Source organism: Dyadobacter sp. HNCC25DJ186, assembly GCF_056895235.1.
The window spans coordinates 576,714-807,399 of the sequence record NZ_JBXHAS010000001.1 but is presented as its reverse complement, the minus strand read 5'-3'; the positions used below and the strand labels follow the sequence as shown (position 1 = coordinate 807,399).

Sequence of the window (230,686 nt, the reverse complement as noted above, 5' to 3'; positions counted from 1 at the left end):
GTCTAAGTATGACAAATATTATGTCCAAAAAAGCAAATAGCCAAAGCTATGGACGCTTATTTGCAGTTACGCAACGGGTTGCAAGAGAAACGAAAACTCAATATGAAAGTAATGTATTTTCATTTCGATGGAGGTATAAAAACACGTATGATTCCAAATCCGGCACAGCATCTGTAAGATTTCAAAAAATTTATAAACCACAAGGAACTGCTTTCATTTGTACCATGATTCTAGAAAATCTTGATGTATTAATTTTTAAGGGATACATGGAAGGATCTCTGGATTTTTCAGATTTTGTTAGGTAAAATTTTGCATTAATTAATACAGGTCGCAAGTATTTGAAAATGTATTAAGAATCGCACTTTCCCTCACTACTCACCGTAAACGGTCAACGGTATATTCTTAGCGAGCGATATGATAAGAACCCAACCATTCCATTGATCCATATTTAGAGATTGGTTTGGTTGAGTTCTTATATAGTGAGAAAATCAGGTATTTATCTTTACTCTGATTTCCCTTTCGATTTTTTCTATTTCCTCAATATAATCTGATTCAACTTCATCTATATTACCATGAACTGCTAGATTTCTAACCTTACTTAATTTAATAAGGGTATTATATTCATTTGCGTTTATATAGCTGAAATCTTTAAGCAAACGAATAATTTTTACTAAGGGAGTATGACGGGCAGAATCACTCGGTGAGATTATCTCTTTATTAATAGCAAGTTGTCTTAATAACTTTTCTAATTTAATAAAGCTTGTTACAAAATTCTCAAGGCTAACTACCCTTCCGATATCAACTCGGAACAATTTTTCATTTTCATCGATTAACTTTTTCGCGGTAGTTTTGATTCTATTAGGTTTTGTGGTAGATAGCACAAAATTTATTGCAAGATAAAGAGTAAAAAAATCTAGAATAGCAACGACAATTTGAAAGGTTACATTAAAAAATCCTAGATCGTAACCGTTGAAATACACGACAAATAAGTTCAAACTGATTGCGATACCTGTAAGTATAAACAGCCACTTAAGTTTTTTGTAATTCTGGGTTATAATCTCATTTTGTATTTCTTCCATTGTTTCATCGTCAGAAATTCCTCTCAGAATTCGATCATGAGAAAAAATAAATCCAGCAGTTAATAATCCAACAAAAGCGGCAATTGCTTGTGCAAAGGAGCTGTAAAAATAGTAAATATTGTTTGCATCAATTTTCGTTACCATTTAATCCGATATTGTCTATTTATAGTTAAATCAAATAAGTCACTTCAATATTGAAATTATTTATTCTTCCATATTGAGCTCGCGTAATCTCCATCAATTCGATTAATCGGGAGTCTCACGGCCGAGTGTGGAAGAGGATTAAATAATGCATTCCTTTGTAAAATCAAATGAATAAGCGGAAGAGAGATTTCCACACCAATAGCTTGACGTATTTTAATTAACAAGTATCCCACATCAATTAATTGATTTAACCAAATGGTAGCTTCTTCCACAGTAAATACTAAGGACGGTGGATCAAAATGCATCAAATGGTTACGAAGCATACGTAAATTATCAATATTGGTCATATGTAATTCTGCATCCAAGTTCTTTCCGGAAATCTGGTAAATCCACTTGAGCTTGTCTTCAAACCTTCTGTTGATTCTTCCTCCTAGTTTTTCTATTTTAAATTTCCAATGAGGTAAAGGATCATATTCTGCCTTGATATATATCTGATTCAATGTTATATCTACTAATGAAATTGCATCATTTATCAAGGACCTAAAATCAAAAAACCAACTCACCTCTAATGCTGAATTTGAATTTTCAATTAATTGTTTACGCAAGGATATTATTCGACCAAGTAATTGTGGTTGTAAAGTTGTAAAAGACTGACCTTCACGTATAAGTCTAGGCTTTATGGGATAATTCTTGCCATATTGCTGCTGTGACGTACTGTCCTGTATTCCAAAACCTGTTGGTATAGTATCATCGTGTAAATGCATGTTCACACTTATATCCGTCGAATGATCTAGCCAAAAGCATTCAATGCGCGGAAGATTAAAATGATCATAGCTGAAGTATCCATTGGCTCTAATAAATTCGCTTATTTTCAAGTAATTGACAGGAAGACTTTCTTGCGATTGTTTGTTTTGATCATTCCATTTAATTTTATGGTACCCTTTATAATCCCTCCATCTCTTTATAGATAATGGTTTATCTTTAAATATTTGATTAGTAATCAGAAGAGACATTTCACTAACTGCACCAGTTCTAGCCTTTGGGTCAAACAAGATAAATTTATGGTCGTCCATATAATAATCGTACAGTACATTTTCTTAGTAAACAATAACTTTACTTCATCATCTCTTGGATCTTATGGACAAAATCCGCTAGTGTCAATAGAGAACTTTCCATATTTTCTCTGATTGAAACTGCTGTGGTAAAATTCCCGGTACCACTTTCATATATTTTTTTCTGATCTTTCCCTTTGATTACCGATCTGTGATCTGCCTGTGTAATTGTGAAATTATGAGTAAAGTTGTTTCTAATTAAACTGGCATCTTTGATATTTACACCAAATTCCTTCACTAGCCTCTTGATTTCAACGTCTGGTATCTCATTGACAACCTTTTGGAAATTAACGTCTCGTTCAGGAATTTTGAAGGAATAATAAACATTTATGATCTGTAAAATTATATCTCTGGCAGAAAAAAAATAGTAATAAAAGATTTCAGCATAAAAATGAAATTGGAATTCATTTATACCATTTTTACTCTCCGAGGATTCGTTAGTATCTGAGATCCCTCGATTAAAATTTGCGATAGCATTAATGTAAGAAGTGTAAAGTTTGCCGAACTTATTGAGAAGACAGAGATCCCAGATGTTAAGATTTTCTTCGCGACTTACTTCTTCAATGTTTCTACCTTCGATCAGAATCTCTTGTAAAGACTTTATCGATGGAAAACCAAAATTCTTTATTTTGGGATAATTTTCAAATGCTAGTTTTATTTCATCACTGGATGGATAATTGAAATCGGATGCGTTCCAAACCACTTTTTCTGTCATTTGAGTTCTGCTTAATAATTATGATACCTTTAACCAAAACCTCACCTTTTCTGGAAGTAAATTAGCATATTCATACATGAACTCTTTTAGTTCTTTTGAGTCGAGACATACTATATTGTCCTGCTTTTCTCCATAATACTCTTGATTTGTAGTAAATAGGAAAACATTCGCGTCAATGCCTGAAAAGTCATTTCGGTTAAGAGCAATGTTTCCACTTTTAACTTGTACAACCGCTTTTTCACCCGTAATCCTATGGATCAATTCGTATTCGTACCCAACAGTATCTCTTTTACATGTACTTGCTATCAGCAAATACCCATGTTTTATCTGAAGGAATAATCCAACGACATCTTCACAGTCATCGGGAGATAACAGAAAGAAAATATCTTTTTCTAAGGATAGTTCTGGTTGGTAAAAAGTAGTGTTTGACAGATTATTGTAAAGCTGCTGTGAATACGCTATGGTGTCTTCACCCCCAACTCTTTGTAAAGTACTGGATAACATAAAAGCTCTAATTACCCTTCCTGGGACCTTGTCAACAAGACCTACTTCAATCCATTCGCAGTCCCTAATGTTGGCGATATCATTGTTGACTGCATCAGTTGAATAATCATATCTCCATTCGCTAGTAATACGACCCAAAAAGTAATTCCCATCAATTGTTCTCGTCCATACTAAATCATTAATTTGCATTTTATAATGAATAGCATTCCATGCTTTTGACCAACCTCTTGAAGTTGTCATAGGATACTTGATCTTTCCAGCAGTTTCATAAGTCTCCGATGATATAGATTCATTTATATTATCGAGTGGCCAACCTATACCTACAATTTTATTATCCAAACAGTGTTTTCTTGAATCATATCCAGTTCTGTTTGCTGGTTTCAGATTTATGCGCCAAAGATTCATATGGAAAATGGTTATAGGGTAAGATTATTCTTCGTCCACTTCAATGTAATATTCAATAAGCGCTTCCTTCCAGTCTATATCTCTGAACTTGAAAACCATCCTTTTATTTACTTGACTACCAACAATTTTCATGTCAATCTCCCATATTCCAGCAGTAACGAATATGGCAGCTAATTGACTTGTTGACTGAGCAAAAGTTGTATTTCCTTTAATGCTGTTATACACAAAAGATCCTAAACCAAGTATTTCTGAGCCATTTTGCATGTTAGAAACACTGTTCGCTAAGGGTGTCCAATTCTGATCTTTCATGTAAGTTTGAATTTCTTCTAAATCTTCTGATGAGAATGTAGAAATTACATCAGTTCGTTTATTTACAAAACGTCTCAGAATCGTCAAATTTAGACTTTCATCTATTTTCGATAAAAATGGTTTCTTTCGACTACCCAGAGTATATTCCTGCTTCCAATTTTGATCTTCTGTCATTTCAAGGAACTTAGCTTTGTTAACTGGTTTAAATTTTATCTTCTCTTTATTTTTTTTAATTTTAATACCTTGCTTCAACCATTTTCCATAAGACCATAATGCACGGTCTAAAATCCAATGATCCACACCATATTGGGAAAGCATATTTTCGAAGAATCCTTTATACGCTACATAATCTTTCCATTGATATGATGCTTGAAGTGGCAAAGATTTTCCATCCGGTTCAATTTTCTTGAATGCTCTGTAAACATGCTGATCATACAACGGGTATTCAAGAGGATAACAGCAATGCAGCGTGAACAAACCCCATATAAATCCAAAACCACTTCTGCTTTTTAACGTGCTTAGTATAATTGGTTCATCAGTTAATGGGCACTTTGTAGGTATTTGCGGAAAAATTTCAGTGATATTTTCGTTGATATAAACCCATGTGTTCTTTCTAACAGGTGTATTATCATCCCATCTTAGTGTATAAGAATATGATTGACTATTTTCATCTAAATACTCTTGACCATCATTATTTTTTCTTAAACAACCAGTTTTCCATGCACCCATAATTGCAAATTTTGAAGGATGGTATTTACCGTCAAGCACTAGTTCCTGGTAGACTTTGGTAGAGTATTTGTCAGCATCAAAATTCTTTGCCCAGTTTAATATTTCGTCAAGGGATTTCATTTTTGAGGAGGCTTAACTAAAATTAAATAAGTGACCATTCCTGACCACACAATTGTTTATCGAAGGTGAGTAGTTATGCTATTACATGAATACTCTATATTAATTTTTCACGTTTAAGTCGATCAGTTATCTGTTCTGTCAGTCTCTGTTTGAACTCTGTATCACTTGCAAGTTCTCGGGAACGTTCAATTTCTGACCTAACAATTGCGAAAGCAGAAATTGAAGAATCAATTTCGTTCTCCTGTTCTACATTCTGTTTCAGATAGTTGTACTTCTCAACCATGAAGAATGTTTTGACCCAGTCAATTTTGTTTTTGGGAGACAGTATTTTTATTTGCTTTGCCAAATCATATAACATATTGTCCGAAACCCAAAGCTTATTATAAAGTTGAGCTATCCATTCGGACACATGAGAATCATCTAAGACGTCACCTATTCCATTAATAGGTATCCCGTATTTACGTTCTTCATCGTCATCTGCCAGATAATAAAAAATGACTAGCTCCTGTAAATTTCCTTCACCTAATATTTCAAAACGGTAATAATTACTTGCTTCAATTGTGGACATAATTAATTGTTATTAGTTTGTAAGCTACGCATCCAAAACAGTTTACCACAAACATCTACTGGTTTAAGTTTATGAAGTTAGTTAACGGCAGTAAACTTATTGTTCGAATCGTTTACTTTGTTATTTCCTCACTTGCTATCAAATTACACAATGAATAAAAACTTTTACCTAATTGCTGTTTGCTGTTTATTTATTCACTCTTTCATAGCTTTTGGTCAAAGGACTCCTACCATCTGTTCCTATTACGGTAGCAGTCGCAATATAAATCCGCGGGATATATGTGATCAAGCAAGTTATGTTTCCAATGCTGCTGCAGAGAAAACTATTGACAATATTCTGCGTCAAGTCGGTTTAGACAGGAATTTTATTATAATGGAATGTGTGAATATAGATAACTGTGTCGCTGTTAATTTGCCGGGAGAAGCTGGTTCTTTACGGTATATAATTTATGATAAAGTTTTTTTGACCAGAGTTCAAACTAGGACAGGTACAGATTGGTCTGCGAGAAGTATTTTAGCGCATGAAATTGGTCACCATCTTCAAGGTCATACATTAGATGGTACGGGAAGTCGTCCTTCAAACGAGTTGCAAGCAGATAAATTTTCTGGTTTTGTTCTGAGAAGATTAGGTGCGTCACTTAAAGAATCGCAAGCAGCAATTCAAGAATTACAATCCATTGAAGGTTCTGCAACTCATCCACCTAAAAGAGAGAGATTAAACGCGATTGCAAAGGGTTGGGAAGAGGCTAATTCGCTTTCACCTCAGCAAAGTTTACCTATCGAAGAGAGTGAAGTTTCTTATTCTCCAACAGCTTCCATAAGCAAACGTACATCAGAAGAATATATAAGGCAGGGAGCAGTATATTACCAGAAGCAGCAGATTTCGAAAGCATTAACATATTTCCAGTATGCAAGTGATAATAATCACAAGGATACAACTGCTGCACTTTATGCGGGAATATCAGCACAGAAAATAAATAAATTGGATATGACAATTGCCTTTTTTAATAGATACGTGTATGGCGGGGGAAAAGATCCGAGTGTATTTTATGGATTAGCAAAAATACACAAAGACAATAACAATTTTGATCAAGCGATATATACACTTCAAACTGGGTTGGACCGTTCTCCCGGTAATTCAGACCTTAAAGCGGAGATAGTAAACATACTGCTTGCGTCAGGGAAAGGAGATCAAGCAATCGACGAACTTTTAGCATTAACGAGATCCAATCCCAAAAACATTCAGAACCTTCTTAATCTTGGAATTCTCTATGACAACAAGTGCTCTAAATTAGCTGATGAGATAACAGAATTTAGATCGAAGACTAGGAGAAATGACGAGTTAGAACGTGAAAAAGAAAAGTTTAAAATTTACGAGGGTGAAGTGAAACGCCTTAATAAATTAATCCAGAAACAACCAGGTGCAAGTGATATAAAACGTCAAAGAGATCATGTATATGCCAATGGTCAAGAGTCATTATTGAGGATACGAGAAATAGAAAGAGAACTTTCAATAAGCTCAACGAGTCCATATGGTTCGAATATAGAAAGTATGAATCGTGAAATTGCAACTAAAGAAGCTGAAATTGCAACTGCTAAAAATATGGCGATTTTTAATTATAATCGAGTTCTGAGCATCAATTCTTCTAACTATGATGCTATATACAATTTAGGAGTATTATATTTTAACGATGCTGTTAGAATTAAGCGTACTGTTGATAATATGACTATGGTAGAATATCAAAGAGAAGGTAAGAAAACTGAAGGTCAGATTTGTGGACTATTTCAAAAATCAAAACCCTATTTTGAAAAAGCAGTTAGACTCCAAGGAAGTTCGGACGCAAGAAATAATTTAAATACAGTAAATGATGTTATTGGACAGTTTAAACAAAAAAATGTCGTGTGCATAAGTGACTAATAAAAACTTTCCCACCCAACCAAAACATCCCCCCATATACATCTACTTGGTTTGGTTGGGTAAACTTAGTTAACGGTAGTTGCTAAAATTTAAAACCCGAAATCTCCACCAGCGAAAAGTAATTTCCGGTATCTTTGCGCTTTTTTGATTAATTGTACCCGCTCAAATTTTCCAATGTCAAAACTTGACCTTCAAACCCTGGAATCCTGGTTATGGGATTCTGCTAATATATTGCGTGGGAGCATTGACAGCTCCGATTTTAAGAATTACATCTTTGGTTTGCTTTTCTTGAAGCGTGTTAATGATGTCCATGCCGAAGAGGTAGATGCTATCATGGAACGTGATGGTATTTCACGTGAAGATGCTGAGGATGAAACTTACTTCAAGGTACCTCAGGAAGCTCGTTGGGATGAAATAAAGAAGTTTACCGAGAACATTGGTATTGCTCTGGACATTGCATTTGCAGCGATTGAACGCGACAATAACAAAGGTCTAAACAACCGTATGCGTCCGATAAACCCATATTTTAACATATCCGCATAGTTCGTAATCTTGTTTCATGAAAAATGAGACAGAAAAAATGCGTGAGCTATACGATCAGTGGCAGACGCAAGGCATAAGCAAACAGGCTTTTTGCAATCAAAATGGTATGGGATACCATAAGTTCAATTACTGGGTTAAAAAATTCCGCCGCAAGAATGTCGCTCCCGTCGAACCAACCCGTGGGTTCAGCCAGATACCAATTCAACAACCAGATGTAATTGAGCAAAACCAACAAGCTCTGGCAGCAATTACTTTTCCATCAGGAGCGCGTATAGAGCTGTTCGGATCTCTTGACGCTTCTTTTATCAAGAAGCTCATTCTTTAATATGCTGGCTTTATCTCACAGCTGTCGGTACTTTTTGTACCGGAGTCCGACAGATATGCGTTTTGGCATCTATAGCCTGGCTGGCCTGGTCCGGAATGAACTGGGCTTTGATCCGTCAAGTGGTGATGTTTTCGTTTTTCTGGGCAAACGACTTAATCAGATCCGACTCTTACAATGGGATCGGGATGGTTTTGCCATGTATGTCAAAAAACTGGAACAAGGTACTTTTGAATGGCCAAAAGGTGAAGATATATCCATCACCAGCCAGCAGTTAACACTTCTTCTGCAAGGTGTAATGCTGGATTCGGTTCGCCTTAGAAAACGATATCAACGGGTGAATTAGGTCAATAAATCAGGCAGAAAAAGCCACAAAAAAGTGCCTCATAAGGTTGTATAGCTAGTTTTTATGCCTTATCTTCGGGTAATGGAAGATACAGCGACGGACTATAAATTACTCTATGAGCAGGCACTTGCCGCGCATAAAAAGTCGCTGGAATTAATATCCGAAAAGGATCAGCAGATCCAGGAGCTGAACTTTGAACTTGATAAATACAAGCGGTACATATTCGGAAAAAAGAATGAGAAACTGGCCGGCGTCCACACGGACGTAAACCAGATCGACCTCTTTGAACTGGGTACCGACCAACATCAGCAGGAAGAGCTTTCACAGCAGGCAGTTGAAGTTGTAAAGGAAAAAGCGCCAGCTAAAAAACGTGAAAAAGGAGCAGGCCGAATGGTGCTTCCGGAAAACCTACGCCGTGAAATTATTATCATTGAACCCACAGAAGATGTTACCGGCTGCACTATCATCGGAGAAGAAGTCACAGAGGTTTTGGATCTGATTCCTGCTGAGTTCTATGTAAAGCGATATATCCGTTACAAATATGCCCGTGCTAATGGTGAGGGCATTATAACCGCATCACTTCCGGATCGTGTGATCGAAAAGGGTATCCCTTCCGAAGCAGTCATCGCCCAAATGGTTGTAGACAAATATGTATTTGGCCTTCCACTTCACCGCCAGATTGACAAGTACAGGCGGTTAGGAGTAAATGTTCCTGCATCCACAGCCTCTGACTGGATCATGAAAGGCTGGCAGCACCTGACCCCTTTATGGGAGCTTTTAAAACTCCTGGTTCTGAATCAAAAGTATTTACAGTTGGATGAGACGCCGTTGAAAGTGCTTGATAGAGACCATAAAAATGGGATCCATCAAGGCTATGTATGGATATATAATGCCCCCTGTGATAAGTTGACGCTGTTTGATTACCGGAAAGGCCGCGACCAAAGCGGACCTAAACAGATGCTGGAAGGATATGCCGGTATACTGCAAGTGGATGGCTATTCTGTGTACGAAAAGCTTTTTGGCAATCATCCTAACATTCTTTTGGTCTACTGTATGGCGCATGCCCGCAGGAAATTCGTAGACGCTCTTAAATACGATAAAGAAAGATCGACTTATGTGCTTGAATGCATGCAGGTACTCTACGCTCTGGAGCAGCAAATGCGTGAAGAAAAATTGGATTGGGAACAGAAAACAAAGTTGAGACAGGAAAAGTCGGTTCCGGTTCTTTTGGAATTAAAGGAGTGGATGACTCAGCAGCTTCCGTTAGTTATTCCTAAAAGTCCCCTGGGTCAGGCTATTGCTTACAGCTTACCACGTTGGGAAGGACTGAGTGCCTATGCACTTCATGGGCAAATTGAGATTGATAATAACTTAGCGGAAAATGCAATCAGGCCAATAGCAATTGGACGAAAATCGTTTTTATTCGCTGGTTCACACCAGGCAGCAGAAATGACAGCTGCTATGTATTCCTTTATGGCAACATGCAAAAAGAATGGTGTTGATGAGCAACGCTGGCTGACAGATGTGTTTGAAAGAATACAATCCCATAAACATAAAGATCTTTATCAACTGCTACCAAACAACTGGGAGAAGTTCAGAAATCTCGAAAATTAACCCAGAATTACGTTTACCAAATTAGCAACACGGGTTTTGTCGGAGCGATACAAACAACCTCGAAGGTGTACTTACTTCTACCAAATTCGGAGATAAGGAAAAACTTAGTGATGAAGTGCTGCAACGACTACTAAGTCATTTTAACAAATACAGTCTTAAAAATCAGGATTTATATACTCCGGATTTATTAGGTGACGCTTATGAATACCTGATCAAACAATTTGCAGATGATGCTGGTAAAAAAGGTGGTGAGTTTTATTCTCCACGCGGAGTGGTACAAACGATTGTACGTCTTATAAAACCTCAACCAAAACAAAAGGTATATGATCCTACTTGTGGAAGTGGTGGTATGCTCATTGAATCTGCCAAATATGTTGCGGAATTACCAGATGGAAAAGTTGGTAACAACATCAACATTTCCCTTTTTGGACAAGAGAAAAATCTTGGTACATGGGCGATTGGTAAAATGAATATGTTGCTGCACAATTATAATGATGCAGATCTACGTAAAGGTGATACCCTAAACGATCCTAAACACAGGAATGAGCATAATGAATTAATGCTGTTTGACAGGGTCATTGCAAATCCTCCATTTTCACAGGATGGTTGGTGGATACGTGCTGAAACCAGTCAGGAAGTTAAAGTTGATAAGGATGGAAAAGAAAAGAAACTTACTCCTAATTATCAAAAGGAAGTTGTAGATGAGTATGGAAGGTTCCAGTTTGGTATTCCTCCTCGTGGATATGCAGATTTAGCATTTTTGCAACACATGATTGCAGTATTAAAATTGGATGGTAAAGCAGGTGTTGTATTACCTCATGGTACTTTGTTTAGAAGTGGAACAGAAGGTGCTATTCGAGAAAAACTGTTAAGAACAGATTTAGTAGAGTGTATTGTAGGATTACCTTCTGCTTTATTTTACAACACGGGTATTCCTGCAAGTATCTGGATCATCAATAAAAACAAAGCTGCACACCTGAAAAATAAGGTGGTGATTATTGATGCAAGTAATGAATACAAGGAAGGTAAAAACCAGAATGAATTAGTAGAAGCCAATATCAGCAAAATCGTATCTACCTACGATCATTTTGTAACGACTAACCTGGTAGAGATTCCAAATGAAAAGTATGCACGGATTGTCGACTTGGAAGAAATTGTAGGGAATGATTATAATTTGAATATCAGCAGATACATTGATACCAGTGAAGCGGAAAAGGAAGTCGATTTGCATCAGGTGAAAAATACCATTCTTGAATTGGAAGCAAAAGAAAAGGAAATTGATGAAAAATTATTTGCTTTTTTAATGGAGGTTGGATTATGAGAGAAGGATTTAAAAATGAATTGAACAGCATTCCAGAAGATTGGGAACTCGTACCTCTTTATGAACTAAGAAATAAAGGTGATAGATATTCTTTTACTGGTGGTCCATTTGGATCTGACTTGAAATCTGAGAATTATACTAACTCGGGTGTAAGAGTACTTCAATTACAAAATATCGGAGAAGGGGAGTTTATAGATAAAGGAGCTGTTTATGTTTCCGAAGAAAAAGCAAACGAACTCAAATCCTGCAATATATATCCTGGTGAAATTATCCTTGCAAAGATGGCACCTGTTGCAAGATGTTGTAAAATTCCAAACTTCGATAAGAGGTTTGTTATGTGTTCCGATGGAATTAGACTTTCCGTAGATCACAAAAAATACAATAATGAGTACATCTTTCAAGCGTTAAATTCAACTTATTTTAGGAATGAAGTGGAATCTCAAAGTACTGGAAGTACAAGAGCAAGAATTGGTTTAAATGACCTTAAACTAATACCATTAGCTGTTCCAAAAAATAAAGCTGAACAACAAAAAATAGCAACCATCCTCAGCACGGTTGATGAAAAGATAGAAGTCATTGATGCACAAATCACCCAAACCCGTGAACTCAAAAAAGGTTTAATGCAAAAACTGCTGACACGTGGTATTGGTCATACGAAGTTTCAGGATTTTGTGTTGGGTGAAATTCCTGAAAGTTGGGAGGTAGGTAAATTAGGGAACTATACAAGATCCTTTGCGGGTGGAACACCGTTGCGAAGTAAGTTGGAATATTTCGAGAATGGAACAATACCTTGGGTGAAATCTGGTGAGGTAAATCAAGTCACAATTACAAAGACAGAGGAAAGTATAACTGAAAAGGCTATTGCTGAAAGTTCGGCAAGAATTATTGAATCAGGGTCTATCTTGGTAGCTCTCTATGGTGCTACCGCGGGAAATGTCGGAAAACTGGTTATTCAAGCATCAAGTAATCAAGCTGTTTTAGCTGTAAAGTCAAAGGTGCAAGATTTGTTAGATGATTTTATATACCATTTTTTAAAACAATCAACTCCAAAACTTCTCAGTTTAACTCAGGGGTCAGGTCAACCTAATTTAAGCAAAGGCATTATTGATAGTTTACTCATACCATTGCCCCCGTTGTCTGAACAAGTTCAAATCATATCAATTCTTACATGTATCGATTGTAAAATTGAAAACTTAGTACAAAAAAAAGCAAGTTATCAAGAACTTAAAAAAGGATTGATGCAACAATTACTTACTGGAAAAGTAAGAGTATTTCAATCTGAACTCGAAATTGCCTAAATAAAACCCTCCGTTATGAGTGATGAATACCTTTACAGTGAACTTCCTGCAATTCAACTTTTTCAACGCTTAGGATACCAATATCTTAATGGTAAGGAAAGTGATGAACGAAACGATCTTTCAGAAGTAATCTTAAAAAAGAGGTTGATTTTTGCAATCCAGAAACTTAATCCGTGGATTGACGACAACAACGTTTTTAAAGCTTACGACAAGATCACGACCGTTCAAGGTTCATCCTTGATGGAAATTAATGAACAGGTTTGGGAGTTAATCCGGGGTGCATCATTTACTTTAAAACAGGAGTTTGAAGGAGTAGAAGAGTTCAGGACGGTTTCATACATTGATTACCAGAATCCGGAGAACAATGATTTTCTGGTTGTTAATCAATTCCGGTATTTAAGCAGAATCGGAAATCATTCCATTCCTGATCTGGTAGTGTATGTAAATGGGATTCCGGTTGCTTTACTGGAATGTAAATCACCAACCGCTACCACTGCATCGGATTCTGCTTACAGTGATCTATATGCCTATCAGGATTTAAATGAAAGACTGTTTTATTATAATCAGATTTGTGCCGGAATATGGAAAGTTGGTGGTCGTTATGGAGCGATAAATGCACCACAAGCATTTTATTCAGTTTTCCGGACACCCAAAAACGAAATAGTTAAAGGAGTAACAACGGAACAAGACAAACTGATTTATAACCTTTTCCAAAAAGATAAGCTACTGGACATCATTCGTCATTTTGTCATCTTTGAAAAGGAAGAAGGTAGAACGATCAAGAAACTTCCACGTTATCAGCAAATACGTGCTACCAATAATACGATCAAAAAATTACAGGAAGGTAAAGGTGGTGTTGTGTGGCATACACAAGGATCTGGTAAATCCATTACAATGGCATACGTTACCAGAAAACTACGAGCACCTGAATACGGTTTCAACAATCCTACGGTAATCATCATGACGGATCGTAAAGATCTGGACAGTCAAATCACTACCACTTTTGGTAACGTTGGTTTGAAGAATGTTAAACATGCAGGATCTGTCATTCACCTGGACAAACTTTTAAGAAATGATTATGGTGGCATTATCACCACCACGATCCAAAAGTTTCAGGAAACAAATAAGGAAGCTACAACAGAAGAGGATCAAACAGAACTAGAAGAAAAAGAGAACGTCCGTATTGAAAAATATATTCAGGACAAAAACCTCATTAAAATCACAAAGGTTTTAGAAAATGGGAAATGGGTAGAGCGTGAGCGTGAAGAGGTAGTACTTGAAGAACTATCCCAAAAGGAAAACTTGTATGTATTGGTCGATGAAGCACACCGTACACATTATGGGTTTCTCGCATCTTTTATGCGTAATGCATTACCCCATGCAAAGTTCATTGCTTTTACAGGGACACCAATCTCCAAAGAAGATAAATCCACGTTAGGTGAGTTTTATGGGGGTGAATATATCGATGTCTACACCATTAAGGAATCCGTAGCAGATGGATCAACAGTAGAGCTTTTATATGATGAGGGTATAGCTAAACTGGATATACGCAAAACCGAACTTGACGCTGAGTTTGAAGTAAAGTTTGGACACGAACCAGAAGAAAAGAAGGACAAGTTAAAACAGGTAGCACTAAAAAAATACCAGTTTTCAAAGGAGAGAGTCAATGATATTGCCAAACACGCAATTACTCATTTTAAAGAAAAGATATTCCCTAACGGTCATAAAGCGCTTTTTGTATGTGACGGGAGACCTGCAGCTATCCGATACAAACAAGCATTTGAAGCATTAAAAGAATCAGGTTTCCACAATTTCGACACCAAAGTAATTGTCAGCATTGGTATTCCTAAGTCTGATCATGTTGCAAAAGAATATTATGAAGCAGTCGAATGGAATAAAACGCATAAGGAAGATCCGAAACCAATCTGGATTGTCGCTCCGGAACAAGTAAAAACTACAACTGAGAATTATAAACTTCCTTTTGGAAACGAGAGCGAAACGGAAAAGTCCGGAAAGAAGAAGTATGATAATACTGCAATTCTGATTGTTTCGGACATGCTTCTCACCGGATATGATGCACCAATTGCATCCTGTCTATATCTTGAAAAACCATTAAGGGAACATACACTCTTACAAGCAATCGCAAGGGTTAACCGGAGCGGGAAACGGAAAGATGCAGGTTATATCATGGATTATAATGGTATAACGAATCATTTACTTGAAGCATTAAAAATATTTTCCGGTGATATTCGTCCGGATGACGTACTGAAAAACATAAACGAAGAATTTCCTCAGCTGGAATTAAATCATACAAAGCTTGTAGAGTTCTTTAAGCCCTTGAAGGTCGAAAAAGAGGACAACAGGATTAAATTCATGGAAGAAGCAGTCAATTATATTGATCCTCTTGATAAACGTGATCGATTTAAGGACCTGTTAAAACAGTTTAATAAATCCATAGGAATTGTATTACCAGATACCAGAGCAATGGTGTATTTCAATGATTTCAAACTATATAACGAAATCAAAAAAATGGCAAGAACTACGTATTTGGATGATGATGGTTTTAAGGTAAGCAAAGATGAAAGTCTTTTCCTACAGGGACTTATTGATGAGCATTTGAAATCTACCGGAGTTGAAAATCTTCTGCAGGAACCTATTTCCATTATTGACAGGGAAAAGTTTAAGGAAGAAATCATGAATGTTTCTCCTGCTACAAAGGAGTTGAAAATGCGTAATCATCTTAAGCATACGATAAAAGTTAATCTTGACAAGAATCCGGATTTCTTCAAACCACTTGCGGAACGATTGGAACAATTGATTAAGGAGCATGAAGAAGGTCGTTTATCTCAACTTTCATTACTTGCAGCGTTTGAGAAGATCCAGGATGAAATCATTCTGTCGCAAAAAGAAAGTGAACAAAAGGGTTTTGTGACGGAACAGCAGCGCGCTGTGTATTCCTCAATGAAGATAATTTATCAGGAAGATGCAGAAGACGCTACCACAACTTTGTTTGACCTAATTAATGGCGAATTGAATATCGTAGGATGGGAAACAAAAGGAATGGTAATTAATGACATAGAAAATAAACTAGTTCGTTATCTTAAGACCAAAATGGAAAGATCGGATGCAAAATCAAAAGCAAAAGAACTGGTAGAGGTTTTAAGAAAAAATAAAAATGCGTAAGGTTAAATACGGATCAACTTTTATAGAATACAGCTTTCATGAAAATGACAGTCTGAAATCACACTATATCACCGTAGAAAAGAACATAGGAGTAGTCCTTAAAGGGAAATCAATTCCTGTTGAGAAATCCGACAAGCTCATATTAAAGAAAGCGCGGTGGATTCTCGACAAACTTGATCTGGTTTCAGTAAAAGAAGATGAAAAAATAGTAACTGGTTCGCGGATTACTTATCTAGGTAGGTCATATTACGTGGAGGTTATCGTACAGAAAGAACTAAAAGAACTGCGAATCGACTTCAATCACTCTAAGTTTAAAATTCTTTTACCTTTTCCTGACATGGAGCAATCCGAGATTCAAAATTCAATCGAGCTCTTTTACCAGGAACGCGCTGTCGAAAAAATTACCCCGAGAGTTAAGAAGTTTTCAAAACAAACGGGTCTGACTTATGAAGGTCTCAAATTTCGTAAACTTGAAAAGAGTTGGGGTAATTGTTCCGGAAAGAATGTCATTACGATCAACCCTGCAGCGATAAAACTACCGTATTCCTTGATCGATTATTTAATCGTACACGAACTTTGTCACACGAAGGTAAAAGATCACTCAAAACAGTTTTGGGCAGAACTGTCAACGCATATACCTAATTGGAAGGAGTTGAATGAACGGGTGGAACGGGTGAGGGAGTGATTTTGGGATGCTTAAAAATGACAATTTATGATGACTGATTCACTGAAATTTTTACAATTTCTACATGATTCTAAGGCAAAGAAAAGTATTATCGTTGAAGAAGTTCTTGCCGATCTTGGTTACGAAGGATTTCATCAAAAATTTATGTTTTTGCAACGATTGAAGCAAAAGAAATATGTGGATATGCGTGCTGACGGACCTGATCCATATAAAGTGTTTTTTTCTTACGACGAAAATGGAGATGTATTAGAAATGCATGAATCTACGGAGGGGCCTGAACCAAATTTCTATGCATGCATAACACGTGATGGTGAAGACTTTCTGGTATCTGAACTACGTACTATCGATTCATTAAAAACTAGCAGAAGGTCAGTTTATGCCACTTGGTTTGGCGGAATTATCGCAGTTTTGTCAATAGTTATCAATATCTTTCAAGGTTGTATAAACTCAAGTAAAGACGTAAAAATTCAGGAACAAGAAAGAATAATTAAGGAGCAGAAAGTAAGTATGGAAAACTTGCAAAAGCATAATTAGATTTGGCAATGATATGCCAATTTACACTATAAAATAATTCAAACTGACAATCTGTGAGTTAATAAAATGAAGACTACGCTTTACGAGCTGTAGTCCTTATTTTTAGTGGTTTCCTGGTCTTCTAAAATAATCAATTATAGTTTCAAGATCTATCTTGATTGTGTGGTATGGTGGCAATATCGCTTTGAGTAAAGCAATAGGGAAGTACCTACCATCTTCAATATTAACTTCTGTGCCAATTAATGTATATTCAATAAGGCGACTCTTGTCAGGTACTGGATATTTACCTCGGATGTATTTGTCAGATTCTTGAATTAATAAATCGGATTCTGCTTTTGTCATGATTCTTTGATTTAGGTCTCCGTGAACAAATTTGTTGCTATTTTTGATCGGGTTTGAGCTTGGATGCATTCTTTAAAAGAGATTTTCTTTCTCTTAGGTATGATGACAATGAGTCTTTTTGTTTTGATAGTCTTGATACTTCTCCTCGTAGTTGGATAATTGTTGCGTTTTGATCAGCAATACTATTATCTTTTTCCTTATTACTTTTGGCTTGAATAATAGTTACGACTAACAATGCCAATGCAACTAGTCCTGAAACCCAAGCTGCAAACACTCCCCACCGACTTATTCTTAAAGCATCTGTCGATTTTTTGTGCTCTAACATATATTGGCGTCCCCTTGTAGTTATTTGAACGTCAATGTTTTCATCGAAGTTGTCGGTGGAGAATCCAATTGTCTTAGTAGTGGAATACATGCTTAAAGGATCGATCTTTATTTTGAGATAACCATCTGTTACTAATTGATCGACAAAGTCCCTTTTTGATTCGTAGGTGGTATACCCAAGTTACAGTAGGTAGTATGACACATCTACGAATTCGCCAGTCTTATTTTTAGACTCGATATATTGAAATAATTGAGTAATTGCCTCCATTTTAGTGTAAATTAGTATATCATTACCTAAGATTTAATTGCACTTTTAAATGGATTTTTCCCTTTTGACCTACTTAATAAATGCTGCTACAAATAATCACCCAACCAACACATACGATCATATAGGGTAAATGTTTTGGTTGGGTATTCATGATCAGTAAGCGACAAACTTTTTTAATCTATTAATCAAAATAGCAGTGCGCAGTTGGTATTTCTCGCCATTAATCCATAGATAGAGATATTCAGTATTGTTTCCAACGCTAGTTCTTCTGAAGCTTATAAAACATTCCTTTGAAACTGTGAAGTCATGATAAACTTCTTCATTAGCTTGTGGTTTTTCCTTTTTGATCTTTTCCAGTAAAAGAGAGTAATTGGAAAGAATACTTTTTGTTTGATCAATAGATAGGTGTATGAAATCGACGTTGGTGTACTCTGAGATAGCAACAGCACCTTTATACCTTACTCTTGTGATATAATCTCTATCAGCACCGATAATCAAACCCTTTTCTGAATTCTGTTTATAACCGGTTAACTCTACATATCGAGCCATACCAACTGTATTTCCCTTAAATATGCTGTATGTACGAATATTGCTTTGTTTTCCGACTTCGTGTTTCTCGATATTTGTCTTGATGTGTCTCTCTGTAATGTAACGGGATTGACTGCAGCTACTAATTGAAAACACTATAAAAAGTAAAATGCACGGTAAATGGTAATTCTTCATCAAAATGAGGAGTTGAAAGTAAATAGTAGGATATAAACTTGGATGGGTGGTTAGCGTTTAGGTACGTATACCTTGTTTCCATTATCGTTAATGTAATATTGACCACCCCTTTCCCCTGTCTGTATCGTCTTACCAGAACCATAATTATAAGCGTCGATAGAATAGTCTTTCGCCCTTGATCCTTTTTCTGATGTGTACGGATTTACATTATCCTGAGTCGAAAAATTATCGAGATTCGTTTGATTTGACTGAGTTTTGTAATGGGGTTGTACGTAAGAGCCGTTCTGCTTTGTATACCCGTTGTTGTAATTCGTATTTGGATTTACATATCCACCACTTGTATTACTTCTTGGATTACTGCTCCGTTGTGAAGGTTGACTGTAATAACTCTGAGCGAAAGAAGAAGACGTAATCAACGTCAAAAAGAGAAATGAGTAAAAGAATGATTTCATAAATTTTGATAGAGGATTGATATTTGAACAGTAATATTACGACTTTATCTCAGACGGTAATTTTATTACTTACTTAACGGTTACAATAAAGGCGGGAGTAATAGTATAATTGTCACCAAACCAGAACAAATCACTATTTAAGGATATTGTTTTGGTTGCCTGTAAAAGTTTAAACATGAACTTAAATTATGTATAAAGAACATCCCTCATTTGAACAACCGTATAATGAAAGTTTGAAACTCTGGAGATATATGGATTTTACGAAATTTGTATCCCTTCTTGAAAACAAATCTTTATATTTTAATCGCGCAGATAAATTCGATGACCCATTTGAGGGTTCGACAACACGATTAAACTTAGCTGCTCGTGATGAATTGAATTTGCAATATGACCTTCAGGATGATACCTCAGGAGCTGCACTTAAAGATATGAGAAAATATGTTGCGATTAACTGTTGGCATGAAAACGAGTATGAGTCTGCTGCAATGTGGAAATTGTATCTTCAAAGTAATGAAGGAATTGCAGTTGTGACAAGTTGGAAATCATTGAAAAGTAGCATTATTGGTGAAGAGGATGTGCATATTGGCAAGGTGAAGTATATTAATTACGACACAGATGGGATCGATGCAAGAAACTTTTATAATTCATACCTGCACAAGCGACACAGCTTTGAACATGAAAAAGAAATTAGAGCACTAGTCATGAAGTTTCCAATTTCAGATGTCATTGACGAAAGAATCCCATTTGAAATTGAGACGATGGATTACGGCTTAAACATTGATGTTTGTGTTGAAACATTAATTCACAGAGTCTATGTTGCACCAAGTGCCCCAGAGTGGTTTTTTGAACTTACCAAATCAATGATAAAAAAATATGACTATGAATTTGAGGTTATTAAATCAAACATTTATAGCAGTCCCATTTTTTAAATTATAGCAATCAGGTAATCAAAAAAAACAGTTTCTACGCGTCGAGTAATCGGACAGAAAGACTAAAAGATTTACTGGAAGTTTACACACAAATTTTACCTTATAAACATAAGATAAAACAAATGATAAAACCTTTATTTAACAATTTTGTACGATTGCTAATTTTAAGTACGGTTATATGTATTGCAAGTTGCAATTCCGAAAGTGAAAGATTAAAAGTTGAATTGGAAGAATGTTCTGGCGAAAAGAAGAAATTAAAAGATGAGAAGGAAGAGTTGGAGTCTAACTACGAAGAAGCACTTCAAGAAATTCGACAACTAAAAAATGAACTTGAGGAATCTCAGGACGAATTGGAAGAATGTAAAAGAAGATTATCAATATCTGAGTTCTAGTCCATGCTGACAGAAAAAAACAGTTTTATTTTTTATAATGCAGTGTAAATACGAACAACTGACCAGAAAGTCGAAAAATGGGGTGTCTAATCTATCAGTTTTAAACGCTGTGGGAAGGGATAAACCACAAGAACTAATAGAGTTGTGTCTCAAATTGTGTATCAAATAAAAAAGGACTTACAAGTTTTTATCTCGTAAGTCCTTGATTTTCAAGTGGGCCCACCTGGAATCGAACCAGGCACCTACTGATTATGAGTCAGTTGCTCTAACCGAATGAGCTATAGGCCCCGCTCTATAAAAGAGTTTGGAGTGCAAAATTAGTCAAAGAGATTAATTCTCCAAATGATTATCATAAGATTTCATTCTTTTCTGCGTTCGTAGTTTACTATTTTTGCAAAAAAAAGTACGTTTTGAACAAAAGAAAAATAATCAACGACCCCGTTTACGGCTTTATCACGATCTCTTCAGATTTACTTTTCGATCTGGTCGAGCATCCTTACTTCCAACGTTTACGACGAATTAAACAATTGGGATTGGCTGATCTGGTTTATCCGGGTGCGCTTCATACCCGTTTCCACCACGCGTTGGGTGCTATGCACTTGATGAGCCAGGCTCTTCGCACGTTGCAGGAAAAAGGTCATTTGATATGGGAGCCGGAAATGGAAGCAGCGCAGGCGGCCATTCTTCTGCATGATCTCGGGCATGGTCCATTTTCCCACGTTTTAGAAAAGGAACTGATGCCGGGCGTGGCGCATGAGTCGATCACGCTGGAAATGATGAAACAGTTAAACCGTGAAATGGACGGGCGACTGGATATTGCCATTCAAATGTTTGAAGGGGTTTACCCACGGAAGTTTTTTCACCAGATGATTTCCAGTCAGCTCGATATGGACCGGATGGATTATCTCAACCGCGACAGTTTTTACACGGGTGTGATCGAAGGCTCCATCGGCGCCGACCGTTTGATAAAAATGTTTGAGATCAGTCAGGATCAGCTCGTCATTGAAGAAAAGGGATTGTTGAGTATCGAAAACTTCCTTCATGCCCGCAGACTGATGTATTGGCAGGTGTATTTACACAAAACTTTGTTGAGTGCACAAGCGATGCTGACACAAATTTTAAAACGAGCAAGGGAGTTATCCGCTCAGGGAGAAAATTTGTTTGCAACACCAGACTTTTCTCTGTTTTTGAAAAATAAATTTTCGCTATCAGATTTTGAGCAAAACCCGGATTTGTTAAAATCTTTCAACAATCTGGACGATAATGACGTATGGGCTTCTGTGAAGGGATGGACGAAACATCCGGATATCGTACTCTCTACACTATGTAAAGATTTGCTGGATAGAAATTTATTCAAAATCAGCTTTTTTGATACCGCCCCGGGAGACCAGATCTTGAATCCGTTAAAAGAAAAACTTTTATCAGAAGGGATTAAGCAAAGTGAGTTGTCATACTTTTTAGTAACGGGTGAAACAACCAATTGGGCATACGAAACGGAACAGGATCCCATAAAGGTCAAAATGAAAGGTGGGGCATTGCTCGATATTGCAGATGCTTCTGATATTCCTACGATCGAAGCACTCACGAAGATTGTCCGCAAGTATTATGTATGTTGGGGTAAAAATGTATCTTTGCGTGGTTAGTTAGGATGTGAATTCTTTCATCTGCAAAGAAGCCTTATCTTGAATTCACTTTATTATTTACAGAGACGTTACCAGAAATTAGCCGAAATATGAAATTTACTGTCAGCGAGATTGCAAAGATGCTTGATGGAACCACCGTTGGTGATGATACAGTTACAATTGATTCGGCTGCAAAAATTGAAGAAGGGCGGCCTGGTTGTATCTCATTCCTGGCCAACAGTAAGTACGAATCCTATATCTATACCACACAGTCTTCGGCAGTTATTGTTAATAAGGACTTTGCTCCTAAACAAGAGATCAGTGCTACACTAATCTATGTAGAAAATGCCTACACGGCCTTTACAATACTTCTTGAAGAATATCAGAAACGTATTGCAACCGGAAAAAGCGGCATAGAACAACCCAGTTTTATTGGTGAAAATAGTGTGATGGGCGACGACGGTTACCGCGGTGCCTTTTCATACATTGGACGCAATTGTAAAATTGGAAAAGGTGTGAAAATTTATCCAAACACTTACCTTGGTGATTTTGTCGAGATTGGAGACAATACTATAATTCACCCTGGTGTAAGGATTTACGATAAGACCGTTATCGGCGAAAACTGTTGCATTTTTGCTAATACCGTGATTGGTAGTGACGGATTTGGATTTGCTCCGCAGACCGACGGTTCATATAAAACAATTCCACAGCTCGGTAATGTCGTTATTGAAGATAATGTCAGCATCGGATCCAATACAACGATTGACTGTGCGACAATGGGTTCGACCATAATCCGTAAAGGAGTTAAAATTGATAATCTCGTCCAGATTGCTCATAACGTAGAAATTGGACAAAATACCGTCATTGCAGCACAAGCTGGGATTTCCGGGTCATCACGTATTGGAGAACAATGCGTCATAGCAGGGCAGGTAGGTATTTCCGGACATCTTACTTTGGCCAATAATACAAAAATCGGTGCGCAGTCAGGCATAGGGAAGTCTATCAAAAAAGAAGGACTTTCTCTTTCAGGCTCACCAGCGAGAGATTTAACAGAACATTTGAGGGCAATGGCTCTTACAAGACGGCTGCCTGAGCTGGAAGAACGTCTGAAAGAACTTGAACGCAAACGTGAAGTTTCTGAACAATAAATAGAAGAAATTATAAAAGTTGAGCGAAAGCTCATTATTTTGGCGAATAATGCGACGCCCCGCAGCCGTTTAGTAGATTAGGAGAATATAATGAACGAAAAACAACAAACCATAAAAAAATCCGTATCAGTTACGGGAGTAGGTTTACATACAGGTGTGGTAGCAACGATGACCTTCGTTCCAGCTGCTGCCAATCACGGTTATAAGTTTCAACGTGTCGATTTACCAAATCAGCCAATTGTTGATGCGGATGTGGACAATGTGGTGGATCTGTCGCGCGGTACAACGATCGAGCAAAATGGAGCACGCATTCATACGGTGGAGCATACTTTGGCTGCACTGGTTGGGTTGCAGATTGACAATGTTCTGATCCAGTTGGATGGGCCTGAGCCGCCGATTATGGATGGAAGCTCAATCAAATTTATCGATGCATTGATGGATGCCGGTATTGAAGAGCAAAATGCTTACCGTAATTATTTCGAAGTTCCGGAATATGTTCATTATAAAAATAAGGAAAATGATATCGAAATGGCCGCTTTGCCATTATCTGACTATCGTTTAACTGTGATGGTTGATTACAATTCAAAGGTAATCAGCAGCCAGCACGCTTCTCTTAATGATATTACGCTGTTTAAGGACGATATTGCGAAATGCCGTACATTCGTTTTTCTTCATGAATTAGAATCTTTGTTTAAACAAAACCTGATCAAAGGTGGTGACCTTACGAATGCGATTGTGATCGTTGACCGTGAGGTGAAAGACGGAGAACTGGATCATCTTTCACAGTTGTTGAATCAACCGAAAGTTAGTGTAGACAAATCAAACGGCATCCTTAACAACGTTGATCTGCATTATCCAAACGAGATGGCAAGACATAAACTTCTTGACCTTATTGGTGACCTGGCGCTGATCGGAAGACCTATCAAAGCACAGATTCTTGCAGCCCGTCCCGGGCACGCGGCAAATGTTGCACTTGCTAAAAAAATTAAGAAACTCATCAAATCGGGTAAGGGAGATATACCCCAATATGACCCAAATAAGGCACCGGTTCTTGACATCAATCAAATCGGGCAGTTGCTTTCTCATCGCTATCCTTTCCAGATGATTGATAAAATTATCGCACTGGATGAAAATAGTGTGGTCGGGATTAAGAATGTGACAATCAACGAGGAATATTTTCTTGGACACTTTCCGGGAAATCCGGTAATGCCTGGTGTTTTACAGCTTGAAGCGATGGCTCAGACGGGTGGTATACTTGTTTTGAGCAGTGTTCCGGATCCTGACAACTACTGGCCATACCTGATCGGTATCGACGCCTGCCGTTTCCGTAAAAATGTTTTTCCTGGCGATACTGTTATTTTTAAATGTGTTTTTACTTCTCCAATGAAACGTGGAATTGTAAAAATGAGCGGTCGTGGATACGTATCCGGGCAGCTGGTGTGTGAAGCAGATATGATCGCAAGTCTAGTAAAGAAAAAATGACACAACAGTTAGCATATATCCATTCTGACGCTAAGATTGCTCCGAATGTAGAAATTGAACCATTCGCCATGATACATGCAGATGTAGAAATAGGCGAAGGAACCTGGATTGGTTCTCATGCAGTGATTAACGCAGGAGCTCGTATCGGCAAAAATTGCCGTATTTTCTCTGGTGCCGTTATATCTTCAACGCCACAGGACCTTAAATACAACAATGAATACACACTAACAATTATTGGTGACAATACTACCGTTCGGGAATATGCTACGATTAGTCGCGGCACTGAAGAGCATTGGAAAACGGTGGTTGGGTCAGGTTGTCTGATCATGGCCTATGCGCACGTCGCGCACGACTGTCGTGTGGGTAACAATTGCATCATCGGTAATAATGTGCAAATGGCTGGCCACGTTCATGTAGACGACTGGGCCATTGTAAGTGCAATGAGTGCTGTACATCAATTTGTCAAAATTGGGGCTCATTCATTTGTCTCAGGTGCTTCTTTGGTTCGTAAAGATGTTCCTCCTTTTACAAAGGCAGCTCGTGAACCGATTTCTTATGCGGGAATCAATTCAGTAGGTTTGCGCCGCCGTGGATACAGCAATGAAAAAATTGTCGATATCCAGAATATTTATCGCTATATCTACATGAGAGGCCTTAACAATGCTGAGGCTTTGCAAAAAATCGAGTTAGAGTTACCGCCATCCAACGAACGTGATGAAGTTGTAAATTTCATTCGTAATTCGGAAAGAGGAATTATGAAAAGTCCTTTCCAGACCTATGGCGCGGGAGATCCGGAAGCTCAGGCTTAAAGGTTTAATATAAATGTCAAAGGCTTATCTTTCTCGCGAAGGGTAAGCCTTTTTCTTGCTATAACACTAAAAATGGAAGTGCTAATATCAGCGTGATCAGAAGTGCTTTGTATTTTTTTGAATTTAAAAATTTCGCTTTTTGAAGCATAAGTGAATGTAAAACGGACATTCCCATAAGGATAACAATCAGACGCTGGGTATATCGGAATTCTGTTTTAAGGCAGATAATGACGCACCCGACGATAACGAGCAACGTAATTCCGTGTAAGATCTGTCTGGTTAGTATAGAGCCCGACCGCACCGCGAGATTGGATGTGTTGGGGGAAGTCATTGCAATAAAATAAGATGACAACAATAAATTCTGAATGACTATCAGAATAAAAATAACACCCGTATACCTGTGCTCTTTAACCAGGTCCTGGTTCTGGAAAAATGTGTTTCCAACAATTGCCGCCGTCATAATAATGGCAGACAAGGGTTCTCGTAGCATATGAAGCGGGCTTCTTTCAGGTAATTTTGAAAAGAGAAAAGTACCCGCTGCCGAAGTTATCATCAGGCCAAGCGCAAGTTTCCACATTTGTCCCGGCAGGAAAAACGCCGCAATACATGCGACAACAAGTGCTCCGACTATTATTTTAAAAAAGGATATCCGTTCCTTTTGACTGGAAAGAAATTTTTTTGATTCCGCCTTTGCCGGTTTTCGGTTATCCAGAAGTCTGTTTAACGAAGCGATAATAAATACGCCGAGTGCCAGAACGAGTGAAGTTTTTGTATTGAGACTGGCTTTTCCGACAGGTAGTCTACTGAATGCTGCCTGCGAAATTACGGCTCCGGCAACCAGGTCGAAGTTAAACCAATGTATATGGCCTAAGCTAAATTTTTTAATGGTATTGATGATGAAGTTGAGTAAATTTCCTTTCACAAAAAGCGTTTATTCGGTCAATAAGATTTCGTCTCCCTGTTTCACAAGGCCCTGATTTTTGGTTACTAAGTTTTGTCCAAAAAGAATTTTATTATTTACTCTGCGATATGTTGCCAGTGTTTTTAGCGGCTCTTTTCCTTTGACACCTGTCTCCGGATCGATTGTAGTCAAAACACAACGTGCACAAGGTTTTACAATATCAAAAGACAAATCGCCGATCTTAAACGACTTCCAGTAATCTTCTGCAAAAGCGCTCGTTCCTGTTACCACAAAGTTTGGGCGAAATCTTTGCATGATGACAGGCTCTTCCAGGCGGGAATTCAGGTCGTCCAGTGATGCCTGGGATATCAGTAAAAACGGGAATCCATCAGCAAAACTCACATTTTCGTTATTTTTTGCATATTTAGGATCAGCTTTTCGCTCTGTTTTTTCAGGCATCATGACCAGGCGGACATCCAGTTCCAATTGTTCACTTAGCCATTTGTCGACATCATTACTAACTGTAATTGCGTCCACAGTATCATCCCAAACTGTCACAGCAATCGGACTTGCACTGACCGGCTCAATCGGAACAGTTATACGGTTATCGGGCATAAGTTTATTGGAAATCAACAGCGAATTTTCTTCAACCGAAACTTCCAGCATAGCCATTTTCGGGAATTCTCTCTGGGTAATAAAACGGCCAAAAGGATCCGTAATCATCCAGCGACGATCATGTTGGAGCCCCTTTTCCTGAACCTGCGCGTCTGAAATACGAATACCTGCCAAAGATTTTACCGGATAAATCCAGATTTCTGAAAGAACCATTTTTAAATTTTTTGTTATTTTAAAATTCCATTCTTGCCATCGGACTAACTGTCTGGTCGCAGAAATCGTTTTTGAGAAATTTGTAATGGGCGGCCATGGCGATCATCGCCGCATTATCGGTGCAATATTCAAATTCAGGAATATAAACTTTCCAACCCTGTTTTTCTCCCAGTTCAAGAAGTGAGGTCCGCAATCCTGAATTTGCAGAAACTCCACCTGCAATAGCGATTTCCTTTATCCCGGTTTCTTTCGCAGCCTTTTTTAACTTTTTCAAAAGAATATTTACTAAAGTATATTGGATACTGGCGCAAATATCTGCAATATTTTCCTGAATAAAATTTGGATTTTCCCGCACCTGTTTCTGTAAAAAATACATGAACGAAGTTTTAATTCCACTAAATGAAAAATCAAGTTCAGGCATTTCTGGCAGCGGGAAACTGTATGCAAGAGGATTCCCGGTTTGGGCGTATCGATCAATAAGCGGTCCGCCCGGATAAGGTAAATCAAGAAGTTTGGCTGTTTTATCAAAAGCTTCACCCACAGCATCGTCTCTGGTTTGCCCGATTATCTGCATATCCAGTGGAGTATTTATTTTGACGATCTGCGTATGACCGCCGCTTACCGTAAGGCATAAAAATGGAAATTCCGGTTTTGGATCCTGTATAAAATGAGCAAGTACATGCGCCTGCATGTGATTAACTTCGATAAGTGGCAAGCCAAGTCCCAGCGCCATGGATTTTGCAAAGGAAGTCCCAACCAGTAAAGCGCCTAATAATCCGGGTCCTTTGGTAAAAGCGATGGCATGCAGGTCTTTTTTTGTTACTTTTGCATCGCTCAATGCTTTATCTACCACGGGCAGAATGTGTTGCTGATGCGCTCTTGATGCGAGTTCAGGAACAACACCGCCATATTGTGTGTGAATGAGCTGCGTAGCAACAACATTGGAGTAAATTTTGCCGTTAGATAAAACAGCGGCCGAGGTTTCGTCGCAAGACGACTCTATCGCGAGAATGTTCATGAATTTTGAATAATATTCGCAAAAATAAGCAATTAACGATAAGATACGCAGGAATTTGCTGCGAAGCGATATATGTTAAAATCCCTGAAGGCGATTATCAATGTTCTGGTTGTGCTAATGATTTTCGCGCTTTTAGCGTTGGGGATCGTTACCATTGCTGTTCAATTTCCTTCGGTTCAAACATTTCTGGTTCAATCTGCTACCGCCAGAATTTCAGAGAAAATGGGTTATCCCATTGAGATAACAAGGGTTAATATCAAATGGTTTGATGTGGTTTCTCTGGAGGGCGTTTCTGTAAAAGATACGAGCCAACAAGAAATGATCGACGTTGGGCGTATTGACGTTAATCTGAACATGCAGAATATTATCCAAAATTCTGCAAAGGAAGTTCACCTTGACGAAGTTACGCTATATCAACCAGATGTGCATCTGGTTGTTGCTCCCAAAACCGGAGATTTAAATATTGACGGATTTATCAACCGTATCGTCGAACTAACATCCTCCAATAAGCCTCGCCCGGCTAATGCCCCTGAAAATAATACACCTTTTACGATTGGCAAGTCGAAAATTGTTGACGGAACTTTCCGTTATGACGACCCGAGAAAACCGCAGTATAAAAGCCCGGGAGTTTTTGATTATTCACACTTTGAGTTGAATAAACTTAATGCAGAACTGAAAGATTTTCTCGCTCAGGGAGACACAATTTCATTTCTTGCCCGCAACATGAAAACCATCGATAAGCAGACAGGTTTGAAAATGCATGATATGGATACCCGGTTTTTGTTCTGTCAAAAGAAAATGGAGTTGAAAGAGCTGAGTGCGAAAATCGGAAATTCTTTTATCAGTGATGACATTACTTTTCATTACAATCGCTCGGGAGACCTTGGCGACTTCAACCATAAAGTTTTTCTGAGAGGCCATTTTACTGATACCCGAATCAATTCAGCAGATCTTGGTTTGTTTTCGGAATATGTAGACAGGCTTAACGAAACCTGGAAAGTTTCTGGGGATTTCAATGGCCGCGTAGACGATTTTGAATTGTCAGGTGCTGATATCAGGTTTGGTCAGGGAAGCCGTTTAATAGGGGATTTAGGTTTTAAAGGATTACCGGATCATGATCCGCTGATGGATATTAAATTGTCGTTATCCAAAATTTTACCGCTGGATCTCGTACAATATTATCCGGAATGGAAATCGCATGAAACTTTACAGAAGTTCGGAACAACCTTGCTGGATGGAACTTTCAAGGGAACGATTGAAGATTTTGACGTAAAAGCATCTGTCTCTTCCGAACTTGGGAAAGCGGCTGGTGATCTTGTATTCCATATTTCTGACGAAAAAACGACAACGTATTCCGGCGATATTGAAACGACGGATTTTGAAATCGGTAAATTGATCGATCAACCGGAAACGTGGCAGCGGCTTGATTTCTCGGGAACGATTCACGGAAAAGGATTAGACCTCGCTTATGCGTCGACGAACATGGATGCGGTTGTTAGCCGGGTTGGTTTTAAAAACTATGATTACAGGAATATTGCTTTAAAAGGAAATTTGCAGAACCAGTATTTTAACGGATTGGTAAGCTCAAAAGATTCAAATCTGGTTGTCAACCTGGAAGGTGAATTCGATTTATCGAAGCCTAAAAATTCCTTTGATCTGCAAGGGATTATAGAAAAAGCAAATCTCCTTCCCTTAGGTTTCACAAAAGAAGCGATTACGCTTCGAACGGAGCTGGATGTAAAAGTTACTGGTAACACGGTCGATGAACTGGTGGGTGATGCCAAGCTTTTAAATACTTATCTGATCACGTCCAATAAGGAACGAAATCTGGTGATTGATACATTGCTTTTTTCCTCCCGCCAAAAACTGGATAAGCGTATCTTAAATCTGGAAAGTGAATTTTTGACTGCCAAGGCTGAAGGTGATTTTGTTCCGACACAAGCCTGGAAGGATATTAATCAGGTTTTATCAGAGTATCAGCTTTACTTTTTTGAGAATGAATCTGACCGTAATGCCTATTATGTAAAAAAAGAGCAAAAGGCATTGTTGAGAAAATATGAGATTGACTATGAAGTTGAAACAAAAAATATAGGTCAGTTTCTGGCATTTTTAAGTCCGGATGTTTACGTTTCTCATGGCTCAAAAGCGGAGGGAAAATTCAAAATGGACAACACGGCTTTTATTACTTTAACTGCAACTGCCGATACAGCGCGTTACGGAAATAACCAGTTTATACAAACGGAAGTAGATGTTACCACTTCGAAATTTGTGAACAGTGCGGAAGTACTTGCATCCGTTTTGGTGACTTCCAGTAAACAGCAGATGAGTGCGCTCGTTCCAACTGAAAAGCTCGAACTGGAAGGTACCTGGGACGTGGATCATATCGATTTCAATGGAGGTATTCGTCAGGTAAGCAGTACCAATCTTGCCAATCTTGCAGGCGAAATTCGCTTTTTACCCGCAGGTCTTGACATAAGTTTTAAAAACTCCAAACTGAATTTGCTGGATGAAGAATGGAACATGCCTGCCAATAGTTTGATTTCAATCGTTGGGCGGGACATAACATTTAGTAATCTGGGATTAATTAACGGCAGACAGCGTTTGGCGGTTAATGGTACATTGTCTTCAAACCCGGAAAGAACCTTACTTTTTGATATTAAAAACTTCAAATTAGGCACACTAAATCCTGTTTTTAACACCAAGCTTGCCGGAATAATGGATGGCTCGGCAAAAATGCGCGATGCTTATAACAGTGTTGTTTTAGATGCAGACTTCAATGTTGAGAGTCTTGGATATGCGAATTACGAGTTTGGGAATTTTGCGGGAACTGGTGAGTGGGATCAAATGGATAGTCAGCTGCAAATTGATGCTGAACTGAATAAGGATGCCCGGCGTATTTTTAGTTTAGTAGGTTCATACCGGCCTAAATTGAAAGCCAATACATTAAATCTGAAAGCTATTTTTAACGATATGGATTTCAAAGCTTTGGAGCCTTTTTCCGAAGAGTTGGTTTCAAACGTGAGTGGAAAAGCGCAGGGAACGGTTCAAATAAAAGGCACGTTGAACGCACCTGTTCTCGACGGATCGATTATGGTTGAGAAAGGCCGGATGAAATTCGATTATCTGCAATCTGTGTTTACATTTAGTGATAAAATCAATTTTTCTGAAAGTGAGATAACGGTTAATAATATCACTTTAACGGACCCGGATGGTAATACAGCTTCACTTCGGGGCGGGGTTTTTCATGATGGATTTAAATATTTCAGTTTAGGTTTCAATGCTGATCTCCGGAATTTTAAAATTCTGAATACTGCTTCCAAAGACAACGATATGTTTTACGGAACTGCGTATGTTACCGGCCCGGTCAATGTCTATGGACCAATTGATAATATGAATATTGAGGCGAATGTTACAAGTAATAAAAATACCAAAATTTATATCCCCTTGGATGGTGCCACGGAAGTTGCTACCCAGGATTACATTCAGTTTGTCAGTCAAATACTAAAACAGGATAGCACAACTTCTGATCCAGATTCCCAGCAAAGCAAAGTGGCAGGCGGAATTAAAATGAACTTCAACTTCAATCTGACGCCTGACGCAACTTGCGAGATCATTTTCGATCGCCAGACCGGCGATATTATCCGCGCAAACGGAAGCGGACGTTTGAATTTGAATATTGATACCAAAGGCGATTTTACGATGGTCGGTACCTATGAAATTGACAAAGGAGACTATAACTTTACGTTACAAAATATCATCAATAAGAAATTCACGATCAAACCAGGCAGTCGGATTGTTTGGTCCGGTGATCCTTATGGCGCTCAACTGGATGTCAAAACCGGATACAGGCAATTGGTTTCCCTTGCAGGTGTACTTCCAAATACTTCAAGCCTTAATAATTCAGAAGCAGCGACCTTATCCCGCCGTTATCCGGTAGAAGTTACGATCGCGCTGTCTGACAGGCTGATGTCGCCTCAGATCAAATATGACCTGGAAATACTTGATAATCCTTCATTAAGCAATCTGCGTGGACAGCTTGAAGCGTTCCAGACCAAACTGAAATCAGATGAGCAGGAGTTAAGCCGGCAGGTGAGCAGTTTGCTGGTCGTCAATCAATTATTGCCGGAAGCAAATACCACGACAAACCAGAACTTTGTCGGAAATAGTATCAGTGAACTAGTCTCCAATCAGATAAGTCGTTGGGCATCAACAATTAATGAAAATCTGGAAGTGGGTGTCAGCGGACTTTCATTGGATCAGAATGCATTGAACAACTTACAGCTTAGATTTTCATACCGTTTTCTTAATGACCGTTTCCGTATCACGCGGGATGGCCGGATAAGTTCCGGTGTCACGGGAGCCAACCAGTATGATGCTACCAGTATATTAGGAGAGTGGACGCTGGAATACTGGCTTACGCCAAATGGTTCTGTCAGGGCAAAAGCCTATAACCGAAATATTCAAAACTCACTTTATCTGAATAGTACGTTGACGACAGGTGGGGTAAGTATGCAATTTACACACAGTTTTAACCGATTTAAGGCAATGCCAAAACCGGTTGAGCTGCAGGTGCCGTATGTCATCCCGGTTCCGGATTCTACGGAAAGTGATACCAGTAATAATAAGTTGATTTCCAGAAAGGAACTTATGCGTTAGCTCCTGCCGAAAGCTCATGTTTAATCTGATGAATGCGGTTGTTAAATTCCAGATTCACAAAATCAATATTTGGAACACAAGTCGCTGCAAGATAATCCGTTACTTCCTGATGATGCGGCACTCTCTTCCCGGTGACAATGCTGATATGTTTTGAAGTCGTCCACAACAGCGTTTTCAGCTCGGTCCGCTGATCGTTGGTCATAAAATACTCCGTGACCATCGTATCCTCATTGTAATGAATAACCCGGGAAGTAATGCGCGTCCACTCACTAATGAGGGCCGGACGGACATAGGCGATCTGATGTTGGTAGACAACCCAGCTTGTTTTCAATTCCCGAAACATGGCTTCAAAACTAAAACCATAAAGTTTTGAAACCTGGTCTTCACGGGCATTGAAAAAATATTCGAAATATTTGGAATTGTTCAGGTGCATGAGCGGGTCGCAGTCCTGAAAACGAACGATTACCCTCGATTCAGCCTCAACAGGCATGTTTGAAAGTTCGGCAGTGAAAAGCATAAATGACTGAAAATTTAACTTAAAAATAAAAAAGGTCTATACCAGGTTATTCGCCCCGGTATCTTACGGCCAAACCTTTCATGATATAACCTTCCTTTTTTACTGACGTGTAATATTTATACTGCACATTGATAAGCGCATTCGCACCGATTTTTTGAGCTTTCATAACAAGTCTTGCCGCAAGAAGTTCTTTTGTATCTGCGTCATTTCCACGATACATCATTTTCTTATCTTGTGTCTGTCGTGGCGTCAGTGAATCTTCACTGCTGATTTCAACCCAGCCAATTTCTGAATAGGGCCGATCAAGCGATTCATTTTCATACAAAACTTCAATAGGATATTTCTTACTTGTCGATATTGGGATACCCGAACTACAAGAAGCAAGAAATCCGGCAAAAAGAACTAAAATCAGACTTGCTTTTGCGCGGGGCGACATTAAATTTTTTTTGATCATAATAACAAAACTGAGAATCTTATTTCTGAATTCCCATTGGTTTAAAAAATAATTGAAGATAGCTGTTTGGATTCAATTTACATATACAGAAGTAGGTATGACAAACGTGGCAGCCAGTCCGTAAATATCGATCAATAATGTGTCTGTCATTTCATTTTCCGGATTTAAAATCATGAAACAACATTCGGGTTCGACGAAAAAGGTAATTATTTGTTAAAGCAAATTAGTCCTGAACAACGCTTCCGAAGTATATCTTTGGAACAATATTGCCGCCGAGATTTTCAATGCAGCCCCAGTTGTTATGTACATTTATGGAAATAATCGATAATACGCATCTTAAAATGCCACTAAAACCATGCCCTTTTTTAATTTTTTAATATACATTTGACATCAATTAATCAATATTCCTGAAACGTGAAAAAATTAACTTTCTGGGTAATCGGTGTTCTTGCGACATGCTCTGTTGCTGCCCAGACACCAAAAAAAACGACTGTCACAAATACAAAAACGATTGCAAGACCGAAATTGGTTGTCGGTATTGTAGTCGACCAAATGCGCTACGATTATTTATATCGCTATTATGATAGATATGTAGAAGGCGGAATTAAGCGCTTTCTGAATGAAGGGTTTAATTGCCGGAATAATCATTACAGTTATGCATTGACCGTAACCGCTGCGGGCCACGCTTCCATTTATACGGGCTCGATTCCTGCCATTAATGGGATTATAGGTAATGAGTGGTATGATCAGGTCAATTCAAAAGGCGTGTATTGTGTAGAAGACAGCACGGTAAAAACGGTTGGAAGCAACAATGTCAGTGTAGGGAAAATGTCTCCGCGCAATCTTTTGACAAGTACCGTGACAGATCAGTTGAGAATTGCTACCAATTTTCGCTCCAAAACGATCGGTATTTCTATTAAAGACCGCGGATCTATTTTACCTGCCGGTCATACTGCAAACGGCTCATACTGGTTTGATTCAAATACCGGGAACTGGGTGACGAGCACCTTTTACATGGAGGAATTGCCGCAGTGGGCTAAGGATTATAATGCAAAAAAAATGCCTTCGGAATATATGAAAAAAGGCTGGCAAACATTAAATCCAATTGAAACGTATACGCAAAGTACACCCGATGATATGGCTTGGGAAGGAATGCTTCCAGGCGTTAAAAAACCTGTTTTCCCATTTGAACTTGCCGGTTTTGCAGGTGATGCTTTTGGAACCGTTACAACGACGCCATGGGGTAACACAATTACCAAGGAAATGGCGATAGAAGCGATTAAAGGTGAGAAATTGGGGAAGGGTAGTGATACAGACTTTCTTGCGGTTAGTTTTTCAACACCTGACAAAATCGGGCACATGGCCGGTCCTAATTCCATTGAACAGGAAGATGACTTTTTAAAGCTTGACCGGGAGTTTGCAGAGTTATTTGCATTTCTTGATAGCTGGACAGGAAAGGGGAATTATACCGTTTTCCTTACAGCTGACCACGGTGTAGTGGACGTTCCGGGTTTTGCCAAAGCGCATAAATTGCCAGCAGGACTTGCTAACAGAACCGTGTTGGGAGATATCGTAAAAAAGAATCTAAACGAAGCTTTTGGAGAGGGTGTTTACATTGCAAGCTCTGAAAACAACCAGTTGTACCTGAATCACGTGTTGCTGAAAAAGAAAAAACTTTCTGTAAGCCAGGTTTTCGATGTGGTGAGAGAGTCGCTTTTGCAAGTTGACGGCATTGCTGATATCATCAACCTGACAGATATGGGCAGGACGCCGTTGAACACTTATCAGCTGGAACTTTACAAAAATAATGTGAATGCGAAACGGAGCGGTGATATTCAGATTATCACACAGCCGGGATGGTTTTATGGCAGTGCCACAGGAACTTCTCATGGAACTCCTTATAACTACGACACACAGGTGCCATTTGCAATGTTTGGATGGGGGATTAATAAAGGAGAAACTCTAAGACGTACGTCTGTCTCGGATATTGCATCAACAATTGCTTCCTTATTGCATATTTTACCACCAAGCGGGAATATTGGAAATCCTGTTGAGGAGGCTTTGAAGAAATAAAATAATTCGTTTTTATAGTAAAGGGCGATTTCGAATATTTCGAAATCGCCCTTTACTATATTTATGTACACAAAAAATAGATAACCTAAGACTCCTCCACCACCAAAGTAATACCTTCCGTTCGCTGGATTACTACTTTACTGCCAGCTTCAATTGCATGATGATCAGCGGAAGTTGCACTCCATTCTGCACCGCGATAGTATATTTTACCTGAGCCATTTGAAGGTATTTCCCTGATCACCATGGCAGTTTCTCCAACGAATTCTGTATATTCCTGATGTTTTCCTCGTCGGGTTTCCATCAGATTTTTGGCATGTTTTCGGAAAATGATAAGTGTCAGAATTGAGATGAGCGAAAAAGCAATAATCTGGTATTCAAGAGTTGGTAAAAGACCAACCGCCGCCAGAAGTGCTGTCACCAACCCTCCGACTGCGAAAAATACAAAAACCAATGCAACACTTACCAGCTCTGCAACCAGCATCAGCAGTCCGATAATCATCCATATTTGTGGCAACGACAAATCCATAATTATTTCTTTGGTTCGGAAGATTTAACAATAGCCATGGCCGAGGCAACCATTGAGCCCATATCGGCCAGGTTAGCGGGAAGGATCAAAGTGTTTCCAGCCTTTGCCAGTTTCCCAAATTGTTCAACAAAGTTATCGGCGACTTTTAGTTGAACGGCTTCCATGCCACCTTCATTTTGAATGGCGGCGGCAACCAGCCGGATACTTTCGGCCGTAGCCTCTGCGACCGATCTTAAAGCAGCAGCCTCACCTTCGGCCTCGTTAATCTGACGCAAACGCACACCTTCAGATTCAAGAACTGCTTTTTGTTTTTGACCTTCGGCTACATTAATTGCAGCTTGTTTTTCACCATCCGACTGTAAAATGACCGAGCGGCGTTCACGTTCAGCCTGCATTTGTTTTTCCATCGCGATCAATACACTTTGCGGTGGTGTTATATTTTTTATTTCATAACGAAGCACTTTTACACCCCAGCCAATCGCAGCATCATCAATGGATTGAACGACAGCGCGGTTAATGATCATTCGTTCTTCAAAAGTTTTGTCCAGGTCAAGCTTACCTATTTCGCTACGCATAGTAGTCTGCGCCAACTGAATGACGGCAAAGGTATAGTCAGCAATACCATAAGCCGCTTTTTTGGGGTCAATAACCTGAATAAAAATAACACCATCCATCCGGACCTGCACGTTATCGCGGGTGATACAGATTTGCTCGGGAATATCTATCGCAGATTCTTTCAGCGTGTATTTGTAGGCAATGCGGTCAAAGAAGGGAATTATAAAATTGATACCTGGTTGTAAAACGCCATAAAATTTACCTAATCTTTCTAATATATAAGCTGTCTGTTGCGGTACGACTTTTACCGTCATCAGAATAGTGAGTATTACAAGAACCAATAAAACTAACAAAGGAGTCATAGCCGATTTTGATTTGGTGTAGTACGAAAATAACCCCGTACCTGCCAGATTCCTAAGGATGTATTACCAACGAACAATTAAGAAGTCCGTCGGTAATTTTACGGGATGGATGGCACTTTTAATCTCTTAAAATTTCCTTTGAAATAACCATTTTCTGGATCTCGCTCGTTCCCTCGCCAATCGTACAAAGTTTGCTGTCGCGATAAAATTTTTCTACGGGATAATCTTTAACAAAACCATATCCCCCAAATATCTGAACCGCTTCATTGGCAACCCTGACGGCTGTCTCTGATGAATGGTATTTTGCAACAGAACTTGCCAGCGTCACCTTTTCCCCGCGGTCTTTCATTGATGCGGCATGATATGTCAATAATGAAGAAGCCTGAATATCCGTGTACATATCGGCTAATTTAAAGGCGATCGCCTGGAAATCAGAAATAGATTTTCCAAATTGTTTCCGTTCTTTTGAATAGGCCAATGCGGCTTCGTATGCGCCAACCGCAGTTCCCACACCAAGAGCCGCGATGGAAATTCTGCCGCCGTCCAGCACTTTTAGAGATTGAATAAAACCTTCTCCTACATCACCGATTCTAAAACTGTCAGGTATATGGCAGTCCTGAAAAATTAACTCAACAGTTTCAGATGCCCGCATGCCCAGTTTATTCTCTTTTCGGCCTGCCGTAAATCCAGGAGTACCCTGTGGTATAATAAATGCAGTTGCGCCATGCTTATCACCTGGCTCACCCGTTCGGGCGATCAGCACGGTTACATCTCCGCTTTTGCCATTGGTGATAAAATTTTTCGATCCGTTTATTTTCCAGCCGTCTCCATCGATAACAGCGACAGTTTGCATATTACCGGCGTCAGAACCTGTGTTTGGTTCGGTCAGGCCCCATGCGCCTAGCCATTCGCCGGAAGCTAATCTGGGTAAATATTCTTTTTTTTGCTCGTCACTGCCGAACATTAAGATATGATTTGTGCAGAGAGAATTATGCGCCGCCATGGAGAGTCCGATAGAAGGATCAACCTTTGAAAGTTCAATGATTGCGGTAACATATTCGTCATAACCCAGGCCGGCTCCTCCGAATTCTTCCGGTACCAACATGCCCATCAAACCCAGTTCTCCAAGTTTCCGAAAGACATCTTTTGGAAAAAGTTGGTCCTCGTCCCAAACGCTGATGTTAGGTTTGATCTCCCTGGCAGCAAAGTCACGTACAGATTGTTCGATCATTGAGCGGGTATCGGATCTTGAATTTTCGACCAATTGTGTGTTCATGATAGTATTTTGTTGATGAAAGATATGTTTTGTTCAATTATAAGATGAAATGAACATATTTAATTTACCGATTAAAAACAAATGATCCTAATAAGAGGAGGGATTCATTTAAAAAAATTACTTTTGTTACTATTGAGAGCCACCTGGCTTAATAAAGTGCAATTTTGAATTATTGAAATATTTTTCATCGCAGCTATATTATTATTAAAATTTTATGAAAATAGCAGTAGTAGGAACCGGTTATGTAGGTTTGGTAACAGGGACTTGTTTTGCCGAAACAGGGAATCAGGTATTTTGTGTGGATATCGACGCTAAGAAAGTTGAGCGTATGTTGAACGGTGATATTCCAATTTACGAACCAGGACTGGACGTACTTTTTGACCGTAACGTGGCGGAAGGCCGCTTACAATTTACAACAAATCTTGCCGAAGGTATTAAGGATGCAGAAGTGATCTTTTTGGCGCTTCCAACCCCTCCGGGCGAAGACGGATCTGCTGATTTGAAATACATCCTGAAAGTGGCTGATGATTTGGGTCACATATTGGAAAACTACGCGGTTATTATTGATAAAAGTACTGTTCCCGTTGGAACTGCTGAAAAAGTACATGCTGCAATCGCTAAAAATGCCAAAGTTGAATTTGATGTAGTATCGAATCCTGAATTTTTACGTGAAGGTGTTGCTGTTGAAGATTTCATGAAGCCTGACCGCGTTGTGGTGGGGACAACTTCTGAAAAAGCTAAAAAAGTAATGGAAAAACTTTATGCGCCATTGGTACGTCAGGGGAATCCGGTTATTTTTATGGACGAGCGTTCTGCGGAAATGACTAAATATGCTGCCAACTCTTTCCTTGCCATGAAAATTACTTTCATGAACGAGATCGCGAACCTTTGCGAAAAAGTGGGTGCTAATGTTGATGATATTCGTCGTGGTATTGGAACAGATAGCCGTATTGGCAAACGTTTCCTTTTTGCAGGTATCGGTTATGGTGGAAGCTGTTTCCCGAAAGATGTACAGGCTTTGGCAAAAACTTCCGCAGATTATGACTACGATTTCAGAATTTTGAAGTCGGTTATGGAAGTAAATTACGATCAGAAGAAAAAACTTTTACCGATGGTAAATAATTTCTTCAACAACGATCTGAAAGGAAAAACAATTGCAGTTTGGGGCTTGGCTTTCAAACCTTATACAGACGATATTCGTGAAGCTCCGGCTTTGGAAAATATCGAAGCTTTGCTTGAAGCAGGCGCAATAGTTACCGTTTATGATCCGGAAGCAATGGAAAATGTAAAGGGTATTCTGGGGGATAAGGTTACTTTCTGCCACACGCCTTATGCAGCTCTGGATGATGCAGATGCGTTAATGATCTTCACAGAATGGCCGCAGTTCCGTACGCCTGAGTTTGAGAAGATGGGAAAATTGTTGAAAAATAAAGTAATTTTCGACGGACGTAATCTTTATGAACTAAGCACAATGCGCGAAATGGGTTATACTTATTTCAGTATTGGTAGAGAAAAAGTATCATAATTTAAGATTTTGAGATAGAGATTCCGTGAATTAAGTTATGTTTGATACATGAATTAATTCAGGAATCTCAATTTTTTAATATCTCGGATCTCGCAGTATAATCTCAAAATCTAATAATATAATTCATGAAGCGTGTATTAATAACCGGAGCGGCAGGTTTTTTAGGGTCGCATCTTTGTGAGCGATTCTTAAAAGAAGGCATGTATGTTATCGCAATGGACAACCTGATCACAGGTGATTTGCGTAATATTGAACATCTGATGCCAAATCCAAATTTCGAATTTAATCATCACGATGTTACAAAATACGTGCATATTCCAGGAGAATTGGATTATATCATGCACTTCGCGTCGCCAGCCAGCCCGATCGATTATCTGAAAATTCCTATCCAGACTTTGAAAGTTGGTGCGATGGGAACTCATAATTTGTTAGGACTTGCTCTGGCTAAAAAAGCACGTTTTATCATCGCTTCTACTTCTGAGGTTTACGGTGACCCATTGGTTCACCCGCAAACAGAAGAGTATTGGGGACATGTTAACCCGATCGGACCGAGAGGTTGTTATGATGAAGCAAAACGTTACCAGGAAGCGATCACGATGGCTTACCACCGTTATCACGAAGTGGAAACACGTATTGTCCGTATTTTCAACACTTACGGACCTAGAATGCGATTGAACGACGGACGTGTATTGCCGGCATTCATCGGACAGGCATTACGTGGAGAGGATATCACAATCTTTGGAGACGGTTCTCAAACGCGTGCATTCTGTTATGTAGATGATCTTGTTGAAGGTATCTACCGACTGTTGTTGAGCGATTATACTTTGCCAGTGAATATTGGAAATCCTTCTGAAATTACAATTAAGGAGTTTGCAGAGGAAATTATTGCGTTAACCGGAACTGATCAAAAAGTAGTTTACAAAGATCTTCCACAAGACGATCCGAAACAACGCCAGCCGGATATTACAAAAGCAAAAGAAATTCTGGGATGGGAGCCAAAAGTTTCCCGTGAAGAAGGTCTGAAAATTACTTATGATTATTTCCGCAGTCTGCCGAAAGAAAGATTATATGAAGAATCAAACCATAGAGGTTTTGAGACTTTTAAGAAGGAAGAATAGTTTTTTGGCTGTCGGCCATCAGCAATCGGCTGTCGGCTAGATGTAGAGAAAAGAGTTTTATAAATAATAACCAAAAAATCCCGCAGATACTTCTACGGGATTTTTTGTTGTCCAGTTGAAAGCCGACTGCTGAAAGCCGATAGCCAAAATTAGACTTCCATAATCTCCTTTTCCTTAGCAGCAAGTATTTGTTCAACTTTTGATACAAAACTATTTGTAAGCTGCTGTACACGGTCTTCACTTACTTTTACCAAATCCTCAGCAACACCTTCTTTTGTCAATTTCCGAAGCGAATTGTTAGCATCCTGACGAATGTTACGGATGTTGATCTTTGCAGTTTCCACCTCGTTTTTCGCGCGTTTTGCAAGTTCACGGCGACGTTCTTCGTTAAGAGGCGGAACAGAAATGCGGATCATTTCACCATCATTAGAAGGTGCAAAACCAAGATTTCCGTTACGGATCGCTTTTTCAATATCATTAATCGTTTTCTTCTCGAAAGGCCTGATCGCGATGGTCCTTGCATCCGGCGTATTGATCGTTGCCACGTTTGACAAAGGAGTCATTGAACCGTAGTATTCGATCTGGAGGCCATCCAGCATTTGAGGTGATGCTTTTCCGGCGCGTATTTTTCCTAATTCAATAATCAAGTGCTTGACAGCACCTTCCATTGTGTCCTTGGCGTCTTCCAGATATAATTCTATTTCTTCCATTGGTAACTTTCTATTGTTTCAGTATATTCTCTACTCTTAATTCTGATTAAGTCAGCCACCTTGAATTGGCTATTTGCTTTGTGGTTCTTTTTTAGGTAACTGCTTAGTTTATCAATGTATTTAGGCTGCGTAGTTTTATTTGTTTGCGTCTGGATAATTCGGCAACAAAACTGAAAATCTCTCAATCTGGGTGCTAATATCTGAACTGTTGATTTAATTTGGTCAATTGCTCCACCCAAATCTCCTCCTTTTAATTCAATAAAGTAGACAATTTTATCAGAGCAATCTAAAATTAAAAAGTCACATTTCTTGCTGTCAGATGCTTTGATTAAACAGTTGTCTACTCTTAATTTTATTATTAAATTTCTTTTTGCATTATTTAGTATATATTCCGATTTGGCTCGATCATCTTTAACGCTTATTATCGATCTGCGATCAGCATATTCCTGACATTCGTTAAATTCAACTTCGTCAAAAGGATTACAACTCTCACTCATTCGCTATACTGAATATCCAATAGTTCATCGAATTGTCTAATGATATCGTCAGAAACCTTATCCAAAACTTCGTGATCAATTAGGCCTAATTCCTGATCGAAAATATCCTGTATTCCAAAATTGTCTTCACCTTCACTCTTATTCATAAACCCAACGAACAAATTTTCCGGATTTATCCAGAATTCTTTGCTGAGGATTTTTTCGACTTCCTCTGACTTGTTTTCTATTTGAGCAGTAGTGTAAGCTTTAATAGAGTTATTAAGGGTAGCTAGAATGTACGGACTGTGTGTGGTGACGATTAATCTGGTTTTATTATCTGATTCAGCACTATTTAACAAAGTGATTAGTTTTGTCATGTCACGTTGTGCGTCTGGGAACAGGTGAGCTTCTGGTTCCTCGATTATCATGTCGTAATTGTTTACATCAGAGTGTGCCAGGATGTATTGAATGACGTTAATTAGCCAAGAAGACTCTTGTTGACCCGAAGAAGTATGTTTTAATGGAACAACATAACCTGAATTGTTATGATATTGCATGATGCCGTCACTATTATCGCTTATATGGAAATCTCCCTTTAAAACTCTAAATGACAATTTATTACTTAGGGAATAAATATCTTCCTCGCCTCTATCCGGTGCTAGTATAGCATTCCTGCCAAAAAGATTATTATGATCAGGAGAAGTTAAAAATTTCCTCACCTTATTCGTGAACTTTATAAAATGTTCATTAAAGTAATCTAAGTTGTTATTGTCGAGAAAAGTTAAGGCATTGGAAAGCAAAGAAAGAATACTACGACCAGCCGGAATAAATATTATTTCCAGATTTATGTTTCCTGTGTGATCATCTAACATATTGCCAAGTAACATGTCAGAAAGAAATTCTAATTGATTCTTTGGTCGTTTTTTTGGCGCATCCTTTTCGTCCACAAAAAAGAGTCCATCGCTCTCCATAATTCCGATTTTATCTTTAAATGAGTTTAAATCAACAAAGAAGGAATCATCTATAATGATGTCATTATTTAGTCTCTCAGACAATCGAACGACATCGATTTGAATATTGGCACCACTTGAATAAACAAACTCTATTTGTCCATTCCGATAAGTGGGGAAGATGTTGAAAAACAATTCGCGAATTCGAGCTGTTAACTTCTCGATACTACTATTTTCATTGAAATTAGAATCGGAAATTTTAGAAATGATGTAATTTGGAATAATTTCCTTTCTGAATATATCACTTTCAACCTTCCAAAAAAAATAAATCAACTTTGCCAGCGTGCTTTTTCCCGAAGCCTGTGGCCCAATAAAAACCATATAATCCTTGATTTCAAGGTTTATGTCTTTTAATGGGCCAAAATTTTTGACTTCGATGCGCTGCATATATTTCTTTGAAAATTGAGATTAATTCGATATCAAAGTCCCAACTTGCCCACCCATGACAAGATCGTATAGATTGCCTGGCTTGTTCATATCAAAAACGATGATCGGGACATTGTTTTCTTTACATAGCGTAAAGGCGGTAAGGTCCATGATTTTAAGATTTTTTGACAAAGCCTCGTCAAAGCTAAGCTGTGTATACTTTGTCGCCAGGGGATCTTTTTCAGGATCGGCTGTGTAAACCCCGTCCACGCGTGTTCCTTTTAATACAACCTCTGATTCTGATTCAATCGCACGAAGTCCGGCTGTTGTATCTGTTGTGAAATAGGGATTACCTGTTCCTGCTCCGAATATCACAATACGGCCTTTTTCAAGGTGACGAACTGCGCGGCGACGGATAAGCGGTTCGCAAACTTGCTCCATTTTTATTGCCGACATCAATCTCGTACGCATACCATGTTTTTCAAGGGAACTCTGAATAGCCATTCCGTTGATTACAGTGGCTAACATGCCCATATGGTCGCCTTGAACTCTATCAATACCAGATTTTTCTACTGACGCCCCACGGAATATATTTCCCCCTCCAATGACAATTGCGATTTGCACACCGGCATCTGCAATTCTTTTGATTTCGCTTGAATAGCTGTCAAGGATATTGAAGTCGATAACCTGTGTTTTATCTCCACCGTTGAGTGCTTCTCCGCTAAGTTTGAGAAGGATACGTTTGTATTTTGGTTCGGGCATGATATGGTTGTTGGTGTTTTTTTCTGTAAAAATAAGCGTAGGTGGTTCAGATTACCAAGGATTTTATTGAAACTCTATCAATACCTGATTTTTTTCAACTATTTCTCCGGGGACAACCTTTAAAGTTTTCACAACTCCGTCACCGGCTGACTTGATAATATTCTCCATTTTCATCGCAACCAAAACCAGTAATGTTTCACCCTTTTGTACCTCCTGGCCTGGTTCCACAGCGATAGACTGGATAAGTCCGGGCATTGGTGCTTTGATGTTGTTTATTTTCTTGACAGCCGTAGCTTGCATACCGAGTCCTTCAAGCAACAGATCAAACTGATCTTTGACAGAAGTTTCGTAAAGATTCCCGTTGATCAGAAGTTTGAAAGTTTTTTCAGCAACATTTGATTCTACAACTTCGACGTTGAAAGAGCGGTTTTTCCAGATTACATGATATAGATTTTCACTAATCCTGACTACATCGCCGTCAAAAATGTTATCACCGATCAGCCATTGATCTTCAAGTTGTTTTATTTCAAAAGATATGTCGTCGGAAAACCCGTTGTCGATGGTTTTGCCGCCTACTTTAACTTTTAGCATACCGCTTCGCTGAATTCATGAACAACTTCATTTAGTATCTGATCCAATTCTTCGAAAGTCATACCCTGAACAAGCCGCATGCGGAAAGGTTTAAAATGTTCAAGTCCTTTGAAATAGTTTGTATAGTGGCGTCTCATTTCGAAAACGCCCGCAATCGGGCCTTTCCAGCGGATCGAGAATTCTAAATGTCGGCGGCAAACGGCAACGCGTTCAGCAAGTGTAGGAGGGGCAAGTTTTTCACCGGTTTTAACAAAATGTTTTATTTCATTAAAAATCCAGGGATTCCCGATTGTCGCTCTCCCGATCATAATTCCGTCTACGCCAAAACGATTTTTATACTCCAGTGCTTTTTCAGGAGTATCCACATCGCCATTTCCAAAAATTGGAATGTTGATTCTGGGATTGTCTTTGATTTTAGCAATTAATGTCCAGTCTGCCTCGCCCTTATACATTTGCACACGCGTTCTCCCGTGTACGGAAAGTGCCTGAATGCCAATATCCTGTAACCTTTCAGCTACTTCCTGAACATTTTTTGTACTCTCATCCCAGCCAAGACGGGTTTTTACTGTGACCGGCAAATGTGTTGATTTTACGACGGCATCCGTCATTCGCACCATTTTCGGGATATCTTGCAGCAAAGCAGCACCCGCACCACGGCACGCAACCTGTTTTACAGGACAACCATAATTTATATCAATCAGATCGGGATTGACTCTCGATGCGATTTCTGAACAAGAGCCCATCGTTTCTACATCACTGCCAAAAAGCTGGATACCGACCGGTCTTTCATATTCAAAAATATCCAGTTTTTGAACACTTTTTGCTGCATCACGGATCAATCCCTCAGAAGAAACGAATTCAGTATACATCAAATCCGCGCCATTTTCCTTGCAAACAGCCCGAAATGGCGGATCGCTTACATCCTCCATCGGAGCAAGCAAAAGCGGGAAATCGCCAAGTTCTATTTTACCTATTTTTACCATGTATTATGGGTCAAGTTTCGATTGGAAACAGAATTTTAAACGTCATTTTTAAACGATTCTTATCTCTCAACAGTCACTCGTTATTTTTAAATTCATAATTAGCTGTAAATTTACACCAATTATGCTTAAAAGTTATTCAAATTTGGTACATACACGAGTGCCCGGTACGTTGGGAGGTATATTGGTGTTGATTGGTTTCGTGCTTATTGGAATGGCTGTCGGGAATGTACTGGCAATTCTGATTCTTGCTTTGGTAACTGGTTCTGATGCAAATAGTATTACCGGTTTATTAACAACTTTATTTGCTGACCCGGAAAATGTTCCGAATGGATGGATTTCCATGATGGTTTTGCAAGGAACCGTTCACTTCTTTTCCTACCTTCTTCCTTCGCTTCTGTATTGGTTTTACATGGAACGTAAGGATTTCAAAGATTTCAATTTCAGACGAAAACCTGCGTCGACCGTATGGTTTCTGGCGGCAGTTGTCGTTCTGGCTTTTATACCCATCAACAGCCAGTTTATTGAATGGAATTCCAATATGGTTTTTCCTGAATCCTGGTCGGGCCTGGAACAATGGATGCGGGAAAAGGAAGACCAGAATGCCATGCTCACGCAGTTCATGACCAACTATCAGGAAATATGGCAGCTTATTGTTGCCCTCACTGTAGTTGTGCTTCTTCCCGCTTTGGGTGAAGAGGTATTGTTTCGTGGGATTATACAACGTAAACTTGCACAGCATTGGGCTAATGTTCATATTGCAATCTGGGTTTCGGCAGCGATTTTCAGCGCCATTCACTTTCAGTTTTACGGGTTTTTGCCGCGTATGATACTAGGGGCGCTGTTTGGCTATTTGTATTATTGGTCGGGCAGGCTTTCAGTGGCGATTTTAGCACATTTTGTAAACAACGGATTTGTCCTCGTTATGATGTTTTTATACAACATCAAAGTTTTGGATACCAATATTGAAGAAGTTAAGGTAATGCCGATGACGGCGATTTTAGCCTCCATTGTCCTGACCACTGCTATTTTATTCGAAATCAGAAAATCGGGAACCAAAGAAAAATCTTTGGCTTAAATTTATCACAATTAATTAAAACACAGGCGAAGGCATAGAACTTGCAGGGAATAACTTTATGGACGAAAATTGGGGAAAGGTATATACTACCAGACAGATGATCCGGGCGGAAATTGCCAGAGAAATATTGGAGCAAAATGGAATTGCTGCTGTCATTGTCAACAAACAGGATAGCAGTTATCCGATTTTTGGAGCATGCGAGGTACATGTTCCCATGACAGATTTTGTTCAGGCTCAAACCATCTTAGCGAATGAAGACTCCCTTACAGAATCTGAGTAATCTACAACAGCGGACAATCACCGGGCTCATTGGATTTGTAATAATTCTTGGCTGTATCCTTTACAGTGAATGGAGTTTTTTATTATTGTTTTGTACAATCAGTTCGCTGACCCAGCTTGAATTTTATAAGTTATTAGGTCTCGACGGAAATCAGCCTTTGACATATTATGGTACCTTCTGTGGCACAGTTATGATGTTATTGGCGTACCTTATAGAACAAGACCTCGTTTCGTTTGAAAATTACTTCATTATCAGTCCTTTACTGTCGATGATCTTTTTTATCAAACTATATAAAAAGAATGACCTGAAACCCTTTACAAATATTGGTTTTACTTTTTTGGGGATAATTTACGTTGCGCTGCCTTTCTCTTTAATCATAGTAATGGCCATGCGTGGCGGTGTTTATAACTATGAAATCGTGTTAGGGAGCTTGCTTTTACTTTGGGCATCGGACATAGGCGGTTATTTTGCCGGGACTAAATTTGGCAAAAGGAAACTTTTTGAGCGAATTTCCCCTAAAAAATCATGGGAAGGCGCCATGGGAAGTGCTGCTTTTGCAGCCATCATTGCATTTGTCCTGGGTCATTATTTCCGTACCTTCGAACCATGGAAGTGGTATTGTATCGGTGCAATTATTGTGGTGGTTGGTACCTATGGCGATCTGGTCGAATCCCTGTTTAAGCGGAGTATCGCGATCAAAGACTCGGGAAACAGTATTCCCGGACACGGAGGATTTTTAGATCGTTTCGATGGATTGCTGCTTTCTGCGCCTTTTATTGTAACGTTTTTAAAATTGTTTTCCTAAGTATGAGATTAGTCTCAATGGAAGCAATGCTTTCTGTTTTTCTACGTTTTCGACTAAGAGGTACGCTTTTTTACAGATTTAATTGGACGAAGTTTTACAAATTTATTAAAGTTGATTTAATCAATACTAACCCTTTGCAGCATTCTGATTTTGAGGTTTCAATGCTGACTAACGATTTGAAAGAATGAAGAAAAGAATTTTAATATATTTTGCGATCCTGGCAAGCGTGCTTTTTGGACAAGAACTTTATGCGCAAGGAGAGCAAAAAGCGATCATTTTTAATGGGACAGTGGTAGGAGGAAAGAGTACCGAAAGATTACCTGGGGCTTACATTTTTATCCCAAAAGCCGGAAAAGGTACCTTGGCAGACGGCAGGGGTGATTTTTCTATTCCAGTATTTCCCGGCGACAGTATTGTGTATAGTTACGTTGGTTTCAAGAAGCAATATCATATAATTCCCAGAAATTATAACGCTGATACCTACTCCGCCATTGTAGCGATGCGGGAGGATGTGAATTTACTTTCGGAGGTTAAGATTTATCCGTGGAGCACTGAGGAAGAATTCAAAAAAGCTTTTTTAGCGCTGAAACTTCCTGATCAGGCAGATCGAGATGCTTTGGCACGCAGTACGGATCCAGATTATATCAACCGGATGGCAGCCCAGGTGCCTAACAATGCACAAACTAATTACCGTTATACGATGGATCAGCAGCTTTTTGGCCGAGAATCAGCAGCTGGAAAAGGGTTTGCAACCACGTTTCCATTCCTGAACCCATTTGCCTGGGCTAATTTTATCAAGTCAGTTAAAAATGGTGATTTAAAACAAAAGGACTGGCGCAAGGAACTGAACAATGCCCCCCGGGAAAGTATCACCCGTCAGGATATTCTGAAGAAAAACGAAGAATTTGAAAATCCGAAAAAGGAGGAGAAATAGCGCTGATATTTGTTAAAAAACCTTAAAATCCATCCCTGGCAGGGCTGGATTTTTTTGTTACAAGTTTTTCGGATATGGATTGATTAAGTTTGAAGAAAAATCCTGTCTACCATAAGTCAGATTATAACCAGCAAACAGAAAAAAATGAAAAACGCTGTTTTAAAAAATTTACTCATTTTTATTTGTGTTGTTGGTGTGCACAATCTGTACGCGCAAGGAGAGCAGAAGGCTATTGTTTTTACGGGCGTTGTAGTTGGAGAGAAAACGACGGTCCGCTTACCAGGCGCTTATATATTTATTCCCAAAGCCGGAACAGGCAGGTTAGCCGGAAATGACGGTTCGTTTACGATCAATGTATTTCCCGGTGATAGTATTGTGTATAGTTATGTGGGTTATAAAAAACAATATCAGGTAATTCCAAGAAATTATAATGCGGGGACTTACTCAGCCATTATTTCGCTGCACGAGGATGTGATGATGCTTTCGGAGGTCAAAATATATCCTTACTCCTCGGAAGAAGATTTTAAAAGAGCACTTTTAGCAATGAAATTGCCCGATCAGGCTGATCGGGATGCATTGGCAAAAAGTACGGATGCTGAATATATTAAAAAAATGGCAGCACAGGTTCCTAACAATGCGCAAACCAATTACCGTAATACGATGGATCAGCAATTGTTTGGGCGAGAGTCGGCGGCTGGAAAAAACTTTGCGCCGACCTTTCAGTTCCTGAATCCATTTGCCTGGGCAAAATTTATCAAGTCAGTTAAAAACGGTGATTTAAAACCGAAAGAATGGCGAAAAGAGCTGAATGATTCTCCTATGGAAAGCATCAACAAACAGGACGTATTCAAAAATGAGACCTTCGGAAAGCCCTGACATAAAGGCCTATTGAAATTGTTTCAATTCCAAAGTTTTGCCATCAAAAGTTACATAAGCCTGATGTGCTTGCTTAGTCACCCACTCCCCTAAATTAATGTATCTGCTCCTCTCGTTTACAGTAAGGTCCAGCATGAGATGGCGGTGTCCGAAAATGTAAAAATCATGATGCTGCTCTTTTTCCACTTCTTTACAATACACGAGCAGCCATTCATAATCGTCTCCCATAAACTTTTCTTCACCTTTATTGATATTTGCGATTCTGCTTCGTTTTGACCATTCGTTGGCGATCCAGATTCCAACATCCGGGTGGACAAACCGAAATACGCCCTGGAAAAACTTATTCTCAAATATTCGTTTCAGGATTTTATATACATGGTCACCTGGCCCCAGACCATCGCCATGGCCAACTAAAATTGATTTTTTATTGCCGGTATAATCAGTGATTTGGAAATTGACAGGATTACGGTAGATCGTCGCACCAATTTCATCTTTAAGATACCCAAACATCCACATATCATGGTTGCCGGTAAAGAGAATCAGCTCAACGCCACGATCTGATAATTGTGCAAGTTTTCCCAAAAGTCTGGTAAAACCTTTTGGAACCACATGCCCATATTCAAACCAGAAATCAAAAATGTCGCCAACGAGAAATATAATCTGTGCATCGTGTTCGATGGATTCAAGCCATTTTACAATTAATCTTTCCCGGTCTCTGCTTTTTTCAACAGAAGGTACACCCAGGTGAAAATCGGAAGAAAAATAAATGCGACGGCCTTCACGTAAGGAGACAGATTTGGTTTCGAAATTGAAATTCATGCGACGTTTAAAAATGCGCTGCAATTTACGATCTTCCTCGTAAACGGCATGACTGAAAAACCAGAATATCCGGAAACCGATAACTCAATTCCAGTAGAATTAAAGAAAGTTATTTTGTAATTTTATCTGATATGTTTCAACGTTTCAAATTTATCTGTTGATTATTATGAATAAAAAATTACCATTATTAATTGTTTTGACCAGTTGTGCATTGGTTTCAAAATCACAAATTCGTATCAACGAGCCATCCCGGGTAATTGAAAGACAAGCAGAGAACCGGGCAAACCGAAAAGTAGACCAGGCAGTTGATAAGGGATTTGATAAAGTTGAAGAAGGAATAGGTGGTCTCTTTAAGAAAAAAGATAAGAAAGGCAAAAAAGAGGCGAATTCTCAAAAATCGGAGTCTGATGAGGCCAAAAACAGCGAAGGTGCTAATGCCGGGACAGCATCTAATGGTTCGGTTACCACTGGAAAACCTACACTAATTTCATACAGTAAATTCGATTTTATCCCGGGAGAAAAAGTTGTTGCCGTGGAAGATTTTTCGCAGGACGCAATTGGGGATTTTCCAGCTAAATGGAATACCAATTCGTCCGGGGAAATTGTAACGATTGCCGGAACAGAAGGGAAATGGTTGATGCTTGGTCCGGAAGGGGTTTTTTATCCTGAATTTGTTAAACAGTTGCCTGAAAATTTTACGCTTGAATTTAATCTGGCAACCACTTCTGAATTCAGCTTTTATTCAGGAGCGCTCAGGACTGTTTTTGCCGAACTTGCCGATCCTGTTCGAAATTTTTCTAACTGGCAATGGTACGACGGAAAGAAAGCAAAAGGTGTTGAGTTAGGGCTTCACCCGCACGCCGCTGGTGGCCGGCAAGGGTCTGCAACATTCGACATTTTTGATAATCAGGGCGAATCGATCATGGAAAATAGCAAGAGTTTTCCCGCTTTCAGCGTTCCTGATCACAATGTTGTCAAGGTTTCCATCTGGCGGCAAAAAGCCAGGTTACGTCTGTATGTTGATGATTTCAAGGTTTGGGATCTGCCAAGAGCGTTTAATGCTGCTACAAACTACAACTTCATTGCTTTCAGTAATCAGGGATATAGTCAGGATACAGACCGGTTTTATATATCTGGTTTGAGGCTGGCCGTTGGTGCTCCGGACACACGTAGCAAATTGATCACCGAGGGAAAGTTTTCAACGACGGGGATATTGTTTGACGTAAATTCAGCAACGATTAAGCCAGAATCTTTCGGGGTATTAAAAGATATTTCAAACGTATTGACTGAAAATCCTGGCGTGAAAGTGAAAATTATCGGCCATACAGACGCCGATGGTGACGATGGTGCCAATCTGTTGTTATCAAAAAAGCGCTCAGAATCTGTAAAGGAAGCATTATCGAAAGATTTCGGAATTGATAAATCACGTTTGGAAACAGACGGAAAAGGTGAAAGTGAACCTGCTACTGCAAATACAACGCCAGAAGGTAAGGCGAATAACCGCCGTGTGGAGTTTGTCAAAATGTAGTGGGATTATGTTTTTCGGCAGTCTCTTTTTAGCTTGCAGGTATTAATAATGATTTTTATGCCAAGAAAAATATTCTGCTATCTGATTTTTGCTTTGTTATTTACCGGAAGTTTTGTGAGAGCACAAGCTCCTAAAAAACCGGCCCTGTCCAGAGCTTCACAATGGAAACCAGAAAAAGGGCAATACTACTTTACGCATGCGCTGACCTATGTTTATGATAACAAGGCGGATAAGGCCAAAGGCGAAATCGTGATTTACGTTGATCCGGTAACAGGGACCATGTGTTTTAAAAAAGAGAACAGTTATGGCGATACCGGTAAAAACTTCGATTTTATTATCGCTTTCCAGGATGGGAAATATATTTACTGCGGAAGTGATGAAGCCGGGAAAAAGATGAAGATCATTGAAAAAGTGGACGAGGTCAAACCAGATGCAGAGACTGTTACCCAGCAAAAGGAAGATTTCAATACGTATTGTCTGCCGACAGGAAATAAGAGAAAAGATTTTGGTCTGGAGAGCGCGGAATATGAAATGTCTTATGCCAGGTCGGAAGAAAAAGATAAACTGTGGCTGACAACAACGCCGTTTGGAATTTATCCATTGTATGGTTTTGAACTGATCGAAAACATAGCCAGTTTACCGGTGTCATTCGATTTTACCCACATTTTTGGAGCACGTCAGTTAGTGACTGAATTGAATTCAAAAGATGTTGAGCTTAAACTGAAAAGTTATGAGCCTAATCCTTTTCTGGCAGTTACCCGCGGTTATCCGGAGGTAAAAGTAGGGGATTAGGCTCATTGAAAACTATTGTACCGCCTCTCTTTCCGCCATTACTTCGGAAAGGGGGCGTAAATTTGCAGGGATCTCAACTTCTTCCTCTTCCGCGGTGTATGGGAACACATCAAGAATTGGCGTCAGATTTATGTCTGTCGTTTCGTAAGGGATAAGCATCGTGCGCAAACTTTCTGTAATACGTTGCAACGCCTGATCAATTCCGTCTGCATTGACCAGCATATAATTCACCACCTTTTTCTCTTTTCCGCTTTTTTCGTCTACTGAAAAGTAAACCACTTTGGCTTTAAACCACTTTTCTCCGTCTTCATAAGAAAACAAATCTGCCAGACGCATTTTCGAAATAGCCATGACGCTAAAATCACTGGCGCCGGTAACGATCTGTTTGTAAAGCCTTGCCTCTGATTCGGTGTAGGAAACTGCATCAACCAGATATGTTTCATTTATTGTTTTAAGACTTCCTGCTTCGTCTTCTTTTTGGTAACGTATTTTGCCTAAATACCAGCTTGCCATTGTAGTCTGTTTTGAATAAAAAAAGTTGTAAAGTTTGCAAAGGTATGCGCTTGAACCAAGGCATGCAAAAAGATTTTTTGTAAAAGTATAATGGGTTGGTGATGGTATGGTTGCGATTGGTTCAGCGTTTGCGTTGTGGTTTATTATCCGTCCGACGGTAGAAAAAACCGTCGGACGGAGCCACCCGGTCTGACGGCTTTTTCGCCATCAGACGGGTAAGGTAAGTTTCATCATTTAATAGCTTTTCAACAATTTATCAGCCAAAATTCCTTGCATAGGCCTTTAATCAAAAAAGTCGTAACAAAAGAATAATCCAGCGCAGGTATACGCGTTGTAGTTGCTACTGTTTATCTTGCAAGAAAAAATTAAAACACACAATGAAAAAACAAATTTGGGTTATCGCGATTTTGGCTACGGTTGGACTGTTCACGAGCTGTGGTGTAAGTCGTCAGGTTTCCGAGGCGAAGGCTTTTGGAGATTGTAAATATAAAATTGCGTCTGCTGATAGCGTATATCTTGCTGGAATTGACGTTCGCGAATTTAGAAATATCAAGAGTATGGGCGATCTGGATATGGCTCGTTACCCACGACTTGGACTTGCACTTTTGCGCAAAGATGTGCCGCTTGATCTGCGTGTCAATTTAGATATCAATAATCCGACCCGCAAAAAAGCTGCCATTAATCAGATGGAGTACAAAGTTTTGCTTACGGATACAGAAATTTTCAACGGATTCTTGAATCAGAAAATAGAAGTTTACCCGGGTTCAGGCAGTACTCGTGTTCCGGTTAAGTTGAGCGCCAACGTTTATAAGTTATTGACGAATGATGCAACCAGAGACGAATTTATTAATATGGTGTTAGCATTATCAGGCAAATCAGGGTCCAAACCGACGAAACTTACTTTGAAAGTAAAGCCAACTTTGGATCTTGCCGGAAAACAAATCAATTATCCGGGTTACATAACTTTTGACCAGGATGTTACAAGTGATATGATTTTAGGCATCAATAAAGAAAAATAATCGGCATGCAAATTCTCACGTACAACCTTAACGGAATCCGGGCGGCTTTGAAAAATGGCTTGTTGGAATGGCTGAAAGACAAGTCGTTTGATATACTTTGTTTTCAGGAAGTGAAGGCTACGCCGGATGTTGTTGATCTTTCCGGCTTCACTGCGCTTGGTTACGAGCTGATTGGTTGGCATTCTGCTGAAAAAAAAGGGTATAGTGGTGTCGCAATATTTTCCAAAATCAAGCCGGATCTGGTATCGCTTGGCCTGAACTTACCGGTTTATGACAGTGAAGGAAGGATTATCCGCGCGGATTTTGGGAATATTACTTTGCTTAACTGTTATTTTCCGTCAGGAACCAGCGGAGAAATTCGTCAGGGCGTAAAAATGAGTTTTCTGGAAGATTTTAATAATTGGGTTGATATGCTGCGTATTGAACGACCTAATCTGATCATCTGCGGCGACTATAATATTGCGCATACTGAAAACGATATTCATGATCCAAAGGGGAATAAAAAATCGTCAGGTTTCTTGCCGGAAGAGAGAGAATGGATGACGAAATGGTTTGGAAGCGGCTATACTGATGCATTCAGATTCAAGAATCCGGATCTGAAAGAATATTCCTGGTGGACTTATCGCTCAGGAGCGAGAGCCAATAACAAAGGCTGGCGGATCGATTATATTTCCGTAGCAGACACCCTCAAAGACAGGATCGTCGGGAGCAGGCAGTTTAATGATGCTGTTCATTCAGATCATTGTCCGGTTTGGCTGGAAATTGATTAAGATAAGAGAAATGGCTATTTCAACTCCGTTGATTCTCAAAATGGGAAGTTTGATGGATGAAGAGAAATTCTTTACGTTCTGCCAAATTAACGACCTGCTGGAATTTGAGAGAAATTCTCAGGGAGATATTATTCTTCTGCCTTTTCGGGGTTCTTATTTCTGTTGGTTAAATGCTGGTATAGGTGCAAAGTTAGCAGCGTGGAATAATCAAGGTAGGAAAGGTGTACTATTCGGACCGTCAACGGGTTTTACGTTACCGAATAAATCTGTGCGCTCTCCCGACATTTCCTGGATTCAAAACGAAAGATGGGAAGCCCTTAATAAAGATGAAAAGGAGGTGTTTGCACCAATTTGTCCGGACTTTATTTTAGAAATTCTTTCGGTGCCTGAGGAGACCGCTTATGTTCACGAAAAGATGAAAGAGTATATCGAATGTGGAGCTCAGTTGGGCTGGCTGATTGATTATAATAATTCATCAGTTTATATTTATAATTCCGACGGAGGTGTCACTTTTATAGATTCTCTAAAAGTAAAACTATCAGGCGACCCGGTTCTTCCGGGTTTTGTGCTTAACCTTGAATCGCTTATCAATTGAATTTGGACAGATGTTGTCCGTAATTATCAAATAATTTGTTTCGTTACTTCCTCATTTACAAACCATTCGGAATGCTTTCACAGTTTAGCCGTGAAGGCGAACATGCTACACTGGCCGATCTGGATTTTACTTTTCCGAAGGATATTTATCCGGTTGGGCGCCTGGACGCTGACAGTGAAGGGCTGCTTTTACTGACCAATGATAATTACCTCAAAACAAAATTGCTTGAACCAAGAAACCGCCATAAGCGGACCTATTACGTTCAGGTGGAGGGCGAAATCAAGAAAGAAGCTTGTCTGCAATTAGCAGACGGAGTAAAAATTTCGATCAATGGGAAGTCTTATCTGACTTTGCCGGCATCTGTTTCACTCCTCGATGAACCAACATTGCCTGAACGTAATCCACCCATTCGTTTTAGAAAAAACATTCCGACTTCCTGGGTATCCATTACGCTGCATGAAGGTAAAAATCGTCAGGTTCGCCGGATGACGGCTGCTGTCGGATTTCCAACTTTACGTCTGGTTCGCTGGGCAATTGGAAAAATTTCATTAACAGATTTTGAAGGTGGAGGCGCTAAACCAGGGGACGTATGGGAAGTTACGGAAAAGGAAGTCAGGGCCCTCACACTTTGAGCTTAAAACTAACTTGATAAAACAACTATCGGGACTTGCCAAACCGGATAGAAGGGTTAATTTTGTAGTTATCCTGTTTTCAAAATCAATATTAGTTGGCAAAGGAACAAAAAGAAACTCCGCTTAACAAACAGTATAATCAGATCAAAGCCAAGTATCCCGGCGCTTTACTTCTGTTTCGGGTTGGCGATTTTTACGAAACATTCGGAGAAGACGCGATCCGTGCATCCAAAATTCTTGGCATTGTATTGACGCGCCGAAATAACGGCGGAGCACACGAAGAACTTGCTGGTTTTCCGCATCATTCGTTAGATAATTATCTTCCAAAACTGGTTCGGGCCGGAGAGCGTGTTGCCATTTGCGACCAGCTTGAAGATCCTTCAACAGCCAAGGGAATTGTAAAACGCGGCGTTACTGAGTTGGTTACGCCCGGCGTTTCCATGAATGATAATGTGCTGGATACGCGCAGAAATAATTATCTGGCGGCTGTCCATGTGGGTGCTGATGATGCGTATGGAATTGCTTTTCTGGATATTTCCACCGGAGAGTTCATGACTGCGCAGGGCAACGCTGCCTATGTTGACAAGATGCTTCAAGGTTTCACGCCGTCTGAGGTTTTGTTTTGCAAGAAACATAAACAAGAATTCAATCAGCTTTTTGGTGGTAAATTTCATACTTTCCAACTGGAAGACTGGTGTTTTGGATATGATTACGGCTATGAACAGCTAACCACGCACTTTAATACGACCACGCTCAAAGGTTATGGTATTGAAAACCTGACGCTCGGTATCATTGCAGCAGGTGTAATTCTTCACTATTTAAAAGAAACAGAACATAAAGAAGTAAGTCATATCAGTCGGGTGACCAGGCTGGAAGAGGAAAAATATGTCTGGCTTGACCGCTTCACAGTCAGGAATCTTGAACTTGTTTTTCCGCAGCAGGAAGGCGGCGTTCCGTTAATTCAGATTCTGGATCAGACGGTTACACCAATGGGGGCGAGGTTATTAAGGCGTTGGGTTGTTTTGCCATTAAAAGAGAAATCGCCGATTGAGGAGCGACTTGATACAGTGGAGTTTTTTCTTCAAAACGATGAATTACATGAGTCTATAACGCAGCATCTGAAACAGATCGGAGATCTGGAACGATTGATTTCAAAGGTAGCTGTTCGGCGGATTAGTCCTCGTGAGATGGTCCAGCTGAAAAAGTCATTGAAACAAATTGGTCCGATCAAAGAAATACTGGGTAAAATTGCTTCCACGCATACCAGTTATGCCGTGTTGAGCAAATATGCAGATCAGCTCAATCTTTGCACGTTTTTGATTGATAAAATTGAAAGGGAGTTGAGAGAAGATGCGCCGTTGCTGATCAATCAGGGCGGAATGATCAAAGACGGTATTGATGCAGAACTGGATGAATTGCACGCAATTTCCCGTGAAGGAAAAGGTTTCCTTTTGAAACTTCAAAATGAGGAAATGGAGCGTACGGGAATTCCGTCTTTGAAAATCGCTTATAACCGGGTTTTTGGATATTATCTTGAAGTTACCAATTCACATAAAAATAAAGTCCCGGAAGAATGGATCCGCAAGCAAACGCTTGTCAACTGTGAACGATATATCACGCCGGAATTAAAAGAATATGAAGAGAAAATCCTTAATGCTGAAGACAAAATTTCAGCCATTGAGTTTCGGATTTTCTCAGCTTTGATTTTAACTGCCGCTGAATATGTCGGTACGATCCAGCAAAATGCTATTATTATTTCCTCCCTTGATGCACTTGGTTCTTTCGCTTCGATTGCAAAGAAAAATAATTATGTCAAGCCTGTTATCAATGACGAAAAAATACTGGATATCAAAGATGGCCGCCATGCGGTAATCGAACAGCAATTGCCTTTGGGTGAGAGTTACGTCCCAAATGACGTGTATCTGGATAATGAAACCCAACAGATCATTATCATTACTGGTCCGAACATGGCAGGTAAATCGGCTTTGCTTCGTCAGACCGCTTTAATCGTTCTGATGGCGCAGATGGGCTGTTATGTTCCAGCCAAAGCGGCAACGATCGGCATTGTTGACAAAATATTCACAAGGGTAGGAGCAAGCGATAACCTGAGCCGTGGAGAAAGTACATTTATGGTCGAGATGACCGAAACGGCCAGTATTCTTAACAATTTGAGTGACCGGAGTCTGGTGCTTATGGACGAAATTGGCCGTGGTACGAGCACTTATGACGGCGTTTCCATTGCCTGGGCAATTACGGAATATTTGCATAATCAACCATTGGTAAAACCTAAAACACTTTTTGCAACGCATTATCACGAATTAAATCAGCTTGCTGATGATTTTCCGCGCATCAAAAACTTCAATGTTGCCGTAAAGGAAGTTGATAACAAAGTAATTTTTCTTCGCAAATTAAAACCCGGAGGCAGTGCACATAGTTTTGGTATCCATGTGGCCCAAATTGCAGGCATGCCTCAGCCGATTGTTTTACGGGCAAGTGAAATTATGCATCACCTTGAAAAGGATCATGTAGCCGCAAAGCATACCAAAAAAATCAAGGAGATGCCAAAAAATAATTTCCAGTTAAGCATTTTTGAGCCGACAGATCCAAGGCTCGAACAACTGAAAGAAAGTCTGTCTCTGATCGATGTGAATACGTTATCACCCATTGAAGCGCTTCTGAAATTAAATGAATTTCAGAAAATGATTCAGAAAAAATAGTGCCTGCGGCTTAGGCTGCGACCTTTTTATTTAATTATTCCTAATCTTTTTTATGAAAAATCTGACGCGTTATCAATTGATGGCCATGATGTTCCTGCTCTATTTTATATGGGGCTCGTGGTATGGCCAGATGAGTAAGTACATGTTTAATGAGTTGGGTGCAACGGGTGTACAAGTGGGTGGAGCATATGCTGCTTTTTCAATTGCGATGATCATTGCCCCGTTTTTTGTCGGCATGATTGCGGACCGATATTTCGCTGCGCAGAAAGTTCTTGGTGTTTTGAGTTTGGCTGGTGCTGCCCTGTTATATGTCATTACAGAAATAAGGGATGCAGACACCTTTTTTTGGGTAATTTTGGCATACTGTATCACTTTTGCTCCGACGATGGCCTTGACCACTTCTATCGCTATGCAACATGTTCAGGATACGGAAAAAGATTTCCCAACCATTCGTGTTATGGGGACGGTTGCCTGGATCGTTGTTTCAAATATTATAGGATATTTTGGGTTTGGAGACAGCGTTATGATTTTTAAAATCTCGATGGTAGCTGCGGCGGTCCTTGGTGTTTATTCTTTTTTCCTTCCCAACACACCTCCAAAACCGAACACGAGTACTTCATTTTCGGATATTTTAGGACTTGATGCTTTCAAACTTTTCAAGGACCGTTCGTTCGCGATTTTCTTTGTTTCTTCTTTGTTGATCTGTATCCCATTGTCATTTTATTATGCCATGGCAAACCCGTCTCTGACCGATTCAGGTATGACCAATGTTGAAAACAAAATGTCGCTCGGACAGGCTTCGGAAGTAGTTTTCATGTTACTCATTCCACTGGCTTTCCGCAAATTTGGTGTTAAATGGATGTTGATCGTTGGGCTTATTGCCTGGATCGTTCGTTTTATCGGATTTGGTTATGGAGACGCGAGCAGTGAATGGTTGCTATACATGGCCATTATTCTTCACGGTGTTTGTTATGACTTTTTCTTTGTTACCGGTCAGATTTACACCGATAGCAAAGCTGGTGAAAAATATAGATCATCAGCACAGGGGCTTATTACGATTGCAACGTATGGTATCGGGATGGGAATCGGTTCCTGGATCGCGGGTATTGTAGCAGATACTTACACGGTTAATGGTGTTAAAGACTGGACGAGCATCTGGATGGTTCCGGCTGGTATTGCGGCTTTGGTTCTTGTATTATTTGTCCTGTTCTTTAAGGATAATAAGGTGAAGGCTGAGAGTTAATTTCCAGTTTCACGCAAAGCAAAAAAGTTTAAAAAGGGAAGGTCGCAAAGTTTTATTTGCGGCCTTTTTGTTTGATATGAATAGTTTTATTTTTGGTTTCGATCGATTCGCTAGAAATTATTTTATGGTTTTAGAAACGAAAAAAGTCATCAGGTTCGACAGCCTGATGACTTTTTTCGATTAACTATATTTTCGTCAATTTTAAATCGACAATTTCTTACCAATCGTCTCTGTCTCTCGAATCACCTCTTTTCGATCCGCCGCCTTTTTTGTAGTCTCCGTCTCTTCCGCCACGACCATAGTCAGATTTTGGTTTTCCACCATATCCGCCACTGCCTCCACCGTAACCACCGCCGCTATTTCCACCACCGCTATAACCTCCACCGGCTGGCTTGTTTCTTCCGAAGTTAGCGCTTCTGTCACTTCCACCTGTGCTACTGCTGCTACCTCCACCACTACTTGACCTTGGCTGATCTCCAGGTGTTCTTTCTTTTTTCTGTGATTCGTTTACAACCAATGGTCTGCCGTACATTTCGACTCCATTCAACTCACTTATGGCTAGTTTAGCCTGTTCCTCATCAGGCATTTCTACAAACCCAAACCCCTTGCTTTGACGTGTAATTTTGTCAATAATAATTTTTGCGGAGCTTACCTCACCAAATTTCTCAAAAGCTTCACGCAACTCGCTTTCTTTTAACTTAAAAGAAAGACTCCCAACAAAAATGTCCATAGAAATGCCTGTTTTTTTAATTTTGTTTTGTTCTGTTAAATATATTTATTTTAACTGATATGCTACTACACTATTTTTGAAAAATGTTGGGACATACACAATCTTTTTAACCGGATCGTATCCGATATCCGCTGTATTACTGGTTTGAGGCCTTGTATCAAGAATCAATTCTTTCGATCCTTCTTTGACATAATAGACTGCACCTGCCCAGCAAGACACGATGTATTCGCCTGGTTTTACCTGTTCGATGCCGTCCGTACTTTTTTCCAGTCCTTCTACGATGGTGGTAGGTTTTTTGTTAGCGTCCAGTCTGATCAGCGCGCCGCTATCCAGAATCAGCAAGTCTGAACCAACTGCAAGCAGACCATTGGGACGGGTCAGTGTTTCATAGTAAGTAGAAACAACTCCATCTTTTAATAAATGAACTTTATGCATATCCGAATCTGATACGTAAATATTTCCTTTGGAATCAATCGTCAGATCATTCAGGAATTTTGATCCTTCTACCGGATATTTTTTTAATATTTTACCAGTTTTAAAATCAATTTCGACGATGTCAGTCACGTCGGCCACGTAAAATTTCGAGCCTAGTTTACCCATGCCTTTGGGTGCATGAAGGCCTGTTACCCAATTTAAGTTAACAATTTTTCCATCCAGTCCAACTTTCCCAATCGCACCTTTCCCATCTTTTTCGCCTGGTTTTCCATCAATCTGGGCTACATACAGCATTTTGTCACTGGCACTATAAAAGACGGATTCAGGAACCGGTATTGTGGCTTCAGTTGCCCAGAGTTCTGTCAATTTGGTCTGCGCCTGTGTAGCCAATGCGGTGGCAGATAATACTGCTGCGAATAGAATGTTTTTGGTTTTCATATGCTTTTGTTGAATTTACTTTTTATTGAATTAAGGATTGATACCGTTATATCATAAAATTGTTATACCAAAACTAAATAAAAAAACACGAAAAAAGTCCGGTCAGAAGCGACCGGACTTTTTTAAATTTTCTTCAAAAGTATATCACTTTTTCTTTTTTACTTTTTTCTTACCAGCAACCGGCTCTTCTGCCGTTTTTGCTAAATCTTTAATACGGATATTTCTGAACTTGACAGGAGAACCGTGCCCAAGAAATCCAATGTAACCCGAAGTGTTTTTTAGTCCCGGATGATCTCTGTGGTCGGCGGTACCATTTTTACTGGCTTCCGCAAGGTCGCCCTCAGTAATAACCGTTCCGTTCAAAGTCACTTTAATTTTCGAGCCTTTTAAATAAATTTCTTCGTAATTCCATTCGCCAAGCGGTTTCAGATAACCACGTTTCGCAGGAATAATTCCATAAGCTGAACCATGATACTGATACTCTTTCAGATTTTTATAGATGTCTGCATCGTTATCCAAAATCTGGATTTCTGTACCTACGTATGCAGCATCACCTTCCATCGGCGTACGGATTCCTAAGCCGTTATTTGCTCCCGGCGTAAGCTGAAACTCGAAACGGAAAATGAAGTCGCTGTATTGATCTTTTGAATACAAATTACCTTTTCCACCGCCTTTTGGATCTAAAACCATCTCCCCGTTTTGGCTTGTATAATCTGTGGTGTTTCCAGTCCACTCGTGCATATTTGTACCATCAAACAAAACTTTATATCCTTCTTTTTTCTCTTCGTCAGAAAGTACGAAAGGTTCAGGACGTGGGATTTCCCTTACATAAATATCACGGTAGTAAACGATGTTTCCATGCGCCTGCAATTCCAGTTGTTCCTTTACAAAAATCGGTAAGTTACGATCCCAGTAATTTTCCAGCATGACATTATCAACAACGCGTTCGCCGTTCAATTCAACAGTTACTCTGTCGCCAATCATGGTGATGTGAAAATTATTCCAGTCACCAATCGCGTTATCTGCCAGTTTGGTTGGGTTTTTAGGGTTTTTTGCGTTGTTATATAAACCGCCCGAGCCTACCTGCGCGCCAACTTCCACACGCGAAGTATCCCAGATTTGAACCTGAGGCGTTCCGCGAAGATAAATTCCCGCATCACCTTTCGATTCAATTTTCCAGTCGATATACATTTCAAAATCACCATATTGTTTAACTGTGCATAGGTTATCGCCATGACCAGAAAATACCAGTTCGCCGTTTTTTGCAGCCCAACCGGTCTTCATCACTTCATCCGCTTTTTTCTGTTTGAAAGCCAGCGAATCAGCACTCATTTTCGCACGAGCGATCGGATTTTCCACCAGACCTTTCCAGCCCGTCAGGTCTTTTCCATTAAACAGCGATACGAAACCTTCACCTGCCGGCATTTCGGAAAGGTGCTTACGGATTGATTCTTTTTGATATTCAGAGTCCTGGCCTTTCAGTACTGAAGATGTTTTTGTCAATAAAGAACGAACCTCTTCCCCGGTGAAATTTTTATTTGCCAGGGCGATATTCATAACGGCCATCGCAGATGCCTGTTGGACAGCACCTGATTCGTCCAGATATTTTCCGGCCAAAAGCAGCGCATTGAAAGTTTTATACCTTACGAGCTCTTTCAGGATCAATTCTTTTTGAGCATCTGTTTTGGCAATGTCCATTGCATTGTGAAGCATCAGAACTTTGTTAACCGGTGTTTTTGTCGATTTGGAAACTCCCGCAACGTAACCCGTCAGGGCAAGATTGAAATCGTCCGTATCAGCTGATTTTTTAGCAATAGCTAAAAGTTCATTAGCGGCACTGGCATCTGTCCAGTTTGAAAGCGCGGATATGGCTGCTTTTTTCGAAACAGCATCGCCCGAATTATAAGAGGCAACAACAGAATTTAAAGCCTTATTTCCACCAATACTTGCCAGTACTGCCAGATAACGAGATTGTTTGTCAGCTGGAGAAGCAGTAATTTGTTTTAATATAATATCACTTTGCGCCATGGCATTTCCAGAACCTTTTACTCCTGTGATAACCCCATTCTGAACCGCAGAAATTTCTTCCGGAGTGTTTGCTGAATTTAAAAGCGTAAATAATTGCGGCAGATCATTTGAAGATGCGAGCGATTTCAACGCATTGAAAGCAGCTGTTTTTACCTCAGGATTACTACTTTTCAGCAGATCAAAAACTATACTCATTTTTGAACTGGCCGCTCTGGCCGCCAATACATCAATGACAGCTGGCTGTGCCGTGGCCGGCAAACCAGGTAATGCGGCTGCGAGTTGATCGACAACTGTATTTCCTTTCAGAGTCAGAAGCGTATTTTTTACCGCCTTGATTTCGTCAGCATTACCCTTTTTCAAAATTGAAAGCAGAGCAGGTAAGCTGCTTTCACCACCAATTTTCCCGGCAGACCAGATGGCAGCCATTTTCACTTTTGCATCTTTTGAAGTAAGTGATTTAGTAACGGCTGGCAAAGCATCTTTGGATTCCGCACGGCCAAGCATATAGATAATCTCAGCCTGAACTTCCGGTTTCGCTTTTTTCATGGCGTTGAGCCAAGGCGTTGTACCGTCGGCCATGGTATATTTCTGACCAAGTTTCAAGGCTGCTGCACGATATTCCGGATCAGTACTTTCCATAGCCTTCACCAACACCGGAACACTTTCACGTTTTTTGCTGTCTGCATAAATTTTCAAAGCAGCGGAACGGGTATCGGTTTGTTTAATATCAACCAATGAGTTGATAAGTAAAAGTGTGGCTTTATCAGCAATCGGCGCATTGCCTGTTAGAGACAAACGGGATAAATAATTTAGATACGCTGCGGTCGAATTAGCTTCATCATATAAGTAATTTGCCTTTTTTGCCGCTGCTGCCAAAATCGCCTCCGAAGATGGAACACCAATTTCAGAAAGTGCGAACAAGCTTACTTTACGAAGATTCAAATCATCACTAACTGCCGTTTTTTCAATCGAAGGAGCAGCTTCCTTGTAGCGACTTCCGCCGAGTGCCTCAGTAATGGCAATTTGAGGATTACCTTTTGCATTCGCCAGACTTTGAAGCAACGCTTTTCCAGCTGTTTCTGATCCAATTCTTGCCAGGGTTCTCGCTGCAGGTCCTGATAATTTTTCGTCAGTCAGGAAAGTTGCCAGCGCAGGCACCGCTTCATCTTTCCCAACTGTTTGCAATTGATAAATTAGAAATTGTTTGCTTTCCGGCGCATCTACTTTTGCCAAAGCTTCCACATAGGCATCAGCCGCTGTTTTACGCAGGGCCTCTTTTCCAGCCTGGGCAGAATAATAGGTAAAACCACCCAAAGCATACTGTACTTTGCTATCATCGCCTTTTCCAGGCGCGGCAAGCATCGTAGCGATCTGGACCAAACCTGGTTTTCCAAGTTCAGCCAGCTCGTCCATGCTTTTCTTCAATTGTGTAGCATTATCAGCCGGAAGCTGTGCTAATAAATCTGCAATCCGGGTTGATGTTGTTCTGTTTTTATCTAGTTGCGCCATAGCACCCGTATTCAACATACCGGTTGCAAGCAGCGCGTATATAATTTTTTTCATGATTTATTTTAAATGGATGAAACGGTGTAGGTGTCTCTTGTTTAGACATTTACAACCAGATATTTACATAGTCCAGGGTCCACGCATCGGTTGGTCGATCAAACGGTTAGCGCCTTCATCGTCAATAAATTCCTGTTTTACAGGATCAAATTTTAATGAACGGCCAAGTCGAAGAGCGATTAAACCCATATTGACCAAAGTACATGAACGGTGTCCGTTTTCTTCATTTAACGCAAATTTCTGACGACTTTTAACCGCTTCGACAAAGTCCGTGACCTGTGGTTCAGGATCCGGAAAAGCAGCCAGTTTCTTTTCAAGATCAGGAATATCTGACCTGAAATTTGGATATAATTTGCCTTTGGGTCCTTCGATATAAGCGACGTTTTCATCTTTTGCTTCACCGTCCAGTACGATCTGACAGCCATCTGCGTATGTATATGTAATGCGTCTCCAAGTCCCTACGGCTTCGGTATGCTGCTGCGGAGCATCCACTTCCACACTTACCGGACTTGTATCATCTTTGCCGAGGAAATATTGGATCGGGTCAATATAATGTTGTCCCATATCACCCAATCCGCCGCCATCATAATCCCAATAACCCCGGAAAGTCTGGTGGACACGGTGTGCGCTGTACGGTTTATAAGGCGCAGGCCCTAGCCACATTTCGTAGTCAAGCTCCGCAGGCACGGGCTGAGGCTCGTTGACAGTTTTTCCTACCCAATAAAATTTCCAGTCAAAACCGGTATGTTTGCTCACCGTAACTTTTAACGGCCAGCCCAACATGCCGCTCTGAACTAATTTTTTTATAGGTTTCACGGTTGTTTTCATACCGTAAAAATTATCCTCAAAACGGAACCAGGTATTCAGTCGGAAGATTCTTCCGTGTTGCTGAACTGCTTCCACCAAACGTTTTCCTTCACCGATGGTACGTGTCATCGGTTTTTCACACCAGACATCTTTTCCTGCGCGCGCTGCATCTGCCGCAATGATTCCGTGCCAATGAGGAGGCGTGGCCACGTGCACGATATCTACTTCTGGCAATTGGATTAATTCGCGGTAGTCTGAGAAGGTTTTTACACCTTTTTCGACCATTCCGGCGGCTATTTTTAAGTGATTTTTATCAACGTCACAAAGTGCTACAACCTTTGTTCCGGCATAGGGAATGTGGCCTCGGCCCATGGAACCCACGCCCACAATGGCTTTGGTAAGCTGGTCACTTGGAGCAATAAAACCTTTGCCCAGTACATGGCGGGGTACGATGGAAAATGTGGTGAGCGTCGCCAGCGAACCTTTGATGAAGTTACGCCTGGACGAAGAGGTGCCTTTCTTTTCTTTCATTAGTTAAGGGGTAATTTAGGAAATGTAAAAGTTTAGGATTGTAAATAAATTTATAAAATACGCGTGAAATTATAACATTATTTAGAATTGAGCAAAGACGAATATGCTATTCCAGATAATATTTGAAAACAACCTTTAATCCGAAAATAATTTTGAAAAATCATTCAGATGCTATTGTTCAGTACCTTAAATCCTGATATGGCGGTATAGTATAAAAGCTGCAATCGGTTCGGATTACAGCTTTTATACTATTTATCTAAATTCGTGATTATTTATTCATATCAATCTTCAAAGCATCAGTAAAACTTTTTTGGGCCGACATTTTTTCAACATCTTCTGATTTTCTTGGTGCCTGGACCGACAGATTTTCAAAACCATCTTTTTTAATCAGCACATCATCCTCGATCCGCACTGCGATTCCCCACCACTTTTTGTCGCAATCGCTGTTTTCAGGGATATAAACCCCAGGCTCAACAGTGATGATCATATTCTCAAAAAGCTTATTGTAAATACCTTTGTCATGCACATCCAGACCAAGAAAATGGGAACAGCCGTGGGGATAATAAAGGCGGTTTTGTTTCTCGTCTTTCAGAATTCCCAGTCTTACCAAGCCTTTGGTGACAACATCACGTGCGGTTTTTTCAATTTCCTGGAAAGTTGTTCCTTCTTTGCAAATTTTGAAAACAGCCTCTTGTGCTTCATAAACGATGTCGTAAATCTGTTTTTGTTCAGCAGTGAATTTTCCGTTGGCTGGAAAAGTTCTCGTTACATCGGCGGAATAACCGTGATATTCAGCTCCCACATCCATCAAAACCATTTTGTTTCCAAGATTTGTTGCGTTGTTTTCAATGTAATGAAGCACGCAGCCATTCGCGCCCGCACCGACAATCGAAGGATATCCGACATATTCAGCGCCTAGTTTTTTATGAATAAATTCCTGAACGCCCTGCAATTCCAGTTCAGACATACCAGGCTTCACAGCTTTCATCGCTTCATTATGTGCCAATGCAGAAATTGTGATCGATTTTCGCATAAGCGCCAGTTCCTCAGCTGTTTTAATCTGCCTAAGTTGTTTGGTATATAAAGCAAACAAAGCAGGATCCCATTTTGAAGCGCCCATTTCTTTTAAAAGTGCTATGGCTTCTGTCGAATCTTTGAGAGCGACCACTTTTTTAATGAATGGATTATTTTTGTATTGCTCACTTCCGTCCGACAAATTTTTATAATACTGTGTTAATCTGGGAATCGAATTGAGCAGCATGGGATATTGTGAAACTGACATGATATCTGCCATCACCTCACCGTCAAAATCCTCCGGCATCGCTGATTTTTTTCTAAAAATTTTTACAAGATCATGAATATCATCGGTCTGTGTTATTTTATCAGAAATGTCCTGAGGAAATTCGAAAATGACTTTGTCAAATTTTGAAAGGTCCGGGACATACCGCTCGAAATCTTCTGAGTTATACACATGAGAAAATCCCATTTCTTTGACGCCCTCGATACCCAATCGTTTGCCGGTCCATTGCTCCCGCTGCGCATTTTTCTTCTGAACAAAAAATAATTCGTTGTAAGATTGATTAGCAGAATCTTTTTGTGCGTCTTTAAAAATCAACATGACCGAACTCGGTTCGGTATATCCGCTGAAATAATAGAGATCCGGATTTGCGTGGTATTTGTAGTCTACATCATTGGAAAAATTCCGGGTTGGAAAGGCAAAAACGGCCATGACCGAATTCTCAGGAAGCATTTTTCTCAGCGCGTCGCGGCGTCCTTTATGAAATTCTTTGTTCAGGTAGTCGGTTGGTACGGGCAACTGCGCAAAACAATTTACTGCGACAATACAAAATAGTGATAATGATAGTAATGCTTTTGTCATGATTTTTCTGGCTTGGATTCGTCTAATTTTTCAGTGCAATCAGATTAATTTGCTGTATTACAATACGTTGTAATTTTATTTTATGTTAATTTAATACATTTTAAATGCAGAATCCGAAAGATCTGCAATGTTTTCTTTTTTACCGACAAATTGACTTCACTTAAAAAGTGACAGTGATAAGGGGAATTTTAAATTTTTCCTGAAATTGGTTTTAGGAAATCTAATTCAGTCAGGCTGTTTCCGGTTTCCGCCGGCCTGGAAAGATCAAAAATGGTTATCAGAGAAAGAACTTTTTTTTATGGGCTCAATAAACGGATAGGAAATCACGGATTTTTGAAAAACAAAACGTAACGAAGAAGTGCATGGCTTTGGACTAATTTATTCATCAATTAAAAAAAACTCCAATAAGTCAGATATTGATATTGACCAATGGCAGTATACGTGATATTAAAATAACAAAGCGAAGCCCGGAAGACTTCGCTTTGTTATTTACCGATATTTTTTCTGAATTTTTTAATAAGACAGTTTGTAAACTTTCCCCAACGCTGTCGAGACCGCAACATACGACTTGTCTCCAATTCTTTCCAGATCTGTCGGCATCATAAGTCCGTCCAAAATAGTTCCGCCGTTTGCGTTTGAAATTTTACCTGAAAATGGTGTGAAACCGCCAGGAAGTGCAAATTTTGCCAAAGAAAGAACCAAAGGCTGATAGGAGGCAGTCAAAACAATGTCAACGACGGTTGTGAATCCGCCTTTGTACAGTGAGATATTTCCCGCTTTGTCAATCTGCTGGATGGTCGAAATGCCTTCAATAAATGGAAATCCGCTTAAAGAGGAAACAAGGAATTTATTACCATCATAAACGATACTTGTGGGTACAAAGTCAATTGGGCCGTTGGGGCCAGTATATGGAGGCAATTCTGCAAAAATGCTAAGCGCTTTATTGGCGTCTCTTCTGACGATTGCGTTCGCCGCCGCGTCTGTCATGTAGAGATCGTTGTTTGGTCCCCAGGTCAGGTTATAAATATTGGATTCATGTTTATGAACTTTGAAACTCGAACCTAAAACAAACAAATTAATTGTTTCGTAAGGTAAAGTTGCGGCAAGTATCGGATCAGTAACGCCAGGTTTAAAGTTGGATATATCAGCAATAAATAGTTTTCCCAGAACGCCGTGCAGAATGTAAAGTTTTCCATCTTTATAAGTCAGGTGCGTAAGTCCGCTTGGTGTACCTTCTGGGTTAATCGCAGATAGAAATCCCGTAATGGCAGGCCAAACTTTTCCGTCAGGCGTAATCACCGAAACCTTGCCCGTATTTCCATTGCCATCTCCTTGCTCAGTCACCCAAAGATAGCCGTTGGAACTTTGTGTAATTCCGATCGGCGCCATCAGGCCACTGGCAAATTCTTCGGATTTAAAACTCTGTGGATCTTCGATGATATCGTGGTCAACACAACCAGCTGTGAAGATCAATAGTAGAAGCGCAATTCTTAATAAAAATGAAGTTTTCATAATGTGGAATTTTATACGGTGTTGATATGGAGAATATTATGCGATATTAATGAACTGGAAGGTTGGATTAAAGGAATATTTAATATTGTTATTATTCGGTTACGGTAGTCCATGCAGGTATGAGTATATCGCATTTAATTCCTGATCAGTGTAGGTTAAATGTTTCCAGGGCATCGCGTCACTCAGCATTTTTCCTTCGGGAGTTTTTCCTGTTCTGATGGTTGCCGCAAATGCAGCGGGCGTCCATTTTCCGAGATTTCCTGTTGAACTGATATCTGGTACCGGAGGCTCATTTGGTCCATGCGGAGCAGCTCCTTTCAGTGTCGGGCTGTGGCAGCCGGTACAGGTAATCGCCAGATATTCGCCATATTCAGGTGTTGCAGATGGAGCCACATCGTCGACATAAACAGCATTATGATTAATTTTTTCTGCCGGAAATAATGGAAATTCATCAAGAAATGTCAGTACACGACCCAAGGGTTTTAATGATTTTTCCCGCCCAACTTTATCGACAGGCGGTTGCGAACGCACGAAGCTTATCAAAGAAGCCATATCTTTATTCGATATATGGTAAATTTCGTGTGACGGCATAAACCATAAAGATCTGCCGTCTTTTCCGAGGCCATGGCGTAGTGCGCGAATCCAGTCCTTTTCAGTATAATCAATGCCGCCTTTCCCGGAAGTGATATTAGAACTATACAAAATTCCAATAGGGGAGTTCTCGTCAGCAAATGCCATTCCGCCTGACAGATCCGGGCCGTGGCAGCCTATGCAGCCGCGGATTTCGGCAATATGTTTTCCTTTGGCAATTGAAGAACTGTCGTTTGGAACAGCTATATTTTGAAGTTTTACATTATAGATTTTGGCCGCACGAGATTCTGTGTTGAAATACACAAGGGCGTAGAAGGCGGACAGAAGCAACGCTAAACTCCCTACAACAATTCCAGTCCATTTAAGAATTTTACTGAGCATATAGAAAAAATTACTGGTGAGCTAATCAGGCACAAGAATATTTTCCCATTCTCGATGGATTATCCGAATGGGCGACGCTGGGGAGCATGTTGATGATCTGGCGCAAAACTAACAGCGCTTCAATAATCAGTCAAGAAATATTGATTAAATGGAAGTCTGTTTTTAGTTAACGGTTACAAAAGCGGATTTCTGGAAAAGTTTGACACAAAGATTTTTAGGAAAGGCTTAGAGCAGCCCTACCTGGAATCCTGAACACTTTGTAATTCAATCGTCAAAGAGGAATATTGCCGTGTTTTTTTCTTGGAAGTGTCACTACTTTATTTTCCAGCATACTGAAAGTTCGGATCAGTTTTTCCCGCGTTTGTTCTGGATAAATCACTTCGTCAATATAGCCGCGGTGCGCCGCACGATACGGATTTGCGAATTTTCTGGTATACTCATCCACTTTTTCTGCAAGCTTTTCTGCCGGATTTTCGGCCTCGGCAATTTCTCTTTTAAAGATAATCTCAGCTGCCCCGCTTGCACCCATCACCGCAATTTCAGCCGTAGGCCATGCAAAATTCATATCGGCACCGATGTGTTTGGAATTCATCACGTCATAAGCGCCGCCGTATGCTTTTCTGGTAATAACGGTAACACGGGGAACGGTTGCCTCGCAAAATGCATACAACAATTTTGCACCGTTTGTGATAATGCCATTCCATTCCTGATCTGTTCCAGGCAAAAATCCGGGCACATCTTCAAGGACCAGCAGCGGAATGTTAAAACAATCACAAAAGCGTACAAACCGCGCAGCCTTCTGACTTGCGTTTATATCCAGCACACCTGCCAAAACAGCAGGCTGATTGGCGACTATGCCAATGCTTCGTCCGGCAATTCTTGCAAAACCAACAACAATATTTTCTGCGAAATTTTTATGTACTTCAAAAAAAGTATCCGTATCTGTAATCTCTTCCACCACCTCGCGAATATCATAAGGCTGATTCGGGTTTTCCGGAATGATGGTATTCAAAGCCGGCCGCGATTCGCTGGCTGGCTGATAGGGAAGTCGCGGCGCGTCATCCTCACAGTTTTGCGGGAGATAACTCAGCAGTTTTTTGATATACAAGATACATTCAACTTCATTGGCAGCCACGAAATGGGTCACCCCCGATTTTGTCGCATGCGTCATCGCGCCTCCCAATTCTTCGGATGTCACGTCTTCGTGCGTTACAGTTTTTACAACATTCGGCCCGGTGACAAACATGTAACTGCTGTTTTCCACCATCAGAATAAAATCTGTAATGGCCGGAGAATAAACAGCACCGCCAGCGCAGGGGCCCATAATGGCCGATATCTGAGGGATAACTCCGGATGCCAGTGTATTTTTGTAAAAAATGTCGGCGTAACCGGCAAGGGAAAGAACGCCTTCCTGAATTCTGGCTCCGCCTGAATCATTTAACCCGATCACAGGCGCTCCGTTTTTCATGGCAAGATCCATGATTTTGCAGATTTTTTCAGCATGTGTTTCAGAAAGAGAGCCACCAAAAATTGTAAAATCCTGAGCATAAACGTAAATCAATCTGCCGTTCACCGTACCATATCCGGTCACCACGCCATCGCCGAGATAATGTTCTTTATCAAGGCCGAAATCGCGGCTTCTGTGCATTACAAATTTCCCAATTTCTTCAAAAGAATTCTCGTCCAGCAGAATAGAAACCCGTTCTCTCGCTGTAAGTTTTCCTTTGGCATGTTGGGTTGCAATCCGTTTTTCTCCGCCTCCAAGGTCAGCTTCTGCATTTTTTTTGTTTAAAAGGTCTTTTTTCGAAGTCGCTGCGAATCTTGATTCCATGTAATACGGACGATATGGTTACATTTGTTTTTTAAAATGATTCCTAAATATAATGTCATTTTAACAGATTCAGGAAATTTTTGCATTTCTATGAGGCAGATCGGCACGGGCTTTATTCTTTTGACCCTTTTTATTTTTCTTTTTAAGGGAGAAATAAAAGCGCAAACGACCGGTGGAAGAAGCGGGCTCAATTTTTTGCAACTGCCTGCGCAGGCAAAAAGTACAGCACTGGGTGCAAATCACCTGACAATTAGTGGGAATGATCCTGCTTTATTTTTACAAAATCCTGCCTTACTGGATTCTGCAAAAGAAGATCAGGTTTCCTTGAACCTTATGCCTTATCTCGCCGATACAAAATTTATCAATCTGGCCTACGCCAACGCTTTGAAACGCACAAACGGAACCTGGGCGGTCGGTTTACAATATCTCAACTATGGAAGTATTACCGAGACGGATGCGGTCGGCAATATTGTTGGAGAATTCAGGGCAGCTGATTATGGAATTTCGGCAGGATATGGCCAGACCATCGGAGCATTTACACTGGGAGCTAGTGTAAAATTTGTCGGTTCTTCCATTGATTCCTACCATGTCCGGGGGTTGGCCTTTGACTGGGGTGGCGTTTTTAAACATCCGCGGGAAGATTTTACGGTAGGTTTTGTAGCCAAAAACTTCGGCTTTTTGAAACAAAATTTTACAGGCGCCAATACTCCGATTTTACCACTGGATCTAAGAGTTGGATTGACATTTAAGCCGAAATACATGCCGATCAGGTTTTCCGGAACAATTCATCATTTGAACCGTTTTGACATGGTTTACAATGACCCGAACCTGTTTTTTACTTATGATATAAATGGATTAAGAATTCCCCGGAAAGTGGGTGTTGCGGAGAAACTGGCCCGTCATGTTTCGCTCGGATCTGAATTATTGCTGCATAAGAATTTCAGGATACTATTAGGATACGATCATCTTCGCCGGCAGGAATTGCGTTTGAACGAGGCGGGAGGACTTGCCGGATTTTCCTTCGGAGTCTGGCTGCGCGTGAAAAGGTTTGAGATCAGTTATGGCCGGGCGCAATACACACCCGGTTTTGGAAGCAGTTCTTTATCTCTTGTCATGAACTTGAAAAAGCAGGATTAAAAATCTAAGCCTTTTGATACCAAACCTGAACAAGTCCTGACTTGAAAGATTCAGATCTGACAAATTTCAAAGGCAATCCAGGACGATTATCTTGAAAAAGCCTGATACCATCTCCAAGTAAGACAGGGATAATGGATATGCAGAATTCGTCAATCAAATTGTCTTTAAGCAGCAGATTAACAACTTCCGCTCCGCCGTCAACAAAGATATTTTTGCCTTCCTGTTTTTTTAGTTTCAGGATCAGGTTTTTTAGGTCTCCCGTGTAGAACTTAATTTTTCCTGTTGCAGGTTTCGGTGTTCTGGTGATAATGTAACTTTCCTTATCGCTGTGCGGAAAATCAAATCCCATCGACAAGACTTTGTCATACGTTTTTCGTCCAACAATAACGGTATCAACTGATTCAATAAATTGAGCATAACCATAATCTTCACCTTCCTGCTCAACCACAGAAAGAAAATCAAGATTGTCGTCTGGCGATGCAATATAGCCGTCGAGGCTGGTTGCAATGTATAATATTACTTTTCTTTCCATGCTAATTTTATTAGTTGAACAACAAAATAAGCTACTGGAATTTTAAACTAAAAACTGAAATCTAATTCCGGACAAAATAGTTATTAAACGAAACTTCCCACGTGAAAGCTTTGGGCCAGAGCCCGTTTAGAATAGATTGATTATTGATAACTCAATTCATAATTGCTTAATATACAGGTAAAGCTGGCGTAATGGCGATAGGGTAGTTTTGTTAAAAAAACTACTCACCATGAACAACTATTACCTTTTCAATAGAAAAGCGGCTTTGGCTGTTTTTTTAAGCGGTGCCATGGCACTGAATGCATGTACGGATCACAACCAGGAGCCGGATAACACTGCAAAATTGGTTGACAGGTCTGTCAATCCTTCACTTGTAAAAGCGCTTCCGGGTTTTGAAAATTTGAAAATTACGACGTTGATCAGTTCGGACGACGTTCTTCCTGAATCTCCGGGTTTTATTTATGGTGCGCAGCCGGATGGTGGCGCATTTGTGAAAAACCCAAATGGCGAAGGATTTATCATGATCAACAATCATGAAATTCATCAGTCCGTTTCGCGCGTGTTTCTTGATAAGGATATCAAACCTGTGAAAGGGGAGTATATCGTTGATTATGAAGGAGGACAGTGGCGTTTGTGTTCTGCAACTTTGGCTACACCACAGGAACATGGATTCGGTCCTTTGTTTTTGACGGCTGGTGAAAGTGGTGCAGAATCCATGACACATGCGATTGACATATTTGCTCCGGCGGATAAAAAAAATAAATCAAGAACGGTAAGTGCTTTCGGAAAATGGAGCGCAGAAAATGCAGTTCCGCTTCCAAAGGATGCGTTTCCTGGGAAGACGGTAATCGTGATTGGTGAAGATGATACAAATGGTCAGTTGGTAGTGTATGTTACTGAAACCGTAGGTGATTTACTGACCGGTAAACTTTACGCGCTTCGTCGTGCTGGAAACAACCCAAGCCCGGTTGAGACGGATATGACAAAAGGCACAAGCTATGATGTTGAATTTGTGCCATTTGATGATGTAAAAACGAGCACTGGTGCTCAATTACAAGCACAAACGGTTGCGAAAAAGATGATCCAGTTTGCCCGTGTTGAAGATATCGATTACCGCAAAGGAGGAAACGGTGTTGGAAGAGAAATTTATTTCACTGCAACAGGTGTTAGCGAATCTGATAAAGTGACGCCGGTAACTGGTAAAAATATGTGGGGACGCGTTTATCAATTGAAATTTGATGCAACTGATCCATTGAAAGGAAAATTGGAGATCGTGATGGATGGAGCAGATCGTCCGGGAAATTTCATCGTAAATCCTGATAACATCTGTGTAACAAAAGACTATGTTTATGTACAGGAAGATGGTGATTCATTCTACAAAATGAATGATCACGACGGAACGATCTGGCAGTACAATATCCTGACGAAGGAAAGCAAGGCGATGCTTCAAATGGATCACCGCAGATCTGATGCAACTTTCAACGCGAAATATAATTCTGTTAACAGTAATTTATTGAGCTCCTGGGAGTATGGTGCTATGATCGATATTTCTGACGTAGTAGGAATCCCTGAAACGTTCATGATCAACCTTCACCCGCACACCTGGCAGGATGCAAAATATCTTAGTGCTGACGGAAGCGGACTATCATCTAACAGAGAAGGTGGACAAACCGTAATCGTTAGAGGTATCAAACAATAATTTTCATTGAAAATAATGTGTAGAAGGTCTTTTTCGAAAGGCCTTCTACACTTTTTTATATCACTATGAACAAAATATTTCCTTCCCTTGTCATCCTGTTTTTTGCGGTAATCATTTTGTCATGTCAGCCGGATAAAACGCCGACAGAAAAAGTTTACCAGTATTTCAAATCCGATGTTGAAGAATTCGTAAAGCTGAATGACCATTTTTTGAATTCAGTAAAAGAAAAAAAGAGTAAAGAAATTTTGCAAAACGAGTTTTTGAAATTGAGGCTACAATTCAAAAAAGCGGAAGCATTTGCAGAATATTTTACGCCTTCAACGGTCAGGCTTGTGAATGGTGCGCCGCTGGATGAAATCGAAGAAGAGGAAAATGCTGTTTTTGAACCTGGTGGTTTGCAGGTGATGGAAGAATTAATTTATACTGACGAAACCCTGGATGAAGAAGAATTGATCAGGCAGATTCGTAAAATGCAGATGAATGCCAAGCGTATTCTTTCGCTTTGGACAGACATTCAGATAACAGATTCTCATGTGTTTGATGCCTTGCGTCTGGAAATATTTCGCATGATTACGTTAGGGATTTCCGGGTTTGATACGCCCGGGTCCGGCAATGCATTATCGGAAAGTGAAGAGGTTTTGGTCTCTTTTCAAAAATATATCAAAGCGTACAAATCGCTTTTACCTGAATATGCATCGTTGTATAATGGTGCTGAATCAGCAATTGTTTTTATCAGAAAGAATAAGGATTTTAATACATTTGACCGCGCCGCTTTTATCGTTGATTATATAAATCCATTAACGAGATCTTTGAAAAATAATCAGGATCTGGCTTCCATTCCTTTTATTAATGACCGCAGATTGTTGCGGGCGGATGTTGAAACTTTGTTTGATGCAAAAGCTTTTGATGCAGATGCACTTTTGTCGAATACTGATTTTAATTCCACAACAGACAGAGTTGCCCTCGGGGAAAAACTTTTCTATGATGGCCGGATTTCCGGAAATGGAAAAACCAACTGTGGTAGTTGTCACCAGCCAGCGCTGGCTTACACGGATGGTCTTAAAACAAGTCAGGGTATACAAAAATCGATAACCCGAAATGCTCCGACGATTACCTATGCAGCTTTACAGCAGGCATTTTTCTATGATTTGAGATCGCCATCTCTGGAAGACCAGGCGGTGGATGTGATACATAACAAAGAGGAAATGCACGGGTCATTAAAATCAGTTTCAAAACTGGTTGGATCTGATGAGGATTATCAACGATTGTTTAAAAAAGCTTATCCGGAATTGGACAGCATCAAACCTGTCTATATCCAAAATGCATTGGCCACTTTTGTACGTTCTCTGAGCCCTTTTTCTTCACCTTTCGACCAATATATGCGAGGTGATAAAAAGGCTTTAACGGATAATCAGGTTGCAGGTTTCAATATTTTCATGGGAAAAGCAAAGTGTGGAACTTGTCATTTTATGCCCTTATTTAACGGAACCGTACCTCCGGGATATCAAAAAACGGAATCCGAGGTACTGGGTGTAACGGTTAACGCGGACTGGAAACAGCCAAAACTTGACAGTGACAAAGGAAGAGGAATTCACGATCAGTTTCCGCAGTGGAAAAATTCTTTTAAAACCAGTTCGTTAAGAAACATTGCAAAAACGGCACCATATATGCATAACGGCGTTTACACAAGTTTGCAGGAAGTGATGGAGTTTTATAACGAAGGCGGCGGTGCAGGTCTTGGACTGGATGTTCCAAATCAAACGCTGGCTCCGGATAAATTAAATTTATCTCAGCAGGAAATTGAGCTGGTTATAGATTTTATGGGAGGGTTGACGGATGGGAAATAGTGGTGGCAAAACTTTGACTTCATTTTCCATAAACAGGTTTTCTCTGCTTATTAAGAGAATCCAATAAGTATGGATTTCTAATTGCTTTTGCTTCTAAAAGATCAACCGGTCTATCTAAGATGTCTTGCAGTGAAAACTTAAAATCAAAGTAATTATCGGCATAATCTTCGATATCGATTTTCTCGAAATCAACAATTAAATCAATATCGCTCTCGCTGTTGAAATTTTCGGTCAACACTGAGCCAAATGCATAAAGGCTTTTAACTTTATGCATTTGACAAAGTCTGACAATTTCATTTGTATATTTTTGTAATCTATCCATTGGAAAGTTTCAGAAACTTATCGGCAATAATTTACGAAATTTTGTTTGTAATGTGTCACACATCAGTTATTCTCCCAATTATCTGCTTTTTCTAACAGAAGAATTAATCATCAAGGATATTGAAAAATAAATCATTAAAGCTTGATCGATAGTTGTAAAGAGCCGCCAAGGCCAACTTCAATGATTTTTTGCAAAGTTGAAATTCTAACCTCCTTAACATTATTTTCAATTTTGGAAATATACGATTTTGTCGTACCAACTTTTTCGGCAAGTTGTTCCTGTGTCATACCTTTTTTTAGGCGTGCTTCATGAATCAATACGCCAACTTTAAATACCTCGTAACCAGATTCTAAATTGTCTCTTTTAGGAGTACCGAATATCCCGTAGTGCTGGTCCTTAAATTGGTCAAGTGTCGAAATGTTATTTTTCGTTTTCATATTCCTGTTTGATTTTTAAAGCCTTTAATATTTCTCCTTTGGGCGTTTTTTTGTGTCTTTTTCTGGAAACCATTGACTAGAACAATCAATTTGCCGCGGTCGAAAAAGCAGAAAATTCTAAAAATATCGTTGGATTGCTGAACCCTGATTTCAAATAATCCATCTGTATTTTCAATATGCTTTAAATAAGTCTCAGGAATAGTCTGAAGTTCTTCAATCAAATTTAATGTCCAGATAATTTTATCCTGAACTTTCGTATTTTGTTTTAGAAAGAATTCCCGGAAATGATCCTTATAAAATACAACGGTACGACGTTTTTGTTTTTCTGCCACAACAAAGATCGGAAAAGTTGCTCGAAAGTGAAACATTCTACCAACAATAAATTGGCAGGCTATCTCTAGGACTCTCCGCTTTCCTTAAAGTAACTTCTTGCAGCTCAGTATTTACCTATCCTCCCAAACCTCACCTTTTTCCAACTTTAAGAACCTGGTAACGCAAGATGGAATCTCATTCAAATAATGCGAAACGTAGATTAAAGTTCTTTCCCGTGTCTTGCAAATGGCATCCACAACGGATTTGAAATATTCGACTGAAACGGTATCCAGTCCCTGGCAAGGTTCGTCAAGGATTAAAAGCGGAGGATTTTTGACTAATGCTCTGGCTAGTAAAACAAGACGCTGCTCTCCTTTGGAAAGCTGAGAAAAATCTTTTTCGATAAGCGGATGCACGTGTAGTAACTCAGCAACTTCATGAACACGGGCTACCTGAAAATCCGTTGATTTTTTGAAAAATATTCCTGTCGCGTCAAAAAAACCTGACGCGATGGTTTTGAAAACTGAGGTGTTTTTCGGGAAATATAAGTGCAGCTCGGGAGAAACATGCCCGATTTTTTGTTTGATATCCCAAATCGAAGCGCCAATTCCGCCGCGTTTTTTATCAAATAAATCGAAGTCATTAGCAAAACGCTGTGGATTATCTGCGGTGATGATACTCAATAAAGTCGATTTTCCGGAACCGTTCGCGCCCGATAAAGCCCACTTTTCACCTTTACGGATTTTCCAATCAATACCTTTTAATATCTGGTCCTCATTGTATTTTACTTTGATGTTCCTAAGATCGATGGCTGTCTTAAAATCAACAAAATTTGGTATACCAAAGCTTTCTAGTTTTTCCGGATCAGGTTGGGGAAAAGCCTCGGTATCTAGTGTTCCGATCTTAAAAGAACCCATTGGTGATATTTTTTCAATACTACCGTGGCTCATTTCCAGAACTTGTGTCACGCAAGGAGGGATTTCCGTCGAAATCGTTGCGATGATTATCGTCACGCCGGATTGAGCCAGTTCATCTAATGCGTTTCTTAAAACTTCCCTTGAAAGCATGTCCAGACCTGCAAAAGGATTATCCAGAATCAATATTTCCGGATGTTTCAACAGCGATTTCGCCAACAGCATTCTCCGGGTTTCTCCATTGGAAAGTGTGACAAAAGGGTGGTCAAGCAGATTTGTAATGGACAACAACTCGCTCACTTTTTCAAGTTGTTCATTGTCAATTTTTGATGGTTCCAAATGGACAGAATTTTCATTAACCGTCCCGACCGGTTTTAATTGATCTGTCAAAATTGCCCTGACGCTTGGCGCGCGTTCAGCTTCATAAGAATGAAAACGCTGCTGATAGTATTCAGCTCCCGCGCTTACAATCCGGTTAAATGAATAATCGTTTGGAACAAACTCGATCGCTTCGCGAATAGGTTTGTCAAATCCATAATGCAACTTTCCTTTCCAAACCGGCCATTTTCCAGCAATGACATCCAGTAAAGTTGTTTTTCCGGAGCCATTAGGGCCAATCATTGCCCACTGCTCTCCTTTTTGTATTTCCCAGCTGATTCCGTTTAAAACGGTTGTGTCATATTTTCTAACAGAAACGTCATCAAGTTTTATCAAAGCCATATCAAATTACGCCAGTCATTACCATTCAAAACCAAAGGCCGGTTAAAAATTACGTCCGGCAAAGATTGTTAAGTTTGATCGGAATCAAAAGGTGATTTGGGTATAAAAAAAATGCGCATGAAACTCAATCGAAATTGAATATCATGCGCAATGGCAATATATTTTGCCTCGTTATTAGTTTTATTGATGAAGTTCGAGATTGAATTCTTTCATCATTTTTTTGATAAAAGAAGGAAGATCGTCAGTTTTTCTGCTCGTTATAAGTCCATTATCTGTGACTACGTCTTTGTCAACCCAAATTGCCCCGGCATTTTCCAAGTCAATTCTAATGGCAGCATTGGAAGTTAAAGTCCTTCCCAGCGCGACGTCAGCATCAATCAGGATTTGAGGACCGTGACAGATAGCTGCAACCGGCTTATGGTTTTTGAAAAATGAACGTACAAACTGTACTGCTTTGGGATTCGTACGAAGGGCGTCCAGATTCATGACGCCACCGGGCAAAACCAGTGCATCATAATAATCTGCACGCGCATTGTCCAAAGGAACATCCACCTTATGTACCTCCCCCCAATCTACATGGTTCCAACCTTTAACCGTGTCCTTATTTGGAGAGATGATATGGGTTGTCGCACCATTGTTTTTCAATGTCTCACGTGGGCAGGTCATTTCAACCTGCTCAAATCCGTCCGCTACTAATATAGCAACCTTCATTACATTTGATGTCGAGTCCATACTGTGAATTATTTTGAATTATAACTGGAAATTTTTTAATAAAAATAATAATTACAAAAAATATGCCAACCAAAAATAAATTCGAGGGAAATAGAAAAGCTGGTATTTAGAGGCGAGATAACCACTTGATTATAACGTGATTTTGTATTGTTAAATTACAAATAATTCATGGTAAAAGAAATGGGTAAGCAGAAATTTTTCTGCTTACCCATCATATTAATTTTCCTGTTAATTAAATCTCGACGCTTCCGACATTTTCAAAAATCAAATCGCCATCCGCGTTCAGCTCCATCATGATGACAGAATCCTTGGCAACCTGACCACTTAAAATACCTTTTGAAAGCTCGTTAAGTATTTTTCTCTGCAGTACACGTTTCAAAGGACGCGCACCAAATGCAGGATCAAATCCTTCCTCACCAAGTTTGGTCAGCGCCTCGTCTGTGGAGTCCAGTGTTACGCCTTGCTCCATCAGCATTTTTTGAATTCCTTTGAACTGGATATCCACGATTTTTCGGATATTTTTCATTGAAAGTGGTTCAAATAACACGATCTCGTCGATCCTGTTCAAAAACTCAGGGCGAACTGACGCTTTCAACAGATCAAGCACTTCCTTCTTCGCTTCTTCGACGATCAAAGTATGGTTCCAACCTTCGTCTTCGGCAAATTTTTCCTGAATAATATGGCTTCCGATGTTAGAGGTCATGATGATAATCGTGTTTTTGAAATTGGCAACACGACCTTTGTTATCAGTTAAACGCCCCTCGTCCAGTACCTGCAAAAGTATATTCCAGACGTCCGGATGTGCCTTTTCAATCTCATCCAATAAAATTACGCTGTAAGGCTTGCGACGAACGGCTTCTGTTAGTTGACCGCCTTCATCATAACCAACATAACCCGGAGGGGCTCCAACTAGACGACTTACTGCATGACGTTCCTGATATTCGCTCATATCAATCCGCACCATCGAATTTTCATCGTTGAATAAATATTCAGCCAGGGTTTTGGCTAGCTCAGTCTTACCGACACCCGTGGGCCCAAGGAAAAGAAAACTTCCAAGCGGACGCTTCGAATCTTGTAATCCCGCGCGGCTACGGCGCACTGCATCCGAAACCAGCGTGATCGCTTCTTCCTGACCAGCCACACGTTGGTGCAGATGCGCTTCCAGATTCAACAATTTTTCCTTATCGCTTTGCAGCATTTTAACGACCGGAATTCCCGTCCATTTGGCCACAACTTCTGCAATTTCTTCCGGTGTCACTTCTTCCTGCATCAGGCTTTCGGCATTTTCGGATGCCTGCAATTCTGCGAGACGCTTGTTGACTTCCGGAATCCGGCCGTATCTGATTTCAGCAACTTTTCCGAAATCTCCTGAGCGTTCTGCCTGCTCGGCTTCTAGACGCAGCTGTTCAGTTTGCTCTTTTAAAGAACGTACTTCATTCACTTTGCCCTTTTCATTTTCCCAAAGCGCTTTCAGACTATTGCGTTTTTCGCTCAGGTCGGCAATTTCTTTGTTTAAAATCGTTTCTTTTTCTTTATTATTTTCACGGCGAATGGCTTCACGCTCAATTTCAAGCTGCATCACCTTACGATTCAACTCATCCAGTTCTTCCGGAACGCTGTCCATTTCCAGACGAAGTTTTGACGCGGCTTCGTCCATTAAGTCAATCGCTTTGTCAGGAAGAAAACGGTCGCTGATATAACGCGTCGACAGTTCAACCGCAGCGATTACGGCATCATCCTGGATTCTTACACCATGGTGGAGTTCATATTTTTCCTTGATACCGCGTAATATACTAATGGCGTCAGGAATGGTTGGTTCGTCTACCATGACAGCCTGAAAACGACGTTCCAGCGCCTTATCCTTCTCCATATATTTTTGATATTCTTTCAGCGTCGTCGCTCCGATCGCATGCAATTCGCCACGGGCCAACGCTGGTTTGAGCAAGTTCGCAGCATCCATCGCACCTTCACCGCCACCACCTGCGCCGATCAACGTATGAATTTCGTCAATGAACAACACGATTTCTCCCTCAGAATCAGTCACTTCCTTGATCACCGCTTTCAGACGTTCTTCAAATTCGCCTTTATATTTCGCACCCGCGATCAGCAAGCCCATATCGAGGGATGCGATAATTTTTGATTTCAGGTTCTCCGGAACGTCGCCCTGCACAATTCTCTGCGCAAGTCCTTCTACGATTGCTGTTTTACCAACGCCGGGTTCTCCAAGAAGAATCGGGTTGTTTTTGGTACGTCGGCTTAAAATTTGTAAAACCCGTCTGATTTCTTCATCTCTACCAATTACAGGATCGATTTTTCCAGCTTTGGCAAGCTCATTCAGGTTTTTGCTGTATCGTTCCAGAGAACGATATTTTGCTTCTGCGTTTTGATCTTTCACGGGATTGTTTTTACCTCTAAGTTCTTTGATGGCATTAATCAGCTCTTTTTCCTTAAACCCAACTTCTTTCATCATGGTCGCTGTGGAATCTTTTCCACTCAAAATCCCTAATAAAATCAGCTCGATACTAATGAATTCGTCGCCGAATTCTTTTAGATAGTTTTGCGCTTTGGCAGTAGCGGCGGCCAGGTCATTTCCCAAAAATGACTGGCTTGATCCGGTAACTTTCGGATAACTGTCAAGTATTTTTTGCAGACGGTTGTTCAAAACATCTGCACTTATATTTAATTGATTAAGAATAAACTGCGACGTGTTTGGATCTTCTTCCAAAATGGATTTCACGACGTGCCCGGTTTCAATAGCCTGTTGCTGATTGCCCTGGGCCATTTGCGCTGCATGTTGTATGATCTCCTGCGCCTTGATGGTATATTGGTTAAAGTTCATGGCGGTATTTAGTTGAATTAAGTGATATATCTCTTTTTGTCAAACAGTGTGCCGGAGCAATAAGTCGGAAATAATGGCGTGTTTTTGTTTGAGTTAAATGAATATACGTCAAAAAGTCAGTTATTTAAGGGTTAAGTTTTGAAAATGCGGCGGTTAAGATTTTTCAGTTCATAATAATTTTGATGAAGACATTACTGTTTTAGATATTGCGTTAAATTTTCGAAACAGGATTAAATGAAAATCGGCCTTTTAGAATGTGACCACGTGCGGGAAGAATTGCTCCCGATTGCAGGAGATTACCGGCAAATGTTCCCGGTCTTGTTTGCTTCCGCAGCGCCTGACTGGGAGTTTATCTTTTTTGATGTCTGCAATGGCCATTTTCCGGATTCGATCGATGCCTGCGACGCGTACATCTGTACAGGATCTAAATCTTCTGTATATGACAATGAGCCCTGGATTCACCAGTTAAAAACTTTTGTTCAAAATTTATATCAGGCAAATAAAACTTATATAGGTATTTGTTTTGGACATCAGATGCTGGGAGAGGCACTCGGCGGAAAGGTTCAGAAATCTGACGTTGGCTGGTGTGTCGGCGTTCATCCTTTTGAAATGCTTGCTTTTGAAAGCTGGATGAATCCACCGCTATCAGATTTTAATTTGTTGATGATGTGCCAGGATCAGGTTTTGATACTTCCTCCCCACAGTACTTTATTAGGACAGACTCCGGATTGTCCTGTTGCCATATTCAGGGTAGGGGAAAAAATGCTCGGCATTCAGGCGCACCCGGAATTTCCTAAATTGTACAACAAAGCCTTAATGGAATTACGGGTGGAACGGATAGGTGCGCGCAAAGTGGAATTTGGAATTATGAGCCTGGAACTGCCAACTGCTGAAAAAAGCATTGCAGAGTGGATCGTTAATTTTGTCCGGATAAATAAATAATAGTAAAACATCCAAATTTCTTTTGTTGTCATCCAGGATTATAGGATTTTTACAAAAGAATAAGATCAGGATAATAAATAAGAAGTTGATTTTAGATTTGAACCCATAGTCTCATGACAGATAATAATACAACCACACACCGTCAAATATTGACTTCACTGCAAACACGGCAAAAAATTCGCCGGATTGCATTTGAAATATATGAGCAGAATTTTGAAGAAAAGGAGATTATCCTGGCGGGAATCGTGGGTGAAGGATATGAATTTGCCAAAGCGCTGACGCAGGAATTGAAATCGATTTCTCCATTGGAAGTCAAATTGATCGAATTGCGATTTGACAAAACGACTAATCAGCAAAGTGAAATTCATTTTGACGACGCATCTGTTCAGGTCGAAAATCAGGTTGTTGTGGTCGTAGATGATGTTTTAAATACGGGCCGCACACTCGCTTTTGCGCTTGAACCGTTTCTGAAAGTTCAGATGAAAAAGGTCCAGGTCGCCGTGATCGTGGACAGAGAGCATCACAAATTCCCGATTTCTGCTGATTATGTAGGGTATTCATTAAGTACTACAATCAGTGAAAGGGTAGAAGTGATTTTGAGCCGCAGTGCGGATGAAGGGGTTTATTTAAAGTAGGTGTCGCTTTTAGTTAGAGTTAAATATACTTAGCGGATTATATTATGAGAGTTCAGGTGATACAAGACAGTAAAGGAAAAGCGACTGGGGTCTTTATTTCGATCAATGAATGGGATAAGCTGAAAAAGCAATATGAAGAGCTGGCCAATTTGGAGGATGAAGAACCGACTAAAACGCAGCTTATGGAAGAAATTACGCAGGCCCTGATCGAGCTAAAATTAGTTGGCCAAGGAAAGGTTAAGGCTCGTCCCATACAAGCCCTGCTAGATGAGCTATAAAATATTTTCAATTTCACTTTTTGATAAGCAAGCAAAGAGACTTTCAAAAAAATATCCTTCGCTAAAACAAGACTTGTCGGACCTAATAGTGGAACTTGCCGAAAAACCCGATATAGGGAAACCGCTGGGAAATAATTTTTATAAAGTCCGGTTGGCAATAAATTCAAAAGGAAAAGGTAAATCTGGCGGAGCCAGGGTAATTACCTATATCCAAATAGTCGACTCAACTATCTATCTTCAATATATGACAAGTCAGAAAAGGGTACTATCACAAGTAAAGAACTGGATCAAATGTTTAAATTGTTAAAATAAGCGTCTACTTTTCAAATCACTTAATTGTAGACGCTTAAAGCATTAAAAGCACTACTCCACCGCATTAATCTCAACAATAACACTCGTTCTTCTGGCATTTACAGCGGGGTTAAAACCGACAGTCATCAAATATTCACCTGAATAAATCTGATCTTCTTTCAACGAAGTTTTGGTTTCGGGATAAAGATTCAACTCTTTTATTTTATATTTTTTCGCCGGATCCAGGCCTTGCAATCTGAATGGAGTGTCAGAACCAGCCCCATAGCGGTTACTTACCAGATAAGAAAAAAGAATTGCCCTATCCTTCTTTTTTGTGCTGAACATCAAAGCAGAATACTCATTCTTTTTCGGGTCAACCAATCGGTATAAGTCGCCATGCCAGACAACGTCTTTAATGGCATTATAAGTGGCAACCGACTGCTGGCTGAATTTCAGGTCTTTCTCACTCAAATGACTTACCACAATATCATAACCCAATTTCCCCATCATGGCCACATCCGTGCGAAATTTTAACGGCTGTTTCCCCCAATCCGTCACATGAGCACTTTGCGTGAGCGCAGGGAAAAAATAAGAATATTCCCACTGCATGAAAATTCTTTCCATTGGATCGGTATTGTCACTTGGCCAGAATTCTGTGAAATATTTAAGCGCTTCATAGTCGACGCGCCCACCGCCACCTGAGCATAACATCATCGGAATTTTGGGATATTTTGCCCGCATTTTTTCCAGTACTTTGTATAGCCCTTTCACATAGTCAACGTATAGCTGCGATTGTTTTTGTTTGCTTTTTTCAAGATAAGCGGAATAGGCATTATAGGTGATCGCATTACAGTCCCATTTAATATAAGCGATGTCCGGGTTTTCTGTAAAAAGTTTATCAAGAACGCCGTAAACAAAATCCTGAACTTCCGGGTTGGAAAGATCCAGCGGCAGCTGGTTTCGCATATAATGCTCCGGTCTTTGCGGCTGTTTGATCACCCAGTCCGGATGTTTTTCATATAACTCACTCTTAGGATTGACCATTTCCGGCTCAACCCAAATCCCGAATTTAATTCCGGTTTTTTGCGCTTCTTTCACCAAATAGCCAATTCCGTGGGGAAGTTTTTTGACGTTTTCCTGCCAGTCGCCTAAGCCGGTTTTGTCGTTGTTGCGAGGATATTTGTTAGCAAACCAGCCATCATCCAATAAAAACAGATCAACACCTAATTTTTTTCCATCTTTGAAAAGTTCTGAAATTTTTTCCTCGTTAAAATCAAAATAAGTAGCTTCCCAATTGTTCAGCAGTGTCAATCTTGAACCTTCGCCATCCAGAATTCTATATTTTCTTGCCCAATTATGCAGATTTCGACTTGCTTCACCTTTTCCATTTTCTGAAAAAGTATAGATGAAGGACGGCGTTTTAAATTCCTGCTTAGAAGCCAGCGGATATTCTGACGCAAAAGAATTGATTCCTGCGATAAGCCGGAGGTTATGGTGAGAGTCCACTTCAAAATCCATACGGAAATTCCCAGACCAGGCCAGTGTTCCAAGTAATACTTTTCCTTCGGTTTCCGTTGCAGGTTTGTCAAATGACAAGGAGAAACTTGGCGGCTGAAAGAGATTGGCGCGTGTCCCCAGTTTTGAATCAAGCACACGGATTCCGGCAGTCAGCAATTCTTCTTCCGGGTTCATTTCATTTGCCCAGCTTCCGTTGTAATGTGTCAAATAGTAATCCTTGGCAACAAAATACAGATTTGCAGAAGCGTATTTTTGAAGTAAAACAGGATTTTTCTCCTCGCTTTTAATAACACTCCATTGCTCCACTACATTTTCAGATGCGTAAATTTTGTAAAATAACGTTACTTCGACAGGATAAACGGGATCTTTTAAAACGATGCTGGTAAGTCTGACATTGTGGTCCTGCTTCGTTGTCGTATGACTTACATAAACCAGATCCAAAGATTTGTTGCCATCTCCATGCGTTAGTTGCAAAGCAGGTTCTGACACGCTCCAGGTCCCTGATGGCGTATAGGCGGAATTGTAAATGCCGGCATTCTCGTCACGCTGTCTGCTTTGCAGAGGAATGACTTTATACTCAGAAGCCTGACTCAATTTTTTTCCGAAATAGGTTATTTCCAGATGATTTTCATTATCAGTTTGAAGTATGAGCGCATTTTGGTTTGTCTCTATTGGGATAATGACCGAAGAGTTTTGAGCCATTGCTCCGATTCCTGAGATCGAGAAAAGCAGGTGGAGGATAAAATTTTTAAACACAATTTTACAGATTAATAATGGAAACAAATGAAAAAATAAAAGGATCAATAACCGCTTTCATACTTAGCGTTATTGATCCTTTTCAATGTTTTATATTTTAATCTAGCTGTAAACCCTTCTCAGTTTTACATTTTCAACCGGGCGAATGATCAGCGGTACCTTTTCAATCTTAACCGAACTGCTGTCCAGACCAAACCATTTGTCTTCCGGCGTCGTAAAATCTTTCACGAAGAAGTATGCTTTCATAATCATTTGTTCCAGGAATGGCAGGTCGTTTTCAAAAGAAAGGAAACGTTCAAGAACTACAAAACGAAAATCTCCTGTCACGTTCTGGCGGCTCAATGATTCGTATCGGCTTGTAATATCCACTTCTTTATTCATCACCATGTCTTCAACAACTTTTCTGAAAAAGAGGTTAATACGCTGTTCAACACGGAATCCAAGTTTGAAATTTACCTTGATCACCGTTTCATCATCGTCAATGGTGTTCACCTTGTATTCCATTGTGTACGGATCATCGGTTGTATCTACGTGTATAAACCAGTAAATATCAGCACGTTTTGGCCGTTTCTGGAAGATCGAATAAATTACTTTCGTCTCAATCTCTGACACACGTGACGCATTGGTCATGAAAACCAAATGTGTCGTGTATTTTGGAATGCTGATATCACGGCTCAGCTCGCGCAGGCCAGGCAGGTATGTTTCAAGTTTTGTATATTCTGTTAAACGTAACTTGATATAAAAGGCTCTCAACCAAACGGTCATTAAACCTGCAACCAAAACCCCGATCAGAATTGTAAACCAGCCACCGTGTGTAAATTTCAAAAGATTTGCCCCAAGGAAAAGCCCTTCTATGGATAGATACAAAAGCATGAATCCTATGACAATCCAGAGATTGACTTTTTTCAGATAGAGATAGTATGAGAAAAGGATAGTGGTCATGATCATGGTCAGCGTGATCGCCAAACCATAGGCTGCTTCCATGTGTGAAGATTCTTTAAAATAGAATACCACCACCATACAGCCAAGCCATAATAGCCAGTTTACGCTGGGAACATACAATTGCCCCTTTTGATCACTCGGATAAACCAACCGAACTTTTGGCCAGAAATTCAGACGGATTGCTTCTGAAATCAAAGTAAAAGATCCTGATATCAACGCCTGGCTGGCAATAATGGCAGCCGATGTAGCGATGGTAATTCCTGGCAAAAGCCACCAGTCAGGCATTACTTCGTAAAATGGTTTGCGATCCTGAAGCATATTGCCAATTTCAGACAGTAACCAGGCGCCTTGTCCGAAATAATTAAGTACCAGACAGATCTTTACAAAAATCCAGCTGATACGAATATTTGCACGTCCACAATGCCCAAGGTCGGTATAAAGTGCTTCTGCTCCCGTTGTACAAAGAAAAACGGCTCCCAGCATCCAGAATCCTCCGGGATGTTGGGTCAGCAGTTCGTATCCATATAAAGGATTTAATGCCTTGAAAATTTCTGGATGCTCTAAAATCTGGTATAATCCCAAAACACCTAGCATGGAAAACCATGTAATCATGATCGGCCCGAAAGCACGTCCAACGATCTTCGTCCCAAAAGCCTGGATCAAAAAAATCAGCGTCAGGATGGCGATAACGATCGGGATGGTCTGGATATTTGGATAAAGGATCCGAAGCCCTTCCACAGCTGACGAAACTGAAATCGGCGGGGTAATAATACCATCTGCAAGTAGCGTACTTCCACCAATAATGGCCGGGACTGTCAGCCACCGGGCATGTTTCCGGACCAGCGCATACAATGCGAAAATCCCTCCTTCACCCCGGTTATCTGCTCTCAAAATCAGGATTACATACTTTACAGTCGTCTGAAGTGTTAGTGTCCAAACGATACAGGAGAGTGAACCGTAGATGATTTCTTCGGTAATAACCTCTTTGCCGATGATGGCCTGCATTACATAGAGCGGCGAAGTACCTATGTCTCCATAAATAATTCCGAAAGCAATAAGAATACCAGCAGCAGAGATTTTGTCAAAATTGTGTTTGGGTTCCATTCAATTTTTTTCTTAAAATCGACGAAAGTTAGGAAACCGCGGGCAAAGTAGATACTTGTCTACCAAAAAATTAATTTATGCGTAGTTAGCTGTTTTTAAAAAAGCGTCCTAAATAGCAGGTAACCATTTAATAGTATGATGATTAGCGTTACGATCCAGCTTATTATGGTGACTGCTCTCGAATTGGCAAATTTTCCCATAATCGATTTATTGGCTGTAAATAACACCAGTGGAACAACCGCGAAACTAAGTTGAAGCGATAAAATCACCTGGCTGAAAACCAGCAGCTCGGCAGTTCCTTTTTCTCCGTAAAGTGTAGCAACAATCAGTGCAGGCACAATTGCAATGCCACGGGTGATCATCCTGCGAAGCCACGGTTTCAGACGAATGTTAAGAAATCCTTCCATCACAATTTGTCCCGCCAGTGTGCCGGTAAGTGTAGAACTTTGACCGGAAGCGAGTAGTGCCAAAGCAAAGAAAACCCCGGCAAGACTTACGCCAAGTACCGGATCAAGTAAATGATAAGCATCTGTAATGTCAGCAATCTCACGATGTCCGTTGTTGTGAAAAGCAGCTGCTGCCAAAATCAAAATCGAGCCGTTGATAAAAAATGCAAGTCCAAGAGAAATAGTCGAATCAATGGTTGCAAATTTTATGGCGCTCCGTTTTCCCACATCGTCGCGTTTAAAATTTCGTGTTTGGACAATACTTGAATGAAGGTAAAGGTTATGGGGCATTACTGTTGCGCCAAGAATCCCGATAGCAATATATAACATGCCAGGATTTGTCACGATTTCCATTTTTGGTAATAATCCGCCGACGATACCTGCAACAGAAGGCTGGGAAACAATCATTTCATAAATAAAACTCACTAGAATGACACCCATTAATCCTCCGATAATGCTCTCAATAATACGGAAACCTCTTTTTTGAAAATATAAAACAAGTAACACATCGAGTGCGGTCAATATAATCCCAACTGGCAAAGGCAGTCCGAATAATAAGTTTAATGCAATCGCTGACCCAATTACCTCGGCAAGGTCGGTAGCTGCGATGGCGATTTCTGACAGAAACCACAAAACCATAGATACAGGTTTTGAATAATAATCCCTGCAGGCCTGTGCGAGATCGCGACCGGCGGCAATGCCAAGTTTCAGCGATAAATGCTGTAAAAGCATCGCAAACAAATTGGAAATTAAAATGACGGTAAGCAAGGTATAACCGAACCGGGATCCGCCTTCAATATCAGTCGCCCAGTTACCCGGATCGATGTATCCGACCGCAACCATGAGGCCGGGACCGGTAAAAGCAAATAATTTTTTCCAGAAACCAGCGCCCTCTGGCACGTTTATAGAAGCGTGCACTTCTGATAAAGAAGCGAGTTTGTCGGTATCTTCCGTTATATTTTTAAGCAAGGAATCTTTCGCAATTAAATTGTCAAACATTTTTCGAATGTCTAAAATAAACAATTTGGTTTATTGAAAACAAAGATATGAAAAACTCCAAATAATTTTTAGGTTAATCTAAATTTTTTTAAATCCGATTAGTAAATTGTACTTTTGCTGATATATTGAGGTTTTGGAATAAATTGATGATGCAGAACTCCTTCACAGAAGAAAATTATTTAAAGATTATTCATGCTCTTTCAGGGCGTGAGGGGCTGGAAGTGAGCACAAACGCTTTGGCTGAAAGTACTTCTACGCGCGCTGCCTCCGTAACGGATATGTTGCGGAAGCTGGCGGAGAAAGGATTGATACACTATAAAAAGTATCAGGGGGTGAGGTTGACCGAAGCAGGAGAGAAAGTGGCGATCAATGTGATACGAAAACACAGATTGTGGGAAGTTTTCCTGGTTGAAAAACTGGGGTTCGGCTGGGATGAAGTGCATGACATTGCAGAAGAGCTTGAACATATTCCTTCCGATCATTTGGTAGAACGTCTGGACGCTTTTTTAGGACACCCGCGTTTTGACCCGCACGGAGACCCGATTCCGGATGCAAAAGGAAATTTAACAGAGCCTGATTACCTGGTTTTGACTGATGTCCAGATTGGAGAAAAAGTGAGAATGATGGGTGTGTTGGATCATGCCCCTTCGTTTCTTCAGCATTTGGACAGAGCCGGAATTACGCTTGGTTCGGTGATCGAAATAACAGAAATTAACGAATATGATAAGTCTGCATCTGTACAGATTAATGAAAACCATACGTTGTTTATAAGTCTTGAGGTTTCCAAAAATTTATTAGTACAACGCCGATGAGACTTACCAAGCCATGAGATTGAAAATATTGGATCGTTACCTGATCAAGAATTTCCTGATTACTTATTTTTTCGTTGCTTTTGTGATCGTGCTGATCATTTGTATGATCGACTATACCGAAAAGGTTGACGATTTTCTTGAGAAAAAGGCACCCTTAAACGAAATCCTGGTTGATTATTATCTCAATCTGATCCCTTACTGGATTAATTATATCAGTCCGCTGATGGTTTTTATTGCGACCGTTTTCTTCACTTCCCGCATTGCGGCCAGGACTGAAATTGTTGCGATGCTGAGCAGCGGAATAAGTTTCGGAAGAATTCTTCTCCCTTATCTTGTCGGTGCGACCATACTTGGTGGTGTTACTTTTGTTCAGGTTGGATGGATTTTACCAAAGGCGAATAAGATCAGAAACACTTTCGAAAAAACGTATGTGAAAGCTGAATTTACTTTTGGGGGCCGTAACGTGCATATTACCATTGCACCGGATGTTTACGCCTATCTGGAAAGTTATAATAATGCCACGAAGACGGGGAATAAATTCACCATGGAAACCATCAAGGGTAATCAGCTGATCCAGAAACTTTCCGCAGACAAGATCGTTTGGCAGCCCAAAAAGCAAAAATGGTCATTGCAGAATATTCAGGTGCGCACAATCGACAGTTTAAGCGAAAAACTGAGTTACCCGAAAGATATTGATACCACAATCAATCTTTTTCCAAAAGATTTTGAAAGTAATTACAACCTATATGAAACTTTCACGCTTCCGGAACTTAACACTTATATTGACCTCCTGAAAAGCCGTGGCGCAGACGGGTTGGAAGTTTATATGATCGAAAAATATGTACGTTTCACACAGCCTTTCGCCATTTTAATCCTTACCTCTATCGGTGTAATCGTTTCTGCCAGAAAGAGCAGGCGTGGTGTCGGCTGGCAAATTGCACTCGGATTTATGCTTGCCTTCATCTATATCCTGTTTTTTCTTTTGTCAAAAGGAGTCGCAGAGGCTGGGACGGTTAGTACGCTATTTGCGGTATGGCTGCCTAATATGGTTTTCTCTTTTATCGGGTTATTGCTTTACAAAACATTGCCGCGCTAACGTATTTCGCATTGTAAATTTTGGCCTTAGAATCCAGAAAGAATTCTCAAAAATGGCCGGAACCTATTTAATTAACATATTACGACTATTTTTGTCGCGTCAACAAAACACTTAACATGAATCCATCTCGTCTGCTTTTAGTAGTACCATGTTACAATGAGGAAGCAATTTTGAATCTTACCTATTCAACGCTGAAAACCTATTATGCTGGTATTAAGGAACGGGGACTTATTGCTGAGGATAGCAAGATCTGTTTTGTAAATGATGGCAGCCGGGATAAAACCTGGGATATTATTGAAGATTTATGCCAGCAGGACGACACGATTATCGGCGTGAAATTGTCAAGAAATTTCGGACATCAAAGCGCAATTATGGCTGGCCTGGAAAAACATATAGATAATTTTGACTGTTTTATTACCATCGATGCGGATTTGCAGGATGATATCAATGCAATAACTTCCATGATTGAAAAACACCGCGAGGGTGCAATGGTCGTCTACGGTGTTCGCGGTGACAGAAGTTCCGATAGCTGGTTTAAGCGTTTTTCAGCAGAAGGTTTTTATGTATTGATGCAGAAAATGGGTGTTCCGGTAGTCTTCAATCATGCAGATTTTCGTCTGATGGACCGCCGGGTTCTTCAGGAACTTGGCAATTTCAAGGAGATTAATATGTTTCTGCGGGGCATTGTTCCGCTGGTTGGTTTCCGGAATGATAAGGTGATTTACAATCGTCTGGAACGCGTCGCTGGTGAAACTAAATATCCGTTAAATAAAATGCTGCTTTTCGCCTGGAATGGAATTACTTCTTTTTCAACCTTCCCGATGCGACTGGTGCTTTATTTTGGATTTTTTAATTTTATGGTCGCGATGGTGATCGTGGCTTACATATTTTTTTCATTTATAATTGGACATACCGTTCCGGGTTGGACCTCAACGATGCTTCCCCTTACTTTTTTCAGCGGCTCTAATATGATGGCGCTGGGACTGATCGGCGAGTATATCGGTAAAATTTACGAAGAGGTAAAGGGCCGTCCACGTTACATTATTGAAAAAACAGTTAATGAATAGATTTTATAAGAAATACCGCACCGTTGGCAATTCTATAAACGTGCTGCTTTTATTAAGCGTGCTCTTGCCTTTGCTTGCACTTTCCTATTTCAACCACCCTTCTCCGGCAGACGATTATTGTTATATCGATACAGTGTTTAAATATAGCTGGCTGGAAGCTATGAATTTTTATTATTCAGGTTGGACTGGGCGTTATTTTGGAATTTTTCTTAACCATTCCAATCCGCTTTTGTTTCATTCCATTATTGGCTTTAAGGTGCTTCCGGTTATTTTATTTGCCGGTTTAATTTTTGCCCTGTTTAATTTATTCAGACACCTCACACCTACACTGTCGCGCATCGCCCACCTGGGATTTGCCGGTATCGTCTTCTTTCTTTATATCCTGAAAATGGCGAGTATTGTGGAAGGTTTTTACTGGATGGCATCCTTCGTAACTTATACGGTTCCCAATATCATGACGCTTTTGTGGGTTTCTGTTGTTTTAGACTGGTATCGCCAGGATACGAAAAAAACGTTACTCGCCGTTTTGGCAAATTTTTTCGTGTTTGCCGTTATCGGATGCAGTGAAACCAACCTGCTGATCATGATCGTGCTGATCGCAGCCTTATGCTTTTACCGACTTGTTTTTCACAAGAAGATTGACGGTTTGATGATCAGCATGCTCGTCGTGGCTGCAATATCCTGTTATTTCTTTTTTATGGCGCCCGGCAATCAGGCCCGTCTGGATGGAAATCCGTTAAGCCGGAATTTTACTTTTTCGCTGATCTCATCGTTCAAATACCTGGCCGTTTCAAGTTTTAGCTGGATTTTTAAAACACCACTTCTGATCTTTTCACTGGCCTGGTTAATTGTACTTTCCAAAATATCTGTCGGCGCAAGGAAATATTTTTCAATGCCCCTCTGGTTTGCCATTTTACTTTATATCGGTGTATTGTCAGCCCAGATTTTTCCATCGTACTATGGAATCGGAATTGATCCTTCGGCCCGGGCGATCAACTGTGTTTATCTGTTTTTCCTGATTGGCTGGTTCTATGTAGTGGGTGTGATTTTTCATTATTTCAACGGAAAATACTCCGGTCAGTTTCCGCTGTCATTTCTTCGATATGGTGTTTTGTATTCGCTCTTAGTCGTGTCTATTGCGTTTTCTTTCTTCCGGAGTGCCAATGTGAAAATGATCTATACCGATTTACTGAAAGGGAAAGCCGCTGCATTTAGCAGGGAGACGGAGGAACGGTATGCGCTGATCAAGAATTCAAAAGACGCCGTCGTGTTTTTGCCTCCAATAAAAACACGTCCTTTATCACTTTATTTTGATGATATTCAGGAAAACAAGCAGTTTTTGTGGAATAAATGTATGGCGGGATATTTTGGAAAAGAAGCTATAATTATGGTTGATAAACATGAATAATAGTCTCGAAAAAGAAATTCCGCTTCCGGTTCGATATCTTCTCGGATTATTGCCGATCGGCGTTATAGTGGTATTTTATTATCTCTGCATCCGGTACAGTATCAATATTCCCTGGTTTGACGATATAGAAAACATTCCTTATTTCCTCGTCAACTGGATCGAAGCACCGTCATTGATCGAAAAATGGCAGACTATTATTTTCCCGAACAACGAACATCGGGTGCTTGCAGCCCGTCTGATTGTTTTGGGACAATATCTGGTAACCAATAAACTGAATTTTAAAAATCTGGCGTTCTGCGGAAATTTGAGTGTCCTCGTTCTATTCGGGTTCATCACATACAGTTATCTGCGGCAAGGCGGAAAATGGTTTCTGGCTGTTCCGATTGCTTTTTTTATATTCAACTTCCAATCCTATGCAGGTACTTTCATGACGATCATGTCATTACAGTACCAAATGGTTATTTTGCTTTCCGTGGCAAGTTTATATTTTCTTGCTAAAAGAAGAACCGGGCCATTTTTTCTGGCTATTTTCCTGGCCTATGTCGACACGTTCAGTATGGGAAACGGGATGATGGTATGGCCTTCGGGACTGGTACTTTTAATATTCCAGGCTCGTTGGCGCGACGCTTTCATTTGGACCGTTTCCGGTGCGGCTGCGATTTATCTGTATTTCCATGGTTATGATTTTGTTCAGGGAAATGATAAGGCTTTCGATTATATTCTTCAATATCCCTTCCGCACATTCATTGCATTTTTTACCATGCTTGGCGGTGATTTTGATATAATTGCCAATGCAGGTTTTTCAAAAAGAATGATCATACCGACGCTGGCTGGTTTGGGTTTATTTGCAGTATTCGTAATCTGGCTGATCGGAATTTTGTCTACTTCTCCGTTCTGGGGAAGGTGGATCCCTGAAAATCTTGCAAAAAGATATAATCATTTGCCAAAACTACAAAACGATAACAACCGCTGGAATGCTTTTTGGCTGGGAACTTTGGTATATGTGTTGATCAGCATGATTCTTGTCGTTGTTTTTCGGACACGTTTTGATCCACATATCATTTTATGGAGCACTTACAAAATGTATCCCGCCGTAATGACTTCTGTAATTTACATTTTGGTAATCCAGTCTTTTACTGGTAGAACGAAACTTCTCGTTTTCGGTTCTTCATTGGTTGTTTCAATAATTGTCTGGGCCTCGACGCTTTTTAATTACATTCCGATTGTTGAAGAAACTGCTGTGGCAAGAACTGCTTTTGCATTTAATCAAAAAAGAAACGGGATTGGATTGGGAGCTACGAAGAATAATCCTTTTGAAACGATGCTTGCGACGACTTTGCTGAAAGTTGATAAAATGAGAATTTATTCGTTGCCAAAGCCGCTGATCCATGCCGATGAAGCTAAATTGACGCTGAAAGATTCTTCCGTTACTGCTTCCACTAAGGTTACAATAAATGAGCTGTCACCGGAAGTTTTGAGCATAACGCAGGAAAAGCCAGCCACCGCGGGCGAAAGAAATTATGCAATGCTGGAATCAAAAGATAATCTGTATCTCTTTTCATTTCCATTGAACAACTCCGGTGCGATTGGCCCGAAAGGAACAATTCGGGCCGGAGAATATGAGGTTGGTGTCTGGACAGTATCGAAAAATGGTACGAAGATTTTTAAAACCGATCAGAAAGTAATTATTCAATAACACTATGCGCGTTCGTTACTGATGCTTTTTAATTCCATACAGTTTCTTGTCTTTTTTATTGTCGTCACGCTGGCTTATTTCAGCCTTTCCTGGCGTGGGCGATGGATTCTTCTGCTTGCAGCGAGCTGTTATTTTTACATGGTTTTCAAACCGGTCTTTATTCTGATCCTGTTTGGTACCATTGTGATCGATTATTATGCCGGAATCTGGATTGCGCAGACACAAGACCAAAAAAGAAAAAAGCTATTACTGATCATCAGTCTTATTTCAAATGTCGGGATTCTCTGTTTTTTTAAGTATTACAATTTTCTCGAAGATTCTGTAAACCACGTCCTGCAAAGTATAGGTTTCCGGCCAATGATTCCGCATTTGGAAAGGGTTATCCCTCAACCCATATTGGTTTGGATGGTCGATAAGGCTAATCATATTTTGTTGCCGATCGGATTGTCGTTTCACACGTTTCAGGCAATGAGTTATACGATCGAAGTATATCGTGGGAATCAGAAACCGGAGCGGCATTTCGGGGTTTATGCGCTGTATGTCATGTTTTATCCTCAGCTTGTTGCAGGCCCCATCGAACGTCCGCAAAATATGCTGTTTCAATTTCATTCTTATTTCAAGTATGATTTTGAAAATGTGAAATCCGGATTGATGCAAATGGCTTTTGGTTTTTTTAAGAAAATAGTCATTTCTGACCGTTTATCTCAGGTGGTTGATTATGCCTATCTTGTGCCATCGGAACAGAACGGATTGACGTTGGTTACGGCCATGGTTTTTTATTCTTTTCAGATTTACTGTGATTTCTCTGGTTATTCGGATATCGCGATAGGAGCAGCGCGTGTGATGGGTTTTACTTTGATGGATAATTTCCGTTCACCGTATGAATCAAAATCTGTCGCAGAATTCTGGGGCAGATGGCATATTTCATTATCAACCTGGTTTCGTGATTATCTGTATATTCCCCTGGGCGGTAACCGCAAAGGAGAATTTAAGAAATATCGTAATCAGTTTATTGTTTTTCTGGTCAGCGGTTTATGGCATGGGCCGTTTTGGCAGTTTGTAATTTGGGGCGGTCTGCATGGTACTTACCAGGTTACAGCAGCGCTGCGGGATAAGTGGTTGAAAAAAGCAGGGATTGTAATTCCTGACAATGCTTTTATCCGAGTGTTTAATATCCTGGCCACATTTAGCCTTGTAACATTGGCCTGGGTGTTTTTCAGAAATAATATTACGAAGTCGGTAACGATTCTGAAAAAACTACCAACCACATCGCTGAGCGACAAAATCAATACGCCGCTGAATCAAGTCGAAATGTGGTTTTGCGTTTTTCTGATAGCTTTTTTATTGATTAAGGAACGTTATTACCAGAACATTCCAACAAAAAACACAGCTGCCTTTTTTATTCTTTTTATCACCATTGCATTCGCGACCTACTTTTTGGGCGTATTTATAACCAATCAGTTTATCTATTTCCAGTTCTGATTTTGGTGATTAAATTGTTTTATTTTCAAAGTTAACTTTGGAAATAGATTCGCCGTAAATTAATTCTGCCAACCTGACAGAAAATTCGCCGAGCACTATTTTTTTTACATATTTCTTACAACATCAACCATAACGTCGCATGGCGACAGCTTTATATATGTACGAAGTTACATCTGACAACCGATTAAGAAAACTGATTATTGTAGGAGACCGTGTGCTTATCAAACCAAAAAGTCCTACCGATCGAACAAACAGCGGTTTATACCTGCCGCCGACGGTTACTGAAAAAGAACAGGTCCAAAGCGGCTATGTTATCAAAGTTGGTCCCGGTTATCCAATTCCTTCCGCTTCGGAAGATGAGCCATGGAAAGAATCAGAAGAAAAGCTGAAATATATGCCTTTGCAAGCCAAAGAAGGAGATATTGCTATCTATCTGCAACGCAATGCGATTGATCTTGAATATGACGGAGAAAAATATGTCATCGTGCCGCAGGCTTCTATTCTGATGCTTGACCGTTCCGAAGATTTGTTTGAATAATAATTTCCGCCTGCTGAAATAAACCTTAAATTTAAGGACGATTATAGTATTCATTCAAAAACAAACTGGTTTATGAAGTATAAGTTTTTAGGGAATACCGGCGTCCTTGTTTCAGAGTTATGTTTTGGGACAATGACTTTTGGCGGAGATGGATATTGGGAAGCGATCGGAAAGCTTCAGCAGGAAGAAGGAAATGCTTTGGTGAAGACCGCTTTTGACAGCGGCATAAATTTCTTTGATACAGCGAATGTTTATTCCTATGGTAAATCGGAAGAGATACTTGGAAAGGCATTTAAAGATTTGGGTATAAGCAGGAGCGAGGTCGTTGTGGCTACAAAAGCGAGAGGCAGAATGGCTCCTGGTGCCAATCAGATCGGTCTTTCGAGATTACATATCATGGATTCGGTTGAGGATAGTTTGCGCAGGTTGGGAACGGACCATATCGATTTATTTTATATCCACGGCGTGGACGCTCACACTTCGCTTGAAGAAACCATGCGTGGTTTGGAAGATATTGTGCGTTCAGGAAAAGTCCGGTATCTGGGTGTAAGCAATCATGCGGCCTGGCAAATTATGAAAGCAAACGGAATTGCCGAGAAAAATGGCTGGACAAAATTTGTTGCTTGTCAGCATTATTATTCCATCGCCGGCCGTGATCTTGAACGTGAATTAATACCCATGATGGAAGATCAGAATCTTGCATTAATGCCATGGAGCCCATTAGCAGGAGGTTTTCTTTCCGGAAAATATACCCGTAATAATGAAACTTCCGGGGATAATCGCCGTGATAATTTTGACTTTCCGCCCATTGATAAGGAAAAAGCGTACGATATTATTGAAGTGATTCAGCCCATTGCAGAAGCACACGGCGTGTCGGTGGCGCAAATTGCATTGGCTTGGTTGTTAAGTCAAAAAAGTGTGACGAGTGTGATTATCGGAGCTAAAAAACCTGAGCAACTAAAAGATAATATTGCAGCTACAAACGTTTCATTATCGCAGTCGGATCTTGCACAGCTTTACGAGATTAGTTTGCTAAATACGGAATATCCGCAATGGATGTTTGAGCGTCAGGGAAGAGACCGAGTTCCGCAATAAATAATAAAATTAGAAAAAAATGCAAGCAGCTGGAAATCTGGCTGCTTGCATTTTTTTATCACCACATAATCCATCAATAATGATCTATTTTTTATGGTCGCTCCTGAATTTGGGCGCACTTATCTGGTTCCTTTTTATATCGTTCAGCGTTTTAAAGACTGTCCGTGAAAATATGGGAATCCTATCAGCAGTGATTTTTATCGTGTGCTGTTTATCGTTTATAAAGTTCTCGGTGTCGAATAAGCAATCTGAATTGGCAAAAGACCATGAGGCAAAGGATCAGGTGATCGTAATGCAAAATTTAAAAAATGAGCTGTTTTTTAATCTGGATCTGCTTTATGCTGACGGTAATGATACGGTGAAAACGGATGGCTCGTACGCTACAACAATAAAATCAGGTTTTGTGATTGGGCACGAGTGGTTTCCGACACGCACAAAGGTTTTTCTTAAAGACGGTTCAAGGCAGTTTGAGGCTGATGGAATACACGAATGGAGATTTTTAGGACTTACCTTACATAGTGCGCCTGAAACCTATAAAGGAACGATTGATATCAAATAATTTCTTCTGCACGGAATTGGTCGCGGAACCGAGTACCTTTGTATTATGTCAAATCAAGAAAATTTAGAAGCCACGCTTTCGGCCTTAGGAATTGCTGCGTTGAATGAAATGCAGCTGGAAGCAAACACCGCCATCCAGGAGAACCCGGAAATATTATTATTGTCACCGACAGGTTCAGGCAAAACACTTGCGTTTTTACTGCCATTATTATCGATTCTTCAAGAAAACATAGATGATGTACAGGCTATCATCATTGTCCCGACACGGGAACTAGCTTTGCAGATTGAAACGGTCTGGCGAAAGATGTCAACAGGGTGGAAGGTAACATGCTGTTACGGCGGGCACGATATGCAAACGGAGATCAGAAGTTTGAGTGAAGCTCCGGCGCTGATTGTCGGCACGCCTGGCCGCATTATGGATCATATTTTCCGTAAGACTTTTACAACCAGAAAAATCGCCACACTTATTCTCGATGAATTTGATAAGTCGCTCGAGCTCGGTTTTCAGGATGAAATGACGGAGATCATGGGTAACCTGCGCGGTCTGAAAAAGACAATTCTTGTGTCAGCCACTGCCGGGACAAAAGTGCCGGCTTTCACCCGTGTCAAAAATCCTGTCGAGCTGGATTATATAGAAGATAAAAAGCAAAATAGCAGATTATCCGTTAAACTTGTTCTGTCAGAAAAAAAGGACAAAACCGAGAAACTGGTTCAGCTTTTAAGTTTTCTGGGGTCTGAATCCACGTTGATTTTCTGTAATCAGAGAGAAAGTGTTGAGAAAATCAGTGCAATCCTGAAAGAGGAAGGCATTGACTGCGCATACTTCCATGGCAAACTGGAACAGGAGCAAAGAGAGCGCACGTTGATCCGGTTCAGGAATGGTTCTGTGTTGTATCTTGCTGCGACGGATCTTGCTGCGAGAGGTCTCGATATACCTGATATGAAGCATGTTATCCATTTTGAACTGCCTATGCGCGGTGATGAATTTACACATCGCAACGGCCGGACAGCCAGGATGTTATCAGAGGGAACAGCCTATATCCTGTTAAACGCTGACGAAGTCCTGCCAAATTATATCGACCGAAAACCACCTGTTCTTGATCTTCCGGCTAAATTATCTTTGCCAGCTCCATCGGATTGGACGACAATCTATATCAGCGGAGGTAAAAAGAACAAATTGAATAAAATGGATATTGTTGGTTTTCTTTTACAAAAAGGAAAACTTGAAAAACAGGATCTTGGTCTGATTGAAGTGAAAGATAATATTTCTTTTGCAGCAGTAAGAAAAAGCCAGGTCAAGTCGATGCTTGGACTTATTTCGGACGAAAAAATGAAAGGAAAGAAGTTTAAGATTGAGGTTGCGAGATAAGTGATAGCAACCATAAAAAAGCGGCTGATATCCATTCGAGGATTTCAGCCGCTTTTTTGAGTTAATAAATCTGAATTATCCCGATAAGATAATAACCAGAAATACCAATGCACAAAAAAAAGCCTGCTACTCGGTAACAGGCTTTCCAAATGATATTATGATTAAACTTAGATAACTTTAACGTTAACCGCGTTTAGACCTTTTTTGCCATTTTCTACTTCGTAAGACACTTTGTCATTTTCACGGATATCGTCCTGAAGACCTGAAACGTGAACGAAAATGTCTTGGTCTCCATTAGATGGAGAAATGAAACCAAATCCTTTGGAATCATTGAAAAATTTTACTGTACCTTCTGCCATTAGTATTGTTCTTATATATTTTGAAGACCAAATATACGAACGTCTTTTGGATATGCAAGAATAATGGTACTAATATTTTAGAAAAATAAAGGACTAAATACGTTACAATGGAATAGTAAAGGTGCCAAATCGGTCTGCAAACACAATTAAAGCTTGGTTTTTCATCGATTTTTAGAAAAAATATTTTTCGGTTATGTAAACATTTCTTCTCTTTGTTTGTTTTCTTTTTAGCTTATCTGATCCATACATGCCCGTTTTAAACAGTAATTCTTACACTCCTCCGTTTTGGCTTCCTAATGGCCATTTACAAACCATATATCCTGCGCTGTTCAGAATTATTAAGGATGTCAGGTATCAACGCGAACGGATTGTAACTGCTGACAATGATTTTATTGATCTCGATTGGTCCTTTGCAGAAGCTGATCTTCATAATAAGGAAGAGAAAAATAAATTGGTAATTCTCTCCCATGGACTGGAAGGTGATACCTCGCGGCAGTATATAGTAGGAATGGTGCGTTTGTTAAATGCAAAAGGTTACGATTGTCTCGCCTGGAATTTTCGCAGTTGCAGTGGTGAAATGAATCAGACGTCAAGGTTTTATCACAGCGGCGCTACTGAAGATCTGGATATGGTTGTTCAGCAGGCTATTCTGAAAGGATACAATCATATACAGCTTGTCGGATTTAGTCTTGGTGGTAATCTTACACTAAAATATTTGGGTGAGCAAGGGAAGGATATCAATAAAAAAATAAAAAAATCAGTCGTTTTTAGTGTGCCGATGAATTTGAAGGCATGCAGTCTTGCAATAATTAAACCGGAGAACAGGGTTTATCAATCAAGGTTTCTTAAAACGTTAAAGCCAAAAGTTGATCTTAAGGCAGTAACTTTTCCAAAAGAGATCAACCCGGCTGATTTCAAATTTGTCAATACCTTATATGATTTCGACCATATATTTACGGCGCCTCTGCACGGATTCAATAGTGCCGACCACTATTATGAATCGTGCAGTTCGATGTTTTTTGTGAAAGACATTGCGATTCCTGCTTTAATCGTAAATGCAGCAAATGATCCGATCGTACCGGTTGGCAGTCTGCCGTTTGACGTTATTGACAAACTTGATAATGTATTGTTAGAAATAACTTCCTCGGGCGGACATTGCGGTTTTCGTCCGGCAAAATTCTCTAATGGTATCTACTGGTCAGAATCCAGAGCATTAGAATTCCTTAGTATTAAATAGTTGTAATTGACTCAACTACATTAATTCATCATTTCTGAAAGTACCGCTTTTGAATATTGATAAAAGGTTTTTATTCCGACCTTTGCTGCGAATTTTAATTGATAATTTTCAGTTTAACAGATTAAAAACACATGGTTATAAATATTAAAAAGCGTCAGATGAACATTTTTTTAGGGTCATAGAAAACAGATTCGTAATTTTGTGCAAAAATTGAGAATTCAACCAAAAATAATACCGTCTGAACGTTTACATTTTAATTTGATACTTATCCAGTTATCTCCCGCTTCATGCCGACATTAACACTCAATCCCCCGCATATCATTATCGATTTCGACAGTACGTTTACGAAAGTAGAAGGACTTGACGAACTGGCTGCCATTGCTTTAACCGGGCATCCGCAACGCGAAAGAATTGTTCAGGAAATAGTTGACCTGACGAACAAGGGAATGAATGGCGAGATGTCTTTTGCAGAAGGACTTCGTCAGCGTATTGATCTTTTGAAAGCCAGCCGTGCCAACATTGAAGAACTGGTTTCTTTTTTGAAAACCAAGGTTTCCGATTCGTTTAAACGCAATAAACAGTTTTTAACTGAAAATGCAGACCATATTTTTATCGTTTCCAGCGGATTTAAAGAATTTATCGTTCCCGTTGTAACCGACTTTGGTCTTCGCGCTGATCATGTTTACGCTAATGAATTTCGTTTTGATGAAGAAGGAAATATTATTGGTATCGACGAAGAAAATGTGTTATCGACCGACGGAGGAAAGATCAAATTGCTTGCTTCGCTGAAACTTGAAGGTGAGGTATATGCAATTGGTGACGGTTATACGGATTACCAGATTAAGGAAGCTGGCTTTGCAAACCGTTTCTATGCCTTTACTGAAAATGTTGAGCGTGCGAAAGTCGTTGCCGTGGCGGACCATATTGCTACCTCTTTCGACGACTTTTTATATGATAATAAATTAAGCAGAAGCCAGTCATATCCAAAGAGCAGAATCAAAGTTCTTCTATTGGAAAATGTCCATCCGGTTGCTTTACGTGCTTTTGAGGAGCAGGGTTTTAATGTAGAATTTGTAAAAGGTGCGCTGGACGAAGACGAACTTTGCGAGCGTATTAAGGACGTTTCGATTATAGGTATCCGTTCAAAAACCAATATTACGAAACGTGTTCTTGAAAATGCCAATCGTCTGATGGCGATCGGTGCTTTCTGTATTGGAACAAATCAGATTGATCTGGAAGCTGCTGCTGAGCGTGGAATCGCGGTTTTCAACGCGCCTTACAGCAATACCCGTTCTGTTGTAGAGCTTGCCATTGGCGAAATGATTGTTTTGATCCGTAACGTTGTTACGAAAAGTAATCAGATGCATCAGGGAATCTGGGATAAATCTGCGAACGGCAGTTTTGAAGTTCGTGGCAAAAAATTAGGAATGGTAGGTTACGGAAGTATCGGAACCCAGCTTTCTGTTGTGGCTGAGGCTTTGGGTATGGAAGTATATTTTTACGATGGTATCGAAAAACTTTCGTTGGGAAATGCTCGAAAAGTAAATTCGCTTGAAGAACTTTTGTCGATTTCAGATGTGATCAGTATGCACGTGGATGGCCGGAAGGAAAATACAAACCTGATCGGTAAACGTGAATTTGACCTGATGAAGGATGGTGTCATTTTCATGAACCTTTCACGCGGACACGTTGTCGATATCGAAGCTTTGGCTGATGCGGTAAAAAGCGGAAAAGTAGCCGGCGCAAGCGTCGACGTTTTTCCGAAAGAACCAAAAACAAATGATGAATCTTTTGAAAGTGCGTTGCGTGGTCTACCAAATGTGATCCTGACTCCGCATATTGGTGGAAGTACAGAAGAGGCTCAGGAGAACATCGGGCATTTTGTTCCATCCAAATTATTGGAATATATGAATAACGGTAGCTCGTATGGAAGCGTAAACTTCCCTGAGGTGCAGTTGCCAAAACTGAAAGACTCTCACCGCTTGTTACATATTCACGCAAACGTGCCGGGTGTGCTTGCGAAACTGAATAATATTTTTGCGAAGAATAATATCAACATCACAGGTCAGTATTTAAAAACCAGTGAGAAAATCGGTTATGTAATCGTTGATATCGCCAAAGGATATACAGAAGAATTTATTCAGGAAGTGAAAGAAGTGGAAGGTACGATTCGTTTCAGAATGTTGTATTAATATAATATCGTCAGGAAATTGTCATTTGTTGTCAGGGATTTTTATTTATTGTCAGGAGTGGTCAGGTTTAGATTACGATGCCTGACTACAAATGATAATCCCTGACTACCTTTGACAATAAATTTCCATCCTTGACTAAGATTGACCACCAAATTGATCCACTTTCTATCAATATATAGATGTCACTAACATTTTTTACACCCGGCCCGGCACAGCTTTATCCGACATTTGAAAAACATTTGCAGACTTTCGTAACCGGGCAGTTGGGCTCGATTTCGCATCGGAGCCAGCAATACCGTGACTTGCATAAATTTACAGTGCAGCAAGTCCGCACACTTTTAAATGTTCCTGAAACGCACTCAGTTTTGTTCCTCGGCTCAGCCTCTGAGGCTTGGGAGCGTATTTTATTTAGCTGTGTGGAACTGGAAAGTTTCCATCTTGTTAATGGTTCGTTTTCAAAAAAATTCCATGATTATTCCCAGGGTTTGTGCAAATATGCGCATGTTCAGGAAAAACCAATGGGCGAAGGTTTCAGCGCTTCGGAAGTTGTTGTGCCCGAGTATGCAGAGCTGATCTGTGCAACACATAATGAAACAAGTTCAGGCGTTCAAATGCCTGTTTCGGAAATTCATAAACTGAAACAAAAGTATCCGGATAAATTAATTGCGGTTGATATTGTGTCTTCAGCGCCCTATCCGGAACTGGATTTTAACCTGATCGATACTGCTTTCTTTTCGGTTCAGAAAGCTTTCGGTCTTCCGGCTGGTCTGGGTGTTTGGATCGTGAATGAAAAATGTCTTCAGAAGGCGGAATATATTCGTCATCAGTATTCTATAGGTGCGCATAACGATTTGCCGACGCTTTGGAAAAATGCCCTGAATAATGAAACACCTGCGACGCCAAACGTGATGGGTATTTATTTATTGGGAAAAATTGCCGAAGATTTTAATAAGATCGGCGTAAAAGCGATGCGTAAGGAAACAGAGCAAAAAGCAGATATTATTTATAAATTCATTGAAAGTACAAGCGGATTTTCCCCTTTTGTTACTGAGAAAAAATATCGCTCACAAACCGTTGTCGTGGCAAATACCGAAGCTCCATCCGCTGATATTATCAAGGCCATCAAAGAAAAGGGCATGGTTATTGGCAGCGGTTATGGTAAATATAAAGCATCACAATTACGTATTGCTAATTTTCCGGCGACCTCTTTGGAACAAGTCCAGTCGTTACTCCACGAATTGAAGGCGCTTTAAAAAACTAAAATATATTGGTGCAGGCACGAAATCCATCATCGGTTTCGTGCCTTTTTATTTATTGTTAATATAAAAAAATGGTACTATTAAGGTGATGAACAGTATACAAAAGGTCGTTACATACTTTCCTTAACCGAACCTTTAATTTTCACATGATGAAAGATCAGCAAAAAACACTTGTGGACTCTTCCCGACGGGAATTTATCAAAACATCTTCATTGGCAGCTTCTGCCTTTTTTATTGTGCCGAGGCATGTGCTGGGAAAAGGTTTTGTCGCACCTAGTGATAAATTGAACATCGCCGGTATCGGTGTAGGAGGGAAAGGGAAAAGCGATCTGGCAAGTTTTGCCAAAAGCCCTAATGTTAACATTGTTGCGCTTTGTGACGTTGATGATCGTCAGGCGGTCGTATCAAGGACCAACTTTCCAAACGCAAAGTATTACAAGGATTTCAGGGATATGCTGAAAAAAGAAGACAAGAGTATTGACGCTGTCTCTATTTCCACTCCGGATAATACACACGCGGTGGCAACGTTGGCTGCTATGCAGATGGGAAAACACGTTTACACACAAAAACCACTGACACATGACATTTATGAAGCCCGGATTTTAGGTCAGGCTGCGAAAAAATATAAAGTAATCACCCAGATGGGAAATCAGGGCGGCTCCGGAAATGGTGTGCGCCGTATGAAAGAAATTTATGATTCTGGTATTATTGGTAAAGTGGACCGGGTTATTTGCTGGACGAACAGACCGGTTTGGCCGCAAGCTGTTCCAACAGACAACGTTGATCCGATTCCAAAGGAACTTGACTTTGACCTGTGGCTTGGTCCCTCGCCAAAAGTAGGTTACAATAAAGCATATTTACCCTGGAACTGGCGCGGCTGGTGGCCTTATGGAACTGGGGCACTAGGTGATATGGCCTGTCATATTATGGATCCGGTTTATAGAATTCTACCAATCTTATATCCTGTTTCTGTTGAATGCAGCGTGGCCAATACCTGGACTTTTACGTTGCGGGAAAAAGATCATAACCCGGATTGGACACCCTTTTCTACGTCCATCCACCTGGATTATCCAAGAAATGACGGGAAAGGAAATATCAAAGTGAGCTGGTATGACGGAGGTATTTTACCTGAACTTCCTGCTGAATTACAACCGGGAGAAATGTTCGGAAACTCGGATGGCGGCGTTCTTTTTATTGGTAAAAAAGGGAAACTGATGGCCGATTGTTATGGCGCAAATCCAAGATTATTGCCTTTGAAGAAAAACGAGACGCTGAAAGTAAAGGAGACGATCAAACGGGTGCCCAATGAAGATCATTATCTGAACTGGGTCGATGCGTGCATAGCTGGGTATGGAAAAGGTGAAACAAGTTCGCCATTTGAGTATGCGGCTCCATTTACAGAAAGTATACTAATTGGAAATCTGGCACTGAGAAGCTGGATGTTACGCGACAATCCAACGGCTTTGAAAACAGTTGACAAATATAACGGCCGGAAAAAACTGGAATGGGATGCCGTAAATATGAAAGTGACAAACTACGATCTGGCAAATCAGTTTGTAAAAAGAGAATATAGAGAAGGCTGGGAATTGGTGTTGTAAAAGTAGATTTTTTAATCCGGGAAATCTCAAAGGTTGAGGTTTCCCGGATTTTTTTTAAAACTTTTCTAGAAATATAGCTGCATTGATAATTGGTATATTTCGGAATGGATGGAGAGAAAGCAGATCAGAATCACCGGTAATAATACAAGCCGCATGACAGGATATGGCTAATTCAAGGAACATATCATCCTTTGAATCACGGCATTCTCTAATTATGGTGTCAACATTTACCTTTTTAAAGCGATCAAGAAAACGTTCAGCAATGATCTCTCGTGAGGAAACAGATATGTATTTATCAAATTTTGGCCTAAAAAGCACATTCTGAAATTCCTGCCAAGTCAATTCTGAATATACAATTATTCCTAAATTCTCAGCTTTAATAATTGCCTCGGCATTTTTTGAAAAAGGAGATAATGCTGCGCTGATAAGGGTGTTCGTATCGAATACAAAATTAGCCCTCATTCAGTATTTGTTCTAATATTTCGTCATTAAAACCTTTCTGTTCAGCCTCTAACCTTATTTTTTTTAACAATGGCCATAGTGTGTCTTCTTCTTTTTCAAGAATTATTTTTAACAATTGGTCAACTTCCTTCTCAATGCGCTGTTTAATTTCAGGATTGGTATAACGCCATTTTTTTGCAGTATCGTCGTTAACTTCAAATTCTATCCTTTCCATGTGAAAGTCAATTAATTGTGGTTCTAGACAAATATACAAAAAATGGGTCTCTATTTGATTTACTGATGGATGTCGTTTTTCACCCAATTTAATTTCTCCTTTACTGAAGTGAAAACATAATTCTTGCCTAATATTTAATTTTCTTAATAAATATGATTTTAAGTATAAATAATTAGCTTTATGCTTTCTTAAAAAAATAGCCGCATAGTGATCACTTCCGATACTTTCATTTTGGAGCCAACGGACCAGCAACTCTGGTCGGGTATCCGTTATGGAAATGAGCAGGCTTACACCAGACTTTTTGAGCGTTATCATCGGACATTGTATAACTATGGGAGCAAATTGTCTGGCAATTCTGCAATTGTTGAAGATGCGGTTCAGGAAGTATTTATTGATGTCTGGCGTCTGCGGGTCAACCTCACTGAAAATGTTACATCTGTTAAGTTTTATTTATACCGAGCCCTTCGCAGGAGAATTCATATCGCCTCAGATAAATTTCCGGTTACAGAAGAATTAACCATGCTTCCGGATCAGGAAATGCCGTCCACCTATTCCAATTCTGAAACTATCCTCATACAAAGCGAATCGAATTCGATGATTTCGCGAAAAGTTAAGGAAATGCTCTCACAACTTCCGGAAAGGCAGCTGGAAGTGATTACGCTGAGATATTTTGATGATTTCAGTATTGAAGAAATTGCAGGTATTATGGGTATTAATGAGAAATCCGTACGCAACCTGATTTATAAAGCCATTACTTCCTTCCGCCAAACGCCGCAAAATTTTCTTATTTCTATTCTGATTTTCTGCTTGTTAGTTATTTTGTAAAACTTTTTTCAAAAATAATTACATTTTAAAGAGGTCATTTTGAAAGTTCGTCGCTCTTTATATTTGAAAGAGCAATTGACTGAATTCTGTTCACTATGAAGCATGATCCTTACTCGCTGACGGAGCTTATCCGAAACGATGACTTTATTGCCTGGGTCAGACAGCCCGATGAAATGAATGATGCACGCTGGCGACAGTTTCTTCAGAATCATCCAAAGAAAAAACAAACGGTCGAATCTGCCAGACGTTATATTATTTTCATGGGAGAGGATACCGGAAAAGCACAGCCAACATCTGAGCAAAGTGAAAAAATGTGGAAAGCTGTGGAAAAACATTTACGGGGCGATCTGGTAGAGGAAGAGGAGGAAAATGAAGAAGAAGCTGAACCTGAGCCCGGAAAAATAATATCAGGCTGGCGTTGGGTACGTATTGCTGCGTCCACGGCATTAATCGCCGGTATGGCTTCTTTCAGTTACTGGTATTACACGAATCAGGCCGGATATGGTGATCAGTTCAGTTCCTATGCAAACGAGCGTAATATCGAAAATCTGGTTGAGAAAAGTAATGATACGGATAAGCCGATGACAGTATTGTTACCGGATGGAAGTTCGGTGGTTTTACAACCTGAAAGCAGGCTGAGTTACGTCAATAAAATTGATGCAAAAACGCGAGAAGTTACACTAAAAGGCAGCGCATTTTTCGAGATTGTTAAGGATCCGGCCAGACCGTTTTTAGTATATACTTTTGGCTTGGCAACAAAGGTTTTAGGGACCAGCTTTTTGATCGACGCACCAGAAGAAGGAAAAGAAGTAAAGGTGGAAGTGACAACGGGTAAGGTATCAGTTTTCTCAATGGATGAATACCAGAATAATAAAAATGGTATGAAATCGACAGAGCTAAAAGGTTTTATCCTAAACCCAACAGAAAAAATAGCTTTCTCGCGTGAAAACGGGAAATTTAGTAAACCAGTTGGAGAGGAAGATGAGAAAACAGAAGGAAATGATATTTCAAGACAAACATTTGTATTCGATGAAACGCCGGTCTCGGAAGTTTTTCTGGCGCTGGAAAAAGCTTATAACATCAGGATTTCATATAACAAAGAATTGATGGGCGGTTGTCCTCTGAATGCGACTTTGGTAGGGCAACCGATTTATGAAAAACTGGCGGTGATATGTAACGCGCTGGACGCAGAATTTGATATCAAAGACAACCTTGTGACCATTAAAGGGCTCGGGTGTAAATAGGTTAAGAAAAGATAAAAGCCAGATTTCCGGAATGCAACTTATAACGTTCACACTTTTTACACCTAAATTTTATTTATGACATAGAGGATTACTGAAGAAAAAAGATCAGTCATGTTGACGCACGACTGATCTCAGATTACTCCCCCAAAAATCGCTTCGCAGGCAAATCCTATCCATTTCAAGAAATGGATAACAGGGGAGGATTATGTTGAATAAATCTCGTTAACCAACAAATCTGATCAAAAATATGAAAAAAAATCGACCGATTGATGACTTACTTTTTACACTCATGCGTATAACAGTCATTCAATGTTTTTTAGCCTGCATGTTTGTCGGCGTTTCCCTGGCGTATGAAACCAGTGCGCAATCCGCATTGAACCAGAAGGTTACCCTTAACATTGAACAACAGGATATCAAAAAAGTATTGAAACAACTTGAAAAACAGACGAATGCTAAGTTTGTTTTTAGTTCTAAAATTATCCAGTCGGAGCGGAAAGTTTCGCTGAAAGTTTATAACCAATCACTTTCCGGTGCGTTGGATGAACTATTGCGCCCACTAAATCTTACCTATAAAGTAAGCGGTGATCTGATCGTGATTAAGGCGGTGAAAACTGAAAAGCTATCGAATTTAATTGAAGATTCCAACGCAACACCGGGATCTGAGGTTATCGAGAAAACGATTACCGGAACTGTTACCGATGATACTGGTTCAGGTTTGCCGGGTGTAAGCATCGTTGTGAAAGGAACCCAGATCGGTACCAGCTCGGATGAGAATGGAAAATATACGCTTAAAGTATTTGACGATACGGCGGTGTTAATATTTTCTTTTGTTGGATATCTTTCGCAGGAAGTCCCCTTAGTAAATCAAACTGTTGTAAATGTTACACTTAAAGTGGACGACAAAGCGCTTGAAGAGGTCGTTGTTGTGGGATATGGAACGCAGAAAAAAGAATCTTTAACGGGTGCGATTTCTACCGTTACAAGCAAAGATCTTGACCGTGTGCACGGCGGATCAACAGTAAGTTCGGGGCTGGCTGGTAAAATTCCCGGGGTAACATTTCGAATGCCGGATGGCCGTCCTGGAGCCAGCGCAACGGTTCAAATTAGAAACATGGGAAATCCGCTTTTTGTCATAGACGGTATCCAGCAAGACGCAGGTCAGTTCAATAATTTATCACCGAATGATGTTGAAAGTATTACCGTTTTGAAGGATGCTTCTGCTGCGATTTACGGTGTGAGAGCTGCTAATGGTGTTGTGGTAGTTACAACCAAAAGAGGAAAAAATGGAAGTAAGAATACGATAAATCTTGACGCTTACACGGGTTGGCAGAATTGGTCACGTTTTCCCAAGGTTGTCAACGATTCATATCAATGGATGCTGGGAAAGGCGGAGGCGGATATGAACCAGTTTGGAAAAACAGCCATTACGCAAGCGGAACTTGAAAAATACAAAGCAGGTACAGAAATGGCATATAAAACTTTCAATTGGAAAGATTTTATTGTTAAGAAAAATGCGCCGTTAACATCAATTAATTTGAACATGACAGGTGGTTCGGATAAAATATCCTATTACATTTCAGCAACACGACTGGACCAAAATTCAGTTTTGGGCCGGGAATTTACATTCAAGCGTAACAATATCCAGAGTAATGTTGATGCGAAAATAACCGATCGTTTGAAAGTCGGCGTACAGATCAACGGCAGAATTGAAACCCGGGATAATCCGGGTATACCAGGCGGAGATGACTACTGGCTTCCACGTTTTGCAATCCTTCGAAACCGTCCTTTCGAACGTCCTTACGCAAATGATAATCCTGCTTATCTAAATGATATCAAGCATAATGAGACAAACTGGGCTTATAACAATAAAAAGCTTGGCGGATATCAGACAGATATTTACAGAGTTTTACAAACAAACTTTACGGGAGAATATCAAATTCCCGGGATCAAAGGATTGACTGCAAAAGGTATGTATTCTTACTATATAGCAGACAGGACTTTGAATGGACACGAGTATACTTATCAGGCGTACACTTATAATCCTTCGGATGATACCTACAAAGTGACAGGAGGCAGTACAAACCCATGGCGGGAAAGACGTACCCAGAAAATCATGCGGAATGTTTACCAGGGTCAGTTGACATATAACAACACTTTTGGGAAACATAATGTCGGTGGAACTTTCGCGGCGGAGAGGCAGGATATGCGTGATCAGGAACAATGGGTTCACTCCGTACCCAAGACAAATGTCCTGCCGCTGATTTATTTTCCAACCGTTGACACCTACGATGACAAGGATAATCAGGAAGCACGTATAGGGTATATCGGTAGAGTAACTTATAACTATTCGAATAAGTATTATTTCGAAGCAGCTGCCCGACGTGATGCTTCCTGGAAATTTGCACCAGACAGACGTGTAGGTTATTTTCCATCAACTTCTGTCGGTTGGAGAATAACTGAGGAGGGTTTTATGAAATCTTTGCTGGGTAGTCACAGCATCCTTGACGACCTTAAACTAAGAGCTTCCTATGGTATTTTGGGGGATGATAACATTTTATTCAATAATGATCCGAACCAGCCTTTAAGTCCATATGCATATCTTCCGGGATATAATTATAACCAGGGCAACGCGATTTTAAGCGGGACAGCTATTGTAACTTCCAGAGATAAAGGACAGATCATCAATAATATTTCCTGGTTTAAAAGTAAGATCACAGACATTGGAGCCGACTTTTCTTTATTCGGAACACAAATTTCAGGTTCTGTTGATTATTTCTATCGTTTGAGAACGGGCTTGTTGGGTAGGAAATATGACGTTCTGGTTCCGAGTGAATTAGGCTATTCTTTGCCGGACGAAAACGTAAACAGTGATGCTCAGTTTGGCTGGGAAGGTGCCTTGACTTACAACGGCAAATCAGGAGATTTCAATTACTCGGCTGGGGGAAATGTTTCATTTGCGAGAAGCAAATTTATTTCATCTTACAAACCGGTATTCAACAACTCAATTGACCACTTCCGTAACTCTTCCGAAGATCGTTACAGCAATATTTTCTGGGGATATGAAAGCATCGGGCAATTCCAGTCCGTGCAGCAGATCAATGAGTATCCAGTGAATATTGACGGACAAGGAAATCGCACATTATTGCCCGGAGATATCATTTATAAGGATATTAATAATGATGGAAAAATCGATGGAAAGGATGAAAGACCAATCGGATACACGGTTTCAGGACAGCCAAATATCAACTTTGGGTTAAACCTGGCAATTTCCTGGAAAGGCATTTCATTCAGTGCAGACTTCTCGGGTGGAGCAATGTACTCATGGAATCAGCAATATGAACAACGGAATCCTTATCAGAACGAAGGTGCTTTGAACAGCATTTTGTTGGACAGATGGCACCGCAAAGATCCCTTTGATCTAAATAGTGAATGGATTCCCGGGAAATATCCGGCGCTGCGTTACAACAATGGCGACCATAGTAATTACAATAAAAACTCAACTTTTTGGCTGCATAACGTGAAATACATCCGTGCAAGAACCATCGAGCTTGGCTATACTTTGCCGAAGACGGTATTGGAAAAATTAAAATTGCAGAAGGCAAGAGTTTACATCAACGGATACAATTTATTCTCTATTGATAACATGAAAGAATTTGGTATTGATCCGGAGATCGCCGATGGGAATGGTTTACAATATCCTCAAAATAAGTTTGTTAACGTCGGTGTTCGTCTCTCTATCTAACGTTTTAATCAAAGCAAAATGAAAAAAATATTCTATTTGGCACTGGTTATGGTGCTTTTTACAAGCTGGGGTTGCAATGATGATAGTTTCCTGGATCGCGCACCTACAAATATTTTGACAGAAGACCAGATATGGGCAGATGAGGGACAGGTTCTTTCTGTGTTGGGGAATTTATACAACCGGTATGTCGATATAGCCAATTTTAAAGATTTTCCGAGAACCAACGGACTGAATACAATTCCCGGTTGGACCCGGTTAGCTGACTTTAACGAAGCTTTTTATTCAGAAGCTGGGCAGTATAACGTTTTTCAAAATAATGGCTGGGATTTTAATTACTGGTCAACCTGGGACTATGGTTATATCCGCGAGATCAATTTATTTATCCAGAAATGTACGGCAGCTGATAAGCTTGACGGCGCTGTAAAAGCCAGATTTTTAGCGGAAGCCAGATTTTTGCGTGCCTCGTATTATTTTGAACTGGTGAAAAGAATGGGCGGTGTTCCTCTGATCCTGGAACCAATGACGTATGATTTTAGCGGCGATCCTGCTTATCTTCAATATTCCAGGGCAAAAGAATCGGAGATATATGATTTTGTAATTAAAGAAGCGGAAGAAATTAAGTCAATTCTTCCTGTAAATGCTGCGGAAAAATCCCGTATTACGAAAGGCGCAGCTTTGGCAATGCAATCCCGCGCAGCACTTTATGCGGCTTCAATCGCAAAATATGGTGTAAATACCCCTCTTGTTTCATTGCCTGGCGGGGAAGTAGGTATCCCTGCAAGCATGGCAACTGGTTACTACACGAAAGCCCTTGCAGCAGCCAAAGAATTAATTTCTGGTACCGCAGGAGCTTATGCTTTATATAACAAGAAACCGGATCTGTCTGAAAATTTCGCAAGTATTTTCTACGATAAAGCGAATAATCCGGAAGTTATTTTTGCAGAAGATTATAAATTGCAAAGCGGAAAAGTACACAATTTTACCATCGCTAATCAACCTCGTTATGGAGCTGAGGAAGAGGAAGGTGGGCGAATTAATCCGTCTCTGAATCTGGTTGAAGCTTTTGAAAAACTGGATAATACTTTCGCCCCGATTCCAACAACCGATGCTGCCGGTGCTGCGAAATATTACACAAATCAGATTGACATTTTTGCTGACCGCGACGCACGTCTGGGTGGAACGGTTATGTTGCCGGGTACTTCATTCAAAGGTCGGGCTGTGGATATCTGGGCCGGATTTCAGCTGGGTAACGGATCTATAATCAGCGGAGATGACCGGGGTGCGCAGAAAACGCTGCCCGGCAAAACAGTTGCCGAACAAGTGGTAGGTTTTGACGGTCCGATTGATGGTTTTGAATTTACGGCGCAAACCGGTTTTTACCTTCGGAAATATCTGGACCCGGTTGTTGGTTCAGGACAGCGCGGTGTGCAAAGTGAAGTTTGGTTTGTACGTTACCGTTATGCGGAAGTGCTTTTAAACGCAGCTGAGGCTTCTTTTGAACTTGGAGATCCAACGGTAGCTGCGGGTTACATGAATCAGGTTCGTGCGCGTGCAGGATTGATAAAACCATTGACCCCGGCAGAAATAACTTTCGACAGGATCGCGCATGAAAGACGAGTTGAACTTTCATTTGAAGGACATTATCACTACGACATCAAACGCTGGCGAATCGCGCATTTGATTATGGATGGAAATGAAATCTCTCTTGCCAATATTTCGACAGATCTTGGAAAAGCAACTAAAAGAAATACACAGCCACTTGGGCTTTGGTCTTATAAAATCTACGATCCGGGTTCTGCAAATAATGGAAAATGGATTTATAAAGTTGTAAAACTTAGTCGGGTAACCGGAGCGGACAGATTCCAGATGGGAAATTATTATGGTCAGATTTTCGACGATATCGTGAATAATAACCCAAAAATTGTAAGAAATCCAAATCACTAAGTTGTCATATTCAAACGATTTGATATTATGAAAATGAAATTTCATGCTTTGTTTTTCATCGCAGCAATCGTCTTTTTTTCGTCTTGTAAAGAAGATAATTATGATGAACCCAAAGCGCTTTTAAGCGGAAAAGTGGTTTACAAAGGCGAGCCGATTGGCGTTGAATATAATCAGGTGAGGCTGCAGTTATGGCAGCCGGGATGGGGGAAACTTGCGCCGATTGACGTAGAAGTTGCGCAGGACGCTTCGTATTCGGCAATGCTTTTTAACGGGAATTATAAAATGGTTTTTCCTGCCGGACAAGGGCCATTTATGACTATTTTGAAAGATGGTTCGGCAAAGGATACGATTTTTGTTGAGGTTAACGGCGACAAACAGATGGACGTAGAAGTTATACCGTATTATATGATCAGAACGCCAAAATTCTCCACGAGCGAACGAAAGATTTCTGGTAGTTTATCTCTTGAAAAAGTAATTACAGATGCAAATGCTAAGAAAATTGAACGTGTCTCGCTCTATATTAACAAAACAGATTTCGTTTCCGGGGCAAATAATATTGTTGTAACGGACCTTGATAGTACCAAGATCAAAGATCTTAATGCAATAAGCCTGACGGCGTTGGTTCCGGACATTATGCCTGTGCAAAATTATGTTTTTGTAAGGGTTGGGGTGAAAATCGCGGGCGTCGAAGATCTGATATTTTCTCCGGTTGTAAAGGTTCAGCTCTAACTAACGATGGATGCGTAATGTTTCATTGCGCATCCTTAACTACCTGAAAATAATTTGTCCGGTGAAATCTGCATCGCCTATTCTTAAATAATTGACGTAATGAGGAATATAATTTTAAAGGTATTTATAGGCTTGATTTGTCTGGGTTGTGCTCAGAACAAAACGGGTTCAACAGGTACAAAGAACGGAAGTTTAATAAATAAAGGAAGAAGGGGAGAAGTACTTTTCCTTGGTCATACAAGCAAACATCATGATTCGGGGAAATATGCGCCATGGCTTGCCATCAAGCTTTTTCAAAGTGGTATCAACATGACTTACACGGTTGATCCCAAAGATTTAAATCCTGAAAATTTAAACAAATATGACGGGTTGATCATTTATGCAAACCACGATTCCTTATCTCTATCACAGGAAAGTGCAATGAAAGCTTTTGTTGAAGGTGGCAAGGGATTGATCCCGTTACATTCGGCGACAGGCTGTTTTAAAAATTCACCCTGGTATATCAAAACAATCGGCGGGCAATTCGCTTCTCACAAAACAGGTACTTTTAAAAATACGATTCTGAAACCCGATCATCCGGTCATGAAGGGGATCACGGAATTTGAAACTTTTGATGAAACATATGTTCACAAAAATCTGAATCCAGACAAGATTATTTTGGGAGAAAGAGTTGAAGGTGAGTATCATGAACCATATACCTGGGTGAGGAATCAGGGAAAGGGCCGGGTTTTCTACACCGCCTATGGCCATGATGACATCACCTGGACCAACAAAGGATTTCTTGATCTGGTTCGAAATGGAGTATTGTGGGCCATTGGTGATAATGCCAGCAACCAGATCGCAGCCTTGAACATTCCAAATGCGGATATTTATAATTCCGATACGATTTCAAAATATACTAAAAGGCACGTGGTTCCGAAAATGCAGGATGCGTTGTCTCCGGCTGAATCGAATAAGCTAACCCAGGTTCCGGCAGATTTTGAAATACAGCTTTTTGCGCAGGAACCGGATATCACAAACCCCATCGCCATGGCCTGGGATGAACGCGGGAGGCTCTGGGTTGTCGAGTCGGTTGATTATCCGAATACTTTTAAAGAAACAGATGGCGCTGCGAACGACCGGATTAAAATTTGCGAAGATACTGACGGCGATGGCAAGGCGGATAAATTCACCGTTTTTGCTGATAAACTTAATATCCCAACCAGTATGGTTTTCTCAAATGACGGGATCATCGTTTCCATGGCTCCGGATTTTGTTTTTATGAAAGATACCAACGGAGACGATGTCGCAGACGTGAGGGAAGTGATCATGACAGGTTGGGGTAAAAACGATACCCACGCCGGGCCTTCTAATTTGCAGTATGGTTTTGATAATAAAATCTGGGGAGTCAATGGTTATTCAGGGTTCAAAGGAACGATTAATGGCGAAAAATTGAATTTTTCGCAAGGCGTTTATCATTTCAAATCTGACGGAAAAGATTTTGCATACCTCGGCGCAAGTAACAACAATACCTGGGGTTTAGGATTCACAGAGGATGCCAATGTATTTCTGTCAACTGCGAATAATACGCACAGCGCATTTTACTCCATGCCCGCAAAATACCTTCAACGCTCCATCGCAACAGAAGAACCGGCCATTTTGGCTGTGCAAAAAATTGACGGCCACTATGATGCCCATTCGATGACGCCGAATTTAAGACAGGTGGATGTTGTCGGAGGTTTCACTTCTGCGGCTGGTCATCATTTTTATACAGCAAGAAATTATCCAAAAGAATACTGGAACCGCGTGGCTTTTGTATCCGAGCCTACAATCCGGTTGGTACACAATGCTGTCATCGAACCGGACGGTGCAGGTTTTAAAGAAAAAGATGGCTGGAATTTGATGGCAAGTTCCGACGAATGGTTTGGGCCTGTGCAGGCAGAAGTTGGTCCCGATGGGGCAGTCTGGATAGCAGATTGGTATAATTTCATTATTCAGCACAATGTCTTCGTTCCCGCGCAATCTCCCGCGGAATTTATCATACCTTTTAAAGATCAGCCGCATGGTCCTGGCAATGCATTCAGCAGTCCGATGCGGGATTTAAATCATGGCCGTGTTTATCGGGTTGTTTATAAAAATGGTAATAGATCTTCACCCCTAAAACTTTCCAAAAAGGATATTCCGGGATTGGTAGCAGCCTTGGAAAACGATAATATGTTCTGGCGTATGACGGCGCAGCGTTTATTGGTAGAATCAAAGAATCAGTCCGTTGCTCCGGAATTATATAAAATTATTAACAATCAAAAAGTTGATCAAATCGGGTTAAATAGTCCGGCGGTGCACGCATTATGGACTTTGCATGGACTTGGTTTGCTAAATGGTCCTGATGCAGAGGCATTGCAAGTGGCCAATAAAGCGCTGACGCATCCGGCAGCTGGTGTAAGAAAAGCTGCGGCGCATGTTTTGCCACGAAATGAACAAAGTTTCGAATCGATTGAGAAATTGATGAAAGACCCGAACCTGAATACTCGCCTGACTGCTTTCGCGGCATTGGTAGAATTTCCTGCTTCTGAAAAAATTGGGACTGCGTTATATCAGGCATCTCTCGATGAGCACAATGCGAAAGACGGCTGGTTGTCAAAAGCGATTCTTGCTGCTGCCATCATTCATGAAAAAGGATTTTTATCGGCTGCTGAAAAACAGTCAGGAAAATCGACATTTTCGGATCAGATCGTGGCGGCTTTGCATAAAGAAGTTTATCCTTTGGGCCGAAGAAATACGATGCAGTTTCCACCAGATGTCAGGGGTAAAGAGATTATCATCCGGGCAAGTATCACAAAATCAAAAGACCGTGAGTTGAAAGGTTTTATCGCCGGACAAGGAGGAAAAGACGCGGGATATGCTTTATATATTCAGAATGGGAAATTGATCATGGCGGTTAAACAACATGGTTCGTGGAGCCAGGCAGCCACGACTGAACCGCTTCCGGAAAAATTCGATGTCGTCGCAAGCTTAACCCAGACTGGAAAAATTACGATTGAAATTGATGGAAACCTGGCGGCAGAGGGAAAAGCGCATATGCTGTTTGGAGCTCCACTTGCTGGTACAGTGAGGACGGGTGAAGATGGCGAAGATGACGATAAAATTGGGAGTTATGAAGGACGATTCGGTTTTGAAGGCAATTTTCAAAAAGCAAGTCTGGAATTGGGGAAACCTGATGTAAACAAATCGGAAGAAGTGAAAATGACTAATACCGTTTCTACTTCAAAATCTGCGAATGCAATAGTCATTGACCTGAAAGTTGAAAAGGAAATTATGCAGTATGACAAGAAGCTGATAACCGTAAAAGCCGGGCAGAGGGTGATTATTAATCTGGAAAATCCGGATGGTATGCAGCATAATATGTTGATTCTGAAACCGGGGACATTGCAAAAAGTTGGGAAAGCAGCCGACGAAATGTTGTCAGATCCCAAAGCTGCGGAAAAGCAATATGTTCCAGGAATTCCAGAGGTTTTATTTTCCACCAAACTTGTCAATACGGGCGAAACAGTAACCCTCGAATTTACGGTACCAAATGAATCAGGCGATTACCCTTATGCCTGTACATTTCCCGGCCACTGGCGCGGAATGAACGGAATCATGCGGGTGACCAAATAATTGCGCTATCCATTTTTTCAATTCAATATATCACAAATGACCAAATCAATTTTTAGAACCAGTCTGAGTCTTTTGCTGCTGATCTTTTTCGGGTTGGGGATTACAAAAAATTATGCAGCTAATCCTCCAAAAAAGAAAGCAATCCGGGTACTTCTTGTAGGAGGAGGGAATTCCCATGATTTCGACCGCTGGTATAAACAGGAAGATGTTGAAACATTACAAAAAGATGGATTTGCAGCCGTGGAATATACGAGTGATCCGTCGACAATTCTGGCAAAATTGCCGAATATTGATGTTTTATATCTGAGCAATAATCAACCTATAAGTGACTCAGCTACACGAAAAGCAATTTTTGCCTTTGTTGATTCGGGAAAAGGACTTGTACTTGCCCATCCCGCTTTGTGGTATAACTGGAACGACTGGCCGGAATACAATCAGAAGCTTGTGGGCGGAGGATCAAAAGGGCACAATAAATATGGTCCGTTTGATGTAACAATTACGAATACGAAACACCCGGTAACAAAAGGTGTTCCATCAACTTTTGGTCTGAAAGACGAATTGTATTATTACATCGCAGCACCGGAAGCGACGCCTATCGAAGTATTGGCAACAGCCAAAGCCGCAGATTCTGATAAAGTTTTCCCAAGTGTTTTCATTGTGAAATATCCAAAAGGAAGAATTGTAGGAATTGCCCTGGGCCACGACGCAGAATCACATACGATCGAACCTTACAAAACAATCCTGCGCAACTCCGTAAAATGGGCGGCCGGCAACTAAAAAAGCAAAAGTCAAAAGCCCTGAAAGGGCGCCATATCTTAACGGTGGGAATCGCCCACCGGCGCTCACCAGAAGCTGTGTCCATCGTTGCTTCCCAGAAGCGACAAGTGAATCAACCAACCAAGCCCTGAAAGGGCGCCATATCTTAACCGCGGGCATCGCCCGCTTAAAAAATGCAAATCATGAGTCAGAAACAAATCACAGTCGTTATCGTAGGAATGGGTTTTGGAAAAGAATTTATTCCTATTTATCAAAGTCACCCAAATATTAAAGCTGTCGGCATTTGCACACGCAGCAAAGAAACCCGTGATGAGCTGACTGCTAAATTTAATCTGGACAAAAATCTTGTTTTCGAACATTTCGAAGACATTCCTAAAAGGGAAGATGTTGATGCGATCCACATCGTAACACCAGTTCCTGAACATGCCAAAATGACTTTGGCTTCATTGAATGCAGGAAAACATACTGCCTGCACCATTCCAATGGCAATGACCATGGACGATTGCACAGCGATTGTAGAAGCAAAACGGAAAGCCAATAAAGTGTATATGATGATGGAAACAGCGTTATATACCCGTGAATTTTTATACGGATTAAAACTGGCGGAAAACGGTGATTTAGGAAGAATTCAGTTTGTTCGCGGTTCCCATATTCAGGACATGAGTATGGAGGGTTGGGGCGAATACTGGAAAGGATATCCGCCTATGTTGAACGGAACACACGCAATATCGCCGCTTTTAAAAATAAATAATACTAAGGCAGAAACTGTGGTATGTCACGGATCGGGCCGTCTTTCCGAAGATTTGGCAAGTCGTTACGGTTCTCCTTTTGCGGTAGAAACGGCAACTTTCACCCTGAAAAATTCTGACGTTGTTGCAGAGGCAACTCGTTCGTTATTTGATGTAGTGCGTCAGTACCGCGAAAGCTACGATGTTTATGGTACCAAAATGTCCTTCGAATGGGAACAGTTGCAGGATGAAAGCCATGTGATTTTTGATGGAGGTGAAAACGCTGTTCGAATCGATGTGCCGGATACAGATGAATTGCTTATCGAGCCGATCAAACATTTTACAAAACGTGAAAAAATCGATGACCCTAACCATGTTTCGTTCTTGCAGGGAGCTGGCCACGGCGGTTCACATCCGCATTTGGTTCAGGAATTTGTAGCGGCAATTGTTGAGGGAAGAGATTCGGCAGTGGACGCGGCTTTGGCAGCAAACTATACTTGTGCCGGCATTTGCGCGCATGAATCTGCGATGAATGGTGGCATCCGTGTGAACGTTCCAACATTCGACTAAAAAACCTGGCTCAGAGTTCATAGTACCTGCTTTGTGAATTTTGCAATGAAATGAATTCCTGCCATGAGCCCAACGGGCTCACATCTCTTAACCATGGGTACCGCCCATGGTTATTCCCGTGTTCGTATTATGGCCTGAAACATGTCGCCTGAATATCCTGAACTTATCACCAATTCGTCCCAAAAATATAACCATGTTATTCGGAGCAAGTACATTTATATGGGTATCTCCATTTTCAACAGAAAACGTTGATCTGCTCACCAAAGTAAAAAATATGGGCTATGATATTATTGAAATAGCTGTGGAAGATACCAGCCTTATCGACTGGAAAATAATAAAAGACGCAGCAAGCGACCTTGACTTGAAAATCACAATCAGTGGCGCATTTGGTATGGAGCGTGATATTTCCAGTACCGAGGCTGAATACCGGAAACTTGGAAAAGAATATATTATCGACTGTATCAAAATCGCAGCCAATGTGGGAAGTCCGATCTTCGGCGGACCTGTTTATTCGGCTGTTGGAAAAACCCGGCTGGTTTCGGACGAACAGAAAAAGCAGGAACGGGCTTGGTGTGTGGAAACCTTAAAAGAAATTGGAACAATTGCCGCTGATCATGGTGTCGTTGTAGGTTTAGAGCCGTTGAACAGGTTTGAAACTGATATGGTCAATACGGTCGATCAGGCATTGTCGATTGTACAGGAGGTTTCGAGTCCGAATCTTAAAATTGTGCTGGACACATTTCATTCTAATATTGAAGAAAAAGATATTCCGGCTTCTATCAGGAAAATCGGGAAAGATTTACTTTGTCACGTGCAAGGTAATGAAAGCGACCGTGGAACTCCAGGAACCGGACATCTGGAGTGGGACGGGATCAGTGAAGCGTTGAAAGAAATAGGTTACGATGGAGCTGTCGTGATAGAAACATTTGGACAGCCTTCCAAAGAATTAGCCAGAGCAGCCTGTATCTGGCGACCGCTGGCAAACAGTGCCGATGAGCTGGCATCGGAAGGATTAGACTTTTACAAGCGTATATTTTTGTAAAAACCGTCTTATCGTTAAGAAACTACTCACAATCATTTCGTCACAAATTAAAGATGATATACTCAACCTATTAGCCATGAAAAATCTGATTCTTCTTTTGTTGATCACAGTTTGCAACACCGCCTTTGCCCAGATCGCAGTTGACCTTAAAAGTTTTGATAAAAAAAGTAACGTTCAGGTTGAGATGAAAGACAATATGTTACATGTCAGCTGGCCAACCGGGGTAACAGAAATTGGAAAAATTGCTTTTGATCTCCGGAGTGAAAAACCTCTTTTAAGCACCATTCAGGTAGTTGAAAATAATATTTCACATACCGTTTCCAAAAATCTTGATCCTGCATTCATCGTCAATGTCGGTAAGCGTGACCTTATTTCTCAAAACGGATGGAATATTTTCTTTGACAAAACAGCTTATCTACCGTATGAAACTTATACGGTGAAAGTAGTAAAAAGCGGTGTGAAGGTAATTTCATCAGGAACGCATACAAAGATCAGGGTGGAAGGCGCCACGGCAGGACCATTTTCCGGTTCCATCGACATTACTTTGTACAATGGAAGTCCATTGCTGAATATTTCTGCGGCATTGACAACAAAACGTGATTCCGTGGCGATTATTTATGACGCCGGGTTGGTAAGTAAACAATCGCCCTGGGAAAAAATATTCTGGTCGGACACGCAGCAATATGTTCAGGATAAAAAGCTGGATGGCACGGAAGAAGCGCAGGAACTTGAAGTGAAATACAGAACAATTATCGGTCAGAGTAAAGAAGGAAGTATGGCTGTATTTCCTGCACCGCACCAATACTTTTATCCGCTGGACAATTGTTATAATTTAAATCACACCTGGTTTGGTAACAATTACAGAAAACTTATTCCCGGTTACGGGATCGGAATTCGTAATGATATGCTTGGTGACAGGCGCTGGGTTCCCTGGTTCAATGCGCCTCCCGGTACCGAACAACATCTTAATTTTTTCTGTCTGATCAGTGCGGAAAAAGATGGTAAGGTTTTGGAAAAAGTAAAAGCATTCACCCATAATGATGTTTACAAACCTGTGGAAGGTTATTACACCATGGCGAGCCATTTTCATCAGGAGCTTGTGGATGATGTTTTGACTCATAAGCCTATGCCGGAAATGCCTGGTTTTATTAAGGCTTTTAGAAATACAGGCGTCAATATTGTCCATCTGGGTGAATTTCACGGCCCGGGAAGTCCCAAAGGACCTGAGGTAAAACGTTGGACAGAACAAAAGACGTTGTTTGAAGAATGCGCCAGATTATCAGGTGGTAATTTTTTGCTCTTGCCGGGTGAAGAACCGAACAATTTCTTTGGCGGACACTGGATGAATATTTTTCCAAAGCCCGTCTACTGGATTATGTCAAGAGGAAAAGACGAGCCTTTTGTTGAAGATCATCCGGAATATGGAAAATTGTACCGCGTTGGAAGTAAAGAAGATATGCTCAAATTACTGGAAATCGAAAAAGGCCTGGCCTGGACAGCACATGCGCGGACCAAAGGGTCAACCGGTTTTCCCGACAAGTACAAGGATGAAGCTTTTTATAAATCAGATCGTTTTTTAGGTTCAGCCTGGAAAGCGATGCCTGCGGATCTCTCACAGGATAAGTTGGGGAAACGCGTACTGGATTTAATGGACGATATGGCAAATTGGGGACAGAAAAAATACGTCATCGCTGAGGCAGATTTATTTAGAATTGAACCAGAGTACGAACTTTATGGTCATTTGAATGTCAATTATTTACAGCTCGACGAAATGCCTGAATTTAAAAAAGGCTGGCAGCCAGTATTGACGGCGATGGAAACTGGGAAATTTTTTTCAACCACTGGCGAGATTCTTATTCCAACTTTTAAGGTAAATAATAAGAAATCAGAAGAAACGGCGAAGCTTGATGCGAAAGGTGCTGTTGATATAACATTGGAAACCAGCTGGACTTTTCCGTTGAACAAAGCTGAAATAATCTCTGGCGATGGAAAAGAGGTTTTTCGCGAAGTAATCAATCTGCACGATACGCAGGCTTTCGGGCAAAAAACTTTCCATTTTTCGCAAAACCTTAAAAACAGAAAGTGGGTACGTGTGGAAGTTTGGGACGTAGCAGCCAACGGCGCATTTTCACAAATTATCTGGCTGGAATAATTATAAAGAAGAAGTTATGAAAAGACTACAATTAACAATACTGACTTTATTCATAGTCATTTCCGGAAACGTTTTTGCGCAAACTGTTGACAAAAAAGAAAAGACAAAGACGAGTGATATCAAATATCGTAATCCGGTTTTTGAACCAATTCTTGCAGACCCGACTGTTATAAAAGCGGATGACGGCTGGTTTTATGCATACGGAACACAGGATAATTGGGGTGATGGAAATCCTGCTCATTTGGTCGCCATCGTTCGTTCTAAAAATCTGGTGAATTGGACTTATGTAAAAGATGCATTTCTTTCTAAGCCAACCTGGAAAGAAAAAGGCGGAATCTGGGCACCTGAGGTAGTAAAAGTAAATGACAAATACTATATGTATTATGCGTTTTCAACCTGGGGAGATCCTGATCCGGGAATCGGACTGGCCATTGCAGACGGGCCAGCCGGGCCTTTTGTCGATCAGGGGAAGCTGTTTTCAAGTAAGGAAATAAATGTGCCCAATTCCATTGATCCGTTTTATATTGAAGATCAGGGTGAAAAATATCTTTTCTGGGGAAGTTTCAGTGATGCGGAGACACAGGGAACTTATGGTGTTGAATTATCTAATGACGGAAAGTCTGTACCGGATTTGAGTAAAAAAATAAAAATAGCAGCCGGAGATTTCGAAGCGGTTATGATCCATAAACGAGAGGGTTATTACTACTTTTTCGGGTCAAAGGAAAGTTGCTGCGAAGCTGCCGACAGCAAGTACAATGTTCGCGTAGGAAGGTCAAAAGCTTTGTTTGGACCTTATGTTGATAGAGATGGAAAAGATCTTCGGGAAAGAATGGCTGGTTCTTTACTTATTCATCGCACTGAAGAAACCGCTGGCCCCGGACATAATTCCAGATTGATAACAGATTCGAATGGAAACGACTGGATGTTATATCACGCGATTGATGTCAAAAATCCAAAGGTTTCCACAGGTGCGAACCGTAGATTTTTAATGCTGGATAAAGTCAGCTGGAAAGATGGATGGCCGGAAATTTTGAACGCAGAACCAAGTATGGATGAGCAGGAAGCTCCTTTTTTCAATTAACAGGGGTTTCACGCAAAGAAGGGAAGTTAAAATTAAGTTCGCAAAGAAAAAGCTTAGCGTTCTTTGAACTTGTCTTCCCTTCTTTGCATGAAAAAAACGAAGCTTAACTTTAACTCTTAATAAATGAAATATTTAAAAACGACAGTCTGGGCATTACTTATCGGCCTTTCCTTCCAAAACTGCGCAAAAAAAACCGAGGACAAAAAGGAAGAAACAAGCACAGAAGAGACATCAGCAGCCAGAGAAATCTGGACGAAAGAGCAGGCGAAAGATTGGTATGGTAAACAGGAGTGGATCGTAGGCGCCGATTTTTTACCAAGCACCGCCATCAACCAGCTTGAAATGTTTCAAGAGGCCTCATTTGACACTGCTACTATAAATAAAGAATTAGGCTGGGCCGAAGGAATCGGGATGAATACCATGCGGGTTTACCTTCATGATCTTTTATGGCAGCAGGATTCCACGGGATTTTTGAAGCGTCTGGATACATTTCTTTCCATTGCCGACAAACACAAAATTAAACCTGTCTTCGTGCTGTTTGATTCTTGCTGGGACCCATTCCCAAAATTAGGAACGCAGCGCGCTCCAAAACCGGGCGTTCATAATTCGGGTTGGGTACAAAGCCCGGGTTATGATGCCTTGAAGGACAGTACGCAGTATCCGCGCCTGGAACGTTATGTAAAAGGTGTTGTCGGTAAATTCGCCGATGATGATCGCGTGCTTGCCTGGGATATCTGGAATGAGCCCGATAATACCAACAACAGTTCGTATGGCAAAGTGGAGCTTCCAAATAAGGTTGATTACGTATTGCCTTTAATGAAAAAGTCTTTCGCCTGGGCAAGAACCGAAAATCCTGAACAACCTTTGACTGCCGGAATCTGGGCGGGAGACTGGACTTCCTACGAAACGTTAAAGCCGATTGAAAAGGCAAGTATCGACGAGTCGGATGTGATCTCGTTCCATAATTATGACAGTGCTCAGGAATTTGAAAAACGGATCAAACAATTGCAGCAATATGACCGTCCGATGATTTGTACAGAATACATGTCGCGCGGAAACGGAAGTTTCTTTGAAGGATCTTTGCCAATTGCGAAAAAATATAATGTCGGAGCAATTAACTGGGGATTGGTGGATGGAAAATCTCAAACGATTTATCCATGGGATAGCTGGAAGAAAACATATACCAGCGAACCGCCACTTTGGTTTCATGACATATTCAGAAAAGACGGAACGCCTTACAAACAGGCAGAAGTTGATCTGATTAAAAACCTGACTGCACGTAAGTAATTAGTCAAAAAAATAGTCCCGGAACGGTTTCGTAACTGTTCCGGGATTTTTTGTGTGTTATATAAAAAGCTTTCCCGCACAGTTTACTATTATATTTGAAGAGAAAAATTAATAGTATACTACCTGAACCCGTCATCAGAAAATAATCCAAAACTTTATGCATCTCTTGAAAATCAAAACCTATACCCATTCTACAAAATTGTTCTTAGCGATATTAATCTCGTTTGTTAATTCTCAAATCGCTGTCGGACAAAAGAAAACCGACAAGCCCAACGTAATTTTTATCTATGCGGATGATTTGGGATATGGAGATTTGAGTGCTTATGGTGCAACAAAAATCAGTACGCCAAATATCGACAGAATTGCGAAAGAAGGTTTGAAATTTACCAATGCCCATGCGACGTCCGCAACTTGTACGCCTTCCCGGTATGCGCTGATGACAGGAAATTATCCCTGGCGGAAAAAGGGAACTGGAGTTTTGCCGGGAAACGCCTCATTGATTGTTCCAATAGACAAAATTACTTTACCTCTGATTTTTCAAAATGCAGGTTACAAAACCGGTATTGTTGGAAAATGGCACCTGGGTTTGGGAAGTCCCGGGAAGGATATTAACTGGAATAAGCCATTAAAAGTTGGTCCAAATGAAGTTGGATTTGACTATGCTTATTTCTTTCCGGCAACTTCCGACCGCGTGCCGACAATTTTTATTGAAAATAACGATATCGTCGGTTATGAGAAAGAAGATCCTATTGAAGTCAATTATGTCGAAAAAATAGGAAAGGGACCGACGGGAAAAGAAAATCCAGAGTTGTTGAAACTGCAAGCCTCACCGGATCACGGGCATAACAACACGATCGTAAATGGCATCGGAAGAATCGGCTGGATGAGTGGCGGAAAACGTACACGTTGGGCAGACGAGGAAATTGCGCATGTATTTTTGAGCAAGGCTGAACAGTTTATTGAAGAAAACCAAAAGAACCCGTTCTTCCTTTATTTCTCCTTGAACGACATCCACGTTCCCCGCATGCCAAGTACCGAGTTTAAGGGAAAAAGCAAAATGGGACTTCGGGGTGATGTAATCCTGCAAATGGATTGGACGGTTGGTGAAATTCTTAAAAAACTGGAAGCATTAGGTTTGGAAGAAAATACAATGATCATTTTTTCAAGCGATAACGGTCCGGTGTTGGACGACGGTTATGCCGACAAGGCAGTTGAATTATCAGAAGGGCACAGACCAGCGGGCATACTACGAGGCGGAAAATACAGTGCTTTCGAAGGAGGAAGCCGGGTGCCATGGCTGGTTCGCTGGACCGGCACCATCAAGCCGGCAACGGTTTCCAATGCCCTGATTTGCCAGGTTGATTTACTGTCATCCTTTGCCCAGTTTTTCCAGCAAAAAATTGAGGACACAGAAGCTACTGATAGTTTTGCTATTATGGACGCACTGATTGGAAAAACCAAGATCGGTCGTGAAAGTATTGTGAAGCAGGGCGACGCATTATCTTATACCAAAGGAAACTGGAAATATATTGAGCCGAATGCAAATCAACCAGTCAATAAACTAACCGGTACAGAGCTCGGCAATAATCCGAAACCACAGCTTTATGATCTGAGTAAAGACCTTGCTGAAAAAAATAATCTCGCATCGCAGTATCCAAATAAGGTAAAACTAATGGCCGAAGAATTACAGAGAATAAAAGATGCGGGTGGAAGCAGGTAAAACCTTATTAAGATTATTCAGACTATAAATCAGATTTTGGGTTTTCTAAACTATTAGAAATTTTTCTATGTTTATCTATATTTTTGATTTGTTATTTCGAATTTTGTCTATATTTTATTTGGCTTTAATAAGTGAAATTGTAGAACTTAATTTTTGATAAATAATAATATTAGACTTAATATTTATTTCAAATTATCTTTTATTAACTAATTTTCGATAGAAGATAAATGTATTTCCTTTTATTTAAAGGAATATTCTAGTTTTTTAGTCTAATATGTATTTTTCGCACTGTTTGAGGAAGAATGAGGTTATTTTTCTTCTTTGATATTCATGTAACTGTTTTCAATACATCGACACAAAAAATATTTTTTTAAATTAATTTGTGTTGTAGTAAATATTCTATAATATTGTATTGAAATCGAAATAGTTCTACTCTTGTAGAGGGTTTACATTCGCCTATGGAAAAAGCGTTTTACTTAAATTTCTTTGTCTTAATAATTGGTAATTTCCTGAACGTTGTGATTGCGCAACCTGGCGATGCTGTTTATGCAACCTCTGCAACAGGTGGAGGTGTGGCTCCGGGTCCTGCTATTTTACCAACAGGTACATTTTTGTCGGACAGTGTAAATAATGCAGTTAATGTTGCGGGCAATGTAAAGCCAAACTCAAAGGCTGCCCATTTATCGGTGAGAAGTACGGCGGGTGTCGCAAGTGCATGGATACAACTTGCCTTTGCCTCGCCGGTCCCCGCAACTTCGACGAGCTATATTAAGATCTCGAACTACACTGGTACCGGAACAATCTCGGTACAGACATATACAAGTGTTTCGGGTACGGGAAGCCCGGTTTCTCCGACACCTGCCGCATACAAGACCTATTTTACCAGTGACGGGAATCAATATTTAGCTATTACCCCTAGTGTGGAGTATCGGTCAGTTCGGGTTACGCTGGCCTCTGTCGCTTTGCTTTCAACAAGTAATGTCGATGTTTATTATGCGTTTTACGGTCCGAATGCGGTCAATGACAGTAATCCCTTTCCGTTCAATGTCGCTGATTGCGGTTCTGCAAATGTCAGTACCATAGGTAGTTCCGGAATATCGGTTGGTTCATTTGGGGTAGCTAATCCTGGTAGCGCGATTGACGGAGACGTAACTGGATCTGGTTCATCGTTTTATGCAACTGGTTTAAGTTTACTTTCAGGTCATATTTTTCAAACTTTTTATTTTAATGGTATCTCGAATGTTGCAGATGCAGTGAGAATCATATTCTCGAAAAATGGTGCCTTTCTGGCGGCGTCATTAGCTTCAAGTGTGAAAATTCAGGGATATAACGGGGCTGTTGCCGTCGGGAGCTCCCAACCATTCAGTGCTTTGCTGGACGTAAGTTTATTATCTTCCTTGAATACAAATAATAATAAGGTGACAGCCTATTTTGCTCCCAAGGACGCATCCGGGACTTCGGTAATATTTGACAGAGTTACTGTGGATCTTGATATCGGCCTGCTCGGACTTGCGCTGGGTGCCAGTGGTTTAAATATTTTTGATGTACGGAGAGTACCGGATGTACCGGTGACATCAGATAAAACAGTTTGCTCAAATGTTGGTATCGTATCATTATCGGCTCTCGCGAGCCAGACAAATTTGGGATTAGGTTTTATTTACAAATGGTATGATGCCGTTCGGGACGGGAGCTTGTTGCAAGAAGCTCAAAACTATACGGTTAGCGGATTGACCACTGGCGGCCAAAGTAGAAGTTATTTCGTAGATATTCAAAAAAGCGGGTGTCCGGTTACATCTGCAAGAAATAAAGTGGATGTTACGGTAACGGAAGCGCCCGTAACACCGCCAATTGCGCTCAATCCCTGATTTAGATGCAAAAAATTTATTTCTCAGTTATTTAATAAATATTTCTCACCAATTAATTAATCTCTATGAAAAAAGCATACTCCCCAACAGACTAACTGTCACTTGGTAATGTCGCCTCAGTGCGCCTGTACCGACATTAGTAAATTCCCAAAAATTTAGAGTGTAAAGGTTGTACTCATATTATTTAAAAGTGAAATTTTCTGATTTCTTGAAATGAACGTGATTTCAAAAAATCAGAACAGGAAAAATATGTCCTGTTTTTGTAGAATAGAATTACTTAATACAAATTAGAATCTTGCTGACGTTTATAGTTAAGCGTTTAAGATCGTTTTCTTAAATGTCAGTTTGGAATGCGGTTTAAGCCCTAATGAATTTTTAATTCCTCTAATTAATCAGTGTAAAACGTTATGAAAAACAAATTAAACTCGGACTATCCGGACTTGCCGGATATCGCCTGACTCTTATTTTGCAAATAAGGTGAATATACTGTCGTACTGTCGAGCCGCTATTGGTTCTGGGAGAGGTACGTTCGCTTACCAAAGAAACCAAATTTCAAGAATCAAAAAATCTAAAAATTTAACAGAAATCTTTTATGAAAAAGTTTATTACCTCTCTTTGCCTTAGTTTCTTCGTTGTTGTTGCATCTTTTTCTATTTCCAGTGCGGCGGTTATCCCCGGTGGAACATATTATGTTGTTGCCGGCGAGTCCTTCTCGCTAACTCCTGGTGCTGGAACTGTATACGAATATAAGTGGCTGTTAAATCCAGGCAGCGGCCAGATCCCGATTGATTTGTTGGGGACAACAGGTGGCGCTTTTGTTAGGACTTTTGGTACGGCTACCGATACGGAAGTTGTAAAAAATATATTGCAGTTAAGTGTTTTAAGTGAGGTCGCCGGCTGTTTGTCTGATATCATCGAACACACGATTATAGTATTGCCAAAAATTACTATTACACTTACCGTGCCCGAAGGACAGGACAATTTCTGTTTAAATCAGATAGTCAATACCAACCTCACCGCATCAGTAACAGCGGTAACAGGCTTAGGAGATTACGGAGTAACCATTTCACCTTCATTTCTATGGAAAAATGGCGAAACAACAATACCTGGCGAAACGGGAAGTGCCTTGGCTGTTACTTCTGCCGGTACTTACAGCGCATTAACAAGCTACATACTCCCAGAGTCCGGAATCTGGCAGGCAACCGCTTCAAAGTTAATAAATAGTGTTAATTCACTGTCAAAGGAGATCAGAAACAACCTTCCTGTTCCGACGCTTCCAACGATTACGCTTAACTAATGTGATTTTTGTTCAGTTTGTTTTAGTAAAGCAGAAAGGATATTTCGTTGTTCTATCCATGAAAATCGTAACCTTATTCATATCAGTTATCCTCGTTTTGCCCATCCTTGCCTATGCGCAAGGTGGTGCAAAACAGGTATTGATATGTAAGGGAACAACATTGAGGTTAAAAGCGGAATCTTTGGGTGCTTTTAGTTATGAATGGCGGAAAGATGGTATCACTGTGCCGGGTGAATCAGGTAGTCAGATTATCGCTTCGGAGGCAGGAGATTACACAGTATTTGCGCTAAATGCTGCGGGTTGCAGTTCAGAAATTTCGATAGTGATCCAGCTTACCTATAACGTGCCCACAGCGATAAACGACCAAATTTCCGGCAAGACAAATGAACTTCTGCTTTTGGATGTATTACAGAACGATCAGTCATTATGCGCAGAACTCGATACTGCGACTTTGATAGTGAACAGTATTGCTGCCCATGGTGTAATATTTAAAAAGGAGGGTAAGTTTTTATTCAGACCTGAACGTGATTTTGAAGGCACAGACTCTTTTACTTACGCTGTCAGTGATAAAAGCGGTCAGATAACCAATATTGCTACCGTCACAGTCGATCTGTCAGGTTCTCCGCTACCAGTTACATTGATCAGTTTTAGTGCGGTAAAAAAAGAGCTTACTTCTTTTCTTATCTGGGCAACGTCGATGGAAATGAACAGCGATCGTTTTGAAATTGAGCGGAGTACGGATGCCGGATCCTGGAATAAAATAGGTCAGGTTATGGCTGCTTTCGAAAGCAATATTAAGAACAGTTACGACTTCACCGATGAAAATCCGGAATCTGGCTTGAATTATTACCGGCTGAAAATGATTGATCGTGACGGCACTTTTGCTTACAGTCATATCATATCGGTTCACTTTCCTGAATTTACCTGGGCAAAACTATTTCCAAACCCGGTCAACGATGTCCTGAACGTAATTTTAAACAATAAAAGAGTAAGGAAAATCCGTTTGATTGACTCTTTCGGCCGCGTGGTGTATGATGAAAAGGTCAGTTCCAATACTTTGAAAATAGAGATGAAATCGTACGTCCATGGAGTTTACTTCATTCACCTTGAACAGGATGATGGAATGGTAAGGGTTTTTAAGATAATGCACGACTAATAGTGAGAATTTGTTTTTATTAATCCCTTTTCGCGTTTTTCTCGGAAAGGGATTTTTGTTTAATAGTAATTTGAATATGTATGTGACGAGTATGTAAATAGCCGTCTTACTTGAAGTTGTTACATTATAACATATTGATTATGAATACAAATTTATTTTTTAGATCGATGTGTATTGTATTGGCTTTCAGTTTGGCAGGGCATCTGCTTTTAGCGCAGACCAACTATATGGAGCAGAATTTCTCAGGCGGCGGTCCGTTTGTAAATGCAAATCCGGATGTTGGCCAGTTTAGCCATCTGATCACGACAAATGCAGCTTCATCCAAATTTGAGTTTGGGCCGGGATATATGGATATGACCAGGTTTGTCGCAACCAAGGGCGGACTTGTCCGGGCGGTGAGAGCTGTGCCATTTTCTCCAAATCCCGAAACTTTATATATCCAGATCACTTTCAGTGTTGAGGAAATAAGCGTGGCAGATTTGAACGCTGTTTACTTTTATTCAGGTGAAAGCTTTTCTGGAACCAACAGCACTTTTCATCCCAATGCAATTTTATTCAGCAGATTTACGATCGACTTTTTAGCATCTTCTTTCGTCGTGCATGATATTCAAACCAATAAGAAAAGCAGCCCATTACCATTGCAAACGCCTGTGACAATTACCTGGGTGCTGAATAATTCTTCGGATGGACACATTTATCGAAAACCCGAAAGTTCTGCAAATCCGGATTATAAAGTGATGCCTAAAAAATACGATCTATGGGTGAATGAAACATTACTGGTCGATGAAGCAGATGCTTATCCGGAAAGTTCTGCTTATTCGATAAACAAACTTTCAAATTTTGAAATCAGATTCTGGACAGGCGTGGGAAGGGTTCGATTTGGGAGCCTGAGAATTCGCGATATCACCGGAATTCTCCCGTTATATCTTGTTTATTTAGATGTGAAAAAGGATGAAAAAAAAGCTTTGATATCCTGGCAAACAGAACTGCAAAACGAGACTGATTTGTTTGACATCAAGAAAAGCAAGGACAAAATATTTTATGAAAAACTGGATTCAATTAGTGCCGGGCCGGGAGGTGATCATGCATATTCAATTTATGATCATGAACCTTATAGTGGAACAAATTACTATAAAGTCGAGCAGGTTGACCAGTATGGAAATTTAATTGATTCGAGGGAATTTGTCTTTACAATGGATACTGAAACCGGACCATTTATATTCCCAAACCCATCGTCACCTCACCTAATTCGAATTAACGCAGGTGGGATAAATTTCGATTTGCTGAAAATTTACAATATTCTGGGACAAGAGATTGACTTCACATTCAATATACTGGATGGTTTGATTGAAGTCCAACCATGTAAGAAAATGCTGGGTGGAATTTACATTCTCTCACTTGTTCAAAATGGCAAAGTTGAGTTTCTACGATTTCTCGTCGAATGAGGACAGGTTAGTAGAAATAAATTTATAAAATCTATTGTGATTTGTAGGGTGTATTGTGTTAATTTGGTGTCTACATTATTAAAGAGCCATGCGTACAATCCCTCATCTACAAGAAATTCCCGATGATAAAGTCATTTGGCAACGTTTTCTTGCTGGTGAAGTGGACGCGTTTGAGCGTTTGATGACCCTCCATTTTCGTACTTTGTTTCATTATGGAAGCAAATTTTCCAAAGACAAAGAATTTGTGAAAGATAACATTCAGGACCTTTTTCTGGTTTTGTGGGAGCGGCGGCAAAATCTCAGCAGCGATATCGTTGTAAAACCTTACATGATGGCTTCTCTGCGTCGTCTAATGCATCGTAGTGCAAAGTCAAAACCGTTGTTGTCGGATTACCCATTTGAAGATTATAATGGAGATTTTGAAATTGAATTTTCTGTTGAGGAAGAATATATTGAAAATGAATCCAGCCTGGTCATTACACGAAAACTAAAAAGGCTTTTAGATGAACTTCCGGAAAGACAAAAGGAAGTAATTTATCTAAAATTTTTCCAGGAGATGGACCGGGGGCAGATCTCTGAGGTCATGAACATCTCCCCGCAAACAGTTTCTAATCTTCTTCAAATTGCAATTAAGCAATTGAAAAAGCACTGGAAGGCGGAATTTTTAACCTTATTTTTGGTGAATTTTCTTTTGTAACTTATTGTTGATTTGTTTTTATAAACACACTATAATGAATGAGCAAAATCACAACTACACACGACAAATTCGTTCGGGCCATACTAGCGGACAAGAGCGTCGCAGCAGATTACTTCAAGAATTATTTGCCAGACTACGTGTCTAATAAACTAGACTTTTCTTCACTAAGGCAACTGTCCGATACATATCTTTCGAAGCAGTTACAAAAAACAATGTCAGATATTGTCTACAGTTGCGAGAAAACAAGTGGAGATAATATTAGAATTTGTTTGCTGATCGAACATAAAAGTCATCCCGATAAATTCACTCCGGTTCAAATCGGAGGGTATATAATTTCAGGTTTACAGAAACAAATTGAAAACAAAGAAAAGCTTTCTGTTATAATACCTATTTTGTTTTATCACGGCAAAGAGAAGTGGAAATATCAAACACTGATAAGCCTGTTCAAAAATCTCGATCCTGAGTGGAAAAAATTTGTTCCTGACTTTGATTACATTTATAATAATCTGGGAGAGATTTCGGACGAAAGTGTTGAAAGGATAAATAATAAATTTCTTGTGGCATCACTTTTAGCATTGAAACATAGTTTCCAGGCAAACTGGCTGGAAAAAAATGTGTTTAAAATATTAGTGTTGACCGAGGAGGCTTCTGAGAACTTACAAGAAAGTTTTGTAGTTTATTTGTTTAGTAATAGTAAATTAGAAGAATATAGAATAATTGAACTTTTGGAGCCATTGCCATCACACTTAAAGACAAAAATTATGAGTACTCTGGATGTTTTTGTTAAAAAGGGACGCTTGGAGGGTCGTCGTGAAGGTGCTGAGGAAACTCAGATAAAAATAATCAGCAATTTGATTAAAACGTCCTTAATGAGCGACTCTCAAATCGCTTCTGCTGCGGATGTTAGTATTGATTTTGTTCAAAAAATAAGAGCTGAACTTCGTCAGTAAAAAGTTTATTATACTTCCCCTCGGGTCAGGTAAGTTCTCCTGTCAACAAAAAGGATGTCTTTTGACAAGATCAGGCACTTTCTGTAAATTTTTTTATAAATACTTTAAAATTTAATGGTATCAGCTTCAGGTTTCTGTCTATCGTATGATAGAAGCATGAAGATTATATGAACCATTATAAAAAATACGGGATTGAAGATTTTGTCTGGGATTCATTTTTCCGGCAGTGGGTGCTTGCACCTACCAGAGAAATGGATTTTGCCTGGAAGAATTGGCTCGCTGAAAATCCTGAAATGTCTGAAAAAATAAATCAGGCAAAAATAATTGTGCAGTCTTTACAAGTAAAAGAACTGGAAATATCAAACCTGGAAATTTCCCGGATTGTAAATGAAACTATCGCCAAAACAAATCCACTGACTCCTGAATATGCTGAGTTGAAAAACGATCAACTCAGACCTTTTTATAAAAGAACCTGGTTCAAATTTGCTGCTTCCTTTGCTGTTATCATGTTCGTCGGGCTGCTTGCAAAATCGAGATTGGAGGATGGAAAACCAACCAACGTTTCAGAAGATTTTACTAACACGGTTTCGGACAATGATTTGCTTCTTGAAAAAGTCAATAACACGACTTCGCCTTTACTCGTCATGCTGGAAGATAGCAGCAGGATCACGCTTGCGCCTGAGAGCAAGCTTCGTTATGCCAAAAATTTTTCAGGAACAAAACGAGAAGTGTATCTGACTGGGGAGGCGTTTTTTGATATCAGTAAAGATGCCAGCCGCCCGTTTTTTGTATATGCGAATGAGTTAGTGACCAAGGTATTAGGTACAAGTTTCACAATAAGAGCTTACAAAACGTCAAAGGAAGTAACAGTCGAAGTAAAAACCGGAAGGGTTTCAGTTTTCACGCAGTCGGATCCGGGTAAGAAATCAAAGGAATCCAACAACGAACTGGACGGTATCGTGCTTTCTCCAAATCAGAAAATTATTTATGCCAGAGACCAGGTTCGTATGGTCAAGACGCTCGTGGAGAAACCTGAAATTATTGTGTCCAAAGCGCAGACACCACAATTTATTTTCGAGGATGTTCCGGCTACCGAAGCTTTTGATTCAATTGGAAAAGCATACGGAATTGACATTTTATATGATGAAGAAATTTTGAAGGGTTGTCCGTTAACGGCAATTCTGGAAAATCAGACTTTGCATGAAAAGCTTACCATTATTTGTAAAGCCATCGAGGCAAATTACGAAATACTGGACGGCCAGGTTGTGATTCATGGCAAAGGGTGTAAGAATTAAACTTTAAATACTCATTATATATCTTATAAACCTAAAATTAATATGATTTGAAATTATCCAGATTTACCATTACCAAATAAAAAAGAGCCGGTAATGTTCCCGCATTACCGGCTCAGGAAATCCCCCAAGGTTGTCGCCAGGATACCTCCAAAAAGGAGGCGGGGATCGTTTTGCCAAAATTTTCAAGCTTAACAAAACAATCAAATCTATGAAAAAACCAGTACAATACCAGCAGGTATTACTTTGGACTATGCGAATAACGGCTACACAACTCCTCTTTGCCCTGATGTTTATCGGTTACGGCTATGCGCATGAAAGCTATGGGCAATCCTTGCTGAGCCAGAAAATATCAATCAATGCAACTGGAAGCGAAGTTAAAAAAGTTTTAAATCAACTCGAAAAACAAGTGGATGTCCGTTTTGTTTTCAGTTCGAAACTAATTCAGTCAGGCAGAAAAGTAAATGTTTCTGTACAAAATAAACCGCTTTACGAAGTTCTTGATAATATTCTTACGCCGTTAGGACTTCAATATGAGATTTCCGGGAAAATTATAATCCTGAAAAGATTGGAAAATATTCCCGAGGTTATTCCGCCCGGGCAAAATGGTAATCCAAAAAAAAATCTGTCAGGTAAGGTCCTGGATGAAGCAGGAGTGGGGTTACCGGGTGTAAGCGTGGTTGTAAAAGGTACACAGACCGGAACGACCACAAATACAGATGGAGAATTTAAGCTGGATATTCCTGATAATGCTACGCCAATTTTGATATTCAGTTTTGTAGGTTACACCACCCAGGAGGTTCCGATTGGAAATCAAAATGTGCTAACAATCAATATGGCTCCGGAAGATAAATCTTTGCAGGAAGTCGTCGTTGTGGGTTATGGTCAGGTCCGTAAGTCGGATTTGACAGGATCCGTAACGACTATTGCGGTAGATGAAATTAAAAAAGTGGCAGTCACTTCCATGGACCAGGCGCTGCAGGGACGTGCGGCAGGTGTACAAATCACACAAAATTCAGGCGCGCCGGGTGGTGCTACCACCATTCGCATCCGTGGAGGAAACTCGATTCAGGGTGATAATGAACCACTTTATGTCATTGACGGAATCCCTTTTAAGAACGAATCTTCAAATAACGGATCCAGTTTTAATGTTTTGAGTACTTTAAATCCAAGTGATATCGAATCGATGGCGATTCTTAAAGATGCGTCATCCACTGCGATTTATGGTTCAAGGGGCGCAAATGGCGTCGTGATTATTACGACCAAACGTGGGAAATCAGGTAAGTCTACTATTAATCTTGATGCCTACTATGGCGTTCAGCAAGTTCGCAGAAAATATCCGGTCATGAATGCGCGGGAATATGCAGCGTTTGTCAACGATGCCAACACAAATGAAGGTAGAAATCCGGTTTACACGCCGCAACAAGTTGAAGCTTTTGGCGAAGGGACGGATTGGCAGGATGAAATTTTCCGTACGGCTCCCATGTATAATTATCAGCTTTCAATGAGCGGCGGAGATGAAAAAACACAGTATGCAATTTCAGGAGGATATTTTAAACAAAAAGGTATTGTTACTAATTCAGACTTTGACCGTTATTCATTTCGCGTAAATCTGGATAGAAAACTGACGAACAAGATAAAAGTTGGCAACAGCCTGACCGTCAACAGGACACTATCCAACCAATCCAGAAGTGATGGTAGTTTGGGAAGTGCTGGCATGGTTACGATTGCAGCGTTACAGTTTCCATCCATTTTACCGGTGTACAATCCTGATGGAACCTATCTGATGAATAGTCCGGCGTTGAATTTTACAGCAGACAACCCGGTGGCACTTGCCAAAGAAAACAAGAACAAGAATACGGCATATCGCATTTTTGGTAACGTTTTTGGAGAATATCAAATCATTGACGGACTGTCGCTAAGGGTTGTTTTAGGTATTGATGGAATTATCCAAAAACAGGATAGTTATTTACCAAGAAGTGTTTCCAGCGGTTTATCGCAGGGTGGTGTTGGAAGTATCAACAACAATCAATCCATTACCTGGCTGAATGAAAACCTGTTGACTTATACCAAAACCTTTAACAAAATTCATAACCTGACTGCACTGGTTGGTTATACCCAGCAAGTAAATCACACGGAGAACAATTATGCAGCCTCGCGTAACTTCGTAAATGATAATCTTGGAACAGGAAATTTAGGTGCTGGGTCTGTTGCCCTGGTACCAACTTCCGGAATCGGGACTTGGGGTCTGGAGTCATATCTGGGACGGATCAATTATGGTCTTAATGATAAATATTTATTAACCGCATCTTTCCGGGCAGATGGGTCTTCTCGTTTTGGAGGTAATAAAAGGTATGGGTTTTTCCCTTCTATGGCTTTGGCGTGGCGCGCCTCTGAGGAAAATTTTATCAAACATGTCAAATCCATCAGCGATCTTAAAATACGTGCTACAATTGGGAAGACAGGTAATCAGGATGGTATCGGTAATTATCCGGCTTACTCTTTGCTTTCGACTCAGAATTATGTTTTGGGCAATATCGTCTCAACCGGAATCGGTCCATTCCAGATTGCAAATCCGGATTTGTCATGGGAAACCACTACACAATCTGATGTTGGCGTGGATCTCGGCCTTTTCGGTAACCGGGTTACGGTTACTGCTGATGCTTATCTGAAAAGAACAAAAGATTTGTTGCTTAATGTGACGATCCCAAGCTCCTCCGGTTTTTCAAGCGCAATCAAAAATCTTGGAAAAGTTGAGAATAAGGGGATAGAATTAAGTATCTCATCGCATAACATCGACGGCGCGTTTAAGTGGAATACTGATTTTAATTATGCCATAAACCGCAACAAGGTTTTGGATATCGGCGGTGCCCCTCAGATATTCGCCGGCGATGTGGCCAATATTGCTCAGAACGTAAATTCCGGAATAATCCGGGTAGGAGAACCTCTGGGATCCTTTTATGGATATGTGACTGATGGTTTATACCAGTCAACAGACGAACTGGCAGCCGTCACCGATGCGAGTGCCAGAAAACCTGGGGATCGTCGCTACAAAGATTTGAACGGCGACAAGAAAATTGATGACAATGACCGGACCATTATTGGCAGAGCTCAGCCGAAATTTATTGGTGGTATCAGCAATACTTTTTCTTACAAAGGTGTGGATCTTACCGTTTTCTTTCAAGGAGTTTATGGTAATAAAATTCTGAACGCAAATCGCTTCGAACTTGAATATCTAAACGGAACAACGAATCAAGATCGCGATATGCTAAATCGTTGGACGCCGACGAACACAAATACTGATATTCCTCGGGCTTCTACGACACGCCCTGCCAACAGGATCTCAACACGTCAGATTGAAGATGGCTCTTACCTGCGTCTGAAAAACATTCAGCTTGCTTACAATCTTCCTTCGTCTGTGACAAAATCAATTCATGTACAGGGAATCCGGTTTTATGTAACTGCGCAGAATTATATCACCTGGACTAAATATTCGGGATATGATCCGGAGGTTAACCGTTTTGGTCAGGACAGCCGTAGTCAGGGTTTTGATTATGCGAGTTATCCGGCTGCCAAAACACTGATTTTTGGTTTAAATGTAAGTTTTTAGAATAATGTCTTACCATTTATACCTAATCAAATAAACTATTAAATACACTCGTCCGACTGTTTTCTGATAATAAGTCTTTAAACAAATCGGTATAAATATTCAGATAATGAAAAAGATAATACCTTTCTTCTTCGTCTTATTTTGGGCAAGTTCCTGCGATGTGCTGGACCAGGTACCGCAATCCAATTTCACGCCGGATAACTTTTATAACAATGTTGACGATGCACTAGCGGCAGTGAATTCGGTGTATGACCCAATGAATTCTCCTGATATGTATAACCAGGTGATGTGGATAATTCAGGATCAGGCAACCGACGATTCAGAATGGGGCGGAGGAAGATCCACTGCTAATCAGGCAAAAAATGATTTGGATAAATATACTTTCACGCCCGCTACCAGTACTTTTCAGTCGGCTTGGTCCAATGCTTATAAAGCAATCAACCGTGCCAATACGGTTTTAGAACGCGTTCCCGCGATTACGATGGACGCTACATTGCAGGCGCGTTTGTTGGCAGAGACTAAATTCATGCGTGCATTTTATTATTTCACCTTGGTCAGACTTTTCGGTGATGTGCCTCTTATCTTAAAAGAAACAACTTCGCTGAATGATTTGCAGGCACCGAGAGCTCCGGCAGAAGAAGTTTATGCCCAAATAATAAAAGATTTTTCAGAAGCAGAATCGGTTCTTCCGGCAAGTTACACCGGTGCCGATAGAGGCCGGGCTACAAAAGGTGCTGCTACTGCTTTTTTGGCAAAAGTTTATTTAACCAGACAAGAATGGGCAAAGGCTTCTCAAAAAGCAAAGGAGGTAATCGACTCTGGTGTGTATGATCTATGGGCGAGTTATCCCGAGGCTTTTTCAATTGCCAATAAAAATGGAAAGGAAGCCGTTTTTGAAATGCAGGCCTTGGGTGGAGGTTTCAACGAAGGAAGCTGGATGCAGGGATATATGCGTCCGAATTTTGACCGTGTTAATAACATCGCAGGTTTTGGTGATGATCCTGTTACCAGGAATTTATACGATACATACCTGGCAGCTGACAAACGCAGAAATGTCAATATCAGGCTCTATTCCGCAACGAGTACGCCGGCCGCGCCTGCGAGTGTTGATTTTCCAGGATATGTCTACAAGTACATTGATCCTTCGGCTACTGCAAATGGAGAAGGAAGTAATAATTTTCCTATTATACGTTACGCAGATGTTCTGCTCATGTATGCCGAATCGCTGAACGAACAGGCAGCCGGAAATACAGAAGCATTCCAAGTTGTGAACAGAATCAGGACGCGTGCTGGTTTGGCCGAGTTGCCAACATCTTTGAGCCAGGCGGAATTCAGAGATGCGATTCTTTTGGAAAGAAGGCTGGAACTCGCATTCGAAGGCCACCGCTGGTATGATCTGGTTCGGACTAAGAAATTGATAACTGCTATGAAGGCTCAAAATCCCGCAATTGTTGTTTCGGAGAAAAATTATTTGTTTCCGATTCCACAAACTGAGCGAGACGTAAATCCTAATCTTACTCAAAATCCTGAGTTCTGAAATTGCCCTCTGGAATACTAAACCATCAGTTGATATGCAGAGAAGACAATTTTCAAAAGCAAGCTTAGCAGTCACTTCACTTGCCTTCCCGGAGAATATTCTCTCCGGGACGCAGGAAAAACCGTTCATCATAAACGCAGGAATAGGAGGAAATACGACGGTAGATTTATTGGCGCGGATTGATAAGGATTGTTTGACCCATAAACCAGATTTTACCATTTTGATGATTGGTACCAATGATATGAATAGTAAAAAATATATTCCACTTCTGGAGTATGAGAAAAACCTGAGAAAAATTATCGAGATGATTTTGGGCGTCAAAAGCCAGATTATGCTGATGACCATTCTTCCCGTTTATGAGCCGCATTTGTATACCCGCCATGAAAAAAGCTTCTATGGAGAAGAAGGGCATAAAGGTCGGCTGCAAAAAGTAAATGAAACAATTAAAAAAACAGCTGACGAATACCAACTTCACTTTTTAGATATGTACAGAGTTTTTGAAAAGGTTGGAAATATTAGTGAGGAGAGTAGCAGTCTGCTTCAGAATACTTTAAATAGTCAGAAGACAGACGGCGTTCACCCCACATCTGATGGTTACCGGACAATGGCGGTTGCGATTTACGAAGCATTAATTCGTACAAATGTTCCGTACAGCAAATTGGTATGTTTCGGCGATAGTATTACGAACGGAGGCGGTGGTGTTGAGGGAAAAAGTTATCCCGGCTATTTGAAGAAATTATTAGATTATTAATACGGCAAGATTATTCCATCACCTTAATTATAGTTAAATATGTTTTTTAAAAATTTAACAAATAAATTTTTCATTTGCTGCATTATCGCCGGTTCTTTTCTGCATGGTGCTTTCTCCAATGCGCAGACCTCAAAATCCTACGATGCTGATGTTATCGTTTATGGAGGAACCTCTGGTGCAATTACGGCTGCCGTACAGGTAATTAAGGAAGGTAAAACTGTATTGGTAGTATCGCCTGATAAACATCTGGGCGGTCTTTCTTCAGGAGGTTTAGGTTTTACTGATACCGGAGACAAGTCGGTAATCGGAGGTTTGGCGCGTGAGTTTTACCATCGTGTTTTTATGCATTACGACAAACCACAAGCGTGGCAATGGCAAAAAAAAGACGAGTATGGAAACAAAGGCCAGGGCACACCGGCGATGGATGGAGCTGACAGAACCATGTGGATTTTTGAGCCACATGTTGCCGAAATGATTTTTGAAGATTTTGTAAAAGAAAATAAAGTTAAAATTTACAGAGATGAATGGCTGGACAGGGAAAAAGGTTTGGTTAAGAAAGACGGAAAAATCATATCGATAAAAACACTTTCAGGAAAGACATTTACCGGAAAAGTTTTCATTGATGCTACTTACGAAGGTGATTTGATGGCGGCAGCGGGTGTGAAATATCATGTTGGCCGCGAGGCCAATAGTGTTTATAATGAAGAATGGAACGGGATTCAGGCGGAAGTTTTTCAGCATGGACATTATTTTAAGAAAAACGTGAGTCCGTATAAAATTGAGGGTGATCCAAAAAGCGGATTGCTTCCTTATGTAACTAATGAAAAAATAGGAAAAAATGGCGAAGGCGATAATAAAATTCAGGCTTATTGTTTTCGTATGTGTTTGTCCGCGAATCCCGACAATCGAATTCCTTTTGAAAAACCGGTTGGGTATGATCCGGCAAAATATGAATTATTAGCGCGGGTTTACAAAGCAGGATGGACAGAAACATTTGACAAATATGATCCGATCCCGAACAAAAAAACGGATACCAATAACCATGGACCCTTCAGTACGGATTATATCGGGATGAATTATGACTACCCGGAAGCAACTTACGAAAGGAGAAAAGAGATTATAAAAGATCATGAACTGTATCAAAAAGGTCTGATGTATTATCTTTCCATTGATGCTAATGTTCCAAACGATGTAAGAACAGAGATGCAGAAGTGGGGTTTGCCAAAAGATGAATTTAAGGATAATGGCGGATGGCCTCATCAGATTTACGTGCGTGAAGCACGCAGGATGATCGGCCAGAGCGTAATGACTGAAAATGAAACATTGGGCAAAAAAGCTGTTTCTGAATCGGTTGGTATGGGTTCATATTCATTAGACGCTCACAATGCGCAACGTTATGTAAAAGCGGACGGCTTTGTGCAGAATGAAGGTGATATCGGTGTTCATCCGAAAACTCCTTACAGCATTTCCTATTCTTCCATTATTCCTAAAAAAGAAGACTGTCAGAATTTGCTGGTTCCGGTATGTCTTTCAAGTTCACATATCGCTTATGGCTCGATCCGAATGGAACCGGTTTTCATGATTCTTGGGCAAAGCGCAGCATCAGCAGCGGTGCAGGCAATTGATAGAAAAGTGAGTGTCCAGGAGGTAAATTATGACAAATTAAAAACGCAACTATTGAAAGACAAGCAGCGTCTGGAATTGTAGGATGCTCGCAAAGTCGGTAACTTCCCTGCATTGGCAAAACAAAAAGTAATGCTTATTTATCAAAACATGATTCTAAGTTTACTTTTGTATCAATTTTACCCTATATAGCCGGATAATAGTCCGGCTATTTTATATAATATTGCAAATAATCCTGAAAATCCTTAAATAACAGAATGGATACCCTGGTTAGACCTCGTTCAAATTTTTCACATCTTTTCAGCGCACCAGTCATTGTCGCAGCACTCGGTTACTTTGTTGACATTTATGATTTACTACTCTTTGGGATTGTTCGTTTACCAAGTCTTGCGTCATTAGGACTTTCAGAAGCGGAAATTTCTTCGACGGGTGCAAGTATTCTGAACTGGCAAATGGCTGGATTATTATTGGGAGGAATTTTATGGGGAATTTTAGGAGATAAAAAAGGAAGATTGTCGGTTCTATTTGGCTCTATTATTACTTATTCGCTTGCAAATATCGCCTGTGGTTTTGTCCAGGATCCTACGACTTACAAAATTTTAAGGTTTGTTGCAGGTGTTGGTCTGGCTGGAGAACTTGGAGCGGGAATTACTTTAGTGTCAGAAATTTTGCCAAAACATTTACGCGCCATCGGCACTTCACTTGTTGCCGGAATAGGATTGCTTGGTGCCATCGTAGGTTATTTTACGGTCGAATTCTTTGATTGGAGAAATGCTTATTTTATCGGTGGCGGTCTAGGAATTTCCCTGCTTTTGCTTCGCATCGGCGTTTTTGAATCGGGAATTTTTGAAGGTGTGAAGAGTCAGAAACATGTTACAAAAGGTAACTTTTTTGCTTTGTTTACCAATAAGGATAGATTCGTTAGATACATGAAATGTATCGGAATCGGGCTGCCGACGTGGTTTGTCATCGGTATTTTAGCAACATTCAGTAATGAATTTGGAAAGGCACTTGGGGTTAAAGAGGCGATCAGCCCGGGACTTTCCATCATGTGGTGTTATGTCGGGCTTTCGGCCGGCGATTTTTTAAGTGGGTTTCTAAGCCACTGGCTGGAATCACGCAAGAAAGCTGTATTTATTATGATGGCTTTTACGTTAGTATGCAGTGGAATTTATTTGTATACCGGAATAAAAACAGCCACTTCTTTATACACGGTGGCAACCTTGCTTGGATTTGGAATCGGATACTGGGCGATGTTCGTAACGATAGGAGCAGAACAATTTGGTACAAATCTTCGGGCAACGGCAGCGACAACCGTTCCCAATATGGTTCGTGGTATGGTGATCGTTATGACAACATTATTTTCCAGCTTTAAAGACTCTTTTTCGGTAATTGATTCCGGGGCATTGGTTGGCGTAATTTGTTTCGTGATCGGATTTTATTCAATCCTGACAATCCCGGAGACACACGGAAGAGATCTTGATTTTCTGGAAGAGTAGAAAGTTGATCGACAATAACTTATAGATAATATTAATCGTTGAAAAATAATAAAAATGGAAAGACGGATAGCGCTTAAAAACATGGCTGCGGCGATGGGAGCGATGGTAAGTTTACCAACCTGGGCCTCGGGATGGAGTAATGATTCACTCGGTAAGGTTCGTTATACCACAGTTGGGCAAGCGGAGGTTTTGAAAGCTATTGTGGAATCAATAATTCCAAAAACGGATACGCCTGGAGCTGGTGAACTTGGCGTTGCGACTTTTGTGCAAAGAATGATAACGGATTGTTATGATAAAAAAGCACAGGATACTTTTTCAAAGGGAATTGACGCGGTTGAGGCGCAGAGCTCCAAAAGTTTCTCGAAATCATTCGCTGACGCCAGCAAGGAGCAGCAGCTGCAGATTTTGAGAGAAATGGAAAAAAGCAATGACGTTGACCAGAAAGGTTTTTTTGGAATGGTGAAAAACCTGACGATCCAGGGTTATATGTCATCGGAATATGTCATGACCAATCTGACACACTTCGAATTTATACCGGCAAGATATCACGGCTGCGTTCCTGTAAAAAAAGGAATGAGTACAGATAATTAAAAGTCAATTTTTTGGCTAATAAGAAGCAATTGAAATAGAAAATACCCAAATGGCGAATTTTAATATTGATAGTGAGAAAGCCCGTACCTACGATGCCATCGTTATTGGCTCAGGAATCAGCGGAGGATGGTCGGCAAAAGAGCTGACGGAGAAAGGATTGAAAACTTTGGTGTTGGAACGTGGCCGTGATGTACAGCATATCAAGGATTATCCAACGACCAATATGCAGCCTTGGGAGTTTGATCATAGAGAAAGATTGCCAAAGGCAGTTACGGATGCGAATCCAATTGCAAGCAGATGTTATAATTTCAAGGAATCGTCCCAGCATTTTTTTGTAAAAGACAACGAGCATCCCTACATTCAGGAAAAGCCATTTGACTGGCTTCGCGGTTATCAGGTTGGTGGTAAATCTTTGCTTTGGGCAAGGCAGACACAACGCTGGAGCCAGTTTGATTTTGATGGGCCGGCACGGGATAAATTTGCCGTTGAATGGCCGATCGGATATAATGATATCGCGCCATGGTATAGTCACGTTGAAAAATTTGCGGGTATCACTGGAAATAAAGACGGAATTGATACATTACCTGATGGCGAATTTCTGAAACCACACGATTTGAATTGTGTGGAAAAATATTTCAAAGAAACGGTTGCGAAACAGTATAAAGACCGCCATATCATCATTGGCCGCGCTGCGCATCTTACGGATCCAAAACAAATTCATTTGGATCAGGGACGTGCGCAATGTCAGCATCGCGCGATTTGTGAAAGAGGATGTCCGTTTGGAGGATATTTCAGCAGCAATGCTTCAACAATTCCTTGGGCGATGAAAACCGGAAACATGACACTTCGTCCACATTCGGTAGTTCATTCGGTTATTTATGACGACAAGAAACAAAAAGTAACAGGTGTTCGCGTGATTGACGCAAATACGAAAGAAATGATGGAGTTTTATGCCAACATTATTTTCGTGAATGCAGCTGCTTTAAACACCAATCTTATTCTGATGAACTCGATTTCATCGCGTTTTCCGAATGGTTTGGGAAATGATAGCGGTGTGCTTGGTAAATATGTTGCTTTCCATAATTATCGCGCATCTATTTCTGGTGAATACGAAGGATTTTTAGATTCTACAACCGATGGAAAACGTCCGAATAGCGGATATATTCCTCGTTTTAGAAATGTATATAAGCAGGAAACGGATTTTCTTAGAGGTTATGCCGCGGGTTTTGGTGCAAACCGGATGACATATTCTGATCGTGGCGATATCGGAGAATCCTTAAAGGCAAGTTTGCTTGATACAAAATATGGCAACTGGAGTGTTGGTTCGCACATGATGGGAGAGACGATTCCGAAAGAAAGCAGTTATGTTGCTTTGGATAAAGAATTGAAAGATGCGTATGGAATGCCTCTGCTTAAAATCAATGTCGGTTACGATGACAATGATGAAAAGATGATCAAAGATTACATCGAACAGGTATCGGAAATGTTTACAAACGCAGGTTTCAAAAACATTCGTTCGCATGATGGACACCGAAATCCTGGAAATGATATTCATGAAATGGGCGGTGTTCGTATGGGTAAGGATCCAAAAACTTCTGTCCTCAATAAGTGGAACCAGATGCATGCTGCTAAGAACGTATTTGTGACGGACGGAGCTTCAATGACTTCAACATCGACACAAAATCCATCATTGACATACATGGCATTTTCTGCCCGCTCGGTTGATTATGCAGTAAAACAGATGAAAGCCAAGAATTTGTAAGGATACATATTTTAAAGATTTCTCAAGGAATTCAAGTTTCAAAACTTGAATTCCTTTTTTTGTATGTTTACGGCTCAATTACACACACTTTTATATGAGTATTATTTCATCAGGGCGATTTATCGATCCGTTTACAGACTTCGGGCGGTTCGCCGCTGCGATTTAAGAGACTTTTTGGTTCTGAGCCAAACAAAGATTTATTGATTCATTTCTTAAATCAATTGATAGGCGAGGAAAGGCAACTCGTTGATCTGACCTATAATAAAACTGAATATTCCGGTCATTTTCTGGATAGTAGAAAGTCCGTCTTTGATCTTTTATGCACCGGACCAAACGGAGAGCAATTCACTATCGAAATGCAGCGGGTTAAGCAGGAATATTTTAAAGACCGGTGCCTTAAAGAAGGAATAATAGAAGGGATCAGGGAAGGTATGAAAGAGGGGGAGAAACATGGTAAACTGGCAGGTCAGAAAGAAATTGCAATGGCGATGAAAAAGAAAGGGATGGAAACGTCGCTTATTCAAGAATTAACCAGCTTGTCAGTGGAAGAAATTGAAAAATTATAATTTGATTTGAAATCATAAAAAAAGGAGCTGAGTTTTTAAAACTCGGCTCTTTTTTTATGTTGTTCTTAAATTTCAGAAAGCCACTTTTCCTGTTTTATAAAAAGAAGTAAGATAATAATATCAAGAGAAACTCCGGTGAGGGCCAGAACGGCTCCAAGATTTTTGGTTGCGGCAGAATCAAGAATCAGATTCAACCCTGCCAAAATCAGTAGTGTCCCTATTAGCAACACAATAATTTTATTTTTCAGTTTCATATCATATTCTGGTTAGATATTTTTTTGAATTAGACTTTTGGAAAATGAAAAGTCACTGCCGAACTGAATTTATTTTTACATACTAAACGTATTATTACCTGATTAATATAAATATTTCCTATTATTTTTAAATTTGACTAAGGGAAAAAGAGTGCAAAAAAGTCTTTTAATTATTACATAAAATTACGACTCAATGCACGATCCCTTACTACATGAAGATACAAAGGCAGGGAATCCATTTCTGCAACCTTCGAAGGAAGAAAAACCTCGCTCTCAAGAGCTTGATTCTGCATTATTTCTAAAAGCAACTTTTGAAGAAAATCCTTCAAAAGGGCTGGAGCTTCTTTTCAGAAGGTTTTATAACCCATTGTGTAGTCACGCTGTCCGATTTGTGTATTCAAAACAAATTGCAGAAGATCTTGTAAGTGAAGTCTTTTTTCAGTTTTACAGAACTAAGTCCTACGAAAACATTAATATATCCTTTACAAGTTATCTTTTCCGGGCAGTTCGTAACGAATGTTTTACCTATCTGCGCAGAGAATTTGGCAAAACTGATACGATAGAACTTACCACAGAAAATACTATTTCGGTCTATCAGCAGCAACCTGACGCAGAAATTCATTATAACCATCTTTTTTTGAAGGTGAATGAAGCCATCGGAGAACTTCCCATGCAATGTCGCCGGGTATTTCTTATGAGTCGTTTTGAGAGCAAGAAGTACCACGAAATTGCGGAGGAGCTCAATATTTCGCCAAAAACCGTCGAGGTTCATATTTCAAAAGCCTTAAAACATCTTCGGGTAGCATTAAACGGCGAATGGATGATGCCATGCCTGATTTTAGTTTTAAACACCTTCGATTTATAGGAGATCATCAAATCCATCTCCTGTCTAAAAATTACAACAACATGGATGCACGTATATTGAAAAGTATACTTTTTGAGTATTTGTCAGGAAGGGCAAATCCGCTTGAACGGAAGCTGGCTGAAGATTGGATAAAAGAGCCTGAAAATTCAGACACTTTTAATCAATGGCTTTATGAATGGGAAAGCCGTTCTCCTCAATTTGTTCCTGATCAGGAACATGCCATGGCCCGGCTTTTGGAAAGAATTCATAAGCAAGCTGAAACAGATACGGAAGAATTAGGGCAAAAGTCTGTTTCGGAAAACGCGTGGAATATATTGCAAATCAAACGATTCGGGCTCATAGCAGCTTCGGTAATACTATTGGTTTGCTGTGGATGGTTTTCAAGAGATGCTATTCTGTACAAAACTTACGAAACAGGTTACGGTCAATCAACCAGACTTTATCTGGAAGATGGGAGCCGAGTTGCTCTTAACGCAAATTCCAGATTGAAAATCCCCAGATTGGGTTTTTACGGGGATGTCAGAACGGTGCTTCTGGATGGAGAAGCAGAATTTTCGATCAGTCATACAATAGATCACAAGCGGTTTGTAGTGAAAACTTCTGACACTTTTCAAGTGGAAGTGCTTGGGACTCAATTTTCAGTGTTTGCCCGGCCAAGGGGAACCAAGGTAGCTCTAAACCATGGCAAAATACGTATCGATTATTCGCAAGGAGAAAATAAGCAACACTTATTGATGAAGCCAGGCGATTTGGCAACACTGCAAAAAACAGGTGCTGTGCAGCTCGTCAGCAACGTGGATACGAAAAGTCTGAGTGCCTGGAAAGAACAGCGCTTCGTATTCAATGCTACCTCACTATCGGAGATCCGCAGTCTGATAGAAGAAAATTTCGGAAAAAAAATCAGGATTGCTAACGATAAAATCGCACACAGGACAATTACCGGAAATTTTAAAACAGAAAGTGCAGAAGAGCTCCTTAAAACGGTGTCAGAGGTTTTAGCTATTAACATCGAAAATAAAGGTGATTCCATTTTAATTACAGATAACTAACTATTTCTAAACTTCCTTTCATTTATGCAATTAACACTATCACGTAAGCACTGGGTGGGAATTGGACTTGCCCTGGCGACACAGTTCTCGCAGGCAGCCCAATCCCAGACCATCGCATTTGTCTCTAAGGCTGAACGTCATCAGCATACAGTCAGGCAGGAAATGAAACTGAAAAATGCGCTAATGGATCTTCAACGCCATTATGGTGTGGAGATTGTTTTTGAAGATCGTATCGTGGGAGCGTTGAATATACTTTCTGGCTCTATTGATTTTAACAAAACATTAGAAAAAAATCTGGATCTTATTCTCAATCAGAACAGATTGAAATACAAGAAAACGCGCAAGAATACTTACGTAATTGTTGAAGAGAAGGAAGCCGTAAAGACAAGTATTGTATTGCCTGACGCTAAGTTTGAATCAAGCGCAATTGCTGAAAACACCATCGTCGCGTCTAGTAATGTGTCAACGAAACACATGGTTACTATTGATAAAGTGATCACTGGTAAAGTTACCGATGAAGGTGGAGGTGGTTTGCCTGGTGTCAGTGTGGTGGTAAAAGGTACGCAGCGCGGAACATCTACAAATGGCGAGGGGGATTTTCAAATTGACATTCCGGATGATAACGCTGTTCTTGTATTTAGTTTTGTGGGATATAAAACGCAGGAACTGACGGCAGGAGGGCAGTCAAAGCTGGCGATTAAACTTTTACCTGATGAAAATGCACTGGAAGAAGTCGTAGTAGTGGGTTATGGTTCTGTCAGAAAATCAGATTTGACAGGAGCAGTGGGTACAGTTAAAGCAGATGTTTTACAGGAACGTCCGGCTGCTTCTCTTAATCAGGGATTGTCTGGAAGAATAACTGGTGTAAACGTTTCGTCAAATTCAGGTCGGCCGGGAGGTAGGGCAAATATCCGGATCAGGGGGGCCAGTTCCATCAGTGTATCTAATAATCCCCTTTACGTTATTGATGGGGTCATTTTGAATTCCGTCGATCTTCAAAACGGAAGTACGCCAATTGACTATATAAACCCGAACGATATTGCTTCGATTGAAGTATTGAAAGATGCCTCATCCACTGCGATTTATGGAGCTCGCGGAGCTAATGGCGTTATTCTGGTAACAACAAAACGTGGAACTTCTGATGGGGGCAGGGTAACTTACGATACTGATTTTAGTATTGGGATTGCACCTAAAAAACTGGCAGTACTTAGCTCAAAAGAATTTCTTGCTGTTGAAGAATTGGCCTATGCCAATGCTGCAAAGTATGATCCGGTAGGCTGGGCGACTGGTACAAAGTACGTTGACCCGAAAACGAAGCGGACAAATCCTAATTTATTTGATGCCCAGGGAAATCCCCTTTATGACACAGACTGGCAGGATGAGACATTTCAGAAAGCATTTACCCAAAATCATCAGCTGGGATTTACAGGTGGTAATGAAAAAGGAACTTATGGTGCTTTTGTGAATTATCGAAATGAAAACGGGATTATCAAAGATTCGTGGCAAAAAAGATTTTCCGGGCGATTTGTATTCGACACACAAATAAAAAGCTGGTTGAAAGTTGGAGGTTCGCTTGGGTATACGGATCAAAATGAAAAACAAATTGATCAGCTCGGAGGTGGAGGTATCACAGTTATGCGTCAGGTTTTGGAAGCTTTGCCAATTATTCCTGTGAAATATGCAAGTGGCGCCTGGGCAAGTAACCGCGACTATCCCGGTATGGAAGGCGGCGATAATCCCCTTCGTGTGGCGGCAGAAAGATTGTATTACCTGCGTACACAGACGATGTTAGGGAATATGTACGCAACGCTTAAACTGGCGCCTGGGTTGGAATTTAAAACGATGGTCGGTACGAATGTAATCAATCAGAGAACCGATTATTTTGCTGCCAGAGGATTGCAGTACATTTCAAATAATGGAAATGCCTCAGTTACAAACAATAGATTCAATTCATGGCAATTTGAAAATTACCTGACCTACTATAAAGAATTTGGCAAAATACATTCCATCAATGCTTTGGCAGGTTTATCATGGCAGCATGTTGATCGTTTTGAAAATGTGGCAAGTACCGAAGGTTTTGACGATACCTATTTTCAATTCAATAACCTGGGCGCAGGTTCAAGTCCGCAGGCACCGTCGTCTTCAGGCACTGGCTATGGATTAAATTCTTATTTCGGTCGTCTGAATTATAGCTTGCTTAATAAATATCTGTTAACATTTACCGGACGTCTGGACGGTTCTTCCAAATTCGGTTCTGCTAATCAGTATGCTTTCTTCCCGTCCGCGGCAATAGCCTGGCGGGTAACAGAAGAGTCATTTATGCAAGGTATACCTGCCATTTCCAATTTGAAATTACGCGCAAGTTATGGGGCAACAGGAAATTCTGAAATTCCTGCCTACAGAGCTTTGGCCGGAATGACGAATTATAACGTGATCTTTAACGGTGTCCGTAATATTGGTACGGGTATTAGCCGGATGTCTAACCCAAATTTGCAATGGGAAAAAACGAATCAGGTTGACTTTGGTTTGGAGCTGGGATTATTTTCCAACAAACTGAACTTTGAACTGGATCTTTACCATAGAAAGGTGAATGATATGTTGCTCGATGCACCGTTGCCAATGAGCAGTGGTTATACCAGTATTTTTACGAATGTTGGAAGTATGGAAAATAAAGGGGTGGAATTTGCGATCAACTCTACGAATATCAAAACAGCTGACTTCTCGTGGAATACTACGTTTAATATTTCTGTGAATAAAAATAAAGTTTTGGCTTTATCTGGCGGGAGTGACATTTTTTCGGGAGCAACAGTTATTCGTGTAGGTGAACCGGTGGGTTCCATGTTTGGACGTGTACATCAGGGTACCTGGTCAACTGCTGAGCTTGAGCAGGCAAAAAAATACAACATGCTGCCTGGAGATGTGAAATATCTCGATCTGAACAATGATGGTACGATCAATGACAACGACAGAACTATTATTGGTAAGGGGATTCCTGACGGGTTTGGTACCTTGTTAAATACATTCCAATACAAAGCGTGGTCATTGACGGTAGATCTGCAATACATGTATGGAAATGATGTACTGGATAGAAGTATTCACTCAGCTGAAGACCGTCAGGGTATCGCCAACAGCTATAAAACGGTTTTGAATGCCTGGACAGAAACCAATCAGAATACTGCTATTGCGCAAATTCGTCCAATAAACGCCTATTATACAACGAACAATGACAGCCATAAGGTAACGGATGCTTCCTTTATCCGGGGACGTAACTTGTTGCTTGCTTATAACTTCCCTTCTACGGTAACTTCAAAACTGAAACTTGACAGACTTCGGATTTACGGATCTGTTCAAAATTTCTTTGTTGTGACTAAATATTCGGGATTTGATCCCGAGGTTTCAAATTCAGGCTCACCTTTTGATCAGGGTTTTGGACTCTACGACTATCCAAGACCACGTATTTTTATGTTAGGGCTTAATATTGGATTATAACTTATTGAAGACTTTTTAAAGAAAAAACGATGATCAGAATTACAAAAAAATATAAACTGTTGGCCATGATGGCCGGCACATTATGGTTGACAGGCTGCTCAGATTTCTTGAATGAGTCAGATCCCAGCAGTTTTACGGTAGAGAATTATTTTACTAAACCCGAACACGCCAGAAGCTCGGTTAATGCGATTTATGCGAGTATGCGTGATCCGTTAGGCAGTGGATTCGGGGGAGGAGCCTGGATGATGACTGAATTTGGGACCGGCTTGGCAGCAACAGATTTGGGGCAGGCTGTGAATAGCTATTTTATAAAAGACCTGAGAAATACTTCGGATAACGGTTATGGAGTGGCTTACTGGCAGGCGTATTATCGCGGGATCGGTAACGCTAACCTTTCGATATCGAAAATTCCTACAATTTCGATGGATGCTACTGAGGCTAAAAAATTGATGGCCGAAGCGTATTTTCTCCGTGCTTTTTACTATTTCAACCTGGTGCAGATGTTTGGTAATATTCCATTAGTTACCGAACCAACCTCGCTTCAATCGGAGCAATTGAGACCAGCCGCCGCGCCAGTGGAAGATGTTTATAACCTGATCGTTGAAGATCTTAAATTGGCAGAAGCAGCAGGACTTCCCTGGGCGGACGCGACAGGAAAGGTTAGTACCGGTGCCGTAAAGTCATTGCTTGCAAAGGTATACCTGACGATGGCAGGTTTTCCCTTACAAAAAGGGGCTGAATATTATACCTTGGCAGCTCAGAAAGCAGGGGAGGTGATTGATTCTAAACAATTCCGGTTGTTTACAACTTACGACGATCTGCATAATCCTGCCAAGAAAAATGTTGATGAGAATATTTTTATGATCCAGTTCAGGACACAAATTATTCCTTCCGGCTGGCAGGTATCTATTATTCCTTATAACAAAAATATCTCTCAGTATTCAGATGAAACGGGTGGTATTTATGCAACCGCTGACTTTGTAAAATCATACGATCCGGCTGATCTTCGTGCAAAAGAAAAACAGTTTTTCTTTACAAAGTTTACAAACGAGAAAGACAGAAATCAGGTTGTAGATTTGGGGGGATATTTTATCTACAAACATTTTGATAACGTCGCGCAAACGAGCACTGCAAACAGCGATTTGAACTGGCCGGTGATTCGTTATGCTGATGTGTTATTGATGTACGCAGAAGCATCCAACGAGGTAAGCGGACCAACTGCAAAAGCTTACGAGGCGGCGAATGCGACCCGGACGAGAGCGCAATTGCCTAACCTTACCGGATTGTCAAAAGATCAGTTTCGTGAGGCAGTATGGAAGGAAAGATGGTATGAGCTGTGTTTTGAAAATATCACCTGGTTTGATATGGTTCGGCTTCGCAAGGCTTTTAATGTTACCACAAAACAATTTGAAGATTATGTGGGACACAAATTCACTTATGGTCCGGTCGTTACAGCAAGAGAACTATTGTTCCCGTTACCAACAAGTGAAGTTAGAAATAACACAAATTTGAAACAGAATACAGGGTACTAAAAATACTTAATAACCAAAAAAGCCATTGATTTCGGTCAATGGCTTTTTTGGTTATTAGCTTATCAAAAAACAAATCTAGATAAAACGGTTAATCAGATTTTCAAGATATTCCTGTCTTCCTGAAATCGTAGCTGGTTCCCCTTTTGTCGCTGCCAGTTCGAAAAGATCTGCCAGACCTAATTTGCCATTTTCATATTCAGCGCCTTTTCCTGAATCAAAAGTTGCATAACGATCTGTACGGATTTTGTCATACTCACCGTTCTGGATGATATTGTCAGCAATAACCAAAGCTCTTGCAACAACATCAATACCACCGATATGAGCATGGAAAACATCAATAGCATCGGTCGAGTTACGACGACGTTTGGCATCAAAGTTGATACCACCGCCCTGCAGTCCGCCAGCCTTCAAAATGACTAACAATGCTTTTGTCCACTCAGCGATATCATTAGGGAACTGATCTGTATCCCAACCATTCTGGTAGTCTCCACGGTTTGCATCGATTGAACCCAGAATTCCTGCGTCTGCTGCAACCTGCAACTCGTGTTCGAAGGTATGTCCTGCCAACGTCGCGTGGTTCACTTCAAGGTTCAGCGAGAAATCGGCAAGAAGATCATGCTGACGAAGGAAGCCAATTACTGTTGCAGCATCGTAATCATACTGATGTTTTGTAGGCTCGCAAGGTTTTGGTTCAATAAAGAATTTGCCTTTGAAACCATTTGCACGTGCATAAGCAACAGACATTTTAAGCATCTGAGCGAAATGCTCCTGCTCGCGTTTCATATCTGTGTTAAGCAGCGTCATATAACCTTCACGACCTCCCCAGAACACGTAATTTTCTCCGCCCAAAGCGATCGTTGCATCTAATGCAATTTTGATCTGTGCCCCTGCGTGAGAAACTACGTCAAAATCAGGGTTGGTTGAGGCGCCATTCATATAACGATGGTGACTGAACAAGTTAGCTGTTCCCCATAGCAATTTAACACCTGAATCTTTTTGCTTCTGCGCAAGATATTGCGTCATCATCTGAAGACGTTTTTCATTGCTGCGAACGTCGTCAGAATAATCCACAACGTCAACATCATGGAAACAGTAATAAGGCAATCCGAGTTTTGTGATCAATTCAAATGCAGCATCTGCTTTGTCTTTTGCACGGTCAACAGCGTCTGCTTTTTTATCCCAGGGAAAAAATAATGTCTGTCCTCCGAAAGGATCTCCACCATTTCCACAGAACGTGTGCCAGTAGGCAACAGCAAAACGAAGGTGTTCTTTCATGCTTTTGCCAGCAATGATACGATTTTCATCATACCAGCGGTATGCTAACGGGTTTGTCGATTCAGGTCCTTCGTAAGCGATTTTCCCGATTCCTTTAAAATACTCCTCTTCTCCAAGTAGTATGCTCATTGCGGTTTGTGTTAATGGTTTTAAATGATAAGGTCTAGGTAAATGGTGTTTACAGATCACAAATTACAAAGCTGCTGTTCTCTGAATCATACTTTTTACTGACTCTTTTTTATTAAGTGTACTATTGACAATTTTTACTGCAATACTATTACTTTTTTTTGAAAAAATTGAAAGCATAATGAAAAAAGGGTTGCGAAATATTTTCGCAACCCTTTTCATGTGTCCTGAATGGCTTTTTCTCTTAGAAGAATTTAGCGCGACGATCAACTATTTTAGCATTTTCACGAATTGCTTCGTTCACTAAGTAAGAAGAGCGGCTTTCCAAGGATTGTGTAAGCTGTGTTTTGTTCTGTGTGAAATCTGCAATTTTAGGAGCATCCGTTTTGTTGATCAGCTCCATGATGAACACACCGTTTTCGCCGGTGAATACACCTGTTTTCTGACCAGCTTTCAAGCCGAATACTTTACCCAGTGCGATTGGATCAAAACCTGCGCTGGTTAAGAAACCAGTTGCAAGAGAAATATCATTTGCAGTTTCTATCAAAGCACCAGCCCCATATTTCTTTGCAATCGTTTCAAGATCGCCGGTCGCTCCTTTAAGTTTCGCTGTGATCTGCTCAGCTTTCAATTCATTGCGAACCTTTGTTGTAAGCTCGTCACGGAAATCATCCACCTTTACATTTTCCTGATCTGACTTTCCCGTAAGGACAGCAACGATATATTGTTCTTCTGTTTCAAAAACCTGAGAAACATTATTGATCTTTGTATCTTCTTTAAATGCCCAACGAACAATTTCGCGGCCATTTTGAATTGCGTTGATATTGGTAGCGCTCTCAGGAACACGGTTCGCAGTGGCTACCACAAGTCCTTTATTCTTTTTAACGGCTTCGTTAAACTGTTCTTTTGTTTTTACCGAATTAGCAAATTCGTCGGCTTTGCGGTATGCTTCGTCACGTGTAGCCTGGCTTGGAGCAATTGTTTTTCCAATCGCAGCGATACGGTACAAGGTATTATTTTTAGTTGCTGTTACCTTGATAATATGGAAACCAAACTGGCTTTCGATTAATCTTGGGATCAGACCAGGAGCACTTGCAGAGAAAACTGCTTCTTCAAACGGTTTAACCATTGCACCGTTGTTCTGGAAATATCCCAAATCTCCGCCACGTTGCGCTGAACCCGGGTCTGCACTTGACGTGGCAGCCAAAGCTTCGAAATTTGCACCAGCACGGATCTGAGCAAGGATTCCTTCTGCACGAACACGAGCGGCGACCTTAGCTGAATCTGACTGATTTTCTGCTCTGATAAGAATGTGACTTGCTTTTGCAGAAGAAACCGTATCCGTACGAGTTCCATCATATTTGTAGATGAAATAGGTATTTCCTTCGCGGTATGGACCGTAAACGCCACCCGGTACGAAAGATTTTACTGCTTCTTTCAACTGATCAGACATATTTGCTAATGACATATTCATAGGCAACGGAATGTCTGAATTCATTTTTGCGTAAGAAGAATCGTTTTGTGCCGTAGCAAGTCCACGAGCCAATTCTTTAATTTCGTTATAAAGTGCTGTACTATCGTCTTTTGCTGGCTGAACCGGGAAGCTGACATATTCGATTGAGCGTGTATCCGTTCCTTTATATTCTGAGCGGTGAGCACTTAAATAAGTTTCAAGCTGAGAATCTGTTACTTTAATTGTAGTATCTACGATCGAGAAGTAAGGAACATATAAATAACGTGTCGTTGCTTTTGTGTTTTGGGCAACATATTCTTTTTCCGCTTGCGCCTTAGGAATGTAGGTAGACAGCTTCAAAAGGTTTTCGTATTTGCTGCGAATGCGCTCTTCACGAAGACTCGTTTCAAAACTAGTCCATGATTTCTGCTGCTCAACAGGTAAGGTCTTTAAGTTTTTCAGGTAATTAACAACAGCAGATTTGTCAAAACGGCCTGATGTCGGATCAGAGAATGCTTGCAGAATTGAAGGGCTGATATGGTTTCCTTGCACCATATCCACTAATTCTTCGTCCGTTACGGCAAGTCCGAGTTCGTCAAATTGTTTTTTGTAAGCAATGTCAACAATAAATTGATTCCATGCCTGGTCGCGTAACGAAGCTAGTTCATTTTCATTCAAACTGCGGCCCGACTGCGCCTCATAATTCTGACGAAATCCATCGACCCTGGTCTGAAAGTCTTTGATATTAATTTCTTTACCAGCAATCTCACCAACTGTTTGGTTGTTATTTCCTCCTAAGAAAGAGTTTGGGCCCAAAAGGTCACCACCCACCATAAATAAGATCAAACTAATTGCGATTACTGTGACAGCAATTCCGGATTTCTCTCTGATTTTGTTAATTAAAGCCATTTCTATTTTTGAATTAGACCCGCAAAATAAAATCTTTTCTGCGTGGAATGCAAGGGGGATTTATAATTGATAATTGATATTTGCAAACGAATCACCGAAATTTTTGTTGGATTAACACTATTTTATTCTAAATACTTCAAATTGAAGGCATAAATTATGCACATGATGGAGCTGAAAAATATTCCTGCTAATCCGGTTACTACACCTAACCAGCCACCGATAACAAGCAGCGATCCGAAAAAAGCAACGGTGATCCCACCCAGATAAAGGTAAAATCCCAGTTTTTTCAAATTCCACATTAAATAGGCAGCGTATAAAGTAAGTGATTCAAAAATAAGCATGATGATGGCACTTTTTTTGATCATATCCGGCGTGGTTCGCTGAATTACGGACTCTAGTAAACGATCAACGGTTTTGGTATCTGCTTTTGAGGGTTGCTCTTCAAGTTTTTCCCGGGCACTTTGGAATAATTCGCGGGTTTTATCTGCCACCACACCCGGATTCCAGAGTCGTTCAGATTGTGTCCATAAGCCGGAGATAGAACTTAAAAAAGTAAGTATGCAAAGCACAGTAAGCACTGTTGGGCGTGGAGTTGGAGCATTCATTAGGCAGTAATAAAAAGGATGTAATGACAGTTGTCAATATCGGGATGTAAAATTTGTCGATTTCGATGAAAACACCAAAAGCATTTGAATATTCTTATAACTGAACATACTTTTACAATTATAATTTCAAAAATTTAATTTTTACATCTAACGGGAGCCTGGTAAATTATGAGCCTACAAATTCTGACTGAACGCGTTACCAGCATGCTGGGCACGGATAGCGGCCTTGACGCAACAGTTAAATTCAAAACAGACGAAGGAAATGTATTTATAAATAGCAAAGTTGTGCCGAATACTGTGTCTAACGAAGACCTGGATGCAGACTGCACATTTGAAATTTCCACAAAAAACGCTTTGAAATTACTGGATGGCGATCTTAATGCCATGATGGCCTATATGATGGGTAAGCTCAAAATCGACGGAGATATGGGTGTTGCGATGAAAATCGCTGAAACCTTCGGCGGTAAGTAATTGATAGATTCAGGGAAGTTTTGAACGCACTTCTCTGAATCTATTAGTTGGATTAGATAGCAATACCTTGTCTATTTCTTTCAGGTTTTAACTTGTTAAACAATTGGAGAGAATAAGAATTGATGAAATCGACTATCTTGTCGGTTACCACACACAGGAATATAGAAGTAAAGAACCATTTTTAAAGGAACCAGCACTTTGTGAAACAAAAAACGCATGGTTGGGTGTTGGTTATTATTTTTGGTCTGAGCTGGAATTTGCTGATTATTGGGGAAAAGATTCTAAAAGAAGAACTGGGTATTATGACATTTATACTGCTAATTTAGATGTAAGCAAATGTATAAATACAGTTTTTGATGAAGATGGCTATTTTTTTTGGAAAAACAGGATAGAAGAAACTTTGGAATACTTTCGTAGCTTAAATATTGATATTTCCATAGAAGAAATCAATCGTTTTTTGGCTGAAAAAATATGGACAACTTATGATATAGCTGGAATTATTTATGACGATAAGCCTAAAAATCCAAAAAAATCAGATAGGAAATATTCTGAGATACCTCATTTTTATTTCAAAAAGAGAATTCAGATCGTCATATTTGATAAGAGAAATGTTCGTACCTTTCATTTACTAAGAAGTAAACAAGTTTAGGTATGGTGGATTATAAGAAAATAAGTTTGACATTTCCCCAAAGGCTGGCGGAATTCAGCAAGGAAGAATTATTAAATTGGTTAGTAGCTGATCGTAAACGGAATGAGTTTTCCCATCAATTTATAGAAGGGGAAAAGCTGATTTTTAAGTATAAGCCTAGAAATGTTGTAAAATTAGAAAACTCTAAAGCGGGTTTCAGTAATGATAATTCGCAGAACCTTATAGTTGCAGCATAAATGGTAAATTCTGAAATAAGACTTGACAATGTACAAGTGTTAGATTTAAATCTGACAGCTGGTAATTCTACGTCAAAAGGTACTGCCTCATCTGAGTTTGAAACATCAATAGAATTCAGTCTTAATTTTGACTATGATAGCCCTTGGTTTGGAGTAATTTTTGAGTTAGAAATATTAAATGAGGCAAAAACATTTTGTTTAAAAACAAAAGTTCTTGCCCTTTTTGAAACCAGCGAAGTTGTTGACAAAGAATTTCAACAATCATCTTTTGTGAAGGTTAATGCTCCCGCAATTGCCTTTCCTTATGTACGTGCATTTATATCCAACTTTATGCTAAATGCCGGATATGAACCAATAATCTTGCCATCATATAACTTTTTCAAATTGGCGGAGGAAATGTCAGAAAAGGAATAATGGCTTATTATGTTCACAGTTCCAGCTCCCGCAAATACATCTGGATCGTATTTTCTAAACCCAGGTATAACGCGTCGGAAATTAATGCATGGCCGATGGAAACCTCATCCATCCATGGAATACATTGTTTCAGAAAGTGCAGATTGTCCAGACTTAGGTCATGTCCTGCATTTAAACCCAAACCAACTTCTTTTGCTTTTTCAGCTGCCAGAACAAAAGGTATAACGGCCTTTTGCCTGTTCTCAAAATAATGCGCTGCGTAGGGTTCTGTATATAATTCAACGCGGTCAGCACCGCAGAACTTTGCGCCTTCAACCATATTCGGATCAGGATCGACAAATACTGAAACACGGATATTTTCTTTCTTAAATTCCTGAATCAGTTCGGTTAAAAGATTTCTGTTTCTGATTGTATCCCAGCCAGCGTTGGAAGTTATCGCGCCAAGCGCATCCGGAACGAGCGTTACCTGGTCAGGTTTTGTGGCAAGTACCAGATCGATAAATTTTCGCTCCGAGGGATTACCTTCAATATTGAATTCAGTTGTTACAACTTCTTTCAAGTCGTAAACATCCTGATAACGAATATGTCGTTCATCGGGGCGGGGGTGCACGGTAATGCCTTGTGCGCCAAAACGCTCACAATCCAGAGCCACTTTCAGAACATTTGGATTGTCGCCCCCGCGAGAATTCCGAAGTGTAGCTATTTTGTTAATGTTGACGCTGAGACGAGTCATGGTGAAGTTTTTAATGATAGATTGATAGAATTTTGATTGATAGAATTTTGAATGCGTGAATGTGATGCAAAACCCTTAGTTATTCATTCTATCATTCACTCATTCAAAATTCTATCATTGAATCGTGTAACTTTGTGCCTTTAATGACAAATTTAACATTTGCTCATTCTAAATTTCATCATTCATTAATTATATTCTAAAATCGCACCGGCGACCCGGTCACTCATTCAAAATTCACTAAACATATGTCACTAAAAACTCAGGTTGAATCAGGTATTAAAGATGCCATGAGAGCAAAAGATCAGGATACTTTGCGCGCTTTACGTGCAATAAAATCATTGATTTTGTTGGAAGAAACCAAAGGCGGCGCATCAGGAGAATTAACAGCTGACGACGAATTGAAATTACTTACAAAAGCTGCAAAACAACGCAGAGAATCAGCAGATATTTACAAAACACAAAATCGCCCGGACCTTCTGGAAAAGGAAGAAGCTGAGCTTGCGATCATTGAGCAGTTTTTGCCGAAACAATTAACGGAAGAAGAAGTTACTGCAAAACTTAAAGAAATCATTTCTCGCGTTGGCGCAACGGGTCCTTCCGATATGGGCAAGGTAATGGGTGCAGCAACGAAGGAACTTGCCGGCCAGGCTGACGGTCGTGTTGTTTCGGCATTAGTAAAGAGTTTGCTCGCATGAAGTTATTGGATATTCTTATCCTGATTCCATTACTCTGGGGAGCATTACACGGTTACCGCAAAGGTTTGCTTATCGAAATTATCGGCATAGCTGGCCTTGTGGTAGCCATGATCCTCGGTTTTAAATTTCTTGGCCTGGGAATGGAAGTTCTCACGCCTTATTTCAGTGACGGTACCGCAAGAAAAATCCTTCCGTATATAGGTTTCTCAGCGGTATTTTTCCCTACTGTATTTTTACTTAATCAATTCGGTTACCGAATCCGGAGGTCGTTGCGTTACTCAATTCTGGGAACCTTTGATAGTTTCGCCGGCGCAATGGTTGGTATTTTTACCTGGGTTTTCGGAATCAGTGTATTTTTCTGGCTCGTCAATACCATCGGTGTGAAAATTCCTGAACACCGTACAAATGATACCTGGCTGTATCCGCTTGTTATTCCCGTCGCTCCCAATGTGATTACAAAAGCATTAACATTGATGCCGGAAGGCAGTGAACTGATCAAGGACTGGAAATCAGAATATTTGGATGATGATGAAAAGGATAAAGAAAGTGAAGATGAATATTCTGAGGATGAGGGCGAAACAAATAACAAAAAAGAAGATTTTAAACGCAATGACGAATGATTTTTCGTGAAACGGTGTTTATTTTCGATTACTAAATCTTTCTTTAATTAGATAAAATAATCGTATGCGGTGCATCATCTGCTGCCAGATCATTTATTTAAAGATTGATATTCAGTACCTTTGCAATAAATACGGTTGCCGTTAAAAAAAGCGGTGATCAATTAGTTATAAAAATAATGGTTGAAGTACAAGAAAAGCAGGATATAAGGAAGTTAAGTGTTGATCAGTTGAAAAGTTGGATGGCAGAGCGTGGAGAAAAGGCGTTCCGTGCAAAACAGATCTACGAGTGGATATGGAAAAAATCGGCATCATCTTTCGCCGAAATGACAAACCTGTCCCTCACAACCAGGCAACTTATTGACGAACATTTTGTGATCAATGCGATGACTGTTGCCAAACAGCAGCAAAGTAATGATGGTACTGTAAAATCTGCTTTTAAATTATTCGACGGCCATTTGGTGGAAGGTGTGTTAATACCTGCCGCTGACCGTATGACAGCATGCGTGAGCAGCCAGGTGGGTTGTTCGCTTACCTGCAAATTTTGCGCGACCGGATATATGGAGCGTAAGAGAAATCTTGATGCAGCTGAAATTTATGATCAGGTTGTAGCCATTGCACGGCAGGCGGAAGCGAGTTTCAAGGCACCGCTTACTAATATTGTGTATATGGGTATGGGTGAGCCGTTGTTAAACTATACGGCCGTTCTGAAATCAATTGAACACATTACCTCGCCGGAAGGACTTAACATGTCGCCAAGGCGCATTACAGTTTCGACAGCAGGGATTGCCAAAATGATTAAAAAATTGGGCGACGATGAAGTTCGTTTCCGCCTTGCGCTTTCTTTGCATGCTGCAAATGATGAAAAACGTAACCGTATTATGCCGATTAACGAATCTAATTCGCTTGATAATCTGGCAGAGGCGCTCAATTATTTTTATAAGAAAACAGGTAACCGGATTACTTTCGAATATATTGTTTTCAATAACTTCAACGATACTTTGCAGGACGCAAAAGAACTTTGGGAGTTTACAAAACGTGTTCCTGCGCGGGTCAATATTATCGAATATAACCCGATCGCCGAAGCAGATTTTACAAATACCGGTGCCGATCGCCTGGATCAATTTGCTGCTTTCCTTGAAGAAAAGGGTGTTTCTGTTCATGTGAGAAGAAGCCGTGGGAAAGACATTGACGCAGCATGCGGGCAGCTTGCCAACAAAGAAGGAAATTAAACATTACACTATTTCTTGTTAAAATCTGATTTCGCCAGCCGATGCTTTTTTCTATTAAAACATTGGTTGAGCAGAAGCACTTTATTAATGCAAATATGAATTTACTTAACAATTTCTTAACATTGCACTTGTAAAGAATCAGTAGTTTTGCCTCGAAATCATGTTCTTACCTAACGGAATGTTTGCAGAAACATATCAATTCTGCAACGACCATTAAAGTGAGTTTTACAAAGTAAACTTATACGCTACCTATGTTTGGTCTTGAAACCGACATTTTTCTCCTTCTCGCTTTTAGTCTTTTAGCGGCTTGTGCATTTGAATTTGTAAACGGTTTTCATGATACGGCCAATGCCGTCGCTACCGTAATTTATACGAATTCCCTGAAACCTAATATCGCAGTAATGTGGTCAGGTTTCTGTAATTTCTTAGGTGTTTTTTTTGGTGGAATCGCAGTTGCTATGGGTATAGTAAACCTGCTGCCAGTCGAATTGCTGATTGATCAGAATGTCTATCACAGCGTCGCTATGGTCTTTTCTTTGCTGTTTAGTGCTATCATCTGGAATCTGGGAACCTGGTGGTTTGGCCTTCCTAGTTCCAGTTCACATACTTTGATAGGCTCCATTCTAGGTGTTGGTCTTGCGTTTACGTTTATGCCTGAAAATACGCATGGTGCTGGCGTAAACTGGTCAAAAGCACAAGAACTTTTTACGTCTCTTTTGACTTCTCCGATATTCGGTTTTGCACTTGCGATCATCATTATGTTCATCCTTCGCCGGGCGCTTTCGAAACCCCTTCGTGATGTGGTGTTCAGTGAACCGCAAAAAAATACACCGCCGCCGATCTGGATTCGCGCCATTTTGGTAACCACTTGTACCCTGGTAAGTTTCTTTCACGGATCGAATGACGGTCAAAAAGGAGTAGGCCTTGTGATGTTGATCCTGATTGGCATTGTTCCTGCACATTTTGCTTTGGATAACAGTATCAATCCAGTTGAAATGAAAACTGAGCTTGCCAGAATTGACGAAACCATCGGACGTATTGATACCGTTGGATTATCTGCGTCGGATCGTGAACATTGGCATACAATAAAATCAGAAATTGCTTTGCTGACCATTCAGTTAAACAAGCCTTTGGTTGATAATAAATTGCCGAAAGAAGTGCGGATGAATGCGAGGAAATCTTTGCTTCTGATCAGCCGTAATACCAAAACGATTCTTGAAAACGGAGACGCAAATCTTAATTCTGCTGATACCGCGTTTTTGAAAGGACAGGCAGGAGGCGAAAAAGGGATCAGAAGATTTACGGATTACGCACCTGACTGGGTTATCTTAATGATATCACTGTCCCTTGGTTTGGGAACAATGGTAGGCTGGAAAAGAATTGTAGTTACCATTGGAGAAAAAATCGGTAAGCAACATTTGACTTATGCGCAGGGAGCATCTGCTGAATTGGTTGCTGCAAGTACCATTGGTGTTTCATCCTATCTGGGGCTTCCGGTGAGTACAACACACGTGCTTTCATCCGGTATCGCCGGTTCGATGGTGGCAAGTAAAGGCGTTAAAAATTTACAAGCGGGAACGATCCGGAACATTGTAATCGCCTGGATATTAACATTGCCTGTGACGATGTTTTTGTCAGGTACCTTGTACGCATTCTTCCGCTGGATTCTTTGATGGCTGTTGGCTATTAGGTCATAACGATTAGTTTGGTTGGTTATGATATAAATTTTCCATCCTAAAATATATTGAAACCGTCTTGTGTTAATTCACGAGACGGTTTCTTCATTTATTGGAAATCAGCGTTAACCAGTAAGTAAGTACACCGGGAGAAGTTTTTTATTTTGCAATAAACCAGATCAAAGAAAAACATGTTTCTATTTTGAACACAAATCCGGTCAGCTCCATTCTTTGGTTTTGAAAAGTATATTCTCGTAATTCGGACTGGATTTTTATCAATCAACAAAAAGCCAATTATTCACCATAATGACAACCATTGAAGAGCAAGTAGCGCGTTACGGTTTTGTGACTGAAACGATCGCAGAAGATATTGATTTGATTGCTGAAATTAACCGATTGAAAAAGGAGAAAAATGCAGTCATTCTTGCACACTATTACGTAGATGCAGAAATTCAGGATTTGGCAGATTATATCGGAGACAGTTTAGGGTTATCGCAACAGGCAGCTGCAACGGAGGCGGATATGATCATTTTCTGCGGCGTGCACTTCATGGGTGAAACCGCTAAGATTTTAAGTCCGAATAAAAAAGTAGTTATCCCGGACCTTAACGCTGGTTGTTCGCTGGCTGACTCGGCACCTGCCGATAAGTTCGCTGAATTTAAAGCTCAATATCCTGACCATATCGTAATCAGTTATATAAACTGTTCCGCTGAAATCAAGGCGTTAACGGATATTGTTTGTACTTCGTCCAATGCTTTACAAATCGTAAACAGTCTGCCAAAAGACCAGAAAATTATTTTTGCGCCTGATGCAAACCTTGGCAGATATGTATCTCAGAAAACAGGCAGGGATATGGTTTTGTGGGATGGCGCATGTATCGTTCACATTGATATTTCCCGTGAAAAACTGGCTGAGCTTCGCAAAGAAAATCCGGACGCTTTATTGATTGCCCATCCTGAATGTAAAGAAGATATTTTGCTGCAATCAGATTTTGTGAGCTCCACAACAGGACTTTTGAAATTTGTTCAGGAATCTGAGCATGATAAATTTATTGTGGCAACGGAAGCTGGAATTTTACATAAAATGAAACAGGCCGTTCCGCATAAAAAACTGATCCCAGCGCCTGGTTCCGATAACAATACCTGCGCTTGTTCAGAGTGTCCGTATATGAAAATGAACACGCTGGAAAAAGTTTATAACGCGTTGTACTACGAACAACCGGAAATTTTCGTTCCTGAAGATATTCGTCTGAAAGCGTTCGAGTCCGTCAACCGAATGCTTGAACTAAGTAAAGGAATTTGATTTCCTGCTTATAGAAGGTATAAGATTTTCAGACGAAGTATATGCGTCGTCAGAAAGTCTTATACCTTTTCATTTAAATTAGTGAGTTACGTTTATTAATAGCTTATGCCTCAGTTTGATTTCCTGATCGTCGGTTCCGGTATTGCCGGACTCAGTTATGCTGCAAAACTGGCACGACATTTTGAAAATGCCAGCGAACCTGTTTCCATTGCAGTAATCACGAAAGTGCAGGCCGACGAAACCAACACGAAATATGCCCAGGGTGGGATAGCCGTCGTTTGGGACAAATCAGATTCATTTGAAAAACATATCCATGATACAATGGATGCCGGAGACGGTATCAATAAACCGGATATTGTTGAAATTGTTGTCAAAGAAGCGCCGGAGCGTATCCAGGAGTTGATTGACTACGGAACCCGTTTTGACAAAGAACCTGAAGGGAACTATGATCTTGCCAAAGAAGGAGGCCATTCGGATAACCGGATTTTACATTTCAAAGATATTACCGGCGCCGAAATCGAGCGTGCGCTGCTTGAAGAAGTAAAAAGGCACAAGAGTATCGAGATTTTTACGCATTATTATGCTGTTGAATTAATCACCCAGCATCATTTGGGTGAAACGGTTTACCGTTATCGGGAAGACATCAAATGTTTTGGGGCCTATGTTTTAAACCGGGTTTCAGGAAAGGTTGAGAAATTCCTTGCTAAGACAACCATGCTGGCAACGGGTGGAATTGGTAATATTTATCAAAGCACCACCAATCCAACGATCGCGACCGGTGACGGCATTGCGATGGCTTACCGTGCCAAGGGGATTTGTGATAACATGGAATTTATCCAGTTTCATCCGACAAGTTTTTACCTTCCCGGAATAAAACCTTCGTTCCTTATTTCTGAGGCAGTGCGCGGGTTCGGAGGGATTTTAAAACGTGCGGACGGAAGCACGTTCATGGAACTTTATGACGACCGCCTTTCACTTGCGCCGCGTGATATTGTTGCCCGCGCTATTGACTCAGAAATGAAGAAGAACGGGGTGGATCACGTGTACCTGGATGTGCGCCATTGTGACTATGAAAAATTCCTCGAACATTTTCCGAATATAACGCAGTATTGTCTGGATGCAGGTGTTGATGTAAGAACCCAAATGATTCCTGTGGTCCCGGCTCAGCATTACATGTGTGGTGGCATTCGTGTGAGTGAGTGGGGTAGAACAAATATTAATTTTCTCTACGCAGTTGGTGAATGTGCCTGTACAGGTTTACACGGCGCCAATCGTCTGGCTTCAAATTCTTTGTTAGAGGCAGTCGTTTTTGGGCATAGAGCCTATGAAAGTACGCTGGAAAGTTTTGATAAGGCTGTCATCCCGGACAATATTCCCGAGTGGGATGATTTAGGCACGACACATCCGGAAGAAAACGTTTTGGTGACGGAAATGACCCGCGAGTTAAACAGTATTATGTCAAATTACGTTGGTATCGTTCGTACCGACCGCCGTATGAAACGCGCTTATGATCGTTTGGAATTGCTGCATGATGAGCATGAAGAACTATACCGACAGTCGAAGGTATCGGTTGCCATCTGTGAACTTCGGAACATGATTTCTGTTTCTTATCTGATCATCAAAATGGCGATGGCAAGACGGGAGAATATTGGATTACATTTTAACGCGGATCATGTGAAGGGTTGATTTTAGCGGAGTTTCCATAAAACAAGCGAAAACTTTTATCGACTAATACTGGTAAACAATGTTGTAACCCTATTTTTCTATCGATTAAATAGTAACCCAAGGTTTCAACCTTGGGTTTTTTCATGCCGTAATGTATCCGGCTTTAGCCATTGCATTCCACTCAAAGTATTAGTCCTAAATCGTTTATTTAACGGCTGCCACAACAGCTTTCCCTGATTTCCTCGTAATCACCTTATTCAAAACATTTTCCCCGATTTTCTCTCCCAGATGCGTTCCTTCCTCCACGCCATCACGGTAATGGATTCCACCATAAACGCGGCTGATCGATGCGTCCCAATAAGCCTCTTTAAACGACTTAAAAGATTTCACGCCATGCCCGTATTTTTTTTCTGTGGTGTCAGTAAACGCAACATTATCTCCAATCAGTTTTGTTAGCACTGTTCCGCAGGCTGCTGAAATTGTGCTGTGCCCACTGACATATTCCGGAAAAGCCGGCGTTTCAAGAAACGGACGCCAGTTGGGATCCCAGTTATTGTTGATCACCGTTTCAGGGCGAATCCGTACAGTTCGGTATTTCTCGTCCCAGCAAGATACAAACCCGTCGTACAAGGCTATCGCACCCAACGTATATACCTCGTTAACTTCCATCAGGTTTAACTTTTTTTCGGAAGCAACATTTTTTATGATCGCGAGCCAGTGGCCTGCTGGTGTCATTTTTTTGTTAGCAAACATAGCATGTCCGACAACATTGGTTACAAATGCGTTATCGTCCCAAAAGTACGCCGTAGCTTTCTGTTCCTCAGTAAGATTTTTGCCCATCTCATAAACTTCCATCGTCAGTTTCATAAAAGGACTATTCTTGTTTAAATCATATTTTGCCGGAGGCGGGCATCTGAACTGCGTCACAGAATCCAGAGAGAAAGTCCTGACCGTATTCCACATCGGTTCGCAAGCGTCTGCATAGGCAGGAGGTGTAGGGACCCACGTGCCTGGCTCATTCGTAACCGTATACCGGAATCCACGAATTTCTTTATAATGATCCTTCGAAGCATGTGCCAGAACATGTTTGGCGACGGTGTCACCAAAGGCTATCGAACGTTCATAAACGTCGTCCGGGATACCCATCTCTTCATACTTTTTAAAAAGATCTTTCTCATACTTATCCCATAGATCGCCGGAAAAAGTAAGTGTTCGGCCCACCACCGTAAAAGCTTTAATGCTGGCAAGCGGAAAACAATATTCCATACCTGTAGCTGGTTTTGGTGGCGGAGTGAACTTGTTGATTTGACCCGCAAGTGACTGGTAATCCTTATACCCCGGTACTAAGGCCTCATAAGCGGCAAGGAATGAATAACTGTAAATTCTCGCCGCAACAGGTGGTTTGAATATATCATGGATAATCACATCCGTCAATTGCGTTGTCGTTTCATGGAAGATTTTTGGATCAGAAGCTTTTGCATTGTATTCTTCCGGGGACGATGTTTTCTGACAGGAAAAGAATGAAGCAATAAAGATAATTGGCAAACTAAATTTTAAAAATTTCATTTTTATAATAGGGAAAGCAGAGTATATGTGAGCGACGTCCGGCGTTTAAATGGCCGATTATCTTTTGCACGGTATAGCTAAAAAATCGTCAACAGTCTTTAAAATGATTAGGGGATAAAGATAATAAATGATTGGAATTATATCATGTTAATTAATGCAGTTTTTAAGTGAGGACTCATTCTCTGCCAGCCCTGACCCTTCGCCTATTCTGTACAACCTTATTTTATTCTAAGTTTTATTTGATCCGTTTAGTCAAAAAGCATAACATTTTTGCAAAAATACAGTTACTTTTTTTGTTATTTTTTAAGAATGCATATTGATATATGAAGAACGCTTTTTTTTGTGAACTATTTAATATCTTTTTGTACATCCTAATGAGTAAAAGCAGTCGATTGGTACTTATTTTATATGATCGTGCAGTTTGTTTATTTAATTGTGTTTGACGAACACTACCGGTCTCAAGACAGTTACAGTAATTTTGAATTTATTTGTTTATATAACCATATTTCCTAACCTAAAACGTGATGAAAAACTTGAAACATAAGTTTAAATATCTACACCTATAATCTCACAGACCCATTAGGCTAATTTTGGGTAAGGAACCTTTCGGTATGCCTCCGTTACGTGTCTAATCACGGAAGTTTGGTTATAACTTTTTACCAATTTTTTTATCTATCTATTTTCTAATAATTAATCTATGAGAATTTCTACTCGATGGACATGTCGTGAAATAGCGCGATGTGTGTTTTCTCTCTTTCTGATTCTCGTTACAGTAGTTGGTGCTTTTGCCCAAAATTCTGTGAAGGGTAAGGTGAAGGATGAACAAGGCCAGGGTTTACCTGGCGTAAGCGTGGTTGTAAAAGGTACAACCGCTGGTACCGTTACGGACAACGATGGTTCGTATACGGTAAATACACCATCCAATGCGACTTTGGTATTTTCGTTTATCGGCTATCTTACACAAGAAATGGCGGTAGGAAACAAGTCGAATATCGACATCACTTTGATGAATGATACCAAGGCTTTGGAAGAAGTTGTGGTTGTAGGTTACGGTACAGCTAAAAAAGCAACCTTAACAGGTTCTGTTGTTGCTGTTAAGGGTACCGAACTTGAAAAAGCACCATCTGCTAACCTTTCCAATACTTTGGGCGGCCGCCTTCCAGGTGTTTCGACTGTTCAGGCTAGTGGTGAACCTGGTTATGACGGTTCTGCTATTCGTATTCGCGGTACTAACTCTTTGGGTAACAGTAATGCTTTAATCGTTGTGGATGGCGTGCCTAACCGTAGTGGTGGTTTGGACCGTTTGAATCCTGCGGATATCGAAAGTATTTCCGTTTTGAAAGATGCAGCTGCTGCGATATATGGATCTCGTGCAGGTAATGGTGTAATTTTGATCACTACAAAACGTGGAAAATCTGGAAAACCGCAGCTGTCTTATGACATGAATGTTGGTATGGGTCAGCCAGCTATCTTGCCAAAAATGGCTAATTCTGCTGAGTATGCAACAATCCGTAATGAACTGCAAATTTATGATAACCTTCCTTCTGGACAATGGACTGGCGCTTTGCAAGGCTTCAATACATCTGGAAACTATACAAGAACTGATACAAAGGATGTACTAACTGCAACCTTTCAGCCTGATGATATCCAGAAATTCCGTGATGGAAGCGACCCATTACTCCACCCGAACACAGATTGGTATGGAGAAGTGATTCGCAAATGGTCCCCTCAACAACGCCATAATGTTCAGTTGATGGGAGGTAGTGAAAATATTAACTATCTGGCATCGCTTGGTTATATCAACCAAGACGGGAACTATGTAAATTCCGCAACAGGTTACAAGCAATATGACATGCGTGTAAATCTTGATACTAAAATTAACAAGTATCTGAAAGCCAAAATTGGAGTTGCATTGCGCGAAGAGTTTCGTCATTTTCCTAATGGTGGTGGTGCAGGTGATATATTCCGTATGTTGATGCGTGGAAAACCAACTGAAATTGCTGTTTGGCCTGACGGAAGACCTGGTCCTGACATTGAGAATGGACAAAATCCTGCTCTTATTACTACAAACCAAACAGGTTATAACAATGACAAGCGAGACTACGTGCAGACGAATGGTACCCTTGAATTTGACGTTCCTGGTGTACCTGGTTTAAAAGTGGTTGGTATGGCAGCGATAGATAAGATGATGCGTCGTCAGAAATCATTTCAAAAGCCTTGGACTCTTTATTATTGGGATAAAAAAACATTTGAACCAGATGGGAGTCCATTTTTGACCGGAGCGGTACGTTCAACCTTCAGTGACCCTCGTTTGACGGAAAGCTCATCGCAGGAACTGTCTGTTCAATTAACAGGACAGGTTTCTTATGAAAAAACAATTGGAGCGCATAACTTTAATGTCATGGGAGGTATCCAGCGTGAAAAAGTTGATGCAGATGGATTCTTCGCTTTCCGCAGATACTTTATCTCACCAGTTGTTGATCAGCTTTTTGCAGGTGGTACACCTGAGCAAAATATCGGCAACTTTGACCTTTATACACGGGCACGGTTAAGTTATTTTGGACGGGCGGGTTACAACTATAAAGAGAAATATCTTGCTGAGTTTTTATGGCGTGTAGATGGCTCTTATATATTTCCTAAGGAAGGACGTTTTGGATTTTTTCCTGGGGTGTCGGCAGGATGGCGTATATCTGAGGAAGGTTTCTGGAAAGATAAAATCACATTCTTGAACAATGTAAAACTTCGTGGTTCATGGGGGCAAATGGGTGCTGAGCCTTACTTCCTTGGAACTGAAACATTGGCGGAATATCAGTACCTTTCAACAATGGGCTTTGGCCAATATGTTATCAGCGATCAGGTTGTGAAAACTTTATCCGAAACACGTGTTGCCAATGGAGAATTTACCTGGGAAGTTGCTAACAACTCGAATTTTGGTATAGAAGGAACACTTTTGAATGATAAACTGGCTTTCGAATTTGATTATTTTGTTAATAATCGTTCAAAGATTTTGATTCCAAAAGCGGGTTCTACGCCTTCAAGTGCAGGTATTGATGGCAAATTGCCTCCTCAAAACCTAGGTAAACTGCAAAACAAAGGATGGGAATTCAAACTGAGCTACGATGGTAGTATCAATGACTTTACTTATTCTGTCAGTGTGAATGGAGGGTATGCTAAGAACCAAATTAAGTATTGGGATGAAACACCAGGAGCTCCTGATTACCAGAGAACTACTGGTATGCCTTATCAGTCTTTCCTTGTTTATCAATTTGATGGCTCGTTTAAAGATCAGGCGGAAATTGATGCAAAAACCCTTGACTACAGTGCAATTGCCACTAATCTAAGACCAGGTGACATGAAATTTAAAGACGTTGGCGGACCTGATGGAGTTCCAGATGGTAAAATTACCGCTGATGATAGATTGAGAACAGAAAAAGTTCAGCGTCCATGGTTTACTGGTGGTACTTCGATTAACTTAGGCTACAAGGCGTTTGACCTATCTATTTTATTGCAAGGTGCCGCAGGTGGTCTTCAGTTGGTTGGTTTGACAGAATCTGGTGATATTGGTAACTATCTTAAATATGACGTAGATCATCGTTGGACAATCGACAATCCGGATACAAGATATCCTCGTTTAACGAACAGAAACAACAGGTATTACACGAACACTGGACAGGCGGGTTTTAATAACTATTTCCTTAAAAGCAACGATTACATACGTGTTAAAAATATTGAGTTGGGTTATAATCTTCCTTCCGAAGTGGGTTCAAAACTTGGGTTAAGTAAATTCAGACTTTATGTTAATGCATTGAACCTCATGACGTTCTCCAAAATTAAAATTTGGGATCCGGAATCGACAAGTACTAGTGGACAATACTATCCACAATCTAGAATTATCAATGCAGGTTTACGTGTAGCTTTCTAATGAAAATTAATATGAAATTCAATTATAAAAATTTAGTTGTCATTGCGTTACTAGCTGCCGGCGGAGTGTCATCGTGTAAGACAGACTTTCTGGACGTAACGCCACCAAATGAGATTGCAAGTGATCAGGTTTGGGCGGACGGAGCACTTTCTGAGGCATTTGTTACTGGGATTTACTCAGGCCTTCAGCAAGGCGGATTTAGTGAACAAATGTTAGCTTCTCTTACCGATGAAGCCGTATTCACCCACACAGGACGTAATATTAATACGATTAATGAGGGGAGTTTAAGTCCTTCTAACCTTGGATGGGTAGACGATACCTACGGCTGGGGACCTATGTATACACGTATTCGTGCTACTAATCTTGCGATTGAGAAGTTGGCGACTGCAACGTTTACCAATGCAACGCTTAAAGAACGTCTACAAGGTGAAGCATACTTTTTGAGAGCTTATTACTACCAGCAACTGGTACGTTACTATGGTTCAGTACCATTGATCAAAAAGACTTACGCGCTAAACGAAGACTATTCTGTGCCTCGTAATACGTATGAGGAATGCGTTAAATCAATTGTTACTGATCTGGACAGCGCAGCCTTGCTTTTGGATGGACAGGCGGCTATAACTGGTCGGGCATCACTGACAGCTGCACTTGCTTTAAAATCACGTGTATTGACTTATGCTGCAAGCGATCTGCATGATGTACCAACTGCAAAAGCTAAATCTTCATTGCTTGCAAGTTATCCAAATCCGGAATTTACCGGATATGTTTCTGGTGATCGTACCGCACGGTGGACAGCTGCATTAAATGCTTCGAAAGCCGCAATGGATGCAAGTACTGGTGGCTATAAATTGAATCTTACTGAGCCGGTAACTGCTGCGGAAGGCAAAGCCAATTACATTGCAATGGCAATGGGCGGAGCCAGCGGAGATAAAGGCATAGATCCAACAGCATCGACTGAGCTTATTTTCGGTCGTTATTTTACTCCGAGTTTAGCAGAAGGTGCACGTCAGACCGGTTTGAACAATGGTCCGAACGGATACCACAACTGGGCTGGTAATACGCCGATTGGTAATCTTGTTGATGATTATGAGATGATGGACGGCACTAAATTTTCATGGACTAATCCGGTACATAAAGCTGCGCCTTATACAAATCGCGATCCACGTTTTTATGCTACTGTATTGTACGATGGAGCAGATTGGAAACCTCGTCCTTCTGATGTTAATGATCCTGCAAACCAGATTCAAACAGGTGCTTATGATCTTTTAGATGATAAGAATGCTTTGGTTAATCGTAAGGGACTTGACACCAGAAGCAGTACCGTAGAAGACTGGAATGGTAGTCGTTCAGGATATTATATGCGTAAGTTCATTGATCCGAACCCTGCATTGTATGATAATTCGGATCGTCAGAACATTCCATGGCCTTTTATCCGTGTAACAGAGGTCGTTTTCAACTACGTGGAAGCCAACCTTGAATTAGGAAAAGAAGCTGAAGCACTTCTGTGGCTAAATAGAATCCGTTTCCGGGCTGGTATGCCTGCTTTAAAAGTAACGGGTGCTGCTTTGAAAGAGGCTTATCGTATGGAACGACGAATCGAAATGGTTTACGAAGAGCAACGATACCATGATGCACGTCGATGGATGATTGCCCCAACAACACTGGGCGAAACTATGACGTATATAAATGTTGTAGGTACCTTCAAACCTGGTCAATCGATGAAGGAGCCATATCGTTACAATCCTACGGTTTACAATTATACTTATACCCCGGTTGAAGAGAAATCTCATGAGAACCGTACCTGGGTAGATAAAATGTACTTCCGTCCATTTAGCCGTGACGAGATCAACAGAAATGACAAACTTGATCAGAACCCTGGTTATGATAAATAGTTAAGCATTGTTTATATTTATTACCTGAAACTATGTCTGCTTCACGCAGGCATAGTTTCTTTTTTCTATAACAATCATTTTATTTTCTGTTTCAATGATGAAACTAAATAATGGCTTTTACCCGGCCTCCTTCCTGTTCGTTATCATTATTACACTTATCGGTTGTGGCAAATCAGAAAAATCTGATGAGAAAAAAACAACAGAAACCGGCCCTCAGCTTTTTACTTTGCTTTCGGCAGAAAAAACCAAAATTGATTTCAGTAATACACTGACCGAAGGTTTAAATACCAACGTCATGATGTATGAGTATTTTTACAATGGCGGCGGCGTGGCAGTCGGTGACTTGAATGGCGACGGGCTGGATGATATTTATTTTACCGGAAATATGGTTTCGAATAAACTGTATCTCAACAAAGGGAATATGCAGTTTGAAGACATTACAGCAATATCCAACGCAGCGGGTCGTGAAGGCCCATGGAAAACCGGCGTTACCATGGCAGACGTTAATGGTGACGGCTTACTGGATATTTACGTTTGTTATTCAGGGAGTTTGTCTCCTGAAAAGTTGAAAAATCAGCTTTTCATTAATAAAGGACCAAATGGTTCAGGTATTCCGCAATTTGAAGAAAAGGCAGAACAATACGGACTGGCAAATTCTTCTACCAGCACACAGGCAGCGTTTTTTGATTATGACCGGGATGGCGATCTTGATATGTTTTTGTTAAATCATAATCCAAAAGCGCTACCAATTTTAGATGAATCATCAACCGCAGAATTTCTTAAAAAGGAAGATTCTTCGGCAGGTGCGCGGCTTTACCGAAATAATATGAACGGTAATGCGGAGCCTGTTTTTGAGGATGTTACGAGGAAAGCAGGAATCCATAGTTCGGCATTAAGTTATGGATTAGGTATCGGTATTTCGGATGTTAACATGGATGGATGGCCTGATCTTTACATTTCAAATGATTATTCAGTCCCCGATTTTTTATATATCAACAACAAAAACGGAACCTTTACAGATGTGACAGATGCCGGCATCGGGCATACTTCACACTCTTCGATGGGTAATGAAATTGCCGACTTTAACAATGACGGTTTGCCGGATATTTTCACACTGGATATGCTGCCCGAAGACAACCGCAGACAAAAACTTCTGGTTGGACTGGACAATTATGAATTGTTTGATTTCAATGTGAAAATGGGTTTTCATCATCAGTATATGCGGAACATGCTTCAGTTAAATGAAGGTGTGACAGGCGGATCTGTCGGGAAATCGGTTACGCCGATGTTTTCTGAAATCGGTCAATTGTCCGGCGTTTCAAATACGGACTGGAGTTGGGCACCTTTGTTTGCTGATTACGATAATGACGGATGGAAGGATTTGTTTATAACGAACGGTTATCTGAGGGATTATACCAATATGGATTTCCTGAAATACATGGGCGATCATTTAAAAAGGAAAGAGGGGCAGGTAAGGAGGGAAGATGTATTGGAATTGGTAAATCAAATTCCGTCGTCAAATATTCAGAATTATCTTTTCAAAAATAACAAAGATTTAACTTTTAAAAACGTTGCCGCAGATTGGGGTTTAGGACAGGTTTCAAATAGTGGAGGGGCTGCTTATGCAGATCTTGATAACGACGGCGACCTTGATCTGGTTATCAATAATATTAATATTCCCGCCTTTATTTATCAGAATGAAGGAAGCAAACAATTAAAAAATCATTACCTGAAACTGAAATTACAAGGAGAGGGCAAAAACACGATCGGGACAGGCGCAAAAATCACCATTTACCAAAAAGGCGAAAAACAATATCTGGAACAAATGCCAACGCGCGGATATCAATCGAGTGTTTCGCCGGTTCTTCATTTCGGCTTGGGTAATTCGGCGATTATAGATTCGTTAAAAATTATCTGGCCAGGTGGAAAGCAGGAGAAAATTATCACCCCAAAAGCAGATCAGCTGCTTACTTTATCAGAAAAAAATGCGACAGGAAAACAGGTGATACCAACACCGCAAGTGCCATTAGTAAATCTGGTCACCTCACCGATAACCTATAAAAATCCTGCAAATAAAATCAACGACTTCAAACGCCAGCCGTTAATGGTGAATGCCGTTTCTTTCTCAAATCCTAATCTGACAAAAGGTGACGTGAATGGTGACCAGCTGGAAGATGTATACATTGGCGGAGGTTATGGAGAAGCGGGGAAATTATTTTTGCAGCAAAAAAACGGATCTTTTACAGCGAAACCTGTTTCAGCTTTTGAGGCAGATAAACAAAGCGAAGATACCGATGCAGCATTTTTTGATGCCAATGGCGACGGGTTTGTTGATCTATATGTGACAAGCGGCGGATATGCTAATTTTCTGCCGGAAGATCCATTGTTGCAGGATCGTTTGTATATCAATGATGGCAAAGGAAATTTTACAAAAGCGGCAGATGCTTTACCCAAAATGCTTTTCAGTAAAAGTTGCGTTCGGGTTGCAGATCTGAATGGTGATGGAAAATCTGACCTGTTTGTTGGCGGCAGAGTTATTCCCGGCAGGTATCCGGAAATGCCAAGAAGTTATATACTGATCAATAATGGCCAAGGCAAATTCACGGACCAGACTGCCGCAATTTGTCCTGAGCTGAAGAAAATTGGTATGGTTACGGATGCGGCCTGGGCAGATATGAACGGCGACAGAAAACCGGATCTGGTTTTGGCAGGAGAATGGATGCCAATTACGGTTTTGGTAAATAATGGTGGAAAACTGACAAACAAAACGACTGATTATTTCGATAAGTCATACAGCGGCTGGTGGAATGAAATTCTGGTCGATGATATCAATGGTGATGGCAAACCGGATATTGTTGCCGGTAATATGGGTCTGAATACGCAGTGTAAAGCCAGCGACGCAGAGCCGGTTGAGATGATTTATAAAGATTTTGACGACAATGGTTCAGTTGATCCGATTCTTTCATTTTACATTCAGGGAAAAAGCTATCCGTATGTTACACGCGATGAAATGCTAGACCAGATGAGTATCATGAGAACCCGTTTTCAGGATTATAAAAGTTATGCAGATGCAACGTTAACAGATATTTTCACCAAAGAGGAGCTGGAAGGTGCTTCGCATTTGAAATCAAATTTCCTGAAAACAGCATATTTCGAAAGTAATACCGCGGGTAAATTAAAAGAAAAGCAGCTACCGCTGGCAGTTCAGTCTTCACCGGTTTATACGATCACAGCATACGATTTCGACAAGGACGGCAAAAAGGATTTATTGTTCTGTGGAAACAGCAACCGGGCCCGTCTTCGTTTCGGGAAATATGATGCTAATTACGGCGTTTTATTGAAAGGTGATGGCAAGGGGAATTTTGAATACATACCTCAAAACAAATCTGGTTTTGCACTAAAAGGAGACGTTCGCAGTGTTTTGCCGATTGGAAATACGTTGTTGTTTGGGATCAATCAGCAGGAGCTTAAAGCATATAAAGTGACAAAGAAATGAGAATTCGTTCATACCTCCCCATATTAATTATTACCTTTTTATTGAGTTGTAACAGGAAAGGTGAAAAATCTCCCGAACTGGATCCGGCGATTATTGGCCACGTTACCAGGGAAATGACGGATGTGATGGTGCACGATGTTACCAATCCGCCACTGGCTGCTCGTTTTTATTCTTATGCTTGTCTTGCAGGATATGAGATAATTGCGCAAAATGATTCAGCCTATAAATCAATGCATGGGGTTTTAAATGATTTTCCCGTGATCACAAAACCGGAAGGACTGACAGAATATTCATACCAATTGAGCGCGGTTTTGGCGATGCTGGAAACTGCAAGAAAAATGCAGCCGTCAGGTGAATTGTTGCTGCAAAAATATCAGGACCGGTTACTTGATTCCTGCAAAACTTTGGGTTTTAGCGAAGAAGTTATAACGGGTTCCGCGGCTTATGGATTAGGTATCAGTAAGCAAATTTTAAAATATGCGAAAGCCGATAAATACAACCAGATCAGTAATTTTCCACGTTATGCTCCCACGGAAGTGAAGGGTAGCTGGTATCCGACGCCTCCGGGATATTTCCCTCCTGTTGAACCATATTTTAAAACGGTACGCCCTTTTACGCTCGATTCTTCTTCTCAATTTAAACCAGCCGAGCCTGCACCATTTTCGGAAGATAAAAATTCTGAATTTTATAAAATGATGCTGTCCAATTATCAAACAAAGATAGAAGGAGAAGCAAAGGTGACAGCCGCATTTTGGGATTGTAATCCGTTTGCGTTGGAAAACAAAGGCCACTTACTGGTGGGGATGAAAAAAATTTCTCCGGGAGCACATTGGATCGGGATAACTGATATTGCCTGCAAACAATCAAAAGCTGATTTTTCAAAAACACTGCTGGTAACTACGTCGGTTGCAATTGGTTTGATGGATGGATTTATGGCATGCTGGGATGAAAAGTATAGAAGCAACCGGATTCGCCCGGAAACGGTGATCAGAAAATACATTGATCCGAACTGGAAACCGTTTTTACAGACACCTCCATTTCCCGAATATCTCAGTGGGCATTCTGTGGTTTCATCAACCGCAGCTGTTATTCTGACCCATTATTTTGGAGAAAATTTTGCTTATACAGACACGGTAGAAGAGCGGTTTGGTTTGAAGGCCAGAAAGTTTGCGTCCTTCAATCATGCTGCAAAAGAGTCAGGAATGTCAAGATTTTACGGAGGAATTCACTTCATGGACGCCGTAGAAAATGGCTGGACACAGGGAGAACATGTCGGGAACTGGGTAGTAAGTCGGCTGTCGGCTGTCAGCAATCAGCCGTCAGTTTTGAGCAAAACTACTGCAAGTCGATGATTGGCAAATTGTGAAAAAAGGGAGATAATAGTAAAGCTATTAAGCTCCTTAATTAACTAATGAAAGCCGATGGCCGACTGCCAACTGCCTAAAATATAATTTCTTTTTCAGCCAATAATTTGCGTGTGTATTCATATCCAATATCGTAAAGCTTTTGTGCTTTGCGGAAATCGAAGGTATTGAAAGTACTCAGTTCCGGAGCTTCGATAAGCAGATCGCAGCGGTCGAGGCTGGCCTTGGCTTTATGCCGCATCGCCAGTTTTATACTCTTATATGTAATGTGATACATGTGCGATGAGGGTTTAGAAATAAGCAGCGGGTTACAATGAATACCAATGATGTAATCCGCTTCTTTTTCGACCGGCGCAACGGGCAAATTATTGAAGATTGCACCATCAATCAAGTCACGTCCTTCCCAATGCAGGGGTTTGAAGATACCTGGTAAACAGCACGAAGCCAGCACAACTTTCCCCAATTCTCCTTTTTGAAACGTCACTTCTTCTCCGGCGTGAAGATCAGTTGCAGTAACTACTAAAGGTATTTTTAAAGCTTCAAAAGTATTTTCGGGGATGTATTTTTTTAGAATTTCTTCAATTCTGTCAATCTTTAAAAGGCCTCCTGAACTGAACCCAAATCTTAAATAGGAACTGAATCTTGTTTTTTGGATAATGTCAAATATTTCGTCGGCGGTATATCCATAAGCGATCAGCGCACCAACAAATGCGCCCGCACTGGTTCCGCTGATGATCGCTGGTTTGACGCCATATTCTTCAAGTGCCTTAATCGCGCCGATATGGGAAATTCCACGAGCGCCGCCACCTGATAGTACTAGTGCAATTTTCTTCATTTTGTTTAAACGCGGAGTTGAGGTATTATCGGCAAAGTTGGGCAGATTATTATTTTAAGTTCTATATAAAATTCACCAAATCCCCTCTTTCCAAAATCTTTATACCTTTCTCCGTTTGTTCAACGATCGCGGCTTCGTACGTTGGGTCGTGTTCAAAAAGTAAAATGCACTTTTCTTCAACAGCTTTTTTTAATACATTTTCTTTTTCCTGCATCGTCAATAATGGGCGCACATCATAGCTCATGACCCAGGGAAGAGGAAGGTGAAATGAGGACGGTATCAAATCTGCGGCATAGATAATTTTCTGGTTTTGATAGGAAATCACAGGAAGCATCATTTGTTCGGTATGCCCATCCACATGAATAAATTCAATATTTTCGAAGGGTGAAATACCTTTCTCAATAAATTTCAACTGGCCGGATTCCATAATAGGCAGGATATTTTCTTTCAAAAACGAAGCCTTTTCACGCGGGTTCGGATTGGTTGCCCAGTCCCAGTGAGATTCATTAGACCAGTAGGTGGCATTGGAGAAAGTTGGTAAAAGGACAGATTTGTCTGTATTATATTTCACTGCACCGCCAACGTGATCGAAATGCAAATGTGTTAGTAAAACATCTGTAATATCTTCCGGTTTGAAACCAGCATTTTTTATCGACTGGATTAAGGTAGCGTCGCCATGTAAATCGTAAAAGCCGAAGAATTTTTCGTCCTGTTTATCACCCAATCCTGTGTCGATCAGGATAAGTTTGTCACCGTCTTCGATAAGCAAACATCGCATCGCCCAGCTGCAAAGATTTTTTTCATCCGCCGGATTATGCCTGTTCCATAGCGTTTTTGGGACAACGCCATACATAGCGCCGCCATCAAGTTTGAAATAACCGGTATCGATCGTGTGAATATTCATAAGGGCAAGAAGATATTTATTCGTCTGACAAGTAGCTTTCAGCGTAAAGTTAGTTATTAATGGAGAAGTTAATAATTTCGGCTTCGCATCCATTCTCGACAACCCGGCTAAATATCAAATATTTGAATTTTATTATGTATTATTATTCCCGTTTTTTTAAAATATCGGTTGGTTTCCTGACTGGATTTATAATGATTGGTCATTTTTCCATTGCGCAGAAACTACCCATTCAGTATGTAGAAACAAGAATCGGAACTGCACCCGCCGCGACTGAAAGTGCCAAAATGCATAGTGAGGCAGGAAGTGAATTGAAAGGCCAGACGATGCCAGCTGTTGGATCGCCATACGGAATGACGCAATGGACGCCGCAGACGAGGTCAACGGAAACTAAATGTATAGCGCCTTATTATTATGCTGATACTCTTTTTCAGGGTTTTCGGGGAACGCACTGGCTCAATGGTTCCTGTGTTCAGGATTATGGAACTTTGACGGTCATGCCACTTTCCGGAGAGCTTATCGTGAATCCTGAAAAACGAGCATCCAGTTTCCGGCATGAAACGGAGATCGCAACACCTGCATATTACAGCGTAACTTTGGACGATTATCAGATCAACGCGGAAGTGACTTCTCTGGCCCGCTCGGCGATGTTGCGCTTTACCTATCAGGCTGGGAAGGAAAATTTTATTGTGATCGAACCGAATAGCGATGAAGGAGAAGGTTTTGTTGAGGTTTTTCCTGAAAGAGGAGAAATTGTTGGTTATAATCCTGTACATAGAATTTATCAGGGTTCCGGCCAGTCAGCAGGGTTCAGTGGATATTTTGTTCTAAAATTTGATACGCCGTTCACGCAGTATGGTGTGTGGGAATCCGATACGATTGTGCCGATGGGCAGAACGAGAGCTGGAAAAGGTAAACTTGAAAAATTAGGTGCTTATGTTGGTTTTGGCAGCAAAGGAGGTGCTGTGATTGTTCAAATTGGAACGTCATTTACAAGTCTCGAAGGCGCAAGAGCCAACCTCAAAAAGGAACAGGCAGGAAAAAGTTTCGATGCCGTGCGCCGTTACACTGAAAATCAATGGAATGAGGCGCTTGGAAAAATAAAAGTTACGGGAAGTGAAAAAGATAAAATCCTTTTTTACAGCGCACTTTATCGAACCAAATTATCACCAAGGTTATATTCGGATGTAGATGGCCAGTACCCTTCCTTCGCGGGTGGAACGCCACTTCAAAAAGCGGATGGTTTCGATTACTATTGTGATTACAGTATGTGGGATACCTTTCGCGCGTCCATGCCTCTAAACGTGCTTTTGGAACCCAAAAAATCAGGTGACATGATGCAGTCGCTCGTAAAAAAAGCGGAGCAGGGGGGCTGGATGCCTATATTTCCCTGCTGGAATAGTTATACGGCTGCCATGGTCGGTGATCATGTCATGTCAGTTATGGCTGATGCGTATGTTAAAAATGTGAGGAATTTTGATGTGAAATCGGGATACCAGTATTTGAGAAAAAACGCCTTCGATGTTAATGCTGACCCTAAAAGTTACGAAGCTGGAAAGGGGAGGAGAGCACTTAGTTCTTACTTGAAATACAATTATATCCCGCTGGAAGATAGCGTATGGCAGGCTTTTCATAAACGCGAACAAGTTTCCCGCACGCTGGAATACGCCTATGACGATTTTTGCCTTTTTGTTTTGGCAGAAGAATTAGGCCATTCCGAAGATGCGGCTGCTTTGAGAAAACGTTCGATGAATTATCAGCATGTAATTGATCCACAGATGGGTTATGCACGGGGCAGGTATGAAAACGGGAGCTGGATCAAATTATTTGACCCATTTGAAAAACGGTCAAGTTTTATTACCGAAGGCTCGCCGGCGCAGTATACCTGGTTTGTGCCACAGGACATTGCCGGTTTGAAAAAGGCTGTGGGAGGAGAAAGGGCTTTTATAAATAAACTCGATACACTTTTTCAGCAGGGATATTATTGGCACGGAAACGAGCCGAATCATCAGATTTCTTATCTGTATAATTATGTCGGACAACCCTGGAAAACGCAGAATCAGGTACGAAAAATAATCCGGGAGGAGTATGATGTAACTCCCGGTGGATTAAGTGGCAACGAGGATGGAGGCCAGATGTCTGCATGGTTGGCTTTTAGCATGGCTGGACTATATCCTGTGACGCCCGGAACGCCATATTATGTACTTGGAACCCCAATTTTCGAAGAAGTTTCTTTTCAGTTTTCAAAAAACAAAAAATTTAAAATCAAGGCGGATGGCGTTTCTGAGCAGGCTAAATATATACAGTCAGCAAAATTGAATGGCAAAACTTTCACAAAAACTTATTTGTCACATCAGGAAATAACGGATGGCGGCGAGTTGGTTTTAGAAATGGGAACAAAACCAAATGAAAAATGGGGAACTGCGACAAGTGATGCGCCACCTTCTCTGACGAAGGAGCAGGAATATTGATTAGGTGATGTAATATATTGCAAAACTGGCACTATGAGATGTTTAAATTGTATTAAACAAAATATGAATTAATTTAAATTCTGAAATTTTGCTTTTCTGCCATATAAAATTTGTAATCGAGTTAGGGGTTGATTAATTTTCCTGTGAAACGTCCTATTACTCCCTTTCAAATGAATCGTAGAAACTTTTTTCAAAAGGCTGTTCCCGCCAGTTTTGCCCTTGGTGCCGTTGCAGCCTCCTGTGCGCCGAAGACACAACTCACTTATCCCGACAAACATTACCATATCAGCCGTGGATATCATCAAATTCCGAAGTTGCGCCTCTCGATGGACCGTATTGTGAAGGAAACAGTAGGTTTGCGGCCTTTTCGGCCTTCCGGGCCACGTATTGAATCGGAGCAATTAGGAAGTAAAACCATCGTGCATAACTACGGTCATGGTGGAAGCGGGTGGTCGCTGTCGTGGGGAACGGGAAATATGGCCAGGAAACTGGTATTGGCTACTAACGAGAAAAAAGTTGCGCTGCTGGGTTGCGGAACCGTAGGCATTGCCACGGCCCGTTTGTTACAGGAAAGCGGCTGCGAGGTAACGATCTACACGAAGGATGTTCCGCCAAATATTACCAGTAATCTCGCCACAGGCACCTGGTCGCCGGCTTCGCGGGTGTGTGATGTAAAAGTAGCAAAACCTGAGTTTAAAGCCATCTGGGAAGATGCGACCCGCTTTTCTTTCCGACGCTTTCAATTCTTTTTAGGCATGGACGATATTGCTTGCTGGGCAGAAGAATATGGTGTTTTCAAAAAGGAACCGGTCTATATTCCGGGAGCAGGCGGAGAAGATTTTGAAATACACGGTTTGATTCCGGAGCGTGTAAAATTAACTGCAAAAGAACATCCGTTCAACGCCGATCACGTGACGCGGAGGACAAACCTGATGTTTAATATTCCTACATATTTACGCCATCAGTTAACAGATTTCGTCATGTTTGGCGGTAAAGTTAAAATCCAGGAAATCAAATCGCTCGAAGATATTGACGCACTGCCTGAAAAAGTAGTGGTAAATTGTATGGGTTTAGGCGCAAAACCAGTTTTCAACGATCAGGAACTGACCCCTGTGTCCGGACAACTTTCCTGCCTGATTCCGCAAAGTGACGTAAACTACAAACTATATACGCAAGGTGCCAATTTCATTTCCAGAAAAGACGGGATTTATATCGGCAGCAACGGTATTGTCGGCAATTGGGATACAACACCGAGCAAAGAACAAACCGAAAAAACCGTCGGCATCATCCAAAAATTAATGGAAGAAATGCGAGGATAATCACGAAATATACAACACCCTGAAAGGGTTAATATCTCAGCCCCGGGCGTTGCCCGGGGTTTTGTGTTAACGGGGGGTGTGTTAACCGGGGTTTTTTGTTAACCGGGGTTTTTTGTTAACCGGGGTTTTTTGTTAACCGGGGTTTTGTGTTAACCAGGGTTTTCGTGTTAACCGGAGGTTTTCATATAAATTCTTTTCAAAAATATTCAACCTTTCCTTCCGACTTGGCTAACTTTAAGATCAAGTGACAGGAGCTAATCACTTTGGTTGAAGTTCACAATATTTTAATACTAATTTTTATTAATATTTATTTTCAATGACAATAGATCTTCGAAGCGATACTGTTACCAGACCGACGAAAGAGATGCAGGAGGCAATGTGGGCTGCGCCGGTAGGTGATGATGTGATGGGCGACGATCCGATGGTAAGTGCTTTGCAGGAAAAGGCTGCGAGTTTGTTTGGTATGGAAGCAGCTTTGTTTTGCCCATCAGGAACGATGACCAACCAGCTGGCAATTCGCGCGCACACTCAGCCGGGAAGTGACGTGATCTGCGATAAGAACTCGCATATTTATCTTTACGAAGGTGGAGGAATTATGTTGAATTCTTTTTCTTCCGTCAAGTTGTTAGATGGCGACAGGGGAAGAATAAACGCCTCGCAAGTTATCGACGCGATAAGTCCCGAAGGTGATATTCACGCTACTGTCAGTCGTATGGTTTCGCTGGAAAACACGATGAACAAAGGTGGAGGAAGTTATTATGATTTTAACGAAATACTGGAAATTCGCAAGGTTTGCGATCAAAATAACCTTGCATTTCACCTTGATGGCGCCCGCCTTTTCAACGCATTGGTAGAAACCGGAGAGTCAACAATCCAGTTTGGTGAAGTATTTGATAGTATAAGTATTTGTTTATCAAAAGGTTTGGGGTGTCCGGTTGGTTCTTTGTTATTGGGGACAAAAGAATTAATCACAAAAGCAAAACGTTTCCGCAAAGTAATGGGTGGCGGTTGGCGACAAGCCGGTTTTTTGGCAGCCGCTGGTATTTATGCGTTGGATAATCATGTCGAACGGCTAAAAGAAGATCACAAGCGGGCCCGTGAGATCGGAGATATTTTCCTGCAAAAATCAGAAGTAGCAGAAATATATCCGGTTGATACAAACATCGTCATTATACGCATTTCACCGGAGATTTCTGCTCCGGAATATGTTCGGAACCTGGCTGAAAAAGGGATTCTAGCAGTTACATTTGGAAAAAATCTGGTCCGCTTTGTAACACATCACGATTTTAATGACGATCATTTACAAGAATTGAGAAAGAGATTGTTGAAATAATCTGCAAAATAGTAGTCGCCCTGGAACTTTGTGCGACTGCTATTTTATCATCAGCCTCTCCGCTACATATCCATAATAGATACCACGGAAACATAATTAAAATAGTTCTCTGTAAAAAAATAAATTTCCATTTCTGATCAAATTTTTTCACGAAGAAGTGGCTTTTGGCATATTTCTTCGTCTCTAATGCATCACATTAAAATGACATGTTATGAAAAATTACATTCTAAATTTCGCAGCTGCATTATGGCTGATCGGGATGGCTCAGCTTTCTCTTGCTCAGGAGATGTCAGCTGAAAGTTTGCTTGACCAGGCAGTATTAGCATCAGAAAAAGGCGATACGACTGCCACAGCCGAGGCATTAACCCAGGGAGCGGCAGCGGTGGAAAATGAAGCAAAAAGTTCTACCGGAAGTTTGAAAGACAAATTATTGAGCAAAGCAGGAGATTTGAAATCACTGATTCCGCTTGCTTCCGGGGGAAAACTTCAATCAGGAGTATTGGGAAAAGCTGTCAGCGCGGTGAAAATGTTGATTGGCGCAAACAGAATTAGTAGCTTACTGGGAAAAGGTGAATCCGGATTATTAGGAAATGCATCAAGCCTGACAAGCAATCTAGGCCTGATCAAGGCAGGCTCGTCAATTCTTGGGTCAGATTCGCAAAGTAAACTAGGCGGACTGATAGGCGAAGCAACAAAATCAGTCGGGGCTTTAAACAAAAAGGGTGTTGCAGGAAAATTGGCTGCAACTACATCAAATAAGTCGCTGAGTAGCATTGTCAGCCTCGTCGGCTCTGCACTTTAAATAAAAATAAAGCTTTTTAAATGAGCCAGGAGTCACTTCTCAGGAGTGGCTCCTGGCTTATTACGCATCTACGCTTTTCGGATCGTTTTGATTGAAGGAACCCACTCCTCTTTTCCGCAGGTATAACAGACCGCAATTCCCGGTTTTTGCTCGGTCGTATTTCCGCAGAAAGAACAAGAATGCAAACCTTTTTCTTTTATCGTTTTACTTTTCTGATTGAACTTTTCCGGCAAGATTGGCAATCCGGGCTTTACCTCATCATCTTCATAATAGAAAATACTTACCTCTCCCGACGATTCCAAATAAGCCTTCCGGACCTGCCCCAGGTGCTCAACGCTTTTCAATCTGAGCTCTGAAAAGAATTCGTCCTGTGCAAGACTTTCTTTTTTGAATTGTGTGACTGAAAACGTCCCTTCGTGGATTAGGCAAACTGTTTCTCCTTCAATAAACTTTTCGAAGTTCTTGTATTTTCCTGTCAGCCAGGTAACAAACCGATATAGTAAAATAACGGTAACAAAGACAGTGATTGCAGGAAAAAGACCTACATCTTCATAAAACATGGGATCCCCTGCCGCGGAACCTAAGGATATAATGATTACGGTTTCAAAAATAGATAATTGTTTGACTCCTCGTTTTCCTGCGATCCTAAGAACCAGCAGCAGTATAATAAACATTACTGCTGAGCGAAATACTACTTCGAAAAGAAATATTCCCGGTAGTTCATTTAGAAGCATTCGCTCCCATTCAAATATTTCTTTCATGTATCTCTCTATGTCGGATTCTGATTCTGGAAAATTATTGTCTCAAATCAAAAGTTATACCCATCACTGCTCTTTCTCCTTTAATATCTTTAACCGGCGCCTCAATGTGATATATTTCAAGTGACTTCTTTGATTTATCGATCTTGAAGGCGTACATAACCTGTTCCGATTTTTCGTTGGTGAAGGTGATACTGTTCGAAATGGGATAAATCTCGCTGACACAGTCACCGCTGTAACAAAGTGTGTAATTGGTGAACTTTTCCAGTCCTGTTACAGTGCCATCTGCTTTTAAAGTAACGTTTTGTGAAGTCTGCTTGTTATCACGAAAAATGCTGTATTCGCCTGCAATCATTCGCTCATTCAGAGCGGTTACGAAATTGATTTGAGATTTTTTAAATGTCGAATTTTTGTTTGTTTCATTCCATGCACTATCTATCAACGTGATACCCTCATCCTCATTCAGAACGAAAATCATGTCCTCGTCTTTCAGTGCTTTGATGATTTTATATTTATTTCCCGTTTTTTGGTAAGCAAGTCTGGTTTGCTCAAATCCGTAAAGAATATCTACACTATCCGTCCCATCAAAATTCAATTGGTAACAGTAAACCGGAATCAGTCCCGGAATTGAATCTGACACTTTGCTTAGGAATGTTTCATTGACGAACTTACCTGTAAGCTTCTGATTTTCATCCTCTGAAATTCGGTTACATCCCAATATAAAGATTACAGCAAAAGCCGGCAAAACAGTTAGAAATCGAAAAATAGACGAAGTATTCACCAGTTTTTTTTTCATCGTGTTGGTTTGAATGGAAGGATTTTAGTGATTTTTGGATCAAGTGTTGAACGGCCAATACTGTTTTGTGAAACGCAACGCCAATTCAGCCAAGTCTTTTTTTGTTAGTCAGATGGATAAAAAAAAGGACGTTACCTAACTTATAAAGGTAACATCCATGTCATATGATGAAGTGTAATTTCTTGTCCTTATATTATGCTTAAAAGAACTGTGCCTGTGGAAAGAATTTGGTGCCCGATTTTAATGACCATTCCTTTGATGCTTATTTTAAGTATTTCATCTTGAATAAATCCGAAACGATTTGTTTTGCTTTTTCAACAGGCCATTGGTCTTTAAAAAGCTGGCTTTCCGTCATAGCACTTTCAAACAACAGATAAATAATATCGGTGTGATCAGCTTTTTCTTCTATTAAAATTTCCTGAAAAAATTCCCGTAGTTGTGTTTTATGTTGTTGGATAGACGATAATAATCTGGTGTCCTCGGGTTGGATCTCTGAAAGCATATTGAGAAAACTACATCCTCTGAAATTTTCCTTTTTATTCATGAAAATAAGAAAATCAAAAGCTGCAAGAATTTTCTTTTTTGGCTTTTTTGATTCATCCGTAAAAAGTTTCAGCTGTGAAAACCAGACGTCCTGGCGCGCGTTCAGATATTCAATTCCCAGTTCTTCTTTGGATTTGTAGTGAAAATATAAACTCGCCTTAGCAACCCCGGCATCGCTTATGATCTGGTTGATACCGGTTGCCCGATAACCTTGCGTATGAAACAAATGAAGTGCAGTTTCTAATATTCGTTCTTTTGGTAGTATCGGGTTATGTTTCATAGTCAGGTAAAATTGAATGAACGAACAGACTTGTCTATCTACTTCTTAAATTAAGTGATAATTTTCAATAATTTATTCTCATGTTACATTTTTGATATAACGAACAATTACGGTCGATAGATAACCTGACGGTTATTGTAAGCTGCAAAACATCCCAAACCTCCCTCTATATTGTTATAAACCAAGACGGGCTCTGCGAAAGGATTGTCGTCTTCATTTTGTTCCAGCGTTTTATGATAGTCGTAATACGATTTTTCAGTATTATTTACCTCAATAATCAAAGCAATTAATTTGGGTTTTTGTTTGGCATAATACCGGGTACCATCGCTTGCAATGTACATCAGCGAGGAAGGTAAAAATCCTCGGCCTAGCGGAGAAGTGAAGGAACTTCCATCCAGATTAATATCATTTTGAAAATCGCTTCTCCCGTTATCGTCGTCCCAACGGAAACTGAAACGTGTTCTTACACGTTTTTCCACAAAATTCTCGGGTGAGTCTCCTTCGAGTACGGAAAATTCCACATCCATGTTCGCACGGACCCTGTAATAATTTGTTTCCCCAGGAATATCCTGCCAGATCATTCGAACAGTTAAAGCAGTGTCAAGACCATTTCTTCTGTTAATATAGGCGGTGTCGATCAGGTAAGATTTAATCGTTGCCTGTTTGGCGGGCACGGTGCAGCTAGCCGTCACAGAGCGCTGTCCGTCTGAAACAGACAACTTGTATGTTTCAGATGCCACAATTGCAAATTTTGCTTTATCAATGCTATATAACTGACTGGCAGAATCGTATGGGATAACAACTTCTTTTCCCCCGCCCGAAATTCTAACAATTGCATTTTTTACAACCGAGTTTCCCGAACTGGACTCGCCAAACAGAGGTATTGATTCCGTAACGACCACGTTGATCCGTGCAGCCTGCGGCGAAATAAAAGACTGAACAACAAGTTTCGAAGTTGAGCCGGGTAAATCATCAGGCGAAATTTCTGTCACAAGCGTGTCGCAGGATGAAAGCCCGGTTAGGATCAGAAGAAAAAGGAGAATATTGTTTTTCATGACTAGAACTTGAAATTATAACTGACCGAGGGCAAAACCGGAAAAAGTGAATATCGTTTCAACGTCGTCTTGGTATTGCCATTCGCTAACTCTTCCTCTGAAATATCATAGAAAAATGGGTTTCTCCGGTTGTAAGCATTATATAGGCCAATTTCCCAGGTACGCTCATACCGTTTTTTCTTTTTGTGCAGCTGAATGGCCAGGTCAAGTCTGTGAAAGGGTTCGGCACGAAAGCTGTTTTTATCACCATATTCGGTCACCTGATTACCGTTCCATGAGGTGGAAGATCTTGTTCCGATGGAGGAGAAACGTGTAAAAAAATTATCAGTAACGCCTGTAAAACTTGCTCTCGGCAGGGTGAGCGCATTTCCTGTGCCATAAACCCAGGTAGCAGAAACGGTGATTCGTTTGCTTATATCGTAAATGCCGACGACGGATAAATCATGGCGGCGGTCATAACGGGGATAAAAAGTCCGGCCGAAGTTCAGCTCGGGAAATTGCCATTTTGTCCAGGAAAGGGTATAACCGACCCACCCGGAAAAACGTCCTGTTTTTTTATGTACCAAAAATTCAGCACCATAAGACCAGCCTTTTCCGGCAGTAACGTTATCCTCCCAACTTAATTCGTTTGCATTTTCTCCACTAATGCTTAGAAATGATGCACCTTCTTTATAGTTTAAAATATTACCCATTTTCTTGTAATAACCTTCCAAAGTCAACGTCAACGCCGGTTTATCCAGATCTTTTGCCAGACCGATCGCCACTTGTTTTGATTGTTGCGGCGCAACTTTATCTGTCGTTGGAACCCACAAGTCGGTTGGAAGCCCAAGTCCGGTGTTTGAAAGTAAATGGACATACTGGTTCATTTGCGCATAGGAAGCTTTAAATGAAAAATCCCGGGCAAGACGTAAGGCGGCAGAAAAACGAGGTTCGGGTCTGATATAGGTTTTAGTTTCTGTCTGGAAAGAGCTGAGACGAAATCCCGCATTCATTTTTAAAGCATCAAAAGGCTGCCAGGTATCTTCAACATAAATTCCTCCCTCTAAGGTATTAATCGGAGTAACTGATCTCTCGATCGATTCGTCAATCAGGGAACCTTCCAGCGCCAGAGCTGAGGGGACGAACCTATGAAACGTAGCCTGCGCTCCAAATTTCACGGTATGTTTTGAAGAAGGATAAAAATCAAGATCTGTCTTCACGCCCCAATCCCGTATGGTGGAGGTATACTGTAAACTGAATTCATCACGAACGCTTCCGTCAGCATTAATGTCTTTATTGTTGTTGGAAACTCCGAAGTCAAAATTGCTGTAAATAAACGAGGTATTTACAAATAACTTTTGGCTTAACAAATGGTTCCAGCGTAAAGTAGCCGTTTTATTTCCCCAGTCAAGGCCTGCCCGGGATTCGCCGGTAGGGCTTGTTTCATTTGCATAAAACTTGTCACGACCGAAGTAGCCGCTCAGATATATTTTATCTTTTGCTCCCAGATCGTAATTGATCTTTGCGTTTATATCATAAAAATAATAACCTGGCTTGACCTGCTCAACGGCGTCACGCTGATCTCTCGCAATAAGCGGCGCGGCCAGAATATCGATATAAGTGCGCCGGGCTGAAACCAGAAATGAAGATTTTCTTTTCGAAATCGGCCCCTCCAGAGTCAACCGGGATGAGATAATACCTATGCCGCCCTCTCCATGCAATGCCTCTTTATTCCCTTCTTTCATATTCATTTCTAGCACAGACGAAAGCCGTCCGCCATATCTTGCCGGAAATCCCCCTTTTGTCAGTTCGACACTTTTCAGCGCATCACTGTTGAAGATTGAAAAAAAACCAAAAAGGTGATTAGCATTGTAAACCACGGCATCATCCAATATGATCAGATTCTGATCCGGACCGCCGCCTCGAACATATAAGCCGGTTTGCCCCTCTGTTCCTTTTTGTACGCCTGGCATTAGCTGCAAAACCTTCAAAACGTCTTTCTCCCCAAAAAAGGCGGGTAATTTTTTGATCTGCGAGATTGGAATTTCAATCTGGCTCATCTGCGCCGAACGACTGACATAATCTTCCTGCCGACGGGAAGATATCGTGACTTCATCCAATTGATTGATCGTGGATAGTAAAATATCCAGTGCTGTGTTCTTTGTCAAACTGATTTTTTGCGATGCTGTTTCGTAACCTACAAAGGAATAAACGACCAGCGCAGAATCGACGGCTGGTAATGTGAGTGAATAAAATCCGTAGGTATTGGTCACGGCACCGTAGGGGGTATCCGGAATATAGACGTTCACACCCGGTAATTGTTCGTGACTTCCTTTTTCCCGAACGAAGCCACTGATGGTGATCCGTTCCTGGGCACTAACTATGGTGAATGATGTTAAAAGAAGAATAGTAAAGATTACACGCATAGTTAGTATTCTGGTTGACTTTTGTAACGCCTTAACGATGAATATAGTATAATAAAATTTAGTGCTATCGGCAGTCAGTTGTCGGCTATCAGATTATCGCTGTAAATGAATGTTGGGACGACTGATAATTTGAGGAGGTAGTTATTAAAACCGCTTTCTAATATAATTCGTGACAATGTTAAATCAATGCCGGTATTCATCAAAAAAGGTAGCTGCCGGAATATTTCCGACAGCTACCTGCAATAATATCATGGCTCCAAAAACTTAAACAGCCTGATCCAGACCCCGGTTTTCAAGCAAATATTTAACTTCCGGTTCCCTTCCGCGGAAAGCTTTGTATAAGGTCATCGGTTCCTCAGTTCCTCCTTTTGAAAGAATATTTGTTCTGAAAGATTTGGCGATAACGGGATCGAAAATATTTCCGGCTTCTTTAAATGCTGCAAATGCGTCACTATCCAGAACTTCGGACCAGATATAACTATAATAACCAGCCGAGTAGCCGCCCGAAAAGATATGCTGAAAATAAGTACTCCGGTATCGGGGAGGAATCTGGGCGATCAAACCCAGTGCGTCCATTTTTTCTTTTTCAAAAGCCATAGTTTCCACTTTTTCGCCAGCTTGAACCGTATGATAACTCATGTCGAGGAATGAAGCAGCCAGATATTCTACCGTACCAAATCCCTGGTTAAATTTCGAGGCGTTTTTCATTTTCTCCACCAGCCCGGTTGGTATGACTTCACCAGTTTCGTAATGTTTTGCATAAAATTTCAAAACCTCAGGTTCAAAAGCCCAATGCTCCATTACCTGTGAGGGAAGTTCTACAAAGTCGCGCGGAACAGATGTGCCGGATAGAGTTTCATAATGCACTTTTGATAGAAGACCATGAAGCGCATGGCCAAATTCATGGAAAAAAGTTTCAACCTCATCGGCTGTCAGCATAGCTGGTTGACCATCAGCGGGCTTGGCAAAATTGCAAACATTTGCCACGATCGGAGAAATTTGCTGATCATTTTTTACAGATTGTTTACGATAAGATGTCATCCATGCGCCGCCTCTCTTGGACGTGCGGGAATGGAAGTCCATATAAAAAATTCCGGTATGCGTTCCGTCAGCTTCTTTTACTTCATAAGCGATCACGTCAGGATGATACTTTGGAACATCTTTAATTTCAGTGAAAGTCAGACCGTAAAGTTTTTGAACAACCTGGAAAATTCCGTCTCTTACATTTTCAAGTTTAAAATACGGACGAAGTTCCTCGGCATCATAATCATACTTTTCCTTGCGGACTTTATCCGCGTAATAAGACCAGTCCCAACCTTCAAGTTTATCACCTTTTCCTTCCTTATCGATCATCTTTTGCATTTCTTCCGCTTCCAGTTTTGCAACCGGCAAAGCAGCTTTCCAAAGTCGATTCAATAAGTCATAGGCCTGATCCGGCGTTTTGGCCATACTTTCTTCAAGTACGAAATCAGCGTGCGTTTTGTACCCAAGCAGTTGCGCCCGTTCTGAACGCAACACGGCTATACGGGAAACAATTTCTTTATTGTCCCTTTCGTCGTCATTGTTACATCGGTTGATATAACCTTTGAACATTTTCTCGCGTAGAAACCTGTTTTCAGCATATTGCAGGAACGGCATTACACTTGGATTATGCAGAGTAAATTTCCATTTTCCTTCATGTCCTGAATCTTTCGCGGCGTTGACAGCAGCGGCGATAACCGAAGATGGCAGGCCCGACAAGTCTTTCTCATCTTCAAGAATCAGTTCAAAAAGATTCGTTTCTGCAAGCAGATTTTGTCCAAACTGAACCGTCAATAGAGAAAGTTCTTTATTTATTTCACGCATTTTCACCTGCTGTTCAGCGTTCAGATTTGCTCCGCTTCTTACAAATGCCTTGTATGTTTTTTCAAGTAAACGCTTTTGTTCCTGTGATAAATTCAGGCTTTCCTGTTGATCGTTGATCGCTTTAATTTTCTCAAATAAATCAGCATTCAAATAAATATCATCTCCATGGCCGGATAATTTCGGTGCGATGACTTGTGAAAGTTGCTCGATTTCCGGAGAAGTATTTGCAGACGCGAGGTTGAAAAATACGGAACAGACTCTTGTGAGCAAGTCGCCGCTTGTTTCCAAAGCTTCGACCGTGTTTTGAAAAGTAGGAGCGTCCTCTGCTGAACAGATTACCGCAATAGCATTTTCCTGCTGCTTCATACCTTCCTCAACCGCAGGCAAAAAATGTTCCGTCTTGATTTTGTCGAAAGGCGGAACCTGAAAAGGTGTTGTATATTGTAAAAAAAACGGATTGATATCAGTTGATGTCAATCCGTTTTCATGCGATTTTGAACTCATATTGAGGCTAAATGAAAATGTTACTGGTTTCGTTTTTTACTTAACACCTTTCACCCTCATTTTTATTCCATAAACGGCAGTTTCAGATGTAATAAATAGCAGATCACGGTTTTTACCACCGAAACAAAGATTGGCAGTCCACCCTTTACTGATTGGAAAATGCGCAATTTTTTCACCTAGTTTATCAAAAACAGTAACGCCGTCTCCTGTCAGATATAAATTACCCTCTTCATCCAGGATCATACCATCCGAGCCTTTTGAGACAAAAAGTGTCTTATTGCTCAAAGATCCGTCTTTGTCGATGTCATAAACATAAGTTTTGTCTGCGCCGATATCCGCAACGAAAAGCTTTTTGCCGTCGGCCGTTCCGATAATTCCATTCGGCTTTTTAAGTTTTTCATCAACCCGGGTCAATTTTTTGCCATCGGGCGTCCGATAATAAACGTGTTCACCATCCTGCTGCATTTTCGGATCACGTTTCCAATAATCCCTTGGATAAAGCGGATCTGTGAGGTACATGCCGCCTTTTGGATCAATCCATAAGTCGTTCGGGCCGTTCAAAAGTTTGCCGTCATAGTCCTTCACCAAGACCGTCGGATTCCCTTTTTTATCAAAAGACCAAACCTGATTGTCTTCATCAGAGCAGGCAACGAGATTTCCTTTTTTGTCAAAGTACATCCCGTTAGCGCGGCCGGCTTTGTCGGAAAAAACACTGAATTTTCCGCTTTCAGCATCCCAGCGAATGATTTTGTTGTTTGGCTGATCTGTGAAAAAAACATTTCCATCCGTATCAGCAACAGGTCCTTCTGTGAATTTATAGCCATCACCCAGTTTTTCAACCTGAGCTCCCGCCATAGCGATTGAGTTTTTATCCATGATTTGAGCAGAAGCTGTCATTGAAAATAAAATTGAAAAAGTAGCCGTAGCAGCTAAGTTTAAAAAAGCGAGTCGTTTCATGGAATCAGGTGTAAAATTTTGTACCAAATGATTATGGAATATGATGATAAGCATGAAATCATCGAAATTTAATGATCCCGGGTAATCCTTTATCGGTGCCGGCTAACGATCAAAGCGTTGTTTTTTCCATTCTGCTTGTCTCGTCTTATCTAAAAAAGTCCAGGCAACGAATCTGCTGATTTTTTGTCCCTGTGACATTTCAACCGTTTTTACATCAAATGCATTTACATTTTTAAGTGTAGAATAAACACCTGGTAATGTTGTTTTTTTTGAAATAAGGGATGTGAACCAAAGGCACTGTTCCTGAAATTGCACACTTTCAGAAATCATTCGTTTAACAAAATCGTCTTCGCCGCCTTCACACCACAACTCTGCATGCTGCCCTCCAAAATTTAGTATTGAGTTGTTACTTTTCTTCAATCCGAGATTATTATTTTTTCTTTTCGTCCCTGCCTGCGCGTCCGCAGCGGAAGAATGAAATGGCGGATTACACATGGTCAGATCAAATGTTTCGTCTTTTTGGATGATACCTTGGAAAATATGCTTGGAAGAAATTTGCTCCCGGCATTCTATGGCACCTTGGAGTGACGGATTATTTTCAACAATTTTTCTGGCAGATTGGACAGAAACCGGATCTATATCAGAACCGACAAAACTCCATCCATATTCTCGGTGGCCAATAATCGGGTAAACACAATTCGCACCCGTTCCGATATCCAAAACCCTCACCGATTTCCCAACCGGGAATTTTCCGGAATTTACTGAGCCCAGCAAATCGGCGATGTAATGAATATAATCTGCCCGTCCGGGTATGGGCGGGCAGAGATAATTGGCAGGGATATCCCAATAAGAAACACCATAAAAATGTTTCAAAAGTGCCTTATTCAACAGTTTTACAGCATCAGGATTTGCAAAATCAATCGATTCGTCTCCATAAGGATTGACTGAAACAAATCTTGAAAGTTCTGGCAACTCCTGAATCAGCTGTTTGAAATCATATCGGTCGCGATGCAGGTTTCGCTCATGCAGGCTCGTTTTTTCGGTATGGATTTTCTTAGATTTTTGCGCCAATGAAATTTCAGATTATTGTAAAACTGATTTTCTACTTTCAATTGCCTCATAGACAGCGTCCCATAGGTCAATTCTTTTTTGCAAAGACTGAATACTGGCGTCCTGCGCTTCTTTCCAGAAAGCCTCGTTGTCGCCACAAAGATTCGAGGTCATTTGCAAAGCCAGATTGCTGTGATGATCACCATCCACTTCGATATGTCTTTCAAGATAATATTTGAAAATTGAAACTTCGTTTGGGAAGGTTTTACTGATATCACTGACAATCGAATGGAACATGTTCGGAATCAGATCTTCCCGCCCAAATGTAAAAGTTGCGGCCTGTAAATAATCCTTGTTGCTGCCGATAATTTCAAAAGTAGAATTTACAAAATCCTGTGTCGCTTTCGGAGCGTTCGAACTTTCAAAAGCTTTGTTTAAATCACCTTTCGATTGCAATTCAGAAACAAATTTCCGGATCTGGCTGACATCAGCGCCGCTTTGCTCCATCGCTTCGAGGTACAGTTCAAAGTGGCTTTTCAAATCACCGTTTTGATCTACATCAGATTCTTCGCCCAGCACGATTTCGTTGATCAAATGCCTTGTTACCGCCGACCCTTTTGGAAACCAGGGCACACTGGTACAAGTGAGATTATTTTGTAGCGCTTTTAATAATGACATGAAATCCCAAACTGCGAAGATGTGAAACTGCATAAACAGACGAAGATCTTCCAGTTCTGTGATTGCCGGATAAACTTTATGGTTTATTATTTGCTGCCTGAGCGGCTCAATGGCCTGTTGTAATTTATTGATATGATCGGACATACGACGATTTGAAATGTAACTTTTTAAGATTAAAAAATAATCGGCAAAGGTACACTATGGCAATTTCCTATCATATATTTTAATGGTTTTATAAGCCTGTCAATATAGCTGTTCTATTTTTAGAAGGTTATAATGTTCGGGCGTTTTTATGATTGCCTTCGTTCAGTTTAATCTACATAAAAACAAGCTTAAAAAAAATGCCTGACCCTGTGAGTCAGGCATTCCTTATTTATGCTTTATTAATAAAAACTTTCTGACCACCTTTTCTTATGGACTCATAAACGGCGTCCACAACGATCATATCTTTCAGCCCTTCCTGCCCGGTTACGTTCGGATCCGGTTTATTGTTTAAAATAATGTCTGCAATACCATCCATTTGTAACGTTTGGTGTGTTACAATAGGCTGATTCATTGGCCCGAGATGCGTCCTGCCTTTTATTGGTCCATAACTGAAAGCCGGGCTCAGTTCTACAAAACCCTTATCTCCAATAACATATAACCTTTCGAAATTATTGAAATTATAAGTAGTGCCGCAGTTCGCGATCACTCCACTTGGAAAACCCATTTGAAATGTGATCGTTTCGTCGACCTCCTTGAATTTTACAGGATCTGTTTTACTTTCCTGAGCGGTTACCCAAATCGGTTCTTCGCCAGTTGCATAACGCGCCCCATTAAGTGCATAAATGCCAACGTCCATCATGGCACCACCGCCAGCCAGTGCTTTTTTAAGCCTCCATTGGTTTGGATCGCCACTTTTAAAGCCCATGTAATTGTTGACGTGCATAATTTTTCCAAGTTCTCCCGCTTCCCGCATACGGATAAGCTCACGTGTATGCGGCTCAAAGTGCATGCGGTAACCGATGTAAAACTTAACACCCGCTTTCTCACAAGCTGCGATCATTTCACGGGTTTGTTTTGCATTATCGGCAACAGGTTTTTCACAAAGTACATGTTTTCCCGCTGCTGCTATTTGCAAAACATGCTTGTGATGGAGCGAATTTGGCGTAGTGATATATACAAGGTCAATGTCAGGATTGTTTTTTATATCCGCGACATTTTCATAATTGTAAGTGTTTTTGGCCGGAATATTATATTTCTGTTTCCAGGTATCAATCTTGGAAGGAGTGCCTGACACTACGCCGACCAGTGTAGCCATTTTGCAGCTTTGCATTGCTTCGGCCACACGGGTTGCATAACTGCCAAGGCCCATAAGTGCGACACGGAGCTGTTTTTCGGGACGTACGAATGGTTCCGGGATCACGTTTGCAGTGGACGGAAGACCGGAAAGTGCTGTCACTCCTAATCCCAGAGAAACCGTTTGAAGAAAATCACGACGAGAATTCATACGCAAAAAAGATTGGTGAATTGTATTAAAAGATATAAGATCAGTGACTTATATTAAAAGTAGAGATTTTACCTGATCTCCTTATATATCGCAATGAATGTTTTTTTTTATATTTTTCAAGATTGTGAACTAAACTTTATAATTACATGTATATACATTAAATGTAACAACATATAAATTTTAAGATCATGAATAATCTAATCAACGGCTTACACCATATCACGGCACTTGCCAGTGACGCACAAAGAAATGTGGATTTTTATGTAGGGATTTTAGGGTTGAGGATGGTGAAAAAAACGGTGAATTTCGACGCGCCGGATGTATATCATTTATATTATGGAGATGAAACGGGTACACCAGGCTCCATCGTTACATTTTTTCCTTATGCAGGTCTGGTGCGTGGGCGCAAAGGAGGAGGGCAGCTTACCTATTCCGCTTTTTCCATTCCAACCGCTTCGTTAAGTTACTGGATGGATCGTTTGGTTCAGTTTGGTATTCCTTATGCAGGACCTTACAGAAGATTTAATGAAACGTATCTTCGTTTTGAAGATTTTGATGGAATGGGCGTGGAGCTTGTTGCGAATGATCTTGACAAACGTCCGGGCTGGGATAACGGGAAAATTCCAAAAGAATTTTCTATCCGAGGAACCTATACCGTTTCACTGAATGAATTTAAAATTGATCGCACGGTTTCTTTGTTGACGGATGTGATGCAGCATAAACTGATTGCCGAGGAATCAGAAATATATCGATTTGAAAGTGGTGCTGGCGGACCTGGTTGTTATGTCGACGTACTCGAATCTCCAAAAGATATCCGTGCTTTACAAGGCGCTGGTTCTGTACATCATCTGGCTTTTGCAACAGAAAGTGATGAAACACAACTGGAAATCCGTGAGAAATTATTGTCAGGAAGTTATAATCCGACAGAAGTGCTTAACCGGAATTATTTCCACAGTATTTATTACCGTGAACCCGGCGGAATATTATTTGAAATTGCGACAAATCCTCCCGGATTTTCTGTGGATGAGAGTGTTGCAGCATTAGGGTCATCGCTGAAATTACCAGAATGGTTTGAACCCAGACGTGAAGAATTGGAGGCAGAGTTACCCGTGATCATAGCGGAAGCCAAGTAAAAGTATTGATTACCGATTATGAAAAAGTATTTTGTTCATGCCAAACCTGACATAAACAAAATACTTTTTTTAACTACCGGTCAAATGACAACTACATCGCTCACTTCAAAATTTTCATGGAAGGGATCTCCGTAAAATTTGACATTCGCGAAAACAATAATCTTGCCTGTGAGCGCTGGCAGCTTATCGAATGATGTACCTTTTGCATTTTTACCCTTCTCAAAAAACGAATTTCCTTCGGCCTCTTTTGGAGATTCTTCAATGATGAATGATAAAAGAGATCTGCCAGCGACCTCGGGATCCGCATCGATTTTGAGAATTCGAATTTTGCACCTGAAAGACATCGGTTGTGCTATCATGATTACTTTTTCTTAGTAAACGGTTTTTCTGAACCCGCAGTTTCTTCGCCCGGAGGAAGTAGGGAAGGAGCAGGAGAATCTGAGGAAAAACCTGCGTTACCATCCGGACTTAACACAGGATCCGGAGCAGATTGGGAGCTTGAACCAGAATCCATAAAGTCCATTGTTGGAGCGGGCGGTGAATCATTTGAAAATGCCTTATCCTGAAAACTTCCCGGATCGAAGCTTGGCCCGGGCCCAGCTTCGTTTTCTGTTGCAGAGTTCGCCATCTGCAACGTGGGCGCAGGCGGTGTAGCAGTTGATGACGCGGTTTCGTTGACATCAAATTTAGCTTGGTCGGGAGCGGGCGCGGTGATACTGGTGCTTATTTCCCCCTGTTTCAGAGAAGTATCCGGCGGCGGGAATATGTTGATTGTTACCATGATTTTTGAAGTTTAACTAATATTGGTTTGCTCAAACCTATAAGTAAATGGTCGTTATTTCGTTGGTGGTGTCATCGATTGAACCACTAACCGCGATACCACTGCTTTTTGCTGCCGTCAAAACCATAAACATATTGGTCGCTCCATCGGCTGTTAAAGGCTGCACCTTTCTCCATCCTAATGTTTCAATAAATCCCCATACATTTTTAGAATGGGCAGAAGAATAAACCTGCAATACTTTTTTTGAGAAATTCATGATCGTAAGCGTTTAATTGTGAATGATTTAATTAATAATAAAGCAAATGGATTTTACTGCCGTCCACCTGAACAGTCACTGTTTGGTTGCTCACCCGGGCTTTTACCAGCGCGGCAAACATACTGGTGGATCCGTCCGGTGAAAGTTCACTGATTTTTCTCCAACCCGCGGATTCAATATAGGCCCAGGCATTTGTAGTATGCGGACTGCTGTAAACCTGAATAACTTTTTTGTTCGATAAAGTCGTCAGGGCATTTGCTCCGCCTACATTGATTTTTGCGGTAATATTGTTGCCGGAACGGGATATGTTGGTAACCGAAATTTTCGAATCTGAGCCATTATAAGCCTTGCTGTTTGGCGTGCTTGATACCGTAAAGGAATTATTCGATGCCGTTGGAAACGGATCTGTGGTGTCTCCCGAGTTTATGTTCAAATTGAGCTGCCTCAATCCGTCCGCCTGCTCAATATCAACCAGATAATGATTTTCATCCGAGTTTCCCGACTTGTTTTCATCTACATGTTCGATGAGCAGGCCTTCACCAGGAATGGACACATCGAAGCCTTCTTTCCTCCGGTTCGAGAGTAAAAAATATTCCTTGCTGTTGATACTTCCTACTGGCAGTTTGATAACGTCCTTATTGCTTTTGAAGGGACGGATAGTAACCTCCTGTTCAGCTCCAAAAATGACGGTCGGATTAACCCAGCCCGTTGTTACTTTACACCAGGCTGTGGGATGCGTGGGCGTGTTTCCGCCGCCGCCCCAGCTGCCACCCGCCATAAGATCCCAGTATCCGGTACCTTTTGAAGTATAGTCTGTGTCATATAAATCCGGCAGTCCGCAAAGGAGGTGACCAAGCTCATGTGCCATGACTCCAACTCTTCCATTTTCAGGGGCCATAAAATAGCGATCTATCCTGACACCATCCACGGATTTAGGTGTTATGCCCCATTTATGAGACCATATATCTCCTTTATTACCGGTTTGTTCTCCGCCTGATCCTGCGCAAATGATCACCAATGCTTCCACAAAACCATCTCCGTCATTATCGTATTGTGAAAAATTCACAAACGGATTTGCAAGGTCAATGGCGTCTTCGGCAAGTTTCTGAGCATTTTTTGGATACGCACCAAATCCAAAATCTCCATTTGTATAATATGCTTTGGTCTGCGGAGCCCGGAACCAGCCGGCAGTCGGGCCTTGACCTGCTACCGCTCCGGTAACATCCAATTGTCCATAAGAAACCTCGCGGTAATAATCCCGCATACTTCCTGTCGCATAGGTACCTGTGGAAAAAAGCAGGTTATTAAAATGAGCCTGATTCGTAGTAGCTGTTTTATCCGAAAAATCGACCAGCAAAACAATCGCCCTTTTGTTTCCGAGAACGGGAGCCGCGTCCCGGGCTTCCCCTACGAAATCATGATCGCGGGTTTTGTGCGGACGGCTTGTGATCAGGCTAAAGCTGCGGAGGTCAAGGATGTCAACTTCGTTAAATTCTGCCAGGTCTGCTTCCCGGAGAAGGGCAGCCTTCGTTTTTTCAATTTTATCCAGTAATTCCGGAGATGGAGGCATGATACAAAAGTGATCCCCCTTGGATGAATGGTTACACATGTCATTGAAATTTAAGGTTTAAAATAAAATCCTTCGAAACGTTTCAACAGATTAGTCGTAGCCATTCATTTTTTTGGTAACACTTTTCTATTTTTATTTTATATTATTTTGATAATTTGATCACTGGGAACAAAAAACGGCTTTCTGTTATACAGAAAACCGTTTTTCAATGGATGGCTAATAAATATTATTCAATTGTCACCAATCGGTCTCTTTTCTGTTCGGTCAATTTAAATGAGCTTGTTTGCGAATCATCTTTTACAATTACTTTGATTTGATAAATACCAGGTGTAAGTGCATCGATGTTTAATTGCCGCCCAAATTTCTGGCTATTTTTTTCAATGATTTCGCGGTATATGATTTCTCCCGTTTCATTTTTTAAAAGTATTGTAGTTGGAAAATCAGAACCGGCTTTTTCAACATAAACGTTTATTTTTCCTCCTTTGGTAGAGTAAATGCCTGTGCCAAATTGGGTTGATTTTTTGCTTCCGTTTTTATCCTCCGCTACGGAGGATAAAGGAATTAATAACGCCAGGGCGCATTGAATAAATTGTATTGAAGTTTTCATGAGCTATTTTGTTTAACAGGTTACTTAAATAATGAACGATTGTTTTTTGTTGAAGCTTCAAACAGTTAGTCGTGACTCTTCCTATTGTTGGAAACATTATTCTATTAATTCGTAATCTTATTTTTGATACGCCTTAAAACCAGAAAGGGCTCCCAGTTTTTGGGAACCCTTTCTCAGTTATATGGCTAATAGATCAGTTCTGAAAAGACAGAACCGTATTTTTAATTAATTGTCAAAACACGTTCGGTTTTTTGTTCAAGTAATTTGAAAGTTTTCGACTGCGTTTCACCGTTACTGGTTATCTTAATTTCGTAATTTCCAGCTTCCAGTTCTTCAAGATTTAATACACGTCCGAATTTCTGGTTGCTTTTTTCAATTACTTCGCGGTAAACGATTTCACCTTTTTCATTTTTCAAAAGCAAGGTTGTGTTTGCTTCTGCATTTACTTTATCGACCAGCACATTAATTTTTCCGGCTTTGCTGGTATAAATTCCGGTACCAAATCCGGTAGATTTTTTGGTTTCTTTGTCTTCTGCGGAAGCGCTGAAACCGAAAGAAGTAACAAGTGCAAAGGCACAGATGAAGGTTTTGATTGAATTTTTCATGGCTTATTTATTTAATTTTTATGGCTAATATTTTACTTAAAAAACGGCTGTTATTTGATAAGAATGTTACGTTCTGTTTTTTGTTCTGACAATTGGAACGACTTGGTCTGTGTTTCGTTTTTGCTGACCACGTTGATTTCATATTGGCCAGCTTCCAGTTTTTCAACGTTCAATACGCGTCCAAATTTCTGGTTGTCTTTTTGTATCACTTCTCTGTAAACGATCCTTTTTCATTTTTGATAACCAGCGTGGTGCTGGCTTCGGCACCTTGTTTGTCAACAAGGACGTTGATTTTACCTCCTTTATTAATGTAGATACCAGTTCCAAAGCTGGATGCTTTTTTAACTTCCGTTTCTTTTGCCGAAGCAGCAAAACCGAAAGAAGTAACAAATGCTAATGCGTATGCGAAGGTTTTGATTGAATTTTTCATGGCTAAATATATTTTGTGTTGTTGTTAACTGTTAGTCTAAAAGTATGTGTCAAATGTAAGGTGATGACAGGTACTATGTAATACAAAGTACACGAATGGGTGGTTTTCGGTGATAAGTGGTTGCCGGCATAAATAAACAATGGAACGGTAATTTGAAGTCACGTATTTGGCTCAATTTTCTTTTATTATAACAGCAAAAAGGCTTCTGAGATATCCTCAGAAGCCTTTTCTTATAATTAGGGCTAATAGATCAGTTCTGAAAAGACAGAACTGTATTGTTAATTAATTGTCAAAACACGTTCGGTTTTTTGTTCAAGTAATTTGAAAGTTTTCGACTGCGTTTCACCGTTACTGGTTATCTTAATTTCGTAATTTCCGGCTTCCAGTTCTTCAAGATTTAATACACGTCCGAATTTCTGGTTGCTTTTTTCAATTACTTCCCGGTAAACGATTTCACCTTTTTCATTTTTCAAAAGCAAGGTTGTGTTTGCTTCTGTATTTACTTTATCGACCAGCACATTAATTTTTCCGGCTTTGCTGGTATAAATTCCGGTACCAAATCCGGTAGATTTTTTGGTTCCTTTGTCTTCTGCGGAAGCGCTGAAACCGAAAGAAGTAACAAGTGCAAAGGCACAGAAGAAGGTTTTGATTGAATTTTTCATGGCTTATTTTTTTAATTTTTATGGCTAATATTTTACTTAAAAAACGGCTGTTATTTGATAACGATGTTATGTTCTGTTTTTTGTTCTGACAATTGGAACGACTTGGTCTGTGTTTCGTTTTTGCTGACCACGTTGATTTCATATTGGCCAGCGTCCAGTTTTTCAACGTTCAATACGCGTCCAAATTTCTGGTTGTCTTTTTGAATCACTTCTCTGTAAACGATCTCACCTTTTTCATTTTTGATAAGCAGCGTCGTGCTGGCTTCGGCATCTTGTTTGTCAACAAGGACGTTGATTTTACCTCCTTTGTTAATGTAGATACCAGTTCCAAAGCTGGATGCTTTTTTAACTTCCGTTTCTTTTGCCGAAGCAGCAAAACCAAAAGAAGTAACAAATGCAAATGCGTATGCGAAGGTTTTGATTGAATTTTTCATGGCTAAATATATTTTGTGTTGTTGTTAACTGTTAGTCTTAAAGTATGTGTCAAATGTAAGGTGATGACAGGTACTATGTAATACAAAGTACACGAATGGGTGGTTTTTGGTGATAAGTGGTAAGGGGATTAAATGAATAAATTGGAATTGAGAAACGCTACTTTTGAAAGCTATCTAAGAGATGTTGAATTCAGAAAAAACGTTGCATGTAAGGTTTCATTTTTTTCTAAAAGTATATTAAGGGGTGCATTGTCGAAGTGAATAAATATCAAAAGGAGCCGTGGAAAACAAAAAGCAGTTTTTCGGAAGTTCGAAAAACTGCTTTTTGTTTTTATTTGGATATTAATCCAGATTAATCTTTTTCAACGAAATTCATATCCTTGGTAAAGGTTTCTTCTAGAAAGTACAAGGCGATCAGTGCGATTATGCTGGTGCAGATTCCCAGTATTAATCCACTGTTGATAACGCCGAGATCTGGTTTAAACTGAACAAACAACGCTGCAAGCGGGATTGTCGCCCCGCGCACAAAATTTGGGACGGTAGTGGCTACGGTGGCCCGTAAGTTTGTGCCGAAAAGTTCTGCGGCTATGGTGATAAATAAAGTCCAATAACCGTTGCAGAAACCTAGAAAGGCGCATACGATATAAAATGAGAATGCATCTTTTAGAGGTATAAGCAGATAAACAGCCATCATACAGACTGACAGCAAGATAAATAAGCCGATAACCTTTTTTCTGCTTTGTAAATACTGGCTCAATAAACCACTCGCAATATCACCAAAAACCTGTCCGGAAAATGCAAGCATAACAGCTTTGCCGGCATTTACGCCGACAACACCTTTCGCACTTCCGAATTCAGGCGAAAATGTGATCAGGATACCTACGACAAACCATATCGGTAATCCGACAAGAATAGCCATCAGGTATTTTCCGAAGCGTTTACCATTGCCGAGAATTAGCATGATATTTCCTTTATCGACGCTTTTCTCTTTAATTTTTTCGAACATTCCGGATTCAAAAACATTGAACCTAAGCACGAGAAGCAATAAACCCATACCGCCGCCTACAAAATAAGAGATCCGCCAGGCAAAAAGATCGGCTACAAAATAAGCTAGAATAGCACCAAGAACCCCCAGCGTTGCCACCAGTGTCGTACCATAACCGCGAACTTCTTTTGGCAAAACTTCGGTAACCAGCGTGATCCCTGCGCCTAGCTCGCCTGCCAGTCCGACGCCGGCAATGAAACGTAAAATGGCGTACTGATCAACGGACGTAACGAATCCATTGGCGATATTGGCAAGCGAATACATAATAATTGACCCGAAAAGCACCGAGAGCCTCCCTTTTTTATCTGCGATAATTCCCCACAAAACACCGCCGATCAGCATACCGGCCATCTGATAATTCAGCAGCTTTATTCCCTGCGTTAAAAGCTGATCGTCAACAACGTTCAAAGCTTTCAAACTGGGAACCCGAACAACGCTGAACAAAAAAAGATCATACATATCCACCAGATAACCAAGTGCAGCAACGATGACCGGCACCTGCATGAGCTGCGATAATAAGGATGGACGGGATTCTGGAATGACGGGCATGGCGGTTTAGGATTTAGCGTTTAGGCGTTAGCTATTAGCTTTGACCAACGTTATATTTTTATTTCAAAAACATTGGTAAAAGTGATCTGGTAATTCCAAAAGTATTTTGTCGGGTAAAAAAAGCTAAAAGCTAACTGCTAATAGCCAACGGCTTAGTTAAAGTCTGTCAATCAGCATTCCGCCATCAACACCGATTACCTGGCCGGTAGAGTAGGGGAAATCTCCCCGCGTTAGCGAGGCAACAGCTTTTCCTACATCTTCCGGCGTGCCCCAGCGTGGTTGCAGCGCCATCCCGTTTTCAAAAAGAGTATTGTATTTTTCCTGCACCTTGGAAGTCATATCCGTAGCAATGACGCCAGGTCGAATTTCGAAAACCGGGATATTGTATTCCGCCATACGCACGGCGAATAATGCACTGGTCATTGCCAGGCCAGCTTTTGAAACGCAATATTCGCCGCGGTTAATCGATACAACGGTGGCGGAAATAGAGGTTACAAAAATGATCGTTGCTTCAAAAGCATAATTATTCTGTTTGGCATGTGCCATTTTCTTTGCGATACTTTGCGTAAAGAAAAATGGCCCTTCCAAATTTGTGGTTAATATTTCCTGGTAATTTTCCAGCGTCGTTTCCAACAGATCCAGACGGACCCTCGGGGCGATACCGGCATTATTTACAAGCAAGTTAATCTGTCCAAAATGGCTGTACGCTTTTTCAATAATCGATTCCCGATCCTCAGTAATGGCGATACTTCCCTGACAATAGAGCACTTCGGCTCCTAATTCACGAAGTTCATTTAGCGGTTCAATGACAAACTCTTCATCACGAACACCGTTTATGGCAAGATTATAACCTTCTTTAGCAAGCGCTTTCGCGATACCAAAACCTATTCCCCGGCTTCCGCCAGTAATTAATGCTGTCTTTTTCATGAAACGAGATTTTTACAAAGACTTCTATAAATCTTCAATCGTAACCCACTGACGTTTTTCCCAGCTTTCAATTCCTTTTTCAGCTAACTGAACACCGCGCGCACCAGCTTTCAAATCCCATGGAAAAGGCGTATCGATTACAACGTGTTTCAGAAATAATTCCCATTGTGTTTTAAAAGCATTATCGAAATTCTCCTGTTCCGGCACTTTTGACCAGCCTTCAAAAAACGGAATTGGCTGCGCGATATCGGGATTCCAGACAGGTTTTGGCGTGTTTCCATAATGCTGTGTGTAACATTCACGCAGACCGGCAACCGCAGAGCCCTTTGTTCCGTCCACTTGCAAAGTCAGCAGATCGTCGCGCCGCACACGAACGGTCCAGGAAGAATTGAATTGCGCGATTACATTATCTTCCAATTCAAATGTGGCATAACACGCATCGTCTGCGGTACAGGTATATGGTTTCCCGTTTTCATCAATTCTTTCAGGAATATGGGTGGCGCCCAGGCAGGAAACTGCTTTTACTTTTCCGAAAAGATTATCGAGTACATACCGCCAATGGCAAAGCATATCAACGATAATTCCCCCGTCATCTTCCTTGCGGTAGTTCCAGGATGGGCGCTGAGCCGGAACGGTATGCCCTTCGAAAACCCAGTATCCGAATTCGCCACGGACTGAAAGTATTTTTCCGAAAAAGCCATTTTCCATTAATCGCTTCAATTTCAGCATACCCGGAAGCCATAATTTATCCTGAACAACACCGTTTTTAAGTCCGGCAGCCGTGGCCAATTCGTATAATTCAAGGGCTTCTTCTGTTGTTGTTCCTGTCGGTTTTTCGCAATAAATATGTTTCCCTGCCAAAATAGCCTTTTTCACCGCAGGCGCGCGGCGGCCGGTAACCTGTGCATCAAAATAAATCTGGAAATGAGGATCTGCTAAAACAGAATCCAGGTCTGTTGTGAACTTCGTAATGCCCGATTGCTTTCCAAGTGCTTCCAGTTTTGACGCATTTCTTCCAACTAAAATTGGGTCAGGCATAATAACCTCATCGGCTGATATTTTCACACCGCCTTGATCGATAATCGCTTTGATCGAGCGAAGTAAATGCTGATTTGTTCCCATTCGGCCCGTTACGCCGTTCATGATAATGCCAATAGTATGAGTTTTCATTTTTTATAGGTTTTAGCGATTAGCGATTGGCTAAATGTCGTTCTTTAATTTGCTATTGATTATTGTATTGAGGCCTACACGTGTTGTATGAAGGCGTCTGTTATTTCTTGGAGAAAAATATTCTGATCTTTCGACCAGTGGATATTGGAAAATATCTCAACTTCACAAAAACCATCAAATCCCGTCGCCTCAACCCAGCTTCTTATTTTTTTCAGGTTTATACAGCCTTCTCCCATCAATCCGCGGTCATTCAAAAGATCAATGGTATTTACTTTCCAATCGCAAACATGGTAAGCGAAAAGATTGTCATTGGCCCCGCAACGGACAATCTCCTTTTCCAAATCCTGGTCCCACCACAAATGATACACATCCACAGCCACACCGACATAGGCAGATTTGAATAACTCTGCCATATCATTAGCCTGCCCGAGTGTGTTGATCGCAGAACGGTCTGCGGCGTACATGGGATGCAAAGGCTCGATGGCGAGTTTTACATTAAGCTTTTCTGCCAGCGGCAAAATTGCCTCAATACCTTCACGTATCTGATTTCTGGAAATGTCCAGAGATTGGTCAGGCGAGGCGCCACACACCAGCACGATCATCGGCGCTCCCAAAGTTGCGGCTTCTTCGAGCAGTTTTTTGTTTTGATCAATCGCCTGCGCTCGTCCCGCGCTGCTGGTATGTGGAAAAAAGCCACCCCTGACATAAGAAACAATTTCCAAACCGGCACTGCGAATAATTTCTCCGGCATGTTTGGGCCCTATACCTTCCGTAGCATTTTGCCAGACACTTATTCCCTTGATTCCCGCGACCGCATATTTTTCAACCGCCTCAGGAAGGGCCCAGGGTTTTGTGGTAATCGTATGAATGCAGCAACGGTCTAGAGAAAGCATTTTTTAATGGTTAATTGTTAATGATTAATGGTTAATTGTTAATTCTGGGTTGGTAATTGTTCATGATGGTGGGAGAATTGTTGATTGGCTGAGCTTTGGAAGATTTTTACCCCTAAGAGTTTTGGCTTTAAGACTAAAAATCGCCTTAATCTTTAATCTCAGAGTCTTCATCATTAACCCTTAACCATTTACAATTAATCCTTAAAAATTAACCATTGATTGCTCCCAGATATGTGTAATACGGCAGTTCCTTATTAATCCTGTGAAGATAAAGTGCCACTTCCCGCGCGTGATAGTCGCCCCACATACAGGATTCGCCGTTTGGCACTTTCTGGCCGGCGGGAATATTGTCCCAACCATTTGGCCGGTGATAAACCGAGTGCAGAATTAATCCCTGGTGAGTTGGATCGGTCGATAAATAAGGCTCGTCGAACAAAGTATTTAAAGTGGTCAGCCCGGCTTGCCAATACTGATTTCCTTGTTCAGCCTCATTTTTGTCTTTTAAATATTTCCCCAATCGCAAAAGACCCTGCGCCCCGATGGCAGCTGCTGAGCTGTCGATTGGTTCAAAATCGTTATAAGGATCGGAAGCTCGGGTGGTATAATCACCTAATTTATAAAGTTCAGGAGCTCCGGTATCCCAGTAAGGAATTCCATCAGAAGCCGTGTTTGCGATATAAAAGTCGCAGGTCGCTTTTGCTGCTTTCAGGTATATGTTTTCAATATTTTCGCGGCCGCCGAGTGGTGCCAGTTCCTCATCTGAAAAGGAAGGCAACGATTCCAGCTGTTCAGCGAAACCCGCCATCGCCCAGGCAAGTCCGCGGGTCCAGGTTGTAAACCCTGAAAAACCCTGCTGTGAATTTGGACATCGGAAATTTCCATCGTTTGTGTTAAACACACTTTCGTGTGCAGTTCGACCCCACAGATCATAACTATCCCGGCCTTCTCCATAAAAAACAGAATATTTTGCAGTAGCCAGCGAATGATAGGTTCCTCGTTCCAGCAAACTGGTTTTTACATCATTTTCGCTCATCAATCCGTGTCCCATCAAATGCGAAACCATTAAGGCGCGCACCGAACGAATGGTATCAACAAAAAGCGAATGAGGCCCATTGAAGGAATGGATATAACCCTGTCCGTCTCTGGTTTTAGTCCAGCGTTTTGCCTGAACAGCTCCGGAAATTTTTAAAGCCAGTTCGTAGAAGTCACGCTCCCATTTATTTTCCTCAATTCTTCCCTCGTTCATCAAACGAAGCAGGTTTCCATAAGTACTGACATTGTTGAACCCGTGGTCATGCACACCAAAGTGATCCACGTGCGAGGACATATAGTCTACTGTGTTTTTTTTTGCTTTTGCCAAAAAGGATTCATCGCCGGTTGCATCAAACTGCAAAACTTCTGCCCCATACTGAAAACCCTGCGTCCATTCTGTCCAGCCACGGGTTGTATATTTTCCGTTTACGGTGAAAACAGGAGAACCTTTCGTGGTATCGTATTCCTTTGAAATCAGATTAATTTTTTCGGCTGAAAGTTGCCACAAGCGGTCAATTTTTGGTTGCAGCGATGCCGCGGTCAGGTCGTTGCGAATTTCCATGAATGAATATCAAAGTATTGTTTAGCCTTTTTATTTTAGGATAATACAAAGATATATTTTCAAGAATTTGTCATCAAGGTACATTTTTGTTATTAAATGGTACTTTTCCGAACATGTTCACGGTATTCGTTAGGGGTCAGACCAGACTTGCGTTTGAAAATTCTTCCAAAATAGGAAGGGTCGTCTATATGGATGTGGTAAGCAATTTCCTTACTGCTGAGATTGGTAAAAACAAGAAGCCTTTTGGCCTCTAAAAGCAGTTTGTCGAGGATATATTCCTGCGTTTGCACGCCCAGAAATCGTTTCACAGTTTTGCTTAAATAATCCGGCGAAACATTCAGTATCGTTGCATACTGCTGGACTTCATGCATTTCCCTGAAATTTTTTTCAACCAATTCTTGAAATCGCCCGACTATTTCGGGCACTGACGAAGCTGATTGTAAATGTGCATGTGAGACTTTTTGATTAATAATGGCACATTTTTGTAATAACAAACCCAGATACTGACCAAGCATGTTTTGATCCGTTTCGTTACTCAAATGATCCTCAACCATATTTTCCAGAATGTTATGAAAATAATGTCGTTCTGCTGGCGATAGTTTTAAAACTGGCTGACGTTTACTAACCTGGAAAAAAGGAAAATTCGACAAAGACGGACTTCCCGGATTGTAGAACGTATAAAAGTCTTCTGAAAAAGCGACTATAAATCCTTGGCAAGGGGCGGCAAAAGTGAGCAGGTGAACTTGCCCCGGTGTGACAAAATGCATCCCGGTTCCCTGCATGGTGTAGGAGTGAAAATCAATCTCATGAAAGCCCTGGCCTTCTTCAATAAATAAAATCTCGTAATAGGTATGTCGGTGCGGCGTATCTGTTGGTAGCGGGGTTATCGGCAGTGCCTCGGGTATTTGAGACGGGGCCCCACTATTTTTGAACCGATAAATTTTAAGTGCCGGAACCTGGCTCTGCGTTTTTGGAAGCGAATGAACGGGTATGGCATTGGGCATGAAAGTACGCTATTTTGATTTTTTTAAACTGGCAATCCTTTTGAAAAGCCACAAAACCAGCAGAACTACCAGGACCATTGCAATCAATGGCAAAAAAATGGCCAGACTGGATAAGCTGAACGATGCAATATTTTCGGCGGTAGACACAACCGGATTGCCCAGCCCTGCTGTTGTCTTGGACGAAAGTAAACGCAGCAGACCCGTACCTACCTGGACAAGCCCGGCTGTTCCGCCGCCAACAATAAGTCCCAAACCCCAATGCAAAACAGGATTGTCAATCTGGATAAAGGAGGTAGATAGTAATGTTCCGGCAATAACTGCCGCGGGTGTTGCGATGGTATCCAGTAGATTATCAATAAAAGGGATGTAATAACCGCCAATTTCAGCGATGGATGCGGTGAGTAACAGGAAGAAAGCCGGCCAGGTGGAGAGCCACGCAAAACTTTCCCCAGGAGTTACCCAGCCGCTCATGGCTGCAATATTAGCAACAAGCATAGGAAGGAAAACCCGAAAACCGCTGCTGGCACTTAAACCCAATCCGAGACAAATACTGAGAAATATTTCCATGATTTTAAGCGTTTAGAGGTATGATATGAATGTCCGGCAGATAAGAAAGTTAGACAAAAATTTGAATTCTTCGTTTCTTTGGTGACGAATTTAACTTTTTCGTTGTTGATTATTTGTGATACAAAAAAGCCTGCGGAAGTTTGTCAATCAATGGCTAGAAATTAGAAAAACAACCACCAGTCTGTGAACCAGGAAACCAAAAGCGGTCAGATATTTGATCTCCCCACACTTAAACGTTTATATACGTTCGTTCGGCCATATCAGGGTAAGTTTTATTTGCTCATCGCGATCATTATGATCAACGCGGTGTTGGCTCCGCTCACGCCGTTATTGATTAAATACACGATTGATAAACCCATTGCCGAAGGGAATTATAATCAGCTGGCGTTAATGTTGGCCGTCATGGTTGTGGTTTTGATCGTTCAGGGTTTCGTGCAGTTCTGGAATACTTATATGGCAGGCTGGCTTGGACAATATATTATCCGTGATATCCGCGTCCAGTTGTATGAAAAGATTATTGGATTGAGACTGAAATTTTTTGATAATACCCCTATCGGACGTTTGGTGACGAGAACAATTTCTGACGTGGAAACACTTTCCAATGTATTCAGTGACGGTATGGCTGCAATTGCGGGCGACATTTTGCAGCTCGTTCTGATCATCGGAGTTATGTTTTATACCGATTGGAAATTGTCGATTATCAGTCTTTCGATGATTCCCTTGATGCTGTTTTGTACTTATGTTTTCAAGGAAAAAATTAAAGATGCTTTTAATGAAGTGCGTGCTGCGGTTTCCAATCTGAATTCTTTTGTCCAGGAGCATATTACCGGCATGAGTATCGTGCAGATTTTCAGTAGTGAAGATATTGAGTATAAGAAGTTTGAAGAAATTAACAAGGTGCATCGGGATGCCAATATTCGTTCTATTTTATACTATTCTATCTACTTTCCAGTTGCTGACGTAATTTCTGCGGCAGGTACCGGCCTGGTGGTTTGGTATGGTTCCAAACAGATATTGAATGCAGAAGTTACTTTTGGTACGGTGACAGCATTTGTTATGTTTATCAACTTATTTTTCAGGCCGATACGCCAGCTTGCTGACCGTTTCAATACCTTGCAAATGGGGATAGTTAGCACGGACCGGATTCTCAAGCTTTTGGATAGCAATGAATATACTGCCAATGACGGAGATTTTATACCGGAAAAACTGCGCGGGGAAGTGGAATTTAAAGAGGTCTGGTTTGCATATAACGATGAAGATTATGTTCTGAAAAATATCAACTTCAAAGTAAATGAAGGCGAGACCATTGCTTTCGTGGGAGCGACCGGTGCAGGAAAATCTTCCATTATCAATCTGCTGAGTCGTTTTTATGATATTAACAAAGGACAGATATTCATCGACGGCAGGGAAGTACATGAATTTGAACTGACGGCTTTGAGAAGAAATATCGGTGTTGTTTTGCAGGACGTTTTTCTGTTTTCTGATACGATTGAAAACAATATTCGTCTGGGCGATGATACCATCACGCACGAGAAAATTGTCGAAGCAGCCAAGTTGGTCGGCGTCCATGATTTCATCGAACGATTACCTGGGGGATATACCTACAATGTTATGGAGCGCGGCGCCACATTATCAGTCGGGCAGCGCCAGTTGATTTCATTTGTACGCGCCATGGTTCACGATCCAAAAATTATAGTGTTGGACGAAGCCACTTCATCGGTCGACAGCGAAACCGAGGAGCTAATCCAGAAAGCAATTGAAAAACTAATGAAGGGTAGAACGGCGATCGTTATTGCGCACCGTTTGTCCACCATTCAGGAAGCAAATAAAATTATCGTAGTAGACAAAGGTGAAATCAAAGAAGAAGGTACGCACGAGCAACTGCTCGAAAAAGAGGGTTTTTACGCAAATCTGTACCGGATGCAGTATAAGGAGGTTTTGAAGATTGGCTAGGTAATCTCTTTAAAAAAGTAATTGGAACCAACTTGTTCTTGATGTAGAATAAGTTGGTTTTTTGTTGCTAAACTATTTTAATCAAAGTTGGAATAAACATTTTTGGAATGTAAATATTTAGTTAAAATTGCTTGTGCATTGAAACATGGAAGATGCTTAATGTTTTAAAGTTTACGCTATCAGATTGTAATTTGTCAATGAGCAATTTTTGTCGGATACAGATTGGGAGAAAAATCAGGATCTAATACCCTACAAAAGAATTTGAGCAGATATGAAATTTATAAAGTCCAATTTTGGTATTATCGCAATTACCTGTCTAATGGGTTGGATGGCTTTTAAGGAATATAAATTACCAACAGCGCCTGGTGAAAATCTGTACATGTTTTATCTATTAACCGGCGTAATTTTGTTTGTCTTGCTTGTGATGATTTATTTCAAACATTACCGTGGAAAAGCAAATTAGCTTACTTTATAATCACGATTATAGGAGAATCTCATAGTTACAAAACGCATAATCAAAATAATTTCTCTATACAGTGTATGGCCAATTATTTGCTATTTTAAGATATAAAGTACTCAGATTTATTTTAATCAAAGTTGGAATAAAGTTTTCAAGTATCTGATTATTAATCGATATTGTGATAATTCTTCAACGTTGTGAATTGCTTGGGATCGTAATTTATTCTAACCTTTTTACACACTATGAAATGGGAATTATTACTGGTAAATTGATTTTCATCATTCTGGTGATTTGTGGTTTTTATTTGTTGTTAGCAGGTCAATCACTATCTGAATTTAGTAATGCGTTCCATGGCTCTCAGCTGGAAGAAGTTGCACTTGGTTTTATTGGCGGAGTGATAACCATTTTTCTGCTTAACAGAAAACCGCAGCGTAAGGCTGGCAAGTAATGTTTAATTACTACAATCGTCTTTATTCAAAGTGACTTATATGGAAATCTATTAAACTGCCTCCTTGCAATTTTGTGCCTTTGTATAGTCACAACATTTTGCCTTATCAGGAATATTATAAAGTCGGTTTTGCAATTAGTTGGTCTTTGTTTTGTAGAGAGCCCCTGTTTTTCTATGTACTGACGTCAATTTGTTTTGCAAGAGAAGATTTTAAAAGATTTCTGGACTACAAGCGAACAAGGTAGTCCACATTATGTCTATAAAACAATAACGGCGAAAAGGTTTTCCTTTTCGCCGTTATTGTTAGTTTCGTCTCCCACCAGTATCCAACGGAATTGGTGGGGGGCCGATAAGAAAATCGTCATCCGGGTTCTTCGTACCTGAGCTGTCACCTCCAACATCCAGAGAATCACTTTGGCTTGGTTGGTAATAGGTCGGGCAATTGTATTCTTTGTTGATTTTAAAACTTGGTTTTGGGAATGGTCCTGGTTCGATACCTATCGATTTATCCCGATACACTTTTTCCAGAAAACTACCAACGATCGGAAGGGCTGTTTTTGCGCCTTCTCCAAGATTCGTTGTCCGGAAGTGGATGCTGCGATCATCGCCTCCCACCCACGCGCCTATAACCAGGTCACGCGTGATACACATGAACCAGCCATCTGAGTTGTTTGAAGTGGTTCCGGTTTTTCCGCCGATCTCATTATTATTTTTAGCAACATCATATCTCCACTTTATCGAGCTCGACGTTCCTCCTGATTCTTCCACACCGCCTTTGAGCATGTGAACCATCAAAAAAGCAGATTCTTCACTGATCGCTCGGCGGGACTCGGAGACAAATTCCTCGATGATCTTACCATTACGGTCTTCAATTTTAGTCACCAGAATGGGCTGAGTATAGTTTCCGTTATTGACAAATACACTGTAAGCCGCAACCATATCATACAAGGAAACGTCAAAAGGGCCCAGACCGATGGATGGAACAGGTTTTAAGGGCGTGGTTATTCCCATTTTTTTCGCATAACGCACAACGTCCGCAGCGCCTACGTCTTCCGTTAACTGGGCGGTAACAGAATTCACGGACTGTGCCAAAGCGCGGCGAAGTGTCATATTGGAATAGGTAAAGTAACCAGTAGAGTTCCTTGGTTTCCACTCTTTTTCAACACCATCTTCCATGTATGTCTTCTGGAAGGGTTTATCCTCAATCTGATCACACGGCGTCATGTTGAAGCTGGAATCATCGATTGCCGTGGTATAGACAAACGGTTTAAATGTTGACCCAGGCTGGCGACGGCCCTGTTTTACGTGATCATATTTAAAGAAATTATAATCCAGTCCGCCAACCCATGCTTTAATTTGTCCGTTGTGCGGATCCATCGCCATCATTCCTGCACGCAAAATACGCTTGTAATATTCCAGAGAATCCATTGAACTCCAGTATTGTTTTATCTGACCGCTCGTTTTCCAATCGTAGACAGTCATGGTATCTTTTTTGGCGAGATAGTAAGAGACGCTATCCGGATTATTGGGAAATTTGGCAGCCAAAGATTTATAACGGCTTGTTCTTTTTACAACCGTTTCCAGGAAATTCGGAATTTCTTTACCCGTCTCATCGACCCAAGGATTTTGTTTTCCCCAATGGTCTTCAAAAACACGTTGTAATTGTTTCATACGCTGGGTCATTGCTTCCTCTGCCTTTTCCTGCATACGGGAATCAATGGTCGTATAAATTTTCAAACCGTCCGTATACAGATCGTAGCCGTTCTCATCACCCCATTTTTTTACATAATCTACAACCGCATTTTTGAAATAATTGGCATTTCCGTCGTACGGGGTTTCGAATTTTGTTTTTAATTCTATCGGCAATGCGCTGATCGAGTCCGCTTGTTTGGCAGTAAGATACCCATATTTTGCCATCTGACTGATGACCACATTACGTCGCTCCGTGGAGCGTTTAATATTTCTTACAGGGTTATAGGTTGTTGTAGCTTTTTGTAAACCAACCAAAACCGCTGCTTCCTGAACATTCAAACTATCCGGCGTTTTGCTGAAATAAGATTTGGCCGCAGTATTGATACCAAAAGTATTATTACCAAAATCAACGGTATTGAAATACATGGTAAGGATTTCCTGCTTGGTAAAATTTCTTTCCAGTTTAATTGCCGTCAACCATTCTTTGGTTTTGTAAATCAAAGTACTTAGTCCTGGTATGGATCCCAACAGTCCGCGTGCGTCTCTTTTTCTGGTTTTGAAAAGTTTTTTCGCCAGCTGCTGCGTTACCGTGCTGCCTCCTCCACGATCCGTCTCGCCGCTTACAATACCGACGGCAACGCCGGCCATGGCACGGTAATCAATCCCTGAATGTTCATAAAAACGAACATCTTCTGTGGCAATAAGTGCTTTGACAAGATTTGGGGATATTTTTTCGTAGGGAACGGGTGTTCTGTTTTCTGTATAAAATTTTCCGATCATCAATCCGTCGGAGGTATAAATTTCTGAAGATTGAGAAACTTTGGGGTTCTGGAGATCTTCCACACTTGGCATACTTCCCATTAACCAAAGGAAATTGGTTTCAACGCAAAATATGTAGAAGAAAAATCCTAGAAAACCATATAAAAATAATTTCCAGGTGAATACAATTGGTTTGTAAAAGGCGGAGTTTCTATCTATTCTTCTATCCCACCATGCATGGTAAGCTGCCCGCTTTTGACGAACAGAATCGAAGTATCGATCCGTTTTTGCTTTGCCGACAAAAAAGCCGGAAAGTTTATAAATAATGCTTTTAAATATTGCTTTCAGCTGTGTTCCAATGAATTGAAACATGGCTTTGATTTTATTGTAGAAGGTTTTGATAACTTCCATCAAACGTTAAGGTTCATAAGGGTGTCAAAGATAAGAAAAGCCGGACATATCTTGGTATATCCGGCTTTATCTGCGGCTATTGTTACGACGCTTTAATGAATTTTAGTGCTACACCATTCATACAATAGCGTAGTCCTGTTGGCTTAGGTCCGTCATTGAAAACGTGGCCAAGATGGCCTCCGCATGTTCGGCATACTACTTCTGTTCGGCTCATTCCGTGGCTGTTGTCAACAATTTCTTCCACACTTTGTTCACCGATCGGAGTGAAGAAACTTGGCCAGCCAGATCCTGATTCATATTTTGTTTCAGAGCTGAATAACGGTGTGTCACAGGCGGCACAAACATAAATCCCCTCCTCTTTGTTATCATTTAACGGGCTGGTAAATGGCCTTTCTGTTCCTTTTTCACGTAAAACGAAACATTGCATTCCAGTCAATTCTTTTTGCCACTCTTCTTCTGATTTCGCTATTTCTCTCATTGTTTTAGATTTGAAGTTGAAGTACCGGTTAATTTATAAAAAATAACTGTACTTGCATTAAACGCTGTAAATATTAGAACGAATCCCGTCGGCTGAAAATTCGCCTTAACCATGATTTTTCCGCCGGCCAGCATTTGTTAGCCATTCCAGGCGGGCGGCGGAATAAGCCTGCTGATACACCAAAATATAGATTGAACGATTTCGGATTGCCAACATTCAATAAACCCGTGAGATGGTCCGTACCAAACCAGACAGGCCCCGCGCGCATCGCTAACCCGATGGCAGGAGAGCTGTATCGGTTCATTATTGAAACAGGAACTGAAATTTCATACCACTTATGTTCGTAACGAGGTGTTACAGATAACATGGATTCAGCTTTCATTCCCATGGCACCTTGCGGAATTAAATTCTGAACCCATAAAGCGTTTACATAAACTTTCGGTTGAATGTTATAATCCACACTTGCCTGAAAAGCCATAGGTAACGCCGCGTGGAAATCTGCCGTTTGAGAACCGGTCACGCCAAATGCACTATTAACAGCGTTGAATGCGCCCTCGGAACCTTGGAGTCTCTGAAAATCATCGTACCGTAAAATACTGCCTGGTGTATTAACTTCCTGTTGCAAAAGATATGTCGGGTTGTTAAAATGAACTCTTCCAACATCGGTCAGGGATACAGCAACACGATACAGGTATTTATTTTTACTGGCATCATGCATCCGCACACCTTTTTCAGTGTAGGAATATTTGTTGATATCCGGACGATATTCATACACAGCTCCCAGGTCGATTCCCCATCCTCTGCCAGCAGCCATATTTCCGAGTAACCACGAAACATTCGGCCTGAAATTCTGAAAGGCCTCGTCTTTAGTAATTCCGTATTTTACATTAATCTGGTCGCCAACGATTAAATGACGTCTGTTTGCCCAGGCCGGATCTGGCTCAATGGAATAACTGGAATTTCTGACTTCAACGTTGGCATTGTATAGTCCTATCAGTCTTTTGATGGTTATACCAACCTTCAGGAACTCTGTTTCATTATCAATTACCACGCCGCCAACAGTCATAGCCAGTTCACCCAACGCATTGGCGTTCAGTTTTCCGGATTGGTCTGTAAATGTTCCACCTTGCAAGTTAGGTTCCCGCGTAGTTTTACTTAATAGCCTGGCAAGATCCTCTGTTATACCCGAACTATTTATATAATATCTGACCCGTGTAGACAGCCCTACACCGATCCTATTTTTGAAAAGTCCAAACATGATCGATGGCAATCGGGTATCGCCGCCGGCGTTGAGCCACTTGTCACGCCCATTGAGTCTTTCTTTAAGATAAGCTCTGGGAAACAAAACCGCTCCTTTTTCATTTCTATGTTCAGCAGAAACCTGGTTTGTGATCAGACTGAGAAAAGAATAGGGTGCATTATAACGTACACCGCTGTTTGCAGTATATAATTGTGAACCGACAAAGTTTACATAGACGCTATAACGGGAATCGGCGACAAATGCAGGATTGTGATATAATGCCTGTGTTCCCGAATAATTGCCCATCGCTATTCCCTGAAGGTGTTGTGAAAAAGCAGTATTCGATATTCCCAGTAATATTCCTCCAATGAGCAACAAGTATTTTGGCATGTGGTTAAAACGGGAAACCTTGTGTTTCATTATTCCCGCTGCAAATAAAACATGAAGTGGCCTGACATACAACGATTGTTTATCCAAGGGTGAATATTAATGATGTGTTAATAAATGGGATACATTTTTTATGAATAAAATTCATACCCGTAAATCTTATTATCCGTGTAATTGATATTTATCTTTTTTGTAAACATTTAAAAACTAAACTATTGACGACTTAAAAGGTCGTATTTTAGGAGAGAAATAATTTCATTTTGATGGTAGCTGTGATGTAAACATTTTGCAAATCGAAACATATGCCATATATTGTTCTGTTAATAGTAGAAGTATACTTATTCAAATTTTGTATTGTATGAATTTTTCATTTTCTGGTTATCAAAACGAGGATTTCTTCGATGAGATGTTTACTCCCGATGGACAAATCCGTCCGGGATATGAACACCTAAAAAATAAATTTGAAAACTTAACCAACGAGGACCTCACCAACAGACAGTTAGCCACTGAGCGTGCTTTGCTTTCGATGGGGATAACTTTCAATGTGTATTCGGAAGGTGAAGGAACGGAGCGGATTATGCCGATTGATATCATACCGCGCGTTTTACCGAATGCAGAATGGGAATGGCTGGAAAAAGGATTAAAACAGCGGATCAAAGCGCTGAATATGTTCATTCATGACGTTTATAATGAACAGAATATATTAAACGATGGCGTTGTTCCGAGAGATCTGATTGAATCCAGTAAATGTTTTTTGAAACCTTGTATCGGCCTGAATCCTCCGAAAGGGATTTGGTGCCATATAACTGGAACAGATTTAATTAAAGGAGACGACGGCACGTTTATGGTGCTTGAAGACAATTTACGTTGTCCGTCGGGAGTTTCTTATATGATTGAAAACAGGGAATTATCTAAACAAATTTTCCCTGACGTGTTGGCGCGTACTGGCGTTCGTCCTGTTTCTGATTACCCGACCAGGCTTTTGCAAATGTTGCAGCATCTTGCAGACCGCCCCAATCCAACCGTTGCGGTTCTGACGCCCGGGATTTACAATTCTGCTTATTTTGAACATTCCTATCTTGCCCAGCAAATGGGCGTGGAGCTGGTAGATGCGCGTGATCTTGTCGTTTCTGACGGTTATGTTAAAATGCGCACAACCAGCGGACTTCAAATTGTTGATGTTATTTACCG

194 protein-coding genes and 1 tRNA gene (2 of these 195 only partly in view) are annotated in these 230,686 nt (G+C 40.6%); 109 read left to right on the top strand and 86 right to left on the bottom strand.

Features of this window, described 5'->3' with window-relative positions:
- On the top strand, nucleotides 1-305 hold the 3' portion of the coding sequence (locus AC1XUO_RS03375; RefSeq protein ID WP_483328342.1) for a hypothetical protein. 175 nt of this gene lie to the left of the window's left edge; 305 of the gene's 480 nt are visible here — the last part of the coding sequence; the start codon falls outside the window, past its left edge; it ends in the stop codon at nucleotides 303-305.
- Between the two features lie 183 nt (nucleotides 306-488).
- On the opposite strand, the gene AC1XUO_RS03370 is transcribed toward AC1XUO_RS03375, so the two are convergent.
- From AC1XUO_RS03370 to AC1XUO_RS03345, 6 genes are all read right to left on the bottom strand, one after another.
- A complete protein-coding gene (locus tag AC1XUO_RS03370) occupies nucleotides 489-1,223 on the bottom strand; it encodes a hypothetical protein (protein WP_483328341.1) in 735 nt (244 codons plus the stop codon).
- A gap of 56 nt (nucleotides 1,224-1,279) precedes the next feature.
- Nucleotides 1,280-2,296: a hypothetical protein gene (locus AC1XUO_RS03365; RefSeq protein WP_483328340.1), complete on the bottom strand. Its 1,017-nt coding sequence runs from the start codon at nucleotides 2,294-2,296 to the stop codon at nucleotides 1,280-1,282.
- Nucleotides 2,297-2,336: 40 nt separating this feature from the next.
- Nucleotides 2,337-3,050, bottom strand: coding sequence for a Cthe_2314 family HEPN domain-containing protein (locus tag AC1XUO_RS03360; RefSeq protein WP_483328339.1), 714 nt, complete (start codon nucleotides 3,048-3,050; stop codon nucleotides 2,337-2,339).
- An 18-nt stretch (nucleotides 3,051-3,068) separates the two neighbouring features.
- Nucleotides 3,069-3,959 (bottom strand): hypothetical protein, encoded by an 891-nt coding sequence (locus AC1XUO_RS03355; RefSeq protein WP_483328338.1) that lies wholly within the window; start codon nucleotides 3,957-3,959, stop codon nucleotides 3,069-3,071.
- Nucleotides 3,960-3,983: 24 nt separating this feature from the next.
- Complete coding sequence (locus tag AC1XUO_RS03350; protein ID WP_483328337.1) at nucleotides 3,984-5,117, bottom strand: hypothetical protein; 1,134 nt, start codon at nucleotides 5,115-5,117, stop codon at nucleotides 3,984-3,986.
- 94 nt (nucleotides 5,118-5,211) lie between these two features.
- A complete protein-coding gene (locus AC1XUO_RS03345; protein WP_483328336.1) occupies nucleotides 5,212-5,685 on the bottom strand; it encodes a hypothetical protein in 474 nt (157 codons plus the stop codon).
- Between the two features lie 150 nt (nucleotides 5,686-5,835).
- Here AC1XUO_RS03345 and AC1XUO_RS03340 point away from each other — a divergent pair, with 150 nt between their 5' ends.
- From AC1XUO_RS03340 to AC1XUO_RS03295, 10 genes are all read left to right on the top strand, one after another.
- On the top strand, nucleotides 5,836-7,602 hold the full coding sequence (locus tag AC1XUO_RS03340; protein WP_483328335.1) for a tetratricopeptide repeat protein: 1,767 nt from the start codon (nucleotides 5,836-5,838) through the stop codon (nucleotides 7,600-7,602).
- A gap of 174 nt (nucleotides 7,603-7,776) precedes the next feature.
- Complete coding sequence (locus AC1XUO_RS03335; protein WP_483328334.1) at nucleotides 7,777-8,145, top strand: type I restriction-modification system subunit M N-terminal domain-containing protein; 369 nt, start codon at nucleotides 7,777-7,779, stop codon at nucleotides 8,143-8,145.
- 16 nt (nucleotides 8,146-8,161) lie between these two features.
- Nucleotides 8,162-8,470, top strand: coding sequence for an IS66 family insertion sequence element accessory protein TnpA (tnpA, locus tag AC1XUO_RS03330; RefSeq protein WP_483328333.1), 309 nt, complete (start codon nucleotides 8,162-8,164; stop codon nucleotides 8,468-8,470).
- Between the two features lies 1 nt (nucleotide 8,471).
- Nucleotides 8,472-8,813 (top strand): IS66 family insertion sequence element accessory protein TnpB, encoded by a 342-nt coding sequence (gene tnpB, locus AC1XUO_RS03325; protein ID WP_483328332.1) that lies wholly within the window; start codon nucleotides 8,472-8,474, stop codon nucleotides 8,811-8,813.
- An 81-nt stretch (nucleotides 8,814-8,894) separates the two neighbouring features.
- On the top strand, nucleotides 8,895-10,427 hold the full coding sequence (tnpC, locus tag AC1XUO_RS03320; RefSeq protein ID WP_483328331.1) for an IS66 family transposase: 1,533 nt from the start codon (nucleotides 8,895-8,897) through the stop codon (nucleotides 10,425-10,427).
- Between the two features lie 115 nt (nucleotides 10,428-10,542).
- The gene (locus tag AC1XUO_RS03315; protein ID WP_483328330.1) at nucleotides 10,543-11,748 is read left to right on the top strand and encodes an N-6 DNA methylase; all 1,206 of its coding nucleotides are present in this window, start codon (nucleotides 10,543-10,545) and stop codon (nucleotides 11,746-11,748) included.
- Complete coding sequence (locus AC1XUO_RS03310) at nucleotides 11,745-13,046, top strand: restriction endonuclease subunit S (RefSeq protein WP_483328329.1); 1,302 nt, start codon at nucleotides 11,745-11,747, stop codon at nucleotides 13,044-13,046. Before AC1XUO_RS03315 ends, AC1XUO_RS03310 begins: the two co-directional genes overlap by 4 nt.
- Nucleotides 13,047-13,061: 15 nt before the next feature.
- Nucleotides 13,062-16,229 carry a type I restriction endonuclease subunit R gene (locus AC1XUO_RS03305; protein ID WP_483328328.1) on the top strand — a complete coding sequence of 1,056 codons (3,168 nt, stop codon included), beginning with the start codon at nucleotides 13,062-13,064 and terminating at the stop codon, nucleotides 16,227-16,229.
- Nucleotides 16,222-16,914 carry a M48 family metallopeptidase gene (locus tag AC1XUO_RS03300; protein ID WP_483328327.1) on the top strand — a complete coding sequence of 231 codons (693 nt, stop codon included), beginning with the start codon at nucleotides 16,222-16,224 and terminating at the stop codon, nucleotides 16,912-16,914. The genes AC1XUO_RS03305 and AC1XUO_RS03300 overlap by 8 nt, the downstream gene beginning before the upstream one ends.
- 27 nt (nucleotides 16,915-16,941) lie before the next feature.
- Entirely contained in the window at nucleotides 16,942-17,448 is a 507-nt protein-coding gene (locus AC1XUO_RS03295) for a hypothetical protein (RefSeq protein ID WP_483328326.1), read from the top strand.
- A gap of 102 nt (nucleotides 17,449-17,550) precedes the next feature.
- On the opposite strand, the gene AC1XUO_RS03290 is transcribed toward AC1XUO_RS03295, so the two are convergent.
- The 4 genes from AC1XUO_RS03290 to AC1XUO_RS03275 form a co-directional block, all read right to left on the bottom strand.
- Complete coding sequence (locus AC1XUO_RS03290; RefSeq protein ID WP_483328325.1) at nucleotides 17,551-17,790, bottom strand: hypothetical protein; 240 nt, start codon at nucleotides 17,788-17,790, stop codon at nucleotides 17,551-17,553.
- 37 nt (nucleotides 17,791-17,827) lie between these two features.
- Nucleotides 17,828-18,205 carry a hypothetical protein gene (locus AC1XUO_RS03285; RefSeq protein ID WP_483328324.1) on the bottom strand — a complete coding sequence of 126 codons (378 nt, stop codon included), beginning with the start codon at nucleotides 18,203-18,205 and terminating at the stop codon, nucleotides 17,828-17,830.
- A gap of 330 nt (nucleotides 18,206-18,535) precedes the next feature.
- Entirely contained in the window at nucleotides 18,536-18,931 is a 396-nt protein-coding gene (locus AC1XUO_RS03280; RefSeq protein WP_483328323.1) for a hypothetical protein, read from the bottom strand.
- A gap of 224 nt (nucleotides 18,932-19,155) precedes the next feature.
- Nucleotides 19,156-19,557, bottom strand: a complete 402-nt coding sequence (locus tag AC1XUO_RS03275; RefSeq protein ID WP_483328322.1) for a hypothetical protein — start codon at nucleotides 19,555-19,557, stop codon at nucleotides 19,156-19,158.
- 188 nt (nucleotides 19,558-19,745) lie between these two features.
- On the opposite strand from AC1XUO_RS03275, the gene AC1XUO_RS03270 reads away from it, so the two are divergent.
- Both AC1XUO_RS03270 and AC1XUO_RS03265 read left to right on the top strand, forming a co-directional pair.
- Entirely contained in the window at nucleotides 19,746-20,486 is a 741-nt protein-coding gene (locus AC1XUO_RS03270) for a hypothetical protein (protein WP_483328321.1), read from the top strand.
- 122 nt (nucleotides 20,487-20,608) lie between these two features.
- Nucleotides 20,609-20,878: a hypothetical protein gene (locus AC1XUO_RS03265; protein ID WP_483328320.1), complete on the top strand. Its 270-nt coding sequence runs from the start codon at nucleotides 20,609-20,611 to the stop codon at nucleotides 20,876-20,878.
- A gap of 214 nt (nucleotides 20,879-21,092) precedes the next feature.
- On the opposite strand, the gene AC1XUO_RS03260 is transcribed toward AC1XUO_RS03265, so the two are convergent.
- A tRNA-Ile gene (locus AC1XUO_RS03260) sits at nucleotides 21,093-21,166 on the bottom strand.
- A 122-nt stretch (nucleotides 21,167-21,288) separates the two neighbouring features.
- On the opposite strand from AC1XUO_RS03260, the gene AC1XUO_RS03255 reads away from it, so the two are divergent.
- The 4 genes from AC1XUO_RS03255 (at nucleotide 21,289) to lpxA (ending at nucleotide 25,939) form a co-directional block, all read left to right on the top strand.
- Nucleotides 21,289-22,521, top strand: a complete 1,233-nt coding sequence (locus tag AC1XUO_RS03255; protein WP_483328319.1) for an HD domain-containing protein — start codon at nucleotides 21,289-21,291, stop codon at nucleotides 22,519-22,521.
- Nucleotides 22,522-22,610: 89 nt separating this feature from the next.
- The gene (lpxD, locus tag AC1XUO_RS03250; protein WP_483328318.1) at nucleotides 22,611-23,648 is read left to right on the top strand and encodes a UDP-3-O-(3-hydroxymyristoyl)glucosamine N-acyltransferase; all 1,038 of its coding nucleotides are present in this window, start codon (nucleotides 22,611-22,613) and stop codon (nucleotides 23,646-23,648) included.
- 90 nt (nucleotides 23,649-23,738) lie between these two features.
- Complete coding sequence (locus AC1XUO_RS03245; RefSeq protein ID WP_483328317.1) at nucleotides 23,739-25,130, top strand: bifunctional UDP-3-O-[3-hydroxymyristoyl] N-acetylglucosamine deacetylase/3-hydroxyacyl-ACP dehydratase; 1,392 nt, start codon at nucleotides 23,739-23,741, stop codon at nucleotides 25,128-25,130.
- Complete coding sequence (lpxA, locus tag AC1XUO_RS03240) at nucleotides 25,127-25,939, top strand: acyl-ACP--UDP-N-acetylglucosamine O-acyltransferase (protein ID WP_483328316.1); 813 nt, start codon at nucleotides 25,127-25,129, stop codon at nucleotides 25,937-25,939. The genes AC1XUO_RS03245 and lpxA overlap by 4 nt, the downstream gene beginning before the upstream one ends.
- Before the next feature lie 58 nt (nucleotides 25,940-25,997).
- On the opposite strand, the gene AC1XUO_RS03235 is transcribed toward lpxA, so the two are convergent.
- From AC1XUO_RS03235 to tsaD, 3 genes are read right to left on the bottom strand one after another with little or no spacing between them, the layout of a single operon-like run.
- On the bottom strand, nucleotides 25,998-26,861 hold the full coding sequence (locus AC1XUO_RS03235; RefSeq protein WP_483328315.1) for a hypothetical protein: 864 nt from the start codon (nucleotides 26,859-26,861) through the stop codon (nucleotides 25,998-26,000).
- A gap of 9 nt (nucleotides 26,862-26,870) precedes the next feature.
- Nucleotides 26,871-27,668, bottom strand: a complete 798-nt coding sequence (locus tag AC1XUO_RS03230) for an MOSC domain-containing protein (protein WP_483328314.1) — start codon at nucleotides 27,666-27,668, stop codon at nucleotides 26,871-26,873.
- Between the two features lie 19 nt (nucleotides 27,669-27,687).
- Entirely contained in the window at nucleotides 27,688-28,686 is a 999-nt protein-coding gene (tsaD, locus tag AC1XUO_RS03225; protein WP_483328313.1) for a tRNA (adenosine(37)-N6)-threonylcarbamoyltransferase complex transferase subunit TsaD, read from the bottom strand.
- A gap of 72 nt (nucleotides 28,687-28,758) precedes the next feature.
- Here tsaD and AC1XUO_RS03220 point away from each other — a divergent pair, with 72 nt between their 5' ends.
- Nucleotides 28,759-33,342 carry a translocation/assembly module TamB domain-containing protein gene (locus AC1XUO_RS03220; protein ID WP_483328312.1) on the top strand — a complete coding sequence of 1,528 codons (4,584 nt, stop codon included), beginning with the start codon at nucleotides 28,759-28,761 and terminating at the stop codon, nucleotides 33,340-33,342.
- Here the strand turns inward: AC1XUO_RS03220 and AC1XUO_RS03215 are convergent.
- Together AC1XUO_RS03215 and AC1XUO_RS03210 are read right to left on the bottom strand one after the other, a co-directional pair.
- A complete protein-coding gene (locus tag AC1XUO_RS03215) occupies nucleotides 33,332-33,859 on the bottom strand; it encodes an acyl-CoA thioesterase (protein ID WP_483328311.1) in 528 nt (175 codons plus the stop codon). The two genes, AC1XUO_RS03220 and AC1XUO_RS03215, sit on opposite strands and share 11 nt — an antisense overlap.
- A 46-nt stretch (nucleotides 33,860-33,905) precedes the next feature.
- On the bottom strand, nucleotides 33,906-34,295 hold the full coding sequence (locus AC1XUO_RS03210) for a hypothetical protein (protein WP_483328310.1): 390 nt from the start codon (nucleotides 34,293-34,295) through the stop codon (nucleotides 33,906-33,908).
- A 432-nt stretch (nucleotides 34,296-34,727) separates the two neighbouring features.
- Between AC1XUO_RS03210 and pafA the strand changes: the two genes are divergently transcribed.
- A complete protein-coding gene (gene pafA / locus AC1XUO_RS03205; protein ID WP_483328309.1) occupies nucleotides 34,728-36,386 on the top strand; it encodes an alkaline phosphatase PafA in 1,659 nt (552 codons plus the stop codon).
- A gap of 85 nt (nucleotides 36,387-36,471) precedes the next feature.
- On the opposite strand, the gene AC1XUO_RS03200 is transcribed toward pafA, so the two are convergent.
- The 3 genes from AC1XUO_RS03200 to AC1XUO_RS03190 form a co-directional block, all read right to left on the bottom strand.
- A complete protein-coding gene (locus AC1XUO_RS03200) occupies nucleotides 36,472-36,912 on the bottom strand; it encodes an NfeD family protein (RefSeq protein WP_483328308.1) in 441 nt (146 codons plus the stop codon).
- Between the two features lie 2 nt (nucleotides 36,913-36,914).
- Entirely contained in the window at nucleotides 36,915-37,829 is a 915-nt protein-coding gene (locus tag AC1XUO_RS03195; protein ID WP_235148639.1) for an SPFH domain-containing protein, read from the bottom strand.
- A gap of 118 nt (nucleotides 37,830-37,947) precedes the next feature.
- On the bottom strand, nucleotides 37,948-39,105 hold the full coding sequence (locus AC1XUO_RS03190) for an acyl-CoA dehydrogenase family protein (protein WP_483328307.1): 1,158 nt from the start codon (nucleotides 39,103-39,105) through the stop codon (nucleotides 37,948-37,950).
- 214 nt (nucleotides 39,106-39,319) lie between these two features.
- Between AC1XUO_RS03190 and AC1XUO_RS03185 the strand changes: the two genes are divergently transcribed.
- Both AC1XUO_RS03185 and AC1XUO_RS03180 read left to right on the top strand, forming a co-directional pair.
- Nucleotides 39,320-40,630 (top strand): UDP-glucose dehydrogenase family protein, encoded by a 1,311-nt coding sequence (locus AC1XUO_RS03185; protein ID WP_483328306.1) that lies wholly within the window; start codon nucleotides 39,320-39,322, stop codon nucleotides 40,628-40,630.
- A 125-nt stretch (nucleotides 40,631-40,755) separates the two neighbouring features.
- Nucleotides 40,756-41,748: a UDP-glucuronic acid decarboxylase family protein gene (locus tag AC1XUO_RS03180; RefSeq protein WP_483328305.1), complete on the top strand. Its 993-nt coding sequence runs from the start codon at nucleotides 40,756-40,758 to the stop codon at nucleotides 41,746-41,748.
- Between the two features lie 149 nt (nucleotides 41,749-41,897).
- On the opposite strand, the gene frr is transcribed toward AC1XUO_RS03180, so the two are convergent.
- The 6 genes from frr to dusB form a co-directional block, all read right to left on the bottom strand.
- Nucleotides 41,898-42,458: a ribosome recycling factor gene (gene frr / locus AC1XUO_RS03175; RefSeq protein WP_483328304.1), complete on the bottom strand. Its 561-nt coding sequence runs from the start codon at nucleotides 42,456-42,458 to the stop codon at nucleotides 41,898-41,900.
- A complete protein-coding gene (locus AC1XUO_RS03170) occupies nucleotides 42,446-42,955 on the bottom strand; it encodes a hypothetical protein (protein ID WP_483328303.1) in 510 nt (169 codons plus the stop codon). The genes frr and AC1XUO_RS03170 overlap by 13 nt, the downstream gene beginning before the upstream one ends.
- Entirely contained in the window at nucleotides 42,952-44,331 is a 1,380-nt protein-coding gene (locus AC1XUO_RS03165) for an AAA family ATPase (protein ID WP_483328302.1), read from the bottom strand. Before AC1XUO_RS03165 ends, AC1XUO_RS03170 begins: the two co-directional genes overlap by 4 nt.
- 21 nt (nucleotides 44,332-44,352) lie before the next feature.
- Nucleotides 44,353-45,072 (bottom strand): UMP kinase, encoded by a 720-nt coding sequence (gene pyrH, locus AC1XUO_RS03160; RefSeq protein ID WP_483328301.1) that lies wholly within the window; start codon nucleotides 45,070-45,072, stop codon nucleotides 44,353-44,355.
- A 63-nt stretch (nucleotides 45,073-45,135) separates the two neighbouring features.
- The gene (locus tag AC1XUO_RS03155; protein WP_483328300.1) at nucleotides 45,136-45,663 is read right to left on the bottom strand and encodes an acyl-CoA carboxylase biotin carboxyl carrier protein subunit; all 528 of its coding nucleotides are present in this window, start codon (nucleotides 45,661-45,663) and stop codon (nucleotides 45,136-45,138) included.
- Nucleotides 45,657-46,646 carry a tRNA dihydrouridine synthase DusB gene (dusB, locus tag AC1XUO_RS03150; protein WP_483328299.1) on the bottom strand — a complete coding sequence of 330 codons (990 nt, stop codon included), beginning with the start codon at nucleotides 46,644-46,646 and terminating at the stop codon, nucleotides 45,657-45,659. Before dusB ends, AC1XUO_RS03155 begins: the two co-directional genes overlap by 7 nt.
- A gap of 121 nt (nucleotides 46,647-46,767) precedes the next feature.
- On the opposite strand from dusB, the gene AC1XUO_RS03145 reads away from it, so the two are divergent.
- From AC1XUO_RS03145 to AC1XUO_RS03125, 5 genes are all read left to right on the top strand, one after another.
- The gene (locus AC1XUO_RS03145; protein WP_483328298.1) at nucleotides 46,768-47,721 is read left to right on the top strand and encodes a CPBP family intramembrane glutamic endopeptidase; all 954 of its coding nucleotides are present in this window, start codon (nucleotides 46,768-46,770) and stop codon (nucleotides 47,719-47,721) included.
- A 58-nt stretch (nucleotides 47,722-47,779) separates the two neighbouring features.
- Nucleotides 47,780-48,001, top strand: a complete 222-nt coding sequence (locus tag AC1XUO_RS03140) for a putative signal transducing protein (RefSeq protein ID WP_235148648.1) — start codon at nucleotides 47,780-47,782, stop codon at nucleotides 47,999-48,001.
- On the top strand, nucleotides 47,973-48,806 hold the full coding sequence (locus AC1XUO_RS03135; protein WP_483328297.1) for a phosphatidate cytidylyltransferase: 834 nt from the start codon (nucleotides 47,973-47,975) through the stop codon (nucleotides 48,804-48,806). Before AC1XUO_RS03140 ends, AC1XUO_RS03135 begins: the two co-directional genes overlap by 29 nt.
- Before the next feature lie 184 nt (nucleotides 48,807-48,990).
- Nucleotides 48,991-49,740, top strand: a complete 750-nt coding sequence (locus tag AC1XUO_RS03130; RefSeq protein WP_483328296.1) for a carboxypeptidase-like regulatory domain-containing protein — start codon at nucleotides 48,991-48,993, stop codon at nucleotides 49,738-49,740.
- A gap of 144 nt (nucleotides 49,741-49,884) precedes the next feature.
- On the top strand, nucleotides 49,885-50,616 hold the full coding sequence (locus tag AC1XUO_RS03125) for a carboxypeptidase-like regulatory domain-containing protein (RefSeq protein ID WP_483328295.1): 732 nt from the start codon (nucleotides 49,885-49,887) through the stop codon (nucleotides 50,614-50,616).
- 9 nt (nucleotides 50,617-50,625) lie between these two features.
- Here the strand turns inward: AC1XUO_RS03125 and AC1XUO_RS03120 are convergent, their stop codons facing one another.
- Entirely contained in the window at nucleotides 50,626-51,435 is an 810-nt protein-coding gene (locus AC1XUO_RS03120) for a UDP-2,3-diacylglucosamine diphosphatase (RefSeq protein WP_483328294.1), read from the bottom strand.
- A gap of 166 nt (nucleotides 51,436-51,601) precedes the next feature.
- Between AC1XUO_RS03120 and AC1XUO_RS03115 the strand changes: the two genes are divergently transcribed.
- Both AC1XUO_RS03115 and AC1XUO_RS03110 read left to right on the top strand, forming a co-directional pair.
- Complete coding sequence (locus tag AC1XUO_RS03115; protein WP_483328293.1) at nucleotides 51,602-52,963, top strand: OmpA family protein; 1,362 nt, start codon at nucleotides 51,602-51,604, stop codon at nucleotides 52,961-52,963.
- 57 nt (nucleotides 52,964-53,020) lie between these two features.
- Complete coding sequence (locus tag AC1XUO_RS03110) at nucleotides 53,021-53,755, top strand: hypothetical protein (protein ID WP_483328292.1); 735 nt, start codon at nucleotides 53,021-53,023, stop codon at nucleotides 53,753-53,755.
- A 12-nt stretch (nucleotides 53,756-53,767) separates the two neighbouring features.
- Here the strand turns inward: AC1XUO_RS03110 and AC1XUO_RS03105 are convergent, their stop codons facing one another.
- On the bottom strand, nucleotides 53,768-54,268 hold the full coding sequence (locus tag AC1XUO_RS03105; protein ID WP_483328291.1) for a DUF4494 domain-containing protein: 501 nt from the start codon (nucleotides 54,266-54,268) through the stop codon (nucleotides 53,768-53,770).
- 377 nt (nucleotides 54,269-54,645) lie between these two features.
- Here AC1XUO_RS03105 and AC1XUO_RS03100 point away from each other — a divergent pair, with 377 nt between their 5' ends.
- The 6 genes from AC1XUO_RS03100 to AC1XUO_RS03075 all read left to right on the top strand — a co-directional run bounded on the left by AC1XUO_RS03100 (nucleotide 54,646) and on the right by AC1XUO_RS03075 (nucleotide 61,244).
- Nucleotides 54,646-55,287, top strand: coding sequence for a hypothetical protein (locus AC1XUO_RS03100; protein WP_483328290.1), 642 nt, complete (start codon nucleotides 54,646-54,648; stop codon nucleotides 55,285-55,287).
- Nucleotides 55,288-55,292: 5 nt separating this feature from the next.
- Nucleotides 55,293-56,057, top strand: coding sequence for an exodeoxyribonuclease III (locus tag AC1XUO_RS03095; protein WP_483328289.1), 765 nt, complete (start codon nucleotides 55,293-55,295; stop codon nucleotides 56,055-56,057).
- A complete protein-coding gene (locus AC1XUO_RS03090; protein ID WP_483328288.1) occupies nucleotides 56,008-56,652 on the top strand; it encodes a Uma2 family endonuclease in 645 nt (214 codons plus the stop codon). The genes AC1XUO_RS03095 and AC1XUO_RS03090 overlap by 50 nt, the downstream gene beginning before the upstream one ends.
- Before the next feature lie 35 nt (nucleotides 56,653-56,687).
- Nucleotides 56,688-57,284: a pseudouridine synthase gene (locus AC1XUO_RS03085; RefSeq protein WP_483328287.1), complete on the top strand. Its 597-nt coding sequence runs from the start codon at nucleotides 56,688-56,690 to the stop codon at nucleotides 57,282-57,284.
- Between the two features lie 95 nt (nucleotides 57,285-57,379).
- Nucleotides 57,380-60,001: a DNA mismatch repair protein MutS gene (mutS, locus tag AC1XUO_RS03080; protein WP_483328286.1), complete on the top strand. Its 2,622-nt coding sequence runs from the start codon at nucleotides 57,380-57,382 to the stop codon at nucleotides 59,999-60,001.
- Between the two features lie 52 nt (nucleotides 60,002-60,053).
- Nucleotides 60,054-61,244, top strand: a complete 1,191-nt coding sequence (locus tag AC1XUO_RS03075; protein WP_483328285.1) for a nucleoside permease — start codon at nucleotides 60,054-60,056, stop codon at nucleotides 61,242-61,244.
- A 217-nt stretch (nucleotides 61,245-61,461) separates the two neighbouring features.
- Here AC1XUO_RS03075 and AC1XUO_RS03070 read toward each other — a convergent pair whose 3' ends face one another.
- The 8 genes from AC1XUO_RS03070 to AC1XUO_RS03035 all read right to left on the bottom strand — a co-directional run bounded on the left by AC1XUO_RS03070 (nucleotide 61,462) and on the right by AC1XUO_RS03035 (nucleotide 73,970).
- The gene (locus AC1XUO_RS03070) at nucleotides 61,462-61,974 is read right to left on the bottom strand and encodes an RNA recognition motif domain-containing protein (protein WP_483328284.1); all 513 of its coding nucleotides are present in this window, start codon (nucleotides 61,972-61,974) and stop codon (nucleotides 61,462-61,464) included.
- 45 nt (nucleotides 61,975-62,019) lie between these two features.
- Complete coding sequence (locus tag AC1XUO_RS03065; protein ID WP_483328283.1) at nucleotides 62,020-62,847, bottom strand: SMP-30/gluconolactonase/LRE family protein; 828 nt, start codon at nucleotides 62,845-62,847, stop codon at nucleotides 62,020-62,022.
- A gap of 144 nt (nucleotides 62,848-62,991) precedes the next feature.
- Nucleotides 62,992-66,438 (bottom strand): 3-keto-alpha-glucoside-1,2-lyase-like domain-containing protein, encoded by a 3,447-nt coding sequence (locus AC1XUO_RS03060; protein ID WP_483328282.1) that lies wholly within the window; start codon nucleotides 66,436-66,438, stop codon nucleotides 62,992-62,994.
- 63 nt (nucleotides 66,439-66,501) lie between these two features.
- Nucleotides 66,502-67,776 carry a Gfo/Idh/MocA family oxidoreductase gene (locus tag AC1XUO_RS03055; RefSeq protein ID WP_483328281.1) on the bottom strand — a complete coding sequence of 425 codons (1,275 nt, stop codon included), beginning with the start codon at nucleotides 67,774-67,776 and terminating at the stop codon, nucleotides 66,502-66,504.
- Between the two features lie 268 nt (nucleotides 67,777-68,044).
- Nucleotides 68,045-69,655 (bottom strand): aminopeptidase P N-terminal domain-containing protein, encoded by a 1,611-nt coding sequence (locus tag AC1XUO_RS03050; RefSeq protein WP_483328280.1) that lies wholly within the window; start codon nucleotides 69,653-69,655, stop codon nucleotides 68,045-68,047.
- A gap of 513 nt (nucleotides 69,656-70,168) precedes the next feature.
- On the bottom strand, nucleotides 70,169-71,167 hold the full coding sequence (locus AC1XUO_RS03045; protein ID WP_483328279.1) for a ScyD/ScyE family protein: 999 nt from the start codon (nucleotides 71,165-71,167) through the stop codon (nucleotides 70,169-70,171).
- Nucleotides 71,168-71,266: 99 nt separating this feature from the next.
- Nucleotides 71,267-72,139, bottom strand: a complete 873-nt coding sequence (locus AC1XUO_RS03040) for a c-type cytochrome (protein ID WP_483328278.1) — start codon at nucleotides 72,137-72,139, stop codon at nucleotides 71,267-71,269.
- Nucleotides 72,140-72,410: 271 nt separating this feature from the next.
- Complete coding sequence (locus AC1XUO_RS03035) at nucleotides 72,411-73,970, bottom strand: acyl-CoA carboxylase subunit beta (protein WP_483328277.1); 1,560 nt, start codon at nucleotides 73,968-73,970, stop codon at nucleotides 72,411-72,413.
- A gap of 36 nt (nucleotides 73,971-74,006) precedes the next feature.
- On the opposite strand from AC1XUO_RS03035, the gene porQ reads away from it, so the two are divergent.
- Nucleotides 74,007-75,107, top strand: a complete 1,101-nt coding sequence (gene porQ / locus AC1XUO_RS03030; RefSeq protein ID WP_483328276.1) for a type IX secretion system protein PorQ — start codon at nucleotides 74,007-74,009, stop codon at nucleotides 75,105-75,107.
- Between the two features lie 4 nt (nucleotides 75,108-75,111).
- Here the strand turns inward: porQ and AC1XUO_RS03025 are convergent, their stop codons facing one another.
- Nucleotides 75,112-75,639 carry a dihydrofolate reductase family protein gene (locus tag AC1XUO_RS03025; RefSeq protein ID WP_483328275.1) on the bottom strand — a complete coding sequence of 176 codons (528 nt, stop codon included), beginning with the start codon at nucleotides 75,637-75,639 and terminating at the stop codon, nucleotides 75,112-75,114.
- A gap of 229 nt (nucleotides 75,640-75,868) precedes the next feature.
- Between AC1XUO_RS03025 and AC1XUO_RS03020 the strand changes: the two genes are divergently transcribed.
- Nucleotides 75,869-77,338 carry a PhoX family protein gene (locus AC1XUO_RS03020; RefSeq protein ID WP_483328274.1) on the top strand — a complete coding sequence of 490 codons (1,470 nt, stop codon included), beginning with the start codon at nucleotides 75,869-75,871 and terminating at the stop codon, nucleotides 77,336-77,338.
- 65 nt (nucleotides 77,339-77,403) lie between these two features.
- The gene (locus AC1XUO_RS03015; protein ID WP_483328273.1) at nucleotides 77,404-79,185 is read left to right on the top strand and encodes a cytochrome-c peroxidase; all 1,782 of its coding nucleotides are present in this window, start codon (nucleotides 77,404-77,406) and stop codon (nucleotides 79,183-79,185) included.
- 19 nt (nucleotides 79,186-79,204) lie between these two features.
- Here the strand turns inward: AC1XUO_RS03015 and AC1XUO_RS03010 are convergent, their stop codons facing one another.
- From AC1XUO_RS03010 to clpB, 6 genes are all read right to left on the bottom strand, one after another.
- Nucleotides 79,205-79,507 (bottom strand): nucleotidyltransferase family protein, encoded by a 303-nt coding sequence (locus tag AC1XUO_RS03010; RefSeq protein WP_483328272.1) that lies wholly within the window; start codon nucleotides 79,505-79,507, stop codon nucleotides 79,205-79,207.
- 134 nt (nucleotides 79,508-79,641) lie between these two features.
- A complete protein-coding gene (locus tag AC1XUO_RS03005; RefSeq protein WP_483328271.1) occupies nucleotides 79,642-79,944 on the bottom strand; it encodes a helix-turn-helix domain-containing protein in 303 nt (100 codons plus the stop codon).
- Nucleotides 79,941-80,312, bottom strand: a complete 372-nt coding sequence (locus AC1XUO_RS03000) for a type II toxin-antitoxin system RelE/ParE family toxin (RefSeq protein WP_483328270.1) — start codon at nucleotides 80,310-80,312, stop codon at nucleotides 79,941-79,943. Before AC1XUO_RS03000 ends, AC1XUO_RS03005 begins: the two co-directional genes overlap by 4 nt.
- 75 nt (nucleotides 80,313-80,387) lie before the next feature.
- Nucleotides 80,388-81,890 carry an ATP-binding cassette domain-containing protein gene (locus AC1XUO_RS02995; RefSeq protein WP_483328269.1) on the bottom strand — a complete coding sequence of 501 codons (1,503 nt, stop codon included), beginning with the start codon at nucleotides 81,888-81,890 and terminating at the stop codon, nucleotides 80,388-80,390.
- Between the two features lie 180 nt (nucleotides 81,891-82,070).
- Nucleotides 82,071-82,622: a type 1 glutamine amidotransferase domain-containing protein gene (locus AC1XUO_RS02990; protein ID WP_483328268.1), complete on the bottom strand. Its 552-nt coding sequence runs from the start codon at nucleotides 82,620-82,622 to the stop codon at nucleotides 82,071-82,073.
- Nucleotides 82,623-82,854: 232 nt separating this feature from the next.
- Nucleotides 82,855-85,461, bottom strand: a complete 2,607-nt coding sequence (gene clpB / locus AC1XUO_RS02985) for an ATP-dependent chaperone ClpB (protein ID WP_483328267.1) — start codon at nucleotides 85,459-85,461, stop codon at nucleotides 82,855-82,857.
- A 234-nt stretch (nucleotides 85,462-85,695) separates the two neighbouring features.
- Between clpB and AC1XUO_RS02980 the strand changes: the two genes are divergently transcribed.
- The 3 genes from AC1XUO_RS02980 (at nucleotide 85,696) to AC1XUO_RS02970 (ending at nucleotide 87,316) form a co-directional block, all read left to right on the top strand.
- Nucleotides 85,696-86,403 carry a glutamine amidotransferase-related protein gene (locus AC1XUO_RS02980; protein ID WP_483328266.1) on the top strand — a complete coding sequence of 236 codons (708 nt, stop codon included), beginning with the start codon at nucleotides 85,696-85,698 and terminating at the stop codon, nucleotides 86,401-86,403.
- A 113-nt stretch (nucleotides 86,404-86,516) separates the two neighbouring features.
- The gene (locus tag AC1XUO_RS02975; RefSeq protein ID WP_483328265.1) at nucleotides 86,517-87,038 is read left to right on the top strand and encodes a phosphoribosyltransferase family protein; all 522 of its coding nucleotides are present in this window, start codon (nucleotides 86,517-86,519) and stop codon (nucleotides 87,036-87,038) included.
- A gap of 44 nt (nucleotides 87,039-87,082) precedes the next feature.
- On the top strand, nucleotides 87,083-87,316 hold the full coding sequence (locus tag AC1XUO_RS02970) for a hypothetical protein (RefSeq protein ID WP_483328264.1): 234 nt from the start codon (nucleotides 87,083-87,085) through the stop codon (nucleotides 87,314-87,316).
- 363 nt (nucleotides 87,317-87,679) lie between these two features.
- On the opposite strand, the gene AC1XUO_RS02965 is transcribed toward AC1XUO_RS02970, so the two are convergent.
- The 3 genes from AC1XUO_RS02965 to AC1XUO_RS02955 all read right to left on the bottom strand — a co-directional run bounded on the left by AC1XUO_RS02965 (nucleotide 87,680) and on the right by AC1XUO_RS02955 (nucleotide 93,372).
- A complete protein-coding gene (locus AC1XUO_RS02965; protein ID WP_483328263.1) occupies nucleotides 87,680-89,881 on the bottom strand; it encodes an alpha-galactosidase in 2,202 nt (733 codons plus the stop codon).
- A 102-nt stretch (nucleotides 89,882-89,983) separates the two neighbouring features.
- Nucleotides 89,984-91,927 (bottom strand): KUP/HAK/KT family potassium transporter, encoded by a 1,944-nt coding sequence (locus AC1XUO_RS02960; protein WP_483328262.1) that lies wholly within the window; start codon nucleotides 91,925-91,927, stop codon nucleotides 89,984-89,986.
- Nucleotides 91,928-92,022: 95 nt separating this feature from the next.
- A complete protein-coding gene (locus AC1XUO_RS02955) occupies nucleotides 92,023-93,372 on the bottom strand; it encodes an Nramp family divalent metal transporter (RefSeq protein WP_483328261.1) in 1,350 nt (449 codons plus the stop codon).
- A 149-nt stretch (nucleotides 93,373-93,521) separates the two neighbouring features.
- Here AC1XUO_RS02955 and AC1XUO_RS02950 point away from each other — a divergent pair, with 149 nt between their 5' ends.
- The 10 genes from AC1XUO_RS02950 to AC1XUO_RS02905 all read left to right on the top strand — a co-directional run bounded on the left by AC1XUO_RS02950 (nucleotide 93,522) and on the right by AC1XUO_RS02905 (nucleotide 104,493).
- On the top strand, nucleotides 93,522-94,184 hold the full coding sequence (locus AC1XUO_RS02950; RefSeq protein ID WP_235150414.1) for a metal-dependent transcriptional regulator: 663 nt from the start codon (nucleotides 93,522-93,524) through the stop codon (nucleotides 94,182-94,184).
- Nucleotides 94,185-94,203: 19 nt separating this feature from the next.
- The gene (locus tag AC1XUO_RS02945) at nucleotides 94,204-95,280 is read left to right on the top strand and encodes an LptF/LptG family permease (protein ID WP_483328659.1); all 1,077 of its coding nucleotides are present in this window, start codon (nucleotides 94,204-94,206) and stop codon (nucleotides 95,278-95,280) included.
- Between the two features lie 116 nt (nucleotides 95,281-95,396).
- Nucleotides 95,397-96,347: a glycosyltransferase family 2 protein gene (locus tag AC1XUO_RS02940; RefSeq protein WP_483328260.1), complete on the top strand. Its 951-nt coding sequence runs from the start codon at nucleotides 95,397-95,399 to the stop codon at nucleotides 96,345-96,347.
- Nucleotides 96,340-97,755, top strand: a complete 1,416-nt coding sequence (locus tag AC1XUO_RS02935; protein ID WP_483328259.1) for a DUF6056 family protein — start codon at nucleotides 96,340-96,342, stop codon at nucleotides 97,753-97,755. The genes AC1XUO_RS02940 and AC1XUO_RS02935 overlap by 8 nt, the downstream gene beginning before the upstream one ends.
- Nucleotides 97,748-99,451, top strand: a complete 1,704-nt coding sequence (locus AC1XUO_RS02930) for a hypothetical protein (protein WP_483328258.1) — start codon at nucleotides 97,748-97,750, stop codon at nucleotides 99,449-99,451. The genes AC1XUO_RS02935 and AC1XUO_RS02930 overlap by 8 nt, the downstream gene beginning before the upstream one ends.
- 21 nt (nucleotides 99,452-99,472) lie before the next feature.
- On the top strand, nucleotides 99,473-100,933 hold the full coding sequence (locus tag AC1XUO_RS02925) for an MBOAT family O-acyltransferase (protein WP_483328257.1): 1,461 nt from the start codon (nucleotides 99,473-99,475) through the stop codon (nucleotides 100,931-100,933).
- Nucleotides 100,934-101,090: 157 nt separating this feature from the next.
- Nucleotides 101,091-101,471 carry a co-chaperone GroES gene (locus AC1XUO_RS02920; RefSeq protein ID WP_235148690.1) on the top strand — a complete coding sequence of 127 codons (381 nt, stop codon included), beginning with the start codon at nucleotides 101,091-101,093 and terminating at the stop codon, nucleotides 101,469-101,471.
- Nucleotides 101,472-101,543: 72 nt separating this feature from the next.
- On the top strand, nucleotides 101,544-102,566 hold the full coding sequence (locus tag AC1XUO_RS02915; RefSeq protein ID WP_483328256.1) for an aldo/keto reductase: 1,023 nt from the start codon (nucleotides 101,544-101,546) through the stop codon (nucleotides 102,564-102,566).
- Between the two features lie 79 nt (nucleotides 102,567-102,645).
- On the top strand, nucleotides 102,646-103,125 hold the full coding sequence (locus AC1XUO_RS02910; RefSeq protein WP_483328255.1) for a hypothetical protein: 480 nt from the start codon (nucleotides 102,646-102,648) through the stop codon (nucleotides 103,123-103,125).
- A 45-nt stretch (nucleotides 103,126-103,170) separates the two neighbouring features.
- Entirely contained in the window at nucleotides 103,171-104,493 is a 1,323-nt protein-coding gene (locus tag AC1XUO_RS02905) for a DEAD/DEAH box helicase (protein WP_483328254.1), read from the top strand.
- A gap of 167 nt (nucleotides 104,494-104,660) precedes the next feature.
- On the opposite strand, the gene AC1XUO_RS02900 is transcribed toward AC1XUO_RS02905, so the two are convergent.
- Nucleotides 104,661-104,852, bottom strand: a complete 192-nt coding sequence (locus tag AC1XUO_RS02900) for a cold-shock protein (RefSeq protein WP_090339609.1) — start codon at nucleotides 104,850-104,852, stop codon at nucleotides 104,661-104,663.
- A 247-nt stretch (nucleotides 104,853-105,099) separates the two neighbouring features.
- On the opposite strand from AC1XUO_RS02900, the gene AC1XUO_RS02895 reads away from it, so the two are divergent.
- The 4 genes from AC1XUO_RS02895 to AC1XUO_RS02880 all read left to right on the top strand — a co-directional run bounded on the left by AC1XUO_RS02895 (nucleotide 105,100) and on the right by AC1XUO_RS02880 (nucleotide 111,138).
- Complete coding sequence (locus AC1XUO_RS02895) at nucleotides 105,100-106,089, top strand: YheT family hydrolase (RefSeq protein WP_483328253.1); 990 nt, start codon at nucleotides 105,100-105,102, stop codon at nucleotides 106,087-106,089.
- A gap of 287 nt (nucleotides 106,090-106,376) precedes the next feature.
- Nucleotides 106,377-108,281: a phosphoglycerate dehydrogenase gene (serA, locus tag AC1XUO_RS02890; protein WP_483328252.1), complete on the top strand. Its 1,905-nt coding sequence runs from the start codon at nucleotides 106,377-106,379 to the stop codon at nucleotides 108,279-108,281.
- Between the two features lie 179 nt (nucleotides 108,282-108,460).
- Nucleotides 108,461-109,534, top strand: a complete 1,074-nt coding sequence (locus AC1XUO_RS02885; RefSeq protein ID WP_483328251.1) for an aminotransferase class V-fold PLP-dependent enzyme — start codon at nucleotides 108,461-108,463, stop codon at nucleotides 109,532-109,534.
- Nucleotides 109,535-109,689: 155 nt separating this feature from the next.
- The gene (locus AC1XUO_RS02880; RefSeq protein ID WP_483328658.1) at nucleotides 109,690-111,138 is read left to right on the top strand and encodes a Gfo/Idh/MocA family protein; all 1,449 of its coding nucleotides are present in this window, start codon (nucleotides 109,690-109,692) and stop codon (nucleotides 111,136-111,138) included.
- A gap of 54 nt (nucleotides 111,139-111,192) precedes the next feature.
- On the opposite strand, the gene AC1XUO_RS02875 is transcribed toward AC1XUO_RS02880, so the two are convergent.
- Nucleotides 111,193-111,600, bottom strand: a complete 408-nt coding sequence (locus AC1XUO_RS02875; protein WP_483328250.1) for a putative toxin-antitoxin system toxin component, PIN family — start codon at nucleotides 111,598-111,600, stop codon at nucleotides 111,193-111,195.
- Nucleotides 111,590-111,814 (bottom strand): hypothetical protein, encoded by a 225-nt coding sequence (locus AC1XUO_RS02870; protein ID WP_483328249.1) that lies wholly within the window; start codon nucleotides 111,812-111,814, stop codon nucleotides 111,590-111,592. The genes AC1XUO_RS02875 and AC1XUO_RS02870 overlap by 11 nt, the downstream gene beginning before the upstream one ends.
- 207 nt (nucleotides 111,815-112,021) lie before the next feature.
- Between AC1XUO_RS02870 and AC1XUO_RS02865 the strand changes: the two genes are divergently transcribed.
- The 28 genes from AC1XUO_RS02865 to AC1XUO_RS02730 all read left to right on the top strand — a co-directional run bounded on the left by AC1XUO_RS02865 (nucleotide 112,022) and on the right by AC1XUO_RS02730 (nucleotide 153,932).
- The gene (locus AC1XUO_RS02865; RefSeq protein ID WP_483328248.1) at nucleotides 112,022-112,639 is read left to right on the top strand and encodes an RNA polymerase sigma factor; all 618 of its coding nucleotides are present in this window, start codon (nucleotides 112,022-112,024) and stop codon (nucleotides 112,637-112,639) included.
- 95 nt (nucleotides 112,640-112,734) lie between these two features.
- Nucleotides 112,735-113,883, top strand: a complete 1,149-nt coding sequence (locus tag AC1XUO_RS02860) for a FecR family protein (protein WP_483328247.1) — start codon at nucleotides 112,735-112,737, stop codon at nucleotides 113,881-113,883.
- Nucleotides 113,884-114,130: 247 nt separating this feature from the next.
- Nucleotides 114,131-117,625: a TonB-dependent receptor gene (locus tag AC1XUO_RS02855; protein ID WP_483328246.1), complete on the top strand. Its 3,495-nt coding sequence runs from the start codon at nucleotides 114,131-114,133 to the stop codon at nucleotides 117,623-117,625.
- 18 nt (nucleotides 117,626-117,643) lie between these two features.
- Nucleotides 117,644-119,569 carry a RagB/SusD family nutrient uptake outer membrane protein gene (locus AC1XUO_RS02850; protein WP_483328245.1) on the top strand — a complete coding sequence of 642 codons (1,926 nt, stop codon included), beginning with the start codon at nucleotides 117,644-117,646 and terminating at the stop codon, nucleotides 119,567-119,569.
- Between the two features lie 27 nt (nucleotides 119,570-119,596).
- The gene (locus tag AC1XUO_RS02845; protein WP_483328244.1) at nucleotides 119,597-120,298 is read left to right on the top strand and encodes a DUF3823 domain-containing protein; all 702 of its coding nucleotides are present in this window, start codon (nucleotides 119,597-119,599) and stop codon (nucleotides 120,296-120,298) included.
- 99 nt (nucleotides 120,299-120,397) lie between these two features.
- On the top strand, nucleotides 120,398-123,934 hold the full coding sequence (locus AC1XUO_RS02840) for a PVC-type heme-binding CxxCH protein (protein ID WP_483328243.1): 3,537 nt from the start codon (nucleotides 120,398-120,400) through the stop codon (nucleotides 123,932-123,934).
- Between the two features lie 36 nt (nucleotides 123,935-123,970).
- Complete coding sequence (locus AC1XUO_RS02835; protein ID WP_483328242.1) at nucleotides 123,971-124,711, top strand: ThuA domain-containing protein; 741 nt, start codon at nucleotides 123,971-123,973, stop codon at nucleotides 124,709-124,711.
- A 182-nt stretch (nucleotides 124,712-124,893) separates the two neighbouring features.
- A complete protein-coding gene (locus tag AC1XUO_RS02830) occupies nucleotides 124,894-126,009 on the top strand; it encodes a Gfo/Idh/MocA family protein (protein ID WP_483328241.1) in 1,116 nt (371 codons plus the stop codon).
- Nucleotides 126,010-126,202: 193 nt separating this feature from the next.
- Complete coding sequence (locus tag AC1XUO_RS02825; protein ID WP_483328240.1) at nucleotides 126,203-127,051, top strand: sugar phosphate isomerase/epimerase family protein; 849 nt, start codon at nucleotides 126,203-126,205, stop codon at nucleotides 127,049-127,051.
- 76 nt (nucleotides 127,052-127,127) lie between these two features.
- Nucleotides 127,128-129,203 carry a CehA/McbA family metallohydrolase domain-containing protein gene (locus tag AC1XUO_RS02820; RefSeq protein WP_483328239.1) on the top strand — a complete coding sequence of 692 codons (2,076 nt, stop codon included), beginning with the start codon at nucleotides 127,128-127,130 and terminating at the stop codon, nucleotides 129,201-129,203.
- A 16-nt stretch (nucleotides 129,204-129,219) separates the two neighbouring features.
- Complete coding sequence (locus AC1XUO_RS02815) at nucleotides 129,220-130,284, top strand: family 43 glycosylhydrolase (RefSeq protein WP_483328238.1); 1,065 nt, start codon at nucleotides 129,220-129,222, stop codon at nucleotides 130,282-130,284.
- A gap of 123 nt (nucleotides 130,285-130,407) precedes the next feature.
- On the top strand, nucleotides 130,408-131,571 hold the full coding sequence (locus tag AC1XUO_RS02810) for a cellulase family glycosylhydrolase (RefSeq protein ID WP_483328237.1): 1,164 nt from the start codon (nucleotides 130,408-130,410) through the stop codon (nucleotides 131,569-131,571).
- 157 nt (nucleotides 131,572-131,728) lie between these two features.
- A complete protein-coding gene (locus AC1XUO_RS02805) occupies nucleotides 131,729-133,291 on the top strand; it encodes a sulfatase family protein (protein ID WP_483328236.1) in 1,563 nt (520 codons plus the stop codon).
- A gap of 458 nt (nucleotides 133,292-133,749) precedes the next feature.
- On the top strand, nucleotides 133,750-135,156 hold the full coding sequence (locus AC1XUO_RS02800) for an immunoglobulin domain-containing protein (protein ID WP_483328235.1): 1,407 nt from the start codon (nucleotides 133,750-133,752) through the stop codon (nucleotides 135,154-135,156).
- Between the two features lie 592 nt (nucleotides 135,157-135,748).
- A complete protein-coding gene (locus AC1XUO_RS02795; protein WP_483328234.1) occupies nucleotides 135,749-136,453 on the top strand; it encodes a hypothetical protein in 705 nt (234 codons plus the stop codon).
- A gap of 58 nt (nucleotides 136,454-136,511) precedes the next feature.
- Nucleotides 136,512-137,609: an Ig-like domain-containing protein gene (locus AC1XUO_RS02790; RefSeq protein WP_483328233.1), complete on the top strand. Its 1,098-nt coding sequence runs from the start codon at nucleotides 136,512-136,514 to the stop codon at nucleotides 137,607-137,609.
- Nucleotides 137,610-137,749: 140 nt separating this feature from the next.
- Complete coding sequence (locus AC1XUO_RS02785) at nucleotides 137,750-139,054, top strand: T9SS type A sorting domain-containing protein (RefSeq protein WP_483328232.1); 1,305 nt, start codon at nucleotides 137,750-137,752, stop codon at nucleotides 139,052-139,054.
- Nucleotides 139,055-139,142: 88 nt separating this feature from the next.
- Entirely contained in the window at nucleotides 139,143-139,751 is a 609-nt protein-coding gene (locus AC1XUO_RS02780) for an RNA polymerase sigma factor (protein ID WP_483328231.1), read from the top strand.
- Nucleotides 139,752-139,789: 38 nt separating this feature from the next.
- The gene (locus tag AC1XUO_RS02775; protein WP_483328230.1) at nucleotides 139,790-140,701 is read left to right on the top strand and encodes an Rpn family recombination-promoting nuclease/putative transposase; all 912 of its coding nucleotides are present in this window, start codon (nucleotides 139,790-139,792) and stop codon (nucleotides 140,699-140,701) included.
- Nucleotides 140,702-140,868: 167 nt separating this feature from the next.
- Entirely contained in the window at nucleotides 140,869-141,996 is a 1,128-nt protein-coding gene (locus tag AC1XUO_RS02770) for a FecR family protein (RefSeq protein ID WP_483328229.1), read from the top strand.
- 208 nt (nucleotides 141,997-142,204) lie between these two features.
- On the top strand, nucleotides 142,205-145,603 hold the full coding sequence (locus AC1XUO_RS02765; RefSeq protein WP_483328228.1) for a TonB-dependent receptor: 3,399 nt from the start codon (nucleotides 142,205-142,207) through the stop codon (nucleotides 145,601-145,603).
- Between the two features lie 106 nt (nucleotides 145,604-145,709).
- Nucleotides 145,710-147,140, top strand: coding sequence for a RagB/SusD family nutrient uptake outer membrane protein (locus AC1XUO_RS02760; RefSeq protein ID WP_483328227.1), 1,431 nt, complete (start codon nucleotides 145,710-145,712; stop codon nucleotides 147,138-147,140).
- Between the two features lie 34 nt (nucleotides 147,141-147,174).
- On the top strand, nucleotides 147,175-147,891 hold the full coding sequence (locus AC1XUO_RS02755; protein WP_483328226.1) for an SGNH/GDSL hydrolase family protein: 717 nt from the start codon (nucleotides 147,175-147,177) through the stop codon (nucleotides 147,889-147,891).
- Nucleotides 147,892-147,930: 39 nt separating this feature from the next.
- Nucleotides 147,931-149,598 carry an FAD-dependent oxidoreductase gene (locus tag AC1XUO_RS02750; RefSeq protein WP_483328225.1) on the top strand — a complete coding sequence of 556 codons (1,668 nt, stop codon included), beginning with the start codon at nucleotides 147,931-147,933 and terminating at the stop codon, nucleotides 149,596-149,598.
- Nucleotides 149,599-149,771: 173 nt separating this feature from the next.
- Nucleotides 149,772-151,013: an MFS transporter gene (locus AC1XUO_RS02745; protein WP_483328224.1), complete on the top strand. Its 1,242-nt coding sequence runs from the start codon at nucleotides 149,772-149,774 to the stop codon at nucleotides 151,011-151,013.
- 54 nt (nucleotides 151,014-151,067) lie between these two features.
- Nucleotides 151,068-151,604: a gluconate 2-dehydrogenase subunit 3 family protein gene (locus tag AC1XUO_RS02740; protein WP_483328223.1), complete on the top strand. Its 537-nt coding sequence runs from the start codon at nucleotides 151,068-151,070 to the stop codon at nucleotides 151,602-151,604.
- Nucleotides 151,605-151,653: 49 nt separating this feature from the next.
- Nucleotides 151,654-153,366 carry a GMC oxidoreductase gene (locus tag AC1XUO_RS02735; protein ID WP_483328222.1) on the top strand — a complete coding sequence of 571 codons (1,713 nt, stop codon included), beginning with the start codon at nucleotides 151,654-151,656 and terminating at the stop codon, nucleotides 153,364-153,366.
- 200 nt (nucleotides 153,367-153,566) lie between these two features.
- Nucleotides 153,567-153,932 (top strand): PD-(D/E)XK nuclease family transposase, encoded by a 366-nt coding sequence (locus AC1XUO_RS02730; RefSeq protein ID WP_483328221.1) that lies wholly within the window; start codon nucleotides 153,567-153,569, stop codon nucleotides 153,930-153,932.
- 65 nt (nucleotides 153,933-153,997) lie between these two features.
- On the opposite strand, the gene AC1XUO_RS02725 is transcribed toward AC1XUO_RS02730, so the two are convergent.
- Nucleotides 153,998-154,186: a hypothetical protein gene (locus AC1XUO_RS02725; protein WP_483328220.1), complete on the bottom strand. Its 189-nt coding sequence runs from the start codon at nucleotides 154,184-154,186 to the stop codon at nucleotides 153,998-154,000.
- Between the two features lie 193 nt (nucleotides 154,187-154,379).
- Between AC1XUO_RS02725 and AC1XUO_RS02720 the strand changes: the two genes are divergently transcribed.
- From AC1XUO_RS02720 to AC1XUO_RS02705, 4 genes are read left to right on the top strand one after another with little or no spacing between them, the layout of a single operon-like run.
- Nucleotides 154,380-155,051, top strand: a complete 672-nt coding sequence (locus AC1XUO_RS02720) for an RNA polymerase sigma-70 factor (RefSeq protein WP_483328219.1) — start codon at nucleotides 154,380-154,382, stop codon at nucleotides 155,049-155,051.
- Nucleotides 155,052-155,092: 41 nt separating this feature from the next.
- Nucleotides 155,093-156,100: a FecR family protein gene (locus AC1XUO_RS02715; protein ID WP_483328218.1), complete on the top strand. Its 1,008-nt coding sequence runs from the start codon at nucleotides 155,093-155,095 to the stop codon at nucleotides 156,098-156,100.
- Between the two features lie 24 nt (nucleotides 156,101-156,124).
- Nucleotides 156,125-159,589, top strand: coding sequence for a SusC/RagA family TonB-linked outer membrane protein (locus tag AC1XUO_RS02710; RefSeq protein ID WP_483328217.1), 3,465 nt, complete (start codon nucleotides 156,125-156,127; stop codon nucleotides 159,587-159,589).
- 29 nt (nucleotides 159,590-159,618) lie between these two features.
- Nucleotides 159,619-161,121, top strand: coding sequence for a RagB/SusD family nutrient uptake outer membrane protein (locus AC1XUO_RS02705; RefSeq protein WP_483328216.1), 1,503 nt, complete (start codon nucleotides 159,619-159,621; stop codon nucleotides 161,119-161,121).
- Nucleotides 161,122-161,196: 75 nt separating this feature from the next.
- Here the strand turns inward: AC1XUO_RS02705 and xylA are convergent, their stop codons facing one another.
- The 3 genes from xylA to AC1XUO_RS02690 all read right to left on the bottom strand — a co-directional run bounded on the left by xylA (nucleotide 161,197) and on the right by AC1XUO_RS02690 (nucleotide 165,489).
- The gene (gene xylA / locus AC1XUO_RS02700) at nucleotides 161,197-162,525 is read right to left on the bottom strand and encodes a xylose isomerase (RefSeq protein ID WP_483328215.1); all 1,329 of its coding nucleotides are present in this window, start codon (nucleotides 162,523-162,525) and stop codon (nucleotides 161,197-161,199) included.
- 241 nt (nucleotides 162,526-162,766) lie between these two features.
- A complete protein-coding gene (locus tag AC1XUO_RS02695; protein ID WP_483328214.1) occupies nucleotides 162,767-164,884 on the bottom strand; it encodes a peptidylprolyl isomerase in 2,118 nt (705 codons plus the stop codon).
- A 122-nt stretch (nucleotides 164,885-165,006) separates the two neighbouring features.
- A complete protein-coding gene (locus tag AC1XUO_RS02690) occupies nucleotides 165,007-165,489 on the bottom strand; it encodes a hypothetical protein (RefSeq protein WP_483328213.1) in 483 nt (160 codons plus the stop codon).
- Between the two features lie 168 nt (nucleotides 165,490-165,657).
- Between AC1XUO_RS02690 and AC1XUO_RS02685 the strand changes: the two genes are divergently transcribed.
- The 4 genes from AC1XUO_RS02685 to AC1XUO_RS02670 all read left to right on the top strand — a co-directional run bounded on the left by AC1XUO_RS02685 (nucleotide 165,658) and on the right by AC1XUO_RS02670 (nucleotide 167,259).
- A complete protein-coding gene (locus AC1XUO_RS02685) occupies nucleotides 165,658-165,960 on the top strand; it encodes an SCP2 sterol-binding domain-containing protein (RefSeq protein WP_235148724.1) in 303 nt (100 codons plus the stop codon).
- A 103-nt stretch (nucleotides 165,961-166,063) separates the two neighbouring features.
- Nucleotides 166,064-166,609 (top strand): hypothetical protein, encoded by a 546-nt coding sequence (locus AC1XUO_RS02680; RefSeq protein WP_483328212.1) that lies wholly within the window; start codon nucleotides 166,064-166,066, stop codon nucleotides 166,607-166,609.
- 2 nt (nucleotides 166,610-166,611) lie between these two features.
- Complete coding sequence (locus AC1XUO_RS02675; protein ID WP_483328211.1) at nucleotides 166,612-166,845, top strand: hypothetical protein; 234 nt, start codon at nucleotides 166,612-166,614, stop codon at nucleotides 166,843-166,845.
- Complete coding sequence (locus AC1XUO_RS02670) at nucleotides 166,846-167,259, top strand: protein-export chaperone SecB (protein WP_483328210.1); 414 nt, start codon at nucleotides 166,846-166,848, stop codon at nucleotides 167,257-167,259.
- 13 nt (nucleotides 167,260-167,272) lie between these two features.
- On the opposite strand, the gene AC1XUO_RS02665 is transcribed toward AC1XUO_RS02670, so the two are convergent.
- Nucleotides 167,273-167,992 carry a pyridoxine 5'-phosphate synthase gene (locus AC1XUO_RS02665; protein WP_483328209.1) on the bottom strand — a complete coding sequence of 240 codons (720 nt, stop codon included), beginning with the start codon at nucleotides 167,990-167,992 and terminating at the stop codon, nucleotides 167,273-167,275.
- A gap of 245 nt (nucleotides 167,993-168,237) precedes the next feature.
- Here AC1XUO_RS02665 and AC1XUO_RS02660 point away from each other — a divergent pair, with 245 nt between their 5' ends.
- From AC1XUO_RS02660 to nadB, 6 genes are all read left to right on the top strand, one after another.
- On the top strand, nucleotides 168,238-168,687 hold the full coding sequence (locus tag AC1XUO_RS02660; RefSeq protein ID WP_483328208.1) for a GatB/YqeY domain-containing protein: 450 nt from the start codon (nucleotides 168,238-168,240) through the stop codon (nucleotides 168,685-168,687).
- Entirely contained in the window at nucleotides 168,684-169,307 is a 624-nt protein-coding gene (locus tag AC1XUO_RS02655; protein ID WP_483328207.1) for a CvpA family protein, read from the top strand. Before AC1XUO_RS02660 ends, AC1XUO_RS02655 begins: the two co-directional genes overlap by 4 nt.
- Before the next feature lie 176 nt (nucleotides 169,308-169,483).
- Nucleotides 169,484-170,536, top strand: coding sequence for a dual-specificity RNA methyltransferase RlmN (gene rlmN / locus AC1XUO_RS02650; protein ID WP_483328206.1), 1,053 nt, complete (start codon nucleotides 169,484-169,486; stop codon nucleotides 170,534-170,536).
- Nucleotides 170,537-170,787: 251 nt separating this feature from the next.
- Nucleotides 170,788-172,209 carry an inorganic phosphate transporter gene (locus AC1XUO_RS02645; RefSeq protein ID WP_483328205.1) on the top strand — a complete coding sequence of 474 codons (1,422 nt, stop codon included), beginning with the start codon at nucleotides 170,788-170,790 and terminating at the stop codon, nucleotides 172,207-172,209.
- Between the two features lie 309 nt (nucleotides 172,210-172,518).
- Nucleotides 172,519-173,514, top strand: a complete 996-nt coding sequence (gene nadA / locus AC1XUO_RS02640; RefSeq protein ID WP_483328204.1) for a quinolinate synthase NadA — start codon at nucleotides 172,519-172,521, stop codon at nucleotides 173,512-173,514.
- Between the two features lie 105 nt (nucleotides 173,515-173,619).
- Complete coding sequence (nadB, locus tag AC1XUO_RS02635; RefSeq protein WP_483328203.1) at nucleotides 173,620-175,200, top strand: L-aspartate oxidase; 1,581 nt, start codon at nucleotides 173,620-173,622, stop codon at nucleotides 175,198-175,200.
- 183 nt (nucleotides 175,201-175,383) lie between these two features.
- On the opposite strand, the gene AC1XUO_RS02630 is transcribed toward nadB, so the two are convergent.
- Entirely contained in the window at nucleotides 175,384-176,745 is a 1,362-nt protein-coding gene (locus tag AC1XUO_RS02630; protein WP_483328202.1) for a vanadium-dependent haloperoxidase, read from the bottom strand.
- A 697-nt stretch (nucleotides 176,746-177,442) separates the two neighbouring features.
- Between AC1XUO_RS02630 and AC1XUO_RS02625 the strand changes: the two genes are divergently transcribed.
- From AC1XUO_RS02625 to AC1XUO_RS02610, 4 genes are all read left to right on the top strand, one after another.
- Nucleotides 177,443-180,667, top strand: coding sequence for a SusC/RagA family TonB-linked outer membrane protein (locus AC1XUO_RS02625; RefSeq protein ID WP_483328201.1), 3,225 nt, complete (start codon nucleotides 177,443-177,445; stop codon nucleotides 180,665-180,667).
- An 11-nt stretch (nucleotides 180,668-180,678) separates the two neighbouring features.
- Complete coding sequence (locus tag AC1XUO_RS02620) at nucleotides 180,679-182,559, top strand: RagB/SusD family nutrient uptake outer membrane protein (RefSeq protein ID WP_483328200.1); 1,881 nt, start codon at nucleotides 180,679-180,681, stop codon at nucleotides 182,557-182,559.
- Between the two features lie 94 nt (nucleotides 182,560-182,653).
- Nucleotides 182,654-186,055, top strand: coding sequence for an FG-GAP-like repeat-containing protein (locus tag AC1XUO_RS02615; protein WP_483328199.1), 3,402 nt, complete (start codon nucleotides 182,654-182,656; stop codon nucleotides 186,053-186,055).
- Complete coding sequence (locus tag AC1XUO_RS02610; RefSeq protein WP_483328198.1) at nucleotides 186,052-187,407, top strand: vanadium-dependent haloperoxidase; 1,356 nt, start codon at nucleotides 186,052-186,054, stop codon at nucleotides 187,405-187,407. The genes AC1XUO_RS02615 and AC1XUO_RS02610 overlap by 4 nt, the downstream gene beginning before the upstream one ends.
- A gap of 88 nt (nucleotides 187,408-187,495) precedes the next feature.
- Here the strand turns inward: AC1XUO_RS02610 and AC1XUO_RS02605 are convergent, their stop codons facing one another.
- Both AC1XUO_RS02605 and AC1XUO_RS02600 read right to left on the bottom strand, forming a co-directional pair.
- Entirely contained in the window at nucleotides 187,496-188,254 is a 759-nt protein-coding gene (locus tag AC1XUO_RS02605) for a patatin-like phospholipase family protein (protein ID WP_483328197.1), read from the bottom strand.
- A gap of 61 nt (nucleotides 188,255-188,315) precedes the next feature.
- Nucleotides 188,316-189,158 (bottom strand): MBL fold metallo-hydrolase, encoded by an 843-nt coding sequence (locus tag AC1XUO_RS02600; protein WP_483328196.1) that lies wholly within the window; start codon nucleotides 189,156-189,158, stop codon nucleotides 188,316-188,318.
- Nucleotides 189,159-189,217: 59 nt separating this feature from the next.
- Between AC1XUO_RS02600 and AC1XUO_RS02595 the strand changes: the two genes are divergently transcribed.
- The 4 genes from AC1XUO_RS02595 to AC1XUO_RS02580 all read left to right on the top strand — a co-directional run bounded on the left by AC1XUO_RS02595 (nucleotide 189,218) and on the right by AC1XUO_RS02580 (nucleotide 195,080).
- Complete coding sequence (locus tag AC1XUO_RS02595; protein WP_483328195.1) at nucleotides 189,218-191,626, top strand: GH92 family glycosyl hydrolase; 2,409 nt, start codon at nucleotides 189,218-189,220, stop codon at nucleotides 191,624-191,626.
- A 170-nt stretch (nucleotides 191,627-191,796) separates the two neighbouring features.
- Complete coding sequence (locus AC1XUO_RS02590; protein WP_483328194.1) at nucleotides 191,797-192,945, top strand: FAD-dependent oxidoreductase; 1,149 nt, start codon at nucleotides 191,797-191,799, stop codon at nucleotides 192,943-192,945.
- Between the two features lie 316 nt (nucleotides 192,946-193,261).
- Complete coding sequence (locus AC1XUO_RS02585) at nucleotides 193,262-194,278, top strand: threonine aldolase family protein (protein ID WP_483328193.1); 1,017 nt, start codon at nucleotides 193,262-193,264, stop codon at nucleotides 194,276-194,278.
- A gap of 211 nt (nucleotides 194,279-194,489) precedes the next feature.
- Nucleotides 194,490-195,080: a hypothetical protein gene (locus tag AC1XUO_RS02580; RefSeq protein WP_483328192.1), complete on the top strand. Its 591-nt coding sequence runs from the start codon at nucleotides 194,490-194,492 to the stop codon at nucleotides 195,078-195,080.
- A gap of 68 nt (nucleotides 195,081-195,148) precedes the next feature.
- On the opposite strand, the gene AC1XUO_RS02575 is transcribed toward AC1XUO_RS02580, so the two are convergent.
- From AC1XUO_RS02575 to AC1XUO_RS02530, 10 genes are all read right to left on the bottom strand, one after another.
- On the bottom strand, nucleotides 195,149-195,841 hold the full coding sequence (locus AC1XUO_RS02575) for a DUF421 domain-containing protein (RefSeq protein ID WP_483328191.1): 693 nt from the start codon (nucleotides 195,839-195,841) through the stop codon (nucleotides 195,149-195,151).
- Between the two features lie 34 nt (nucleotides 195,842-195,875).
- Nucleotides 195,876-196,634 (bottom strand): hypothetical protein, encoded by a 759-nt coding sequence (locus AC1XUO_RS02570; RefSeq protein ID WP_483328190.1) that lies wholly within the window; start codon nucleotides 196,632-196,634, stop codon nucleotides 195,876-195,878.
- 262 nt (nucleotides 196,635-196,896) lie between these two features.
- A complete protein-coding gene (locus AC1XUO_RS02565) occupies nucleotides 196,897-197,457 on the bottom strand; it encodes a TetR/AcrR family transcriptional regulator (RefSeq protein WP_483328189.1) in 561 nt (186 codons plus the stop codon).
- A 107-nt stretch (nucleotides 197,458-197,564) separates the two neighbouring features.
- Entirely contained in the window at nucleotides 197,565-198,512 is a 948-nt protein-coding gene (locus AC1XUO_RS02560; protein ID WP_483328188.1) for a DUF4249 domain-containing protein, read from the bottom strand.
- Nucleotides 198,513-198,514: 2 nt separating this feature from the next.
- Nucleotides 198,515-200,917 carry a TonB-dependent receptor gene (locus tag AC1XUO_RS02555; RefSeq protein ID WP_483328187.1) on the bottom strand — a complete coding sequence of 801 codons (2,403 nt, stop codon included), beginning with the start codon at nucleotides 200,915-200,917 and terminating at the stop codon, nucleotides 198,515-198,517.
- A gap of 264 nt (nucleotides 200,918-201,181) precedes the next feature.
- Nucleotides 201,182-203,266 carry a M3 family metallopeptidase gene (locus AC1XUO_RS02550; RefSeq protein WP_483328186.1) on the bottom strand — a complete coding sequence of 695 codons (2,085 nt, stop codon included), beginning with the start codon at nucleotides 203,264-203,266 and terminating at the stop codon, nucleotides 201,182-201,184.
- Between the two features lie 36 nt (nucleotides 203,267-203,302).
- A complete protein-coding gene (locus tag AC1XUO_RS02545; protein ID WP_483328185.1) occupies nucleotides 203,303-204,223 on the bottom strand; it encodes an SMP-30/gluconolactonase/LRE family protein in 921 nt (306 codons plus the stop codon).
- A 102-nt stretch (nucleotides 204,224-204,325) separates the two neighbouring features.
- Entirely contained in the window at nucleotides 204,326-205,294 is a 969-nt protein-coding gene (rlmF, locus tag AC1XUO_RS02540; RefSeq protein ID WP_483328184.1) for a 23S rRNA (adenine(1618)-N(6))-methyltransferase RlmF, read from the bottom strand.
- Nucleotides 205,295-205,306: 12 nt separating this feature from the next.
- On the bottom strand, nucleotides 205,307-206,095 hold the full coding sequence (locus AC1XUO_RS02535; protein WP_483328183.1) for a DUF3050 domain-containing protein: 789 nt from the start codon (nucleotides 206,093-206,095) through the stop codon (nucleotides 205,307-205,309).
- A 229-nt stretch (nucleotides 206,096-206,324) separates the two neighbouring features.
- Entirely contained in the window at nucleotides 206,325-207,440 is a 1,116-nt protein-coding gene (locus AC1XUO_RS02530; protein ID WP_483328182.1) for a Gfo/Idh/MocA family protein, read from the bottom strand.
- Between the two features lie 188 nt (nucleotides 207,441-207,628).
- Here AC1XUO_RS02530 and AC1XUO_RS02525 point away from each other — a divergent pair, with 188 nt between their 5' ends.
- Nucleotides 207,629-208,573, top strand: coding sequence for a ring-cleaving dioxygenase (locus AC1XUO_RS02525; RefSeq protein WP_483328181.1), 945 nt, complete (start codon nucleotides 207,629-207,631; stop codon nucleotides 208,571-208,573).
- Nucleotides 208,574-208,653: 80 nt separating this feature from the next.
- On the opposite strand, the gene AC1XUO_RS02520 is transcribed toward AC1XUO_RS02525, so the two are convergent.
- From AC1XUO_RS02520 to AC1XUO_RS02440, 17 genes are all read right to left on the bottom strand, one after another.
- The gene (locus tag AC1XUO_RS02520) at nucleotides 208,654-208,932 is read right to left on the bottom strand and encodes a hypothetical protein (protein WP_483328180.1); all 279 of its coding nucleotides are present in this window, start codon (nucleotides 208,930-208,932) and stop codon (nucleotides 208,654-208,656) included.
- Between the two features lie 2 nt (nucleotides 208,933-208,934).
- Entirely contained in the window at nucleotides 208,935-209,354 is a 420-nt protein-coding gene (locus tag AC1XUO_RS02515; RefSeq protein WP_483328179.1) for a hypothetical protein, read from the bottom strand.
- 37 nt (nucleotides 209,355-209,391) lie between these two features.
- The gene (locus AC1XUO_RS02510) at nucleotides 209,392-209,610 is read right to left on the bottom strand and encodes a hypothetical protein (RefSeq protein WP_483328178.1); all 219 of its coding nucleotides are present in this window, start codon (nucleotides 209,608-209,610) and stop codon (nucleotides 209,392-209,394) included.
- A gap of 31 nt (nucleotides 209,611-209,641) precedes the next feature.
- Complete coding sequence (locus AC1XUO_RS02505; protein ID WP_483328177.1) at nucleotides 209,642-211,219, bottom strand: M6 family metalloprotease domain-containing protein; 1,578 nt, start codon at nucleotides 211,217-211,219, stop codon at nucleotides 209,642-209,644.
- Nucleotides 211,220-211,406: 187 nt separating this feature from the next.
- On the bottom strand, nucleotides 211,407-211,787 hold the full coding sequence (locus tag AC1XUO_RS02500; protein WP_483328176.1) for a DUF3244 domain-containing protein: 381 nt from the start codon (nucleotides 211,785-211,787) through the stop codon (nucleotides 211,407-211,409).
- Between the two features lie 221 nt (nucleotides 211,788-212,008).
- Nucleotides 212,009-212,392, bottom strand: coding sequence for a DUF3244 domain-containing protein (locus AC1XUO_RS02495; protein WP_483328175.1), 384 nt, complete (start codon nucleotides 212,390-212,392; stop codon nucleotides 212,009-212,011).
- A gap of 50 nt (nucleotides 212,393-212,442) precedes the next feature.
- Nucleotides 212,443-212,601 carry a hypothetical protein gene (locus AC1XUO_RS02490; protein WP_483328174.1) on the bottom strand — a complete coding sequence of 53 codons (159 nt, stop codon included), beginning with the start codon at nucleotides 212,599-212,601 and terminating at the stop codon, nucleotides 212,443-212,445.
- Nucleotides 212,598-212,822 carry a hypothetical protein gene (locus AC1XUO_RS02485; protein ID WP_483328173.1) on the bottom strand — a complete coding sequence of 75 codons (225 nt, stop codon included), beginning with the start codon at nucleotides 212,820-212,822 and terminating at the stop codon, nucleotides 212,598-212,600. The genes AC1XUO_RS02490 and AC1XUO_RS02485 overlap by 4 nt, the downstream gene beginning before the upstream one ends.
- Nucleotides 212,823-213,100: 278 nt before the next feature.
- Nucleotides 213,101-213,484 (bottom strand): DUF3244 domain-containing protein, encoded by a 384-nt coding sequence (locus AC1XUO_RS02480; protein ID WP_483328172.1) that lies wholly within the window; start codon nucleotides 213,482-213,484, stop codon nucleotides 213,101-213,103.
- 50 nt (nucleotides 213,485-213,534) lie between these two features.
- Complete coding sequence (locus AC1XUO_RS02475) at nucleotides 213,535-213,918, bottom strand: DUF3244 domain-containing protein (protein WP_483328171.1); 384 nt, start codon at nucleotides 213,916-213,918, stop codon at nucleotides 213,535-213,537.
- Nucleotides 213,919-214,270: 352 nt separating this feature from the next.
- The gene (locus tag AC1XUO_RS02470; protein ID WP_483328170.1) at nucleotides 214,271-215,512 is read right to left on the bottom strand and encodes an MFS transporter; all 1,242 of its coding nucleotides are present in this window, start codon (nucleotides 215,510-215,512) and stop codon (nucleotides 214,271-214,273) included.
- 156 nt (nucleotides 215,513-215,668) lie between these two features.
- A complete protein-coding gene (locus tag AC1XUO_RS02465; RefSeq protein WP_483328169.1) occupies nucleotides 215,669-216,439 on the bottom strand; it encodes a 3-ketoacyl-ACP reductase in 771 nt (256 codons plus the stop codon).
- Nucleotides 216,440-216,463: 24 nt separating this feature from the next.
- The gene (locus tag AC1XUO_RS02460; protein ID WP_483328168.1) at nucleotides 216,464-217,609 is read right to left on the bottom strand and encodes a Gfo/Idh/MocA family protein; all 1,146 of its coding nucleotides are present in this window, start codon (nucleotides 217,607-217,609) and stop codon (nucleotides 216,464-216,466) included.
- A 74-nt stretch (nucleotides 217,610-217,683) separates the two neighbouring features.
- Nucleotides 217,684-218,502: a sugar phosphate isomerase/epimerase family protein gene (locus tag AC1XUO_RS02455; RefSeq protein ID WP_483328167.1), complete on the bottom strand. Its 819-nt coding sequence runs from the start codon at nucleotides 218,500-218,502 to the stop codon at nucleotides 217,684-217,686.
- A gap of 208 nt (nucleotides 218,503-218,710) precedes the next feature.
- A complete protein-coding gene (locus AC1XUO_RS02450; protein WP_483328166.1) occupies nucleotides 218,711-220,096 on the bottom strand; it encodes a glycosyl hydrolase in 1,386 nt (461 codons plus the stop codon).
- Nucleotides 220,097-220,188: 92 nt separating this feature from the next.
- A complete protein-coding gene (locus AC1XUO_RS02445) occupies nucleotides 220,189-221,100 on the bottom strand; it encodes a helix-turn-helix domain-containing protein (RefSeq protein ID WP_483328165.1) in 912 nt (303 codons plus the stop codon).
- A gap of 9 nt (nucleotides 221,101-221,109) precedes the next feature.
- Nucleotides 221,110-221,667 (bottom strand): DUF4126 domain-containing protein, encoded by a 558-nt coding sequence (locus AC1XUO_RS02440; protein WP_483328164.1) that lies wholly within the window; start codon nucleotides 221,665-221,667, stop codon nucleotides 221,110-221,112.
- Between the two features lie 183 nt (nucleotides 221,668-221,850).
- On the opposite strand from AC1XUO_RS02440, the gene AC1XUO_RS02435 reads away from it, so the two are divergent.
- From AC1XUO_RS02435 to AC1XUO_RS02425, 3 genes are all read left to right on the top strand, one after another.
- Complete coding sequence (locus tag AC1XUO_RS02435) at nucleotides 221,851-223,620, top strand: ABC transporter ATP-binding protein (RefSeq protein ID WP_483328163.1); 1,770 nt, start codon at nucleotides 221,851-221,853, stop codon at nucleotides 223,618-223,620.
- A 271-nt stretch (nucleotides 223,621-223,891) separates the two neighbouring features.
- Nucleotides 223,892-224,083 (top strand): hypothetical protein, encoded by a 192-nt coding sequence (locus AC1XUO_RS02430; protein WP_483328162.1) that lies wholly within the window; start codon nucleotides 223,892-223,894, stop codon nucleotides 224,081-224,083.
- Nucleotides 224,084-224,327: 244 nt separating this feature from the next.
- On the top strand, nucleotides 224,328-224,528 hold the full coding sequence (locus tag AC1XUO_RS02425) for a hypothetical protein (RefSeq protein ID WP_483328161.1): 201 nt from the start codon (nucleotides 224,328-224,330) through the stop codon (nucleotides 224,526-224,528).
- A gap of 303 nt (nucleotides 224,529-224,831) precedes the next feature.
- Here the strand turns inward: AC1XUO_RS02425 and AC1XUO_RS02420 are convergent, their stop codons facing one another.
- The 3 genes from AC1XUO_RS02420 to AC1XUO_RS02410 form a co-directional block, all read right to left on the bottom strand.
- On the bottom strand, nucleotides 224,832-227,351 hold the full coding sequence (locus tag AC1XUO_RS02420; protein WP_483328160.1) for a penicillin-binding protein 1A: 2,520 nt from the start codon (nucleotides 227,349-227,351) through the stop codon (nucleotides 224,832-224,834).
- Nucleotides 227,352-227,472: 121 nt separating this feature from the next.
- Complete coding sequence (gene msrB / locus AC1XUO_RS02415; protein ID WP_483328159.1) at nucleotides 227,473-227,868, bottom strand: peptide-methionine (R)-S-oxide reductase MsrB; 396 nt, start codon at nucleotides 227,866-227,868, stop codon at nucleotides 227,473-227,475.
- A gap of 73 nt (nucleotides 227,869-227,941) precedes the next feature.
- Nucleotides 227,942-229,528 carry a DUF5723 family protein gene (locus tag AC1XUO_RS02410; RefSeq protein ID WP_483328158.1) on the bottom strand — a complete coding sequence of 529 codons (1,587 nt, stop codon included), beginning with the start codon at nucleotides 229,526-229,528 and terminating at the stop codon, nucleotides 227,942-227,944.
- A gap of 325 nt (nucleotides 229,529-229,853) precedes the next feature.
- On the opposite strand from AC1XUO_RS02410, the gene AC1XUO_RS02405 reads away from it, so the two are divergent.
- Nucleotides 229,854-230,686 carry the 5' portion of a circularly permuted type 2 ATP-grasp protein gene (locus AC1XUO_RS02405; RefSeq protein ID WP_483328157.1) on the top strand. The gene runs 598 nt beyond the window's last position, so 833 of the gene's 1,431 nt are visible here — the first part of the coding sequence; the start codon lies at nucleotides 229,854-229,856; its stop codon lies off the right edge, out of view.

Coding starts and splice junctions, on each gene's coding strand:
- AC1XUO_RS02775 (WP_483328230.1), top strand. CDS start 139,790: ATGAGCAAAATCACAACTACACACGACAAATTCGTTCGGGCCATACTA.
- AC1XUO_RS03180 (WP_483328305.1), top strand. CDS start 40,756: ATGAAGCGTGTATTAATAACCGGAGCGGCAGGTTTTTTAGGGTCGCAT.
- AC1XUO_RS03050 (WP_483328280.1), bottom strand. CDS start 69,655: ATGACAAAAGCATTACTATCATTATCACTATTTTGTATTGTCGCAGTA.
- AC1XUO_RS02495 (WP_483328175.1), bottom strand. CDS start 212,392: ATGAAAAATTCAATCAAAACCTTCATCTGTGCCTTTGCACTTGTTACT.
- AC1XUO_RS02850 (WP_483328245.1), top strand. CDS start 117,644: ATGAAAAAAATATTCTATTTGGCACTGGTTATGGTGCTTTTTACAAGC.
- AC1XUO_RS02455 (WP_483328167.1), bottom strand. CDS start 218,502: ATGCTTTCTCTAGACCGTTGCTGCATTCATACGATTACCACAAAACCC.
- AC1XUO_RS03265 (WP_483328320.1), top strand. CDS start 20,609: ATGATAAAACCTTTATTTAACAATTTTGTACGATTGCTAATTTTAAGT.
- nadA (WP_483328204.1), top strand. CDS start 172,519: ATGACAACCATTGAAGAGCAAGTAGCGCGTTACGGTTTTGTGACTGAA.
- AC1XUO_RS02825 (WP_483328240.1), top strand. CDS start 126,203: ATGTTATTCGGAGCAAGTACATTTATATGGGTATCTCCATTTTCAACA.
- AC1XUO_RS03035 (WP_483328277.1), bottom strand. CDS start 73,970: ATGGAATCAAGATTCGCAGCGACTTCGAAAAAAGACCTTTTAAACAAA.
- AC1XUO_RS03140 (WP_235148648.1), top strand. CDS start 47,780: ATGGACGAAAATTGGGGAAAGGTATATACTACCAGACAGATGATCCGG.
- AC1XUO_RS02815 (WP_483328238.1), top strand. CDS start 129,220: ATGAAAAGACTACAATTAACAATACTGACTTTATTCATAGTCATTTCC.
- AC1XUO_RS03165 (WP_483328302.1), bottom strand. CDS start 44,331: ATGCAGCGCATCGAAGTCAAAAATTTTGGCCCATTAAAAGACATAAAC.
- AC1XUO_RS02655 (WP_483328207.1), top strand. CDS start 168,684: ATGAAGTTATTGGATATTCTTATCCTGATTCCATTACTCTGGGGAGCA.
- AC1XUO_RS03365 (WP_483328340.1), bottom strand. CDS start 2,296: ATGGACGACCATAAATTTATCTTGTTTGACCCAAAGGCTAGAACTGGT.
- AC1XUO_RS02625 (WP_483328201.1), top strand. CDS start 177,443: ATGAGAATTTCTACTCGATGGACATGTCGTGAAATAGCGCGATGTGTG.
- AC1XUO_RS02675 (WP_483328211.1), top strand. CDS start 166,612: ATGGTGGATTATAAGAAAATAAGTTTGACATTTCCCCAAAGGCTGGCG.
- AC1XUO_RS03005 (WP_483328271.1), bottom strand. CDS start 79,944: ATGAAAACGAAAAATAACATTTCGACACTTGACCAATTTAAGGACCAG.
- nadB (WP_483328203.1), top strand. CDS start 173,620: ATGCCTCAGTTTGATTTCCTGATCGTCGGTTCCGGTATTGCCGGACTC.
- AC1XUO_RS03125 (WP_483328295.1), top strand. CDS start 49,885: ATGAAAAACGCTGTTTTAAAAAATTTACTCATTTTTATTTGTGTTGTT.
- pyrH (WP_483328301.1), bottom strand. CDS start 45,072: ATGCCCGAACCAAAATACAAACGTATCCTTCTCAAACTTAGCGGAGAA.
- AC1XUO_RS02955 (WP_483328261.1), bottom strand. CDS start 93,372: ATGTTTGACAATTTAATTGCGAAAGATTCCTTGCTTAAAAATATAACG.
- AC1XUO_RS02690 (WP_483328213.1), bottom strand. CDS start 165,489: ATGAATGCTCCAACTCCACGCCCAACAGTGCTTACTGTGCTTTGCATA.
- AC1XUO_RS02705 (WP_483328216.1), top strand. CDS start 159,619: ATGATCAGAATTACAAAAAAATATAAACTGTTGGCCATGATGGCCGGC.
- AC1XUO_RS02760 (WP_483328227.1), top strand. CDS start 145,710: ATGAAAAAGATAATACCTTTCTTCTTCGTCTTATTTTGGGCAAGTTCC.
- AC1XUO_RS03290 (WP_483328325.1), bottom strand. CDS start 17,790: ATGACAAAAGCAGAATCCGATTTATTAATTCAAGAATCTGACAAATAC.
- AC1XUO_RS03360 (WP_483328339.1), bottom strand. CDS start 3,050: ATGACAGAAAAAGTGGTTTGGAACGCATCCGATTTCAATTATCCATCC.
- AC1XUO_RS02575 (WP_483328191.1), bottom strand. CDS start 195,841: ATGAAAGAAATATTTGAATGGGAGCGAATGCTTCTAAATGAACTACCG.
- AC1XUO_RS02550 (WP_483328186.1), bottom strand. CDS start 203,266: ATGAGTTCAAAATCGCATGAAAACGGATTGACATCAACTGATATCAAT.
- AC1XUO_RS03350 (WP_483328337.1), bottom strand. CDS start 5,117: ATGAAATCCCTTGACGAAATATTAAACTGGGCAAAGAATTTTGATGCT.
- AC1XUO_RS02785 (WP_483328232.1), top strand. CDS start 137,750: ATGAATACAAATTTATTTTTTAGATCGATGTGTATTGTATTGGCTTTC.
- AC1XUO_RS03015 (WP_483328273.1), top strand. CDS start 77,404: ATGAACAAAATATTTCCTTCCCTTGTCATCCTGTTTTTTGCGGTAATC.
- AC1XUO_RS02535 (WP_483328183.1), bottom strand. CDS start 206,095: ATGTCCGATCATATCAATAAATTACAACAGGCCATTGAGCCGCTCAGG.
- AC1XUO_RS02715 (WP_483328218.1), top strand. CDS start 155,093: ATGGATGCACGTATATTGAAAAGTATACTTTTTGAGTATTTGTCAGGA.
- AC1XUO_RS03040 (WP_483328278.1), bottom strand. CDS start 72,139: ATGCTCAGTAAAATTCTTAAATGGACTGGAATTGTTGTAGGGAGTTTA.
- AC1XUO_RS02930 (WP_483328258.1), top strand. CDS start 97,748: ATGAATAATAGTCTCGAAAAAGAAATTCCGCTTCCGGTTCGATATCTT.
- AC1XUO_RS02790 (WP_483328233.1), top strand. CDS start 136,512: ATGAAAATCGTAACCTTATTCATATCAGTTATCCTCGTTTTGCCCATC.
- AC1XUO_RS03090 (WP_483328288.1), top strand. CDS start 56,008: ATGATGCTGTTCATTCAGATCATTGTCCGGTTTGGCTGGAAATTGATT.
- AC1XUO_RS02505 (WP_483328177.1), bottom strand. CDS start 211,219: ATGTGTAACCATTCATCCAAGGGGGATCACTTTTGTATCATGCCTCCA.
- AC1XUO_RS02905 (WP_483328254.1), top strand. CDS start 103,171: ATGTCAAATCAAGAAAATTTAGAAGCCACGCTTTCGGCCTTAGGAATT.
- AC1XUO_RS03110 (WP_483328292.1), top strand. CDS start 53,021: ATGCCAAGAAAAATATTCTGCTATCTGATTTTTGCTTTGTTATTTACC.
- AC1XUO_RS02685 (WP_235148724.1), top strand. CDS start 165,658: ATGAGCCTACAAATTCTGACTGAACGCGTTACCAGCATGCTGGGCACG.
- AC1XUO_RS02545 (WP_483328185.1), bottom strand. CDS start 204,223: ATGAAACGACTCGCTTTTTTAAACTTAGCTGCTACGGCTACTTTTTCA.
- AC1XUO_RS02940 (WP_483328260.1), top strand. CDS start 95,397: ATGAATCCATCTCGTCTGCTTTTAGTAGTACCATGTTACAATGAGGAA.
- AC1XUO_RS02720 (WP_483328219.1), top strand. CDS start 154,380: ATGCACGATCCCTTACTACATGAAGATACAAAGGCAGGGAATCCATTT.
- AC1XUO_RS02750 (WP_483328225.1), top strand. CDS start 147,931: ATGTTTTTTAAAAATTTAACAAATAAATTTTTCATTTGCTGCATTATC.
- AC1XUO_RS03115 (WP_483328293.1), top strand. CDS start 51,602: ATGAATAAAAAATTACCATTATTAATTGTTTTGACCAGTTGTGCATTG.
- AC1XUO_RS02780 (WP_483328231.1), top strand. CDS start 139,143: ATGCGTACAATCCCTCATCTACAAGAAATTCCCGATGATAAAGTCATT.
- AC1XUO_RS02660 (WP_483328208.1), top strand. CDS start 168,238: ATGTCACTAAAAACTCAGGTTGAATCAGGTATTAAAGATGCCATGAGA.
- AC1XUO_RS02900 (WP_090339609.1), bottom strand. CDS start 104,852: ATGGCAGAAGGTACAGTAAAATTTTTCAATGATTCCAAAGGATTTGGT.
- AC1XUO_RS02950 (WP_235150414.1), top strand. CDS start 93,522: ATGCAGAACTCCTTCACAGAAGAAAATTATTTAAAGATTATTCATGCT.
- AC1XUO_RS02425 (WP_483328161.1), top strand. CDS start 224,328: ATGGGAATTATTACTGGTAAATTGATTTTCATCATTCTGGTGATTTGT.
- AC1XUO_RS02585 (WP_483328193.1), top strand. CDS start 193,262: ATGACAATAGATCTTCGAAGCGATACTGTTACCAGACCGACGAAAGAG.
- AC1XUO_RS03185 (WP_483328306.1), top strand. CDS start 39,320: ATGAAAATAGCAGTAGTAGGAACCGGTTATGTAGGTTTGGTAACAGGG.
- AC1XUO_RS02830 (WP_483328241.1), top strand. CDS start 124,894: ATGAGTCAGAAACAAATCACAGTCGTTATCGTAGGAATGGGTTTTGGA.
- AC1XUO_RS03210 (WP_483328310.1), bottom strand. CDS start 34,295: ATGTCGCCCCGCGCAAAAGCAAGTCTGATTTTAGTTCTTTTTGCCGGA.
- AC1XUO_RS03200 (WP_483328308.1), bottom strand. CDS start 36,912: ATGGATTTGTCGTTGCCACAAATATGGATGATTATCGGACTGCTGATG.
- tnpC (WP_483328331.1), top strand. CDS start 8,895: ATGGAAGATACAGCGACGGACTATAAATTACTCTATGAGCAGGCACTT.
- AC1XUO_RS02875 (WP_483328250.1), bottom strand. CDS start 111,600: ATGAGGGCTAATTTTGTATTCGATACGAACACCCTTATCAGCGCAGCA.
- AC1XUO_RS03065 (WP_483328283.1), bottom strand. CDS start 62,847: ATGAAAACCAAAAACATTCTATTCGCAGCAGTATTATCTGCCACCGCA.
- AC1XUO_RS02990 (WP_483328268.1), bottom strand. CDS start 82,622: ATGGACTCGACATCAAATGTAATGAAGGTTGCTATATTAGTAGCGGAC.
- AC1XUO_RS02845 (WP_483328244.1), top strand. CDS start 119,597: ATGAAAATGAAATTTCATGCTTTGTTTTTCATCGCAGCAATCGTCTTT.
- AC1XUO_RS03305 (WP_483328328.1), top strand. CDS start 13,062: ATGAGTGATGAATACCTTTACAGTGAACTTCCTGCAATTCAACTTTTT.
- AC1XUO_RS02595 (WP_483328195.1), top strand. CDS start 189,218: ATGGAGAAGTTAATAATTTCGGCTTCGCATCCATTCTCGACAACCCGG.
- AC1XUO_RS03220 (WP_483328312.1), top strand. CDS start 28,759: ATGTTAAAATCCCTGAAGGCGATTATCAATGTTCTGGTTGTGCTAATG.
- AC1XUO_RS02605 (WP_483328197.1), bottom strand. CDS start 188,254: ATGAAGAAAATTGCACTAGTACTATCAGGTGGCGGCGCTCGTGGAATT.
- AC1XUO_RS02480 (WP_483328172.1), bottom strand. CDS start 213,484: ATGAAAAATTCAATCAAAACCTTCTTCTGTGCCTTTGCACTTGTTACT.
- AC1XUO_RS03000 (WP_483328270.1), bottom strand. CDS start 80,312: ATGTTTCACTTTCGAGCAACTTTTCCGATCTTTGTTGTGGCAGAAAAA.
- AC1XUO_RS03355 (WP_483328338.1), bottom strand. CDS start 3,959: ATGAATCTTTGGCGCATAAATCTGAAACCAGCAAACAGAACTGGATAT.
- AC1XUO_RS03055 (WP_483328281.1), bottom strand. CDS start 67,776: ATGAAAGAAAAGAAAGGCACCTCTTCGTCCAGGCGTAACTTCATCAAA.
- AC1XUO_RS03335 (WP_483328334.1), top strand. CDS start 7,777: ATGTCAAAACTTGACCTTCAAACCCTGGAATCCTGGTTATGGGATTCT.
- AC1XUO_RS03120 (WP_483328294.1), bottom strand. CDS start 51,435: ATGAATTTCAATTTCGAAACCAAATCTGTCTCCTTACGTGAAGGCCGT.
- AC1XUO_RS02860 (WP_483328247.1), top strand. CDS start 112,735: ATGAAGCATGATCCTTACTCGCTGACGGAGCTTATCCGAAACGATGAC.
- AC1XUO_RS02695 (WP_483328214.1), bottom strand. CDS start 164,884: ATGGCTTTAATTAACAAAATCAGAGAGAAATCCGGAATTGCTGTCACA.
- AC1XUO_RS03045 (WP_483328279.1), bottom strand. CDS start 71,167: ATGAAAACTTCATTTTTATTAAGAATTGCGCTTCTACTATTGATCTTC.
- AC1XUO_RS02440 (WP_483328164.1), bottom strand. CDS start 221,667: ATGGAAATATTTCTCAGTATTTGTCTCGGATTGGGTTTAAGTGCCAGC.
- AC1XUO_RS03275 (WP_483328322.1), bottom strand. CDS start 19,557: ATGAAATCATTCTTTTACTCATTTCTCTTTTTGACGTTGATTACGTCT.
- AC1XUO_RS03270 (WP_483328321.1), top strand. CDS start 19,746: ATGTATAAAGAACATCCCTCATTTGAACAACCGTATAATGAAAGTTTG.
- AC1XUO_RS03095 (WP_483328289.1), top strand. CDS start 55,293: ATGCAAATTCTCACGTACAACCTTAACGGAATCCGGGCGGCTTTGAAA.
- AC1XUO_RS02740 (WP_483328223.1), top strand. CDS start 151,068: ATGGAAAGACGGATAGCGCTTAAAAACATGGCTGCGGCGATGGGAGCG.
- dusB (WP_483328299.1), bottom strand. CDS start 46,646: ATGGTAAAAATAGGTAAAATAGAACTTGGCGATTTCCCGCTTTTGCTT.
- AC1XUO_RS02465 (WP_483328169.1), bottom strand. CDS start 216,439: ATGAAAAAGACAGCATTAATTACTGGCGGAAGCCGGGGAATAGGTTTT.
- AC1XUO_RS03195 (WP_235148639.1), bottom strand. CDS start 37,829: ATGACTCCTTTGTTAGTTTTATTGGTTCTTGTAATACTCACTATTCTG.
- AC1XUO_RS02995 (WP_483328269.1), bottom strand. CDS start 81,890: ATGGCTTTGATAAAACTTGATGACGTTTCTGTTAGAAAATATGACACA.
- AC1XUO_RS02800 (WP_483328235.1), top strand. CDS start 133,750: ATGGAAAAAGCGTTTTACTTAAATTTCTTTGTCTTAATAATTGGTAAT.
- AC1XUO_RS02835 (WP_483328242.1), top strand. CDS start 123,971: ATGACCAAATCAATTTTTAGAACCAGTCTGAGTCTTTTGCTGCTGATC.
- porQ (WP_483328276.1), top strand. CDS start 74,007: ATGATTCCTAAATATAATGTCATTTTAACAGATTCAGGAAATTTTTGC.
- AC1XUO_RS02530 (WP_483328182.1), bottom strand. CDS start 207,440: ATGAATTCTCGTCGTGATTTTCTTCAAACGGTTTCTCTGGGATTAGGA.
- AC1XUO_RS02470 (WP_483328170.1), bottom strand. CDS start 215,512: ATGCCCGTCATTCCAGAATCCCGTCCATCCTTATTATCGCAGCTCATG.
- tnpA (WP_483328333.1), top strand. CDS start 8,162: ATGAAAAATGAGACAGAAAAAATGCGTGAGCTATACGATCAGTGGCAG.
- tnpB (WP_483328332.1), top strand. CDS start 8,472: ATGCTGGCTTTATCTCACAGCTGTCGGTACTTTTTGTACCGGAGTCCG.
- AC1XUO_RS02755 (WP_483328226.1), top strand. CDS start 147,175: ATGCAGAGAAGACAATTTTCAAAAGCAAGCTTAGCAGTCACTTCACTT.
- AC1XUO_RS02960 (WP_483328262.1), bottom strand. CDS start 91,927: ATGGAACCCAAACACAATTTTGACAAAATCTCTGCTGCTGGTATTCTT.
- AC1XUO_RS02820 (WP_483328239.1), top strand. CDS start 127,128: ATGAAAAATCTGATTCTTCTTTTGTTGATCACAGTTTGCAACACCGCC.
- AC1XUO_RS02970 (WP_483328264.1), top strand. CDS start 87,083: ATGAGAGTTCAGGTGATACAAGACAGTAAAGGAAAAGCGACTGGGGTC.
- AC1XUO_RS03215 (WP_483328311.1), bottom strand. CDS start 33,859: ATGCTTTTCACTGCCGAACTTTCAAACATGCCTGTTGAGGCTGAATCG.
- AC1XUO_RS03135 (WP_483328297.1), top strand. CDS start 47,973: ATGAAGACTCCCTTACAGAATCTGAGTAATCTACAACAGCGGACAATC.
- AC1XUO_RS03100 (WP_483328290.1), top strand. CDS start 54,646: ATGAAAAAACAAATTTGGGTTATCGCGATTTTGGCTACGGTTGGACTG.
- AC1XUO_RS02620 (WP_483328200.1), top strand. CDS start 180,679: ATGAAATTCAATTATAAAAATTTAGTTGTCATTGCGTTACTAGCTGCC.
- AC1XUO_RS03345 (WP_483328336.1), bottom strand. CDS start 5,685: ATGTCCACAATTGAAGCAAGTAATTATTACCGTTTTGAAATATTAGGT.
- AC1XUO_RS02975 (WP_483328265.1), top strand. CDS start 86,517: ATGACAGATAATAATACAACCACACACCGTCAAATATTGACTTCACTG.
- AC1XUO_RS02515 (WP_483328179.1), bottom strand. CDS start 209,354: ATGGTAACAATCAACATATTCCCGCCGCCGGATACTTCTCTGAAACAG.
- AC1XUO_RS02410 (WP_483328158.1), bottom strand. CDS start 229,528: ATGAAACACAAGGTTTCCCGTTTTAACCACATGCCAAAATACTTGTTG.
- AC1XUO_RS03020 (WP_483328274.1), top strand. CDS start 75,869: ATGAACAACTATTACCTTTTCAATAGAAAAGCGGCTTTGGCTGTTTTT.
- AC1XUO_RS02770 (WP_483328229.1), top strand. CDS start 140,869: ATGAACCATTATAAAAAATACGGGATTGAAGATTTTGTCTGGGATTCA.
- AC1XUO_RS03300 (WP_483328327.1), top strand. CDS start 16,222: ATGCGTAAGGTTAAATACGGATCAACTTTTATAGAATACAGCTTTCAT.
- AC1XUO_RS03025 (WP_483328275.1), bottom strand. CDS start 75,639: ATGGAAAGAAAAGTAATATTATACATTGCAACCAGCCTCGACGGCTAT.
- AC1XUO_RS03170 (WP_483328303.1), bottom strand. CDS start 42,955: ATGAGTGAGAGTTGTAATCCTTTTGACGAAGTTGAATTTAACGAATGT.
- AC1XUO_RS02580 (WP_483328192.1), top strand. CDS start 194,490: ATGAAAAATTACATTCTAAATTTCGCAGCTGCATTATGGCTGATCGGG.
- AC1XUO_RS02725 (WP_483328220.1), bottom strand. CDS start 154,186: ATGAAACTGAAAAATAAAATTATTGTGTTGCTAATAGGGACACTACTG.
- AC1XUO_RS02910 (WP_483328255.1), top strand. CDS start 102,646: ATGATCTATTTTTTATGGTCGCTCCTGAATTTGGGCGCACTTATCTGG.
- AC1XUO_RS03145 (WP_483328298.1), top strand. CDS start 46,768: ATGCTTAAAAGTTATTCAAATTTGGTACATACACGAGTGCCCGGTACG.
- AC1XUO_RS03295 (WP_483328326.1), top strand. CDS start 16,942: ATGATGACTGATTCACTGAAATTTTTACAATTTCTACATGATTCTAAG.
- frr (WP_483328304.1), bottom strand. CDS start 42,458: ATGGAAGAAATAGAATTATATCTGGAAGACGCCAAGGACACAATGGAA.
- rlmN (WP_483328206.1), top strand. CDS start 169,484: ATGGTTGAAGTACAAGAAAAGCAGGATATAAGGAAGTTAAGTGTTGAT.
- AC1XUO_RS03280 (WP_483328323.1), bottom strand. CDS start 18,931: ATGGCTCGATATGTAGAGTTAACCGGTTATAAACAGAATTCAGAAAAG.
- AC1XUO_RS02745 (WP_483328224.1), top strand. CDS start 149,772: ATGGATACCCTGGTTAGACCTCGTTCAAATTTTTCACATCTTTTCAGC.
- AC1XUO_RS03155 (WP_483328300.1), bottom strand. CDS start 45,663: ATGCTAAAAGTTAAAGTAGGCGGCAAAACCATCGACAACGGGTTTTCC.
- AC1XUO_RS02445 (WP_483328165.1), bottom strand. CDS start 221,100: ATGCCCAATGCCATACCCGTTCATTCGCTTCCAAAAACGCAGAGCCAG.
- AC1XUO_RS02630 (WP_483328202.1), bottom strand. CDS start 176,745: ATGAAATTTTTAAAATTTAGTTTGCCAATTATCTTTATTGCTTCATTC.
- AC1XUO_RS03060 (WP_483328282.1), bottom strand. CDS start 66,438: ATGAAAAAAATTATATACGCGCTGCTTGCAACCGGTATGTTGAATACG.
- AC1XUO_RS02475 (WP_483328171.1), bottom strand. CDS start 213,918: ATGAAAAATTCAATCAAAACCTTCGCATACGCATTTGCATTTGTTACT.
- AC1XUO_RS02590 (WP_483328194.1), top strand. CDS start 191,797: ATGAATCGTAGAAACTTTTTTCAAAAGGCTGTTCCCGCCAGTTTTGCC.
- AC1XUO_RS03190 (WP_483328307.1), bottom strand. CDS start 39,105: ATGAACACACAATTGGTCGAAAATTCAAGATCCGATACCCGCTCAATG.
- AC1XUO_RS02710 (WP_483328217.1), top strand. CDS start 156,125: ATGCAATTAACACTATCACGTAAGCACTGGGTGGGAATTGGACTTGCC.
- AC1XUO_RS03340 (WP_483328335.1), top strand. CDS start 5,836: ATGAATAAAAACTTTTACCTAATTGCTGTTTGCTGTTTATTTATTCAC.
- AC1XUO_RS02915 (WP_483328256.1), top strand. CDS start 101,544: ATGAAGTATAAGTTTTTAGGGAATACCGGCGTCCTTGTTTCAGAGTTA.
- lpxD (WP_483328318.1), top strand. CDS start 22,611: ATGAAATTTACTGTCAGCGAGATTGCAAAGATGCTTGATGGAACCACC.
- AC1XUO_RS02510 (WP_483328178.1), bottom strand. CDS start 209,610: ATGAATTTCTCAAAAAAAGTATTGCAGGTTTATTCTTCTGCCCATTCT.
- AC1XUO_RS02615 (WP_483328199.1), top strand. CDS start 182,654: ATGATGAAACTAAATAATGGCTTTTACCCGGCCTCCTTCCTGTTCGTT.
- AC1XUO_RS03070 (WP_483328284.1), bottom strand. CDS start 61,974: ATGGACATTTTTGTTGGGAGTCTTTCTTTTAAGTTAAAAGAAAGCGAG.
- AC1XUO_RS03285 (WP_483328324.1), bottom strand. CDS start 18,205: ATGTATTCCACTACTAAGACAATTGGATTCTCCACCGACAACTTCGAT.
- AC1XUO_RS03130 (WP_483328296.1), top strand. CDS start 48,991: ATGAAGAAAAGAATTTTAATATATTTTGCGATCCTGGCAAGCGTGCTT.
- AC1XUO_RS02925 (WP_483328257.1), top strand. CDS start 99,473: ATGCTTTTTAATTCCATACAGTTTCTTGTCTTTTTTATTGTCGTCACG.
- AC1XUO_RS02610 (WP_483328198.1), top strand. CDS start 186,052: ATGAGAATTCGTTCATACCTCCCCATATTAATTATTACCTTTTTATTG.
- AC1XUO_RS02570 (WP_483328190.1), bottom strand. CDS start 196,634: ATGAAAAAAAAACTGGTGAATACTTCGTCTATTTTTCGATTTCTAACT.
- AC1XUO_RS03075 (WP_483328285.1), top strand. CDS start 60,054: ATGAAAAATCTGACGCGTTATCAATTGATGGCCATGATGTTCCTGCTC.
- AC1XUO_RS02885 (WP_483328251.1), top strand. CDS start 108,461: ATGTCACTAACATTTTTTACACCCGGCCCGGCACAGCTTTATCCGACA.
- AC1XUO_RS02560 (WP_483328188.1), bottom strand. CDS start 198,512: ATGAAAAACAATATTCTCCTTTTTCTTCTGATCCTAACCGGGCTTTCA.
- AC1XUO_RS02735 (WP_483328222.1), top strand. CDS start 151,654: ATGGCGAATTTTAATATTGATAGTGAGAAAGCCCGTACCTACGATGCC.
- clpB (WP_483328267.1), bottom strand. CDS start 85,461: ATGAACTTTAACCAATATACCATCAAGGCGCAGGAGATCATACAACAT.
- AC1XUO_RS03370 (WP_483328341.1), bottom strand. CDS start 1,223: ATGGTAACGAAAATTGATGCAAACAATATTTACTATTTTTACAGCTCC.
- AC1XUO_RS02555 (WP_483328187.1), bottom strand. CDS start 200,917: ATGCGTGTAATCTTTACTATTCTTCTTTTAACATCATTCACCATAGTT.
- AC1XUO_RS02935 (WP_483328259.1), top strand. CDS start 96,340: ATGAATAGATTTTATAAGAAATACCGCACCGTTGGCAATTCTATAAAC.
- AC1XUO_RS02880 (WP_483328658.1), top strand. CDS start 109,690: ATGAAAGATCAGCAAAAAACACTTGTGGACTCTTCCCGACGGGAATTT.
- AC1XUO_RS02450 (WP_483328166.1), bottom strand. CDS start 220,096: ATGGAAATTCGCAACGACCTGACCGCGGCATCGCTGCAACCAAAAATT.
- AC1XUO_RS02810 (WP_483328237.1), top strand. CDS start 130,408: ATGAAATATTTAAAAACGACAGTCTGGGCATTACTTATCGGCCTTTCC.
- AC1XUO_RS02430 (WP_483328162.1), top strand. CDS start 223,892: ATGAAATTTATAAAGTCCAATTTTGGTATTATCGCAATTACCTGTCTA.
- AC1XUO_RS02565 (WP_483328189.1), bottom strand. CDS start 197,457: ATGAAACATAACCCGATACTACCAAAAGAACGAATATTAGAAACTGCA.
- AC1XUO_RS03010 (WP_483328272.1), bottom strand. CDS start 79,507: ATGGATAGATTACAAAAATATACAAATGAAATTGTCAGACTTTGTCAA.
- lpxA (WP_483328316.1), top strand. CDS start 25,127: ATGACACAACAGTTAGCATATATCCATTCTGACGCTAAGATTGCTCCG.
- AC1XUO_RS03230 (WP_483328314.1), bottom strand. CDS start 27,668: ATGGTTCTTTCAGAAATCTGGATTTATCCGGTAAAATCTTTGGCAGGT.
- AC1XUO_RS03245 (WP_483328317.1), top strand. CDS start 23,739: ATGAACGAAAAACAACAAACCATAAAAAAATCCGTATCAGTTACGGGA.
- AC1XUO_RS02920 (WP_235148690.1), top strand. CDS start 101,091: ATGTACGAAGTTACATCTGACAACCGATTAAGAAAACTGATTATTGTA.
- AC1XUO_RS03105 (WP_483328291.1), bottom strand. CDS start 54,268: ATGGCAAGCTGGTATTTAGGCAAAATACGTTACCAAAAAGAAGACGAA.
- AC1XUO_RS02665 (WP_483328209.1), bottom strand. CDS start 167,992: ATGACTCGTCTCAGCGTCAACATTAACAAAATAGCTACACTTCGGAAT.
- serA (WP_483328252.1), top strand. CDS start 106,377: ATGCCGACATTAACACTCAATCCCCCGCATATCATTATCGATTTCGAC.
- AC1XUO_RS02855 (WP_483328246.1), top strand. CDS start 114,131: ATGAAAAAAAATCGACCGATTGATGACTTACTTTTTACACTCATGCGT.
- AC1XUO_RS02670 (WP_483328210.1), top strand. CDS start 166,846: ATGGTAAATTCTGAAATAAGACTTGACAATGTACAAGTGTTAGATTTA.
- AC1XUO_RS02420 (WP_483328160.1), bottom strand. CDS start 227,351: ATGTTTCAATTCATTGGAACACAGCTGAAAGCAATATTTAAAAGCATT.
- AC1XUO_RS02870 (WP_483328249.1), bottom strand. CDS start 111,814: ATGGAAAGGATAGAATTTGAAGTTAACGACGATACTGCAAAAAAATGG.
- AC1XUO_RS02765 (WP_483328228.1), top strand. CDS start 142,205: ATGAAAAAACCAGTACAATACCAGCAGGTATTACTTTGGACTATGCGA.
- AC1XUO_RS02895 (WP_483328253.1), top strand. CDS start 105,100: ATGCCCGTTTTAAACAGTAATTCTTACACTCCTCCGTTTTGGCTTCCT.
- AC1XUO_RS02500 (WP_483328176.1), bottom strand. CDS start 211,787: ATGAAAACTTCAATACAATTTATTCAATGCGCCCTGGCGTTATTAATT.
- AC1XUO_RS02795 (WP_483328234.1), top strand. CDS start 135,749: ATGAAAAAGTTTATTACCTCTCTTTGCCTTAGTTTCTTCGTTGTTGTT.
- xylA (WP_483328215.1), bottom strand. CDS start 162,525: ATGAGCATACTACTTGGAGAAGAGGAGTATTTTAAAGGAATCGGGAAA.
- AC1XUO_RS02645 (WP_483328205.1), top strand. CDS start 170,788: ATGTTTGGTCTTGAAACCGACATTTTTCTCCTTCTCGCTTTTAGTCTT.
- msrB (WP_483328159.1), bottom strand. CDS start 227,868: ATGAGAGAAATAGCGAAATCAGAAGAAGAGTGGCAAAAAGAATTGACT.
- AC1XUO_RS02600 (WP_483328196.1), bottom strand. CDS start 189,158: ATGAATATTCACACGATCGATACCGGTTATTTCAAACTTGATGGCGGC.
- AC1XUO_RS03310 (WP_483328329.1), top strand. CDS start 11,745: ATGAGAGAAGGATTTAAAAATGAATTGAACAGCATTCCAGAAGATTGG.
- AC1XUO_RS02525 (WP_483328181.1), top strand. CDS start 207,629: ATGAATAATCTAATCAACGGCTTACACCATATCACGGCACTTGCCAGT.
- AC1XUO_RS02520 (WP_483328180.1), bottom strand. CDS start 208,932: ATGATAGCACAACCGATGTCTTTCAGGTGCAAAATTCGAATTCTCAAA.
- AC1XUO_RS02805 (WP_483328236.1), top strand. CDS start 131,729: ATGCATCTCTTGAAAATCAAAACCTATACCCATTCTACAAAATTGTTC.
- AC1XUO_RS02840 (WP_483328243.1), top strand. CDS start 120,398: ATGAGGAATATAATTTTAAAGGTATTTATAGGCTTGATTTGTCTGGGT.
- AC1XUO_RS02460 (WP_483328168.1), bottom strand. CDS start 217,609: ATGAAAACTCATACTATTGGCATTATCATGAACGGCGTAACGGGCCGA.
- AC1XUO_RS02485 (WP_483328173.1), bottom strand. CDS start 212,822: ATGAAAAATTCAATCAAAACCTTCGCATACGCATTAGCATTTGTTACT.
- tsaD (WP_483328313.1), bottom strand. CDS start 28,686: ATGAACATTCTCGCGATAGAGTCGTCTTGCGACGAAACCTCGGCCGCT.
- AC1XUO_RS02980 (WP_483328266.1), top strand. CDS start 85,696: ATGAAAATCGGCCTTTTAGAATGTGACCACGTGCGGGAAGAATTGCTC.